General features: G+C 33.1%; 211 protein-coding genes and 4 tRNA genes (2 of these 215 cut by a window edge). 125 read left to right on the plus strand and 90 right to left on the minus strand.

The window, feature by feature from the left end:
* Together CLU81_RS06170 and CLU81_RS06175 are read right to left on the minus strand one after the other, a co-directional pair.
* Nucleotides 1–297, minus strand: the 5' portion of a protein-coding gene (locus CLU81_RS06170) for a cytochrome ubiquinol oxidase subunit I (RefSeq protein ID WP_099709027.1). Its footprint begins 1050 nt before the window's first position; 297 of the gene's 1347 nt are visible here — the first part of the coding sequence; its start codon is at nt 295–297; its stop codon lies off the left edge, out of view.
* A gap of 296 nt (nt 298–593) precedes the next feature.
* The gene (locus CLU81_RS06175; protein WP_099709028.1) at nt 594–1187 is read right to left on the minus strand and encodes an HD family hydrolase; all 594 of its coding nucleotides are present in this window, start codon (nt 1185–1187) and stop codon (nt 594–596) included.
* Between the two features lie 346 nt (nt 1188–1533).
* On the opposite strand from CLU81_RS06175, the gene CLU81_RS06180 reads away from it, so the two are divergent.
* The 28 genes from CLU81_RS06180 to CLU81_RS06315 all read left to right on the plus strand — a co-directional run bounded on the left by CLU81_RS06180 (nt 1534) and on the right by CLU81_RS06315 (nt 28365).
* Nucleotides 1534–2946, plus strand: a complete 1413-nt coding sequence (locus tag CLU81_RS06180; RefSeq protein WP_099709029.1) for a rhodanese-like domain-containing protein — start codon at nt 1534–1536, stop codon at nt 2944–2946.
* A 112-nt stretch (nt 2947–3058) separates the two neighbouring features.
* Nucleotides 3059–3622 carry a YeeE/YedE family protein gene (locus tag CLU81_RS06185; protein ID WP_099709030.1) on the plus strand — a complete coding sequence of 188 codons (564 nt, stop codon included), beginning with the start codon at nt 3059–3061 and terminating at the stop codon, nt 3620–3622.
* 10 nt (nt 3623–3632) lie between these two features.
* Complete coding sequence (locus CLU81_RS06190) at nt 3633–4112, plus strand: YeeE/YedE family protein (RefSeq protein WP_099709031.1); 480 nt, start codon at nt 3633–3635, stop codon at nt 4110–4112.
* Between the two features lie 17 nt (nt 4113–4129).
* A complete protein-coding gene (locus tag CLU81_RS06195) occupies nt 4130–4651 on the plus strand; it encodes an N-acetyltransferase (RefSeq protein ID WP_099709032.1) in 522 nt (173 codons plus the stop codon).
* Nucleotides 4652–4733: 82 nt separating this feature from the next.
* Nucleotides 4734–5507, plus strand: coding sequence for an alpha/beta hydrolase (locus CLU81_RS06200; protein WP_099709033.1), 774 nt, complete (start codon nt 4734–4736; stop codon nt 5505–5507).
* A gap of 206 nt (nt 5508–5713) precedes the next feature.
* A complete protein-coding gene (locus CLU81_RS06205) occupies nt 5714–7291 on the plus strand; it encodes a glycerol-3-phosphate dehydrogenase/oxidase (RefSeq protein WP_099709034.1) in 1578 nt (525 codons plus the stop codon).
* Nucleotides 7292–7320: 29 nt separating this feature from the next.
* On the plus strand, nt 7321–8817 hold the full coding sequence (glpK, locus tag CLU81_RS06210; RefSeq protein ID WP_099709035.1) for a glycerol kinase GlpK: 1497 nt from the start codon (nt 7321–7323) through the stop codon (nt 8815–8817).
* A 28-nt stretch (nt 8818–8845) separates the two neighbouring features.
* Entirely contained in the window at nt 8846–9577 is a 732-nt protein-coding gene (locus tag CLU81_RS06215) for an MIP/aquaporin family protein (protein WP_099709036.1), read from the plus strand.
* 596 nt (nt 9578–10173) lie between these two features.
* Nucleotides 10174–10632, plus strand: a complete 459-nt coding sequence (locus CLU81_RS06220) for a MarR family winged helix-turn-helix transcriptional regulator (protein WP_099712686.1) — start codon at nt 10174–10176, stop codon at nt 10630–10632.
* A 9-nt stretch (nt 10633–10641) separates the two neighbouring features.
* Entirely contained in the window at nt 10642–11274 is a 633-nt protein-coding gene (locus CLU81_RS06225) for an NAD(P)H-dependent oxidoreductase (RefSeq protein WP_099709037.1), read from the plus strand.
* Nucleotides 11275–11305: 31 nt separating this feature from the next.
* Complete coding sequence (locus CLU81_RS06230) at nt 11306–11872, plus strand: YceI family protein (RefSeq protein WP_099709038.1); 567 nt, start codon at nt 11306–11308, stop codon at nt 11870–11872.
* Between the two features lie 208 nt (nt 11873–12080).
* The gene (locus tag CLU81_RS06235) at nt 12081–13361 is read left to right on the plus strand and encodes a hypothetical protein (protein ID WP_099709039.1); all 1281 of its coding nucleotides are present in this window, start codon (nt 12081–12083) and stop codon (nt 13359–13361) included.
* A 318-nt stretch (nt 13362–13679) separates the two neighbouring features.
* Complete coding sequence (locus tag CLU81_RS06240; RefSeq protein WP_099709040.1) at nt 13680–15080, plus strand: anthranilate synthase component I family protein; 1401 nt, start codon at nt 13680–13682, stop codon at nt 15078–15080.
* Nucleotides 15081–15176: 96 nt separating this feature from the next.
* Complete coding sequence (locus CLU81_RS06245; RefSeq protein ID WP_099709041.1) at nt 15177–15623, plus strand: hypothetical protein; 447 nt, start codon at nt 15177–15179, stop codon at nt 15621–15623.
* Between the two features lie 95 nt (nt 15624–15718).
* Nucleotides 15719–16285 carry an aminodeoxychorismate/anthranilate synthase component II gene (locus CLU81_RS06250; RefSeq protein ID WP_099709042.1) on the plus strand — a complete coding sequence of 189 codons (567 nt, stop codon included), beginning with the start codon at nt 15719–15721 and terminating at the stop codon, nt 16283–16285.
* 72 nt (nt 16286–16357) lie between these two features.
* Nucleotides 16358–16762 (plus strand): GNAT family N-acetyltransferase, encoded by a 405-nt coding sequence (locus CLU81_RS06255; RefSeq protein WP_099709043.1) that lies wholly within the window; start codon nt 16358–16360, stop codon nt 16760–16762.
* Between the two features lie 73 nt (nt 16763–16835).
* Complete coding sequence (gene trpD, locus CLU81_RS06260; RefSeq protein WP_099709044.1) at nt 16836–17828, plus strand: anthranilate phosphoribosyltransferase; 993 nt, start codon at nt 16836–16838, stop codon at nt 17826–17828.
* A 48-nt stretch (nt 17829–17876) separates the two neighbouring features.
* Nucleotides 17877–18656 carry an indole-3-glycerol phosphate synthase TrpC gene (trpC, locus tag CLU81_RS06265; protein ID WP_099709045.1) on the plus strand — a complete coding sequence of 260 codons (780 nt, stop codon included), beginning with the start codon at nt 17877–17879 and terminating at the stop codon, nt 18654–18656.
* 179 nt (nt 18657–18835) lie between these two features.
* The gene (locus CLU81_RS06270) at nt 18836–19468 is read left to right on the plus strand and encodes a phosphoribosylanthranilate isomerase (protein ID WP_099709046.1); all 633 of its coding nucleotides are present in this window, start codon (nt 18836–18838) and stop codon (nt 19466–19468) included.
* A gap of 12 nt (nt 19469–19480) precedes the next feature.
* Complete coding sequence (trpB, locus tag CLU81_RS06275) at nt 19481–20662, plus strand: tryptophan synthase subunit beta (protein WP_099709047.1); 1182 nt, start codon at nt 19481–19483, stop codon at nt 20660–20662.
* A 207-nt stretch (nt 20663–20869) separates the two neighbouring features.
* Nucleotides 20870–21190: a gamma-glutamylcyclotransferase family protein gene (locus CLU81_RS06280; protein ID WP_099709048.1), complete on the plus strand. Its 321-nt coding sequence runs from the start codon at nt 20870–20872 to the stop codon at nt 21188–21190.
* Nucleotides 21191–21198: 8 nt separating this feature from the next.
* The gene (locus tag CLU81_RS06285) at nt 21199–21936 is read left to right on the plus strand and encodes a carbon-nitrogen hydrolase family protein (RefSeq protein WP_099709049.1); all 738 of its coding nucleotides are present in this window, start codon (nt 21199–21201) and stop codon (nt 21934–21936) included.
* Between the two features lie 105 nt (nt 21937–22041).
* Nucleotides 22042–22803 (plus strand): tryptophan synthase subunit alpha, encoded by a 762-nt coding sequence (gene trpA, locus CLU81_RS06290; RefSeq protein ID WP_099709050.1) that lies wholly within the window; start codon nt 22042–22044, stop codon nt 22801–22803.
* Nucleotides 22804–22919: 116 nt separating this feature from the next.
* Nucleotides 22920–23597, plus strand: coding sequence for a hypothetical protein (locus tag CLU81_RS06295; RefSeq protein ID WP_099709051.1), 678 nt, complete (start codon nt 22920–22922; stop codon nt 23595–23597).
* A gap of 144 nt (nt 23598–23741) precedes the next feature.
* Nucleotides 23742–24371, plus strand: coding sequence for a TetR/AcrR family transcriptional regulator (locus CLU81_RS06300; protein ID WP_099709052.1), 630 nt, complete (start codon nt 23742–23744; stop codon nt 24369–24371).
* Nucleotides 24361–25680, plus strand: coding sequence for a TolC family protein (locus tag CLU81_RS06305; protein ID WP_099709053.1), 1320 nt, complete (start codon nt 24361–24363; stop codon nt 25678–25680). Before CLU81_RS06300 ends, CLU81_RS06305 begins: the two co-directional genes overlap by 11 nt.
* 12 nt (nt 25681–25692) lie before the next feature.
* A complete protein-coding gene (locus CLU81_RS06310) occupies nt 25693–26772 on the plus strand; it encodes an HlyD family secretion protein (protein ID WP_099709054.1) in 1080 nt (359 codons plus the stop codon).
* A gap of 3 nt (nt 26773–26775) precedes the next feature.
* A complete protein-coding gene (locus tag CLU81_RS06315; RefSeq protein ID WP_099709055.1) occupies nt 26776–28365 on the plus strand; it encodes an MDR family MFS transporter in 1590 nt (529 codons plus the stop codon).
* Between the two features lie 394 nt (nt 28366–28759).
* Here the strand turns inward: CLU81_RS06315 and yaaA are convergent, their stop codons facing one another.
* On the minus strand, nt 28760–29518 hold the full coding sequence (gene yaaA, locus CLU81_RS06320) for a peroxide stress protein YaaA (RefSeq protein ID WP_099709056.1): 759 nt from the start codon (nt 29516–29518) through the stop codon (nt 28760–28762).
* A 432-nt stretch (nt 29519–29950) separates the two neighbouring features.
* On the opposite strand from yaaA, the gene CLU81_RS06325 reads away from it, so the two are divergent.
* The 3 genes from CLU81_RS06325 to CLU81_RS06335 are packed head-to-tail and all read left to right on the plus strand — an operon-like array spanning nt 29951 to nt 32771.
* Nucleotides 29951–31381 (plus strand): CCA tRNA nucleotidyltransferase, encoded by a 1431-nt coding sequence (locus tag CLU81_RS06325; protein ID WP_199174553.1) that lies wholly within the window; start codon nt 29951–29953, stop codon nt 31379–31381.
* The gene (locus CLU81_RS26630; protein WP_144444475.1) at nt 31378–31749 is read left to right on the plus strand and encodes a hypothetical protein; all 372 of its coding nucleotides are present in this window, start codon (nt 31378–31380) and stop codon (nt 31747–31749) included. Before CLU81_RS06325 ends, CLU81_RS26630 begins: the two co-directional genes overlap by 4 nt.
* The gene (locus tag CLU81_RS06335) at nt 31746–32771 is read left to right on the plus strand and encodes a COX15/CtaA family protein (RefSeq protein ID WP_099709058.1); all 1026 of its coding nucleotides are present in this window, start codon (nt 31746–31748) and stop codon (nt 32769–32771) included. The genes CLU81_RS26630 and CLU81_RS06335 overlap by 4 nt, the downstream gene beginning before the upstream one ends.
* Nucleotides 32772–33048: 277 nt before the next feature.
* On the opposite strand, the gene CLU81_RS06340 is transcribed toward CLU81_RS06335, so the two are convergent.
* The 9 genes from CLU81_RS06340 to CLU81_RS06380 all read right to left on the minus strand — a co-directional run bounded on the left by CLU81_RS06340 (nt 33049) and on the right by CLU81_RS06380 (nt 40108).
* Nucleotides 33049–33816 carry a LytTR family DNA-binding domain-containing protein gene (locus CLU81_RS06340; protein ID WP_099709059.1) on the minus strand — a complete coding sequence of 256 codons (768 nt, stop codon included), beginning with the start codon at nt 33814–33816 and terminating at the stop codon, nt 33049–33051.
* A 36-nt stretch (nt 33817–33852) separates the two neighbouring features.
* A complete protein-coding gene (locus CLU81_RS06345) occupies nt 33853–34230 on the minus strand; it encodes a 2TM domain-containing protein (RefSeq protein ID WP_099709060.1) in 378 nt (125 codons plus the stop codon).
* Between the two features lie 19 nt (nt 34231–34249).
* Complete coding sequence (locus CLU81_RS06350) at nt 34250–34555, minus strand: 2TM domain-containing protein (protein WP_233209672.1); 306 nt, start codon at nt 34553–34555, stop codon at nt 34250–34252.
* A 2-nt stretch (nt 34556–34557) separates the two neighbouring features.
* On the minus strand, nt 34558–34887 hold the full coding sequence (locus tag CLU81_RS06355; protein WP_099709062.1) for a 2TM domain-containing protein: 330 nt from the start codon (nt 34885–34887) through the stop codon (nt 34558–34560).
* 2 nt (nt 34888–34889) lie between these two features.
* The gene (locus CLU81_RS06360) at nt 34890–35198 is read right to left on the minus strand and encodes a 2TM domain-containing protein (RefSeq protein ID WP_099709063.1); all 309 of its coding nucleotides are present in this window, start codon (nt 35196–35198) and stop codon (nt 34890–34892) included.
* 2 nt (nt 35199–35200) lie between these two features.
* Nucleotides 35201–36559, minus strand: coding sequence for a histidine kinase (locus CLU81_RS06365; protein WP_099709064.1), 1359 nt, complete (start codon nt 36557–36559; stop codon nt 35201–35203).
* Nucleotides 36560–36582: 23 nt separating this feature from the next.
* Nucleotides 36583–37206 (minus strand): hypothetical protein, encoded by a 624-nt coding sequence (locus CLU81_RS06370; protein WP_099709065.1) that lies wholly within the window; start codon nt 37204–37206, stop codon nt 36583–36585.
* A 39-nt stretch (nt 37207–37245) separates the two neighbouring features.
* The gene (locus tag CLU81_RS06375) at nt 37246–37653 is read right to left on the minus strand and encodes a DUF2141 domain-containing protein (protein WP_099709066.1); all 408 of its coding nucleotides are present in this window, start codon (nt 37651–37653) and stop codon (nt 37246–37248) included.
* Nucleotides 37654–37942: 289 nt separating this feature from the next.
* Nucleotides 37943–40108 carry a TonB-dependent receptor gene (locus tag CLU81_RS06380; protein ID WP_099709067.1) on the minus strand — a complete coding sequence of 722 codons (2166 nt, stop codon included), beginning with the start codon at nt 40106–40108 and terminating at the stop codon, nt 37943–37945.
* A 140-nt stretch (nt 40109–40248) separates the two neighbouring features.
* Here CLU81_RS06380 and CLU81_RS06385 point away from each other — a divergent pair, with 140 nt between their 5' ends.
* The 11 genes from CLU81_RS06385 (at nt 40249) to CLU81_RS06435 (ending at nt 49123) form a co-directional block, all read left to right on the plus strand.
* Nucleotides 40249–40707, plus strand: a complete 459-nt coding sequence (locus tag CLU81_RS06385) for a DinB family protein (RefSeq protein WP_099709068.1) — start codon at nt 40249–40251, stop codon at nt 40705–40707.
* Nucleotides 40708–41040: 333 nt separating this feature from the next.
* Nucleotides 41041–41499 carry a YciI family protein gene (locus tag CLU81_RS06390; RefSeq protein ID WP_099709069.1) on the plus strand — a complete coding sequence of 153 codons (459 nt, stop codon included), beginning with the start codon at nt 41041–41043 and terminating at the stop codon, nt 41497–41499.
* Nucleotides 41500–41508: 9 nt separating this feature from the next.
* Nucleotides 41509–42084 (plus strand): sugar O-acetyltransferase, encoded by a 576-nt coding sequence (locus CLU81_RS06395; protein WP_099709070.1) that lies wholly within the window; start codon nt 41509–41511, stop codon nt 42082–42084.
* Complete coding sequence (locus tag CLU81_RS06400) at nt 42084–42473, plus strand: VOC family protein (protein ID WP_099709071.1); 390 nt, start codon at nt 42084–42086, stop codon at nt 42471–42473. The genes CLU81_RS06395 and CLU81_RS06400 overlap by 1 nt, the downstream gene beginning before the upstream one ends.
* 300 nt (nt 42474–42773) lie before the next feature.
* Nucleotides 42774–44054, plus strand: a complete 1281-nt coding sequence (locus tag CLU81_RS06405; RefSeq protein ID WP_099709072.1) for a chloride channel protein — start codon at nt 42774–42776, stop codon at nt 44052–44054.
* A gap of 89 nt (nt 44055–44143) precedes the next feature.
* A complete protein-coding gene (locus CLU81_RS06410; protein WP_099709073.1) occupies nt 44144–44743 on the plus strand; it encodes an HPP family protein in 600 nt (199 codons plus the stop codon).
* 202 nt (nt 44744–44945) lie between these two features.
* On the plus strand, nt 44946–45485 hold the full coding sequence (locus CLU81_RS06415) for a hypothetical protein (protein WP_099709074.1): 540 nt from the start codon (nt 44946–44948) through the stop codon (nt 45483–45485).
* A 105-nt stretch (nt 45486–45590) separates the two neighbouring features.
* Complete coding sequence (locus tag CLU81_RS06420) at nt 45591–45950, plus strand: four helix bundle protein (protein ID WP_099709075.1); 360 nt, start codon at nt 45591–45593, stop codon at nt 45948–45950.
* A gap of 43 nt (nt 45951–45993) precedes the next feature.
* On the plus strand, nt 45994–47052 hold the full coding sequence (locus CLU81_RS06425; RefSeq protein WP_099709076.1) for a nucleoid-associated protein: 1059 nt from the start codon (nt 45994–45996) through the stop codon (nt 47050–47052).
* Between the two features lie 299 nt (nt 47053–47351).
* Complete coding sequence (locus tag CLU81_RS06430) at nt 47352–48578, plus strand: NAD(P)/FAD-dependent oxidoreductase (RefSeq protein WP_099709077.1); 1227 nt, start codon at nt 47352–47354, stop codon at nt 48576–48578.
* 35 nt (nt 48579–48613) lie between these two features.
* Complete coding sequence (locus CLU81_RS06435) at nt 48614–49123, plus strand: Rrf2 family transcriptional regulator (protein WP_099709078.1); 510 nt, start codon at nt 48614–48616, stop codon at nt 49121–49123.
* Between the two features lie 122 nt (nt 49124–49245).
* Here CLU81_RS06435 and CLU81_RS06440 read toward each other — a convergent pair whose 3' ends face one another.
* Nucleotides 49246–49827 carry a TetR/AcrR family transcriptional regulator gene (locus CLU81_RS06440; protein ID WP_099709079.1) on the minus strand — a complete coding sequence of 194 codons (582 nt, stop codon included), beginning with the start codon at nt 49825–49827 and terminating at the stop codon, nt 49246–49248.
* A 74-nt stretch (nt 49828–49901) separates the two neighbouring features.
* The gene (locus CLU81_RS06445) at nt 49902–50654 is read right to left on the minus strand and encodes a glucose 1-dehydrogenase (RefSeq protein ID WP_099709080.1); all 753 of its coding nucleotides are present in this window, start codon (nt 50652–50654) and stop codon (nt 49902–49904) included.
* 229 nt (nt 50655–50883) lie between these two features.
* Between CLU81_RS06445 and CLU81_RS06450 the strand changes: the two genes are divergently transcribed.
* A complete protein-coding gene (locus CLU81_RS06450; RefSeq protein WP_099709081.1) occupies nt 50884–53253 on the plus strand; it encodes a GAF domain-containing protein in 2370 nt (789 codons plus the stop codon).
* Nucleotides 53254–53516: 263 nt separating this feature from the next.
* Here CLU81_RS06450 and CLU81_RS06455 read toward each other — a convergent pair whose 3' ends face one another.
* A complete protein-coding gene (locus CLU81_RS06455; RefSeq protein WP_099709082.1) occupies nt 53517–54695 on the minus strand; it encodes a Pycsar system effector family protein in 1179 nt (392 codons plus the stop codon).
* A 26-nt stretch (nt 54696–54721) separates the two neighbouring features.
* On the opposite strand from CLU81_RS06455, the gene CLU81_RS06460 reads away from it, so the two are divergent.
* Nucleotides 54722–58456, plus strand: coding sequence for a metallophosphoesterase (locus tag CLU81_RS06460; RefSeq protein WP_099709083.1), 3735 nt, complete (start codon nt 54722–54724; stop codon nt 58454–58456).
* 192 nt (nt 58457–58648) lie between these two features.
* On the opposite strand, the gene CLU81_RS06465 is transcribed toward CLU81_RS06460, so the two are convergent.
* Together CLU81_RS06465 and CLU81_RS06470 are read right to left on the minus strand one after the other, a co-directional pair.
* A complete protein-coding gene (locus CLU81_RS06465; protein ID WP_099712688.1) occupies nt 58649–59509 on the minus strand; it encodes a hypothetical protein in 861 nt (286 codons plus the stop codon).
* 101 nt (nt 59510–59610) lie between these two features.
* Entirely contained in the window at nt 59611–60663 is a 1053-nt protein-coding gene (locus CLU81_RS06470) for a hypothetical protein (protein ID WP_099709084.1), read from the minus strand.
* Between the two features lie 98 nt (nt 60664–60761).
* Here CLU81_RS06470 and CLU81_RS06475 point away from each other — a divergent pair, with 98 nt between their 5' ends.
* From CLU81_RS06475 to CLU81_RS06485, 3 genes are read left to right on the plus strand one after another with little or no spacing between them, the layout of a single operon-like run.
* Nucleotides 60762–61673: an ABC transporter ATP-binding protein gene (locus CLU81_RS06475; RefSeq protein ID WP_099709085.1), complete on the plus strand. Its 912-nt coding sequence runs from the start codon at nt 60762–60764 to the stop codon at nt 61671–61673.
* 3 nt (nt 61674–61676) lie between these two features.
* Nucleotides 61677–62513, plus strand: coding sequence for an ABC transporter permease (locus CLU81_RS06480; protein WP_099709086.1), 837 nt, complete (start codon nt 61677–61679; stop codon nt 62511–62513).
* Nucleotides 62514–62526: 13 nt separating this feature from the next.
* Complete coding sequence (locus CLU81_RS06485) at nt 62527–64860, plus strand: T9SS type B sorting domain-containing protein (protein ID WP_099709087.1); 2334 nt, start codon at nt 62527–62529, stop codon at nt 64858–64860.
* A gap of 112 nt (nt 64861–64972) precedes the next feature.
* Here the strand turns inward: CLU81_RS06485 and typA are convergent, their stop codons facing one another.
* Nucleotides 64973–66769 carry a translational GTPase TypA gene (gene typA, locus CLU81_RS06490; RefSeq protein ID WP_099709088.1) on the minus strand — a complete coding sequence of 599 codons (1797 nt, stop codon included), beginning with the start codon at nt 66767–66769 and terminating at the stop codon, nt 64973–64975.
* Between the two features lie 168 nt (nt 66770–66937).
* On the opposite strand from typA, the gene CLU81_RS06495 reads away from it, so the two are divergent.
* Nucleotides 66938–68647, plus strand: coding sequence for a PAS domain-containing sensor histidine kinase (locus CLU81_RS06495; RefSeq protein WP_099709089.1), 1710 nt, complete (start codon nt 66938–66940; stop codon nt 68645–68647).
* 4 nt (nt 68648–68651) lie between these two features.
* On the plus strand, nt 68652–69068 hold the full coding sequence (locus CLU81_RS06500) for a response regulator (protein ID WP_099709090.1): 417 nt from the start codon (nt 68652–68654) through the stop codon (nt 69066–69068).
* Between the two features lie 182 nt (nt 69069–69250).
* Here the strand turns inward: CLU81_RS06500 and rpsT are convergent, their stop codons facing one another.
* The 5 genes from rpsT to proS all read right to left on the minus strand — a co-directional run bounded on the left by rpsT (nt 69251) and on the right by proS (nt 71518).
* The gene (rpsT, locus tag CLU81_RS06505; protein ID WP_017495211.1) at nt 69251–69502 is read right to left on the minus strand and encodes a 30S ribosomal protein S20; all 252 of its coding nucleotides are present in this window, start codon (nt 69500–69502) and stop codon (nt 69251–69253) included.
* A gap of 154 nt (nt 69503–69656) precedes the next feature.
* Nucleotides 69657–69728: transfer RNA gene (locus tag CLU81_RS06510), tRNA-Glu, on the minus strand.
* Nucleotides 69729–69773: 45 nt separating this feature from the next.
* Nucleotides 69774–69845, minus strand: a tRNA-Glu gene (locus CLU81_RS06515).
* 45 nt (nt 69846–69890) lie between these two features.
* Nucleotides 69891–69962 (minus strand) — tRNA-Glu (locus CLU81_RS06520).
* Between the two features lie 77 nt (nt 69963–70039).
* Nucleotides 70040–71518 (minus strand): proline--tRNA ligase, encoded by a 1479-nt coding sequence (gene proS / locus CLU81_RS06525; protein ID WP_099709091.1) that lies wholly within the window; start codon nt 71516–71518, stop codon nt 70040–70042.
* A 101-nt stretch (nt 71519–71619) separates the two neighbouring features.
* Between proS and CLU81_RS06530 the strand changes: the two genes are divergently transcribed.
* The 5 genes from CLU81_RS06530 to CLU81_RS06550 all read left to right on the plus strand — a co-directional run bounded on the left by CLU81_RS06530 (nt 71620) and on the right by CLU81_RS06550 (nt 77311).
* A complete protein-coding gene (locus CLU81_RS06530) occupies nt 71620–72627 on the plus strand; it encodes a hypothetical protein (RefSeq protein WP_099709092.1) in 1008 nt (335 codons plus the stop codon).
* 53 nt (nt 72628–72680) lie between these two features.
* Entirely contained in the window at nt 72681–74240 is a 1560-nt protein-coding gene (locus CLU81_RS06535; RefSeq protein WP_099709093.1) for an OmpP1/FadL family transporter, read from the plus strand.
* A 213-nt stretch (nt 74241–74453) separates the two neighbouring features.
* The gene (rimO, locus tag CLU81_RS06540) at nt 74454–75767 is read left to right on the plus strand and encodes a 30S ribosomal protein S12 methylthiotransferase RimO (RefSeq protein ID WP_099709094.1); all 1314 of its coding nucleotides are present in this window, start codon (nt 74454–74456) and stop codon (nt 75765–75767) included.
* 41 nt (nt 75768–75808) lie between these two features.
* Nucleotides 75809–76369, plus strand: a complete 561-nt coding sequence (locus CLU81_RS06545) for a hypothetical protein (RefSeq protein ID WP_099709095.1) — start codon at nt 75809–75811, stop codon at nt 76367–76369.
* A 36-nt stretch (nt 76370–76405) separates the two neighbouring features.
* Nucleotides 76406–77311: an N-acetylmuramoyl-L-alanine amidase gene (locus CLU81_RS06550; protein WP_099709096.1), complete on the plus strand. Its 906-nt coding sequence runs from the start codon at nt 76406–76408 to the stop codon at nt 77309–77311.
* Nucleotides 77312–77921: 610 nt separating this feature from the next.
* Here CLU81_RS06550 and CLU81_RS06555 read toward each other — a convergent pair.
* The 8 genes from CLU81_RS06555 to CLU81_RS06590 all read right to left on the minus strand — a co-directional run bounded on the left by CLU81_RS06555 (nt 77922) and on the right by CLU81_RS06590 (nt 90234).
* A complete protein-coding gene (locus CLU81_RS06555; RefSeq protein WP_099709097.1) occupies nt 77922–79016 on the minus strand; it encodes an outer membrane beta-barrel protein in 1095 nt (364 codons plus the stop codon).
* A gap of 614 nt (nt 79017–79630) precedes the next feature.
* Nucleotides 79631–80596 carry a glycoside hydrolase family 5 protein gene (locus tag CLU81_RS06560; RefSeq protein WP_099709098.1) on the minus strand — a complete coding sequence of 322 codons (966 nt, stop codon included), beginning with the start codon at nt 80594–80596 and terminating at the stop codon, nt 79631–79633.
* 11 nt (nt 80597–80607) lie between these two features.
* Nucleotides 80608–81846, minus strand: a complete 1239-nt coding sequence (locus CLU81_RS06565) for a glycoside hydrolase family 27 protein (RefSeq protein ID WP_099709099.1) — start codon at nt 81844–81846, stop codon at nt 80608–80610.
* A gap of 133 nt (nt 81847–81979) precedes the next feature.
* The gene (locus CLU81_RS06570; protein WP_099709100.1) at nt 81980–82954 is read right to left on the minus strand and encodes a T9SS type A sorting domain-containing protein; all 975 of its coding nucleotides are present in this window, start codon (nt 82952–82954) and stop codon (nt 81980–81982) included.
* 183 nt (nt 82955–83137) lie between these two features.
* Complete coding sequence (locus CLU81_RS06575; protein ID WP_099709101.1) at nt 83138–84214, minus strand: hypothetical protein; 1077 nt, start codon at nt 84212–84214, stop codon at nt 83138–83140.
* Between the two features lie 17 nt (nt 84215–84231).
* On the minus strand, nt 84232–85830 hold the full coding sequence (locus CLU81_RS06580) for a RagB/SusD family nutrient uptake outer membrane protein (RefSeq protein ID WP_099709102.1): 1599 nt from the start codon (nt 85828–85830) through the stop codon (nt 84232–84234).
* 11 nt (nt 85831–85841) lie between these two features.
* Entirely contained in the window at nt 85842–89039 is a 3198-nt protein-coding gene (locus CLU81_RS06585) for a TonB-dependent receptor (protein WP_099709103.1), read from the minus strand.
* Nucleotides 89040–89355: 316 nt separating this feature from the next.
* Nucleotides 89356–90234, minus strand: coding sequence for an AraC family transcriptional regulator (locus CLU81_RS06590; RefSeq protein WP_029272753.1), 879 nt, complete (start codon nt 90232–90234; stop codon nt 89356–89358).
* Between the two features lie 305 nt (nt 90235–90539).
* On the opposite strand from CLU81_RS06590, the gene CLU81_RS06595 reads away from it, so the two are divergent.
* The 6 genes from CLU81_RS06595 (at nt 90540) to CLU81_RS06620 (ending at nt 98473) form a co-directional block, all read left to right on the plus strand.
* Nucleotides 90540–91685 (plus strand): glycoside hydrolase family 26 protein, encoded by a 1146-nt coding sequence (locus CLU81_RS06595; protein WP_099709104.1) that lies wholly within the window; start codon nt 90540–90542, stop codon nt 91683–91685.
* 152 nt (nt 91686–91837) lie between these two features.
* Nucleotides 91838–93229 carry an MFS transporter gene (locus tag CLU81_RS06600; protein ID WP_099709105.1) on the plus strand — a complete coding sequence of 464 codons (1392 nt, stop codon included), beginning with the start codon at nt 91838–91840 and terminating at the stop codon, nt 93227–93229.
* A 29-nt stretch (nt 93230–93258) separates the two neighbouring features.
* Entirely contained in the window at nt 93259–94449 is a 1191-nt protein-coding gene (locus CLU81_RS06605; protein ID WP_099709106.1) for a glycosidase, read from the plus strand.
* 4 nt (nt 94450–94453) lie between these two features.
* Complete coding sequence (locus CLU81_RS06610) at nt 94454–95644, plus strand: AGE family epimerase/isomerase (protein WP_099709107.1); 1191 nt, start codon at nt 94454–94456, stop codon at nt 95642–95644.
* 5 nt (nt 95645–95649) lie between these two features.
* Nucleotides 95650–96894 carry a glycosyl hydrolase gene (locus CLU81_RS06615; protein ID WP_099709108.1) on the plus strand — a complete coding sequence of 415 codons (1245 nt, stop codon included), beginning with the start codon at nt 95650–95652 and terminating at the stop codon, nt 96892–96894.
* Nucleotides 96895–97189: 295 nt separating this feature from the next.
* Nucleotides 97190–98473 carry a cellulase family glycosylhydrolase gene (locus tag CLU81_RS06620; protein ID WP_099709109.1) on the plus strand — a complete coding sequence of 428 codons (1284 nt, stop codon included), beginning with the start codon at nt 97190–97192 and terminating at the stop codon, nt 98471–98473.
* Nucleotides 98474–98552: 79 nt separating this feature from the next.
* Here CLU81_RS06620 and mgrA read toward each other — a convergent pair whose 3' ends face one another.
* From mgrA to CLU81_RS06640, 4 genes are all read right to left on the minus strand, one after another.
* Entirely contained in the window at nt 98553–99509 is a 957-nt protein-coding gene (mgrA, locus tag CLU81_RS06625; protein WP_099709110.1) for an L-glyceraldehyde 3-phosphate reductase, read from the minus strand.
* Between the two features lie 427 nt (nt 99510–99936).
* Nucleotides 99937–102231: a beta-glucosidase BglX gene (gene bglX, locus CLU81_RS06630; protein WP_099709111.1), complete on the minus strand. Its 2295-nt coding sequence runs from the start codon at nt 102229–102231 to the stop codon at nt 99937–99939.
* Nucleotides 102232–102764: 533 nt separating this feature from the next.
* A complete protein-coding gene (locus CLU81_RS06635) occupies nt 102765–104144 on the minus strand; it encodes a sialate O-acetylesterase (RefSeq protein ID WP_099709112.1) in 1380 nt (459 codons plus the stop codon).
* Complete coding sequence (locus CLU81_RS06640; RefSeq protein ID WP_099709113.1) at nt 104134–105222, minus strand: SGNH/GDSL hydrolase family protein; 1089 nt, start codon at nt 105220–105222, stop codon at nt 104134–104136. The genes CLU81_RS06635 and CLU81_RS06640 overlap by 11 nt, the downstream gene beginning before the upstream one ends.
* Nucleotides 105223–105441: 219 nt before the next feature.
* Between CLU81_RS06640 and CLU81_RS06645 the strand changes: the two genes are divergently transcribed.
* Complete coding sequence (locus CLU81_RS06645; RefSeq protein ID WP_099709114.1) at nt 105442–105951, plus strand: C40 family peptidase; 510 nt, start codon at nt 105442–105444, stop codon at nt 105949–105951.
* A gap of 138 nt (nt 105952–106089) precedes the next feature.
* Here the strand turns inward: CLU81_RS06645 and CLU81_RS06650 are convergent, their stop codons facing one another.
* Both CLU81_RS06650 and CLU81_RS06655 read right to left on the minus strand, forming a co-directional pair.
* Nucleotides 106090–107670: a murein L,D-transpeptidase gene (locus CLU81_RS06650; protein WP_099709115.1), complete on the minus strand. Its 1581-nt coding sequence runs from the start codon at nt 107668–107670 to the stop codon at nt 106090–106092.
* A 187-nt stretch (nt 107671–107857) separates the two neighbouring features.
* Nucleotides 107858–108274 carry a DUF1573 domain-containing protein gene (locus tag CLU81_RS06655; RefSeq protein ID WP_099709116.1) on the minus strand — a complete coding sequence of 139 codons (417 nt, stop codon included), beginning with the start codon at nt 108272–108274 and terminating at the stop codon, nt 107858–107860.
* A gap of 165 nt (nt 108275–108439) precedes the next feature.
* Here CLU81_RS06655 and CLU81_RS06660 point away from each other — a divergent pair, with 165 nt between their 5' ends.
* The 4 genes from CLU81_RS06660 to CLU81_RS06675 all read left to right on the plus strand — a co-directional run bounded on the left by CLU81_RS06660 (nt 108440) and on the right by CLU81_RS06675 (nt 111811).
* Entirely contained in the window at nt 108440–109702 is a 1263-nt protein-coding gene (locus tag CLU81_RS06660; RefSeq protein ID WP_099709117.1) for a sensor histidine kinase KdpD, read from the plus strand.
* A complete protein-coding gene (locus tag CLU81_RS06665; RefSeq protein ID WP_099709118.1) occupies nt 109699–110382 on the plus strand; it encodes a response regulator transcription factor in 684 nt (227 codons plus the stop codon). The genes CLU81_RS06660 and CLU81_RS06665 overlap by 4 nt, the downstream gene beginning before the upstream one ends.
* Nucleotides 110383–110438: 56 nt before the next feature.
* On the plus strand, nt 110439–111203 hold the full coding sequence (locus CLU81_RS06670; RefSeq protein WP_099709119.1) for an MBL fold metallo-hydrolase: 765 nt from the start codon (nt 110439–110441) through the stop codon (nt 111201–111203).
* An 80-nt stretch (nt 111204–111283) separates the two neighbouring features.
* Nucleotides 111284–111811 carry a hypothetical protein gene (locus tag CLU81_RS06675; protein WP_099709120.1) on the plus strand — a complete coding sequence of 176 codons (528 nt, stop codon included), beginning with the start codon at nt 111284–111286 and terminating at the stop codon, nt 111809–111811.
* Nucleotides 111812–111830: 19 nt separating this feature from the next.
* Here the strand turns inward: CLU81_RS06675 and CLU81_RS06680 are convergent, their stop codons facing one another.
* Entirely contained in the window at nt 111831–114047 is a 2217-nt protein-coding gene (locus CLU81_RS06680) for a radical SAM protein (RefSeq protein ID WP_099709121.1), read from the minus strand.
* 120 nt (nt 114048–114167) lie between these two features.
* On the opposite strand from CLU81_RS06680, the gene CLU81_RS06685 reads away from it, so the two are divergent.
* Complete coding sequence (locus tag CLU81_RS06685) at nt 114168–116762, plus strand: T9SS type B sorting domain-containing protein (RefSeq protein ID WP_144444476.1); 2595 nt, start codon at nt 114168–114170, stop codon at nt 116760–116762.
* Nucleotides 116763–116902: 140 nt separating this feature from the next.
* The gene (locus CLU81_RS06690) at nt 116903–120961 is read left to right on the plus strand and encodes a T9SS type B sorting domain-containing protein (protein WP_099709123.1); all 4059 of its coding nucleotides are present in this window, start codon (nt 116903–116905) and stop codon (nt 120959–120961) included.
* Nucleotides 120962–121138: 177 nt separating this feature from the next.
* On the opposite strand, the gene CLU81_RS06695 is transcribed toward CLU81_RS06690, so the two are convergent.
* Nucleotides 121139–122416, minus strand: coding sequence for an MFS transporter (locus CLU81_RS06695; protein ID WP_099709124.1), 1278 nt, complete (start codon nt 122414–122416; stop codon nt 121139–121141).
* Nucleotides 122417–122688: 272 nt separating this feature from the next.
* Between CLU81_RS06695 and bshC the strand changes: the two genes are divergently transcribed.
* The 3 genes from bshC to CLU81_RS06710 all read left to right on the plus strand — a co-directional run bounded on the left by bshC (nt 122689) and on the right by CLU81_RS06710 (nt 126400).
* Complete coding sequence (gene bshC, locus CLU81_RS06700) at nt 122689–124278, plus strand: bacillithiol biosynthesis cysteine-adding enzyme BshC (RefSeq protein ID WP_099709125.1); 1590 nt, start codon at nt 122689–122691, stop codon at nt 124276–124278.
* Nucleotides 124279–124496: 218 nt separating this feature from the next.
* On the plus strand, nt 124497–125768 hold the full coding sequence (locus CLU81_RS06705) for an acyltransferase family protein (protein ID WP_099709126.1): 1272 nt from the start codon (nt 124497–124499) through the stop codon (nt 125766–125768).
* Between the two features lie 212 nt (nt 125769–125980).
* Nucleotides 125981–126400, plus strand: a complete 420-nt coding sequence (locus tag CLU81_RS06710; protein WP_065451312.1) for a nucleoside-diphosphate kinase — start codon at nt 125981–125983, stop codon at nt 126398–126400.
* Nucleotides 126401–126575: 175 nt separating this feature from the next.
* On the opposite strand, the gene CLU81_RS06715 is transcribed toward CLU81_RS06710, so the two are convergent.
* Together CLU81_RS06715 and CLU81_RS06720 are read right to left on the minus strand one after the other, a co-directional pair.
* Nucleotides 126576–126872 (minus strand): DUF721 domain-containing protein, encoded by a 297-nt coding sequence (locus tag CLU81_RS06715; protein WP_055095563.1) that lies wholly within the window; start codon nt 126870–126872, stop codon nt 126576–126578.
* The gene (locus CLU81_RS06720) at nt 126853–127293 is read right to left on the minus strand and encodes a hypothetical protein (protein WP_099709127.1); all 441 of its coding nucleotides are present in this window, start codon (nt 127291–127293) and stop codon (nt 126853–126855) included. The genes CLU81_RS06715 and CLU81_RS06720 overlap by 20 nt, the downstream gene beginning before the upstream one ends.
* A gap of 276 nt (nt 127294–127569) precedes the next feature.
* On the opposite strand from CLU81_RS06720, the gene CLU81_RS06725 reads away from it, so the two are divergent.
* Nucleotides 127570–128634: a serine hydrolase gene (locus CLU81_RS06725; RefSeq protein ID WP_099709128.1), complete on the plus strand. Its 1065-nt coding sequence runs from the start codon at nt 127570–127572 to the stop codon at nt 128632–128634.
* Nucleotides 128635–128919: 285 nt separating this feature from the next.
* Here the strand turns inward: CLU81_RS06725 and ftsY are convergent, their stop codons facing one another.
* The 11 genes from ftsY to CLU81_RS06780 all read right to left on the minus strand — a co-directional run bounded on the left by ftsY (nt 128920) and on the right by CLU81_RS06780 (nt 138081).
* Nucleotides 128920–129873 carry a signal recognition particle-docking protein FtsY gene (gene ftsY / locus CLU81_RS06730; RefSeq protein WP_099709129.1) on the minus strand — a complete coding sequence of 318 codons (954 nt, stop codon included), beginning with the start codon at nt 129871–129873 and terminating at the stop codon, nt 128920–128922.
* A gap of 169 nt (nt 129874–130042) precedes the next feature.
* Nucleotides 130043–130195, minus strand: a complete 153-nt coding sequence (locus CLU81_RS06735; protein ID WP_008468081.1) for a DUF4295 domain-containing protein — start codon at nt 130193–130195, stop codon at nt 130043–130045.
* A gap of 71 nt (nt 130196–130266) precedes the next feature.
* Nucleotides 130267–130449 (minus strand): 50S ribosomal protein L33, encoded by a 183-nt coding sequence (rpmG, locus tag CLU81_RS06740; RefSeq protein WP_017495179.1) that lies wholly within the window; start codon nt 130447–130449, stop codon nt 130267–130269.
* Nucleotides 130450–130476: 27 nt separating this feature from the next.
* The gene (gene rpmB, locus CLU81_RS06745) at nt 130477–130713 is read right to left on the minus strand and encodes a 50S ribosomal protein L28 (protein WP_007805815.1); all 237 of its coding nucleotides are present in this window, start codon (nt 130711–130713) and stop codon (nt 130477–130479) included.
* A gap of 71 nt (nt 130714–130784) precedes the next feature.
* Nucleotides 130785–132038, minus strand: coding sequence for a CinA family nicotinamide mononucleotide deamidase-related protein (locus CLU81_RS06750; protein ID WP_099709130.1), 1254 nt, complete (start codon nt 132036–132038; stop codon nt 130785–130787).
* Between the two features lie 217 nt (nt 132039–132255).
* Nucleotides 132256–132600, minus strand: a complete 345-nt coding sequence (locus CLU81_RS06755; RefSeq protein ID WP_089350788.1) for an Hpt domain-containing protein — start codon at nt 132598–132600, stop codon at nt 132256–132258.
* On the minus strand, nt 132600–133211 hold the full coding sequence (locus CLU81_RS06760) for a fumarylacetoacetate hydrolase family protein (protein WP_099709131.1): 612 nt from the start codon (nt 133209–133211) through the stop codon (nt 132600–132602). The genes CLU81_RS06755 and CLU81_RS06760 overlap by 1 nt, the downstream gene beginning before the upstream one ends.
* A 93-nt stretch (nt 133212–133304) precedes the next feature.
* On the minus strand, nt 133305–134075 hold the full coding sequence (locus CLU81_RS06765) for a 3'-5' exonuclease (protein ID WP_099709132.1): 771 nt from the start codon (nt 134073–134075) through the stop codon (nt 133305–133307).
* Nucleotides 134076–134292: 217 nt separating this feature from the next.
* Nucleotides 134293–135621, minus strand: coding sequence for a dihydrolipoamide acetyltransferase family protein (locus CLU81_RS06770; RefSeq protein WP_099709133.1), 1329 nt, complete (start codon nt 135619–135621; stop codon nt 134293–134295).
* An 84-nt stretch (nt 135622–135705) separates the two neighbouring features.
* Nucleotides 135706–136869: a glycosyltransferase family 2 protein gene (locus CLU81_RS06775; RefSeq protein ID WP_099709134.1), complete on the minus strand. Its 1164-nt coding sequence runs from the start codon at nt 136867–136869 to the stop codon at nt 135706–135708.
* 30 nt (nt 136870–136899) lie between these two features.
* Nucleotides 136900–138081 carry a BamA/TamA family outer membrane protein gene (locus CLU81_RS06780; RefSeq protein ID WP_099709135.1) on the minus strand — a complete coding sequence of 394 codons (1182 nt, stop codon included), beginning with the start codon at nt 138079–138081 and terminating at the stop codon, nt 136900–136902.
* A 142-nt stretch (nt 138082–138223) separates the two neighbouring features.
* Between CLU81_RS06780 and CLU81_RS06785 the strand changes: the two genes are divergently transcribed.
* Nucleotides 138224–138817, plus strand: coding sequence for a hypothetical protein (locus CLU81_RS06785; RefSeq protein ID WP_099709136.1), 594 nt, complete (start codon nt 138224–138226; stop codon nt 138815–138817).
* Nucleotides 138818–138821: 4 nt separating this feature from the next.
* Complete coding sequence (locus tag CLU81_RS06790) at nt 138822–139223, plus strand: hypothetical protein (protein ID WP_099709137.1); 402 nt, start codon at nt 138822–138824, stop codon at nt 139221–139223.
* 173 nt (nt 139224–139396) lie between these two features.
* Here the strand turns inward: CLU81_RS06790 and CLU81_RS06795 are convergent, their stop codons facing one another.
* Nucleotides 139397–140587 (minus strand): DUF5009 domain-containing protein, encoded by a 1191-nt coding sequence (locus CLU81_RS06795; RefSeq protein WP_099709138.1) that lies wholly within the window; start codon nt 140585–140587, stop codon nt 139397–139399.
* A gap of 148 nt (nt 140588–140735) precedes the next feature.
* Here CLU81_RS06795 and CLU81_RS06800 point away from each other — a divergent pair, with 148 nt between their 5' ends.
* Nucleotides 140736–141470: a tyrosine-protein phosphatase gene (locus CLU81_RS06800; protein ID WP_099709139.1), complete on the plus strand. Its 735-nt coding sequence runs from the start codon at nt 140736–140738 to the stop codon at nt 141468–141470.
* On the opposite strand, the gene CLU81_RS06805 is transcribed toward CLU81_RS06800, so the two are convergent.
* Nucleotides 141471–142889, minus strand: a complete 1419-nt coding sequence (locus tag CLU81_RS06805) for an undecaprenyl-phosphate glucose phosphotransferase (RefSeq protein ID WP_099709140.1) — start codon at nt 142887–142889, stop codon at nt 141471–141473. It abuts the gene before it with no gap.
* A gap of 147 nt (nt 142890–143036) precedes the next feature.
* Between CLU81_RS06805 and CLU81_RS06810 the strand changes: the two genes are divergently transcribed.
* Entirely contained in the window at nt 143037–144002 is a 966-nt protein-coding gene (locus tag CLU81_RS06810; protein WP_099709141.1) for a hypothetical protein, read from the plus strand.
* 51 nt (nt 144003–144053) lie between these two features.
* Here CLU81_RS06810 and CLU81_RS06815 read toward each other — a convergent pair whose 3' ends face one another.
* Together CLU81_RS06815 and CLU81_RS06820 are read right to left on the minus strand one after the other, a co-directional pair.
* Nucleotides 144054–144890, minus strand: coding sequence for an alpha/beta fold hydrolase (locus CLU81_RS06815; protein WP_099709142.1), 837 nt, complete (start codon nt 144888–144890; stop codon nt 144054–144056).
* A gap of 60 nt (nt 144891–144950) precedes the next feature.
* Entirely contained in the window at nt 144951–146093 is a 1143-nt protein-coding gene (locus CLU81_RS06820; RefSeq protein WP_099709143.1) for an AraC family transcriptional regulator, read from the minus strand.
* 158 nt (nt 146094–146251) lie between these two features.
* On the opposite strand from CLU81_RS06820, the gene CLU81_RS06825 reads away from it, so the two are divergent.
* The 3 genes from CLU81_RS06825 (at nt 146252) to CLU81_RS06835 (ending at nt 149919) form a co-directional block, all read left to right on the plus strand.
* Nucleotides 146252–148114, plus strand: a complete 1863-nt coding sequence (locus CLU81_RS06825) for an ABC-F family ATP-binding cassette domain-containing protein (RefSeq protein WP_099709144.1) — start codon at nt 146252–146254, stop codon at nt 148112–148114.
* Between the two features lie 268 nt (nt 148115–148382).
* The gene (locus tag CLU81_RS06830) at nt 148383–149387 is read left to right on the plus strand and encodes a hypothetical protein (RefSeq protein ID WP_144444477.1); all 1005 of its coding nucleotides are present in this window, start codon (nt 148383–148385) and stop codon (nt 149385–149387) included.
* A gap of 58 nt (nt 149388–149445) precedes the next feature.
* On the plus strand, nt 149446–149919 hold the full coding sequence (locus CLU81_RS06835; protein WP_099709146.1) for an FKBP-type peptidyl-prolyl cis-trans isomerase: 474 nt from the start codon (nt 149446–149448) through the stop codon (nt 149917–149919).
* A 94-nt stretch (nt 149920–150013) separates the two neighbouring features.
* Here the strand turns inward: CLU81_RS06835 and CLU81_RS06840 are convergent, their stop codons facing one another.
* Nucleotides 150014–151564 carry an SDR family oxidoreductase gene (locus CLU81_RS06840; RefSeq protein ID WP_099709147.1) on the minus strand — a complete coding sequence of 517 codons (1551 nt, stop codon included), beginning with the start codon at nt 151562–151564 and terminating at the stop codon, nt 150014–150016.
* 162 nt (nt 151565–151726) lie between these two features.
* Here CLU81_RS06840 and CLU81_RS06845 point away from each other — a divergent pair, with 162 nt between their 5' ends.
* Nucleotides 151727–152506, plus strand: a complete 780-nt coding sequence (locus tag CLU81_RS06845; protein WP_099709148.1) for an O-methyltransferase — start codon at nt 151727–151729, stop codon at nt 152504–152506.
* Here the strand turns inward: CLU81_RS06845 and CLU81_RS06850 are convergent.
* Complete coding sequence (locus CLU81_RS06850) at nt 152503–152877, minus strand: hypothetical protein (RefSeq protein WP_144444478.1); 375 nt, start codon at nt 152875–152877, stop codon at nt 152503–152505. The genes CLU81_RS06845 and CLU81_RS06850 overlap by 4 nt on opposite strands.
* A gap of 243 nt (nt 152878–153120) precedes the next feature.
* Entirely contained in the window at nt 153121–153780 is a 660-nt protein-coding gene (locus tag CLU81_RS06855; protein WP_099709150.1) for a DUF6565 domain-containing protein, read from the minus strand.
* A 311-nt stretch (nt 153781–154091) separates the two neighbouring features.
* On the opposite strand from CLU81_RS06855, the gene CLU81_RS06860 reads away from it, so the two are divergent.
* From CLU81_RS06860 to CLU81_RS06925, 14 genes are all read left to right on the plus strand, one after another.
* A complete protein-coding gene (locus tag CLU81_RS06860) occupies nt 154092–154778 on the plus strand; it encodes an ABC transporter ATP-binding protein (RefSeq protein ID WP_059116478.1) in 687 nt (228 codons plus the stop codon).
* A 45-nt stretch (nt 154779–154823) separates the two neighbouring features.
* Nucleotides 154824–155393, plus strand: a complete 570-nt coding sequence (locus tag CLU81_RS06865; protein WP_099709151.1) for a hypothetical protein — start codon at nt 154824–154826, stop codon at nt 155391–155393.
* A 71-nt stretch (nt 155394–155464) separates the two neighbouring features.
* Nucleotides 155465–156034 carry a cob(I)yrinic acid a,c-diamide adenosyltransferase gene (locus CLU81_RS06870; RefSeq protein WP_099709152.1) on the plus strand — a complete coding sequence of 190 codons (570 nt, stop codon included), beginning with the start codon at nt 155465–155467 and terminating at the stop codon, nt 156032–156034.
* A 172-nt stretch (nt 156035–156206) separates the two neighbouring features.
* Entirely contained in the window at nt 156207–156428 is a 222-nt protein-coding gene (locus CLU81_RS06875; protein ID WP_007138072.1) for a DUF2795 domain-containing protein, read from the plus strand.
* 87 nt (nt 156429–156515) lie between these two features.
* Entirely contained in the window at nt 156516–159857 is a 3342-nt protein-coding gene (secA, locus tag CLU81_RS06880) for a preprotein translocase subunit SecA (RefSeq protein WP_099709153.1), read from the plus strand.
* Between the two features lie 291 nt (nt 159858–160148).
* On the plus strand, nt 160149–160526 hold the full coding sequence (locus tag CLU81_RS06885) for a hypothetical protein (protein ID WP_233209673.1): 378 nt from the start codon (nt 160149–160151) through the stop codon (nt 160524–160526).
* A gap of 113 nt (nt 160527–160639) precedes the next feature.
* Nucleotides 160640–161443 (plus strand): MbnP family protein, encoded by an 804-nt coding sequence (locus CLU81_RS06890; protein ID WP_099709154.1) that lies wholly within the window; start codon nt 160640–160642, stop codon nt 161441–161443.
* A gap of 165 nt (nt 161444–161608) precedes the next feature.
* Nucleotides 161609–162649, plus strand: a complete 1041-nt coding sequence (locus CLU81_RS06895) for a cytochrome-c peroxidase (protein ID WP_099709155.1) — start codon at nt 161609–161611, stop codon at nt 162647–162649.
* Nucleotides 162650–162950: 301 nt separating this feature from the next.
* A complete protein-coding gene (locus tag CLU81_RS06900) occupies nt 162951–163910 on the plus strand; it encodes a transporter (protein ID WP_099709156.1) in 960 nt (319 codons plus the stop codon).
* 42 nt (nt 163911–163952) lie between these two features.
* Complete coding sequence (locus CLU81_RS06905; RefSeq protein WP_233209674.1) at nt 163953–164330, plus strand: hypothetical protein; 378 nt, start codon at nt 163953–163955, stop codon at nt 164328–164330.
* Between the two features lie 72 nt (nt 164331–164402).
* Nucleotides 164403–166562 carry a TonB-dependent receptor gene (locus CLU81_RS06910; protein WP_099709158.1) on the plus strand — a complete coding sequence of 720 codons (2160 nt, stop codon included), beginning with the start codon at nt 164403–164405 and terminating at the stop codon, nt 166560–166562.
* Nucleotides 166563–166748: 186 nt separating this feature from the next.
* Nucleotides 166749–168344: a PepSY-associated TM helix domain-containing protein gene (locus tag CLU81_RS06915; RefSeq protein WP_099712690.1), complete on the plus strand. Its 1596-nt coding sequence runs from the start codon at nt 166749–166751 to the stop codon at nt 168342–168344.
* A 194-nt stretch (nt 168345–168538) separates the two neighbouring features.
* The gene (locus CLU81_RS06920) at nt 168539–169105 is read left to right on the plus strand and encodes a DUF2306 domain-containing protein (protein WP_099709159.1); all 567 of its coding nucleotides are present in this window, start codon (nt 168539–168541) and stop codon (nt 169103–169105) included.
* Complete coding sequence (locus tag CLU81_RS06925; RefSeq protein ID WP_199174554.1) at nt 169102–170022, plus strand: YARHG domain-containing protein; 921 nt, start codon at nt 169102–169104, stop codon at nt 170020–170022. The genes CLU81_RS06920 and CLU81_RS06925 overlap by 4 nt, the downstream gene beginning before the upstream one ends.
* A gap of 84 nt (nt 170023–170106) precedes the next feature.
* On the opposite strand, the gene CLU81_RS06930 is transcribed toward CLU81_RS06925, so the two are convergent.
* From CLU81_RS06930 to cysC, 4 genes are all read right to left on the minus strand, one after another.
* Nucleotides 170107–170769: an RNA methyltransferase gene (locus tag CLU81_RS06930; RefSeq protein WP_099709161.1), complete on the minus strand. Its 663-nt coding sequence runs from the start codon at nt 170767–170769 to the stop codon at nt 170107–170109.
* 64 nt (nt 170770–170833) lie between these two features.
* On the minus strand, nt 170834–171802 hold the full coding sequence (locus CLU81_RS06935; RefSeq protein ID WP_099709162.1) for a sulfotransferase family protein: 969 nt from the start codon (nt 171800–171802) through the stop codon (nt 170834–170836).
* Between the two features lie 10 nt (nt 171803–171812).
* A complete protein-coding gene (locus CLU81_RS06940; protein ID WP_099709163.1) occupies nt 171813–172496 on the minus strand; it encodes an aspartyl/asparaginyl beta-hydroxylase domain-containing protein in 684 nt (227 codons plus the stop codon).
* Between the two features lie 127 nt (nt 172497–172623).
* On the minus strand, nt 172624–173157 hold the full coding sequence (gene cysC / locus CLU81_RS06945) for an adenylyl-sulfate kinase (protein WP_099709164.1): 534 nt from the start codon (nt 173155–173157) through the stop codon (nt 172624–172626).
* Between the two features lie 430 nt (nt 173158–173587).
* Here cysC and CLU81_RS06950 point away from each other — a divergent pair, with 430 nt between their 5' ends.
* From CLU81_RS06950 to CLU81_RS06965, 4 genes are all read left to right on the plus strand, one after another.
* Complete coding sequence (locus tag CLU81_RS06950) at nt 173588–174289, plus strand: NAD-dependent deacylase (RefSeq protein ID WP_099709165.1); 702 nt, start codon at nt 173588–173590, stop codon at nt 174287–174289.
* Nucleotides 174286–174978: a sterol desaturase family protein gene (locus CLU81_RS06955; protein WP_099709166.1), complete on the plus strand. Its 693-nt coding sequence runs from the start codon at nt 174286–174288 to the stop codon at nt 174976–174978. Before CLU81_RS06950 ends, CLU81_RS06955 begins: the two co-directional genes overlap by 4 nt.
* A 91-nt stretch (nt 174979–175069) precedes the next feature.
* Nucleotides 175070–176416 (plus strand): adenylosuccinate lyase, encoded by a 1347-nt coding sequence (gene purB / locus CLU81_RS06960; RefSeq protein ID WP_099709167.1) that lies wholly within the window; start codon nt 175070–175072, stop codon nt 176414–176416.
* 240 nt (nt 176417–176656) lie between these two features.
* Entirely contained in the window at nt 176657–178906 is a 2250-nt protein-coding gene (locus tag CLU81_RS06965) for a cation:proton antiporter (protein WP_099709168.1), read from the plus strand.
* 89 nt (nt 178907–178995) lie between these two features.
* Here CLU81_RS06965 and CLU81_RS06970 read toward each other — a convergent pair whose 3' ends face one another.
* Together CLU81_RS06970 and CLU81_RS06975 are read right to left on the minus strand one after the other, a co-directional pair.
* Nucleotides 178996–179634, minus strand: coding sequence for a peroxiredoxin (locus tag CLU81_RS06970; protein ID WP_099709169.1), 639 nt, complete (start codon nt 179632–179634; stop codon nt 178996–178998).
* Between the two features lie 112 nt (nt 179635–179746).
* Complete coding sequence (locus CLU81_RS06975) at nt 179747–180658, minus strand: AEC family transporter (protein WP_099709170.1); 912 nt, start codon at nt 180656–180658, stop codon at nt 179747–179749.
* 106 nt (nt 180659–180764) lie between these two features.
* Here CLU81_RS06975 and CLU81_RS06980 point away from each other — a divergent pair, with 106 nt between their 5' ends.
* The 5 genes from CLU81_RS06980 to meaB all read left to right on the plus strand — a co-directional run bounded on the left by CLU81_RS06980 (nt 180765) and on the right by meaB (nt 184367).
* Nucleotides 180765–181331 carry a Crp/Fnr family transcriptional regulator gene (locus tag CLU81_RS06980; protein ID WP_099709171.1) on the plus strand — a complete coding sequence of 189 codons (567 nt, stop codon included), beginning with the start codon at nt 180765–180767 and terminating at the stop codon, nt 181329–181331.
* A gap of 54 nt (nt 181332–181385) precedes the next feature.
* Entirely contained in the window at nt 181386–181850 is a 465-nt protein-coding gene (locus CLU81_RS06985; RefSeq protein ID WP_099709172.1) for a hypothetical protein, read from the plus strand.
* 154 nt (nt 181851–182004) lie between these two features.
* Nucleotides 182005–182412, plus strand: coding sequence for an Rrf2 family transcriptional regulator (locus CLU81_RS06990; protein ID WP_099709173.1), 408 nt, complete (start codon nt 182005–182007; stop codon nt 182410–182412).
* A 57-nt stretch (nt 182413–182469) separates the two neighbouring features.
* Nucleotides 182470–183111: an NAD(P)-dependent oxidoreductase gene (locus CLU81_RS06995; RefSeq protein ID WP_099709174.1), complete on the plus strand. Its 642-nt coding sequence runs from the start codon at nt 182470–182472 to the stop codon at nt 183109–183111.
* A 161-nt stretch (nt 183112–183272) separates the two neighbouring features.
* Nucleotides 183273–184367 (plus strand): methylmalonyl Co-A mutase-associated GTPase MeaB, encoded by a 1095-nt coding sequence (gene meaB, locus CLU81_RS07000; protein WP_199174555.1) that lies wholly within the window; start codon nt 183273–183275, stop codon nt 184365–184367.
* 138 nt (nt 184368–184505) lie between these two features.
* Here meaB and CLU81_RS07005 read toward each other — a convergent pair whose 3' ends face one another.
* From CLU81_RS07005 to CLU81_RS07015, 3 genes are all read right to left on the minus strand, one after another.
* On the minus strand, nt 184506–186446 hold the full coding sequence (locus CLU81_RS07005) for an LTA synthase family protein (RefSeq protein WP_099709176.1): 1941 nt from the start codon (nt 186444–186446) through the stop codon (nt 184506–184508).
* Between the two features lie 90 nt (nt 186447–186536).
* Entirely contained in the window at nt 186537–186764 is a 228-nt protein-coding gene (locus tag CLU81_RS07010; protein WP_056247475.1) for a hypothetical protein, read from the minus strand.
* Between the two features lie 83 nt (nt 186765–186847).
* On the minus strand, nt 186848–188233 hold the full coding sequence (locus CLU81_RS07015) for an MATE family efflux transporter (protein WP_099709177.1): 1386 nt from the start codon (nt 188231–188233) through the stop codon (nt 186848–186850).
* 188 nt (nt 188234–188421) lie between these two features.
* On the opposite strand from CLU81_RS07015, the gene CLU81_RS07020 reads away from it, so the two are divergent.
* Together CLU81_RS07020 and CLU81_RS07025 are read left to right on the plus strand one after the other, a co-directional pair.
* Complete coding sequence (locus CLU81_RS07020) at nt 188422–188961, plus strand: hypothetical protein (RefSeq protein ID WP_099709178.1); 540 nt, start codon at nt 188422–188424, stop codon at nt 188959–188961.
* A 170-nt stretch (nt 188962–189131) separates the two neighbouring features.
* Complete coding sequence (locus tag CLU81_RS07025) at nt 189132–190067, plus strand: DUF6268 family outer membrane beta-barrel protein (RefSeq protein WP_099709179.1); 936 nt, start codon at nt 189132–189134, stop codon at nt 190065–190067.
* A 2-nt stretch (nt 190068–190069) separates the two neighbouring features.
* Here CLU81_RS07025 and CLU81_RS07030 read toward each other — a convergent pair whose 3' ends face one another.
* The 5 genes from CLU81_RS07030 to CLU81_RS07050 all read right to left on the minus strand — a co-directional run bounded on the left by CLU81_RS07030 (nt 190070) and on the right by CLU81_RS07050 (nt 196500).
* The gene (locus CLU81_RS07030; protein ID WP_199174556.1) at nt 190070–190780 is read right to left on the minus strand and encodes a LytTR family DNA-binding domain-containing protein; all 711 of its coding nucleotides are present in this window, start codon (nt 190778–190780) and stop codon (nt 190070–190072) included.
* A gap of 148 nt (nt 190781–190928) precedes the next feature.
* On the minus strand, nt 190929–191978 hold the full coding sequence (locus CLU81_RS07035; protein WP_099709180.1) for a sensor histidine kinase: 1050 nt from the start codon (nt 191976–191978) through the stop codon (nt 190929–190931).
* A 125-nt stretch (nt 191979–192103) separates the two neighbouring features.
* On the minus strand, nt 192104–192703 hold the full coding sequence (locus CLU81_RS07040; protein WP_099709181.1) for a porin family protein: 600 nt from the start codon (nt 192701–192703) through the stop codon (nt 192104–192106).
* A gap of 453 nt (nt 192704–193156) precedes the next feature.
* A complete protein-coding gene (locus CLU81_RS07045) occupies nt 193157–194935 on the minus strand; it encodes a cytochrome-c peroxidase (RefSeq protein WP_099709182.1) in 1779 nt (592 codons plus the stop codon).
* Nucleotides 194936–195030: 95 nt separating this feature from the next.
* The gene (locus tag CLU81_RS07050) at nt 195031–196500 is read right to left on the minus strand and encodes a hypothetical protein (protein WP_099709183.1); all 1470 of its coding nucleotides are present in this window, start codon (nt 196498–196500) and stop codon (nt 195031–195033) included.
* 363 nt (nt 196501–196863) lie between these two features.
* Here CLU81_RS07050 and CLU81_RS07055 point away from each other — a divergent pair, with 363 nt between their 5' ends.
* Nucleotides 196864–197964, plus strand: coding sequence for a M57 family metalloprotease (locus CLU81_RS07055; RefSeq protein ID WP_099709184.1), 1101 nt, complete (start codon nt 196864–196866; stop codon nt 197962–197964).
* A 41-nt stretch (nt 197965–198005) separates the two neighbouring features.
* On the opposite strand, the gene CLU81_RS07060 is transcribed toward CLU81_RS07055, so the two are convergent.
* On the minus strand, nt 198006–198887 hold the full coding sequence (locus CLU81_RS07060) for a PPK2 family polyphosphate kinase (protein ID WP_099709185.1): 882 nt from the start codon (nt 198885–198887) through the stop codon (nt 198006–198008).
* 383 nt (nt 198888–199270) lie between these two features.
* Here CLU81_RS07060 and CLU81_RS07065 point away from each other — a divergent pair, with 383 nt between their 5' ends.
* The 11 genes from CLU81_RS07065 to CLU81_RS07120 all read left to right on the plus strand — a co-directional run bounded on the left by CLU81_RS07065 (nt 199271) and on the right by CLU81_RS07120 (nt 207909).
* On the plus strand, nt 199271–199723 hold the full coding sequence (locus CLU81_RS07065; protein ID WP_144444479.1) for a hypothetical protein: 453 nt from the start codon (nt 199271–199273) through the stop codon (nt 199721–199723).
* A gap of 7 nt (nt 199724–199730) precedes the next feature.
* A complete protein-coding gene (locus tag CLU81_RS07070; protein WP_099709187.1) occupies nt 199731–200567 on the plus strand; it encodes a hypothetical protein in 837 nt (278 codons plus the stop codon).
* A 24-nt stretch (nt 200568–200591) separates the two neighbouring features.
* Nucleotides 200592–200945 carry a hypothetical protein gene (locus CLU81_RS07075; RefSeq protein WP_099709188.1) on the plus strand — a complete coding sequence of 118 codons (354 nt, stop codon included), beginning with the start codon at nt 200592–200594 and terminating at the stop codon, nt 200943–200945.
* 5 nt (nt 200946–200950) lie between these two features.
* Nucleotides 200951–201373 (plus strand): hypothetical protein, encoded by a 423-nt coding sequence (locus tag CLU81_RS07080; protein WP_099709189.1) that lies wholly within the window; start codon nt 200951–200953, stop codon nt 201371–201373.
* A 41-nt stretch (nt 201374–201414) separates the two neighbouring features.
* Nucleotides 201415–201885, plus strand: a complete 471-nt coding sequence (locus CLU81_RS07085) for a hypothetical protein (protein ID WP_099709190.1) — start codon at nt 201415–201417, stop codon at nt 201883–201885.
* A gap of 9 nt (nt 201886–201894) precedes the next feature.
* Nucleotides 201895–202521, plus strand: a complete 627-nt coding sequence (locus tag CLU81_RS07090) for a hypothetical protein (RefSeq protein ID WP_099709191.1) — start codon at nt 201895–201897, stop codon at nt 202519–202521.
* Nucleotides 202522–202808: 287 nt separating this feature from the next.
* Nucleotides 202809–203309 (plus strand): RNA polymerase sigma factor, encoded by a 501-nt coding sequence (locus tag CLU81_RS07100; RefSeq protein ID WP_099709193.1) that lies wholly within the window; start codon nt 202809–202811, stop codon nt 203307–203309.
* A gap of 2 nt (nt 203310–203311) precedes the next feature.
* Entirely contained in the window at nt 203312–204289 is a 978-nt protein-coding gene (locus CLU81_RS07105; RefSeq protein ID WP_099709194.1) for a hypothetical protein, read from the plus strand.
* A gap of 35 nt (nt 204290–204324) precedes the next feature.
* Entirely contained in the window at nt 204325–206448 is a 2124-nt protein-coding gene (locus CLU81_RS07110; RefSeq protein ID WP_099709195.1) for a VWA domain-containing protein, read from the plus strand.
* A gap of 127 nt (nt 206449–206575) precedes the next feature.
* The gene (locus CLU81_RS07115; RefSeq protein ID WP_099709196.1) at nt 206576–207292 is read left to right on the plus strand and encodes a 3-ketoacyl-ACP reductase; all 717 of its coding nucleotides are present in this window, start codon (nt 206576–206578) and stop codon (nt 207290–207292) included.
* A 107-nt stretch (nt 207293–207399) separates the two neighbouring features.
* Nucleotides 207400–207909: a hypothetical protein gene (locus CLU81_RS07120; RefSeq protein ID WP_099709197.1), complete on the plus strand. Its 510-nt coding sequence runs from the start codon at nt 207400–207402 to the stop codon at nt 207907–207909.
* A 232-nt stretch (nt 207910–208141) separates the two neighbouring features.
* Here the strand turns inward: CLU81_RS07120 and mtaB are convergent, their stop codons facing one another.
* Nucleotides 208142–209476 carry a tRNA (N(6)-L-threonylcarbamoyladenosine(37)-C(2))-methylthiotransferase MtaB gene (gene mtaB / locus CLU81_RS07125; RefSeq protein ID WP_099709198.1) on the minus strand — a complete coding sequence of 445 codons (1335 nt, stop codon included), beginning with the start codon at nt 209474–209476 and terminating at the stop codon, nt 208142–208144.
* Nucleotides 209477–209967: 491 nt separating this feature from the next.
* Here mtaB and CLU81_RS07130 point away from each other — a divergent pair, with 491 nt between their 5' ends.
* Nucleotides 209968–210489, plus strand: coding sequence for a hypothetical protein (locus CLU81_RS07130; protein WP_099712692.1), 522 nt, complete (start codon nt 209968–209970; stop codon nt 210487–210489).
* A gap of 113 nt (nt 210490–210602) precedes the next feature.
* Here the strand turns inward: CLU81_RS07130 and CLU81_RS07135 are convergent, their stop codons facing one another.
* The 12 genes from CLU81_RS07135 to hisS form a co-directional block, all read right to left on the minus strand.
* The gene (locus CLU81_RS07135) at nt 210603–211130 is read right to left on the minus strand and encodes a GNAT family N-acetyltransferase (protein WP_099709199.1); all 528 of its coding nucleotides are present in this window, start codon (nt 211128–211130) and stop codon (nt 210603–210605) included.
* A gap of 10 nt (nt 211131–211140) precedes the next feature.
* Nucleotides 211141–211944, minus strand: coding sequence for a Cof-type HAD-IIB family hydrolase (locus tag CLU81_RS07140; protein WP_099709200.1), 804 nt, complete (start codon nt 211942–211944; stop codon nt 211141–211143).
* 74 nt (nt 211945–212018) lie between these two features.
* Entirely contained in the window at nt 212019–212237 is a 219-nt protein-coding gene (locus CLU81_RS07145; RefSeq protein WP_099709201.1) for a putative signal transducing protein, read from the minus strand.
* A gap of 19 nt (nt 212238–212256) precedes the next feature.
* Nucleotides 212257–213072, minus strand: coding sequence for an alpha/beta hydrolase (locus tag CLU81_RS07150; RefSeq protein WP_099709202.1), 816 nt, complete (start codon nt 213070–213072; stop codon nt 212257–212259).
* 62 nt (nt 213073–213134) lie between these two features.
* Entirely contained in the window at nt 213135–213800 is a 666-nt protein-coding gene (locus CLU81_RS07155) for a DEAD/DEAH box helicase (RefSeq protein ID WP_099709203.1), read from the minus strand.
* A gap of 103 nt (nt 213801–213903) precedes the next feature.
* Nucleotides 213904–215067 carry a sigma-54 dependent transcriptional regulator gene (locus tag CLU81_RS07160; RefSeq protein WP_099709204.1) on the minus strand — a complete coding sequence of 388 codons (1164 nt, stop codon included), beginning with the start codon at nt 215065–215067 and terminating at the stop codon, nt 213904–213906.
* 111 nt (nt 215068–215178) lie between these two features.
* Complete coding sequence (locus CLU81_RS07165; protein ID WP_099709205.1) at nt 215179–216495, minus strand: ABC transporter permease; 1317 nt, start codon at nt 216493–216495, stop codon at nt 215179–215181.
* 79 nt (nt 216496–216574) lie between these two features.
* A complete protein-coding gene (locus CLU81_RS07170) occupies nt 216575–217504 on the minus strand; it encodes an ABC transporter ATP-binding protein (protein WP_099709206.1) in 930 nt (309 codons plus the stop codon).
* Between the two features lie 165 nt (nt 217505–217669).
* Nucleotides 217670–218779: a molecular chaperone DnaJ gene (gene dnaJ / locus CLU81_RS07175; RefSeq protein ID WP_099709207.1), complete on the minus strand. Its 1110-nt coding sequence runs from the start codon at nt 218777–218779 to the stop codon at nt 217670–217672.
* A gap of 78 nt (nt 218780–218857) precedes the next feature.
* Entirely contained in the window at nt 218858–219436 is a 579-nt protein-coding gene (locus tag CLU81_RS07180) for a nucleotide exchange factor GrpE (RefSeq protein WP_099709208.1), read from the minus strand.
* Between the two features lie 365 nt (nt 219437–219801).
* A tRNA-Trp gene (locus CLU81_RS07185) sits at nt 219802–219872 on the minus strand.
* Between the two features lie 311 nt (nt 219873–220183).
* Complete coding sequence (gene hisS, locus CLU81_RS07190) at nt 220184–221611, minus strand: histidine--tRNA ligase (RefSeq protein ID WP_099709209.1); 1428 nt, start codon at nt 221609–221611, stop codon at nt 220184–220186.
* Nucleotides 221612–221790: 179 nt separating this feature from the next.
* Between hisS and CLU81_RS07195 the strand changes: the two genes are divergently transcribed.
* Nucleotides 221791–223035, plus strand: a complete 1245-nt coding sequence (locus tag CLU81_RS07195) for an ABC transporter permease (protein ID WP_099709210.1) — start codon at nt 221791–221793, stop codon at nt 223033–223035.
* A gap of 58 nt (nt 223036–223093) precedes the next feature.
* On the opposite strand, the gene prmC is transcribed toward CLU81_RS07195, so the two are convergent.
* Together prmC and CLU81_RS07205 are read right to left on the minus strand one after the other, a co-directional pair.
* Nucleotides 223094–223948: a peptide chain release factor N(5)-glutamine methyltransferase gene (prmC, locus tag CLU81_RS07200; protein WP_099712693.1), complete on the minus strand. Its 855-nt coding sequence runs from the start codon at nt 223946–223948 to the stop codon at nt 223094–223096.
* Between the two features lie 85 nt (nt 223949–224033).
* A complete protein-coding gene (locus tag CLU81_RS07205; protein ID WP_099709211.1) occupies nt 224034–224519 on the minus strand; it encodes a GNAT family N-acetyltransferase in 486 nt (161 codons plus the stop codon).
* Between the two features lie 107 nt (nt 224520–224626).
* On the opposite strand from CLU81_RS07205, the gene ribD reads away from it, so the two are divergent.
* The 3 genes from ribD to CLU81_RS07220 all read left to right on the plus strand — a co-directional run bounded on the left by ribD (nt 224627) and on the right by CLU81_RS07220 (nt 227076).
* Entirely contained in the window at nt 224627–225676 is a 1050-nt protein-coding gene (gene ribD, locus CLU81_RS07210) for a bifunctional diaminohydroxyphosphoribosylaminopyrimidine deaminase/5-amino-6-(5-phosphoribosylamino)uracil reductase RibD (protein WP_099709212.1), read from the plus strand.
* Nucleotides 225669–226271, plus strand: coding sequence for an HAD family phosphatase (locus CLU81_RS07215; protein WP_099712694.1), 603 nt, complete (start codon nt 225669–225671; stop codon nt 226269–226271). Before ribD ends, CLU81_RS07215 begins: the two co-directional genes overlap by 8 nt.
* Nucleotides 226272–226443: 172 nt before the next feature.
* Nucleotides 226444–227076 carry a YigZ family protein gene (locus tag CLU81_RS07220; RefSeq protein ID WP_099709213.1) on the plus strand — a complete coding sequence of 211 codons (633 nt, stop codon included), beginning with the start codon at nt 226444–226446 and terminating at the stop codon, nt 227074–227076.
* A 31-nt stretch (nt 227077–227107) separates the two neighbouring features.
* Here CLU81_RS07220 and CLU81_RS07225 read toward each other — a convergent pair whose 3' ends face one another.
* Nucleotides 227108–227512 carry a thioesterase family protein gene (locus tag CLU81_RS07225; RefSeq protein ID WP_099709214.1) on the minus strand — a complete coding sequence of 135 codons (405 nt, stop codon included), beginning with the start codon at nt 227510–227512 and terminating at the stop codon, nt 227108–227110.
* Between the two features lie 186 nt (nt 227513–227698).
* On the opposite strand from CLU81_RS07225, the gene dnaA reads away from it, so the two are divergent.
* The 4 genes from dnaA to CLU81_RS07245 all read left to right on the plus strand — a co-directional run.
* On the plus strand, nt 227699–229126 hold the full coding sequence (gene dnaA, locus CLU81_RS07230) for a chromosomal replication initiator protein DnaA (RefSeq protein ID WP_041517015.1): 1428 nt from the start codon (nt 227699–227701) through the stop codon (nt 229124–229126).
* Between the two features lie 9 nt (nt 229127–229135).
* Nucleotides 229136–229603, plus strand: a complete 468-nt coding sequence (locus CLU81_RS07235; RefSeq protein WP_099709215.1) for a low molecular weight protein-tyrosine-phosphatase — start codon at nt 229136–229138, stop codon at nt 229601–229603.
* A 91-nt stretch (nt 229604–229694) separates the two neighbouring features.
* A complete protein-coding gene (locus CLU81_RS07240; protein WP_072973224.1) occupies nt 229695–230408 on the plus strand; it encodes an SAM-dependent methyltransferase in 714 nt (237 codons plus the stop codon).
* A gap of 23 nt (nt 230409–230431) precedes the next feature.
* A protein-coding gene (locus tag CLU81_RS07245; protein ID WP_099709216.1) for an energy transducer TonB crosses the window boundary here: on the plus strand, nt 230432–230686 show its 5' portion. The gene runs 237 nt beyond the window's last position; only the first 255 of its 492 coding nucleotides appear in the window; its start codon is at nt 230432–230434; the stop codon falls past the right edge of the window.

Genomic DNA, 230686 nt, shown 5'->3' on the forward strand with positions numbered 1-230686 from the left:
TTCCATTGCCAGCGTCTGACCAATGATTCCGCCAGTTAACTCGGAAAATTTTGCCCAATTGGTTCCAAATTGAAACTCCATTGGGATTCCGGTTACAACGCCCATTGCAAAATTCAGGGCAAAAATTTTCATCCAGAAATGCGTGGCGTGATTATATTGTTCGTTTTGAGTTTTTAGATATTTCCACTTAAAATAAACAATGATCAGCGAAAGACCCATTGTAAGTTGCGGAAAAAGATAGTGAAAAGTAATTGTGAAGGCGAATTGCATTCGGTCATAAAAAAGCATTTCTTCCATAGTGGTATTTTATTTATGAAGTCCCACAAATTTACCCATTAAAACCCGAAATTCCTGCCTTAAAAAAAAGTTTATCGCTCAACATTTGTTAAACTTTTCAACAATTTAATATGTATAAAAAACACTTATATTTAATTATGATGCGCACAAAGTTTGTCATTTCGACGAAGGAGAAATCTTCACGAGAAACTCGACAAAGATTGGTTTTACGTTGCGGAGTTACTTGCGAAGATTTCTCCTCCGTCGAAATGACAATATCGTAGATATATTGTACTTGGAGCTGTGTGTTTAAAAAACTATTCTTTTTTCAAGATTCCTTTTTCTACGCTTTCGTTTATTAAGCCTTCGGCGTAATTCCATATTTCTTGAGAACCTTCTTTTATGACGCTCTTTTTTTCATAAACCTTACTATAAGGTACGCCAAATTCTTTCCAGGTTCCACCATTATTTGAAGTATTTTGTAATAAAGGTTCTAACCTATCCATCGATCTTGCAAACTTTGCTTCGTTGGTTTCTCCGGTTTCAAATTCTTCCCAAATTGCGATCATTTCGTCGGCTTGGTTTTTAGGCAATAAACCAAAAATACGATTTGCCGCCAATCTCTCTTGATCGGTATTATCGTGATTTATTTGGGTATCATATAGAAAAATATCTCCGGCATCGATTTCAACAATATCATGTATCAAAACCATTTTTACCACTTTCAAAACATCAATTGGTTCATTTGAATGTTCTGCCAAAACGATTGCCATCAAAGCCAAATGCCAACTGTGTTCAGCGTCATTTTCGTTTCGGTCACTATTAAAAAGCTTGGTTCTTCGCTGAATGTATTTTACTTTATCAATCTCTTTTATAAAAGCAATTTGATTCAATAAATCTTCTGTTTTCATATCAATATTTTTCTTCAGTTGTAAAATTACGTAGATTTATTTTTAAACCATATAAGTTATATAAGTTCATTTTAGCCTGACGCATATTACGCGACGTCTTAAATTATCTTATATAACTTATATGGTAAAATTTCCAAACCTTTAAATTATTTAAGTTCATTTTAGCCTATCATAAAACCTTAATTTTTTAGCATAACGCAAATTATTTGGCTTCTTAAATTCACTTATTTAACTTATATGGTAAAATTTCATTTTTTATACAAAAAGCAAATTTCTGTAACAATAGTCACTTAATTTACCAAAAAACCGAGTTACCTTTGTGCATCATTATTTTAGATTTTATATCATGAAAATAGAACAAATTTACACCGGATGTCTAGCGCAAGGTGCTTATTATATTACTTCAAATGGTGAAGCGGCCATTATTGATCCGCTTCGAGAAATTCAGCCTTACTTAGATCGTTTAGAGCGCGATGATGTAAAATTGAAATATATTTTTGAAACGCATTTTCACGCTGATTTCGTTTCAGGTCATATCGATTTAAGCAAAGAAACTCAGGCTCCAATAGTTTACGGACCAAATGCTGCCTGCGAATTTGATTGCATTTCTGCCAAAGACGGACAGGAATTCAAAATTGGAAATATTACCATAAAAGCGTTGCATACTCCGGGTCACACGATGGAAAGTACAACGTATTTACTGATTGACGAAAACGGAAAAGATCATGCGATTTTCTCTGGAGACACTTTGTTTATTGGCGATGTTGGTCGTCCTGATTTGGCTCAAAAAGCTGCAGGAATGACTCAGGATGAATTGGCTGGGATTTTATTTCATTCGCTAAGAGATAAAATCATGACTCTTGCAGATGACGTAATCGTTTATCCTGCGCACGGAGCAGGAAGTGCTTGTGGGAAAAACATGAGTAAAGAAACGGTTTCGACTATCGGGAATCAAAAAGCTACTAATTACGCTTTACGCGAAAATATGACTGAAGCCGAATTTATTACCGAAGTAACAGACGGATTATTACCTCCGCCAGCTTATTTTAGCATGAATGTGGCAATGAACAAAGGTGGTTACGAAAGTTTCGAATCGGTTTTGCATAACGGAATGAAAGCTATTAAAGCAGAAGATTTTGAGGCTGTAGCCGAAGAAACCGGAGCTTTGATTCTGGACACTCGAAAAAATGTTGATTTCTATAAAGGATTTATTCCGCAATCTATCAATATTGGTATTAACGGAGATTTTGCACCGTGGGTTGGAACTTTGATTGCCGATGTAAAACAACCTATTATATTAGTAACAGAAACTGGTCTTGAAGAAGAAACTGTAACTCGTTTAAGCCGTGTAGGTTTTGATGCAATTGTTGGACATCTTGAAGGTGGTTTTGAAGCTTGGCAGAAAGCTGGTTTTGAAATCGATACGGTAAATAGAATTTCGGCTGAACAATTTGCAAGTCAATTAAATCTTAAAGAAGATAAAGTAATCGACATTCGAAAAGAAACGGAATATAGCGCTGAACATATTGATGAAGCTTACAATAAACCGTTGGCTTTTATTAATGATTGGGTAAAAGATATTGATCCAAATGAGCATTTCTATTTGCATTGCGCTGCAGGATATAGAAGTATGATTGCTTCTTCGATTTTGCAAGCTCGCGGTTTTAGAAATTTCACAGAAATTGAAGGTGGTTTTGGAGCGATTTCAAAAACTAATATTCCAAAATCAGATTTCGTTTGTCAAAGTAAAGTATTGTAGTAAATATAAGGTGCTGAGGCACTAAGTTTCTGAGGTTCTAAGATTTTAGTCTTTGAACTTAAAAGAAACCTTAGTAACTTAGAACCTTAGCAACTTAGAACCTTAAAAAATTATGCTAGAAATAATAAAAGAACCTTGGCCTTGGTATATTGCAGGACCTTTAATTGGGTTGACTGTTCCTGTTTTATTGATTATCGGAAACAAATCTTTCGGGATTAGTTCGTCATTGCGACATATTTGTGCGGCTTGTATTCCGGCAAATATCTCATTCTTTAAATATGATTGGAAAAAAGAAAGCTGGAATTTATTCTTCGTTTTCGGAATTTTTCTTGGCGGAATTATCGCTGCAAATTTTCTGGCAAATCCAAATCCGGTTGAAATTACCGCTAAACTTTCTGAGCAATTAGCATCTTACGGAATCACGGATCATTCGGGATTATTACCAAAAGAGCTTTTTTCGTGGGAAAGTTTATTTACACTTCGTGGTTTTATCATGATTGTTGTCGGTGGGTTTCTGGTTGGTTTCGGAACGCGTTATGCTGGTGGATGTACTAGTGGTCATGCTATTATGGGGATTTCAAATTTGCAATGGCCTTCTTTGGTAGCTACAATCTGTTTTATGATTGGTGGTTTTATTATGGCCAATTTGATTCTGCCTTATATACTTTCACTTTAAAATTTCAAAAATGAATAATTTAGAAAATAAAAATACAGATACTGAAGGAATAAACGGAAGCCAAATTAAAGATTCAGGATTCTCCAATCTTAAGTATTTAATCGTTGGAATCTTCTTTGGAATTGTTTTCGTAAAAGCCGAAATCATAAGTTGGTTTCGCATTCAGGAAATGTTTCAGCTACAATCTTTCTTTATGTATGGCGTAATTGGAAGTGCTGTCGTGGTTGGAATTATATCAGTCTGGCTGATTAAAAAATTCGATATTAAAACCATTCACGGTGAAAAAATTGAAATTCAGCCTAAAACTTTCAATAAAGGACAAATTTATGGTGGTTTATTATTCGGTTTTGGCTGGGCAATAACCGGAGCTTGTCCCGGACCTCTTTTCGCACAAATTGGAACTGGAGTTACCGTAATTGTTGTAACTCTTGTAAGTGCAATTGCAGGAACCTGGGTTTATGGTTTCTTTAAAGATAAATTGCCTCATTAGAATTTAATACATAAAAAATGAGCAACACAATAGAACAATTAGTATTAAGAAAAGCTGATATTTCAGAAGTTCCTATTATTTGGACGATCATACAAGATGCTATCGAACAAAGACGTCAAGAAGGAAGTTCGCAATGGCAGGACGGTTATCCTAATGAACTTTCGATCACTAACGATATAAAAAATGGTTACGGATATGTACTTACAGAAAACGAAACTGTTTTATGCTATTCAGCCATTATATTTGATAAAGAACCTGCTTACGAAGATATAGAAGGCAAATGGTTAACGAATGGAGATTATGGTGTTGTACATCGCGTAGCTGTTTCAAAATTGGCAAAAGGCAAAGGCATAGCAACAAAACTTTTTAAAAGCATAGAAGGTTTATGTCTCGAAAAAAACATAAACAGCATAAAAGTAGATACTAATTTTGACAACGTTCCGATGTTGAAAATCTTAGACAAATTAGACTATACTTATTGCGGTGAAGTATATTTTAGAGGAGCAGCCAGAAAAGCTTTCGAAAAAAAGTTAATCTAAAAAATACAATCTCAGGATTTACAATCAAACCCGACAAGTTTTTAAAATCTGTCGGGTTTACTATTTAAAGCGTATCAAAAAAATGAACAAAATATATTTTCCAATTTTATTATTCTTACTCTTAACAAGTTGTTCCAATATTACGAAATCAAACTTTCAAGTTTCAAATAACAATTACGACGTTAAACTTGACAGTTTAGAGCTATTTGACAAATCAAGAAATCGAAAAATTCCCGTTGCTATCTATCATCCTGTTATGGCTGAAAAAGTAAATAAACAGCAAGTAATAATATTTAGTCATGGATATGGCGAAAATAAAGGCGGAGACAATAGAATTTATTCCTATTTAACAGAAAACTTAGCCTCAAAAGGATATTTTGTTATCAGTATTCAGCATGAATTACCAACTGATGATCTTCTGCCAATGGAAGGAGATTTAAAAATTACACGAAGACCAAATTGGGAAAGAGGCTGTGAAAATATTTTATATGTCTTAAATGAATTTAAAAAAACAAATACTGAATTAGATTTTAAACATTTGACACTTATCGGACATTCAAATGGCGGTGATATGACTGCATTATTTGCAACTAAATATCCTGAATTGGTTTATAAAATCATTACAATGGATAACCGAAGAATGCCTCTTCCAAGAGTAAATCATCCTGAAGTTTATACGTTGCGTTCCGGTAATTATGAAGCAGACAAAGATGTATTGCCAAATGAACAAGAACAGAAAAAATATGGAATGACAGTTCAATTCACTTCTATTAATCATCGTGATATGGACAATGATGCAACTCCTGAACAACGAAAAATTCTAAATACATATATTGAAGAATATTTAAAAAATTAATAATTAGTCTTCTTTAGTATGCTATAATTGAAAACCCGACAAGCCTTAAAACTTATCGGGTTTATTTTTGACCGAAATTTAGGTTTGCGACTTCTCTAAAGACAAAATTTCTTATTAATAGTATTTCTTCATTTTACTTTCATTAAGTTTCCTTAAGTTTACAATACAAGATTTAATCTTACAAAAAGTAAACAAATCAAAGCCATATGAAACGCTCAGAGCAATTGTCGAAACTAAAAAATACGGAACATTGGGATGTAATTATAATTGGTGGTGGAGCAAGTGGCCTGGGAACTGCTCTTGATGCTGCAAGTCGGGGTTATAAAACGATCTTGCTTGAAGCTGTAGATTTTGCAAAAGGTACTTCGAGCCGAAGTACCAAATTAGTTCATGGCGGAGTTCGGTATTTAGAACAGGGAAATATTCATTTGGTTATCGAAGCCTTAAAAGAAAGAGGATTACTAGCTAAAAATGCTGGTCATTTAGTCAAAAATCAATCTTTTGTAATTCCTAATTACAGCTTATTTGACGGTTTACTTTACACCGTTGGGTTAACGGTTTATGATTTATTGGCAGGACGATTAAGTTTGGGACGATCAAAATACATTTCGAAGAAAAAAACAATTGAAATGCTTCCTACTGTCGAAGAAAAAGGTCTAAAAAATGGTGTTATTTATCAAGACGGTCAATTTGATGATTCTCGTTTGGCTATAAATATTGCTCAAACGGCTATCGAAAAAGGCGCTTGTCTTTTAAATTATACTAAAGTTGTCAATTTACTAAAGGATGGTAAAAACCAAATCATTGGCGTTGAAGCCATAGATCACGAAACTGGAGATAAGTACGAGATAAAAGGTTCGGCTATTATTAATGCAACCGGCGTTTTTACAAATGCCATCATGAAACTTAATGATACTGTGTACAAGAAATATATTGTGCCAAGTCAGGGAATTCATCTTGTATTTGATAAATCTTTTTTGCCGAGTGAACATGCTTTGATGATTCCTAAAACAAGTGACGGACGGGTTTTATTTGCGGTTCCGTGGCACAATAGAATTGTCGTAGGAACAACTGATACCTTAATAAGAAAACATAGTTTGGAACCAATTGCACTTGAGAGCGAAATTGAATTTGTTCTGGAAACTGCTCAACGTTTTCTAGCTAAAAAACCAACACGCGCTGATGTTTTATCTGTTTATGCGGGTTTACGTCCTTTGGCTGCACCCGAAGAAGAAGGAAAAAGCACAAAAGAAGTTTCCCGAAGCCATAAAATCATTGTTTCAGAAACCGGATTAATAACAATTACGGGAGGAAAATGGACGACTTACAGGAAAATTTCTGAAGATATTATCGATAAGGCAATCAAAACAGGCAAATTACCTAAGAAAGGTTGTATTACAGAACATCTTTCCATTCATGGAAATCAACCTACCACGACTTTAGACAGAGAAAATCACTTATATATTTATGGTTCAGATATTCCTGCAATATTAGAATTACAAGAAAACGAACCTGAATTAAAAGAAAAACTGCATCCGAATCATGAATTTACAATGGCCGAAGTTGTTTGGGCTATTCGATATGAAATGGCAAGAACTGTCGATGATATTCTTGCAAGACGTGTTCGCTTATTATTTTTAGATGCCAGAGCTGCAATTGCATCTTCTGAAAAAGTAGCTCGTTTACTGGCAAAAGAAAACGGACATGACGAAACCTGGATACAAAGAGAAATCACCAATTTCCACGGAATTGCAAGAGGTTTTCTTCTAAAAGAATTTCAATAGATTTTTATTAACTTAAGAATATACAGATCATGCAAGATAAATTAATTCTGGCTTTGGATCAAGGAACGACTTCTTCCAGAGCCATTGTATTCAATCATAAAGGAGGAATTGTTAGTATTTCTCAAAAACCGTTTAAACAAATTTTTCCAAAACCGGGATGGGTCGAACATGATCCAAACGAAATCTGGTCTTCACAAGTTAGTGATGCTGCTGAGGTTATCGCAAAAGTTGGGATTACTGGTCGCGAAATTGCCGCAATTGGAATCACAAATCAAAGGGAAACGACTATTGTTTGGGATCGCGAAACTAGCGAACCTATATATAATGCTATTGTCTGGCAAGATCGCAGAACGGCAAAATATTGTGATGAACTGAAAGCACAAGGTCACACGGAAATGATTCAGAAGAAAACCGGATTAATTCTGGATGCTTATTTTTCCGGAACTAAAGTAAAATGGATTTTGGATAATGTTGCCGGAGCACGCGAAAAAGCGGAACAAGGAAAACTTTGCTTTGGAACTGTAGATACTTGGTTAATTTGGAAATTAACCCGAAGTAAATTGTTTATGACGGATGTTTCTAATGCCAGCAGAACTTTATTATTCAACATTAATACTTTAGATTGGGACGATGAATTATTAGCATTATTTGATATTCCGCGTGCGATGTTGCCTGAAGTAAAAGAAAGCAGTGCTATTTATGGCGAAACGAGCACTACTCTATTTTCGACAAAAATTCCAATTAGCGGAGTTGCGGGAGATCAGCAAGCTGCACTTTTTGGTCAGTTGTGTACCAATTCAGGAATGGTTAAAAATACTTATGGAACTGGTTGCTTTATGTTGATGAATACGGGTGAAAAACCTATTTTTTCTACAAACAACTTATTGACGACAATTGCCTGGAAAATCAACGGAAAAACGACTTATGCTTTAGAAGGAAGTGTTTTTGTTGGCGGCGCAGCAGTACAATGGTTAAGAGACGGTGCCAAAATAATCAACTCATCTGACGAAATCGAAACTCTCGCTGCGAGCGTTCCAGATAATGGCGGAGTGTATTTTGTTCCTGCTTTAACCGGATTAGGAGCACCATATTGGGATCAATATGCAAGAGGCGCAATCGTAGGAATCACGAGAGGTACAACAAATGCACATATTGCGAGAGCAACTTTAGAAGGAATCGCTTATCAGGTAAACGACTTGCTGAAAGCCATGGAAGCTGATTTTGGAAATAAAGGCATAGAATTAAGAGTAGACGGTGGCGCTGCGGGAAATAATTTATTAATGCAATTTCAATCGGATATATTTGGGTCTGATGTTACAAGACCTACTACATTAGAAACTACAGCTTTAGGCGCCGCATATTTGGCAGGACTTGCTGTGGGTTATTGGTCAAGCTTAGACGATCTTAAAGAACAATGGTCTATTGACAAAGTATTTTCTCCTAAAATGGATCAGGTAAAAGTAAATAAACTTGTCAAAAATTGGGACAGAGCCGTTGGCCGAGCATCTAATTGGATTGAAGAATAGATTTTAGCAATTAACAAAACATCAAGACATGACTCCATTTATAGCCGAAATTCTGGGTACAATGATAATGATTCTATTAGGGAATGGCGTTGTTGCAAACGTCGTACTTAAAGACACTAAAGGAAACAATTCAGGTTGGATTGTTATTACAACAGCTTGGGCATTTGCCGTTTTTGTGGGCGTGACTATTGCCGGCCCAATTAGCGGTGCACATTTAAATCCTATTGTTACGCTTGGTTTAGCCTTGATTGGGAAATTTAATTGGAGTTTAGTTCCGTCTTATATTTTTGCCCAAATGATTGGATCAATGTCAGGCGCTTTTTTAGTGTGGTTATCTCATAAAGATCATTTTGCCGCAACAGAAGATGAAGGCGCAAAACTTGCTTGTTTCTCTACATCGCCGGCAATCAAGAACAATATATCAAATTTAATTAGCGAAGTAATTGCAACTTTCGTTTTAATTTTTTCCATTTTTTATATCGCCGGACCAACTTTGCAAATCGCAACAGATAGTACGGCAACAATTGGTTTAGGAACTATTGGAGCTCTTCCGGTAGCAATCGTTGTGTGGGTAATTGGTTTGTCTTTGGGCGGAACTACGGGTTATGCCATAAATCCGGCAAGAGATTTAGGTCCGAGAATCATGCACGCTATTTTACCTATAAAAGGAAGCAGTAATTGGACTTATGCCTGGATTCCAGTTCTTGGTCCAATTCTTGGTTCTGGTTTAGCGGCTGCACTTTATCTGGTGCTTAATTAAGATTTTACATATTGTGGGCTCGCGTGCAATGTCATTAAGTTAAACTTTTAGAAATAAAATTAATCTCGCAAAGTCTCAAAGCCGCAAAGTTTTTTTTAATTGGCTCCAGCTTTAGCAGGAGGCTATTCAATAAATTTAGTACTCAAAAAATAACGTTTCTATGCAACAAAATCTAAATCAAATTATCTTAAAAAAACTTAATTTAATGAGATTTGGTTCGCGTGAGGGATAGAAGCTGGCTACCGAAGTAGCGTGGATAGCCCGACAGCATCCTGATAAGAGGGCGTATATGCGCAAAGTAAGTTTGCCCTCATGTCAGGATGGTGGCACGCCCTGATGATAAAATTTTACATTCTTTTAAAACCAATTTCTTTAAGCTACAAAAACTTAAGTGTATCTTTATCAAATCTTTAAAAACTTTAATAAAGATAATTCGGGACTTTTAAAAAATAAATATTATTTTTATACTAATTATATAGACTTTGTCAGGTTAGTATTTTTATCGTTATTTCAATTAACAAAAAATTAACATGACATTTGTATATACAACTATTAAAAGTTATACATTTGTACATACAAATTATACACTTACAACTATGACAATTGAAGAGGTTATAAAAAGTACAGTTAAGATGGATAATGCGAAAAAAGTTATTCTGAATATCATGTACACGCAAAATGTGATTCAGGATCATTTCAACGAGTTGATAAAACCGTATGATTTATCCGGAGAACAATATAATGTGTTACGTATACTAAGAGGACAAAAAGGAAATCCTGCTAATATGTGTGTAATACAGGAACGTATGCTGGCAAAAACAAGTAACACAACCCGATTGGTAGACAAATTATTACTGAAGGATTTTGTAACTCGAAATGTTTGCCCGGGAAATCGACGAAAAATTGAAGTTCTAATCACTCAAAAAGGATTGGATGTTTTAAAAGAATTAGACCCGAAAGTAGATGAACACGAACGTTTGTTCGCCGAGAATATAAGTAAAGAAGAATTAGAATTATTAAATCAGTTATTAGAAAAATACAGAACCAATAAATAAATTTAAATTATGAGTACATTATTAGAAAATTTAAACTGGAGATATGCAACGAAAAAATTTGATGCTACCAAAAAAATATCTGCAGAGGATTTAAATACTTTAAAAGAAGCTGTTAGATTAAGTGCTTCTTCATACGGATTACAACCTTACAAGGTTATTATTGTTGAGAATCCAGAAATCAGAGAGCAATTAAAAGCTGCTGGTTACGGACAAACTCAAATTACAGATGCTTCTCAATTATTCATTTTTGCTAATGACTTAAACGCTGGAGCTGAATCTGTAGATGCTTACATTCAAGATATTAGCGAAACAAGAGGTGTTCCTGTTGATGCTTTGGGTGGATTTGCTGACATGATGAAAGGTACTATCGCTAACTTATCTCAAGAGGCTAAAAACATCTGGACTGCAAAACAAACTTATATTGCTTTAGGTACTTTATTGGCTGCTGCTGCTGAATTAAAAATCGATGCAACTCCAATGGAAGGTTTCAATCCTGCTGCATTCAACGAAATCTTAGGTTTTGACAAATTAGGTCTAAACGCTTCTGTTATTGCAACTGTAGGTTACAGACATGATGAGGACGAATCTCAACATTACAAAAAAGTTAGAAAATCACACGAGAATTTATTTATCACTATATAATTATTATTAATCCACAATCAATTTTAACAACATGAAAAATTTAAAAACAATTGCAATAGCATTATTCGTAGCAGCGGCTAGTATCTCAGTAAATGCTCAAACTAAAAAAATCGACGTAAAAGCATCTACTATTAAATGGGTAGGTAAAAAAGTAACTGGAGAGCACTCTGGAACTGTAAACTTCAAAGAAGGAGCTGTAGTTTTCAAAGGAAAAAAATTATCTGGTGGTTCTTTCACTGTTGATATGACTTCATTAACTTCTACTGATTTAACTGGAGAATACCAAGGAAAATTGAATGGTCACTTAAAAGCTGACGATTTCTTTGGAACTGACAAATTCCCAACTGCAAAATTAGTTTTCAAAACTATCGGAGCTAAAGCAACTGACGTTTATACTGTAACTGCTGATTTAACTATCAAAGGAATCACTAAACCGGTAACTTTTGACATCACTGTAGCTGGAAACACTGCAACTACTGCTTTCAAAGTTGACAGAACTAAATATGATATCAAATACAACTCTGGTAACTTCTTCGAAAACTTAGGAGACAAAACTATCAATGACGATTTCGAATTAACTGTAGCTTTAAAATTCTAATATTTTAAACAGTAGAATTCTTAATATTATAAGAAAAACCCCAATGGTTCAAAACTATTGGGGTTTCTTTTTACATTATTTTCAAAAAAATAACATTCTTAATATTTAGATAACACTTTCGTAATAACAGACAGGACATTGATTAACATTGGGCTTCTACTTTTGGACTGATTAAAAAAATCCGAAAAATAGAATCAAAATCATCGTTATGAAAACAAAAATACGTATTGCTATTATCACTTTACTGAGCACTTTTTGTCTACAAGCACAACAACAACCAAAAGGAATTATTGGCAGCTCAAACTGGATGAATAATTGGACTAATTTTAAACCTGCAAATACAGAATATAGCGAAGCTACAAACATAATTGCTGGAACTATTGACAAAGATATGAGGTTAACAAAACGAAATACTTATCAATTAGTTGGTGTAGTATATGTTACTAATAACGCCGTTTTGACAATAGAACCGGGAACTATTATTCGCGGAGACGATAAAACCTGCGGAACGCTTGTAATTACAAACGGAGCAAAAATTGTAGCAGAAGGTCTTGAAACAGATCCAATCGTTTTTACTTCAAACAAAGAAATTACAGAAAGAAGACCTGGTGACTGGGGTGGAATCATCATTTTAGGTAAAGCGCCAATAAATACAATTGGTGGTATTCACATTCTTCCTTTTGATTTGGAACCAATGCTAAATCACTACGGAGGTCAGGATGCCGAAGATAATTCAGGAATTTTAAAATATGTGAGAATTGAATATGCCGGAAGAAAATTAAGCTCACTAAAAGAACTTAACGGACTTTCGTTAGCCGGAGTTGGAAGAAAAACAGTTTTGAGCAATATCCAAATTAGTTTTTCAAATGATGATTCTTTCGAAAGTTATGGTGGAGATCTAGTTATGAATAACTTAGTTTCTTATAGAACTACAGATGATGATTTCGATTTTACACAAGGAGTTCAATGTAATATAAGCAACAGTATTGCAATTCGTCACCCATTTTCATCAGATGTTTCGGGTTCAAGATGTTTTGAAGTTGATTCATATGATAAAATTGAAAATACCGATATGACTAAAAAATTAACCAAAATTAATGCAAGTAACATTACTTTGGTAAATTTAGAAGAGAACAATCAAGGGCTTGTGAGGGAATCTGTTCATATTAGAGAAAACACTTTCTTTAATTTAACAAATAGTATAATTTCAGGCTTTACTCCTTTTGTTATATTAGAATCAAATATTGGAGACGGACAAGCGAATTTATCTAAAATAACATTCAAAAATCTAATCGTTAACAATTGCAACGGAGGAATTACAAGTGAAGCAAGTGGCGGAAATCCAGCAATTCAAAAATATTATGGCGATCCTGCATTATTGATAGATTATACTACAATGAAAAATATTGAATTGTTTGCAACGCCAAATATCAAAGGAAATCCAGACTTTAGAATCAACCAAAACAATACACTTGCAATTGGAAATTAAAGGATTAAAAACGACTTGTTATTTGAAATTTAACAAATTTTAGGATTTAGAAAAGTTTTTTTTAAATTTTATGTATTCTAATTCAAATTACATTTATATATTTGTCACATCAAAAGAAAAGTAAAAAACAACTTTTGCAGATATGAAAACATTAATGAACAATACTTGGTGGTGGAAGAATTTACGTCAAACGTCGTGAACAAAGCTTCCTATGGTATTGTAAAACTATAAATATAAAAAGGCTTGTCATCACGACAAGCCTTTTTTTTTGGTCCAAATTCAAGCGAAAACATAATTAAAAATTAAAAACAACATACTTTGAAACCTTTTATACTCAACACAAACTACAAACAAATTCTGGCAGATACGATTACGCCAGTAAGTATATATTTTAAAATAAGAGATAAATTCCCAAATAGTTTATTACTGGAAAGTAGTGATTATCACGGAAATGACAACAGTTTCTCTTACGTTTGCTGCAACCCGATTGCGACAATCAAAATCGAAAACGAAATAATATCAAAAACTTTTCCTGACGGAACAACAGAACAAATTGCTATTGATGCAAACACAAATATTCCCGAAGTAATTCAGGAGTTTTCAAGTCAGTTTAAATCGGAGAAAAATGACTTTAAATTCATCAATAATGGTTTATTTGGATACATTTCTTATGATGCTGTTCGTTATTTCGAAAAAGTTTCGATTGCAAAAAAAGACAGCGCAACTTTAATTCCAGATGTTTTTTATGCGGTTTATCAAAACATCATTGCGATTAATCACTTTAAAAACGAAGCTTACATTTTCTGTCATAGTGTTGACGGAAAAAACAATATCTCGGAAATTGAACAATTATTACAATCAAGAAATATTGCTTCATATAAATTTACCAAAGAAGGCGAAGGTTTCTCAAACTTAACCGATGAAGAATTTAAACACAATGTGGCTTTAGCCAAAAAACACTGTTTCCGCGGAGACGTATTTCAATTGGTTTTATCACGTCGTTTTACACAAGGTTTCAAAGGCGACGAATTTAATGTTTACCGTGCTTTAAGAAGCATTAATCCATCTCCTTATTTATTCTTTTTTGACTATGGAGATTTCAAAATATTTGGGTCTTCGCCCGAAGCACAAATTATCGTAAAAAACAGAAAAGCAGAAATTCATCCAATCGCAGGAACCTTCAAAAGAACCGGAAATGACGAACGCGATGCGGTTTTAGCCAAAGAACTTTCGGAGGATAAAAAAGAAAACAGCGAACACGTTATGTTAGTTGACTTAGCCAGAAATGATTTAAGCAGAAACGGACACGATGTGAATGTGGAAAAATACAGAGAAGTTCAGTTTTTCTCTCACGTAATTCACTTAGTTTCAAAAGTTACAGGTCATTTACATGAAAAAGCTACAACAATGCAAGTTGTTGCAGATACTTTTCCAGCTGGAACTTTGAGCGGCGCACCAAAACACAGAGCGATGCAATTGATTGAAGATTATGAAAAAACAAATCGTAATTTCTACGGTGGCGCAATTGGCTTCATGGATTTTGAAGGAAACTTTAATCACGCAATTATGATTCGAACTTTCCTGAGTAAAAATCATCAATTACATTGTCAGGCCGGAGCAGGAATCGTAGCAAGTTCTGATGAAGAAAGCGAAATGCAGGAAGTTTACAATAAATTAAGAGCATTGAATACAGCGCTTGAAATGGCGGAGAAAATTTAGTTTCAAGTTTTTTAGTTTCAGGTTTCAAGTTGTTGGAACGTGAAACTTGAAACCTGAAACAAAACAAACCATAAAAACTAAAAACCATAAAACCCTATGAAAAATTTAATTGTTATTGCTTTCGCTTTCGTTCTTTTAATATCATGTGAATCTAAGAAAGAATCAAACGCACTTCCGTTAACAGGAACCTGGCGTCTGATATCAGCAGAAACGACAGAAAAAGATTCAACATTCTCGACTTTCAACCCAAAGACAAAAATGATTAAAATTATAAATGATACTCATTTTGCTTTTTTCAACCATGATTTGAATAACGGAAAAGACAGTGCAGCAGTTTTCTTTGGCGGAGGCGGAAAATATACTTTGAAAGACAGTGTTTATACTGAGAATCTGGAATTCTTCAACAATCGTCAATGGGAAAATGGAAAATTTGAGTTTGTAGTAAAAATTAAAAATGATACTCTAACTCAAAAGGGAATCGAAAAAGTAGAAAAATTAGGAATCGACCGAATTATTACAGAAAAATACGTTCGAGAAAAATAAAATTTAGTTTCAAGTTTTCTTTGTTTCACGTTTCAAGTTGTTGGAATCTGAAACGTGAAACAAAGAAAACCTGAAACCTGAAACAAAAAAACACAATGAAAAAAATATTAGTTATAGACAATTACGATAGTTTCACTTATAATTTAGTGCACTATTTAGAGGATTTAAATTGCGAAGTTACAGTTTATAGAAACGACGAATTTGATATTGACGAAATCGCTTCTTTCGATAAAATATTACTTTCTCCAGGTCCTGGAATTCCGGATGAAGCAGGTTTATTAAAAGCTGTAATAGCAAAATATGCACCAACAAAAAGCATTCTAGGGGTTTGTTTAGGACAACAAGCGATTGGAGAAGTTTTTGGAGGAACGCTTTCAAATCTTGATAAAGTATATCACGGAGTTGCAACGAATGTAAAAACTGTAGTTTCAGATGAGATTTTGTTCGAAGGTTTAGGCAATGAATTCGAAGTTGGACGTTACCATTCTTGGGTTGTTGATGCCAATTTGCCAGATGTTCTTGAAGCGACTTCAATTGACGAAAACGGGCAAATTATGTCACTAAGACACAAAACTTTTGATGTAAGAGGCGTTCAGTTTCATCCGGAAAGTGTGCTTACGCCAAAAGGAAAATTGATTTTAGAAAATTGGATCAATAGCTAGTTTACAGTTATAGTATTCAGTCTCAGAAAAAACCTTAGCAACTCAGAATCTTAGCAACTTAGAACCTTAAAAATGATAACTATTTCAGAAACTAAAGAAATCAATCTTGAAGACATATTGGTTTTATACAAAGCAAACGAATGGAGTTCAGCCAATAAACCAAACGAATTATATAACGGTCTTTTGAATTCAGAAACTTTAATCACCGCTTGGGAAGATAAGAAATTAGTCGGTCTTGGCAATGCGATTTCTGATGGATTCTTAACGGTTTATTATCCACATTTATTGGTGCTTCCGGAATATCAGGGAAAAGGAATTGGAAAATTGATTATGGATAAAATGCAGGAGAAATACCGTCACTTTCATATGCAAATGTTAACCGCCGACGGAAGATCTGTTGATTTCTATAAGAAAAACGGATTTGAAAGAGCCGGAAAAACAGAACCAATGTGGATTTATCAGGGAAATGAACATTAAAAAAGTAAACAGTCGCAGTTTACAATCTTAGCAACTTAGAGTCTCAGCAACTCAGAACCTTAGAATAAAACAAATGAAAAATATACTAAATAAATTAATCAACCACGAAGTGCTTTCAAAAGAAGAAGCCAAAGATGTATTGATTAATATTTCAAGCGGACAATATAATCCAAGTCAGATTTCGGCATTTTTGACCGTATTTATGATGCGAAGTATTACAATTGAAGAACTTTCGGGGTTTCGCGAAGCTTTATTAGATTTATGCATTCGTGTAGATTTATCAGCTTACAATACTATCGATTTATGCGGAACCGGCGGTGATGGAAAAGACACTTTCAATATCTCGACTTTAGCATCATTTATTTCGGCTGGAGCAGGAATAAAAGTAGCCAAACACGGAAATTACGGTGTTTCTTCGATTTCAGGATCGAGTAACGTAATGGAAAAAATGGGAATCAAATTCAGCAATGATCCTTCGTTTTTAGAAAATTGTATTGACAAAGCCGGAATTTGCGTTTTGCACGCTCCCCTATTTCACCCGGCGATGAAAAACGTTGGACCAATTCGTAAAGAATTAGCAGTAAAAACATTCTTTAATATGTTGGGACCAATGGTAAATCCATCATTTCCACAAAATCAATTGGTTGGAGTTTTCAATCTTGAATTGGCGAGAATGTATGCTTATTTATATCAAAATACGGATATCAATTTCACGATTTTACATTCGCTTGACGGATATGACGAAATCTCTTTAACAGGTCCAACCAAAACGATTACATCACACATGGAAGGAATGTTGAAACCGGAAGATTTTGGCGTTCGTCTTTTATCTCAAAGCGAAATCGAAGGCGGAAAAACCATCGAAGAATCGGCTGATATGTTTATCAATATTCTATCAGGAAAAGGAAACGAAGCACAAAATAATGTGGTTTGCGCAAATGCTGCAATGGCAATCGCAACGGTTACAAAATGTTCTCCGCTGGAAGGATTCGAAATAGCAAAAGAAAGCTTATTCTCTGGAAATGGATTAAAAGCACTCAAAAAACTACAAGAGTTATCTCTTTAAAATTAAAAACTTAGTACCTCAGTACCTTAGAAACTTAGCACCTTAAAAATGAATATTTTAGATAAAATAATATTTGACAAACAAAGAGAAGTCGTTCTTAAAAAATCGATCATTCCGGTTTCGCAATTGGAAAGTTCAGTATTTTTTGGAAGAGAAACCATTTCTTTAAGTCAAAAACTAAGAACAAGCTCAACTGGAATTATTGCAGAACACAAACGTCGTTCTCCTTCAAAATCAGTAATCAATCATAGTTTTACTGTTGAAGAAGTAGTTAAAGGCTATGAAAATGCAGGCGCTTGCGGAATTTCTGTTTTAACCGATGGAAAATATTTTGGAGGTTCACTTGACGATTTACTTTTGGCTAGAGCTTCAGTAAATATTCCGCTATTGCGAAAAGAATTTATTGTTGACGAATATCAAATTTTGGAAGCCAAAGCTTTTGGTGCCGATTTGATTTTACTAATTGCAGCGGTTCTAACTCGCGAAGAAATCAAGTCATTATCTGAATTTGCAAAGAAATTAGGATTAGAAGTTTTGTTAGAAGTTCACAATCAGGAAGAATTAGAAAAATCGATTATGCCAACTCTAGACATGATTGGTGTAAACAATCGAAATCTAAAAACCTTCGAAGTAAGTTTAGATTTCAGTAAACAATTGGCATCGCAAATTCCGGATGATTTTGTAAAAGTTTCAGAAAGCGGAATTTCATCCATCGAAGCTATTTCTGAACTTAGACCTTACGGTTACAGCGGCTTTTTAATTGGAGAAAACTTCATGAAAACAGACAACGCCGGAAAAGCCGCAACAGAATTTATTAAAAGCTTATAGTAAACACAAATTTCACAAATTAGCACGAATAAAAATTAATAAAAAACTTTGTGTCTTAGAGCCTTCGCGGCAAATTAAAACACAAAGCTTTGCGAACTTAGCGTTTATAAGCCCAATCAAAATAAAAAAACTTAGCGCCTTTGCGGTTAAAAACACGCAAGCTAAAAAAACACAATACAATGAAACTCAAAATATGCGGCATGAAATATCCTGATAATATCCTCGAAGTAGGCGCACTCCTACCCGATTATATGGGATTTATTTTCTGGGAAAAATCCGCTCGATATTTTAACGGAACAATTCCGGAATTAATCGGAACAATCAAAAAAGTAGGTGTTTTTGTAAATCAAAGTCAGGAAGAAATTCTGGAAAAAGTTGCAAAACACAACTTACAAGCTGTTCAATTACACGGAAATGAATCTGTTGAATTTTTATCAGAATTAAAAAAACAATTGCCAAAGAAAATCGAAATCATCAAAGTATTTTCTGCCGATGAAAATTTTGATTTCGAAGTTATAAAACCATTCGAATCGGTTTGTGATTTCTTTATGTTTGACACCAAAGGAAAATTACCCGGCGGAAACGGAACCACATTTGACTGGACGATACTAAAAAAATACAAGTCTGACAAACCCTTCTTTTTAAGCGGCGGAATCGGAATCAACGAATTAAAAGCTATCGAAGAGATTTCAAAAACAAATCTTCCTATTTATGCTGTCGATATAAATAGTAAATTTGAAATCGAACCTGGGCTAAAAAACAAAAATCTATTTAGCAATTTCAAACGCAAATTTGATGTTGCCAACTTTTAAAATTGGAATAAAATGAATTTTAACGTTAACGAAAAAGGATATTACGGAGAATTTGGAGGAGCTTACATTCCTGAAATGTTATATCCAAATGTAGAAGAATTACGTCAAAACTATTTAAAAATAACAAGCGAACCAGATTTTAAAGCAGAATTTGACCAATTGTTAAAAGATTACGTTGGACGCCCAAGTCCGCTATATTTTGCAAAGCGTTTATCTGATAAATACAATACCAAAATCTACTTAAAAAGAGAAGATTTAAACCATACCGGAGCTCACAAAGTAAACAATACTATTGGGCAAATATTGGTAGCAAAACGTTTAGGTAAAAAACGAATTATTGCCGAAACCGGAGCTGGTCAACACGGTGTCGCAACTGCAACAGTTTGCGCACTTATGGGATTGGAATGTATCGTGTATATGGGCGAAATCGACATTGCGCGTCAGGCACCAAACGTAGCTCGTATGAAAATGTTGGGCGCTGAGGTTCGTCCCGCACTTTCGGGTTCAAGAACTTTAAAAGATGCTACAAACGAAGCAATTAGAGACTGGATTAATAATCCGGTTGATACACATTATATTATTGGATCTGCGATTGGACCGCATCCTTATCCGGATATGGTAACACGTTTTCAAAGCATAATTTCCGAAGAAATTAAATGGCAGTTAAAAGAAAAAGAAGGACGTGAAAATCCTGATTATGTTGTCGCTTGTATTGGTGGTGGAAGTAATGCTGCAGGAACTTATTACCACTTTTTGCACGAGCCAGAAGTTGGAATTATTGCCGTAGAAGCAGCCGGAAAAGGCGTTGATAGTGGTCATAGTGCAGCAACAAGTAAATTAGGAAAAGTTGGTGTTATTCACGGTTGTAAAACCCTTTTAATGCAAACTCCTGACGGACAAATTACAGAGCCATATTCGATTTCTGCAGGTTTAGATTATCCCGGAGTTGGACCAATGCATGCACATTTGGCGCAAACTGGTCGTGGCGAATTTTTCTCTGTGACTGATGATGATGCCATGAATGCAGGTTTACAATTGACAAAACTAGAAGGAATTATCCCGGCTATCGAAAGTGCGCATGCTTTTGCGGTTTTAGATCAAAAGAAATTTAAACCAACAGATATTGTGGTTATAAGTCTTTCTGGACGTGGCGATAAAGATTTAGACAATTATATTGATTATTTTAAATTGTAATATAAATCGTAATTTGGGCGTTACCACCGAAAAAGGTGGTCGGGCTTTCGGCTAAATTCCCTATTAACAAAAACTACGGCTAAAAAGCCTTGTTTTTCTAAATCGGGAGATACCGCCTCAAACGAAGTTCACTGAACTCCATTAAAAAATAAGGTGACGTGAAGTAATCCCTAACGCAAAAAACAAATAACGAGAAAAATAGTAATTATGGAAAAATTATTCTCTTACGGAACATTAAGGTCGAAACAAATTCAAATGCAGATTTTTAATAAAGTTCTAACCGGAACTCCTGATCAGCTATTGGGTTACAAACTAAAAAGTCTCCAAATCGAAGAAGAATTTGGAATGGCAGATTACGTTGTAGCGGTACCAAGCGCAGATTCTTCAGACCCAATTCACGGTGTTGCTTTTAATATTTCGGCTTCGGATTTAGCCAAAGTTGATATATTCGAATCTAATGCTTATAAAAGAGTTCAGGTCGAGTTGAAATCCGGAACAGTTGCCTGGGTTTATATAGAAAATAAATAAAACTCAAAATGATTTTAGCAGCAGCACAAACAAAACCAAAACGTGGAGATATCGAAGCTAATTTATTAGATCATTATCATTTTATCGATTTGGCGATACAAAATGGAGCACAACTAATTGCATTTCCTGAATTGTCGATTACCGGTTATGAAAGAGAATATGCCCAAAAACTAGCTTTCAAAAAAGACGATTCAAGATTGGATCATTTAAAAAAACTAGCAGTAGAAAATAATATCATTATTGTTGCCGGCGCACCAATTCAAGTAGATTCAGAATTGTTTATTGGGGAATTTATAATTTCTCCTGATAATTCCGTTCAAATCTATACCAAGCAATTTTTGCATGAAGGTGAAGACGAGTTTTTCCAATCTTCATTCGATTATAATCCGATGTTGACAATTGAAAATCAAAAAATTTCGTTTGCCATTTGTGCTGATATTGACAATCCGTTGCATCCTGAAAATGCCCGCAAAAGAGAAACCAATATTTATATTGCCAGTATTTTCTTTTCACCAAACGGAATTCCGAATGCTTACAGAGATTTACAGAGTTATGCACAAAAACATGAAATGAATGTTTTGATGTCGAATTTCAGTGGTGAATCGTGGGGATCTCCTTCGGCAGGGCAAAGTGCTTTCTGGAATAACAAAGGCGAATTGGTTGCTCAAATGAATGATTCAGATTCCGGATTATTACTGATTGAAAGTCAAAATGATAATTGGACAAGTAAAATTATTATCGATTAGCAAAGATTCCTGCAAGGTTTCCAACACCTTGTAGGTATAAATAAATTACTTAAAAATAAAATACCTAACAGATTTTAAAAACATGTTAGGATAAAAATAAAAATGATGAACAGAATAACTCAAAAATTACAAGAAGATAAAAAGATACTTTCGATTTATTTTTCGGCTGGATATCCTAATTTGAATGATACGGTTCAAATCATTCAGGATTTAGAAAAAAATGGTGTTGATTTAATCGAAATTGGTTTGCCTTTTAGTGATCCTTTGGCCGATGGACCAACTATTCAGGCAAGTTCTACACAAGCGCTTCATAACGGAATGACAACTCAAATTCTTTTTGATCAGCTGAAGAACATCCGCGAAAGCGTAAAGATTCCGTTGATTATTATGGGATATTTCAATCCAGTGTTACAATACGGAGTTGAAGCATTCTGTAAAAAATGCGCCGAAATTGGTATCGACGGATTAATTATTCCTGATTTACCAGTTGATGTTTATGCAGACGAATACAAAGCGATTTTCGAAAAATATGGTTTAATAAATGTATTCCTGATTACGCCACAAACTTCTGACGAACGTATTCGTTTTATCGACAGCGTTTCAAACGGATTCATTTATATGGTAAGTTCTGCAAGTGTTACGGGTTCTCAATCTGGCTTTGGAAATACTCAGGAAAGTTATTTCGAAAGAATTGCAAACATGAATCTGAAAAACCCACAAATTGTAGGTTTCGGAATTTCGAATAAAGAAACTTTTAATCAGGCAACCAAATTTGCAAAAGGTGCCATTATTGGAAGTGCTTTTATCAAACATTTAAGCGAAAATGCTTCTGGAAAAATTAGTGAATTTGTTGGGGAGATTAGATAATATTTATATAAAATGCAATAAAAAAAAGCTATCTAGACTTTAGATAACTTTTTTTTATTGTATCTATTTTTATTACATTCGTTCATAACAGAGCATCAATTGCAAACATATAAATTATGAGAAAAAAACACAAAAATCAATTATTTAATCTGATCACTGAAAAAGGTTATTCTCCATATGATTTCACGCTTGATGATACTACAGAAGCAAAAACAACAATTTTTTATAAAAATACCCCATTCTATTTTATCGTGCGAAATTCTGCCGAAAGTTATGACGAATTTGATTATTGCTTTGTAAGATATGCACCTGAGTTTCCTGTCTCCGAGCTTTTTCCTCCACAAGGTTGGACCTCTTTTGAGTCAGTTCTTGAAATGTTTAACATTTGGATTATAAATGATATTAAAGAATTTGAATCAGATGAATTCGAACCAGATTTATGGTCAGAATATAAGAACGGTAATACTTCTCTAAATTTTAATGAAATTGACTTTAATGATAAATCAAATTTTACAGAATCAGAAAGAAAGCAAGTTTCAATGGCAATTAATGAATTAAAATTATTAATCAATAAAAAGTTCAACACCATTGAATCAGAACAAATCCTTGTAAATGAAAGATTAGACTATCTAATAGAATCTTCCAATAAACTTAATAAATTTGATTGGAAAAGCTTGGTAATATCTACAATTATTGGAATTGCAACTACCTTAACGCTTGATGTTGAAAAAGGAAAATTACTATATGAATTATTCCGACAAGTTTTTACAAATGTTCGCAATATAGGGCAGTAATCTTTCACTACATAATTTTCTAAAAGCAACAATTTTAACATAAAACACCGAAACTATTTTATGTTAATATTATGTTAAAACAAAATTAAACGACTGTTTAATTTAAACACTTGTTTAATTTTGTACCCGATTAGAAACAATACCATGTCAAACATCGAATTAAACGATAAAAAAATTCAGATTCTTGAAGTTGCGGAAACGCTATTTTCTGAAAAAGGATTTGAAGGAACATCGATACGGGATATCTCAAAACATGCCAAGATCAATATTGCCATGGTTTCGTATTACTTTGGTTCAAAAGAAAGACTTCTTGAGGCTTTAATTCTTTACAAAACTTCTGATTTAAAACTACAACTAGAAAATTTATTGCAAGAAAATCTAGAACCTGTAGAAAAAGTCAATAAATTAATCGAAATTTACGTTAATAGAATCTGCCTTAACAAAGGGATTTACAGAGTCTTACATTTTGAGCTTAATGCTAAAAAGAGAGAAAAAAGCATGATTGCTTTTACGGAATTAAAAAAAGGAAATCTAAAATCGCTTGAGAGCATTATTACTCAAGGTCAGGAAAAAGGTGTTTTTAGAAAGGATATTATAATTCCACTTATCACGCCTACGATTATTGGAACTTTTTTTCATTTTCATATGAATCGATCTTTCTTCGAAGAATTATTGGATTTAAAAACAGAAGAAATGTTTAACAATTACATTAAAACCAGTCTTACAAAGCACATTCAACAAACTATAAAAGCGCTACTTGTTTATGAAAATTAGTCAATTAATGCTCTTTGGAGTTTTCTTTATCGGAATATCTTCAGTAGAAGCACAAGAAAAAACAAGTTTAACCTTAGACGAAGCCGTTAAATTGGCCTGGGAAAAAAGTAACGAAGTTACGCTTGCCAGCACTAAGGTAAACACAAAAAAGTACGAATTACAATCGGTAAAAAACAATCAATATCCTGATATTAAGGTTTCCGGACAATATCAACGCCTTACAAAAGCATCTATTGATATGCCAAATCAGGGAGAAAATGCATCTCTTGCATCTCCTGACAGAGCAATGCTTGGTATGGCAAATTTAAGCTTGCCTCTTTTTGCAGGATTTAAAATCCAAAATAGCATTGAAGCTTATGATAACTTATATGAAGCTGAAAGTGCAAATGCATCTAAAACTAAAGAAGACGTAGCTTTAAGAGTAATTACGTATTATACTGCGTTATACAAAGCTCAAAAAACTTTGGATGTTTTAAATGAAAATCAAAAAAGCGCTAAACAACGTGTTACTGATTTTACAGAATTAGAGAAAAACGGAATTATCCCAAGAAATGATTTATTGAAATCACAATTATTAGTTTCAAAAACGCAATTATCTATTGATGAAGCTACTAATAACTTAAATAATATCAACTTCTATCTGACTACTTTATTAAAGTTGGATCCAAGTACAAAACTTCAGGTTAATGAAGAGGATTTCTTTAATTTGAAAACCAGCAATGCACCAACATCTGACGCTTTAGCTTTGCAAAATAGAAAAGATTTAGAGGCTATTCGTTTCCAACAAAAAGCTTCAGAAGCAAATATTAGAGTTGCAAAAGCTGCTTATTATCCTACTTTAGCATTACTTGGTGGTTATACTGCTTTAGATCTTAAAGACATTATTACTGTAAAATATGCGATGAACTTTGGGTTAGGTTTAACTTATGACATCTCTGGAATTTACAAAAATAGTGCTCACGTAAGAGAAGCTGAAAGCAGAGCTTTGGAGGTTAAAAATACAGAAGCTGTAATGACAGACCGTATTAAAGTTGAGGTTCAAAAATCTATTGAAGATTATGACTTGGCTATTAACCAAAGTGTTGTTTATGATGAAGCACTTCAACAAGCATCTGAAAATTACAGACTTGTAAAAGATAAGTTTGACAACGGTTTGGCAGATACTAATGACTTAGTTGAAGCTGATGTTGAACAACTAAGTGCTAAAATTAATACTGCTGTATCTAAAGCAACCATTATTCAAAAATATTACGAATTACTATCCGTATCAGGACAATTATCACAATCATTCAATCTTTCTAAAATATAATCGATAGCTCTCATGGAAAAGAAAAAAACAAATACTAAATTCATCATTATACTAACCGTTTTGGTTTTAGTGGGCGGAACTTACGGAATAACAAAGTACATGCACTCTTTAGCTCACGAAGAAACGGATGATGCTCAAATTGAGAAAAAAATGAATCCAATTATTCCTAGAGTATCTGGATATATTAGTAAGGTATACGTAAAAGATAATGACTTTGTAAAAAAAGGAGATACTTTATTTACTATCGATAAAAGAGATTACCAATTAAAAATCGACGAAGCTAATGCTGCTTTATTAGGTGCTGAAGGTCAATACGAAGCTGCAAAAGCTGATATTGGAAGCGCAAATGCAAGTATTTCTGTTTCTGATGCTCAAATGAAATCTGCAACTGGTTCTATCGAAAGTGCTAAAATTAGATTAAGACAAATTACAAACGATTACAACCGTTACAACAATTTGTATAAAACTCATACGATTACAAAACAACAATATGAGCAGGCTTTATCTTCAAAAGAAGAAGCTGAAAACCAAGTTCGCGTTTTAGAACAACAACAAAGAGCAAGTTCTTATCAAAAATCAGTAATTGAATCTAAATCAAAAGCTTCTGATAAACAAACTGAAGTTGCTGCTGCAAATATCAAAAAAGCAAAAACAATGCTTGATGTTGCACATTTAAATCTTAGCTATACTGTAGTTACTGCTGCAATTGATGGTCAGGTTTCTAAAGTAGATATTCAACCAGGACAATTAGTTCAACCAGGACAATCTTTATTTTATATCATCAATAATAATGAAGCTTGGGTTGTTGCAAACTTTAAAGAAACACAATTAAACAAAATGATTGTTGGACAAAAAGTAAGCTTAAAAGTTGATGCATATCCAAACTACGAATTCAAAGGAATCGTAACTTCATTTTCTCCTGCAACTGGATCTCGTTTTTCATTATTACCTCCTGATAATGCAACTGGAAACTTCGTAAAAACGATCCAAAGATTACCAGTAAAAATTAGTTTAGATGAATCTAACGATCCTGAAAAAGTAAAATTATTACGTCCGGGAATGAATGTTGATGTAGATGTACATTTAAAATAAAATATGGCAACAGCAGTACAAGCAGATGACGATTTAGTAGAATACGGTTATAGACGTGTAATCATTACGATTACTGCAGTACTTTGTGCACTGTTAGAAATTGTAGATACCACGATTGTAAACGTAGCTCTAACAGACATGCGAGGTAGCCTTGGTGCTACTTTAACTGATGTGGCTTGGGTAATTACAGCATACGCAATTGCGAATGTTATTGTAATTCCGATGACGAGTTGGCTATCACAACAATTTGGTAGACGTAATTATTTTGTGGCTTCGATCATCATATTTACAGTCTGTTCCTTTTTATGTGGTAATGCCAGTAATATTTGGGAACTGGTAGCTTTTAGGTTTGTTCAGGGTATGGGCGGTGGCGCATTACTGGTAACTGCACAAACTATTATTACCGAAAGTTATCCAATAGCAAAACGTGGTATGGCGCAAGCTATCTACGGAATGGGTGTAATTGTTGGTCCAACTTTAGGTCCGCCTTTGGGAGGATATTTAGTAGATAATTATTCTTGGCCTTATATTTTCTATATCAATATTCCATTGGGAATTATTGCAACTATTTTGGCGCTAACTTTTGTAAGAAGTCCAAAATATGGTGAGAAATTAAAAGCAAATCAGGTTGACTGGTGGGGAATTATATTATTAGCCGCTTTTATTGGATCACTTCAATTCGTTCTGGAACACGGACAACAAGACGATTGGTTTAATGATTCACTTATTGTAACTCTAAGTGTTGTTACGGTTCTTGGATTAATTTTATTTGTTTGGAGAGAGCTTACTTATAAACATCCAATTGTAAATTTAAGTGTTCTAAAAGATGGAAATTTAAGAATTGGTACTGTAATGTGTTTCATTCTTGGTTTTGGTCTTTATGGATCGACGTTAATTATCCCAATCTACACGCAATCTATTTTAGGATGGACAGCAACAGATGCCGGATTATTATTGATTCCTGGTTCGATTACAACGGCGATTATGATGCCATTTGTAGGTAATATGATTCAAAAAGGAGTTCCGCAAGGATATATGGTTGGAGTTGGATTTTTAGTTTTCTTCTTCTTTACCTTTATGATGCAAACTCGTATGACACCGGATACTGGTGTTGAACATATGTACTGGCCTTTAATCTTAAGAGGAATTGGTTTAGGATTGCTATTTGTACCTATTACAACACTTTCGCTTTCGACCTTAAAAGGAAAACACATTGGTGAAGGAGCTGCTTTTACGGGAATGATGAGACAATTAGGTGGTTCATTTGGTATTGCGATTATTACCACTTTTATCACTCGTTTAAGTCAGGAACACAGAGTAAACTTATTGACCAATTTAGATCCTGCAAAATTCGATGTTCAGCAACGTATTGCAGGAATGCAAAGAGCTTTTATGTCTAAAGGATATAGCGCCGATGTTGCACTGAAAAAAGCTTATCAGGCACTGGAATATTCAGTAATGAAACAAAGTACAGTAATGGCCTATATGGATATTTTTATGTACTTAGGAATTATGTTCCTATGTTGTATACCAATTATTCTTTTAATTAAAAAAGGAAAAAACAAGATTAATCCTGCTGATGCAATGCATTAATAATAATTGATTTATAATACGAAAAAGCCGAACTATTTATTTAGTTCGGCTTTTTTATTTTATGAATGAAAATTAGAAATATAATGATCTATGATAATCCGAAGGGATTGAAATCCCGCTTACAATATTTTGGACTCAGAAGGGATTAAAATTCCGCCAATACAATATTTTCAAACCTGAAGAAAATGTAAATCTTCCTTGTAACATCTCTAATCTGAAGGGATTGAAATCCCTCCCTACAATATGCCCCGAATCTCCGAATCTCTACTAAAAAACTTAGTACCTCAGTCCCGAGGCTTCGGGATAGAACCTCAGAACCTTAAAAAAAACCTCTGAACCTTTGTCCCTTTGTCCCTTTGAACCTTTGAACCTTTGAACCTTTTTCAAAAAAAACCTATCTCGTAAACACCAAATGATTTCCTTTAGAAAGATTCGAATCAAATTGATATCCTTCATAATTGAAACCTTTTAAATCATCAATTGTTTCAGCATTTGTATCAATGATATAACGAACCATCATTCCTCTTGCTTTTTTAGCGAAGAAACTGATCATTTTAAGTTTTCCGTCTTTGTAATCTTTAAAGTCCGGCGTAATTACAGGAACTTTTAAAGCCTTTACATCTACAGCCGAAAAATATTCGTTACTGGCAAGATTTACGAACAACTCCCCTTTTGCCAATTCTTTATTTAATGCTTTGGTAACTGTTGGTTTCCAGAATTCGTGCAGATTTTTATATTCCCCAACAGGCAATTTTGTTCCCATTTCTAAACGATACGCCTGCATTAAATCAAGAGGTTTCAAGATGCCGTAAAGTCCGGATAAAATTCGGAGTTTGCTTTGCAGCACTTCTAATTTTTCGACAGGAATTGTATAAGCGTCTAAACCTGTGTATACATCTCCATCAAAAGTATAAATTGCTGGACGTGCATTTTCTGGAGAAAAAGGTGTTTTCCATTCTTGATTTCTTTTCCAGTTTAAATCAGCTAATTTATCTGAGATAGACATTAATTCAGATAATTCAGTAGGTTTTTTAGGTTTTAGAACTTTATGAACCAAGCGTGCTTCTTTTAAAAAAGCTGGTTCTGTATATTGAGTTGTTGGTAATTCTTTTTCGAAATTTAAAGACTTCGCCGGCGATATAACAATTTTCATGTGTGCGTTTTTATAGAATTCAAAAATACAAATTGAATTTTTAAAAATAAGAGATCGGAATTGATTTGTTTGATATTGTTATAACAGCAACATATCAAAAAAAAAGCTCTATCGTAGCAAAATATTTATAGAATTCAATAATCGATATATTTTTAAACCCCAGAGGGGTTATATATTTTATTCGAAAAACAAAAAAAAAGATATCACTCCAATGGAGCTTTAATCAAAATCTATAAAAAAAACTATAAATATTTTGCTCCGCTGGAGCTTTTCTTCATTTAAATATAATTTTATTAAAAATTGATATCACAAATTAAGAATTTCTATAAAAAAGTCTCCTTTACATTATAATAGGCATTTTCTATGTTGTAAATTTGCAGACGTTTCATTCTCTTCAAGAATAGAAATGTATTATTTAAAATTAGTGAATTCGTGGCTATACAAACAAACTATAAAGCAGCTTTACAAAATAAAATCTTCGAAATTATTTCGCAAGCATCTCAAGAATTAAACGTTGACAGTTATGTAATTGGCGGTTTTGTTCGTGATTTGCTTTTAAACCGAGGTTCTAAAAAAGACATTGATGTTGTTGCAGTTGGTAGCGGTATCGAATTGGCACTTAAGGTTTCTGATTTATTACCTAAAAAACCTAAAGTTCAGGTTTTCAAAACTTACGGAACAGCAATGTTGCGTTTTGAAGATACTGATATTGAATTTGTTGGAGCCCGAAAAGAATCTTATAATTTTGAAAGCAGAAATCCAATTGTTGAAAACGGAACTCTTGAAGACGATCAAAATCGCCGTGATTTCACCATAAATGCTTTGGCATTATCGTTGAATGAAAAAACATTTGGAGAACTATCTGACCCTTTTGGCGGATTGACTGATCTTGAAAATAAAACCATCAAAACTCCTTTAGATCCAAGTATTACTTATTCTGATGATCCTTTGCGAATGCTTCGTGCAATTCGTTTTGCGAATCAATTAGGTTTTGAAATCGAGAAAAACTCACTTGATGCGATTACCAAAAATGCAGATCGAATCAAGATCATTTCCGGTGAAAGAATTGTTGATGAATTAAACAAAATCCTTTCGACAGATAAACCTTCTATCGGATTTTTACTTTTATATCAAACTGGACTTTTAGATATTATTTTACCTGAATTAACCGCTTTGAATCAGGTTGAAGAAATTGAAGGTCATACACATAAAAACAACTTTTATCACACATTAGAAGTTGTCGATAATATTTGCCCAAATACAGATGATGTTTGGTTACGTTGGTCAGCTTTATTGCATGATATTGGAAAAGCACCAACAAAACGTTTTACTAAAAAACAAGGCTGGACTTTTCACGGACATGAATTTCTAGGTGGAAAAATGGCTAAGAAAATATTCGAACGTTTACATATGCCATTAAATCACAAAATGAAATTTGTGCAAAAAATGGTCGTTATGAGTTCGCGTCCAATTGTTTTGGCGCAGGATATTGTAACTGACAGCGCGGTTCGTCGTTTGGTTTTTGATGCCGGAGAAGATGTTGAAGATTTAATGACATTGTGTGAAGCTGATATTACGACCAAAAATCCATCGAAATTCAAGAAATATCACAAAAACTTCGAAATCGTTCGCAAGAAAATTGTTGAAGTCGAAGAACGCGATCATGTACGTAATTTTCAACCGCCAATTTCCGGTGAAGAAATTATGGAAATGTTTGATTTGAAACCTTCACGTGAAATTGGAGTTTTGAAAGAAGCTGTAAAAGAAGCAATTTTAGAAGGTGATATCCCGAATGAATATCAGGCTGCTTATGATTTTGTAATTAAAAGAGCTGCAAAATTAAATCTAACGCTTAAAAAATGATAAAATTTTTTAAAATAGTTAATCTAATTATACTCTTAATAATAATTATTTATCCTAATGTCAAGTTTTCAAAAGAGCTAAAAAAAATTAAAAAAAATAATTTCAAGTATAAGTTAATATTTGCTTCAGTATCCATAATTATTCCATTTGGTATGCTTTTAATTATCGCAAATTTAATAATAAGTCATTTTTTAAGAAATTTAGTAAATCCGGATGTTTATTATAATCAATATACTTTTACATTTATAATACCTGCCATTATATTCCCTACAACGATTTTAGGAATATTATATTTTGCAAAATTCTATTTAAAAATAATTTCAAATACAAAAACAAAAAACGAAATCGAAATAATCGGAAAAGAATGAAAAAAGAGAATAAATCAGTAATCATTTGGTTACTATCAGGTTGTGTTTTATTATTTTTAATGGTTGTCGTGGGCGGAATTACCCGTTTGACCAATTCAGGTTTATCAATGACGGATTGGCATTTGGTAACAGATACTTTCCCGCCGTTGACAGAAGCAAAATGGAATGAAGCTTTCGAGCAATACAAGAAATTTCCGGAATATCAAAAAATCAATATTCACAATGACTTTCAATTAGCCGATTATAAATTTATTTATTTCTGGGAATGGTTTCACCGTTTTATAGGAAGAATTATTGGATTGGTTTTCTTTGTGCCTTTTGTTTATTTCTTAATCAGAAAAAAACTGGATCGCGATACAATCAAAAAATGTATCGTTCTATTGGCAATGGGAGCTTTTCAAGGTTTTCTGGGTTGGTTTATGGTTCGCAGCGGATTAATTGACAATCCGGATGTAAGTCACTTTAGACTTTCATTGCACCTTACTTTTGCATTTATCACTTTTGCTTATACTTTATGGGTTGCATTAGATTTAATATATCCAGAACGCAGCATTACAAAGGTAATTCCGCTTCGTAATATTGCCAGATTTGCATTGGTAGCTTTATTAATTCAAATTATTTATGGTGGTTTTGTTGCAGGTTTAAATGCCGGATTAATTCACAATCACTGGCCTTTAATGAGCGACGGACAATTTATACACGATTCTGTTTTTATCGAGCAATCAACTTTGGTTAAAAACTTAATCGAAGGAAAAAGTGGTGTTCAGTTTGTACATAGAACTTTTGCTTATGTCGTTGTAGCATTTATTCTTTTTCTATACTACAAAAGCACTAAATTTTCGCTTACAAGAAATCAATCACATGCCATAAAAACTCTGGTAGCTTTTGTTTTTATTCAATTTGCATTAGGCGTATTTACACTTTTATATAGCGTTCCGTTGGCTTTAGGATTAATTCACCAAATCATGGCTTTTTTCCTTTTGAGCGCAATGACATATACATTGCATAGATTGAGTAAATAATAAAAACTCTTGAAAATAAAAAAATCCTTCAATTGAAGGATTTTTTTGTTTTTAACTATTTCAAACTTTTGATATTCGTTGTGTCAATCGGATTAATCCCGAAGTTTCGGGACGGCCCTACAATATAAATCGAGCCTTTGGCTCTTTAATCTTTTGATTTAACCAACCTCCATTAGACCGGATTAAAATCCGGCCCTACAAAATAGATCGAGCCTTTGGCTCTTTAATGTTGTATTGAATTCTAGGCGAATAATTTTATTTATATTCTAAATAAAATTTATCCCAACCAGGCTTTAAAATCTTGTACTTTTTCTCGGCTTACAATAACCTCATCTTCTTTATAAGTTGGTAAAATAACTTTAAGGCGAGAATTGGTATAAACCTGAATTTCTTTTATTGCCGTAAGCGGAACAATATATTTTCTGCTTACGCGAAAGAAATCCTTCATGTCTAATTCCTGCTCCAGAACTTCTAAAGTCGAATCGATTAAATAGTTTCTATTGTCGAAAGTATGAATGTATGTTCCTTTATTTTCACTAAAAAAACATTCGATTTCTTCTGTTGTGATAACTTTTAAATGCTGTCCGATTTTAACTGTAAATCGCTTTTTAAAACTTTTCTCAAAAGGATTTGACAACATTCGGCGAATTTCTTCAAAATCAGCCTGAAGATTCTGTGTTTCTGAGTTTAATTTAGGGATTCGGGTTTTGAATTTTGTAACGGCAACTTCCAAATCATCTTCATCAATTGGCTTCAAAAGATAATCAATGCTGTTTAGTTTAAAAGCTTTTAACGCATATTCATCATAAGCCGTTGTAAAAATAATAGCGCTTTGAATGTCTATTTTTTCAAAAATCTCAAACGATAAACCATCTGATAACTGAATATCAAGGAAAATTAAATCAGGATGTTGATTATTTGTAAACCAATGAATGGATTCTTCTACAGAATGCAACATTGTTTCTACGGCAATATCTAGCTTTTCTAGTTTTCTCTGCAACAATCTTGCAGCTGGTTTTTCGTCTTCTATGATTAATGTGGTCATTTACTAAAATGCAAAAGTTGAAAATTTAATATAAAATTACTCCCATTTATTCTTATTCTGAGCTTCTTTCTCCATAATTTTTTGAATTTTCTTTTGTTCCCATTCGTCACCAAAAAAGAAATCACGACCAAAAACAGAAAATGCATGAATGACTAAAGCTATTCCCCAAAAAAATGCGGTTGAATAAATTTCCCAATCTCCGAAACCTCTCACTTCAAAATGATTTCCTACATAACCAAAATGACCTCTATTCAAGTTTGAAATAATGATTATAACATTCACTATTAGATAAACCTTCAAATGCGAGTAAAATCCTTTTATCCTTTTTACTTTTCTGTACGCTATATTATAACTTTCGTCTGTACTAAATTCATGTGCATATTCTTCATACATGCGTCTTCTAAATCGTCCCATTTTACTTTGATTTAAAAAATTATTGCCATTTGTTTTGATTCTCTTTTTCTTTTTCCATCAATTCTTTTATTTTTCTTTCTTCCCAGTCTTTTCCTAAAACCGGAAATACTTCAAAAACTTTTAATCCATGAAAAACAACTCCAATTCCCCACCATAATAGTGGCCAGAAAAACCATAAATATTGTGGTGATGTCCACAAATTTATAACTATCAATATAATATTCACAATGATAAAAGAAGTCAGATTTCCGTAGAAACCTTTAATGTTCTCTACTTTCTTTTTTGCTATATAATATTTATCCTCTTCAGTAAATTTTACGTCCATGATTACTCCCATTTTTGTTTTTTTTCCTTTTTCTCTAAGATGCTTTTCAGCTTACGTTCTTCCCATTCTTCTCCAAAAATTTTAAAAGAAGCAAATATATCAACTGCAGATACCAGAAATGCAGTACTCCAAATTATCATTACCAAACTATTTAAATATCGAACTGGAAACACATTTAACGGAAGTCCGAAATAGTTTTTTAAAGTAAACAAAATCAATCCAATACTATAGAAAAAAGCATGAATATAAAATGATTTCAGTTTAACTACTTTTCTGCTTGCTATCTGTCGCAGTTCATTTTTTTCCGGGGCATTATCAAAATCTTTTTCCATAATTATTTCCAAATTTGTTTTTGACTTACTTTTTCTTTGTCAATGATTTCTTTTATTTTTTGTTGTTCCCATTCTTTATTAAAAAACGGAAAACAATCAAACGCTTTCAATCCGTGTAAAACAATCGGAATTCCCCAGCCCAACAAAGAATACCAAAAATATAAGTAACCCGGTGAAGTCATTAGATTCACAACAATTACGATTGGATTACAGAGAAGATAAACCGTTAAATGCTGATAAAACTTTTTAATTTCTTCGACCTTTTTTTGAGCCTGATAATAACGTTCTGAATCTGAATAATTTGTTCCCATGATTATTTCCAGCTTTGTTTATTATTTTCTCTTTCCAAAATTTCTCTGATTTTTCGTTCTTCCCAATTTGAGCTGTATCCAAAAACTTTAAAAGCATGCATTACAACTCCAAATCCCCAGCCTAAAGCCGAAAACCAAAACCATTGAAATCCGGGAGAAAAGGTCAAATTCACGAAGATCAAACAAGGAATCACGCAACAATATGAAATGACATTTGCATAAAATCCTTTTAATTCTTCTACTCTTTTTTTAGCTCTGAAATAAGCTTTATTTTCATCTGAATATTCTGCATTATTTTCCATAACCGTAATTTGTTTCGTTAAGATTGGAATTTTAACTGTAAAAGTTTTTTCATTTTGTTCGATCAAAACTTTTCTATTAGTTACAATTCCGTATCGATTTACAATATTTTGCAATCCAACTCCTTGCCTGTCTTGTAGAACTTCTTTTTTCTGAAAATCATTCTGAATTGCCAAATAATCTCCATCAACAAAAATTCGAATATGTAATGGTTTTTGCTCGCTTACAACATTATGTTTTACCGTATTTTCGAGTAAAAGCTGCAATGATAATGGAACCACTTTTGCATCCGGATTTATATTTGTTGTTGGCACTTCGTAAAATAAACTATTCTCAAAACGCATTTTCAGCAAATTCATATATGTTTTTGCGAATGACAATTCATCTTCTACAGAAACCAATTCTTTGTCTTTTTGCTCTAAAACGTAGCGATAAATTTTAGATAAAGAAGTCGTAAATCGTTGTGCATTATCCGGATTTTCTTCGATTAAAGAGCTTAAAACATTCAGGCTATTAAAAAGAAAATGCGGGTCAATTTGATTTTTTAAACTTTCGAATTTAGCATTTGCCGTTCCTGCGATAATCTTTTGTTGTGTTATTTCAAACTTAGAAGCTTGTTTCCATTTTACCATAAAACTTCTGGCTTGCATGAAAGTCGAAACTCCTAACGAAAGAATGATATAAAAAACATGATTCCAAATCATTCTCTCTCCAAAAAAGTCTTCTATTGGTCGCTTTTGCACTACAATAAAAACAATATAATTTATTGCTAAAACGGCAGGGACAGTATATAAAACAGTGACTAAAATACCATAGTAAACTCTTAAATTTGTCTGTTCGAGCCAATCCCACTTTTTATCCAAAAGCACACTTAAAAAACCATTTCCAAATCCCAGCCCAAAAGAATAAAGAGAGCTTAATAAAAATGTTAGTAATACATTTTGAAAACTTAAACTGTCTCCCAAAAAAGCTGAGAAGATTACAGTAAAGACCATAGAGATTTTAAAACATACAATTGTTCCGCTTTTTAAATCCGAAAATGCATTTCTATGATCTTTCATTTGTTAATCTGCTTTAATTAATTTTATTTTTTGCAATTTTTTTGAGTTTCCAAAGCTCTTTCTAATCCCCATTTTGGAGAAAAAGGTGTTTCTGGTTTAAAAGTAGCGAAAAGTTCAATAGCTTTATCAACTTGCGCACAAAGTGGTTTTGTATCAACACCTGACCATTTTGCTCCTCCAATTTGATAATCAGCTTCTCCAAAAACAATTCGAGGATTATTTGGATCTATCGCTTTTCCTTTCGCGTAAGCTTCCATCACTTTAGCCGAATATTTCATTCCGTTTGTCATTGGATCTGCAACAACCCAAGCCGTATAAATCAAAGCTTGCATCGCATATAACTCTGCATTATTTTGATCTTTAATAAATTCAACATCCAAAGCATCTTGTGCTTTTGTCAATAATAAATCAATTTTTGTTTTATCTTTTTCTGAAAACGCAGATGTAGTATTTACTAATGCAACATAATAGTTAGGCAAATAACTTGTTTTTTCTGCTGAAGCTATTCTTTCAAACAATGCCGAAGCTTCTGCATTTTTTCCTTCTTTCCAAAGCCCGAAAGCTTTTCCCATTCCTTGTTCAAATTGTGTTTGCGCTGAGCTTATTCCTACTACAAATAATGCGATCAAAGTGATAATTTTTTTCATTTTATAAGTTATTTAAATGGTTAATTTGTTAGTTATTTTTTATAATGTTATTTCAATTTTTGAATCTTTATCGACAACAAATTTAGCATCTTTATAAGAAGGAGGTCCCATAAATCCTCTGGCATTGTTTGACGCTGCATAAGCTTCAGAAGGTATTCCCATCGAATTTCTATCCAGTTTTCCGTTATTGTTTTCATCGTGATACGTTGAAATTGCATATTCTCCTGTCGGAAGATTATCAAACGTTACAACTACTTGGTTATTTTTAATTTCAGAAGTAAGACTTTTATAAGTCGTTTTAAGAAATGTACCATCTGAGTTGTACAAACCTACTTTTACAATTCCTGTATCATTTTTTAAACCTGAAACAGTAACAGTTAATTTTACATTTTGAGCAGACAATAAACTGCAAATAAATAATGTGATTATTGTAATAATTTTGGTCATGATTTCTTTTTTTAAGTTACTAAGATTCTAAGGTTCTGAGGTTCTAAGTTTTTTTGTTGATGATTAAAACTCTTTTTTTAGTTTTTCACTTAGCGCCTTAGAACCTTAGCCGCTTAGTGACTTATTAATTTATACTTCAAAAGTATATCGGATTTTACTGTTTTAAAATTAAATGATACTGAGTTGTTGAATTTGATGACTGAATTGTTTTTTTTAAGGTTCTAAGGTTCTGAGTTGCTAAGGTTCTAAGCTTTTTTCTTAGTAACTCAGAACCTTAGTAACTTAGCAACTATAAATTTTTCAATTGATTCTCATTTTTATTCTGGCTAATCGTCCAGAAGAAACCTACGAAAAAGAATCTATCAGCGGTTGGTGTTACGGCTTGTCTGTTATAAACTCCGTTTGCATCCGGTAATTTTGCGTAATCGTATCCGTAGATATTTTTTGTTCCTATTACATTCGAAACAGAGAAATACAAGATTTTTTGTGTTGTCAATAAATACGCCCAGTTAAAACTTAAACTATTATAGGTTTTAGTTTTCCCGCTCATAAATTGAGTTTGGTTTGGATCATTATAAGGTCTTCCTGTTGTGAAACTGTTCGTGAAACCTATTTGCGATTTCCAATCTGTGATAAAGTACTTAGTTACAACTGACAAACTGTGATTAGCAATAAAACTTGGTGTTGCCATCGTTGGAAAGTTCTTGTATTGTCTTTGTGAATCGATATAAGAATACGAAATCCAATATTCTAAGTTTTTATACAAATTGCTGTCTCTCCAAAATAAATCAAGTCCTTTTGCATATCCTGAACCGTTATTATTGAAAACCGAATTGTATTGAATGTCTTTTGTATCGTATTGAACCAAGTTACTGTAATCTTTATAATAAGCTTCTGCTCTAAAAGTTTGTCCAGGTTTTGTAAACTGATAATTTAAAATATAATGTTGTGCTTTTTCACTTTCAAACTGATGATATTTAGAGTATTTAATATAATCAACAACCGGAGTCTGGCTAAAATCTCCATAAGCAAATGAAAACTGACTTGTTTTTGAAACTTTGTAAGCAATAGAAGCTCTTGGAGCGACATTGTTTTCATTTAATAAACTGTTGTTCGAATATCTCAAACCTACTTTCATCGCTAATTTTTTAGAGAATAAAATATCTCCTTCTGTATAAAAAGCGGCAATATTAGAATCGTAACCATTTGCAACTTTAATAGCAATATTATCATCGAAATTTTCATTAAACTTTGTGATAAAATAATCAGCTCCAAAAGATAATTTAAAGTAGTTCGAAATGTTTTTTCTCAACTTCAATTTCAATTGCATCGCATTTTCGTTACTATCAACATCATTAATATCATACTTGATTTTGTTTTTGCTGTAACCGTAGCTAACTCCTGATGTAAGTTGCCATCCTGTTCCAAAATCTCCTTTGTAAGAAGCATTCAGGTAAAAATTATTATTGTTTAAATCGGTTCTGATTGGATTTACAAAATTTACATTTTTCTGATTTAAGTCAAATTTCTCCGAATCGAAAGCAGCATAAAACTTAAAAATTCCTCTTTCGAAATTATATCTGTAAACCGCTTCTCCACCCAAAGATTGGTAAGGATTATTCCAATCAACATTTTGCGGAATTGCAGCCTGATAAGGCGCAAGATTAATATAATTGGTATTGATACTAAAAGAGCTTTTTTTCCATTTTTGAGTATTTCCAACTCCTAAACCAACGGTCATTAAAGCAATATCTGTTTTATTTTGGTCCGGTTCATCTTGTGTATTCAAAAGTAATACACTTGATAAAGCTTCTCCATATTCAGCAGAATAACCTCCTGTTGAAAATGCAATTCCGCTAAATAAGAAAGGTGAAAATCTACTTCTTGTTGGTAAATTATTAGTCGTTGCACCATAAGGTTGTGCCACGCGAAGTCCGTCAACAAAGGTTTGCGTTTCGCTCGCTTCTCCTCCACGAACAAATAAACGTCCGTCTTCGCCCACAGTTTGCGTTCCCGGCAAAGTTTGCAAGGCTGCAATAATATTTCCGGCAGAACCGGCAGTTGTAACAATGTCTAATGGTTTTAAAACAGAAACTCTGGCTTTGTCTCCGGATTCTAATGTTCCTGCGGTAATAACTACGGCATCAAGAGCATTTACATTTTCTCTTAATTTAACAGTTTGATTTTTGTAATTGGCAACATCAATTTCTGTTTTAAAAGTTTCATAAAGTAAAAAACTAACTACTATTGTTTGATTTCCTGTTGCAGTGGTTTCAAAAGAAAAATCTCCCGTTTCAGAACTTGTAGCTCCGTCATAAGCTCCGTCCAGATAGATATTTGCTCCCGGAACCGGTTTTCCTTTTTGATCTACAACTTTTCCAGAAATGACATTCTGAGCAAAAATAAAAGACGTTAAAAGTAAAAAAGTAATCGTAAAAAGTAATTTGGTTTTCATAACATTTGGTTTTGATGAGGCAAATGTATTTTAACAATCTAAGTTAAAAAATATTAAATAACCCAATTGTAGAATTTCGAGGATGAGTTGTAAAATACTTATTTGTATCTTAGCTAACATGTTTCTAAAAACTATTAACTATGTCAGAAAGTAAAAGAGTTTCGAATTTATATCAATCCATTTACAATGGAAATCCGTGGCTTGAGGTTACCTTAGCAGATACTTTAAAAGATGTTACTGCAGCTCAGGCTTATAAAAAAATCAATCCAAATTTAAACACGATTTGGGAAATTGTCAATCACTTAATCCAATGGAGAAGAAATATATTAAGGCGTGTTCAGGGAGAAATAATTACAACTCCTGATCATAATTATTTTGTGCCAATCTTAGATTCGTCCGAACCAGCTTGGGAACAATCGCTGCAAAGTCTGGCAAAATCTCAGGAATTATGGAGCGCTTGTCTAAGTGATTTTAATGATGCTGATTTCGAGAAAATAGATCAAAATAATAATCATAATTTTTATGAAGATATCCACGGAATCATTCAGCATGATGTTTATCATTTAGGACAGATTGTTATTTTGAAGAAGTTACTATAGTTGAAGATTTTTTTGCGCAATCTTGTCATTTCGACGAAGGAGACTCGAGCGATAGCGAACAGACGAAGTAAATCTCCGCAAGTAGCTCGACAAAGAGTGGAAACTGTGCTTTTTATGGCACGCGGATGACACTGATTCGCTATCGCGAAAACGCAGATTCGCACGGATTTTTATTTGAATTTTTGTCATTTCGAGGAACGAGAAATCACACTAGAAGCTCGACAAAGATTGGGTTTTCGTTATGGAGTTTCTTACGGAGATTCCTCGTTCCTCGGAATGACAAAACTGAGAGTTATTTTTAAATAGAAAACATCTTTTTTAATAAATATTCACATGAAAAAATCAATCGTATTACTCGGATTTTTATTTATAAATGTCATCGGATTTTCTCAGCAAAAGGAAGTAAAATTCGACGAAAATCTGGCAAAATCATTACACGCTGACGAATACGGAATGAAGAAATATGTATTCTGTCTTTTGAAATCCGGAACAAATACAACGGCGTCTAAAGAAGAAACTAAAAAATTATTTGAAGGGCATATGGCCAATATTGGAAAACTTGCCAAAGAAGGAAAACTTGTCGTAGCCGGACCTTTCATGAAAAACGACAGAAATTATAGAGGAATCTATATTTTTAATGTTGAAACTATTGAAGAAGCGCTAGCATTAGTCGCCACAGATCCTGCAATACAAGCAAAATTACTTGAAGCCGAATTAACGCCTTGGTACGCAACGGCGGCTTTGCAGGAAACGCTAAAAATTCATGAAAAAATTGCCAAGACTAAAATGTAAATACCTTTTATAATGACAGAAAAAGAAAAAATGATCTCGGGAGAATATTATGTTGCAGGAGATCCTGTTTTAGTAAAAGAACGCCGAAAAGCTAAAAACCTACTCCATCGCTTAAACGTTGTCGAATATCGTTTGACAAAAAAAGCAAAAGAAATTCTAGCCGAATTAATTCCAAATACTGGTAAGAGTTTTTATATCGAGCCTCCGTTTCATTGTGATTATGGTTATAATATTTCTTGTGGTGACAACGTTTATTTTAATGTAAATTGTGTTGTTCTGGATTGTGCGCCAGTAAATATTGGATCAAATGTATTTTTTGCTCCAAATGTTCAAATTTATACCGCAACACATCCGCTTGACGCTGAATTAAGAAAAACACTCGAAAATGCTTTGCCAATTTCTATTGGTGACGATTGCTGGATTGGCGGAAATTCTGTAATTTGCCCTGGCGTAACCATAGGAAAAGGTTGTGTTATTGGCGCCGGATCTGTAGTTACAAAAGATATTCCGGATAACTCATTAGCCGTTGGAAATCCAGCGAAAGTAATTCGAAAATTAAATCAAGAACCTGAATCAAATTCATAATGCTTACTTTAAATAAAGTTCACCATATCGCCATTTTATGCTCGGATTATCAAAAATCTAAAACTTTCTATACAGAAGTTTTGGGTTTAACAATTATTAGAGAAATATATCGTGAAGAACGCCAATCGTACAAACTTGATTTAGCTTTAAACGGCACTTATGTTGTTGAATTATTCTCATTTCCAGATCCGCCAAAAAGACCTTCAAGACCTGAAGCGGTTGGTTTGCGTCACTTAGCTTTTGAAGTAATTAATTTAGAAGAAACTATCGCTTTTTTGGATACCAAAAACATCGAATCAGAACCTATAAGAATTGATGAAACGACTGAAAAAAGATTCACTTTTATTGCCGATCCTGATTTGTTGCCAATTGAGTTTTATGAAAGATAAAAAGTAAGGTTCAGAGTTGCAAAGGTTCAAAGGGACAAAGGTTTTCTCATTTATGCGATTTCTCCCTTTGGTCGAAATGGCAAACTTACTTTTATATTATTATTTTAGCAAAACACAAAAACTTTGTCCCTTTGAACCTTTGTAACTTTGCACCTAAATGCGCGCTATCCAAGAAAAAACACACTGAAAGAATTTTCCTGTTTTTATCAGTTTTAACACATTATATTGCATATTTTCTATTAAAAACCGAATTTGATTCTTAATTTTGTAATCCGCATAAAAAAAGTGCGATCACTTCTGATGAACAAAACGGCGCAAATCAAAAAAAATCATCAATTTATTAAATTCCGAAAATTAGTTGTTGTTTCTATTCTAATAGGTTTTTTATCGGCCTTTCTCGGAATTTCACTTAAAAAAATTACAGAATACTACGAAGAAATCTTCTTTCATGAAGTTACTGTACATCCATTATTGTATATTCTCTTCCCGGTTTTTGGATTGTCTGTGATTTATTTTCTAAGACATTATCTTTTTAAGAAAAAAGAAAACAAAGGAATCAAGGAAGTTTTTGAAAGCACGAAATCAACTTCAAAAAATTTACCTTCTTATAAAATCCCATCTCACTTTATAAACGGATTAATAACAGTTGCTTTTGGAGGTTCTACCGGAATTGAGGTTTCTACCGTTGTCGCTTCAGCAACAATTGGTTCTGTAGCGCAGCAAAAGGAAAACATCTTTAGACAATACAAAACCGAATTAATTTGTGCGGGAGTTGCTGCCGGAGTTACCGCTTTATTCAGCAGTCCAATTGCAGGAATCTTGTTTGCTCTGGAAGTTATTTCACGAAAAGTAACAAAAGCTTTTATTATTTCGAATCTAATTGCTGTTTCAATCGCATTCGGATTATTATCTATATTAAAAGAAGAACCATTATTTACGGTTTCGATTACAACCTGGCATTTAAGAGCGATTCCGTATTTTATTCTTTTAGGAATTTTGGCGGGAATAAATTCTGTTTACTTAACTCGTTGTGTCTTATTCTTTAAATCTCAATTTGGCAAAATCGACACTCATTATTACAAAATATTAATTGGTTCAGTAGTTTTGAGCGTTTCTTTATTCATCTTTCCGCAACTATACGGAGAAGGATATCACGCTATAAAAGGAATCTTTGGCAACACAAATGAAATTCCGTTAACGCTGACTTTAGCATTAACTTTTATCGGAATCTTGATTTTAAAACCAATTGTAACTTCGGTAACATTGGCTTCTGGTGGCGATGGCGGCGTTTTTGCTCCAAGTCTTTTTATTGGTGCATTTTTAGGTTTATTACTCGCTTCAGTTTTAAATAGTTTTTTCCATGTAAATGTAATTCCGGTTAATTTTATGATTATCGGAATGGCTGCTGTTTTAAGCGCCAGCATTCATGCGCCTTTTACAGCAATATTCCTGGTTTGTGGACTAACAAATGATTACACGTTATTTTTACCAATTTTAGTAGTTTGTTTAATTTCTAAATACACCGCAAAAATGATTTATCCATTTACCGTTTACTCTTATTCGCCAAGTTTAATAAAATAAAAAAAAGGACTTTGATTTTAAAATTTGACAGATAATTAATCTGTAACAAAAACAAATTTAGTTCTTAAGAATACGCAATAAAATACCACATGCCTAATCAAAAATTAAAAAGAAGTTATCGTAAAACACGCTATATTCTTTATAAAGAAACTCTAATTGATTCCAAAGAACATTTTTGGTCGTTTATAGGATCATTTGTCGGAATTGGAATCTTGTCTTATCTTGAATCCATTCGTTTTTCCGGAACTGATATTGTTTTTCTAATTGGTTCTTTTGGAGCATCGAGCGTATTGGTTTACGGAATTATCCAAAGTCCGTTTTCGCAACCCCGAAATTTAATTGGCGGTCACGTGATTTCAGCAATTATTGGGGTTACCGTAAACCAATTGGTTCCTGATATTATTTGGTTATCTGCACCTTTGGCGGTTTCGTTATCCATTATTTTTATGCAAATTACCAAAACCCTTCATCCTCCCGGGGGTGCAACTGCGCTTATTGCTGTTACGGGTTCTGCGCAAATAAAAGATTTAGGTTATATGTATGTGCTTTCTCCGGTTTTAGACGGTGTTCTGATTCTGTTTATAACGGCATTAATTTTCAATAATATGACTTCAAGCCGAAGTTATCCAAGTCATAGCACTTATCATAAACGTTATCATAAGATTAGAAAAAGATTGATTGGGAGATAGTTTTGACTTTTATAATTCACTCGATTGTTGTCATCCTGAGCGGAGTCGAAGGCGCGCCAATTGGAATGGACTTCGACTTCGCTCAGCCTGACAACGATTCTACTGAGCCTGGTAAATAAAAATCTTTTCAACAAATCGTAAATCACAATTCGTATTTCGTTTTTTATATTTTACCTTTGACCTTTCAATAAAAACAAAGATTATGGTTTATAAATTTAGAGTAATTCTAGACGCCGAAGAAGATATTTTTAGAGACATTGCTATTCTTGAGGAAGATACTCTTGAGGATTTACACAATGCTATCTTCAACGCTTTTGGTTTTGACGGAATGGAAGTAGCTTCGTTTTATACCTGCGATGAAACTTGGAATCAGGAAGATGAAATTCCGCTTTTTGATACTGGCGATGTTCCTGGTGAACAACGAACTATGGGCGATTATCCATTATCTTCTATCCTGGATAAAGAAAATACCAAAATCATCTACGTGTACGATTTCATCAATATGTGGACTTTCTTAGTTGAATTAGCCGCTGTTGAAGATCAAATTGCAGGAGCTCCTTATCCTGAAACTTTATTCTCACACGGAGAAATGCCTGATGAAGCCATCGAAAAAAACTTTGAAGCAGATATGCACGACGATATCTACGGAGAATTTGAAGATGATCTTGACGAAGACGATCTTGACATGTTCGAAGGCGACGATAGCTTTGAAGATTACGGATTTGAGGAAAATTGGAATTAATTTTTTGAGGTTCTTAGGTTCTGAGTTGCTGAGGTTCTAAGTTTTTATTTTGAAAGATTTATCTTATTTTTTTATTAATTTTATCAGATTAAATAAAAAATAAAAATGAGTGATTTTCGAAAACTTCTAATCTGGCAGAAATCAATGAGCTTGATTACCAAAATCTATTTTTCAACAAACAATTTCCCAAAAGAAGAAATCTTTGGATTAACGTCACAGATAAGACGAAGTTCGGTTTCAATATCCAGTAATATTGCCGAAGGATCCGGACGAGAAAGCGATAAAGATTTTTTACGCTTTTTAAATATTTCAGTAGGTTCTTTATTTGAAATGCAAACTCAATTAGAAATTGCAAAAAATATAACCTATCTTAACGAACAAGAATTTAATAATTTATATGAGGATAATCGTGAAGTAGAGAGAATGTTAGTTTCGTTTATTAAGAAAATAAAAAACAGAAACTAAAACCTCAGAACCTTAGCGACTCAGAACCTCAGCAACTTTAAATATGATCAACTTATTCAACACCCACATCGAGACGCTTGCGATACACCGCGTAGGAAACAAGAGCAGAAACGAAGCGATTTTTTTATCGGAACAACCATTTAATCTAAATGATGAAATTGTGCCTTTGATAAAAGAATACTTTTTTAAACCTTTTAGAGAGAAAGAAGAAAACTATTATCAGTTTGCGCACGAAGTCGATTTGGATTATAACGACATGTTTAAGTATGCTACTGAGATTTTTAATAATCCTGGGAACTTACAGGAGGTTTCAAAAAGAATCACTACGCATTTATTCGAGCAATCAAATCATCCGCACATTAAAAACGGAGAGGTTTATGTAACTTATTTAACAAATCTAAGTATTGACAATAATGTTGTTGACGCTATCGGAATTTTTAAAAGTGAGTTACAAGCCGACTTTTTACAATTTGAAGAAAAAAACAGTAATCTTGAAATGATCTTGCAACAAGGTATCAACTTAAGCAAATTAGATAAAGGCTGTTTGATTTTTAATTATAAAAAAGAAGAAGGATATAAAATCCTAACCGTAGACAGTAACCGTTATGACGCGCGTTATTGGTTAGAGCACTTTTTATCAGTTGACGCTTTTGAAGATGAAAACTTCATCACTAAAAAATACTTGAAATTCTGTCAAAACTTCGCAAAAGATGTTGTTTTACCAGCAGAAGACAAAAAAGAAGAAGTAATGTTCATGAACCGTTCTGTGAATTATTTCGCTAAGAACGACCAGTTTGAAGAGCAGAATTTCTTAAATGAAGTATTAGACAATCCAGACTTAATTCCTGAATTCAAAAACTATAAAGTTGATAAAGGAGAAAAATACAGCATCGAAGATGTAACCTCATTCCCTATTGCAAACGCAGCAGTTTCTGACGCAAGAAAATCGATTAAAAACGTTATTAATCTTGATACTCATATTCAGATTAAAATGGATTTTATCAACCCTGAAAGTGCAGAAAAATTTGTTGAAAAAGGCTGGGATGAAGAAAAACAAATGTATTACTACTTAGTTTACTTCAATAAAGAAGAAAAAAGCTAAGAGTTATTCATTTTCTATTACTTACTTAAAACAAAAAACGGCAACTACATTTATTTGTAATTGCCGTTTTTTTATTGCTCTCAAATATTAGAATTTCAATCTAAAAAATCAATTTCAATCGCTTTTCTTAAAATATACAACCAGAATTTTTCTGTTTTTCTAATTTCTTCTTCATTAATTCATAAGTATTTAGCTATATTTTTAAAATTATTATTTCAAAAATATAAGAATAAACTTATTTTCTAAGATTATTATGCTTTAATTTGCGACAATTATTATCGTAATTATCTATAAAGAAAATGAAAAAACAATTATTAATTATCGGCGGAGGATTCGCAGGTTTTTGGAGCGCTTTAAGCGCTATTAGACAAAGTCGTGAATTACAAAAGGAAAATGAACTTGAGATGACTTTGGTGAATATGGATGAATATCTAACAATTCGTCCAAGATTATATGAAGTTTCATTAGAAGGATTAAGAGTTGAGCTAAAAAAATATTTCAAACCATTGAATATTAAATTCATCATTGGTAAAGCAGAAATTATCAATCCGGAACAAAATCTGGTAACGGTTGCGACCAATCACGGTTCAAGAATTGTGAACTACGATTATCTAATTTTATCATCAGGAAGTGTTTTGAAAGCAATAAACATTCCTGGAATCGAAAACACTTTTAATGTAGACACATTCAATGGTGCTCAAAGACTTGAAGATCATTTAGTGCAATTGGCAAGTAAAAATTTTGAGGGTGATGGCGCTACAACTTTTGTCATTGCCGGAAGCGGATTAACAGGTCTTGAAGTTGTTACTGTTATAAAAGAAAAAGCTTTGAAAATATTAGGCGAACATGGTCAAGATCCAATTGACTTTAAAGTTGTACTTATTGAAAAAGCGGATAAAGTAGGAAACTATTATTCAACTGAAGCACAGGATTACGTTATAAAAACTTTAGAAACGAAAAACGTTACTGTTGTAACGGGCGTTTCATTGGCAGGTGTAAATTCCAAAGGCGCAACCTTAAGTGATGGTACATTTATTCCTTCGCAAACGGTTATTTCGACTGTTGGATTAGTCGCAAGTTCGCTTTGCAATTTCTTTAAAGGAGAAAAAGATAAACTGGGACGTCTTCATGTAAATAAATATCTTCAATTAGAAGAATATGAGAATGTTATTGCAGCCGGAGATGTTGCAAATATTCCTACTGACGATAAAGGCAATAGTTCACTTATGGCTTGCCAGTTCTCAATGTTCTTAGGTAAATGGGCTGGACATAATGCTGTTAACAGCTTGTTTTCGCAACCATTAAAACCTTACAATTACACAGATTATGTAACCTGCGTTGATTTAGGTCAGGAAGATGGTATGCTAACAACCGGATGGGAACGTACATTAGCTTTTAGCGGAATTGAAGGAAAGAATATAAAAATGGAAGTTACTACAAAACTAATCTATCCGGCAGACGACGTTGAAACTGCACTGACAGATTCTTATCCAGAAGTTCCAAATGTTAGCCAAAACGCTGTTTAAATTACAATTTTCATGAAACTGACTAAATCATTACTATGCCAACTTTAGGAAAAAATGTAGAATATGCGATACATTCGTTAGTGTATTTAATAGATAACCCTGAAGACAGCACAATTACGGTGCGTGATTTGGCAAATTTTCAAAATATATCCGAAACTTATCTCGCCAAAGCTTTTACCAAACTGAAAAAAGCGGGAATATTAAAGTCAAATATTGGTGTGAAAGGCGGTTACAAGCTGGCGCGTTCGTCTACTGAAATCACATTTTTAGATATCGTTCTTGCTGTTGAAGGAGAAATTTCGTTTTTTGAATGCCATAAAATCAGAGACAATTGTGTCTTGCTGGATAAGTCAGAACTTCCCTGGAAAAAAGATAGCTATTGTGCAATACATATGGTAATGATTGAGACTGAAAATAAAATCAAGGATTCCTTAAGAGAAAAAAATCTTCAATGGGTTCATGATACGATTCGAAAACAGTACGGGCAGAAAATGATTGATAAAACGCAAGATTGGTTTCAGTCGAATGTTTTTAGTACAAAGTAGATTATTCATTTAAGTACTATTTCAGACTTATAGGATTACTTTGAAAATAGTACCGTTAAAAACAAAAAATCCCATTCGTCATAACGAATGGGATTTTTTATATTCTTATCTTAATTAGCTTTTTAGAGCACAGAAAACATTGCTTTTACGATATCATCGTAGACTTGTTTGTCTCTTTCGCCGGTTCTTGCTAAAACTCTGATTCCGGAGTAATTATTAAAAATAAATCTTGCTAAAACTCTTGCATCAATAGTTTTGGAAATGTGACCTTGATCCTGCCCTTTCTTAACTGCGTTTGTAAAAACTTCTTCCATTATCTGGCTGTTATTTTTTACAATTTTGGCAATTTCTTCATCATGCATCGCCAATTCTACAGAAGAATTTACCATAAAACATCCTTTTGTAATTCGGTCTTCAAGACTTTCTATAACGGCTTGTTTAAAAATATCACGTAAAGTCTCTTTTATATTTTCCGATTCATCGAAAAGTTTTACGATTTGATCTTGAGCATTTTTCTGATAACGTTGTAAAGATTGCGCAAAAAGCTTCTGCTTATCGCCAAAAGTATCATACAAACTAGAACGGCTTAAACCTAAATGTGTCACTAAATCCTGAGCGGATGTCCCGTTGTAACCTTTGTGCCAAAAAATTTCGATCGCTTTATCCAAAGCCTGATCTTCATTAAATTCTTTTGTTCTAGCCATGATTTCTACTATTCAATTAATATTACAAAGGTATAAAAAACGGAACAATCGTTCCTGAATTTCAGTAAAAAAAATTAAACTACTGCATTAACAGTAAGTCCGCCATCAACTACAATTTCAGTTCCTGTGATAAATGATGCATCATCTGAAGCAAGGAAACTAACTGTTTTTGCAATTTCTGAAGCTTGACCAAAACGTTTCAATAATATTTTTTCTCCTAAAACTGCTCCAAAACCTTCTACTTCTGCTTTTTCTAAACCTAATTTTCCATAAAGCGGAGTTTCAACAGGACCAGGAGAAACTGCATTTACTCTGATTTTTCTTGGAGCTAATTCTGTAGCAAATACTCTGTTTAAAGATAATACCGCTGCTTTGCTTGCTGCATAAACACTAGAATTTGGCATACCAACATGTGCATTGATTGAAGTATTAAAAATAATAGAACCTCCATCATTTAAGATTGGTAATACTTTTTGAACAGTAAAATAAACTCCTTTTACGTTTACATTCATAATGCTGTCATAATGTTCTTCTGAAGCTGAATCTACGGGAGCGAAAGAAGCTGTTCCGGCATTTAAGAATACAATATCAACTTTTCCGAATTGTGTTTTTACTTGTTCTACTAAACTATCAATAGATTTTAAATCTGATTGATCTGCAACAATTCCGGTTACGTTCAATTCTTTTTCGGCTTGAGCCAAAGCTTCTTTGTTTCTTCCTGTTACAATTACTTTTGCACCTTTTGCTACTAAATCAGCTGCAGCTGCATACCCAATACCACTATTTCCACCAGTTACAATAGCTACTTTGTTTTCTAAATTTTTCATTTTGTTTATTTATTAAGTTATTGATTATTCAATTATTATGGTACAAAGATATAATAACGGAATGATCGTTCCGTTATTATTAATGTTAAAATTTAGTTAAATTAAAAATTCACTTTCAAACCTTCCTGTTTACAAGGGTTTATATCTATACTATTATAAAGGAAACAAATAATAAATTGGCTAACATTCTTAATATTTGCTTAATTTTGCATCTCTAAACTATACACAGATGGATATTCATTTACACAACGAAAGTCCTTTCAAAACTATCATATCATTTCATAAGCTAATTGAATCGTTTGAAGAAATTGCTTTATCAGATGTTGATTACCGAGCAAATTACGCCAAAGCAATACTTAAACAAATAGAAGCTTTTCCTGAATTAAGAACTGGTATTAAGGATTATTCTACTATTAAAGATAATGAAGCACTGATCAAAAATCTCTTGGCAGATTTGTTTCCTACTGCTTTAACAAATAATGAGATAAAAGCGATTACGATTCCTTTTCAGAATTTATCTTTCAATTATACAGAACGTTTCAAAAAGATTCTAAGCAATGCAGGATCTGAATTTGATATGGAAATTCGTGATTTCGACGATCACCAATTTTATGTAAATAATTGTTGCTTAATATTAGGCGTATATTACAAACAGAAAATAGATTTTAATAAACCTTTCTTCTACGATATTCCGGATGAAAACGGTGTTGAAAAACATTATCGTATTTTGTACAATGCTGATTTTATGGAAATTATTCCAACAAAAAACTCGGTACATTTAACTCAGGAAGATATTGATTTGTTAATGGATAATTACGGCGATCTTGAACTTTGGAAATCTAAATTCCCTAAAGGAAGCTGGACTTTAAAAGGTTTCGGAATTGTTTCTTTGTTTGATGCTACTACAGAAAGTGCTATTTCGAACTTAAAAAGTAATTTACTAAAACCTGATTCTAAAGCTGGTCCAACTAACGAAATTGTATCTAACATTTTTAAATCAATATTTAAAATCCCTGATTTACAAGTTGGTTTTATTGTTTACAATCCTGAAGAAGAAAAATTTATAAGACCTATAAAGTTTGATACGCAATTGCAGAGTTTTCTACTTTCTAAAGATCAGGAAATTGATTGCAAGAATGCTTTTTTTGGATGTACGTTCGAAAAATTATTAGACAATAAAGAGCCTTTGGTAATTTCTAATGTGAAAAAATTCATTGAAGAAGGACCAAACAAAAAACTTGGTGAACATTTATTAAAACAAGGTGTTCAGAGTTGTGTTTTTGCTCCGGTTATAAAAGACGGACATTTATTGGGTGTTGTAGAATTAGTTTCTCCACATGCCAGAGATTTAAATACCGTAAATGCAACTAAACTAGAATTGGTTCTACCCTATTTAACAGATACTATTGATCGCTACAATACTGATATGCAACATCAGATTGAAGCTATCATTCAGCGTGAATATACTACGATTCATCCAAGTGTATACTGGAAATTTAGAAGAGAATCTCAAAATTACTTTCAAAATTCAAATCATACCAAAGATTATATTTTCAAGGAAATTTCCTTTAAGAATGTATATCCGTTATACGGACAAATCGATATTAAAGGTTCGTCTGAACACAGAAATGAAACGGTTAAACGAGATCTTAAAAATCAATTAACTGCTATTTTAGAGATTTTTGAATCTCAGGACCCTAATACTAATTTGGTATTATTGGAACAAAGAAAGTTTGAACTAGAATCGTTTCGCGATGAATTAGATTTTCCACTAAAAGCTGATACTGAACAACATATTCAGCGTTATATCGAAGAAGAAATTCATCCGCTTTTAAAGAATACGAAAGAAACTGAAAAAAGCGAAAAACTGGAACGTGAATATTTCGAAAGTCTGGACGAAAAAACCGGTTTGTTTTATAAGGAAAGAAAGAAGTTTGATAATGCAATGTCTATTATCAATAAAAAACTAGCTTCTGTTCTGGACAAAAAACAAATTGAAGCACAACAGATTTATCCACATTATTACGAGCGTTTCAAAACTGATGGCGTTGAGCATAATCTATATATTGGAGCGTCTATTGCGCCAACAAAACCTTTTGACATTATGTATTTGCACAATTTACGTTTGTGGCAATTACAGACTTTATGCGAAATGGAACTGGAACATCATCAGCTAAAAGAATCTCTTCCGTATGAATTGGATGTGACTTCATTGATTTTAGTTTTTAGTGCGCCGCTTTCTATTCGTTTTAGAATGGATGAAAAACGTTTTGACGTAGACGGAACTTACAATGCGAGATATGAAGTAGTGAAAAAACGTATCGATAAATCGAACATTAAAGGCACGAAAGATCGTATTACTGAGAAAGAAAAAATCACGATTGTGTATTCTCAAAATAGTGAGGAAGCAGAATATTTAAAATATATCAAATACTTGCAACACAAGAAAATACTGGAACCAGCGATCGAGCAATTTGAGGTCGAAGATCTTCAGGGAGTTTCTGGTTTGAGAGCGATTCGTGTAAAAGTTATCAATAACACGGCTAATCCGGCCGCGAAGAAAATTACCTATCAGGATTTACTAGATGAGCTCAACTAATTAGTTGAATAAAAGTAGGCAGCATATTTTTGTCATTTCGACGAAGGAGAAATCTTCGCGAGTAACTCGACAATTCTAGGAAAAACACTTTGTGTTAGTTTCTAGCGAAGATTCCTCGTTCCTCGGAATGACAAGATTGTATATAAAAAGAAAGCTTTGTCAAAGTTTAAAACTTTGACAAAGCTTTTTAATTTATACCTAAATCCGTTTTATCTGCATTTTCGCGATAGCGAATCCGTAAAATCAGCGTCTAAAATATAGTCTTATATCGACTTGAAAGCGATTACAAAAGCGATTACGGTAATAATTAATCCCATCATAAAAAGGTTATACGCAATTCGCAATAAAGTATACTTGCGCTGCAAAACCAATCCCAGATAATACAAATCTTTGATCATTGTCGAGTACAAATAATCGCGATCTTTCATCATTTCGTTCATTGCCCAATCGTATTCTGCCAATGGCATTTTATAGAAATTCCCGAAAAACAATAAATTTATCTTTTTAGCTTCGATATCTTCTCTTGTAAAAACTCCGGTTGTTACTTTTGGTCTTGTAGAAAGTATTGCAAATATTATTGTTGTAACACTAGAAATCAACATTATAAAAGTAGGAATCACCAAATGCGCATTCTTCAGACTGTCTAATTTTGGGATAATAGATGAAAGTGCAATCGAAATAATAATCGCATTTACAGACAATAAAATATTGGCTTTACTATCGGCAATTCCGCTTAAGCGAGTATGATTTCCTAAAGTAACACGAAATAAAGTGTCAACACCACGATCCGGTTTTTCTATTTTATCTTTCTTTTTATTTTCAGCTTCTATTTTATCAGCTTCTTTCTTTTCTTGCTTTTCAATTTTCTTTTGAACCATAAGAAGGTTTTTCTCTTTTAACGGTTGCCATTTTTTTTGCGCATAATCCGTATAAAATCGATGTTTGTTCATCAGGAAATTCAAATTTTCTTTTGCCCATTCTGCATTAGTAAAATTTAAATTCCAGGTGTTTTTCAATTCGATTCGTAATAATTCGCAAGTTGTTGCATATTCGGTTCCCATTAAATGAGCGAAATCAGCATCTTTTATTATTTTTTCTAAATGAGTTTTGGGGATATATTCCTTGACCGTTGCCAGAATTAAACTGGAAACAGTTGCTATAAATTCTTCAGATTGTTCTTTTTCTTTCAAAAAAGCCGAAGCAATTTTAACACTTTCCTGTTCATGATTTTCGTAACCTTCTATGTAACCCGTGTCGTGAAACCAAGCGGCAATTAAAAGAAGTTCTTTGTCCTCTCCTTTAACTTCTTCTTTTTTACACAGTTCTTTTACGGCATTTACTACTGTTAAAGTATGGTTAAAATTATGATAAGAATATAGATTAGAAAGTTTATCTTTGAGTAAATTACTGACGAAGTCTTCGGATTGTTCTATTAGATTCATAAAAAATATTTTTACACCACTAAATTATGAAATTGTTTTTGGATAATCATTTTATTACTAAGATTAAAACTTGTTCTATAGCAATAGTTGTATTGTTGCTTGTTTATTCCTGCGCGACGCATAAAGCGCAATATGGAAAAAATGTTAGTGCAAACCAAACGGAAAACGCAACTGATACTATAAAAATTGCCCACACTTTTTATTTAGTTGGTGATGCCGGAAATGCTGACGAAGAACAAGCGCAGCAAACACTGGAATTATTACATCAGAAGCTAAAAAAATCAAGTAAAAAAGCTACTTTATTATTTTTGGGAGATAATATTTATCCTAAAGGTTTTCCTGCAAATGACAATGCTTCGGATAAAGCTTTAGCAGAAACGAAGCTTAAAAATCAATTAAAATTGACGGAAGGTTTTAAAGGAAAAACAATCTTTATTCCCGGAAATCACGATTGGTACAACGGCATAAAAGGTCTGGAACGTCAGGCTGATTTTGTGACTAAATATCTTAATGACAAAAAAGCCTTTTTACCTCGTAAAAGCTGTCCAATTGAAGATGTAAAAATTGACAGCACAGCAACTTTGGTTACCATTGATAGCGAATGGTTTCTGGAAGATTGGGACAATCACCCCACTATAAACGATAATTGCGACATTAAAACCAGAGAAGACTTTTTTACGGAACTGGAAAGTATTTTAAATAAAAATCAGGAAAAAACGGTTGTTATTGCCATTCATCACCCTTTGATGAGTAATGGATCTCATGGTGGACAATATTCATTAGAGAAACAATTGTTCCCTTTAGAGCAAAAAATTCCGTTACCGGTAATTGGTTCTTTTATTAATTTATTGCGAAAAACTTCCGGTGCAAGTCCGCAGGATATTCAAAATAAACAATATACAATTTATGCCAAGAGAGTTAAAACGCTTTTACAGGCTCAGAAAAATGTAATTGTAGTTTCCGGACACGATCATAACTTGCAATACGTTAACAAAGAAAACATTAAACAAATTATTAGTGGCGCAGGATCAAAATCTGAAGCCGCAAGAGCAATAAATCCAACCGAATTCTCTTATGGAGGAAATGGATATGCAACACTTACTTTATTCAAAAGTGGTGACGCAAAAGTGACTTTCTTTGGAAATGAAAACAATAAAGAAAAAGAGCTTTTTGAGCATGAAATTATAAAAGCCAAAGAATTTAACTGGAAGCCAAATCCTTCTAATGATTTCCCACCAAAGATTACAACTTCTATCTATTCTGAGAAAATGACTCAAAAGAGTTTAGTTCATAAATTTTTATTCGGAAATCATTATCGAAAATATTACAGCTTGCCAATCGAAGCCAAAACCGCAACTCTTGACACTTTAATGGGCGGTTTAAAACCAATTCGCGAAGGCGGAGGACATCAATCTGTTTCATTACGAATGTCCGATCCTAAAGGAAGAGAATATGTAATGAGAGCGTTGAAAAAAAGTGCAACCGTGTTTTTGCAATCTGTAGCGTTTAAAGATCAATACGTTGTAAATGATTTTGAAGATACTTATGCCGAAAATTTCCTTCTTGACTTTTATACCACTTCTCATCCTTATACTCCTTTTGCAATTGGAAGCATGGCAGATAAATTAGGGATTTTGCACACAAATCCGATCTTATATTATATTCCGAAACAAAATGCTTTGGGAGAATTTAACTCGAATTTTGGAGATGGATTATATATGGTTGAAGAAAGACCGGCCGATAATCATTTGGATGCTAAAAACTTCGGAAATCCAACTAATATTATTAGTACGGAAGATATGCTGAAAAATCTTCATAAGGACGAAAAATATAGTGTTGATGAAAAAGAATATATAAAAGCGCGTTTGTTTGATATGCTTATTGGCGATTGGGACAGACATAGTGATCAGTGGCGTTGGGCAGAACATAAAATTGGAGATAAAGTTATTTACAAACCAATTCCGCGTGATCGCGATCAGGCTTTTGCCAAATATGACGGAACTTTACTTTCTCTTTTAATGAACATTCCGGCGTTGCGTCATATGCGAACTTTTAAAAGTAAAATCGACAACGTAAAATGGATTAACAGAGAACCTTATCCTATGGATTTGGCGTTCTTAAAAACTGCAGAAGAAAAAGACTGGGTTGCTCAGGCAAAATTTATTCAGGAGAATTTAACTGACAAAGATATTGACGAGGCTTTTAAAAGTCTGCCAAAAGAAGTTCAGGATGAAACTATTGAAGATATAAAGCAAAAACTGAGAAGTAGAAAAAAAGATCTTCAAAAATATGCTTCTACTTATTTTGATGTTTTAAGTCATACGGTAATGATTGCCGGAACGGATAAAAAAGACAAGTTTGTTATCAATCACAATGCAAAGAAAAGTATTGAAATTCAAGTTTTCAGGATTAAAAAAGAAGGTGACGAATTGATCTATACAAAAACCGTTACTGATGCAAAAACTTCAAATTTATGGATTTATGGTTTAGATGATTCTGATGTTTTCCAAGTAATTGGAGATAAAAAATCAAGCATAAAAATTCGTTTAATTGGTGGTCAAAACAATGATACTTATAATATCGAAAACGGAAAAAGAGTAATAGTTTATGATTTCAAATCAAAAAATAATACTTACAATCTTGATTCTAAAACAAGAACTCAGCTAACGGATGATTATGATGTGAACTTGTATAATTATGAAAAACCTAAATATAATGTAGTTTCAGGACTTCCGAATATTGGATATAATCCTGATGATGGCGTAAAAGTAGGTTTCAACTTAAATTATACGGTTAATAATTTCAAACAGAATCCTTATACACAAAGACATGTTTTAAATGGTTTCTATTATTTTGCAACTGGAGGTTTGGAATTTAATTACGTTGCACATTTTCCGGGATTATTAGGTAAATGGGTTATTGATGTTGAATCACAATATACGACGCCAAATTTTGCAATGAATTATTTTGGTTACGGTAACGAAACTAAAAATAACGACGATACTTTTGGAATGGATTATAATCGTGTTCGTATTCAAAAGTTTAATGTTTCGGGTGCTGTTAGACATGTTGGGCGTTATGGAAGTGAATTTAGTGTTCAGCCAATGTTACAACAAATGCGAGTTGAAGAAACGGATAACCGATTGATAGACACTCCCGGCATTATAAACCCAATAGTTTTTGACAGTCAGGTTTATGGCGGAATGAAAGTAAAATATGCTTTTAAGAATGCCGATTTTGCTGCAAAACCAACACTTGGTGTCGCTTTTATGATTTCGGCAACATGGATGGCTAATTTAGATAACACTAAGCAAAACTTCCCAACACTGGAAAGTCTTTTAGGTTTTACACATAAAATTGATCATAACGGAAAATTAGTTTTAGCAACTCTTTTAAAAGGAAAAGCTCTTCTAAATAACAATTACGAATTCTATCAAGGTGCGACTTTAGGTGGTGACAAAGATCTACGTGGTTATAGGAATGAGCGCTTTTTAGGAAGTTCTTATTTCTCTCAAAGTTCTGATTTACGTTTTACTATTGGTAAAATTCAGCGCACTGTAGCTCCGTTAACTTACGGGATTTTAGGTGGGTTTGATTACGGAAGAATTTGGCTTGATGGCGAAAGTTCCAGAAAATGGCATCAGGATTATGGTGGCGGACTTTGGCTGAATGCGATCAACGTTTTAACAGCAAGAATCTCTTATTTTAAATCTCCTGATGAAGTAGGAAGAGTTATTTTTGGAGCAGCGTATAGTTTTTAAGGAAAAGGTTCTGAGGTACTAAGTTGCTAAGGTTCTAAGTTTTTTTTAGGTTCAAAGCTGCAAAGGATCAGAGGTACAAAGTTTTTTTGCCACGAATTTCACAAATTTACACGAATTATTAATTGGTGAAATTTGTAAAATTCGTGGCAAACTTTTTTGAAGTCTTAGCAACTTAGCACCTCAGAACCTTAGTTACTTTAATTTAAACTCGTAAACCTTACCTCCTATTTTGTTTGTTTTTTCATCGGCGATAAGTAATGTGTTGTTGTCTTTGAAAACTATTGCTTCTTTTTGCGAAAAGTGATCTAATTTTATTTCGGTTTGAGATCCTTTATGAAACAAATCTCCTTTGAAACCTTTGAATAAAACAATTTTATCGTGACTTAACAAGACTACTTTTTTTCCGTCTGGACTAATTGTTGCACTTGTCAGGACACAATGATTGTAATTATTACAGGTTTTAAATTCTCCTATTTTGGTCGCTTTTTGTGTTCCGGGAGCATTTAGAATTTTATAGATAAAAGCTGTTCCATCAAAATTTTTGCTTCGGTTTTTGGTGAAAAGATAAAAGTAATTTCCGTGTTCAAAGAAACCTTCAACATCAAAAAACATTTCTTTTTTCTTTGGAGGAAATTCTGTTTGTTCCGGATACGAGAAAGAAACTTTATATTCGGCTACAGCCAAATCTTTATTCAGCTGATTTTTATTAACTTTATAAATACATAAATCTTTGCGTTCATTAGCATTATTCCCGAAATCGCCAATATAAATATTACCGCTTTTATCTTTTGTAATGTCTTCCCAATCGACATTTGTTGCGTTTGTAATAGTGATGGTTTTATTTAATTTTCCCTCTGAATTTATCGCATAGATTTTATTGGCATTTCCGCTATCTTCTAAAGTATAAATCAAATTAGTCTCTGGGAAATAAGTAATTCCTGAAACTTCTTTTAACTTTTTAGGAAGTGAATAAAGTGTCTTAAAATCTGTATTTGATTGTTGCTGACAAGCTAATAAAGCAATAGAAATTCCAAGTAAAAAAAACTTTTTCATAATTTTTAAATGTTTAAGTTCAATGTAAACCATTTAAGTTATATAAGTTCATGTAAAAACAACTTCTTAAATTGACTTATATAACTTATATGGTTTAAAAATCAAACCAAATTAGTGTTTTTAAAGTTACGCGTTATAAATTCAAATGCTGCAAACATGATATGTCCCATTGATTTTGCATTTTTGAATTTCATATCGTTGGTATAACGGTATAATTCCATTTTTAGTTGATTCAAATGATCTTCTGTCGAAATAGTATCATGACACATAATATTTAATAGTTTCTTAATTCTGTTTTCGGCAGAATGAATACGTTTTGCAAGAATCGCTCTTTCTTCGTCTTTATATTGAATAATCGAACGTTCTTCGAGTTTCTCCTTAATCAGTTTTATCATTGGATAATTTTCCTTGAAAAACTGTGGACGATAAACTTTAAAATTGCCTTCATAACACTGCTGATCAAAGTCGATTGGACGTATTTTGTAAACTACCTGATCAAAATCGTGAATTGGCACTATTACATAATTATACGCACGCATATCTCCAAGAAGTCTAATCATACAGCGCTCGTTGAACTTTACAAATTCTTTTGCGATTTGCGATTTCTCCATTTCCGTACAATTATCCAATAAGGTATCCATAAAAACATCGCCCGGAATCCCGATAATATGCTCTTCAATAAGCGTGTCTTTATAGACTAAAAAGTTGATTTTATCCGGCGAAAGAATGTCTTCTAATTCTAGACCGTAAATTCTAGAAGCATCTGCTTTTTTAATATAAAAATGTACGTAATTATCATTGAGAATATTTCGAACTTTGATTCTAAAAGGTTTCGAATTTCCAAAAGTGCAATAATCAATCGCATCAATATTCAGAAACTGAATGATCTCACTATTTCCATCAGAATGCAAAAGTGAATAGATTTTTTTCAGATTCAGATCGATCTCATTTCTTTCAAATTCGCTATAATAAACCCGAATCCATAATGTGTCATTTTCATTCTTATCATACACATTTATAGAACCCGAAAAACGCAATAAATCATCATAGAACACGGACACTTTCGAAATTCGTTCGTATCGTTCTAAATAACTTAATAATGATTGCGTTAAAGGATAGGAAGGTTTTTTTAAAACCATTAAAGGTTCGCTCATTTTTTTAAATATCTTTAATACAAATTTACATTAAATAAAATTTAACGTAACAATATACCAATTGAATCGTCATACTTAAAACTAAAACCGAAATAAATTTGGAAACCATACTTACTATTGAGAATCTTCACAAAAGATACGGTCGCATTCAGGCCTTAAAAAATGTATCTTTTGAAATACAAAAAGGCCGCGTTTACGGAATTCTGGGCCCAAACGGAAGTGGAAAATCGACCACTTTAGGAATTGTTTTAAATGTTGTAAACAAAACTTCGGGCAATTACAGCTGGTTTGACGGAAAAGTTCAAACGCATGATGCCTTGAAAAAAGTTGGCGCTATTATCGAAAGACCTAACTTTTACCCGTACATGACGGCGGAAGAAAACCTGAAATTGGTTTGTAAAATAAAAAGCATCAATTATTCTAAGATAAACGAAAAGCTTGATCTTGTTGGTTTAACAGAAAGAAAAGACAGCAAATTCAGCACTTTTTCTTTAGGGATGAAACAACGTTTGGCAATCGCTTCGGCACTTTTAAATGATCCTGAAATTTTGATTCTGGATGAACCAACAAATGGTTTAGATCCACAAGGAATTCATCAGATTCGAGATATTATAAGAAAAATTGCTTCGCAAGGAACGACTATTTTATTGGCTTCGCATTTATTAGATGAAGTAGAAAAAGTATGTTCTCACGTAATTGTTCTTAGAAAAGGAGAAATTCTATATTCTGGTTCTGTTGACAGTATGTCTGCAAATGAAGGCTTCTTTGAACTGCAGGCAAATGATAATTCAGTACTAAAATCGGTCTTGGAGAACCACGAAGCTGTGGAGAGAATCACGGAAGAAGACGGGAAAATTTTGGTTTACCTGAAATCAGATTTATCAGCTTCTGAACTGAATTTGTATTTATTTTCTAAAAACATTGCTTTAAGTCATTTAGTAAAACGCAAAAACAGTCTTGAAGCACAATTTTTAGAATTAACCAAAAACGCCACTATCAAAACCAACTAAGCCATGAAAAGACTTTTATCTATAGAATTACAAAAAATCTGGAAAAATAAAGCCAGTAAAGTACTTACGCTAACCTATTTCATTTTACTTTCTTTTATTGCATTAATTGCATCGATAAAATTTGATATTGGCCCTTTTAAATTTCATGTAGCCGAAATGGGTATTTTCAATTTTCCATATATCTGGCATTTTAATACGTATGTAGCAGCATTGCTAAAACTTTTCCTTGCTATTGTTATTGTTTCGATGATGGCAAATGAATATAGTTATGGTACTTTAAAACAAAATCTAATTGACGGTTTAAGCAAAAAGGAATTCATTTTATCTAAATTTCTGACAGTTGTTCTTTTTGCATTATGCTCAACAGTTTTTGTTTTTGTGATGAGTTTAATTTTAGGGTTTAGCTTTTCATCTTACACAGAACTTGATGTTGTTTTTATGGATTTAGATTACTTATTAGCTTTCTTTGTAAAACTAGTTGGCTTCTTTTCTTTCTGTTTATTTCTGGGTATTTTGGTTAAACGCTCGGCTTTTGCCTTAGGTTTTCTTTTAGTTTGGAGTATAATTGAAGGAATTATTAAAGGTCTTTTGGTATTTAAAATTTTCCCTGACAGCAATACAGCAGATTATATTACGAGATTTCTTCCGCTTGAAGCCATGTCAAATTTAATTGTAGAACCTATTTCAAGACTTAATGTCATAAGAAGTATAGGAACTCAAATTGGAGTTGAAAACATTAAAGATTATAGTGTACATTATCTTTCAATTCTCATTGTTTTAGTTTGGACATATTTATTTACATACTTTTCTTATAAATTATTAAAAAATCGAGATTTATAGTATATTTGCTAGTATGAATCGTTATATATGCCTTTTACTAGTTTTGTTTTTATGTTGTTTATCTTCTAAGGTAAACGCACAGTATATAAGTGTAAATGATCAAAAAACACCGCAAGAATTAATTAACGATATTTTGGTTAATAGTTCTTGCGTTTCTGTTACAAATACCTCAGGAAGCGGAGATGCTTTTACTCCTCCAAAAAATAGCTTTGCTTATTTTAATTCAAACGGCAGCAGCTTTCCATTTGCTGAGGGAGTTGTTTTGACTACTTCTACGAGCGAGAATGCTGTTGGTCCTTTTATTACCAGCATTGGTGGCGGAAGCACAGAATGGAAAGGTGATGCTGATTTAAATCAAATTCTTGGAATTAATTCTATAAATGCTACATCTTTAGAATTCGATTTTGTTCCTTTAACTGATTTTATAAGTTTCAATTATATTTTTGCTTCTAATGAGTATCAGTCTTTTTTTCCATGTCAATATTCCGATGGATTTGCTTTTTTAATTAAAGAAGCAGGAACAAGCGATCCTTATCAAAATTTAGCTGTATTACCTAATACTTCTATACCTCTGTCTTCAACAAATGTTCGTCCACTAATTAAACCTGGAACAGCAAGTAATGGCGATCCATATCCTGGTTGTCCTGCTGAAAACGAACACTATTTTAATGGCTTAAACACATCGTCGAGTCCAGTGAATTATGCAGGACAAACCGTTGTAATGAATGCACAAACCAAAGTAGTTGCAGGAAAAAAATACCATATAAAACTTGTTATCGCCGATGATAAAGAACAATATTATGATTCAGCAGTTTTTTTACAAGCGGGTAGTTTTGCGTCTAAAATTGACTTTGGACCAGATCAGACAACCTTAAACAATGATCCCGTTTGTTTTGGACAAAGTATAACTTTAGATACCAAATTAGCTTCTACTTATAATTATAAATGGTACAAAGACGGATTGTTGATTAATGGCGCAAACGGTCCAAAGTATAATCCAACAGAATCCGGAACTTATAGCGTTGAATGTACGCTGACGCCGTCAATCTGTAAACTAACCGGAGAAGTTAAACTTGAATTTGCTGCAGAAATTTTATCGACAAATACTTCTTTAATTCAATGCGACGATAATACGGACGGAATCAATGTTTTTGACTTAACAAAAGTTGATAATATTGTAAAAAATAATGTTGCTGATATTACAAATAATGGTTACTACGAAACATTACCAGATGCTCAGAACAAGACAAAACCTATAGCAACTCCTTCAAATTATACTAACAAAGCAAACAATCAGATTGTTTTTGCCAGAATCGAAAATAAATATGGTTGTTATGAAACCGCTGAAGTAACATTACAAATTTCAAGCGCGACAATTCCAAATCAAAGTCCAATTGCAACTTGCGATGATGATGATAATAAACTAGATGGATTCTACCAATTTGACCTTGCCACTCAGGTCACTCCGCAAGTCCTTACAGGTTTACCAAGTGGTTTAGTTCCTTATTACTATTCATCTCAAAATGATGCTTTAGCTGATACCAATAGATTACCAAATATCTATAAGAACACAACTGCTTTTAATCAGACAATTTATGTTCGTATTGTCAACGGACCAGATTGTTACGGTATTACATCTGTCCCACTTGTTGTAAATACTTTCGATCCGCCTAACTTTGAGGATGAATCTGAAATTCTATGCAAAGGAGATGACACAACATTAGCTGTTGCAAATACTTTTAGCAGTTATTTATGGAGTACCGGCAGCATGGCAAATCAAATCGATGTTGATACCGCTGGAGATTATTCTGTAACTGTACAAGATGCAAATGGTTGTAGCAAAACTAAAAAATTCAAAATAATTGCGTCTGAACCAGCAGCAATAACAGAAGTTGTTGTTAAAGATTTTTCAGGAACTGACAACTCGGTTTTAATTGAATTTACAGGAAACGGAAACTATGAATTCTCAATAGACAGAATATCTTATCAGGACAGTCCTTCGTTTTCAAACGTAAATACAGGAATATATAATGCCGTTGCAAGAGATAAAAACGGATGTGGTCCCTCTAATACCTTTTTATTTTATGTTCTGGATTATCCTAGGTTTTTCACACCTAACGGAGATGGATTTAATGATTTATGGTTTGTAAAAGATTTCGATCAGCTTCCTGCTTATAAAATATCTATTTTTGATCGTTATGGAAAGTTTTTAAAACAAATGGATCAAAACAGCGCAGGTTGGAATGGAACTTTTAACGGTCAACAACTCCCATCAGATGATTATTGGTTTACCTTGGTTCTTGTAAATGGGAAAACTATTAAAGGTCATTTTAGTTTAAAAAGATAATTACCCAACTTCAATTAAAGAAGAAATTCAGATAACAATTTTACAAACTAACATTGCATAAAAAAAGCCATTCGATATCGAATGGCTTTTTTACTTTTATATAAAGATAAAATTAGATTTTAAATCTTTTTCTATCAGTTTCTGTCAAATAGATTTTTCTCAAACGAATAGATTTTGGTGTAACCTCTACATATTCATCTTTTTGAATGTACTCTAAAGCTTCCTCTAATGAGAAAATAATTGGAGGGATGATTCTTGCTTTTTCATCATTTCCAGAAGAACGAACGTTAGATTGTTTTTTCTCTTTCGTTACGTTTACACACATATCATCAGCACGAGAGTTTTCTCCAATTACCTGACCTTCGTAAATTTCAGTATTTGGTTCAACAAAAAACTTACCACGATCTTGCAATTTATCGATAGAATAAGGAATAGCTTTTCCTTTTTCCATAGAAATCAATGAACCTTTGTTACGTCCGGCGATTTCACCTTTGTAAGGCTCATATCCAATGAAACGGTGTGCCATAATAGCCTCACCAGCTGTTGCAGTAAGCAATTGGTTACGTAATCCAATAATTCCACGTGATGGAATATTAAATTTCACAATCATACGCTCCCCTTTAGTTTCCATACTCAACATTTCACCTTTACGTAAAGTAACAAACTCTACTGCTCTACCTGAAAGTGATTCTGGTAAATCGATTGTCAATTCCTCAATTGGCTCACATTTTTTACCATCAACTTCTTTGATGATAACTTGTGGCTGACCGATTTGTAACTCATAACCTTCTCTTCTCATTGTTTCAATAAGAACAGATAAGTGAAGTACTCCACGACCAAAAACCATGAATTTATCAGCAGAATCAGTTTCACCTAACTTCATCGCTAAGTTTTTCTCTAATTCTTTTGTCAATCTTTCTCTAATATGACGAGAAGTTACAAATTTACCCTCTTTACCAAAAAAAGGAGAGTCATTAATTGTAAACAACATACTCATTGTAGGCTCATCGATATCAATCGTTTTTAAACCTTCAGGATTTTCATGATCGGCAATAGTATCACCAATTTCAAAACCTTCAACTCCAATGATTGCACAAATATCTCCAGCAATAACTTCTTGTACTTTTTTACGACCAAGTCCTTCAAATGTATGAAGTTCTTTGATACGAGATTTAGATATACTACCATCTCTTTTTACTAATGAGATTGGCATACCTTCTTTAAGAACTCCTCTTTCAAGACGACCAATAGCGATACGACCTGTAAAAGCTGAGAAATCTAAAGAAGTAATTAACATTTGTGGTGTTCCTTCAGAAACTTTAGGAGCCGGTACATTTTCAACAACCATATCCAATAATGCTTCAACATTATCAGTTACGTTTTCCCAATGATCAGACATCCAGTTATTTTTAGCAGAACCATAAACTGTTGGGAAATCCAACTGCCATTCTTCAGCACCTAATTCAAACATTAAGTCAAAAACTTTTTCGTGAACTTCTTCAGGAGTACAGTTTTCTTTATCAACTTTATTGATAACTACACATGGCTTAAGACCTAAGTCAATAGCTTTTTGTAATACAAAACGAGTTTGTGGCATTGGACCCTCAAAAGCATCCACTAGCAAACATACACCATCGGCCATGTTCAAAACACGTTCTACTTCACCTCCAAAATCCGCGTGGCCAGGAGTATCGATAATGTTGATTTTTGTTCCTTTATATTGAACAGAAACGTTTTTAGAAGTAATAGTAATACCTCTCTCACGCTCTAAATCGTTATTATCAAGAATTAAATCACCTGTGTTTTCGTTGTCACGAAATAATTGACAGTGATACATAATTTTATCAACCAAAGTGGTTTTACCGTGATCGACGTGGGCAATAATTGCAATGTTTCTAATAGATTCCATCTGTGATTTTTAATGGGTGCAAAGGTACACTTTATTTTGATATAAAAAACGTTTCGACGATAGTTTGCGTATAGACAAGTAATTAGTTCATCAAAAACAGCATTAATTTAAGTGTAATTTGAACTTTTGTTATTGTTTAATTATACTTAATTTAACTATATTTGAGTAATGAAAAGTAAAACTATCCAAATTACTCTAGTCTATATTATCATATCGTTATTTATGGCGATTGTCTGTCATAAAATACTTACTACTTACTTTTCTAAGACCGAATATTATTTAGTTTTTTTCTTTAAAGATATTTTTTTCATAATCAGTACCGCACTATTCTTCAATTACATACTATCCAAAAACGAGAAAAAAAATATTGCAGTTTTCAAGAAATTAAAAGAAACAAACGAAGAAATTAAAGAATCAAATGAAAAATATGACATTGTAGCAAAAGCAACAAGTGATACAATTTGGGACTGGAAAATTCAGGAAGACAGCATAAATTGGAATAAAGGAATAGAAGGAATTTTTGGTTATAATCCAGCCGAAGTCGGAAAAACATCTAAATGGTGGTTTGACAAAATTCACCCTGAAGACAGCATTAGAATGTCGATCAAATTATACTCTTTTATTGAGCAAAAGACGGAGAAATGGCAAGATCAATATCGTTTCAGATGTGCGGATGGAACTTATAAATATGTTTTGGACAGAGGTTTTCTATTAAAAGATGAAAACGGAAGAGCCATCAGAATGATTGGAGCCATTCAGGATATTACAAAACAAAAAGAGGAAGAACAGCGATTAAAACTTTTAGAAACCGTAATTACACAATCCAGAGATTCAATTTTAATCACAGAAGCAAATTCAGCAGATCGTAAAATACCACGAATCGTATATGTAAACCCGGCATTTTCGCAAATGTCAGGATATCAATCCAATGAGATTATCGGAAAATCTCCAAATATCTTTAAAGGGCCAAAATCTGATTCTGAGGAATTAAAGAAACTATTAAAAGCTATAAAAAATGAAGAAGAGTGTTTAATAGAAACCATTACCTACACTAAGAAAAAGGAAGAATATTGGGTGAGATTCTCCATGATTCCAATTTTCAACAATGAGAGTGTTATTACACACTGGATTTCGATACAAAGAGATATCACAGACGAAAAGAAACTAGAAACAGAAAAAGAACATTTAATTAGAGAATTAACTCAAAACAATAAAGATTTAAAACAGTTTTCCTATATCACATCTCACAACTTAAGAGCTCCATTATCTAACTTGATTGGACTTTTAAATCTAATTGAGGATATTCCGATCGAAAACGAAGAACTTGAAGAAATTCTGGGAGGCTTTACCAAATCAACACATTTATTAAACGAAACTATAAATGATCTGGTAAAAGTAATCATCATCAAAGACAATCCTTCGATGCAGAAAGAGGAAGTTTCTCTAAAAGAGGTTTTCGAAAATGTATTTAGTCAATTGTCATTTCAAATTGAATTGCACAAACCAATTATCAAACTAAAATTTGATCGGGTTCCATTACTAAACACCAACAAAGCTTACATTGAAAGCATTTTACTTAATCTACTCACGAATTCAATAAAATACAAGTCAGAAAATAGAAAATTAAAAATCTCTATTACTGCAGAACAAATAGATCACAAAGCAATATTAACTTTTAAGGACAACGGAATTGGAATTGATTTAGAAAGAAACCGAGATAAAGTTTTTGGACTATATCAAAGATTTCATAATTACCCAGACAGTAAAGGACTCGGCTTGTATCTTGTAAAGTCACAGGTTGAAACCATGGGAGGAACAATCAGCATCGACAGCGAGGTGAATAAAGGCACCACGTTTACAATAACATTTAAAAATTAAAATCATGCTCGAGCAGATTCTGTGCATTGACGATGACCCTATCACGTTGATGTTATGCAAAAAAGTAATTGCAAAATCCGAGTTTTCGAATGAAATTATTACGGCTCAAAATGGAGAAGAAGCACTTCATCATTTCAATACCTTAAAATATACCAATAACAAAAACAAGGTAAACAAAAAACCTGAGTTGATTTTCTTAGACCTAAACATGCCGGTCATGGGCGGATGGGAATTTTTAGATCATTTTACATCTCAAGATTACGCCGAATTTAATAAGACCGCCAATGTTATTGTTTTATCTTCTACAATAGATCCTGACGATTTAGCCAAAGCAAAAAAATACCCTATTATAATTGATTTCCTTTCAAAACCTATTACACAGCCAATGCTGGAATATCTAAAAAAGAAAATTGATCTTTAATAAAAGCAGTAAGACTTAAATAAAAAATCCCAAATTCCGATACTGATCGCTTAAGTTTATCAAGCATTAAATATTGGGATTTGGGATTTTTCTTTGGAAATTCATTTAATTTCCATTTAGGATAAAAACAAGAAAAGTCCTCTAAAAGAGGACTTTTTATATCTTTAGGAAATTGTAATTAATTACAATTTAGCAACATGTTTAGTTAATTTAGACTTCAAGTTAGAAGCTTTATTATCATGAATGATGTTCTTTTTAGCTAATTTATCAATCATAGAGATTACAGTTGATAATTTAGAAGATGCATCAGCTTTATCAGTAGCTAATCTTAACGCTTTAATAGCATTACGAGTAGTTTTATGCTGGTATCTGTTAAGAACTCTTCTTTTTTCGTTACTTCTGATTCTTTTTAATGCTGACTTATGATTTGCCATTTTGTTTTAATTTTAGATGTAATAATTATTATAGATACTAGTTAAAAAAGAAAAACCTCCCACAATTATAAAATAATCACTTTGGTTTTAACTAATAAAATAAAAATCGAGACACCAACCTTTATTTTACAAAACTTATTCACAACTAATTTTGTAGTCTGTAAGGGAATCGAACCCCTGTTACCAGGACGAAAGCCTGGAGTCCTAACCCCTAGACGAACAGACCAGATTCATTCTAAGTTTTCTTCAATTTATATAAAATTGAAATTTGTAGTCCGTGGGGGAATCGAACCCCCCTTACCAGGATGAAAACCTGGCGTCCTAACCGATAGACGAACGGACCATTTTAATTCTCAGTATTTCAAGAACATTCTCGCAGTAAAAATAGTAGCCCGTAGCGGAATCGAACCGCTCTTACATGGATGAAAACCATGCGTCCTAACCGATAGACGAACGGGCCTGCTTCTCTAATGCGGATGCAAAAATACAACTATTTTTAAGATGTACAATACCTGATGCAAAAAAAATTAAAAAAAATTAATAAGCCTTCGCAAACAACACTCTTTTTGAAGACGGATTACCAGTAAACACACAGGTTCCAGCCTCTTCAACAGCGTCCAAAGGAATGCAACGAATCGTAGCTTTTGTCAAATCTTTTATCTTTTCTTCGGTAGCAGCAGTTCCATCCCAATGTGCAGATACAAACCCTCCTTTACCGTCTAAAACTTCTTTAAATTCCTCAAAACTATTTACTTCTGTAATATGCGTATTACGATAGTCTAATGCTTTGTTAAATAAATCAGCTTGAATCTGCTCTAACAAGTCATTTATATAAGTAACAATTCCTTCACCAGAAACAGTCTCTTTTGTCAATGTATCACGTCTTGCAACCTCAAAAGTTCCGTTTTCTAAATCTTTTGGTCCAACAGCAATTCTAACAGGAACTCCTTTTAATTCCCATTCAGCAAATTTGAATCCTGGTTTTTGAGTTGTTCTATCGTCATATTTAACAGATATTCTTAATTTCTTAAGTTTAGCCGTTAAATCATTTACTGCAGTTGTAATTTCTGCCAATTGCTCATCTGTTTTATAAATAGGAACAATCACAACTTGTATTGGAGCCAAATTAGGAGGCAATACTAATCCCTGATCATCTGAGTGCGTCATAACCAACGCTCCCATCAAACGGGTAGAAACTCCCCAAGAAGTCCCCCAAACGTGCTCTTGTTTTCCTTCAGCATTTGCAAACTTCACATCAAAAGCTTTTGCAAAGTTTTGACCTAAAAAGTGAGATGTACCCGCTTGCAATGCTTTTCCGTCTTGCATTAAAGCTTCAATACAATATGTTTCATCAGCTCCGGCAAAACGTTCTGTTTCCGTCTTAATACCTTTTACAACCGGAATTGCCATAAAGCCTTCAGCAAAATCAGCATAAACATTCATCATTTTCACAGACTCTTCAAGCGCTTCGGCTTTTGTAGCGTGAGCTGTATGTCCTTCTTGCCATAAAAACTCAGCAGTTCTCAAGAACAAACGCGTACGCATTTCCCAACGAACAACATTTGCCCATTGATTAATCAATAAAGGTAAATCTCTATAAGATTGAACCCATCCTTTATAAGTAGACCAGATAATTGCCTCACTAGTAGGACGAACAATAAGTTCTTCTTCTAACTTAGCGTTTGGATCAACCATAAGTTTTCCAGGTTTATCCGGATCATTTTTTAATCTATAATGCGTTACAATAGCACATTCTTTTGCAAATCCCTCTGCATTTTTCTCTTCCGCCTCAAACATGCTTTTAGGCACGAATAGTGGAAAGTATGCATTTTGATGTCCTGTTTCTTTAAACATTCTATCTAACTCCGCCTGCATTTTTTCCCAAATAGCATATCCGTAAGGTTTAATAACCATACATCCTCTAACTCCTGAGTTTTCAGCTAGATCTGCTTTTACAACCAGTTCATTATACCACTTTGAATAATCTTCTGATCTTGTTGTGAGGTTCTTGCTCATATTGAATAGTTTGGCACAAATTTTGTTTTAATAATTTTAACTAAATAGTTTGACAAAACTAACTATTTTTGTAATGTGCAACAATAAAAAACACGACAGATATGAAAACTTCTATTACTCTCCGCCAAAACTCAAGTCATTTTTACTTAATTGGATTATTGAGTTTTCTGCTAGCATCGTGTGGTTCTTACCAAAATACATCTTACCAAGATAATGACGGTGTATATGGTGGTTCCCAAAGAACGTATGCTCAAAATACTAGTAATGGTACAAACAACCAATATAAAGATTACTTCAGATCACTTCAAGACGATAATCAGCCAACTGAAATTTTTACAGATGTTGACAGTTATGGCAATTATGCCGATAGTGACAGCACTCAAACTACAACTACAGCTTATCCTGCATGGGGAAGCAGTAATTCTGAAGTTTCTGTTAATGTTTATTCTGATCCAACCTGGTCATTAGGATTTGGTTTTGGATTTGGATACCCATATTATGGATGGGGTTACGGAGGATACTGGGGATACCCAGGATATGCTTGGGGATACCCAGGATATTGGGGAGGCGGATGGGGCTACCCTGGTTATTACAGACCTTATTACGGATACAATAACTACTCGTACAACTACGGAAGAAGAGGATCTGCTGCTTATTATGGCGGAAGAAACTATGGTTATGACAGAAACTACACCGGTAGAGGAAACTATAACAGAAACTACACAACAAATAGAAACTATACCACAAATAGAAGTTATAACACAAACAGAAGAGACTATACAACGAACAGATCAAACGGTTATACTGATTTTAGAAGAAGTTCTTCTGTAAACGGAAGATCATACAACTCTTCAAATTCAAATTACACAGACAGAAGAGGCTCAACTACTCAATACAATGGTGGTGATTACAGCAACAGAAGATCTAGTAGCACTACTAACTCAAACAGAAGCTACAACTACAATAACGGTAACAGCAGCCCAACCAGAAGCTACTCTCCTAGCCCATCACGTTCTATGAATAGCGGCGGCGGTGGAAGCATGCGATCATCTGGCGGCGGTGGCGGTGGCGGAAGATCTTACGGTGGAGGCGGCGGAGGAAGAAGATAATCTCTTCTTCTCCCGTTTCAGAAATCGAAAAATCAAACTAAATCTTACCCAAAATGAAAAAAATATTCTTCCTACTTATTACAGGACTAACTGTTAGCGTCTCACATTCTCAAGAAGTTTCGGATGCTATTCGCTACGCACAAGATAACATAACCGGAACAGCAAGATTTAGAGCAATGAGCGGTGCATTTGGAGCCGTTGGAGGTGATTTATCTTCTATAACTGTCAATCCTGCAGGGTCTGCCATATTTTCTAATAATCAGGTTGGGGTAACTTTTAGCAATCAATCTACTAAGAATAACTCTGATTATTTTAACACTAAAACCAGCGAAAACGACAATTCTTTTATATTAAACCAAGCTGGTGGTGTTTTTGTTTTTCACGATCATAATCCAAACAACAATTGGAGAAAAATCACAATTGGAGCAACTTACGAAAACACAAGAAATTTCGATAATAGCACATTTTCAGCAGGTACAAACCCTACGCATTCTGTAGGTGATTATTTTTCAGAATTTGCAAATTATGGAAATGGAGGAACTCCGGTACCTTTTCAAGTTATTAATACCGGCAATAATATTACCTATACCTATGGAGATTTAGGATCAAGATATCCTAACGGACAGTACCCAAATCTTTCTGGATATACTGCACAACAAGCTTATTTAGGCTACATGGGAAAAGTTATTGGATATGACAATAATACTAATTCTTATACAACAAAAATTCCTGCCGGAGGAAATTATTATCAGGATAATATATTAAATGAAAGTGGCTACAATAGTAAAGTAAGTTTCAATATTGCTACATCTTATAAAGACAGAATTTATTTTGGAGCCAATCTAAATGTTCACGTTCTGGATTACAGAAGATCAAGCAGTTTTTACGAATCCAATATTAACCCGTTGACTGGAACAGAAACGATATCTAATTTAACTTTCAACAACGACTTATATACTTACGGGAATGGATTCTCTTTTCAACTTGGAGCCATTGCTAAAGTTACAGAAGCTTTCCGTCTTGGTTTAGCTTACGAATCAAACACTTGGTACGATCTTTACGACGAAACTTCTCAAGCTTTATTCACAACAAGACAAGCTCTTAATGGACCTGAACTAAATGCTGATGTAGCCCCAAATGTTGTAAATGTTTACGAATCTTACACTTTACAAACTCCTGGAAAAACAACTTTTAGTGCAGCCTATGTATTTGGAAAATCAGGCTTAATAAGTGTTGATTATTCTATTAAAGATTACGGAAATACAAAATACAAACCTACTAATGGCTTCAACGGTATAAATGATCAAATCAGCAATCAATTAACCAGCAATGGAGAATTAAGAGTTGGCGCCGAATACAAAATAAAACAATTAAGCCTTCGTGGAGGTTACCGTTTTGAAGGAAGTCCTTATAAAGACAAAACTACGATTGGCGACCTAAATAGCTACTCTGGAGGTTTGGGTTACAATTTTGGAGCTACAAAAATAGATTTAGCATATTCTTACTTTGAAAGAAAATCAAATCAGCCATTTTTTGAAACAGGATTTTCTGGCGCTCCAAACATTACATCGAAACTAAATAATGTTTCTTTGACTTTATTATTTGAATTGTAATTAAGAATAAATAGATGAATTGAAATTTCCGTCAGGTCTAACTTGACGGATTTTTTTTAGCCCTGATGGAAGCAACATCCTTTTTCTTGCTCCCTTAGCAAGGAAAAGATATAGCGGACAGCAGGAATAGCTTCATAAAAAACATCTAAAAGAAACGGAAACAAGCGCTGTTTGAATAAAAAAGTGTAATTTTGCACTCCAATTTATAAAAGTATGAGAACCAAGTCTTTAAAAAAGAACAAAATTAACGTAATCACTCTTGGGTGTTCGAAGAATGTATATGACAGTGAAGTGCTTATGGGTCAGCTTCGTGCAAACGGAAAAGAAGTTGAACATGAAGCTCCTGCAGAAAGAGAAGGAAACATTATCGTAATCAACACTTGTGGTTTTATTGACAATGCTAAAGCGGAATCAGTAAACATGATTTTGGAATATGCTGATAAAAAAGACAAAGGATTAGTAGATAAGGTTTTTGTTACAGGATGTTTGTCTGAACGTTACAGACCTGACTTAGAAAAAGAAATCCCGAATGTGGATCAATATTTTGGTACAACTGAATTACCTCAATTATTGAAAGCTTTAGGTGCCGATTATAAACATGAATTATTAGGTGAGCGTTTGACTACAACTCCTAAAAATTATGCTTACCTAAAAATTGCCGAAGGTTGCGACAGACCTTGTAGTTTTTGTGCAATTCCTTTAATGAGAGGTTCTCACGTTTCGCAACCAATCGAAAAACTGGTTAAAGAAGCGCAAGGTTTAGCCAAAAACGGGGTTAAAGAATTGATCTTAATCGCGCAAGACTTAACTTATTATGGTCTTGATATTTATAAAAAGAGAAATCTTGCTGAACTTCTTGAAGAATTAGCAAAAGTAGAAGGTATCGAATGGATTCGTTTGCATTATGCTTATCCTACAGGTTTCCCAATGGATGTTTTGGAACTAATGAAGCGTGAGCCTAAAATCTGTAACTATATAGATATTCCGTTGCAACATATATCTGATTCTATTTTGAAATCGATGCGTCGTGGTACTACTCAGGCTAAAACGACTCAATTATTGAAAGATTTTAGAGCTGCGGTTCCGGGAATGGCAATCAGAACTACTTTGATCGTTGGTTATCCTGGTGAAACTCAGGAAGATTTTGAAATTTTGAAAGATTTTGTTCAGGAAATGAAATTTGACAGAATGGGTTGTTTTGCTTATTCTCATGAAGAAAACACACACGCTTATTTATTGGAAGATAATGTTCCGGATGATGTTAAACAAGCCAGAGCAAACGAAATCATGGAATTACAATCTCAGATTTCATGGGATTTAAATCAGGAGAAAGTTGGACAAGTATTTAGATGTATTATTGACAGAAAAGAAGGTGCTCATTTTGTGGGTAGAACTGAGTTCGATAGTCCGGATGTTGACAATGAAGTCTTGATTGACGCTTCTAAACATTACGTAAAAACTGGCGAATTTGTTAATATACGAATAATAGAGGCGACAGAATTTGATTTATACGGAGAACCTGCTTAAATTTACGCTATACAATATCAATTTTAGATAAAAACAATCTTATGAAACCTACACTATCATTTTTTCTTTTGGTTTTTACTATACTCTGTTTCAATTCTGTTTCGGCACAATACGGAAATGGATATAATAATGGTTACGGTGGCGGTTATGGCAATAATGGCTATGGAAGAGGTGGCGGAATGGGAATGGATCGAAGCATGATGGGTGGTCCGCAACAAAACACGCAAAGCAAACCTAAAGAAATCCCTGTAGAAGAAACGGCCGGTAGAATTGTTGAACAAATGAAACCGGAAGTAAATCTTGATGAACTTCAAGCAATTGCAATTACAAACGTATTGGCAGACAGCTTAAGAGAACAAGGAATTCTTTTGAAAAATGAAAGCAGCAGTCAGGATCAAAAAATCGAGCAAATTAAAGCTTTAAGAGAAAGTACTACTAAAAAAATAACAGCTTTTTTAAATCCTGATCAAGTAGAAAAATACACTACTTTCATGAATAGCTTTAAAGAGGTTAAGAAAGCTAAATCAAAAAAGAAAAAAGATTCTAAAGAAGAAACTAAAGAAATAAAAGAAGATACAGAAGCAGCAAAAATTCAAGAATAATTGTTCAGAACCTCATCTTAAAAAATCTAAGTAACCATGTCAAAAAAACATTTTTGTTATCTGATTTTAGCAATTATTATTACTTCTTGCTCTACAAATCCTTATAAAAACACTGAAAAAGCTTACGATCAACAGCTTAAAACTTTAGAGAACCAAATTACAAGTAAAGATCCACAGGCAATACCTCCTATTCCTCCTGTTGTTATTGATACTTCTTATGCATCGCAATTAGGGATTGTAAAAGATACTTTATCAAAAACAGGATCTACTTATTTACAAAATGGAGTAAATACAGAATGGGTTGGTACTGTAAATTTTAATTTAAGAAAACCTAGTTTTATTGTTTTACACCATACGGCGCAAGATTCTATTCAGCAAACAATTAAAACTTTTACCTTAACAAGAACACAAGTAAGTGCTCATTATATTATTTCTGAAAACGGAAAGGTGGTTCAGATGCTTAATGACTATTTAAGAGCTTGGCATGCAGGCGCATCGACTTGGGGGAAAAATACTGATTTGAATTCTTCTTCTATTGGAATTGAGCTTGACAATAATGGTTTTAAACCTTTTACAGAAGCACAAATTAGTAGTTTGGTCGCTCTTTTGACAAAATTGAAAAAAGAATACAATATACCAACTCAAAATATTTTAGGTCATTCAGACATTGCTCCAGGAAGAAAACAAGATCCAAGCGCTTTATTTCCTTGGAAAACTCTTGCTGAAAAAGGTTTTGGAATCTGGCCGGATCAGGTTCTTGAAGAAGCTCCTTTTGACTTTAAAATTGAACAGGCTTTGAGAATTATTGGTTACAATACTAAGAATCTTTCGGCTGCAATTATGGCGTTCAAATTACACTATATTCAAACTGATGTAACGCCAACTCTGGATCGAAAAACAATAGATACTATTTACTCGATCTACAAAAAACAAGTTCAGTAAGAGATATTTACAAAAAGATATAAAAAACGCATTTCCGGAAATCTGGAAATGCGTTTTTCTTTTATGGTATATTCTTGTTTTATTTCTATAAAGAATATTCTTCTTCGTATAAAAGTTTGCCACGAATTGGGATCAATACGGAAACCTGTGGAGCTATAAAAATTAAGGATGAATTTAACAGCAAAGGGCGCAAAGTTTTTTTGTTATAGATTACGCTCATTAAACGCAAAGTTCGCAAAGCTTTATCAATATAACTTTGCGAACTTTGCGTTTATATAAAAACCCTAGGAATAAAAAACCTTTGCGCCCTTGGCGGTCAAAATGATTAGTCAATACAAAATATTTTATGTTTCTCCACAGGTTTTTGTGTTGATCCACGACTCGACCGAAGGGAATAGGCGAAGCAATTGCACGAATTTTCACTAATCATTTTTGCGCATATTCTATTCTTATTTTATCCAGTTTGTAATTAAACATTCACACAAAGTAATTAGTAAAAATTCGTGTAATTTGTGGCAAAAGAAAACCTTGTTCCAATAAAAAAGCTGCCAAAACATTAATATGTTTCGACAGCTCCAAAAAAAAAAAAAAAAAATATCAATCTTTATCTCTAGAAAGAGTATGTTGTAGCTATTAATCCGAAGAAAGATCCTCCTGTTGGATTAGCATCTTTGTCTAAAAAGACATCTTCTGATGCTGCATCGTATCTAAACTCTGGAATTATAGTAAGTTTTCCAACTTTATAATTTAACGAAATTGTGTTTGCAAAAACGTTTGTCCCTGCAACTGTACCTAAACTTGCAGCAGCGTCTTTAGCATCAAAATATTCCATTCTGTATGCTAAGCTCAAAGTTGGTTTGAATGCGTAATTAGCATATCCAACTAATGAAAACCATTCTCCATCTAAGTCACTATCAAAATCATTTTTAGTTTTAGCATACGTTGCATTAAATCCTAAAGCAAAAGCATCCGTTATTGTTTTTGACGCCACAAAATCAATTTGTGTTTTATTTTCATCAGATGGCACTACTAAAGTTCCGGGAGTAGGATTTGTACTTCCTGATGTAAAATTCAAATAAGCACTTCCTGTCTCACCCACATATCCTAATTGACCTATGTATGTTTTTTGAGTAGAACCTGCATCCATTGCTGATTTAAAATCAGTTGGATTTGTGATACCAAACATAGCAGTAAATTTTCCAGATGTATACTGTGCCTTTACCCCTGTATTAAAGAACGGTCCGTATGAAAATGCATATGACATACTGTAGTTTTTATTTCCTATCGCGTCTAATACTTCATAGCCAATATGTGTTCCGAAACTACCAGCTACTACTTTAAATTTATCTGTAATTTGATATGTAAAGAACAATTGTTTTATTAAAAATTTAGAATAAATATCTTTATCTGTTGTTTCATTATATGAAAATTCTCCTGCTCTTTTTCCGAATCCTAAATCTACAAAAACAGAAGCTTTTCCGAAAGTATGACCTGCCTGAACTGACGCCATTCCTAGTTCAAATGAATCCTGAGAGTTGGTAAAGCTCGTTAATCCGTTCATTTGTTTTGAAAAATCATATTTATAATAAGCATCTGCTGACCCGCTCCAAGTTGTTGCTGGCGAAACTGGTGTTTCTGTATCATCTTGGGCAAAGGCAAAAGAACTCGTTAACATCGCGGCAAAAATGTGTAATACTTTTTTCATGGTTTAATTGGTTTTTAGTTATTAATTGATTTTGGTTAGTTAATCTTTTATATATCTATTTAATAGTATAAGTCGTTTCTAAAACCTTCACATTCTCCCCTAAAACCTCTTCATTTTCATTAGCGAATTTATTAACTTTTGTATGAGTAGAACAATTCAAATCTATTTTTTTGACGTTTTACAGCGAGAATTATGGATTACAAAAATTATTTTAACAATAATCGTGATTTGACATTATAACAGATTTATTTTTGAAAATTCAATAACACGTTTTTAGAACAAACCACTAAAAAAAATCAACGTAAATCTAAAAATATCACACAAACAACCAAAAAACACATATAAAACACATTTTAAAATTATATACCCCCATAAAAAATAGGGGTATTTGTAAAAATAAAATTAAATCCACCAAATAACACTTATAAATACAGCTCTAAAGAAACAAAAAAAACAAACCGTCAAAATTCCTACAAAAATAAAACGCTGATTTTATCAAAATGCTAATAAACCAATACCAATATTTTTCAATTTTAAATCAGCACTTTATAATTAAAACAAAAAAACCTGTTCAGAATCTGAACAGGTTTACCTCTAAAAATAATTCAACAATTTTATTCTTGCGTATTATACTTTCTTAAAAACTCGCGAACTTTAATTCCGGATTCTTTTAAATCTTCATCTTTCCACTTTCCTTCTGATTTTGCAGATTTTTTCAAAATAGAACATGTTTCGTCTTTATCAGAAACAGACCAAGTTATCCAACTTAGCTTTTTAGATTCCATCCAATCTATATATTCCTGCCAGGCTTTCAGGTTTAGCGGTCCGTCACCGGAAGCTTCCATTCCTGCAGACTCCGAAACAAAAATTGGCAAACCACTTTTTATAGCATCGTCCGTTCTGTCTCTTAATTCTTTTCCATGCGTTGCGGCATAAAAATGCATGGTATACATTATATTATCATATCCTCGAATTGGGTCTTCGGCAGGAAGATTTACATCCTGATCCCAATGTGGCGATCCTACCAAAATAATATTTTTAGGATCGTTCTCTCGAATTACTTTAATTACCTCTTCGGCGTAAGCCTTAACTTCTGACCACGATTCGTAATCAGGTTCATTAAAAACTTCATAAATTATATTGGGATATTTGCCATATTTCTTAGACATTTCGGCAAAAAAAGCTTTGGCTTCTTCCAGATTAATATTATGACTGTGCCAATCTATAATTACATATATATCAGATTTTATGGCTCCATTTACTACAGCCTCGATTTTTTCTTTTGAGAATTGTGGTTCTTTCAAATAAGCCCACTCTCCTATTTCAATTCCCATTGCAGCACGCACGACATTACAATTAAAATCCTTTTTTAACCAATTAACGGCTTTCTCATTATAAAACCTTGGCCACATACTATGCCAGCCAAAACTCATTCCTCTTAATACAATTGGATTATTATCCTTATCTACTAACTGAGTTCCTAATACACTAAGTTGTCCATGATGTTTTACAAATTGCGCTTTTGAAACGCAAAACATCAAGAGTAAAGCAATTGTAAAAAATTTGGTCTTTGATTTCATAGCAAACTGTTTTAAGGAATTAATCTTAGCGTAATAACGTCATGAGAAGCAATATCGGCAATAAAATTCTTTTTGGTGTTTCCTATTTCTTTATTCTTCCAAAGGTCTTTTAATTTGAAGGTTGTTTTATTAAAATCAGCTTCAAAGCCAAAATCAGCATCTTTAATAGTATGTTTTTTCCAATCAAAATTGACTTTCTTAGCAACTTCACTTCTATTTAAAAAAGTTATAGCCCAATTTCCATCTGATAAAGGTTTTACCCAAACTTCTAATCCATCTTCGGCAGAATATTTAAAACCCTGAATTCCCATTTTATCCTGATTAACCGCTATTAATTCCTTATTAGTTAAAATCGCAAGGGTTTCTTTTGACATTTTTCTAAAATCATTTCCGGCAATTAATGGAGACGCCATCATTGACCACATTGTAAAATGTGCTTTATCTTCGATATTTGTCATTCCGTCGCCAACTTCCATCATATCAAAATCATTCCAATGATCCGGACCAGAATATTTGCGGATATCTTTACGCATTTCGATAATTTTCATAAATCCCCAAGACGACCAATTTCCTTCTTCGTGTTTGAACTCACAATCAAAACAAGGATAAATATCGCCCGAAATTCTCCATAAATTCCCAATTGGTTTTCCCCATTCCCAAGGCTGATTATCTCCCCATTCGCAAAGACTGAAAACAATTGGTTTTCCAGCAGTTTTAAGTGCATTACTCATTGTTGTATAAGCTTCTTTGGCAGTAATTCCTTGTGTATTACACCAATCGTATTTTAAGAAATCTATACCCAATTTAGCATAAAATCTTGCATCCTGATACTCATAACCGCGTGTTCCCGGATAACCGGCACAAGTTTGGGTTCCAGCACAATTATACAATCCAAATTTCAGACCTTTACCGTGTACATAATCTATAACAGCTTTCATTCCGTTAGGAAATTTAACAGGATCAGGAACTAAATCACCATTTGCATCACGTTCTCTTGTCATCCAGCCATCATCTAACACAATATAATTGTAACCCGCAGCCGCCATTCCGGATGAAACCATAATATCTGCGGTTTCTTTTACCAATTTTTCATCGATATTGGTTTCAAAAGTATTCCATGAATTCCAACCCATTGGCGGTGTCATGGCAAGACCTTCAAATTTACCTGCTTTTTGTGTGTGCGTATTTCCTTGGCTAAAGCCGAAACCTGATATACTTAATGCAAACAATAGTAGTACTGTTTTTTTCATTTTATTCTATTTTGATATTTTGTAATGTTGTTATTTTTTAATCTGCGGAAACAGAATAATATTTTATTAAATTATAAAAAACTCCAAATCGATGTCTCGAAATGGAGTTCTTTTTGTTATTAAAGAACGTTTTTTAATTCACAACCAGATTTTTCGTTCTCACATTACCGTTTTGATACGTTACCTGAACCACATAAAGTCCAGATATCAACGAAGATCCAACTGTAGATTTAAGTTGAATTGCGGTACTTGAATTCAACAATGGAAAGCTTGTCATCAAAATACCTGAACTATTAAATACTTTACATGTTCCTGTAAAAGCAGGCGTTACTGCCGGTGCAACTATCGTTAAATATCCATTACTATACGGATTTGGTGAAACTGTAAATTCATAATTTGTTCCCGGAGCATTATTTGCACAACCTATTAAATTTAAAGGAACCGAATTCCCATAAGATGTCACCGTTACTGAATTTGACAAACAACCGCCAGAAGATGTCGTGCTTGTCAGGTCATATAAAAAATAAGATTCTCCGTTTAACGGTAATTTCAATTCGAATACATTTTTAGACGTTTGTGTAATTACAATGCTTGCATCTGCAATTCTAGGCGCAATACTATAATTGGTATTAGGACTTGGATTTGGAATTGGTGTAACATTCAACGTTATAATATGATATTGGGTTGTACAATAATCATTCGTTTTTGTTACAGTATAATTTGGCGTAGTTGGTGGCGTTGGCGTAATAAAATAAAAGTTTGGTGTTTGTGCAACAACAGTTGTTCCAGAGTAAAATGTTGCAAAAATATAATATGGCGCTGTTATTTGATTTCCCGGTTTTACCACGACTTTATTAAGCGTTTTGGGAGCCGGATCTCCTGAAAAAGTGATTCCTGAATTATCACTAGCAGACCAAATAACCGTGTCATAACTATTTATATCTGGCGCATTATTAATGCGATAATAAGGACTACTCGATATACAATAAGGATTAAGACCGTCAATTGTTTGAGCTTGTCCAATCGAAATTATTAAAAGAAAAAAAACCGATAATAAAAAGAATTTTCTTTTTACTGAACCAAAATTCGAAATGTAATTGTTTTTCATAATTATATTTTTTTGTGTTAAAATAAATGATATATGTAAATTTAAACATCCATTTTACACACATTCAATACTATTTTATTAAAACACAATACTATATCGTCAATTTAAGAAAGAATTTTCTTTAATAAAAAACTCCATTCCGAAATGCCGAAATGGAGTTTTTACATTACTAATTACAATTCACTATTCTGCTTTTAACATGAAACCAATATTGTCGATATAAAAGGTATTTGGTAAACCATCACCTTTTGCCGTTGCTGTTAAGTTTTGGAACGTAATATTCTGAACACGATCTGAACTGCTAAACATTGACCACGGAAGATAGAATGTTTTCCACTCTGTAGTCACACTCACTACAGGCGAATTTGTCCAATCTCCGTTAAATACCAATCTCACTTTTCCTTCGGCTTTTGCTTTAATTGCAACTCGTATTCCTGAATATGGCGCAAGTTTGTCAAACCATCCCCAGTTTCCTTCCAAACTTCCCCATGCATCCATATCTTTTGTAACGTAAGTTGTTCCTTGTTCTGCTTTTTCATCTTTCACATATGCAGGTGCCGGATAACCTAATCCATAATAAGAAACATCATCAAGTATTGCGGTTCCAACGGCATAAGTAGAAGTTGTTGCTCCTGAAATATTCGCAATTGTAAGATATCTCAAATCAGCATTTTCCGGTAATTTGATAACCACTTTTTCCAGTGTAGAAGAAACCACTGTAACCGGAACTTCTGGTAATGTTTTTGTTTTTGCAAGTGTAACAACAGGATTCAAAAAGTATTTTCCGGTTATTGTTACTTCTTGTCCAGCCGTTGCGTTAATTGGATAAAATTGCAAAAAGGTTGGAACCGGAGGTTTAATCACAAAATCAAAAAGTGCTGTTCCTCTTTGTGTTACTACTTTTAACTTATTTGATGCATTTGCATAAGGCGTATTTTCATCCAATAATATGATGATATCCGTATCTGTTACAAAAGTTGGTCTGAAATAAGTATCAAAGTCGTTAAAATAAACCTTTGTTGTAGTAAGAAATCCTTTACCATGAATCACATAGTAATTTTTTGGATCTCCAACTCTAACCGGAGTTAATGGTTTTAAACTACCATCTGTATTATAACCTGATGGTGCTACATATTCAATAGCTGGTGCACTACCAGAAGAAGCTGATGCACTATCATCATTTGAGCATGAACTAAAAAACATTAGAGATAACATCCATGTCATACATGCCGCTAACGAAACAATTTTTATATTTTTCATATTTTTATTTTTAAAAATTATTTAAAAGTATACGGAGCTACTTCTTTCAATTTTGGATTTTTAATCAAATCATCAGATGGATAAGGCAATAAAAGGTTTGCTGCAGAAATCGAAATGTGTTTTTCAACTTCTCTATTTCCTCTGTTTTGAGCTTCCAGAATTGCTTTAGCCTGACTAAAAGGCAAACGCCCTAAATCAAAATAATAATCACCTTCGCAAGCAAGTTCTGCACGTCTTTCTTTAAAGATATCATTAAAAGAAATTGTTGTTTTTTCAGGAACTCCAGCTCTTCTGCGAACTGCATTAAATGATCTTAAAGCATTTGGATCTGAAGTACTTCCTGATTGTGATCCTAAAATTGCTTCGGCATGAATTAACAACAATTCTGAATAACGCATCATATAACTATTCATACTGCTTTCGCCGTTAAACGGAGGATTAAATGGTCCTGTAATTGGTAAATTTTCTTTTCCGATTACATACTTTTTCAAACCTGCACCAGATTTCTGAGCTTCATATTCGATAGCAAATGTATATCCCAAAATCAATGGAGAATCTACATCAAGCGTTTGTGCATAGGTTAGATTTGGATAAAAATCTCCAGGCAACATAAAAGTTTCTTTTCTTCTTTTATCACCGTCTTCATAAACATTTTTAATTAAATCTTGTGATGGCGCGATCTGTCCTGAATAAGTAGTTTCTACCAATCTGTTTTCAGGAGCAAATAATGTATTCGAAAAATTTCCGTCAAAATAAGTTCCTGCACCGTTCCATTGCCATGAAAAAATAGATTCTTCATTGTTATTGTTTTTCTGCAGCCACAAATCAGCAAAAGATTTCGTTGGCAATTCATCTCCACCCAATAATTTAAATTCTCCGCTATTGATCACTTCCTGCGCTAATGCTCTCGCCAATTCATATTTTTTCTCATATAAATATACTTTAGCCAAAAGTGCTTTTGCAGAACCGCTTGATACATGTGCATTTGCAGCATAATTAGAACCTCTGTTTTTAGTTCTTAAATTGGCAATTGCAAATTTCAAATCGTTTTCAATGAATTTATATACATCTTCAGTTGGATTACTTGGAATCACATAATTCAGCGAATAATCGGCATTGTTTTCAATAATCGGCACATTTCCCCATAATCTCACCAAGAAGAAATAAGAGAAAGCTCTAATAAAATGAGACTCTCCTAAAGCATTATTTAAAGCTTCTTTAGTCACATTTGGACCAACATTTTTAGGCAAACTATTAATGTAAGCGTTAGAATTTGCAACAGCTCCATAACAAGATCTCCACGCATCAGAAATAAAAGATTGAGAATTGGTAAAACTCAAATCTGTAAATTTTCCAAAATCATTATAAACATCTGCATACATGTTTCCAGAAATTACATCTGTAATACCGTAGAAAGCAGATTTATTCATATTAAACCAAACAAGACCATACAATCCGTTTGTAGCGTTGTCAAGTTTCGAATCTGAGTCGTAATAATTACCAATAGTAGGCGTTCCTTCTGCAGGAACATCGATGAAATCCTGAGAACAAGAAGATGACATTAGTAAAACAAGTGTCATGGCAATTGCACCGCTTCTTTTTATTATATTTTTCATATTAATTCGTATTAAAATTCAACATTAAAACCAAAAGTAATTTGTCTAGGCACCGGATAGCGACCATTATCAACTCCTGATAATAACGCGTCCTGGTTGTAAGAACCTACCTCAGGGTCATAACCTGTGTATTTTGTAAAAGTGAATAAGTTTTGTCCCGAAGCATAAATTCTCAATCTTGATAATTTTAGTTGCGAAATCAAATCAGATGGTAAAGAATACCCAAGAGTTACGTTTTGAATTCTTAAGTAAGATCCATCTTCTATAAAACGTGTCGATACTGCATTATTAACATTATCATAAGTTGATGGTCTTGGCAAAGAACCATTAATATTTGATGCTGAATAAAAATCTTCCGCTTCTGTCAAATAATTAGTTCCCAAATTACTGTTTAACGTTCCCGACATACGAGTTAAATTCATCAATTTATTTCCTGCCGTTCCCTGAAGAAAAATAGACAAATCAACATTTTTGTATTTGAAGTTGTTTGTAAATCCGTAAGTGAATTTTGGATTTGGATTTCCAATCGCTTTCAAATCGTTTTGATCAATAATACCATCGTTATTTTGATCTTTATAAATAACATCTCCTTTTTGGAAATTTGGCTTTAGCGAATTCGTTCCGTCTTTCAGAACCACTTTATTACCTGAAGCATCAGTATGACCAAATTTTGTCAAATCATCATCTGTTCTGTAAATCCCTGCAGCTTCGTATCCAATAAATTCACCAATTGGCAAACCTTCCTGAGTTCTGGATACCGTAACAGTATTATAAGCAAGAGTTCCCATCGTTTTCACAATATTTAATCCTGCCATATTAGTAACCTCATTTACATATTTAGTAATGTTCAAACTACCATTCCAGGAAAAATTATCTGAGAATTTTTCTGTGTAACCAAGCGTAAACTCGATACCTTTATTATGCATGCTTCCAAGGTTAAAATAAGGAGGATTTACACCACCTTCATAATCACCACCTCCGGAAAGGTAATTTGGCAATGGAACCTGATATAAGAAATTCTTAGAAACTTTTTTGTACACATCTACCGAAGCCGTAAGTTTAGATTTAAACATTGTAAAATCAAGACCTAAGTTTGTCTGATCCTGAGTTTCCCATTTCAATTTTTGATTCGGTGTATTTGATGGCAAATAAGATGTTCCCATAGAACTGTTAACCAAATGCAGGTTTGAATCATATAAATTATTCCCAATCTGATTGTTTCCTGTTTGTCCCCAACCTACTCTTAATTTAATATTATCAACGTATTTTTTAGTTCCTTCCATGAAAGCCTCGTTAGAAAGTTTCCACGAACCACTTGCAGAACTAAAAACGCCCCATTTATTTCCGTAGAAAAATTTTGAAGATCCATCAGTTCTTACTGCAGCAGAAACACTATACTTATCACCGTAATCATAAACAACCCTTCCTAAATAAGAAGCAAGAGTTTGAGTTCCGGAATAAACGCCGCTAGTTACCGCTTTTGGCAAATCAGATGCCGCAAGAGATTTATCGTTATTGTCTTTATATCCTTCTGCTGTTATTGTATATCCTTCCCAATGTGCTCTGTTTGCTTCTTGTACAGCAAGGATTGTGAAATTATGTTTACCAATCGTGTTTCTATAAGTAAGCATGTTTTTTAAGTTCCATGAATTTCCTGAAGATGGATTGTAATATAAATTAGCATAACTTTTTACTGCATTTCCTAAAGAATACATAGGATCAAAACGTTGTCCTAAATTGTCATATATATATCCACCGGCTTCGAAACGATATTCTAAACCTTTAAATAAATCTATTTGAGTATAGAAATTTCCGGAATAGTTTTTTCTAACCAAAGTATTAGAACCCAACAAAGAAGTCGCAACCGGATTCACAAATGAAGTATTTCCTCCAGAAGGCGGTCCCGAAAAAGCACCAGATAATTCTCTTACTGCAACATCAGGAGTTGCTAATAAAGATGTCGCAACAACCCCGTTAAACTGACCATTTAATGTCAACTTTTCATCTGTAAGAGCACCGCTGATATTAACACCAACTTTTATGAATTTGTTGACTCTAGCATCGATATTAGCTCTAACATTATATCTTTTAAATCCAGATTCAATTACAATACCATCCTGATCTAAAACTCCACCAGAAAGGTAATAATTGATCCCTTCTTTGCCACCTGAAAACGATAACTGATTTGATTTCATAATTCCTGTTTCATAAATCGCATCTTGCCAGTCAGTTCCTTTTCCTAAAAGTTCAGGATGTGCAAATTCAGGACGTTTTGATGTAGGATCATAAACATCTGCCAAAGCATTTTGATGAATTGCATATTGCTGCAAATTCATAGAATGTAATTTTTTAGGCAAATTGCTTATCGAATAAGAATTTTCGAAAGTTAATTTTCCAGTTCCTTTTTTACCCGATTTTGTAGTAACAATTACAACTCCATTTGCTCCACGAGAACCGTAAATAGCAGTTGCCGAAGCATCTTTCAAAATATCTATAGACTCAATATCACTAGGATTAATAAGTGCCAAAGGGCTTTGTGTAATATTACCGTTATTAGAAAAGTTACTATTTCCCTGTGCATTTCTTCCTGATGTAGACGAGTTACGAGCATCTCCTGAAATTGGCACACCATCAATTACATACAAAGGTTCGTTTGTCCCTGTCAAAGACGAAACACCTCTAATTCTAACAGAAACGTTACTTCCCGGCTCACCAGAATTGCTATTTACCACAACTCCGGCAGCTTTACCCTGCATCATTTGGTCAAATGAAGCAACCTTTAAATTCTCAATATCTTTTGCGCCAATACTGGAAATAGCACTATTTACATCTTTTCTTTTTTGAGTTCCGTATCCAATTACAACAACATCTTTTAAGTCCTCAACATTAGATTTTAAAACTACATTAATAGTCTTTTTTCCATCAACAGCTATTTTTTGAGAATTAAAACCTATAAATGTGAAAACCAAAGTCGCATTTGCAGGAACATCAATTGTATATTTTCCATCAAAATCAGTAGAAGCAGTTGTTTTTTGTCCAACAACCGTAATATTTGCGCCAGGAATAGATAATCCTTTTTCATCAGACACAATTCCTGATACTTTAACCTGCGCCGAAATAGAATTGCAGGCGAGTAACAAAAATAAAATCAAAGGAACAGCGCTGTGGTTAGCATTCCAATGAATAAAGTTAGTTAGTAGTTTTTTCATAATAAATGTTTGGTTAGTTTAAATTTGTTTTATTCATAATTCAAGTCATAAAAAGGGATGTATTTATTCTCTTAAATTATTTAACAAATCTATAACACCAGAAAACATTAAATCGATAGTATTATATCATTTAATGATAATATTTTTACTATAGCGCTTTAAAAAAACACATATAAAAATAAAAGCAGTAAAAAATTACACTATTCGCAATCACCACGCCTTAAACCACTAAGAATTATAAATAAAAATTAACGAATCATCAAAAAAGCAATCGATTTCGTTAAAAATAATATTTGTTTGTGCAAAAAAAGTATCACTACAAAATACGTTTTAATCCAGAAAAATCTTCTCTATATTGACTCGGAGTACAGTTTTTTATAGCCTTAAAGCTACGATTGAAGTTCGCAATATTATTAAAGCCAGATTTAAAAGCCACTTCAGAAACACTCATATCTTTCTCAACAAGCCATCTCGCAGCATATCCAATTCGGATATCATTAATATAATTCACAAAAGTTTTTCCCGTACGTTTTTTAATAAATCGGTTAAAAGAAATAATAGACATACTCGCAACATTTGCAACATCTTCTAAAGTGATTTTTTCAGCAAAATGTTTCTGCACATATTCATAAACCAACTTCATTTTGTCATAATCATCAAACGTATCATAATCTACCGTATAAGTCGAAAGCAAACGTTGATTTCTGGAATTTGCCAAATCATATAATAAAGAAGTGATTTCCAAAAAATAATCCATTCCGTCTAGTTTAGAGAGCCTTACAAGTCTTGGCGTTAATTCTTCGGCTACTTTTTTTGAAAATAAAATACCATGAATCGATCGATTAAACATATCCCGAATCGGATTCATAATTCGTCTTGACAATAAAGATTCATGAAATAAATCGTTATGAAACTGAATTGTTATTTCATGTATTTTTTTGCTCGTGCATTTATTTAATTCCCAACCGTGATACAAATTTGGTCCAATTAAAACCAGTTCAACATTGTCGATTTCTTCTATATTATCACCAACAACACGCTTTACTCCTTTTCCATTTAAAATAAAATTGATCTCGAATTCCGGATGATAATGCACCGGAAAATCAAAGCTGTCTTTTACCCTGTCGAACACTAAAAAACTATCTCCAGCTGCTAGCGGAGCGATTTCTCTATAAAAATTTTTAGAACTACTCATCTTTAAAAACGGTTTTAGAAAGTGATATTAGATTTTTTTGTTTGCAATAATATGATATATAATTGATAAAATAATATTAATTATACGATAAACATCCGATTATCTTTGAAAAATAGAATTATCAATTTTACAAAAACAACATTGATAATAAACATTAATCATTTTTAATATAATATGTTTTTATAGTTTTGATAATATTAATCTAAAAATGGTATTGAATTTTCGATTGAAAAATCAGACATTTCAAAACCGTTTCAACAATTCACAAAACAATAGTTATCAAACTGAAAACAAGCACATTCATAATGAGAAAAAACATAATAGCACTAATCACAGCAGTATTTATAGGAACTTCTTGTTCTGCAAAGCCTGTTAGCAGTAATACTAATTTGTCACTTTCAGATAAAAAAGCAACACCTGAAACTGTTTCATTGTATAAAAAGCTAGTCCAATTGAGCCAAAAAGGATATCTATTTGGACATCAGGATGATCTTGCATACGGTGTAAACTGGAGATATGAAGATGGTCGCAGCGATGTAAAAGATGTCGTAGGAGATTATCCCGCAGTTTATGGTTGGGATTTGGCAGGCTTAGAAAAAGATAGTCCAAATAATATCGACGGAATTCCATTTACAAAAATGAAGCAATATATCGAAGAAAGCCACGAACGAGGCGGTATCACAACGATAAGCTGGCATTTTGATAATCCTGCAACCGGAAAAAGCGCTTGGGATACTGTTCCAAATTCACTTAAAACCGTTTTGCCTGGAGGAGAAAATCATCAAAAATTTACTATTTGGTTAGACAAAGCAGCCAATTATCTTTTGTCTTTAAAAGATAAAAAAGGAAAAAACATTCCCGTTCTTTTTAGACCTTATCACGAACTTACCGGAGGTTGGTTTTGGTGGGGAAAAGGAAATTGTACTCCAGAAGAATTCACAACCTTATGGAAATTCACCTTTGATTATTTACAAAAAAAAGGAGTTCACAACTTAATTTATATTTATAACACAAGTAGTTTCAAGACACAAGAAGATTTTTTATCGAATTATCCTGGCGATGATTACGCCGATGTTTTAAGCTTTGACTCTTATCAGAATAATGATGATAAAGAAGGTACAAAATTTATAGAAGAAGTTCAAAGCCAACTTAAAATCATAAATGAACTCGGCACAAAACAACATAAATTAATAGCGATAGCCGAAGCAGGTTACGAAGCAATTCCAGATCCAAAATGGTGGACAGGAACTCTTGACAAAGCTATTGGAGACTATAAAATCTCCTACGTTTTATTATGGAGAAACCACGGCTGGCAGGAAAAAGAAAAAAAGATGCATTATTATGCTCCATATTCCGGCCAGGTAAGCGAGAAAGATTTTGTTGATTTCTATAAACTGGATAAAACGCTATTTGAAAAAGACATCAAAAAAAAATTAAAAATTGAGAATTAAAAATTAAAAATTCGCGTCATCTACGTGCTAAAGAATATAAAAATAAAATCTGTTTTTATCCGCGTTTTTACAAAGTAAATCCGTTTTATCCGCGTCAAAAAACACACACAGAAACATTAAAATAATTAACCAAACAAAACCACAAAAGCCTAATGCACGACAAAATTAGTTTAAAAGAAAAAATAGGTTATGGCCTTGGAGACGCCGCATCATCTATGTTCTGGAAAATTTTCAGCATGTACCTCCTATTTTTCTATACCGATGTTTTCGGTTTGGCGCCAGCAGTCGTTGGAACCATGTTTTTGATCACCAGAATCTGGGATTCTTGTTTTGACCCAATTGTTGGAATCATCGCTGACCGAACAAAAAGCAAATGGGGAAAATTCAGACCCTATTTATTATGGGTTGCCGTTCCTTTTGCCGTTATTGGAGTTTTGACTTTTTACACACCGGATTTTGACGAAAAAGGAAAAATAATATACGCCTACGTAACCTATTCGGCGATGATGATGATTTATTCCTTAATCAATGTTCCGTATGCATCACTTTTAGGCGTTATGTCTTCTGACCGAAAAGAAAGAACCACATTATCCTCCTATAGAATGGTTTTTGCTTTTGGCGGAAGCCTTCTCGCACTTTGGTTAATTGAACCATTAGTAAATTACTTCGGCGGAAGCCTGAATTCCAAAACGGGTTGGTTAGCAACAATCACTGTTTTTGGAATCATTACAACAGCTTTTTTCTGGGGTTGTTTTTTCTTCACTAAAGAAAGAGTAAAACCAATCTCGGATGAGAAAAACAATCTAAAAGAAGATTTAAAAGACTTATTAAAAAATAAACCATGGTGGATTTTATTAGGAGCCGGAATTGGCGCTTTAGTATTCAATTCAATCCGAGATGGGGCAGCCGTTTATTACTTTAAATATTATGTAAGCAGCAGCGTAAATTTTGATTTTTCAATTTTTGGAACAAGTTTCCATATGACACCAACATCTATTTATTTGGTTCTGGGACAAGCCGCAAATATTATTGGAGTTATTGCCGCTACACCAATTGCCAACAGAATTGGAAAAAAGAAAACCTTTTTTGGTGCCATGGCTTTAGCAGCAATATTGAGTTTGATTTTCTATTTCTTCGGAAAAGAAGATGTTTTCTTAATTATGAGTTTTCAGGTTTTAATCAGTATTTGTGCCGGTTGCATTTTCCCGTTAATCTGGTCAATGTATGCAGATAGCGCCGATTATTCAGAGTGGAAACAAGGTCGAAGAGCAACAGGATTAGTATTCTCTGCTTCATCAATGTCACAAAAATTTGGCTGGACAATTGGTGGCGCCGGAACCGGATGGCTTTTAGGTTATTATGGTTTTCAGGCAAATGTTGAACAAACCGCCGTAACTCAAAACGGAATTCAATTAATGTTGAGTATTCTTCCTGCAATTGCAGCAATTATATCAGTCGTTTTTATCTTATTCTATCCATTATCTGAAGAAAAACTTCAAATAATCGAACAAGATTTGGACGAAAAACGAGACCAGAACAATTAAAATTATTACCCATACCGAAATCAAATAATATGACAACAATAACCTCTTCAGCTATATTTCAAGATAGAAAAATAGCATTAGAAAAAGAACATAAAACATTGGTTGAGCAAAAGAATGCTCCACAAGATCAAGCCGGAAACGGTATTTACGAACGCTACAAAAATCCGGTTGTTACGGCGGCTCACGTGCCTTTGAACTGGCGTTTTGATTTGAACGAAAGAACCAATCCGTTTTTGCAGGAAAGAATCGGGATGAATGCAGCATTTAATGCTGGCGCAATGAAATGGAACGGAAAATATCTGCTTGCCGTTCGTGTAGAAGGAATCGACAGAAAATCTTTTTTCGCTATAGCGGAAAGTCCAAATGGCGTAGATAATTTTAAGTTTTGGGAGAAACCTTGCGTGATTCCACAAACGTCAGAACCGGACACAAACGTTTATGATATGCGTTTAATCAATCACGAAGACGGTTGGGTTTACGGAATTTTTTGTACCGAAAGAAAAGATCCAAAAGCTCCAAAAGGCGATACAAGTTCGGCTGTAGCCAATGCCGGAATCGTTCGCTCAAAAGATTTGATAAACTGGGAAAGATTACCGGATTTGATTTCGAATACAGGACAACAACGTAATGTAGTTTTGCATCCGGAATTCGTAGACGGAAAATATGCCTTATACACCCGTCCACAAGATGGATTTATTGATGTTGGAGCCGGTGGCGGAATTGGTTTAGGTTATGTCGATGATATGACAAATCCGGTTGTAAAAGACGAGAAAATTATCTTCGGAAAACAATATCATACGATTTACGAATTGAAAAATGGTCTTGGTCCAGCTCCAATTAAAACCGAAAAAGGCTGGTTGCATCTTGCACACGGCGTTCGAAATACTGCTGCAGGATTGCGTTACACACTTTATATGTTCATGACAGATTTGAATGATATTTCGAAAGTTACGCACGTTCCTGCTGGACATTTTATGGGACCGGAAGGAATTGAAAGAGTTGGCGATGTCTCGAATGTTCTATTTTCAAACGGATGGATCGAAGATACTGACGGAACCGTTTATGTATATTATGCTTCATCTGACACAAGAATGCACGTTGCAGTTTCGTCTGTAGAAAAACTGGTTGATTATGTTACTAATGCGCCTTCGGATACTTTTATATCTGCAGGATCTGTAAAAACAATCATTAGCCAAATCGAAAAAAACAACACAATATAATATCGTGTCAGCAAAATTAAAACAGCTTAAAGCAGAATTATCATCCGAACTTGATTCAATTTTGAATTATTGGTCAAAACATACTTTAGATAACGAAAATGGAGGTTTTATTGGTCAAATTGATTTCAACGATCATATTATTACCAATACGGAGAAAGGTTCTGTTTTGAATGCCCGAATTTTATGGACTTTTTCGTCAAGTTATAAAATCACAAAAAGCGAAAGTCACAAAACGATAGCTAAACGTGCTTTTGATTTTCTTTCGGATAATTTTTATGATCCTGAATTTGGTGGTTTATTTTGGAGTATCAACGCTGATAAAACACCAAAAGACACCAAAAATCAAATCTATGCTTTAGCTTTTGCGATTTATGGATTATCTGAATATTACGCATTTTCTAAAGATGAAAAAGCTTTAGAAATAGCCATAAATCTCTATTTAAAAATCCAAGAGCACAGTTACGATCCAGTAAACAAAGGTTATTTTGAAGCTCTAACCCGCGATTGGCAACCTATCGAAGATTTACGTTTGAGCGACAAAGATGCCAATGAAAAAAAGACAATGAACACACATTTGCATATTGCAGAAGCGTATGCAAATTTGTTTAAAGTCTGGAAAGATAAAAAACTCCAAAGTGATATCGTTGAGTTATTAGAAACCATAGAAAAACATTTCATCAATACTGAAACAGGACATTTGCGATTGTTTTTTGATGAAAACTGGATCGAAAAACCAGACGTAATCTCTTATGGTCATGATATCGAAGCAGCTTGGCTTTTATTGCAATGTGCCGAAATTTCTGAAGATGAAAATTTAATTGCCAATTATAAAAAACACGCCATTCAAATGGCAGATGTTACGCAGGAAGGTTTGGATTCTGATGGCGGATTATGGTACGAATTTGATTCTGAAAAGAACGAGTTGATTGCCGAAAAACATTGGTGGGTTCAAGCCGAAGCTTTAATTGGTTTTTATAATGTGTATCAATTAACCAGCGATCAAAAGTATCTTGACATTGTTTACAAAAACTGGGATTTTATACAAAACCACATTTTAGACAAGCAAAACGGAGAATGGTTTTGGGGAATTTACCGAGATAATTCTTTGATCGAAAAAGACAAAGCAGGTTTCTGGAAATGCCCGTATCATAATGGTCGCGCGTGTCTGGAATTAATTAACCGAATTAAAACATAACAAAAATGAAAACTACATTTCTAAAAATAGCATTTATAAGTCTGTTGGTTTTGACCATAACAAGTTGTTCAAGTGATAACGGATCACAAGATGAAGTTGTCATTAATCCACCTGCAGAAACGGATCCGTTGACGACACAAAATGTTACGACATATATGGTCGATGCAAGTGCTACCAAAGAAACTGTAGCTTTATTTTATAATTTAAAAAAACTGGCAAAAACTAAAATCGCAATCGGACAACAAGATGCTTTTAGTAGTTTTTATCAGGATAATGGCGGAGACTCGGATATTAAAAAAAATACAGGTTCTGATCCTGCACTTTTAGGTTCTGATTTTATATTTATCACCGACAAAAACAATAATAATCAAGCAGATAATTGGTTTTACCAACAGGAATTAAATACAATTAGTAATGTAAAAAGTGCTTACGCGAAAGGTGTAATCAATACTTTTTCTTGGCATTTGAGAGAACCTAACAACGAAGATTCTTTTTATGCCGCTGATATGACTGAGAGTCAAAAAGCAACAGCTTTTAAAAGTATTTTGCCCGGAGGAACAAATCACGAATGGTACAAGAAAAAACTGGACAAAGTAGCGAGTGTATTTTTGAGTTTAAAAGGCGCAAATGGCGAATTGATTCCGATAATTTTCAGACCTTTTCATGAGTTTGACGGAAGTTGGTTTTGGTGGGGCGCTAATTTTTGTTCTGCCGATGATTATAAAAAAGTATATCAGTTTACAGTTGATTATTTAAAAAATACCAAAGGCGTTCACAACGTTTTATATGCTTTTTCACCTGACAACTCTTATACAACTGCAGAGAATTATTTAAGCCGATATCCTGGTGATAAATATGTCGACGTTCTTGGAATGGATAATTACGGGGATTTTGATAATCAAGGTCAAACTGGAGCTACAAAAGCAAATACCAAACTAATAATGATTGGAAGTCTGGCTGCTAGTAAAGTAAAAATTGCAGCGCTAACAGAAACGGGATATCAGGTTACTGCAACAAAATCTCCGATTACTGATTGGTTTTCTAATTATTTATATAGCACAATAAGCAATGTTCAAGGATATGATTCGACGATCTCAATTAGTTATGTAATGTTCTGGAACAATACAAAAGATGGATATTATGTTCCGAATAGTTCAGTTTCGAATGCTGCAGATTTTAAAACATTTGCTACAAAACCAAAATCGGCATTATTGAATACTTTGCCTAAGATGTATGAATTGCCGAAGTAACGTTATCGTTAAAATGGCACACGGATTTGAACAGATTTAAACGGGTTTACGCGGTTTTTTTTGTCATTTCGACGGAGGAGAAATCACACTCGTGAATCGACAAAGATTGGCGATTTTCTATGCGGAGTTTCTAGTGTGATTTCTCCTCCGTCGAAATGACAAGATTGTGGAAAACTAAAAACTTCTAAAAAAACCTAAAACCCTAGCCCTGATAGAAGTGAAAATCCTTTTGTGCCGGGGTTCGGCACAAAAGATTGAAACAAATAGCGGGAAACAGCTCCAAAAAAAACAACTAATGAAAAATATATTTCTAAAAACTCTCGGATTAGCTTTAATTTTTTCTACGATCGCTTGTCAGGCGCAGGAAAGAATTACGGTGAAGGGAACGCAATTTTACAAAGGCAATAAGCCGTATGCTTATATTGGTACGAATTATTGGTACGGAAGTTTATTGGCTTCGAAAAAAGTGGGCGACCGAAAAAGATTGCTTCGCGAACTGGATTTGATGCAGAAATACGGAATCAACAACTTAAGAATTTTAGTTGGCGGCGATGGCGGAAAATATGATTTTACGGTTCGCCCAGCTTTGCAATATGAACAAGGAAAATACGATGAAGATTTGCTCGATGGTTTGGATTTTTTGATTAGCGAAATGAGCAAACGAAAAATGTATGCGGTTTTGTATTTGACCAACAATTGGGAATGGTCCGGCGGAATGTCGCAATATTTAGAATGGAATGGAAAAGGTCCAATTCCGGTTCCTAATATTGCACCAAATACTTGGCCGCAATTTATGGCTTATACAGAACAATTTCATAGTTGTGAACCTTGTATGAAAGGTTTAGAAGATCATGTGAAATTTATTATTGGAAGAACTAACGCCTATTCTCATAAAAAATACACGGAAGATAACACGATTATGGCGTGGCAAGTTGGGAATGAACCGAGGCTTTTTACGGTAGAAAATGAAGCAAAATTCACGTCTTGGCTGAATAATATTGTAGATTTAATTGATAGTTTAGACAAAAATCATTTGATTTCTACAGGTTCTGAAGGAAAAAACAGTTCGAATGATAGTATGGAGATTTTCGAACGAACGCATAAAAATCCGCATATTGATTATTTAACAATGCACATTTGGCCCAAAAACTGGAATTGGTTTAAGGCTGATAACGCCGAAAAAACTTTACCAACGACACTCGAAAATGCCGGAAAATATATTGACGATCATATTACTGTTGCCAATAATTTAAAGCGACCAATTATTATCGAAGAATTTGGTTTGGGAAGAGAAAACGAAAGTTTACTTGCAACCTCATCTGTGGCAAACAGAGATATTTTCTACAATTTCATTTTTAACCGTGTTGCCGAAAGTCATAAAAATAATGATCCGTTGCAAGCAGCGAATTTCTGGGGATTTGGTGGCGAAGGAAAAGCAGTAAATGCAACCGGAAAATGGAATCCGGGCGATCCTTTAACAACCGATCCTCCGCAAGAACCTCAAGGATTAAATTCTGTTTTTTCGTCGGATAAATCGACGTTGGATATTGTGAAGAAATACAATTTACAATTGAAATAATAATCACGCATGACGGAGACGCACTGCTGTGCGCCTCTACGATATGCGTGTTTACATTTTACAGAACACATTTTACATTTTAAGATAATATCTTTTCGATCGCATTCAATTCATCAGATGAAAATTCCAAACTTTGCAAACAATCAATATTATTATTTAATTGTTTAACGGAACTTGCACCAATCAAAACTGACGTTATTCTTTTGTCTTTTTGCAACCAAGCCAAAGCCATTTGTGCCAAAGATTGATTACGGTTTTGAGCGATTTCATTCAGTTGAACTAATTTCTGAATGCGTTCTTGTGTAACCTCGTTTTCTTTTAAATGTCCGTTTGGATTATGTGCTCTTGAATTTTCCGGAATTCCGTTTAGATATTTATCTGTTAAAAGTCCTTGTGCCAAAGGCGAAAATGCAATACAGCCAACTCCTTTTTCTTCGAGAACATCCAGCAAACCATTTTCTACCCAACGTTCCAACATCGAATATTTGGCCTGATGAATCAAACACGGCGTTCCTAATTGTTTCAAAACATCAACCGCAACTCGGGTTTGTTCTGCCGAATAATTACTTATTCCAACATACAACGCTTTTCCGGATCTTACGGCATAATCAAGCGCCATCATCGTTTCTTCAATTGGGGTTTCGGGATCTGGACGATGCGAATAAAAAATATCCACATAATCGACTTTCATTCTCTTTAAACTCTGATCTAAACTTGACAGTAAATATTTGCGGGAACCCCAGTCTCCATAAGGTCCGTTCCACATTGTATAACCCGCTTTTGTCGAAATAATAATTTCATCACGCAAATTTCCCTGGAAATTATGCCAAAGGATTTTACCAAAATTAGTCTCGGCAGAACCCGGAACTGGTCCGTAGTTATTCGCAAGATCAAAATGAGTAATTCCTTTATCAAACGCTTCTACAGCAATAGATTCTGCATTATCAAAATTATCAACTGATCCGAAATTATGCCATAATCCTAAAGAAATTTCAGGTAATAATAACCCGCTTTTTCCACATCTGTTATATTTCATTTTTTTACTTTAATGGTTTGGTAGTTTATAGATTTTAAAGGTAGAAAAATATCAAAAGTTATTAATTCAAAAGTTGTGTTTTTTTTAATCTCGCAAAGACGCAGAGTAGCAAAGTTTTTTCGCTACGAATTCACGAATTTTAAGATTCAATAGCGTCCAGCTTTAGCTGGATGAAAATATAAACACAAACAAAAAGGCTTTAGCCAAACTCGTAAAGTTTGGCTAAAGCCCTTTTCTATTAAAATCTTATTCCCCTAGTTAAAACTAGGGGCTATGCAAAAAAATCACCACGACTCGAGCAATAGCGAACAGGCGAAGCAATTCACGAATTTCAAACAATTTATTCGTGAATTCGTGGCGAAAAAAAACTTTGCACCTTTGCAAAAAAAACTTTGCGCCTCTGCGTCTTTGCGAGATTATTTCTTTGCTACTTCAATTCAAAACCACTTTCCAAACCATTCTCAGAACTTCCTCCAACCATAATTTTAAAAGTTGCCGGTTCAACTAAATAATTTCCATCATTATCATAAAAACCAAGTTCTTCATCTGTCAAAGTAAAAGTTACTGTTTTAGTTTCTCCTTTTTTCAAATTAACTAACTCAAAACCTTTAAGCTCTTTTATTGGTCGAACAATACTCGCATATTGATCATGAATGTACAATTGAACGACTTCTTTTCCGTCATAATTTCCTGAATTCGTAACAGTAACATTCACTTGTACATTTTCTCCTTTTGCAAAAGCAGTTTTATTTAATTTCAAATCTTTATAATCAAATTTGGTATAACTCAAACCAAAACCAAACGGAAACTGAGGTGTTTTTGCAATATCAGTATAATGTGACCAAAACACATTTTTGTCAACATCTGTTGGTCTTCCTGTACTGTATTTATTATAGTAAATTGGAACCTGACCTACATTTCTAGGGAAAGACATAGGCAATTTTCCACTCGGGTTATAATCTCCGTATAAAACCTGTGCAACAGCATTTCCGGCTTGAGTTCCTAACTGCCAAGCTTCAACAATAGCAGGAATATGCTCTGCAGCCCAAGGAATACTCAACGGACGACCATTATTCAAAACCAAAACAATATTTGGGTTTACTTTATAAATTTCTTCCAATAATTCCTGTTGAACTCCAGGCAAATTAAGATCCGTTCTACTACGTCCTTCTCCACTCTGAAAACCATGTTCTCCCAAAACCATCACAACAACATCGGCGTTTTTGGCAGCTGTTTTTGCAGCCTCAAATCCGCTTTTATCAGTTGTATTAAAAATTACCTCATCTAAGAAACTTGTTTTTCCAACAACCAAATCGGCGCCTTTTTCAAACGTCAATTGATTGTCTTTATATTGCTGCATTCCTTCCAAAACCGAAACTGCCATATTATTATCCGATGCAATTCTCCAACTTCCCAAGGGACTATTTTTATCGTTTACCAAAGCACCAATCAAAACAATCTTTTGACCTGATTTTTTTAGCGGAAGCAAATTCTTTTCATTTTTCAACAATACAATTGACTTCTTCGCCATATCAAGAACTCCGTCATTATTGGCTTTACTTCCAACAACCGCTTTTTCACGTTTCTCATCGCAATATCTGTAAGGATCGTCAAACAATCCCAATTCAAATTTGACACGCAAAATCCTGCGAACTGCATCATCAACCAAAGCTTCTTTAACCTTTCCTTCCTTAACTAATGCCGCTAATTTTGCCACATACAAATACGATTCCATATCCATGTCAGAACCTGCAATTACCGCTTTTGCCGTTGCATCGTCTTCGTCTTTTGCATAACCGTGTGCAATCATTTCACGAATCGAAGCATAATCCGAAATCACAAAACCATCGAACTTCCATTTTCCTTTTAGAATATCTCTTTGCAAAAATGCATTTCCGGTTGCCGGAACACCATTAAGCGTATTAAACGAATTCATAAACGTACGAACTCCAGCGTCAACCGTCGCTTTAAAAGGTGGTAAAACTGAGTTATATAATTTAGAATTACTAATATCCACAATATTATATTCCAATCCAGCTTCAACATAACCGTATGCAGCAAAGTGTTTCGCACAAGCTGCAATCGTGTTCACTTTAGCCAAATCAGTGATTGTTTCTCCTTGAAAACCTTTCACTCTTGCAATCGCAATTTTACTTCCCAAATACGGATCTTCACCCGCGCCTTCCATCACGCGACCCCAACGTGCATCATTTGCAATGTCAACATTTGGACCAAAAGTCCAGTTAATTCCAGATGCCGAAGCTTCATCTGCCGCAATCGCCGCCGACTTTTTAATCGCTTCCAAATCCCAACTCGCAGCTTCTGCCAACGGAATTGGACTCAACGTTTTATAACCATGAATAACGTCAAAACCAATAATCAACGGAATTCCCAAACGAGTTTCTTCAACTGCTATTTTCTGAACCGCACGAACTTCTTTCACACCGCGAACCGTAAGCATTGAACCAACCCAACCTTTTCGCAAATGTTCGTATTTCAACTCCGCCGTTCCGCCTTTTGGAACTGGTCCGGTAACATCCCAAAATCCGTTATATTGATTCATTTGCCCCACTTTTTCCTCCAAAGTCATCAATGGCAAAAGAAGATCAATACGTTCCTCTACAGTTTTATTTTTATCCAAATAAGGCTTTTTCTGTGCATTCATATTTCCAACAGTAAACAGGGCAAAAATCCCAATTGTTATTATTTTTTGATTTTTCATAATGTTTTTTTTAAAGGAGCTAAGGGACTGAGATACTAAGGTTCTAAGTTTAATTTGGGCGTGTCCCGCCGAAAAAGGCGGGTCGGGCTATGCGTTTCAAGTCCTCGCACTTCCTTCGTCAGGCTGTGGGCTTTTCTCTTCTATCCCTCACGCGAACGGCAAACGAGAATGTTTTGTTTCCAAAAGAAAAACTTCAATTTCCACAATCTTGTCATTTCGACGGAGGAGAAATCACACACGTAACTCGACAAAGATTGGCGACTTTGATTACGGAATTTCTAGTGTGATTTCTCCCTTCGGTCGAAATGACAAAAAAAAAGCTTAATTTCCAATCTTTGTCGAGTTTCTTGCGGAGATTCCTCGTTCCTCGGAATGACAAACTTTATGTTTCACTTTCCGGGACTTCAACTTCGCTCAGTCTGACAAAAATGAAACGTAACAACAAGAAAAATCTGCGTCAATCCGTTACATCAGTAAAATCCGTGGGCAAAAAAATCTATCCCGAGGCTTCGGGACTAAAATCTAAAATTCCTCTACTCCGAAACAAAACAAGAAGCCGGCAAATTTGCTTTATTAAACAAATCTGACTGAATTGTATTTCCCCATGCAAATCTTACTTTTACAGGATTTGGAACTTTTTTACTCGTCAAAATCACCTGATTATTTTTTATAGAAGCTTCTGCGGGATAGAAAACTCCATCGGTTCCAGCCACTTCAAACTGATTCGAAATTTTGTTCTTAAAGTACAATCCTTCTGAATAATCAAACGAAATGATTACTTTGTTTTTCTCTATTTTAAGATCTCTAAAAAGTGGTCCGTTTACCACATTATTATTCGTCTTATAAACTTCGGCTAAAGCCAAATTTGCCAAACGAATTCCAACCGACTTTTTATTCTTTGGATGAATATCTATAGTATCCGAAATATCACTTGTCAGAACCATTCCTGTCTTTGGAACTTCTTTCAGGATTTTTCTTTGTGAATCTCTTACCGTGACATTAGAGAAGTTATTGCTGCCCGTTTTATACGGCGCAATCTGAACGAAATAAAAAGGAAATTCTTCTTGCCAAACTTTCCTCCAAGAAGTAATCAAAGTCGATAATGTTTTATCATAAACCAATGAACCAACATTCGATTCGCCTTGATACCAAAGCGTTCCCGCAATCTTGAAACCCACAAACGGATAAATCATCGCATTGTAAGCGCGTCCAGGTTGGCGAGGTCCATATTCTTGTTCGTTGAGTTTTTTGGCATTTTCTAATAAAACCGGATCATTCTGAACGACTTCTTCCGGCATCCAGATTTCAGCAGGAGTTCCGCCCCAGTTAGAAGAAATTAATCCAATTGGGACATTTTTTAAATCTTCGCGCAAGCGTTTGGCAAAGAAATAACCAATTGCGCTAAAGTATTTCATGGTTTCCGGAGTCGATTCTGTCCAGTTTCCTAATAGGTTATTTTGCGGAGTTGTAGCGGTTAATTTCGGAACTAAGAAAAAACGAATATTGGAATTCGTGGCATTTTTCATTTCTTCTTCACCATTATCGATTCCCCAACTTGCAGACATTTCCATATTAGATTGTCCGGAACAAATCCAAACTTCACCAATTAAAATGTTTTTAAGAACAACTTCATTATATCCTTTTATAGAAATGGTGTAAGGTCCTCCGGCTTCGGGAGTTTTTACATGAAGTTCCCATTGCGCCTGATTGTTTGCTACAACTTTATATTCCTGATTGTTCCAGCTCGAAACCAGTTTGATTTCTTCCTTAGGATTTGCCCAACCCCAAATCTTCACTTCGGAGTTGCGTTGTAAAACCATATTGTCGCCAAAAATATTCGGAAGCGTAACGTTTGCCATCATAGTACTGGAAATCATCAGAATGAAAACAAACTTAAATATATTATTTTTCATTTAGTAACTTTTTTAAAAATGGAGCATATTCATCTGCCAGAACTTTATGATCTGCAACATCCGGATGTCCTAAACAGCCTTTCGGTGTCATTGGTTTAAATTTGAAAATCAGAATTTCTTTATGCGGTTTATCATTCGCAAAAGCGGCTTTTACTTTGTTCAGACAATCTTCAAAAACAATCGCTCTGTCTCCGCCAACCATTGGACTATTTGTTATCACAATCTGAGCATTCGGATTGTGTTTATAAAGCATTTTGATAAAATTGATGTAATTCGAAATATACTTTTCGGCATTAAAAGGCAAACGTTCTTTTTTTCCATCTCCGCCCGAAAAATCATTGGTTCCTAAAGCAATACTGATAATATTTGGCTGAAAAGCAAAATCATATTTGGTTTTCGAAGGATCTTTTGTTAAATATAAATTTTCATAAACATCGGGCATAATCGCTTCATCTTTATTCTCATCATTCCAATTGCGATACATTCCAATTCCTGAAACGGAACTTACTAAATAATCAACATCAATTTCTCTTGAAATTCTTGGACCATAAGCATAATAACCCTTATGATGATCCATATATTCGCCTTTATCACAATCGACTGAATCGCTCGCTGCTGCACAAGTAATAGAATCTCCAATAAATTCGATTTTCTTTTTCTTTTTTGCAGAAATTGTAGTCAGTTTTGCTGTGGTTCCGGCAAATAAAATATTCCCGCTTTGTGCTTCGGTATTTTTATAAACTTCTAAAAGATGTACTTTTTTCTTTGCCGTAACTTTTATAGGAAAAGATTGTGCTGCACCTTTTTCGATTCTTATTTTACCAATATATTTTCCGTCCAGAACTATTGAAGCATAATTATGATGTTCATAAGAATCTATACTTTTAAGTGAAATCGAACATTCATTTCCTGTAAAATTAAAAGAAACAGAAGAAGCTGTTCCAATTAAGACAACATTATTGTTTTGAAGCTTTTCAACCCGACCGGCGTATAGAAATTTATTATTTTTGGTTTGTGAAATGGAAGTTGCCGAAATCAGCAAAAACAAACTTAAAAGGGCTATTTTTTTGAGAAACATAATTTATTTGTTAAAATACAAATACGATTCACAAATATATTTGAAATGAAGTATATAGAAAGATACTAAAACATCAAAAGGCAATAAAAAAACACCAAAATTATAAGACTATTTTATCGTTTTTATCGTTAGTTAATGAACTACATTGCAAACGATATCCTTTATCGCTCAAAAGCAACGATAATCTTTATCAATTAAATTTCACATTATCTCTTAAAAATGAAATCAACCTTTTATGTTGCGTTTGCAGCAATTCTTATATTATCGTCTTTTACTATAAAAACAAAAACTACTTTTGAAGTAAGTTCTATTGAAGTGACACAAAATAAAATAGATAGAGATTCTATTATTCTTTATGCAAAAAAATATTTGGGAACACCTTATTTATATGCGGGAAATGACCCGAAAAAAGGATTTGATTGTTCTGGTTTTGTAAATTATATTTTTAAAAATTACAACATTACTTTACCGAGAAGTTCTAGCGGTTTTAAAAATTTAGGCACAAAATTATCTCCCGAAGATTTTAAAGTGGGAGATATTTTAGTTTTTTATGGTTACAAGAACAAAACAATTGTTGGTCACGTTGGGATTATTTGTGAGGCAAATGGAATGCATTCAAAATTTATTCACGCTTCTTCTGGAAAAGCCGGAAGTGTAACTATTAGCGATTTAGATTCTGACCATTATAGCAAACGTTATTATAAATGTATTGATGTGATTTCTAAATAGATTTTTTGCACGCAGATTTAAAAGGATTTAAACAGATGTACGCAGATTTATTTATTGTAATATCTCAAAAAAACAATTAAACCTGTCTCAATCTGCTAGATCTGCGGGCAAATTAATGTCGTTTACTCGCAAATAATTTTATTCTTCTGTCAATAGTTTTATCAAACTTTCGTCTCTTTGATAAACGTCTTTATAGAAATTCAGATTTCCTTTTCTATCTACCCAAGCAGTAAAATATCCAATATAAACAGGAACTTTCTTTTTTAAGCTATACCAACTTTCTTTTCCGGCATGCATTGCTTTATCGATTCGAGCAGGAGTCCATGAAGGATCTTGTTTTAAAAGTTCAATAGCTAAATCTCTTGGCTTTCCTACGCGAACGCATCCATGGCTAAAAGCTCTGTTTTCTCTTTCGAATAAACTTTTTGCCGGTGTATCGTGTAAGTAAATATTATTCGAATTTGGAAACAAAAATTTCACTAAACCAAGCGAATTATTTTTTCCAGGCAACTGGCGAACGGCGCCATTATTCCACTCTAGATTTTTCTGAGCCAAATAATTCTTGTTTTTTGCCATTCCGGGTTTTATCTCTTTATTGATAATGCTCGTAGGAACATTCCAATACGGACTAAAAACAATATTGTTCATCATTCCGCTAAAAATAACCGTTTGAGTCATTGCTTTTCCAACTACAACTGGCGATACAAAAGCAATTTGGTGATCTCGAATTAAATACAATCTAAACTCCGGAATATTAACTTCTATATATTCCTGACCTTTCTCAAGCGCAGGATCAATCCATCTGCAACGCTCCATATTGGCAATAATCGTTTTGATTCTGTCTGAAACCGGAATATTCATTTCGGCAATATGTTCTGGTAAAATTGTGTTTTTTGGAGTTAATCCGTGATGCGTTTCAAAGTTTTTGACCGCTGAAATTAAAGTCGAATCACAAATATTGCTTTTACTGTTTTCTTTAAGATCGCCACCAATATAAAGTCTTTCTCTAATTTGCCCGATTGCTGGAACAGAATCACCAATTTTTAAACTTTTAAAATCATCTCCAACTTCAATTGTTTTCCAGCCTCCTTTTTTTTCAATTTCTCTATATTCATGAAGTGCATCACGAAGTTTGTAATATTGACTGAACATTTTACTCTTTTTGTCATCACTTATAGTCGCCTTTTTATAAATGGAATCTGAAAAGACCCGATAATTGACTTTTTTTCGGGGTAAAAGCCATTCTAATGATTTGGTGGTTTTTTCGTCTACGCCAGATACTTTCTGAACATAGTAGAAATACAAATTGGTAATCATCAAATCTGTGTCTGCTTTCGATAATTTATTATCATCTAGATGATCAAAAATAGGATTGATTTTTTCATTATACGGAAAATTAGCCTTCAACCCTTCTCTATCTAATCCTTTGTATTTACTAAATAAATTACTTGCAAACTCAACAATTCCTTTATTGTCAAGCCACAATTGAGTAGATTTATTTTTCTTGTATAAAGCAAAAACATCGTTTTGAAATTTCTCCAATTTGGGATACGCTTGATAAAAAGCAGCAATTTTAGAACTATCGATTGAGATTTTTAGTTCTGGTATTACTTTTTCTACGGTCTTTTTCAATTCTTCTTCCTTTTTTTCTGCTTTAGAATTACAAGAAACAGCAGCAAAAAGAAGCACAACAGCAGCAAGCGAATACAAAATTTTCATAATAATATTTTTAATAAAAATAGAAAAGTTTTATTGAAAACAAATCATCTGCAGAAAAAATAATACTGGCTTTACAATCTCTGAAATTATCAAAACTCAGTTGTGATTTTATTTAACTACAAGGCACAAAAAAACTCCAAACATGGCACATTTGGAGTTTTTCGCTTTATAACCAACCTTTAATTATTTAAATAACCGTTCCTTTTAAAGTAAGGATTTTTGGCGCCGTTTCGGCACTTGTTGTTACAGTAACTGTTTTTGTAAAACCACCTTTATTAGCGGCATTATAAGTTGCTGTTACTTTAGCCGTTTTACCAGGTAAAATTGGCTCTTTTGTATAATCTGTTGCAGTACAACCGCAAGATCCCTGAACATTCGTAATTACAACAGCAGTTTTTCCTGTGTTTTTAAATTCGTAAACAATCGCTTTTGGAGTTCCTTGTGGAATTTGTCCAACATCAATAGTTTCAGCTTTCCAAACAATAGTTGAAGCATCAAAAGTTGCTATATTCGTTTCAGAAACTAATGCTTTTACCGGTGCAATTGCTGAAAAAGACATTAGTCCTAAAGCTAGTGCTAACATCGAAATTTTAATAATTCTCATAGTTCTTTATTTTAAATGGTTTATAGTTCAAATTTTATATTCCAAAAGTACTTCAGACAAAATCAAATCGCTGTTAACCGCTTTCAAATCTTTGTTAACGAGTTGTTAATCGCTATTTTTAACTATAATTTTGATTAATATTACACTCTTTAAAACACCTTTTTCTTGAAAATAAATAAACTTAATAGTATTATCCTTCTGGGACTTGTCGCCATTATTAGCATATTGGTGGCGCAATTGCTTTGGACCAAAGAGGCTTTTACTTTAGAACAGAAAAAACTAAGTCAGAAAGCAAATATTGCTTTACTGGAAGTTGCCAGAAAATTATACGAGGGAAAAGATCATGAATCTTCCTGCCAAAATCCTGTTCAGAAAATTTCGAACGACTATTATATTGTCAATGTCAATAATGCTTTTGAACCGGATATTTTAGAGTTTTACTTGAGAGCCGAATTCAAAAAAATGAACATTACGACTGATTTTGAATTTGCAATGTACAATTGCCAAAGTGACGAAATGGTCTATGGAAAATACATTTCATTTTCTGATAAAGAACAGACGAAAAAAACAGTTTCGTTCCCAAAACATAAAAATTTAGTCTATTATTTTGCGGTACGTTTTCCTAATGAGACTACTTATTTATTTAGTTCGATGCGTTTTTGGTTTGTACTTTCTATTGCGCTTATTTTTATTTTATTGATTTATGTTTATTCGATTTTTACGCTTTTGCAGCAAAAGAAATATTCTGAGTTGCAACGAGATTTTATCAATAATATGACGCATGAATTCAAAACTCCTTTGTCTTCGATTTTAATTGCTTCAAAATATTTAATTGAACAAAATCCGATTAAAGACGATAAGAAACTTTATACTTATACTGACATTATTATCAATCAAAGCAATAAACTGAATCATCATATTGAGAAGATTCTAAACATTGCAAAATCCGATTATACTCCATTAGAATTAAAAAAAGAGACTGTTTTAATTGTTCCGATTATTGAGGAAGTGATCGAAAATATTCAGTTAAAATATCCTGAAGCTTCTATTAAAATTGAAAAACAATCAGATGAATATGCAATAGAAACTGATGTTTTTCATTTCTCCAATTTAGTTTATAATCTACTGGATAATGCTGTAAAATATTGCAATCAAAAACCTCAAATTATCATTCAGATACTAGTAGAAAATTCGACTTTGAAGCTAAAATTTATTGATAACGGAATTGGAATTGCTTCTAAAAACATTTCGTTTATCTTTGATAAGTTTTACCGCGCTCAAAACGAAAAAAGCAATGAAGTAAATGGTTTTGGACTTGGTTTGTATTATGTAAAAGAAATTTGCAACTTGCATAATTGGAAAATTAAAGCCGAAAATAATTTAGAAAATGGCACAACAATAACCTTGTCAATTCCTTATAAAAAATGAAACAATTCAAAATACTTTATACCGAAGACGATGAAACTCTGGCGTTTTTAACCAAAGATAATTTGGAACAAAATAACTACGATGTTACACATTGCTGTGATGGTAATTTAGGTTTGGAAGCCTTTAAAAAAGAAAATTTTGACATTTGTATCTTTGATATAATGATGCCAAAAAAAGATGGTTTTGAATTGGCAACTGAGATTAGAAAAACCAATACTGACATTCCGATTATTTTTCTTTCGGCCAAAACTTTAAAGGAAGATCGTATTAAAGGATTACGTCTTGGCGCCGATGATTATCTGGTGAAGCCTTTTAGTATCGAAGAATTATTATTGAAAATTGAGATTTTCTTAAAGCGTTCACAGAAAAATGTTCCAGCGGAAAAAAATGTGTACGAAATTGGAAAATACCAGTTTGACACTAATAATTTTATTCTATTTAACGAAAGCGAAAAAATCAGCCTTACACAACGTGAAGCTGAATTACTGAAGTTATTTCTTGACAATAAAAATTCGGTTTTAAAAAGGGAACAAATTCTGACCTCACTTTGGGGAACTGATGATTATTTTATGGGAAGAAGTCTGGATGTTTTTATTTCGCGTCTGCGTAAAATTCTGTCTAATGAAAAAGGAATTTCTATAGAAAACCTACACGGAATTGGTTTTAGATTTACAATGTAGTTTTTTGACTATAAATATTTAAATTTTTGTATTTTTAATATCTAAAATCCCCCGATATGAAATTACATCATTTACGTAACGCGACTTTAGTTATTGAAACTGATCAACATGTAATCTTAGTTGATCCTATGTTAGGAAAGCGAAAAACGATTCCGCCTTTTACTTTCTTTCGTTATAAACCTAAGAGAAATCCGTTGGTTTCTTTGCCAAAAAATAGTCGGGATATTCTAAGCAGAGTAACACATTGTTTGATTACACATTTGCACCCTGATCATATTGACAAAGCCGGAGAAGTTTTTTTAAGACGCAAAAGCATTGCTGTTATTTGTAGTTCAAAAGATGAAAAAGTTTTGGCTAAACGAGGTTTAAATATTGCTCAAACTTTAGATTATTGGGAACCTCAACCTTTTCTGGATGGAAAAATCACCGGAATCCCTGCTATTCATGGATATGGTTTTGTTGCAAAATTAATGGGAAATGTAATGGGTTTTCATATCGAATTGCCAAATGAAAAATCAATTTATATAAGCTCAGATACTGTTTTTACTGAACATGTAGAAAAAGTGTTAGTAGAGTTTAAACCTGATATTGCAACAGTTGCTTGCGGAACGGCAAGATTAGATATTGGTCAGCCTTTATTAATGAGAATGAATGATATTTTGAAATTTGCGGCTCTTGCTCCGGGTAAAGTTTTTGCAAATCATTTAGAAGCTTTAAATCATTGTCCAACGACCAGAGAACAACTAAAAGCAGCTTTGGCAGAAAATGATCTTTTATCTAAAACGGCCATTCCTAATGATGGAACTTATGTAGAGTATTGATTTTTTTTTGTTAAAGAATAAAATTATTACTCAATTTCTATTTTAATATTAAATTTGGTTTTCAATTCAAACCAAAATACATGAATGATTTTCTAAGAAAAATAAATTTCATCAAAGACATTGTCATACAATTACCCGTTTCTAAAATAGATTTTATTGAAAAATTCAGAATTAATGTAGATGAATCTAATTTAAGTTATGAACCATTCGAAGTTTTTCAATCTAGTACAAATGAATATAAAGGCTATATTGAAAACAATTATTTTGAATTAAAAAAGAGAAGAAAATTATTTGACATGAATTACCCTTTTGCGAAAGTAACTGGAGAATTAACTCAGGAAAATGATCAATTAATCATAAACGCTGAAATTTCTTGTTTTAGAAAAAGAATGATTCTATTTCTAGTTGGCATACTTCTTTTTTATTCGCTTTTTTTTATAAGCATGGCTTTTAATAGTGAAAATAAAATCCCATTTTTTATCGTTCCATTTCTTTTAGTTCATATGTCACTAATGATAGGAGCTCCTTATTTTATAATACGAAAAATTGTAAATAAAATGGCTTATGATTTAGAAAGAGATTTTCATTATTGGGTAACAAAATACTAATTAATTTATTTTTAAAACTTTATAAAACTAATAAACCAAATTCGCGCAATGTATTAATTGGTTTTGAATACCAGAACAATTCAAAATCATCTAAATTGGTTTCAAAATCGGCTTTTACTTCTTGAAAAGTATAGTTTTTAGCATTCGAAATTGTGATTTTAGTCAAAATATCGACAAGCCATTCGCCTTCTTCTTTATTGGTCTGAATGTTGAAGCTTTCCTTTTTATCATGAAAAGTAAAAGTCATCATTTCCCACGTTCTTCCTTTTTTAGATTTTGTAAAATGTTCTACAGAAGGTTTTCCGCCTAACCAAACTACTTTTGCATTTGGTTTTGTATTAAAATCATTTCCTTCTTCGAGTGCATTAAAAATAAAATCGGGATCAATTTTCGTCTTCGGAATTTTAAAGTCGAACCAATCTTGCAATTCATAATCAAAACATATTCCGTGCATGAAATTGAAGAGTGATTTCTTTAATCCAAAACTGAATTTATCGTGATTGATTCCTGTAGAATCTGTATAATCAATATCATTATTGGCAAAAGTTCCAATTGCTTCTGTTTTTTTTGTGACTCCAAATTTCTCCGGATATAAACCAACGGGACTATGCGCTGTCATTGCAAATTGATGCCAGAAACCTGATTGCAAAATTCCGGCTTCAAACAATTGACGCACCATTTCGAGACTGTCAACGGTTTCCTGAATCGTTTGTGTTGGATATCCGTACATTAAATAGGCATGAACCATGATTCCGGCTTCAGTGAAATTTCGGGTAACTTTTGCCACTTGTTCTACTGTTACACCTTTGTCAATTAATTTTAATAATCGATCAGAAGCCACTTCTAAACCACCCGAAACGGCAATACAACCTGAAGCTTTCAATAAAAGACATAAATCTTTGGAGAAACTTTTTTCAAATCGAATGTTTGTCCACCAGGTTACAGCAAGTTTTCGACGTAAAATTTCCAGAGCCAAAGCACGCATCAATGCCGGCGGAGCTGCTTCGTCTACAAAATGAAAACCATTTTGACCGGTTTGCTGCATCATGTCTTCCATTCGGTCGCATAATAAATTGGCAGCAACAGGTTCGTAAACTTTTATATAATCTAATGAAATATCACAAAAAGTACATTTTCCCCAATAGCAACCGTGCGCCATTGTGAGTTTATTCCAACGGCCGTCGCTCCACATTCTATGCATTGGATTCACAATTTCGATTACCGAAATATATTTATCCAAAGGCAAATCTGAGTAATCCGGCGTTCCTACATAAGCTTGTTTGTAATCATGCTTCAAGGAATTATTTTTGTAAATGACTTTTCCGTCTTCTAAAAGAAAAGTTCTTTTGTAACGCTTCTCGTCCCTCGACTCCGCTCGGGATGACAAATTTTCAACAAGTTCTTCTATCGGAACTTCTCCGTCATCTAAAGTAATAAAATCAAAAAATTCAAAAACACGTGCGTCAGAAAGCGAACGTAATTCGGTATTTGGGAAACCTCCTCCCATCGAAATTTTGATTTCGGGATGATTTTGTTTTATCCATTGTGCACATCGAAAAGCGCTATATAAATTCCCAGGAAAAGGAACAGAAATTAAAAATAATGTCGGTTTTATTGATTCGATTTTCTCTTTCAAAAGTGAAATTAAAATCAAATCGATATAAGTCGGTTTTTGTTGTAAAGCTTCGTATAATTCATCAAACGAATTGGCGCTTCGGCCTAAACGCTCAGCATATCGGCTAAAGCCAAAATTTTCATCGACACATTCTACAATAAAATCTGAAATATCTTCAAGATATAAAGTCGCCAAATGTTTGGCTTTATCTTGCGTTCCCATTGTTCCAAAAGCCCAATCCAGTTCTTCTAATTGTGCAAATCGAGAAGCTTCGGGCAGAAAATCTTCCTGACAAATTTGTAATGCCAATGTTGGATTTTTTCCTTGCAAAAACTGAATTACAGCGTCAATAGTTTTGATGTATTCGTCTTGTAATGCAAAAATACGTTTTGAATTATCAGATGTTTCAGAACCTGAAACTTGAAACCTGAAACTTGAAAATTCAAACAAATCAATCAAACCTTTCTTCGAAAACAATTCCAATATCACATCTATACCTAAATCAGCCTGAACCGATTCGATATTTTTAGTGTTTAGAAATCCTTTTATATATGCTGTCGCTGGATAAGGTGTATTCAGTTGGGTAAAAGGAGGCGTAACGACGAAGAGTTTGGTTTTCAAAAGAAATGTTTTTGCAAAAATAAGGCATATTTAGTGACTTTTTATGAAAAGATTCAACTTGATATTTTAGTTTTCTTTTGTAGATATTTAATTACATTTGCCGCAAGACAAATTATCCAAATGAAACATAAATTACTTTTCCTTTTTATTTCTATATTTTTTTTCAATAGTATTAAAGCTCAGGATTTTCAATGGGTAAGGCAAATTGGAAATCAGCAAACTGATGAAGCTCAAGCCGTAGAAGTAGACAATGATGGTAATTCTTATTCTCTTGGTGTAGCACAATCTTATACTTACGATCTTGATCCAACTCCTAATGGCACTCAAATTATTAATAATAGTTCTACTCCATTTTCTCCATACACAGATGTTTATTTAATAAAACTGAACAGCAATGGCGACTTTGTTTGGGGAAAAACATTTGGAGATTTAAAATCAGGACAATCTGCTTATGAAATAAAAATTGGACCCGATGGTAATATTTATCTTCTTTTACAAACTGCAGAGCTTGTTCCAAATCAAATTAACTCCTATTTCACTATTATAAAAATTTCTCCTGATGGAAATGAGTTATCAAAAATTAAAATTAAAAATCCCGGTTCCATTTTTATCAATAGTTTTGATATTGACAATCAAAATAATCTTCTTGTTGGCGGCTGGTTTGTAAACTCACAAACGATAAACATCAACAACACTGATGTAAAATTTGAATCACAAAATAGTATTGCTTCATACATTTTTAAACTAGATAATTCTGGAAATTTTATTTGGAAAAAAATATTTGATTATCCTGAGCCCTCTAACGTAAAAATTCACACAAAACCAGATGGAAACATTATTGCTGTAGTAAATACTTCAGATAAAGGTTATCCCATGTGTTCGATATTTAATATTAATACGAGCAATGCAAATGTTATTTGGGAAAAAAAATTATCGCAGCAAGGCATAGAAACTTTTCATATTGATCGTAAGGGAAATATTATTTCAGCTGGTACTAATGGAGTTTTTCAAGGTGCAGTAGATGTTGATCCGTCATCAAATGTGGTAAACACCTATTCTCAAAAATTTTTATTATGGCTTGACAGTAATGGTAACTTCGTGGATTTAAAAGAATATTTTGTTGCACAATTTTCAGCAGACTTTCGTATGTGGCAAATAGAAAGTGATGCACAAAATAATATTTATTTAGTTGGTGATTTTGCCGGAAAAGTCGATGCGGATCCTTCTCTTAATAATTTTTTCTTAGAAAACCCTTATGGTTCGATTCAATATGGATCAGGTTATGCCATAAAATTTGATTCAAATAGAAATTTTGAGAAAGCTTATATGCTAATTTCTAATTATCGTTCATTAGTAAAAGATATAAAAGTTAAAAATAAAAGTATATATCTTTTAGGTGACTTTAATGGCGAATGTGATTTCGATCCAGGTGTTGGCAGTCAAATATTTGATTCTTTACATAATGGAGGTGTACTAACATCAGATGGTTTTATTGTTAAACTCAGTCCGTGTGATCCTTCGAAACCTGATGGTGAAGAAAGTCAACTTTTTTGTACAAGTCAAAATGCAACAATAGGCGATTTAACTCCACATTTTAGTGGAATAAAATGGTATGATTCAGCGACAAATGGAAATATTCTGTCGCCTACTTCTGCTCTGGAGAATGGAAAAACGTACTATGCTTCTCAATCATCAAACAGTTGTGAAACGGAACGATTAGCTGTTACGGTAACAATTACCAATACGCCTTCTGCTCCGGCAATAAATACAAGTCCTATATTTTGCAAAAAGGAAAATGCAACTTTAAGCAATATTAAAATGTCAGGGCAAAATATAAAATGGTACAACACCAATATTGATGCTGCAGCTTTACCTAATAGTACTTTATTAGAGGACAACAAGATATATTATGCATCGCAAACAAACGGATGTGAAAGCGACAGAACACCTGTTTTAGTTCGAATTTACGATACAGAACTGCCATCAGGAAATAATACTCAACATTTTTGCAGGACTGAATTTGCAACTATTGAAAATATTACTATAAATGGAACTGACCTCAAATGGTATGATTCTGCATCAAACGGAAATGTTTTAGAAAAAAACGATCTATTACAAAATGGCATTTATTATGTCACACAAATAAAAAACAACTGCGAAAGCGAGAGGCTTGCAGTAACCATAATAATTGTAGACACTCCAAACCCTATTGCCAATTCTCCGCAAACATTTTGTATTCAAAAAAATGCTAAAATCAGCGATATTGATATTAATGGCGAAAATATAAAATGGTTTGAAAGTCTATCCGTTAATACTACTTTATCAGAATCAACATTGCTTCAAAACGACATTACTTATTATGCTTCGCAAACAATAAACAATTGCGAAAGTGACAGAATTCCGGTAATGATAAAAGTTCTTGAAGCTACTACTGGCGACTGTATTAATTTTGTTGATGAACTTCCTTTTCCAAAATTTTTCACTCCAAACAATGATACTTATAATGATTACTGGACAATTGATTTTACATATTTAGCGCCAAATACAGGAATCAAAATATTTGATCGCTATGGAAAATTAATCAAAGAATTAGTTAATAATGGAAGTTGGGACGGTAACTTTCTTGATCAGGAACAACCTGCATCTGATTATTGGTTTACTGTAACAAGATTAAACGGAACCGAATATAGAGGGCATTTTAGTTTAAAACGATAAAAATAATTTCATTCAAAAATTGTAATAAAGCCGATTTTGATTCTTCTAATAAGGATTCAAAATCGGCTTTTTAACATGTTGCCTTTTAAATTGTCTTTTGTAGATATTTAATTACATTTGCGACAAGCCAAATTTTCAAAATGAAACATAAGTTACTTTTATTTTTTTTTATAATTACAATTCAACTATTTTCCCAAACTAAAAACCAATCTATTGGATTTAAAGAAAATAAAGATCAAATAATAGACCAAAAAGGAAAATCGAACTCCGCTGTAAAATATCTGTTAAATTCTAATGGATTGAATGTTCAGCTTAGAAAAAATGGTTTTTCATATGATGTTTACGAAGTAAAGAAAACTCCAATCGTTCGTTCACAAACAGCAAAAACACATCCTGAGCAGATTCCGGAAAAAGATAAACAAACCAAACCGGAATATAATTTAGAATATACTTTTCACAGAATAGACATTGACTTTGTAAACTCAAGTTCTAAAGTTGAATTAATTACAGAACAAAAATCGAAAGACTTTGATAATTACTACAACGTTCCCAATAAACCAGAAGGAATTGTTGGTGTTCATCAATACAAGCAAATTACTTACAAAAACATCTACCCAAATATTGATGTTGTTTTTTCTATTCCAAATGATCCTCAAAAAACTGTCGAATACAATTTTGTTATTCATCCAAAAGGAAAAATCTCAGACATTCAATTAAAATTTACTGGTGCTGAAACTGATTTGGTTGATAATAAAATCCAGATGAATGTTCGCTTTGGTAAAATGGAAGAAACACTTCCGGCAAGCTGGATTGAAGACGGAAATAATAAAAAAGAAATTGAAGTTGGATATACTAAGATTAAAAAGAATGTTTATGGGTTTAGTAGCTTAGAAGCTGTTTCTGGGAAAACGATTGTAATTGATCCTGTACCTAATCGATTGTGGGGGACTTATTATGGTGGAGAAGAATCTGATTATCCTAGTAGTATATTCACAAAAGATGATTTTGTATATATGGCTGGAACAACATATAGCAAAAACAATATTGCTACTGTAGGATCACATCAAAGTACTTACGATTCAAATGGTTTTGTTGAGTTATTTTTCGCGAAACTTAATTCAGATGGCACAAGAGTTTGGGGAACCTATTATGGTGGTGATAGATATGTTGGCATTGAGCAACTTAAAGTTTCAAACAATAATAATATATTTCTAGTAGGTAGTACTTTAAGTACAACTAATATATCAACATTAGGATCTCATCAACCTAATAAAAGCCCATACATTGATGGATTTATCGCTAAATTTGATACTAATGGTATTCGTCAATGGGGAAGCTACTATGGAGGATCTGGTAATGAAAGTGTAAATAGTATACTAATTGATCCTAGTGAAAATATTTATATTTCTGGCGAGACAAGTAGTCACGAAAATATTGCTACTACAAATACTCATCAACCAAATCCCGGAAGATCTTCCTCTGAATATTCTCAAGATGGATTTATCGCAAAATTCACCAGTAATGGTTTTCGTGAATGGGGAACCTATTATGGCGGTAATGAAAATGATGTTATTTACGATTCTAGTTTTACCTCAAATGGAGATATTATTCTTTTAGGAGTTTCAAAAAGCAGTAGCAATATTTCCACTGCAAATTCATATCAAGAATTTAATGTTAATTATGATGGTTTCTTAGTAAAATTTACAACAGATGGAAATAGAGTTTGGGGTACTTATTTTGGAGGAGAAAAAAATGATTTTTTTCGTAATATTGGAATTGATTCTTCGGACAATATTTATTGCTTTGGACAAACTAATAGTGATACAAATATAAGCACTCCAGGAGTCTTTCAAGAAAATTATATTCAAAATAGCATTTCTACTAATTGTGGCAGCATCTTTAAATTTACCCCAGATGGATTCAAAATTTGGGGATCCTATTTCTTTCCTGAAGCATTAGGAGGATCAGTCTCGAAAAATGGTTCTATCTATTTTACTGGAAGAGTTGAAGATGGTTTTCTTCCTACGGCAAATGCATATCAACAAGTGAGATTTCCAGGAACAGAATCTTATTTGGTAAAATTTAATACTGAGGGAAAAAGAGAATGGGCTACTTATTTCGGGGGAGAAATGGCAGACAGTGCATTTATAACCGAAGTCGATAATGACTCAAATATTTATATATCGGGAATTACTAATAGTACTATTAATATTGCGACATTAGGTACATATCAGGAAAATTTTTATCCAGATACTAATTCTTATACTTTTAATAATACAGATGCCTTTCTTGTAAAATTTAAAGATTGCGAATCAAGTACTTTAGTGACAAGCAACTCCCCAGTCTGTGTTGGTAAAACCTTAGAACTAAAAGCTTCTGGAGGAACAAATTATTCATGGACCGGACCAAACGGTTTTACATCGACAGATCAAAATCCAACAATTACAAATGCAACAGCTATTAATAGTGGAGACTATACTTGTACAATTCTTGGTGGTGGTGATTGTGATGATACCAAAAAAATTACAGTAGTTATTGGCGATGTAGAAAAGCCAATTCCTGATTTGGCAACTCTTCCAACAATAACAGGAGATTGTCACACAACAATAAATACTATTCCAACAGCGACAGATGCTTGTGCTGGAGCGATTACAGGAACAACAACAGATCCATTATCATATAGTTTACCGGGAACTTATACTATTGTGTGGAATTATAATGATGGAAATGGAAATACATCAACACAAAATCAAACTGTTACTATTACAAGTCAACCACTTCCTAGTGCTAATACTCCGCAAACTTTCTGTAGTATTCAAAATGCTACTTTGGATAATATTGCTATTACAGGACAAAATATAAAATGGTACGACACTGCAACCGCGGGAACACTATTGCCAAAAACAACTTTACTTCAAAATGATGTAACATATTATGCTACTCAAACAATTAGCGGTTGTGAAAGTAACAGATTTGGTGTAGTTGCAAAAATTGAAAATACTTTGCCTCCAACTGCAGATGCAAATCAGCCTTTTTGTTCCGGATCAAATCCAACTATCGCTGATATTATAGTTACGGGAGATCTTGTAAAATGGTATGATGCTGCTTCAAACGGGACACTTTTGTCAAATACAACAAATCTTCAGGACGGAAAGACATATTATGCTTCTCAAACTGCAAATAGTTGTGAAAGTCAAAGATTTGCTGTCACTGTTTCGGTGAAAAATACTCCTCTTGCTCCTCTTGAACTTAATAGTCGTTCTTTTTGCAAAAATGAAAATGCAACTTTAAACGATATTCAAATTGATGGACAAAATTTGAAATGGTACAGTTCAAACATTGCAGCCAGTACTTTACCGAACACTACTTTGCTGGAAAATAATACTACTTATTATGTTTCGCAAACTACAGGATGCGAAAGTGATAGAACTCCGATTTTGGTAAAAGTCAATGACACAAATTTACCAATAGCAAAAGCGGAACAACCTTTCTGTATTGATCAAAATGCCACAATTGCTGATATTAATATTCAGGGAACAGGAATCATTTGGTACGATGCTGCAACTGCTGGAAACATCTTGACAGAAACAACTTTACTTGAAAACACAACGTATTATGCAACGCAAACTTTAAACAGTTGCGAAAGTAAACGATTTGCTGTGGTTGTAAAAATTCAAGACACTCAAAACCCAATTGCCAACTCTCCTCAAACATTTTGTATTCAAAAAAATGCTAAAATAAGTGACATTGATATTACGGGAGAAAATATAAAATGGTTTGAAAGTCTCTCTGCTACTACTACTTTATCAGAATCAACTTTGCTACAAAACGGCATTACTTATTATGCTTCGCAAACAATAAACAATTGCGAAAGTGACAGAATTCCAGTAATGATAAAAGTTGTTGAAGCAACTACTGGTGATTGTATTAATTTTGTTGATGAGCTTCCTTTTCCAAAATTCTTTACTCCAAACAATGATACTTATAATGATTACTGGACAATTGATTTTGCTTATTTAGCACCAAATACAGGAATCAAAATATTTGATCGCTATGGAAAATTAATCAAAGAGTTAGTTAATAATGGCGTTTGGGACGGAAATTATCTAGGTCAGGAACAACCTTCATCTGATTATTGGTTTACAGTAACGAGATTAAACGGAACTGAATATAGAGGGCATTTTAGTTTGAAACGATAACGATTATTTAACCGCAAAGTTCGCAAAGTATTTTTCGCAAAGGTCACAAAGTTTTTTTAGATCGCGGTTTTATAAAAACACAAAGTTCGCAAAGCTTTTTTTAAACTAGCTTTGCGAACTTTGTGTTTTTCTATGCGTAATATAAAATTAAATCTTAGCGAACTTTGCGGTTAAAAATTAAAACTGATGTACTTTCTTAGAAATCACTAAAAATGAGATTAAAGAAATTAAAGCAGCGGCTGTCAAATAAAAACCTACATAATTCAATCCATATGTACTTGCAAGCCAAATTGCAATCATTGGTGCAAATGCAGCACCAAGAATTCCTGCCAAGTTAAAAGTCAAAGAAGCACCGGAATAACGAACTGTAGTAGGAAACAACTCAGATAAAAAAGTTCCTAATGGTCCATACGTGAATCCCATTAAAGACATTCCGATGCAAACAAAAGCTGTTACTAAAACAGAATTTCCCGAATTTAGAAAGTAAGAAAAGAAAAATCCAAAAACAGCAATAGCCGCTGTCGTAATAATTAATATTTTTCTACGTCCAATTTTATCGGCAACCAAAGCTGAAACAGGAATAAAAAAGGCGAAAAATAATACTGAAAGTAATTGAATCAATAAAGCTTCTCTTTTAGTAAAACCTAAATCTGAAGTGGCCCAACTCAGAGTAAAAACAGTCATTAAATAAAAAACCAAAAAGGTTGTAACTGCAGACAATGTTCCAAAAATCAATTGATTTTTATATGATTTCAGTAAAGTAAAAAATGGAATTTTAACTTCTTTTTGTTCTTCTTTAGAATTTTCGAAAGCAGGCGTTTCGCTAATTTTTAAACGAATATAAAATCCAACAATTACCAAAAGTGAACTTGCTATAAATGGAATTCTCCATCCATAATCCATAAAAGCTTCACTACTCATGCTGTCTGTCAAAATTAAAAAAGTCCCACCTGAAAGCAATAATCCTATTGGTGCTCCCAATTGCGGAAACATTCCGTACCACGCACGTTTATGTGGCGGAGCATTTTCGATTGCCAATAAAACAGCGCCTCCCCACTCGCCTCCTAAACCAACTCCCTGACCAAATCTACACAACATTAATAAAATTGGTGCAGCAATCCCGATACTTGCATAACCCGGTAAAAAACCAATTGCTATTGTCGATAATCCCATTGTCAATAATGCAACTACAAGAGTCACTTTTCGTCCAATTTTATCACCATAATGCCCAAAAACAGCGGATCCCAAAGGTCTTGCCAAAAATGCTATAGAAAACGTAGCCAATGATTCTAGTGTAGAAACAGTGCTATTAGCGCCCGGGAAAAAAAGTTGAGGAAAAACCAATACGGCAGCATTGGCATAAATATAGAAATCAAAAAATTCAATTGTGGTCCCAATTAAAGAACCAAAAAGAACATGTCGCAAGGAATTTTCCTTATTAGGATTATTTTTCATGTAAGATAGATATACTTTTTTTAGTTGCAAAAATATAATTTCATTATTAATAATTCATCTTTACCAAAATAAGTTTCAAAACAATCCTGCTTTTTTAACAAATTACATGCACTTTCAATTTTACCAAACAACTTTAAAACAAAAAAATTAAAAACCTGATTACGGGACTTTTAAACTTAAAATCAAAAATCAAATCATAAGCAATAGTTAAAACCGTTTTTAACTGCATATTTTCATTAAATTTACAGCTATCAAAAATTAAATTCCAAATTATGCCTACCGACTGTATCAGCTATCAAACTTCAGGATATTTCTCTAAGTTAATACAAGATTATTTAGATCAAAAATCAGAATTAAAACCGCTATACAATCATTTTCCAACTTTGGAAAACTTCGAAAAACAGATCACTGAAAAACAAGCTAATTTTGATAATGCAAACCGAATTCCTTTGGTTGAAACATTAAAAAAACAATATCGAAATATTGAAGTTTCAGATGCAACAAAACAAAACATTGAGCTTTTAGCACTTCCAAATACGTTTACAATTACAACCGGACATCAATTAAATTTATTTAGTGGTCCATTGTATTTCTTGTATAAAATCATTTCGACAATTAATCTTACCAAAGAATTAAAACTAAAATATCCGACGAATAATTTTGTTCCTATTTATTGGATGGCAACAGAAGATCACGATTTTGAAGAGATTAATTATTTTAATTTTAAAGGAAAAAAATTCCGTTGGAATAAAGAAAGTACCGGACCAGTAGGAAGACTTTCTACAGAAGGTTTAGAAGAATTTTTCGAAATATATTCAAAAGATTTAGGTTCAAGCACAAATGCTAATGTCCTGAAAAAAATATTTGAAGAAGCTTATTTAAAGCATGAGAATCTTGCTGATGCAACTCGTTTTTTAGCCAATAGTTTATTTGCAAATTACGGTTTAGTAATTCTGGATGCTGATGATGCCAATTTGAAACGTCCTTTTATCCCTTATATCAAAGAGGAATTAGAGCAACAAACTTCCTTTAAAACTGTTCAGGAAACGATCTCAAAATTTCAAGATTATACTGTTCAGGTAAATCCACGCGAAATCAATTTGTTTTATATCGAAGATGATTTAAGAGAAAGAATCATTTTTGAGAAAGACAAATACTTTGTAAACAATACTAAGATTTCATTTTCGAAAGAAGAAATTTTACAACTATTAGAAAATAATCCGGAGAAATTTAGTCCAAATGTGATTATGCGTCCGTTGTATCAGGAAATTATTTTACCAAATTTATGTTACATTGGCGGAGGCGGAGAAATTGCTTATTGGTTAGAATTAAAATCTTTCTTTGATGCCGTAAAAATCACTTTTCCGATGCTTTTGGTTCGTAATTCTGTTTTATTAAACACTGAAAAACAAGCAAAAAAGGCAGACAAATTAGGTTTAAGCTGGGCAGATTTATTCACAAAACCTGCTGATTTAATAAATACAGTCACTCGTAAATTATCAGCTTTTCTTATTGATTTAACGCCTCAAAAAGAAACATTGGAAAAACAATTTGAATATCTTTACGAACTGGCACAACAAACTGATAAATCATTTACCGGAGCTGTAAAAGCGCAAGAGGTAAAACAAAAGAAAGGTTTGGAAAATCTGGAAAAACGTTTATTAAAAGCACAAAAACGAAAACTGGATAATGAATTACAACGTGTCGCAGATTTACAATTCGAGTTATTTCCGAACCAAAGTCTGCAGGAACGTCAAGCTAATTTTTCTGAATTTTATCTGGAGAAAGGCGAACAATTGATTCCGCTTTTAATTCAAAAATTAAAACCATTAGAAACAAATTTTAATATCATAACAATATAAAAAACAAAAGATCTCGCCACGAATTTTACAAATACTCGCGAATAAAAATTAGTACTAATTCGTGAAATTCGTGGCAAAAAAATAATCCGTTAAGCGGATCAATATGAATAATAAAGTAATAATTCTCAGAAACAAATAACCACCTCTTCTAAGATTATTGCCTCTCTAAACCAAATAGTAACTTTTAAAAACAAAAAATTAACCTATTTACCAAAATTATGACCAGAGAGCGCTTGATATCCTTGGATGTCTTTAGAGGATTAACAATTTTATTAATGACTATTGTAAACAATCCCGGAGATTGGGGACACGTTTACGCACCTTTATTACATTCAGAATGGCATGGCTGCACGCCAACCGATTTAGTTTTTCCATTTTTTATCTTTATTATGGGAGTTGCAGTTCCTCTCGCAATGCCAACTAAAACTTGGAACGACACAACTTTCAACAAAATTCTTGTTCGTTCTCTTCGAATGTTCTGCCTTGGAATTTTCTTTAATTATTTTGCGAAAATTCAGCTTTTTGGACTCGACGGAATTCCACTTCTTATTGGTCGTCTGATTATTACCGTTGCTGTTGGTTATGCCTTAATGGGTAATTTCAGTTCTAAAGTCAAAAATATATTGGTCTTTTCGATTCTGTTTATTTACCTCTTTTTAGCTTATAGCGGTATTGAAGCCTATGAAAGCGTTCGTTTACCAGGCGTTTTACAACGAATTGGAATTGTTTACTTTGTAGTTTCTCTACTGTATTTAAAAACAAGTAAAAAGACACAAATCATCACCGGAATAGTTCTATTATTGAGTTATTGGGCAATAATGACTTTAATTCCAGTTCCGGGAATTGGCGAAGCAAATTTAGAAAAAGGAACAAATCTAGCTTCTTGGTTAGACAGCGTTTTACTTAAAGGACATATGTATCGCGAAACCATAACCTGGGATCCCGAAGGAATTTTAAGTACACTTCCTTCAATTGTAAACGGAATTATTGGTTTATTAATTGGACAAATATTACAACTTGAAATAACCAAAAAACAAAAAGCTACAAAAATTGCTATTGCCGGCATAGAACTTATCATTGCAGGATTAATTTGGAGTATTGTTTTCCCAATAAATAAATCATTGTGGACAAGCAGTTATGTTTTATACACAACGGGATTAGCAGCTACAGTTTTATCTATACTATATTATATAATTGACATTGCAGATTATAAAAAAGGATTCAAATTATTTTTAATCTGGGGAGTAAATCCAATGATTGTATTTTTCTTCTCACAGATTATTCCGCAAGCCTTAGTAATGGTTCAACTTAAAAATCCCGAAAATCCCGAAACTCAAATCAATCTTTTAAATTATTTATATCATTTCGGAATTGCGCCATTTTTTAGCAATCCAATGATGGCTTCATTAGCCGGAGCTTTAGTTTATGTAGGAATCTGGTCTTTTATTTTATGGATTTTCTATAAAAACAAACTGATTTTCAAAGTCTAAATTTTTCACCATATATATAGAGACGCACAGCAGTGCGTCTTTTTTTATTAAATATTACTTTATGTTAGATGCACTGCTGTGCATCTCTACTATCACTTATATGGTTTAAAAAAATCATAAAAACATTATTTCTTACTCTTTAATTATGAATTTATTAAAATCAATTCATAAAAAAAGTATACTTTTGCACAAAATTAAAAATAAGCAATAAAATGGCAACAAATAGAACTTTTACAATGATTAAGCCAGATGCAGTTCAAAACGGACACATCGGTAATATCTTAGCAATGATTACTAATGGAGGTTTCAAAATCGTTTCATTAAAATTAACTCAATTAACTGTAGCTGATGCTCAAGCATTTTACGCAGTTCACTCTGCAAGACCTTTCTACGGAGAATTAGTTGAATTCATGTCTCGTGGACCAATTGTTGCTGCAATTTTAGAAAAAGACAACGCAGTAGAAGATTTCAGAACTTTAATTGGAGCTACAAATCCAGCTGAAGCTGCTGAAGGAACTATTCGTAAAGCATACGCAACTTCTATTGGAGAAAATGCAGTTCACGGTTCTGATAGCGACGAAAACGCTGCAATCGAAGGTGCATTCCACTTTGCTGGAAGAGAGCAATTCTAATTCAGACTTCTTAGATAGTTAGAATTTTAGACTAACTTAGATTTCTTAGAATTACAAAATAAAGAAACCCACTTCATTGAAGTGGGTTTTGTTTTTTTATCTTATTATTATTTTAAACAATCTAAAATCTAAATAAATCTAAGCTAGTCTAAAAGTCTAAAAAGTCTAAGCAAGTCTAACGTAAAACTACATCTTTCACCACGTCACGCCCTAATTCTTCATTAATCATCTTAACGATTTTCGATTTTCCGTGACTTAATTCTTCTCTCAAAACCGCCGATCCAAGCTCAACATACAACGTACTGCCTTTTAGCACAACATTTTTAGTGTACGTGTTTACTCCATTTCCCATCAACTGTCTCCACGCCTCTTTCACATCAATCTGATCCATTCCGGGCTGTAATTTATTTACCTGGATTATCTGTTGCAAAACAGCCCCAATCGTACTTTGATTATTTAGTCTTTTTGCCATCGTTTAATAAATTTATTGGTCCTGCTTTTTTATAATGATACTCTTTTTTCTCCTGATTTTTCACCACCAATTCCTTATCCGAAATCGAAATCAATTCTTCACTCCACTTTGCATAATCCGTTTTGTAATCTAAAAAAACCTGATTATCCTTAAACCGAACCGAAACATTTTCAAAAGAATCACTCGTTAAAAAAGTTCCATCAAATTGCGGCATTACTTTCTTTCGAATTCCTTTATTATTTTTAATTTCAAAAAAATCAAAGCTTTCATTCACACCATAATCCTTTTGTTCACCCTTATCAAAAACCACTTTTTCGATTTCCCAATAACCATTAAGTTTTGCAATATCCGTTGGTTTAATTTCCTGCTTGCAACTCACAAACAAGAGTAACAAAGCCAAAATTATAAAAGTGTTTTTCATAGTTTATTATATTAAAATTCAATTACTTCAATCTTATTTAAATTAAGAATCAGGAGCTATTTCCTGCTGTACGCTATATCTTTTATGTCTCCCGAAGCCTCGGGACCGCCATAAAAGGATACCGCTTCCATCAGGGCTAGGGCTCCAATTTTCAAAAGAGATTTTTTGCGAACTACAAAGTTAAACTTATAAAACTCAAAAGAAATAAAAATATGCAAAACCAATTAAACTATTTTACATATTTTTAGTCAAACTCCAAACCAAAACCAAAAAACCATGACTAAAACAATTTGTATAATCCTGACAATCTTCGCATTTGCAGGATGTAGTTCAGACCAAACTGAAACAACACCTACTCCAACTGAAAGTATGTATTTCCCTCCATTAACAGGAAATACTTGGAAAACAAAATCTCTTACAGATCTAAAATGGAATCAAGCTGCCGTTCAGCCACTTTTAGATTATTTAGAACTCAAACATTCTAAATCGTTTATTATTCTAGTAAATGGGCAAATTGTAATGGAAAATTATTTCAATGGTCATTCCGCAACTACAAATTGGTATTGGGCAAGTGCAGGAAAAACACTAACATCAACCATGACCGGAATTGCACAACAAGAAAATTTACTTGACATCAATAATAAAGTTTCACAATATATCGGAACCGGTTGGACAAGCGAAACATTAGCACAAGAAAACTTAATTACGTGCAAAAACCTTCTTACAATGACTTCAGGACTTGATGACAGTACAGACGATGTCGATCCTGCAAGTTTAATCTACAAGGCCGATTCAGGAAAACGTTGGGCATATCATAATGTATATGTAAAACTCCAGGATGTTGTAGCAAAAGCAAGCGGGCAAACCTGGTCAACCTATTTCAATACCAAATTAAGAGACAAAATTGGCATGGATGGTAATTGGGTTCAGCTTGGCGTTAATAGCGTTTATACCAGTACTTCAAGAAGTATAGCACGATTTGGACTTTTAATGCTTAACAAGGGAAAATGGGATAATACTCAAATTTTAAACGAAGCTTATTTTAATGAAGCAACAACAACTTCTCAAAACATTAATTTAGGATACGGGTATTTATGGTGGCTTAACGGAAAAACATCATATCATTTACCACAATCACAACTTACTTTTCAGGGAAGTATAATTCCGACTGCGCCAAATGACATGTTTATGGCATTGGGGAAAAATGATCAGAAAATCTATGTTGTTCCAAGTAAAAACATGGTCATTATCAGAATGGGAGATGCCGCTGACGATGTCAATCTTGCCTTATCAGATTTTGACAAAACGCTATGGACGAAAATAATTGCGTTGTATCAATAAAAAACTTTTCAGATATATTGAACATAAAAAAACTCATGTAATCAACGACTACATGAGTTTTTCTTTATATATTAAATAGAAAATATTTTCTTATTTAGTTCGCAATCTCTTTAACATTCCCATAAAAAAGAGAACCAATCCTACAATCAATAAGACATAATAAATAGACAAACTTTTGTCTTTTAATACATTTGCCAAAACAAAACATATAACGCTTGCAAAATAAAAACTAAGTGGCGTTATATTTTTTAAAGAAGAAAAACTCATTGAAATTATCTTAAAAGATTATTTGAAAAAACTATCCACAAACTCATACTTATTAAAGACTTGCAAATCTTCAATTCCTTCACCAATACCAATATACTTTACAGGAATTTGAAATTGATCTGAAATACCAATTACAACACCACCTTTTGCAGTTCCGTCTAGTTTGGTTACCGCAAGAGAAGTTACTTCAGTAGCAGCAGTAAATTGTTTTGCTTGTTCAAAAGCATTTTGACCAGTCGAACCATCCAAAACCAAAAGTACATCATGCGGAGCATCAGCAACCACTTTTTGCATTACGCGTTTTACTTTGGTAAGTTCGTTCATCAAATTGATTTTGTTATGCAAACGTCCGGCAGTATCTATAATTACTACATCTGCATTTTGAGCTACAGCAGATTGTAACGTATCAAAAGCTACAGAAGCAGGATCACTTCCCATATTTTGCCTTACGATTGGAACACCTACACGATCTGCCCAAACTTGCAATTGATCAATAGCAGCCGCACGAAAAGTATCCGCAGCTCCTAAAACCACATTATAACCCGCTTTCTTAAACTGATAAGCCAGTTTACCAATTGTAGTTGTTTTACCAACTCCATTGACACCAACTACCATTAAAACGTATGGTTTTTTATCTTTTGGAATTTCAAATTCTGTTGCTTCACCAGTGTTCGTTTCAGACAGTAAAGCTCCTATTTCTTCACGAAGGATTTGATTCAACTCCTCAGTTCCTAAATATTTGTCTTCAGCAACACGTTTTTCGATTCTTGAAATTACTTTCAGAGTTGTATTTACACCAACATCAGAAGCAACCAAGATTTCTTCCAGATCATCCAAAACATCGTCATCGACTTTAGACTTTCCAGCAACGGCTTTACTTAACTTTGAAAAAAAGGTAGTTTTTGATTTTTCAAGACCTTTGTCCAAAGTCTCTTTTTTATCAGTGGAGAATAATTTTTTTAAAAAACTCATTTTTTATAGATTGTTAGTTTTTTAGATTAATTCGATTTTCCAATCTATTTAATCTTGAATATCTAAAGAAACCCGAAATTACGCATGCTTCTTTAAATTTTAGACAAATATAAAAAATAAAAAAGCTACTTCCGAATGAAAGTAGCTTTTCTATATGATGTGATTGTAATTATTTCTTTTTCAAGAATTCATCAACTTCTTCAGGAGCCATAATAGATTCTACGAATGTATATGCACCAGTTTTAGGAGATTTCACCATTTTGATGGCTTTTGATAATCTCTTAGAAGATGTTTGTAACGATGCTACGGTTTTCTTTGCCATGATTCAAATGTTATTTGAAGTTTTATAAAACTCTAATGGCAAAACCACCGAGCACTATAAAATTCTAATTATTACTTAATTTCTTTGTGAACAGTTACGCGTTTCAAGATTGGATTAAATTTTTTAATCTCTAATCTATCCGGAGTATTTTTTTTGTTCTTAGTTGTAATATATCTAGAAGTTCCTGCTACACCAGAAGTCTTGTGCTCAGTACATTCTAAAATTACCTGGATTCTATTACCTTTCTTTGCCATCTTGCTATATATTTATTTAGGAAAAGATTATTTGATAAATCCTTCTGACTGCGCTTTTTTCAAAACAGCAGAAATTCCATTTTTATTAATTGTTTTTATCGTAGATGCTGCTACTCTAAGAGTAATCCATCTATCTTCTTCTGGAAGATAAAAACGCTTTTTAACTAAGTTTACAGAAAACTTTCTCTTAGTTTTGTTCATAGCGTGAGAAACGTTATTTCCTACCATCGCTCTTTTACCTGTAAGGTCACAAACTCTTGACATTATACTTATCTTTTATCGTTATTCAAAATCAGGGTGCAAAGAAAAGAAAAATAAACGATTGAAACAAAAAATTATCGCACAATTTTTAAAATTTCTTTCTGTAATATTTCTAAACTCTTAATCGTCGCTCTATTTATCACTTTTTCACGTGGTTGGCCAAAGTTAAATTCTTCTACAATTATGCCTGTTGGAGTAGCCAAAGCGATAAAAACAGCTCCAATTTCTGCATCCGAGTCTCCTTTTGTTGGTCCGGCGTTCCCAGTTGTCGCAATTGCATAGTCTGTTTTAAGTATCTCTTTAACATTCAAAGCCATAGCCGATGCAACCTCTGCGCTAACTACCGTAAATTGATCTACTAAATCCTGCGAGACACCGAGAACATTAACCTTCGCCTCTGTTGCGTAGGAAACAATACTGCCTTTAAAATAATTTGAAGCTCCAGGAATAGCTGACAAAAGCGAAGCAATTTTTCCTCCGGTAAAACTTTCGGCAGTCGAAATGGTTTTACCTTGTTTCGTTAAAATTTTTCCAACTACTGATTCTATCGTTTCATTTTCTTCATAACCAACTATAATATCATGAATTATAGCATCTAATGATTTTACATTTGATTCAATAGCTGCTTCTAATTCTTCTTTATTTGTTCCTCTGGCAGACAAACGCAAACGAACTCGTCCGGGATTTGGTAAATAAGCTAGCTTGATAAACTCAGGCAGATTATTTTCCCAATCTTCGATACGTTCTGCAACTAAACTCTCGCCCTGACCATAAGTCAAAATGGTTTTATGAATGATATACGGACGTTTATACTCTCGAACTATCTTAGGAATTATTTCTTCTTCAACCAGATATTTCATTTCATACGGAACTCCCGGAAGCGAAACAAACACAGTGTTTTCTTTCTTCATCCACATTCCTGGCGCCGTCCCCATTTTGTTGTGCAGAACGGTACATTTTGACGGAACTAAAGCCTGATCTTTATTTAATTGTGAAATTGGTCTTTTATAAAATCCTTCAATCAATTCTTTTACGTGAGCCAAAACTTCTGGATTAACAACTAATTCGTCGTCAAAATAATCACAGAAAGTTTTCTTGGTAACATCGTCTTTTGTTGGTCCTAAACCTCCGGTCACAATTACAACATCTACTTTGTTTTGTAACTGGGCAAATGTGTCTAAAATGTGTTTTTTATCGTCGCTTATCGAAATCATTTCATGGACTTCCACTCCGATTCGGTCTAGGGATTTTGCGATAAAACCGGAGTTTGTATCTACAATTTGACCTATTAATATTTCATCTCCAATAGTAATGATAGTTGCTTTCATATCTGTGGAATATTTTTACTTACAATTTTGTAAGTCATTATTATAAAGAAGGTTGTTGTCGCAACGATTTTGCGTGAGGGGTAGAAACGGCATCCTTTTGTGACAAACGAAAAGTGCTCGTTTTACAAAATTTTCCGGAACAAAAGATATAGTGTATAACCCGACTCTATTTTTGACCTGATTTTATGAATGACAAAAATAGAGTCACGCCCATATCTTACAAATCAAAGTCTTTTTTAATTTCTTTTATTGCCTCTTTTACCTGCAATTTAATGCTTTTAAAAGTTTCGACAATTTCTTTTTTCTTGCCTTCTGCTTTTGTCCAGGCTTCAACCTGAAGGATTTCCTCAAAAGCCACATTTAACCCCATTAAATCTAACGTAGGTTTTATTTTATGGGCATATGAGTAAGCATATTTATGATCCTTTTTCTTAATTCCTTCTTTGATTTGTTTTAAATCTTCGGGAACTTCGGTAACAAATAGTTTTAGAATTTCGTTTACAAATTCAGGATCGTTGTCTGAAAGCGCATATACTTTCGAAAGGTTGTACTTTAAAGCCATTATTTTACTTGTATTCTGAATAATTTTTTATCTTCTAAAAAGCCTTCTAAAACATCATTTGGTTTAACCGCAGCAACTCCTTCCGGCGTTCCTGTAAAAATAATATCTCCTATTTTTAATGTAAAATATTGAGATACGTAAGAAACCAGCTCATCAATTTTCCAAAGCATGAAGCTTGTATTTCCTTTTTGAACTGTTTTAGAATTGTTAGTCAACTCAAATGTAAGATTTTCCATAGAAACAAAATCGTTTTTTGGAACAAAATCTCCAATGACTGCAGAGCCATCAAACGCTTTTGCTTTCTCCCAAGGCAACCCTTTTTGTTTCAATTTATCTTGTAAATCTCTGGCTGTAAAATCAATACCTACACTTATTTCATCATAATACTTATGAGCAAATTTAGGTTCGATGTACTTCCCTACTTTGTTAATTTTAACAATTATCTCTATTTCGTGATGAATTTCTTCAGAAAATTCTGGAATTACAAACGGATGTTGCTTTAACAAAACTGCCGAATCCGGTTTCATAAAAACTACAGGTTCCGTTGGTCGCTCGTTTTTTAATTCCTCAATATGATTGGTATAATTTCTACCGATACAGATGATCTTCATTTCTTTTATAAGTTGCTAAGTTACTAAGCTACTAAGGTTCTAAGAAACTATGCAGAAAAACTTAGCATCTTAGAACCTTAGAGACTTAGAACCTTATTTAGTATTTAACTTTCTTAATTTTATTGCCGTCAAAACTTTCTTAGTGTACAAAGGAAAATCAGCGTTTTGAATCCAGCTGAAATATCCAGGCTCTGTTTCTAATACTTTGTCAACCTTTGCTCCTTTATGTTTTCCGAAAGTAAAAACTTCTTCATTGTCTGCATCAAAAGCAATCATTCCCGCAAAATCAGCTATTTTTTTACGAGTAGTAAATTCAGACAATGATTTCATATCGTTTTCCAAATCCGGATAACGATCTAATTGCGCTTTTAAGATTTCGTAAGTTGCCATTGTATCAGCTTCTGCCGAGTGAGCATTTTCAAGACTTTTTCCGCAATAAAATTTCAATGCAGCACTTAGTGTACGTTCTTCCATTTTATGAAAAATAGTCTGCACATCTACTGAAACTTTATTTTTCATATCAAAATCAACTCCGGCACGAAGCAATTCTTCTGCAAGCAACGGAATATCGAAACGATCTGAATTAAATCCACCTAAATCACTATCCTTAATCATATTATGAACTTGTGGCGCTAATTCTGCAAAAGTAGGTTCATTTGCTACTTTTTCATCTGTGATACCATGAACAGCGGTGGTTTGCGGCGGAATTGGAATCGTTGGATTCACCAACCAGGTTTTACTTTCTTTATTTCCGTTTGGAAAAACTTTGAATATCGAAATTTCTACTATTCGATCTTTACCGATATCAATTCCGGTTGTTTCAAGATCAAAAAAGCAAATTGGTTTGTTGAGTTTGAGTTCCATTTTTAATTTTTATAAGATTACAAATGTAATTTTTAAAGCCGAATTTTCCCTTTTATTCTTGATTTTTTTAAACAAAAATGGATTCGATTTCGATATTTTAACTTTTAAAATTACTCTTAAACTGAGCCCGCATTCATTTCTTAACCTTTTCTTACAAAACAAAAAACCCTGAAAATTATTAAAATTTTCAGGGTTTGAATTTATTTTTATTCTGATTTTAGAAATCTCTGTCTACATCAAAAGCTTCTAAATATTCGGCTACACGTTTTACAAAACTTCCACCTAATGCACCATCAACAACTCTATGATCGTAAGAATGCGATAAGAACATTTTTTGACGGATTCCTATAAAATCACCTTCCGTAGTTTCGATAACCGCAGGCACTTTACGAATCGCTCCAAGAGCAAGAATTCCAACTTGTGGCTGATTGATAATTGGCGTTCCAAAAACACTGCCAAAAGTCCCCACATTTGTCACCGTATAAGTTCCGCCTTGTGTATCGTCTGGTTTTAGTTTTCCGGCTTTTGCACGGTTTCCTAAATCATTAACCGCTTTTGCCATTCCAACAAGGTTTAACTGATCTGCATTTTTAATTACAGGAACAATTAAATTTCCGTTTGGTAAAGCCGCAGCCATTCCTAAATTTATATTTTTCTTTTTGATGATATAATCTCCATCAACAGAAATATTCATTCCCGGGAAATCTTTTAACGCTTTTGCAACCGCTTCCATCATAATTGGCGTAAAAGTCAACTTTTCACCTTCTCTTTTCTCGAAAGCAGTTTTTACTTTTTCTCTCCATTTTACAATATTCGTCACATCAACCTCAATAAATGATTGTACGTGTGCCGAAGTTTGTACCGAAGCCACCATATATCCAGAAATCAGTTTACGCATTCTGTCCATTTCGATGATTTCGTCACCTCCATTTACAGAAACCGGAACCGCTTGTTGGCTTTTTTGAACCGGAGCTGCCTGAACTACTGGTTCTGCTGCTTTTGGCGTAGGAACTACAGCTTTTGGAGCTTCTACAACACCCGATTTACGGTTTTCAACATATTTTAAAATATCTTCTTTTGTTACGCGACCGTCTTTTCCTGAACCAGCAATATTTTCTAATTCAGTAACAGAAACACCTTCTTCCTTTGCAATATTTTTTACTAATGGAGAAAAGAATTTATCTGATCCTGAGAAATCTTGCGGAGCAGCGACAGTTTCTTTAGCAACTTCAATTGTTTTTTCAATTTCTGCTGCTTCAGTTGGAGCAGAAACTTCTTCAGTTACTTTTGCAGTTGGCGCATCACCTTCTGTCTCAATAATTGCAATAGTTTGTCCTACCTGAACTAAATCATCTTTACCGAATAATTGTTCAACTAAAATTCCCGATACTTCGCTTGGTACTTCACTATCAACCTTATCAGTTGCAATTTCAAGTACAGCTTCATCAGCTTCAATTTTGTCTCCAACTTCTTTCAACCAGTTGGTAATGGTTGCTTCAGCGACACTTTCTCCCATTTTAGGAAGCTTTAATTCAAATCTTGCCATATTGTTAATCTAAAGGATGATTTTGATTTTGTGATTGCGAAATTACTGAATATTTTAAATATAAATTACACTTAATATAATTTTTTACTCAATTTTTATAATTTGGCCTCTGTCATTTCGGGAATTGCTTCCAATAATAAAATTGGTGTTTTTGGGGAAAATCTTAAAAGTAATGTTCTTATCTTTAAGAGTTTCTATCATTTTGATACATTTTTTGAATGAAACATAGTGATTATCCAAAATAATCTCTCCTCTTTTACCCTTAAAAAGTAGGCACGAATTTACCATTTTTTCTTTTTTTAAATCCAAAAAGAACACTTTATTTTTTAAAATAGAAGGTAAATTTTCAGACAAAATTTTATTTGAAGAATAAAAAACGACACTTTCAGGCAAAGGTTTTGGTTTAACTTTTCCCTGAAACATTTTTACAAAAGAGAAAAACCAAATACCAATTTGAATAAAAAACTCAAAAAACCACGATTTCTTAAAATGCTTTTGATAAAAGAAATTCATCGCTTCCTGAAAACGTTTCATATACTTTTCGTCTTTTACCGTACTTTCTCCTTTATAATGTAAAACTGTAGTTTCATGAAAATAGAAATTCACCTTTTGTTTTTGTAAAACACGATATGACAAATCAATATCGTCAGCATACATGAAACAATCTTCATCAAAACCTTCTAATTCCAGATATAAATCGCGTTTCAAAAACATAAAAGCTCCAACTAAAATATCGACTTTTCCGGTTTCATCTTCTCCTAAATGTTGTGCATAATATTGATTGAATAATCTTGTTTTTGGAAAGATTTTATATAAACCCAAAATCTTTGTAAAAGCAATCCATGGCGTCGGAATTCCGCGTTTGCTTTCTGGTAGAAATTCTCCCGTTCCGTCAATTAATTTACAGCCTATAATTCCTAAATCTGTTTGCCTTTCGGCGAAAGCCAAAATCCTGACAAACGTATCTTCGGCAACAACTGTATCGGGATTTAGAATGCAAACGTATTTTCCGCTCGCTTGAGAAACGCCAATATTATTGCCTTTTGGAAAACCAAAATTAGAAGCGTTTTCAATTAATTTTACATTCGGAAATTTATTTTTCATCATCAAACAACTCTCATCTGACGAATTATTATCAATAACAATAATTTCAGCATCAAGTGTCGAAATCGCTTCCTGAACACTTAAAACACATTGTTCCAAGAAGTAACGCACATTATAATTAAGAATAATTACCGATAATTGCATGAAAAATATAGGAATTGATTTTTTCGAAAGTTAGAAATTTTCGGCTAAACCCAATCGCAATGACCAATCGTTTTTACTAACTCCAAAATCGAGCACCAAATTACTATTGTTTTGCTTGTTCCATTTAATACGTAAACCGGCTCCAGCTGCAGGATTCCATTTTTTAAAATCGTACGTATCCAACTTTGAAACTGAGGAAATATTAGTAAAAAATACTGCGCCCCAAAATCCGTTTTTAGAAATATCTGTTCGATATTCTGTTTCAAAATACATCAATGCATTGCTTCGGAATCTATTTCTGGTAAAACCGCGACCTGTTTTTCCATCGCGATCCCAACCAATACTTGGCAAATCGAGATAATGAGGTTTTCCGCCAAAAGTTGACCAATAAAAAGCCCGATAAGCCAAAACTCTGTGTTTGTATTTGCTAAATGAATGATATTTTCGGGCATCAAAATAAATAGAATTCCATTTTTTTCCGTCGACTCCGGTTGTGTTTATTCTATAATCGGCTTCTATATAGATTCCCTGTTCCGGATTTACGTTGTTTTTTCGAGAATCATAAAGTCCCTGAACAGCGATTCCAAAAGAATTTTCATCTGAGTAATCTCCGTTCATATATTTATAGTAATCGGTTTCATCATCGATATAAGATTCTTCAGAAATATTTTGGTAATTATCCAACAACAATCCTAATCCCATTCTGAAATTACCAATTATTTTTCGGGTTGCAAACTGATAAAAACGCCATTGCTGATAATCTAATGTTGACATTTTTTTATCTGTATTATGTCCGCCTAAACCATAAGTATCCTGAGGATAAATCATATATCTGTAATCACCAATAAAATTCCATTTATCATCTCTCGTATAAATATAGGATTGAATGGGAAAAACGTATTGCTTGGTAAAACTGAAATAAGGCGAAAAAGAAACCTGAGACATTTTGGTCGTATTACTATCGCCAAGATAAAATGTGGTTAAAAAAGAAACGACCAATCCCGCATTTTTATTTGCATCTATAGGAACGGGAAGCAAAGAAAAAGCTACCTTTTTGTCTGAATTTACTCTTACGGAATCATTTTTATGGAATAGTTTATACAAAACATCTAAAATATCTTTTTTACTACTCGAAATTGTATCATTCTGTGAATAACAAAATGACGCAAGAAAAAGGAAAAATAAAATAATTAGCGATTTTATACTTTTCATTTCGTAAGATTTTCAGAAACAACTTCTTACAAATTTAAAATTTAATTTAAAACAGCCGTCTATTTTAAAAAGAATAAAAAAAGAAAAACTAAAACGAATCGTAAAAAACTATATTTTTGATTTTGAACAAAAATAGTTTTCCATGAAAAACAGAATTCTGATTCTAATTGATTCATTTCTTTTGCTATTGACACTCTTTTTTACATCAGGTTTTGGATTTATTCAACATGATTTAGATTCAGACCGAAATCTTGTAAAATCTTCTACTTGGTATATTGCCGGTCCAGCCAAAGAAAATCAGGAAACTATAAATGCAATTCGGGAAAAAGAAGAAATTATCAGAGTAACGGCAAAAGACAATCCTGTTGGAGAAATAGAATTAAATGTCATGATTATGGCGTCAGATTCAAATGATGGTATTCCAACAAACTTATCTAATGAATCGAAATTCGTCACTATAACTTATAGATCTTCACATCTTATAAAATTACAAGCCAGAGAAGGAAATCCAGAAGGAACTGGTTGCGTTCATGGCGGTTCACATCCAAGAGTTGATATTCCGGCTTCTCCAAAAAAATTCAAAACGATTAAAATTCCGTGGTCAAATTTCAAACAAGATGGTTTACCAAACGGGAAACTTTTAAATATTCATAACCTTTGTAAATTCAATTTTGTGAATTACAATCCGGTTTCGGGAGCATTTTTAGAAATAAAATCAGTTATAGTCCAAATTTAAAAACATGAAAACAAGACTTTTATTTATCCTTTTCGTTGCTGTATTATTTTCAAATTTTGGCTATAGCCAAAAAAAATCTGCTGTTTCAAAAATCGACATTAATGGTGTTTGGGAAGATATAAATCCCGGCGTTCAAAATGCAGTTGCCATTATATCGGAACAAAACGGAAAAATTATTTTCTCGCATTATCTGGAATGGAAAGGACAGAAATTCGTAGAAAGCGGTGTAGGAAAACGAATAGGAAACACCATTGGCTATACTGTAGATGTAACTTTACCTATTAAGGGATGGGCAACCGCAGGAACGCATACTTTAAAATTATCTGAAGATGGAAATACGCTGGAAGGAACTTTTGTCGACAATAAAAAACGAACTGGACCAATTGCGTTTAAACGTGTAAGGTGAGAATTTGTTTCAGGTTTCAGGTTTCAAGTTGAAATGAGACTATTTAACCGCAAAGCTCGCAAAAGTTTTTTCTTTTAGATCACGTTTAGCAAACGCAAAGTTCGCAAAGCTTTGTCTTGATAAGCTTTGCGAACTTTGCGTAAATCTTTGTGAACTTTGCGGTTAAACAATCCCTACAAGTGCAACTGAATTTTATATTTGTTGCATAATTTCATTACAAACAACATTATTGTTGAGAAAACTAATGACCAAATAATTCCAGGAACTCCTACACGGAAATAATCCGGAATAATATGAATATTAAAAGCTATACAGAAATAATAAATTACGCCCGGCAAAATATAAATCAACAAAGGATTTGCTGCTGCCGGCATGAAGAAATTACTCCATTTTGTTTGTTTTTTAATTTCCATTAACCAATAAAGAAAATAGAATAATACGGTACAAATTGTAGCCGAAAACATGGTCCACGATGGTGTTCCTTTTATTTTTGAAATTCCAAAGTAAGGTCTTAATAAATATCCTGTTACAAAAAACAAAACTGCAAAACCTATTACTGCCCAATTGATTTTGGGAGCTATTCTTCGATCAAAGAATAAAAGCGAAATCACAACTCCGGCGGTTACTAATGAAGCATGTGTTAAATGTCCGGCGATGAAACTTAACCAGTATGTTTGCTGTATTACAGATCCTTCTGTCAAATTAACCGAATTGGCGATTACACAAACTACCAAAAAAGCAATCATGGCCCATAATCTTCCTGAAACTAGCCAATAATAGATTACTGTAATTAAATACGCCCAACCTATTAATCCCAGAATTCCCCACCATTTTGGTGTCATTCCAATTTCGCCAGTATCCTGAACGTATAAAAAATATAGCGCTACCAAAACAAGCATTCCACCATATTGAAACGTACTTTTTAACCAAACCGGAAAATCTTTTGCATATTTATTCCAAATGGGAATCGGCATGAAATAAGCCAAAAGTCCCCAAAATGCAGGCGCAATAATCATTTTTGTTGCGTCATAACCGTATTCCGCGTTAACCATGAAAACACCAATAATAATTAAAGCCAAAGCTCTTTTTAAGGTATGCGCCCAAATCGTTTTAACACTGTCTCCTTTTAATAATCGGGCATTGAAAGCAAACGGAATCGACATTCCAACAATAAATAAAAAGGCTGGAAAAACCACATCAACAAAAGTCATTGCATCTGCGTCTGCAGGCATATGTTTCATCCATTGCGGCACTTCTGTAATGCTCGCGAGCTCATTTACAAAAATCATTATAAAAATGGTAATTCCGCGTAAAGCATCTATCGAAATAATCCTTTGATTGTATAAATTCTCTTTAATTTTCATAAAATTTCAGCGTATTGATAACAACAAATATAAACTAATGGATGAAATGTCAAATTAGGTTTCTGTAACAAATTCTCGATAAATCGTTTTAAATAAATCCTCTAATCAATTTCATTAAAAAATCCTTTCATTTTTTTACTTTTGCGCCATGTTATCATTATTCAAACCCAAACTACACTTAAAAGACCTTATTCCCGAAGGTTTTGTTGATATTCATTCCCATTTATTGCCTGGTATTGACGATGGTGCAAAAAATAGTACTGAAAGTATTAAACTTATAAAAGCTTTTCAAGAGATGGGCTTTTCTCAATTTACTACTACTCCGCATATTAGCCATATTTGGAAAAATTCACAAAAGACGATTTTAGATAATTATAAAGAAACAATTGTTTTAGCAAAAGAAAACAAACTTCAAATTCCTTTTGAAACCGCAGCCGAATATTTAATGGATGATTGGTTTGAAAGTCATTTTCACTCCGAAAAACTTCTTACGCTAAAAGACAATTATGTATTGGTAGAAATGTCATATCTAAATGCTCCTATCCGATTGTATAAAATATTATTTGATTTGCAGGTTGCAGGTTACATTCCGGTTTTGGCACATCCGGAACGCTATACTTTCTATCATAAAAATCTTGATGAATACGAAAAACTAAAAAAAGCAGGTTGTCTTTTTCAGTTGAATTTATTGTCGACTGTTGGTTATTATGGAAGTGAAATATCCAAAATTGCCGACGAACTTCTTAAAAAGGGAATGTATGATTTTGCAGGAACTGATGTTCATCATATGAGACATATCAACTCTTTTGGTAACAGAATTAAAGTAAAAAGTATTTCTAATCTAAAAGAAGTAATTAATAACAATCAGTTTTTTAAATCTTAATCAATAAGCGTTTTCTTCGCCTTTAAAGACATTGATAATTGTTTTTATGATGATTTTCACGTCGAGTAATAAACTCCAATTTTCAATATACCAGATGTCATATTCTACTCGGCTTTCCATATCGCTCAATACTTTTGTCTCTCCGCGATAACCGTTGACTTGCGCCCAACCTGTAATTCCGGGTTTAGCATACTGACGCACTAAATAATTATTGATTAAATCACTGTATTCTTTAGCCAGATTTACCATATGTGGTCTAGGTCCAACTACGGACATATCGCCATAAAAAACATTAAAAAACTGAGGTAATTCGTCAATGCTTGTTTTACGAATAAAAGCGCCAAATTTAGTAATACGACTATCTCCTTTTTCGGCTTGTTTTTTGTGTGCCAAACCATTAACATACATGCTTCTGAATTTAAAGCACATAAAAGTTCTATTATCTCGACCGGATCTTTCTTGTTTAAAAAATATTGGTCCCGGCGATTCTATTTTAATAATCAGCATTATAATAGGAAACAACCACGGAAATATCAATAAAATCACAGAAACCGAAAAAACAATATCAAAAGCTTTTTTTGCAAGCCTGTTTACCACAAGTTCCAAAGGTTCTGTTCGAAACATCAATACCGGCATATTTTCATAAAAAGCAACCTCAACTTTACTTGATTTTGTGTACAATTGAAAATCAGGAATAAACTTAATTCGGATCATATTCTGTTCGCAAATTCTGGTCAGTTCATTAATAATTTCAATATTATCAATATGTAATGCCACATACATTTCATCTATCTTTTTTTCGGCAACAAATTGCGGAATAGCAGCAAAACCACCTAAAACTGAAGAAGTATCAACAATTGAAGCATCTATATTATCATCAAAAAAGCCTAGAAATTTATATCCGTAAGTCAGGTCTTTTGCTAATATTTTTCGGATTTTCTCTCCGGATTCATTAACACCAACAACAATAAAAGTTTTAAAATTATATCCTTGCGCTCTAATATATTTTAGAAGTTTCATGGAGAAATAACGGGAAACCATCAATAATACAAAGAAAATCATGTAAAAATAAACTAATCTAAGTCTCGAAATATCAGTGTATTTCAAGTATACCACAAATATTGAGATTAAAGCAGCGTGAATGAGCAACTTTTTTATGGTTCTGAATAATATGGATTCTATAGTTTCTACACGAATACTTCGGTTTGAATCGTTCTGAAGCAATAATACAACCCAAAGTAAAATTGCCAATAACGAAACTACTCTTTCTTCTTTTGATAAAAGCTTATCCAAACTTTCAAATCTGGCAAATGCAGACAAAATTGTAGCCAGATTCAACAATACTAAATCTACTAAAACAAACAAAAGCTTAAAATAGCGCGAGAAACGATAATGCGATAGTTTTTGTAGAATTTTCATATTGAGGTTTTATGCTTAATTTTAGACTAAAAATTAATTAAAAATTTAGCACTGCAAAATAATATTTTAATTAGATTTTTCTGTACTATTTAGAATCTATTCTTTAAAAGTTTACTTTTATATTTTGCAGATATAATATTGCAGATTATGCTTAAAACAATTCTACTTTTTTTCCTGATTGCAGTTTCTGCAAATGCGCAAATATCAGGTTGTACAGATCCGCTTTCGAAGAACTATAATCCATTGGCAACTATAAATGATGGAAGTTGCTTGTATGCTTCTTTCAAAATCAAACCGGAATATTCCAGGGAATTATCTGACTCGATCAAAGAAACTTCGGGATTAATTTCTTTCAATAATTTATTGTGGACGCATAATGACGATCATGACAAAACTATTTACGGATTGGATTCTTTGGGCCAAATTAAAAGAAAAATAGTTCTGAACGAAGTAATAAATAATGACTGGGAAGAAATCTCTCAAGATAGTACTCATATTTATATAGGTGATTTCGGAAATAATTACACCGGAAACAGAACTGATTTACATATTCTGAAAATAGAAAAACAATCTTTTCTCGAAGGAAATCCAAATATTGAAACCATTTCGTTTCAATATTCTGATCAAACTGATTTTTCCTCTCAAAAAGGCAATACTACAAATTTTGATTGTGAAGCTTTCATCATTTCAAAAGACAGCATTTATTTGTTTACAAAACAATGGAGTAATTCAAAAACGTCTATTTATTCTTTGCCAAATCAATCCGGAAAACACGTTGCAAAATTAAAAGATGAATTGGACACAAAAGGATTAGTGACGGGCGCAACCTATTTAGAATCCAAAAAACTAATTGTTCTTTGTGGTTATTCTAAAATAGGAAAACCATTTTTATATCTTTTATATGATTTTAAAAACCATGATTTTTTATCCGGAAATAAAAGGAGAATAAATCTTCCGCTTCCTTTTCATCAAATAGAAGGAATTTCGACAGAAGATGGTTTGCATTATTATTTGACAAATGAATCTTTGGTCCGAAAACCGGTAATCAATGTTCGGCAACAAATTCATCGTATTGACTTAAGTCCTATATTGGATTCCTATCTTCATAAATAAACTTTTGCGGAATCTGATTTTATATTAAACCAAATTCCGCAAAACTTATTTTTACTTTATTTTAGACAGCAGTAAATTAAAATTATCGATCACCAAATTGGGTTCATCATTCATAATGTAATGCCCTGCTTTTATAGTTGTAATGTGCGTAAAATCAGAAACTCCTTCTTTTAATAATTCATGCGCCTTAAACCATATTTGTTTTTCTGATTCAGAAGTAGATGCGTCGATTTTTAAGCTCGAAATTACAATTACAGGAATATTTGGCAAATCCGGAAGTGTCGCCATATACTGAGAATCTTCTATTATTTCTCTGGCTTCGCGTGTTCCTCCAAAATTTTCTCCATAATTGATCACACAAAGATTATAAAGCATATCCTCCTCTTCTTGCGAAGGCCGATTATAATATTCGTGCGATGGATCTATAAATAATAATCCGGCAACTTTAGAAGGATTTTTAACAGCATAATCTCTAATAATCATTCCGCCAAGCGAATGCCCGATAAGAATAACTTTTCTGTCATTCGAAAAATTATTAATTACAGTTTCGAGTTCACTTCTTAATTGATTTATATTTCTTGGTTTTGAATCTTTTTCAGATTTTTCATAACCGGCTCTGTCATATGTTAAGACATCTAATTGGGCACTTATTTTTATTGCTATTTTTTTTTCGTTCCAAACAGAATGTCCGTCTCCGAGTCCGGATTCAAAAACTACCAAATATTTTGAGTTGTGAATAATGGAGTAAGTTGCCAATTTATGAGTTCCAACATCTACTTTTATTTCTTTTAAAGTTTCAGTATTATTATCACTGTCTTTATCGCACGAAACGAATGTAAAGAATAAACTTAGTCCAATTTTTGCAATAATGTTTTTTGCTGATTTCATTTCTTTAAGATTAAAATTTTCAGCAAAAATCCCTTAAAAACAAAGGCTGGTCGTTCTGATTTATAAATTAGAACCTATTTGTTTCTTATATTCTGACGGAGTTTGTCCTGTGACTTTTTTAAATGTAGTATTAAAAACCGTTTTTGAATTAAAACCTACAGAAAACCCAATTCCTAATAAACTTAAACGATCCGTTTCAGAATCAATCATTAATTTTTTAGCTTCTTCAATTCGATATCTGTTTATAAACTGATAGAAATTTTCACCAAATCCATTATTGATTACGTACGAAAGTATATGCGTAGAAATTTTCATCGAACCAGCCAGTTTTACTAAACTTAAACCAAATTCTAAAAAAGGCTTTTCGGTTTCCATTAATTGTAATAATCTGATTTTTTGTTCTTCTAATTCTTCGTTGGTCAGCAATTGTTTTCGTTTACCTTCTGGTAAAGAAGTTTCAACAATAATAGTTTCTATTTCTTCTTTTTCTTTTAAACTATATGGAAAGATTTCTTTTTGTTTCTGCCAATAATAAGTTATGTAGAGAATACTTAAAAAGTAAATCAAACTTGTCAGGACATCGAAGGTTTTGTTTCCTTCGGATATTTGAAATACAATATCAAGAATCCAAAAAATCGTGATAAAAATAACACCGACAATAATATTTTTTAGCCATTTCAAATCCAGATTCTCAGAAGTAGAATTTAAAAGTTTAATCGTTTTTTCATGCTTAACAATTTTTCGATAAGCCAGAAAACAATAAATAAAAACGTATAGGCTGAAAATAAAATTAAATATTGCTATGGTTTTCTGTACAATTTCCGGACTTATATCTTCAGGTTTATTGTTGTCGTCTATTAACCAGGAAATAATAAGAAGAATAAAGATTAGGAAAGCGAAACTAAAATGCAAGTAATCAATTACTTTCCATTTTCTAACTGGCTCGATATAATAGCAAACACTTAGATAAAATACCGGAGCAACGACAAAACTGGAGATATTTATTAATTGATTCAGAATATCATCTTCTGTGAGTATTTTGCTGTCTACAATAACATTTTCAAGTAATATTAAAAAAATACAGCCTACAAAAGATCCAAACCATCGATTGGCTTTTATATTAATCTTATTTTGATTTACAAAAATTATAAATGTCAGTAAAAATGCTGCACCGCAAATTATTGCATTGAATATTGAGTACATAAAACAATTTTGATCACAAATCTAAGTAATTAAGTTTGTCTTAGTCAACTTAAATAAGTTTAACAATTCGTAAATGGTAATATAAAAGTTTACTTTTGCAAAAAGTTATGTTTTCTAAAACATTCATAACTTATAATTTATAACTCATATTTTACAAAGTGAATTACTTATCTGTAGAAAATATATCGAAGTCATTTGGCGAAAGAACGCTTTTTGACAATATCTCATTTGGAATCAATAAAGACCAAAAAATTGCTTTTATAGCTAAAAACGGTTCGGGAAAAACGACCATTATGAGTATTATCAATGGTTTGGATGAACCTGATACTGGACAAGTTGTTTTAAGAAAAGGAATCCGTATGGCGTTTCTTTCTCAGGATAATAATCTACAAGACGAGTTAACCATTGAGGAAAGCATTTTTGCATCAGACAATGAAACGCTTAAAGTAATTGAAGCTTACGAAAAAGCACTTGAAAATCCAGACGATGAAGAAGCTTATCAAAAAGCTTTTGACGGAATGGACCAACATAATGCGTGGGATTTTGAAACGCAATACAAACAAATTTTATTCAAATTAAAACTGGAAGATTTTAAACTTAAAGTAAAAAATCTTTCGGGTGGACAAAAAAAGCGTCTTTCATTAGCGATAATTTTGATTAATCGCCCTGATTTATTGATTCTTGATGAGCCAACCAATCACCTGGATCTTGAAATGATCGAATGGCTGGAAAGTTATTTTGCCAAAGAAAATATTACCTTGTTTATGGTAACACACGACCGTTTCTTCTTGGAGCGTGTTTGTAACGAAATCATCGAACTTGACAATGGTAAATTATACCAATACAAAGGAAATTACTCTTATTATTTAGAGAAAAAAGAAGAAAGAATTACTTCTGAAAATGCAAGTGTTGACAAAGCAAAAAACTTATTCGTAAAAGAATTAGAATGGATGCGTCGTCAGCCAAAAGCGAGAACAACAAAATCAAAATCACGTCAGGATGATTTTTATGTAATTAAAGAAAAAGCACAAAGTCGTCGTAAAGAAAACAAAGTTGAGCTTGAAATTAACATGGAAAGAATGGGAAGCAAGATTATCGAGCTTCACAAAATTTCTAAAAAATTCAAAGATCACGTTATTCTGGACAACTTCAGTTTTGATTTTCAGCGTGGAGAACGTATCGGAATTATTGGAAAAAACGGAACCGGAAAATCGACTTTCTTAAATCTTCTTACGGGAACAATTCCGTTGGATAGCGGACGCGTTGTAAAAGGTGACACAATCAAGATTGGTTATTATACACAAAGCGGAATCAATCCGAAACCGAATCAGCGTGTTATAGATATTATTAAAGAATACGGAGAATATATTCCGCTTGCAAAAGGTCGAATGATTTCGGCTTCGCAATTGTTGGAGCGTTTTCTTTTTGATGCTAAAAAACAATATGATTTCGTAGAAAAATTAAGCGGTGGCGAATTAAAACGTTTGTATTTATGTACGGTTTTAATTCAGAATCCTAACTTTTTGATTCTGGATGAGCCTACAAACGATTTAGATATCGTGACTTTAAATGTACTTGAAAGTTTCCTTTTAGATTACCCAGGTTGTTTACTTGTAGTTTCTCACGACCGTTATTTTATGGATAAAATTGTCGATCACTTATTTATCTTTAGAGGAAAAGGAGAAATTGAAAGCTTCCCAGGAAACTATTCTGATTTCAGAGCTTACGAAGACAGTGCCGATGTTGCTCAAAAAGAAGAAAACAAAGCCGAAAAGAAAGATTGGAAACAAAATAATCCAACAGGAAATCTAACTTTCAACGAGCAAAAAGAATATCAAAAACTAGAAAGAGAAATAAAAGATTTAGAAATTGATAAAACTAAAATCGAACAATTATTCTCTGATGGAAAAGTAGCTGACGCTGACATCGAGAAAAAAGCTAACGAATTACAAAATATCATCAATAAGATAGATCAAAAAGAAGAACGTTGGTTTGAACTTTCGGCTAAGATCGAGGGATAATCCACGAGCTTTCGAGAGAAAAACAGAAGTTTATATTATAAAGAGCCTCAATGCTATTAGTGACAACACTAAAAGTATTGAGGCTCTTTTTTTTTTGCTAAAAAGCAATCTAAAATTAACAAGAAACTATTTTAAAAAATAAAGCCTTTTTTATCATTTGCAATGGTAAATACCTATTTTAGCAGAAGAAAAAAACTAATCTATAAAACAAAAAAGAAGAACAATATTAGCATTAATAATGTTCGACAGTACTTTACAACATAAAAAAATGGAATCGAAGAACAAGATTTTAAAATTACGTTTAACTATAAGTTTTGCATTAACATTAATAACTATACTGTCTTTTTCATGCAAAAATGATTCGCCAAAAAATAATATTCCAAATACAACACAACTAAATCCAACCAAAAAAGCGGTTGTAACTCCTGAGGAAATATCAGAAACGGAATTAAATGTCTTTTTTCAAGATTTCATAAAAGCTTTTAATACTAATAATGAAAAAGAAATAAATAAGTTCATTGACGAAAAAGATGGTTTTATCGAATATGTTTATGACGGTCCTTATCCTATAATAATTTTTGCTAACAAAATGAGTTATAAAGAATGGTTTGAAACTAAAATCCATACAACCGTTTCTTCTGAAAAATTCCCAACTTATCTAGGAGATACCAAATTTGAGAAAACAGGCTTTTTTTATGAAAAATATGAGAATAAATTCAAGCTTTCTGATTTTGATAATGGTTACGTAAATCTTTCAGATTCTGTTTTTGAATCTCACCATGCATTGGAGGATAAATGTAATTACAGAGCACGCGCAATGGATGTTGATGGAAAACGTATTTACAATTTCTACTTTGCGATTACAAAAGAAAAGAAAAAGATTGTAGGATTATCTTATGATTATACCGATGATGTTACATACAGTGATCCACAAACAGGTTTCATACCTTTTGAATCCAAAAAAGACATTGAAAACTACATTACAGAACAGCAAAAATTCTGTGATTCCAAAAATAAATCTTATATCGATTTTGCTAAAAAAGAATTTACTTACTGGGATTTTAAAGAAAAACCATTTGTATTTAAAAGTTATGAAATTGGAAATATCGAAATACAATCCAAAAAATTAAAAACACGAAAAATCATTTTTCACAATGCGGATGCAAATGAAGAATATGATCGTGATTTTACGATGACATTGTCAAACAAAGGAACATTTGTAGTTACACCCATGGGAGCCAGACCATCTTATGAATATATAATTTGTAAATAATTCCAAAAACAAAATACCTAATTTCATTATATTTACGACTTTAAAAAATCTACTTTTCATGAAACATCTTTTTTCTGCATTATTTATAATGACACTTTTTATTTCTTGCTCTAATGACAAACCTACTAATCAAGAGCCACAAAAAACAGATTACACTGTTGAAAACGAAAAAGAAATCACTGATTATATTGCCAAAAACAAACTAACAGCGACAAGAACCGCTTCTGGTTTGTATTATATTATCGATGAACCTGGAACAGGTGCACAACCAACGGCAACGTCAAATGTAACTGTAGCTTATAGAGGCTATTATACAAGCGGAAAAATATTCAACCAAAGCGACGCTGCAGGTGTCTCTTTTTCTTTAACCGAAGTTATTAAAGGCTGGACAGAAGGTATTCCTTATTTTAAAACAGGCGGAAGTGGAGCTCTTTTAGTTCCTTCACATTTAGGTTACGGAAGTGTTACTACTAAGGGAATTCCCGGAGGTTCAGTTCTTATTTTTGACGTTAAATTGATTAAAGTTAATTAAGTTCAAAATATCATCTCAATAAAAAAAGCCACAAGAAGATTTAATCTTTTTATGGCTTTTTTATTTTTACAGTCTGAAAACTGAGATTTATATTCTACCAAGGAATCGGATTATAATCTTTCAGGAATTTTCCACACCAATGTTTTCCGGTATTAATTCCGTCAAATAAAGGATCCATAACACGAGCGGCGCCATCAACAATATCCAATGGCGGTTGAAAATCTTCTAATTCCTGCTTCTTTTTTGCCAATTCGGCAGGATCTTCGTCAGTTACCCAACCTGTATCAACGGCATTCATAAAAATTCCGTGTTTTGCCAAAGTTCCTGATGATGTATGTGTTAACATATTCAATGCAGCTTTTGCCATATTAGTATGCGGATGACGATCTTCTTTAAAGAAACGATGAAACTTTCCTTCCATCGCCGAAACATTTATAATGTGTTTTTTGCCTGTATTATCTTTTTTCATTACTTCAGAAAGTCGGTTACATAACACAAATGGCGCAACAGAATTTACTAATTGTACTTCAATCATTTCTGTAGTTTCTATTTGCCCTAAACGTAAACGCCAACTATTTGTTTTTCGCAAATCAACTTGTTGCAAATCTGCATCGAGTTCTCCTTCTGGAAAAACTTCATTTGCGACCAATGCATTATCAAAAGAATATGGAATTTGAGATAATTGAGCCGAAGCGCGCAAACCAATTCCAGGTTCTGGTCCGTGCCAGGTTACCGGCATATTTTCATTCGAAGAAAAACCAGTTGTCAAAACTTTTAGTTCGTCCAGACAATTCAAATGATCTAATAATAAATCTTGCGCTTGTTTAGGAAGTGAAGTAATTGACAATTCTTCATTTTCCATTAAATGGGAATAAAATCCAGCGGGACGTCTCACCGTTTGTGCTGCATTATTAATCAGAATATCCAAACGCTCGTATTTTTGCTCTATAAAATTGCAGAAAATCTCCACACTCGGAATATGTCTTAAATCTAAACCATGAATTTTTAAGCGATGTCCCCATTCCATGAAATCTTCTTCTTTAGCAAATCGCAAAGCCGAATCAACCGGAAAACGTGTTGTCGCAATAACAGTTGCTCCGCCACGCAAAAGCATTAATGTAATATGATAACCAATTTTTAATCGGGAACCTGTAATAATAGCAATTTGTCCTTTTACATCGGCAGTTTGAAAACGTTTAGCATAATTAAAATCACCGCAATCTGTACACATTGTGTCATAAAAGTGGTGCATTTTAGTAAATTCTGTTTTACAAACGTAACAATTTCGTGGAGTTTCGAGTTCTAATGCTTCTTTTAGAGCAAGATCATTTAGAGCCAATAATTTTGGTGCAACAAATATACTCGCTTCACGCGCATGACGAATTCCGGTTTCTTTACGCGTCGTTTTGTCTTTCTTCTCTTTTTTACGTTTTGCAGCTTGCAAACCATCTTTTACTCTTCTGGAAAACTCATCACGATCCGGTCTCGAAAACATTCCTGCTTCTTTGATTAAGGCAATTCGTTGTTCTTTCGGAATATCAAATATCTGATCTGTATTGGCATTCAGTTGTGCTAAAATGGCAATGCATTTATTAATTTCTTCCGAGGTTATTGTATTCTTACTTTCTACTTCTTCCTTCAACATTATAAAACGTATTACTATTTGCTTAATGGGCAAATATAGTCTTTTTGAAAGTCATAAACTTCAAAGTCAAAAGTGGTAAAGTATCGTTTTATACCTTTAAAACTTTCGACTTTATGACTTTCGACTTTTTTGTATCTTCGCGCCTACTTGTTAAACATTTATATGCTATTTCAAATTAAATCTTATTTAAAATTCCTTTGGGATTCCAAAAACGAGCATGGAGTACATTCGCCGTTTGTTTTTAATTTATTGACAAAATGTTTTTACGACAAGAAAACCAAACCCGAATATTCGATTTTGCGAAACTATCGAAAATCATTACTTAATAACAAAAACTTTATTGAAGTAACTGATTTTGGCGCCGGTTCAAAAGTATTTAAATCGAATAGAAGACAAATTTCGAAAATTGCATCGACAGCAGGAATTTCTCCAAAACGTGCCGAATTATTATTTCGCGTAACTAATTATTTTCAGCCCAAAAACATTCTTGAAATTGGAACTTCTTTAGGTTTGGCAACTTCTGCTTTGGCTTTAGGAAACAAAAATGCAAAAATAATTACGCTCGAAGGTTGCCCACAAACGGCAAGTGTTGCTAAAAATAATTTAGAAAATTTTGATTGCAAAAATGTAGATACTATTATAACTGAATTTGAAAACTTTTTAGTTTCTACAAATCTTCAGGCTACAGATTATGATCTTATTTATTTTGATGGAAATCATTCTAAAAAAGCTACTTTGGCTTATTTTGATCTTTTGTTACAAACGATTACCAATGATTGTGTTTGGATTTTCGATGATATTCATTGGTCTCCAGAAATGGAAGAAGCTTGGGAAATTATAAAAAACCATCCAAAAGTTACGGTAACAATTGATACTTTTCAATGGGGATTTGTCTTTTTTAGATATGAGCAGGAAAAAGAACATTTTGTGATTCGTGCTTAATTATAAAACACATCATCAGGTATTCCTTTTTTAAATAACTCTTCGTACTCTGACAAATCATCTTTATCTGTTATTGGATAATTAAACAATAGAAAGCCATTTTGAGGTGAGCTTTTTTCATAGATAACTAAATAGCTAATGGTTGTATCTGGTTTTTCGTCAGGAATTTCTATATAATGATTTTCAAAATATGCATTAGAAATCCATTCTTCATTTACCTTAAAATCATACCGAACTTCTCCATCCGATTTTCCTCTTCCTGTGTGATAAAATGTCACTTTGCCTTCTGATAAAACATAGTTGTCTTTTATTCTTTTGACATCGTATATTTGTATCGCAATAGTAAAAAAGAAAGCTATTATCAGAAACAAAAAAATAAAAATACCAACTAAACTTTTAGATTCGAATTTAGAAAAATCCTCAAAAAAATAACATAGTCTAAAAAGTAATATTGTAATTAATAGTATTATAAAATAGATTCCCATTATTTAATTTTATGAACAGCTAAAATAAAATTCTTTTATAAGAAACCTGAGTTTAAAATTTCTATTTCAAAAAAAAATGACAACCATTTCTGATTGTCATTTTAATACTAATTCAAATTAACTTAATAATTATTTTTTTGCTGCTGCAGTTTCTTCAGATTTAGCTCCCATTCTATTTAAAGTATACATTGGAGCAAATTTCAATTTCAAACCGGCAATTTTTCTATTATCTTCAGATGTTAAACCTTCTTTTTCAACCGTATTTTTTCGGCTGTCAAGTGCTTCGTACATCAATTTTACTTCATCCCAGTCTTCTCTTGAATATTTATCTTTATTATCTTCAACAGTATGAACAAATTGCTGATAAACACTATGTATGTTTTTAGCATTTACCCAGTCAAAATTCATATCCTCTCCGATTTTTCCTTCTCCAAATAAAGCATTACGCAATTGTTGTTTTGGACTTGGAGCAGGTGGGGCAAAAACGGTGGTCATTTCTTTTTTAAACTCTTCGTATTTCACTTTACTTGTATTCACTTTTTCGGTCGCAGCCGAATTATCTTTAATATCTGCTAAAGCTAATTCTGCTTCTGCAGCTTTTCTGTCATACTCAGCTTCAACATTTTTCCAATCTGCTTTCAGATCATCTGCTTTAACATTTTTAACTGAATCCACATAAGCGACATAAGAGTCTACGGTTTTTTGAGCTTTTTCTTGTTTTTCATCTTTACAAGACGTAAGACTTAACGCTATTAAAGCAATTCCTGATAATAATTGTATGTTTTTCATAATTCTGATTATTTAAGATTAGATAACAAATGTAAGCTACAATACAGCCCTTACTCTTACACAATTATCACTTTTATAATATTTAAAACATTATAATTCAATAAAATAACAGAAAAATGGAGATTATATAAAAATAATACAAAATCACATAACAGATTTTCATTCGAATAAATTATAATTTTTTATAAAAATGATAATTTGTAGAAAATCATGATTTTAAATCCCGACAGTTGTAACAAAAATCAATTAGAAACTACTTATCGTTTATTGAAAAGTGTTTTGTACTTTTAAATCCAAAATTGTAAATCAAAATGGCGAATCCATTAATTAAAATAACTGATATAAAACGAAATTTTGTTCTTGGTAATGAAATCGTTTATGTCTTAAAAGGAATTAATTTAGAAATCAATAAAGGCGAATATGTAGCTTTAATGGGACCTTCGGGTTCTGGAAAATCAACTTTAATGAATCTATTAGGTTGTTTGGACACTCCAACTTCCGGACATTATGTTTTAAACGGAAAAGATGTCAGCCAAATGAAAGACGATGAATTGGCAGGAATTCGAAACAAAGAAATCGGATTTGTGTTTCAGACTTTCAATCTTTTACCAAGAACCACTGCTTTAGATAATGTTGCATTGCCTATGATTTATGCAGGATATTCGAAATCAGAACGCACCAAACGAGCTGAAGAAGTTTTGACACAAGTAAATCTGTCAGACAGAATGGATCACCAGCCCAATCAGCTTTCCGGAGGACAACGTCAGCGTGTTGCAATTGCCCGCGCTTTGGTTAACAAACCTTCAATTATTCTTGCCGATGAACCAACAGGAAACTTAGATAGTAAAACGTCTGTTGAAATTATGAAGCTTTTTGGAGATATTCACGCGCAAGGAAACACAGTTATTTTAGTAACGCACGAAGAAGATATTGCAGCTTATGCGCATAGAGTTATTCGTTTAAGAGATGGATTGATTGAAAGTGATACTACAAAATAGTTTAAGCGTTTATTTGGTTAATTGTTTAATCGGAAAAGAAAAAAAATGACCAATTTTATTAAATCTATTTTATTAGTTTTTTTGTTTTTAACGTCTTGTAAAAATACCTCCGTAAAAGACAATGAAAATTTTAAATTATTACCTCCGAAAATTGAAAGTGCAAAAATACGTTGGGCAACTACAAATGAATTTGTAGTTAGCATTGATAGTCTTTTATCTTACAAGAAAGGATTCGAATGTGATTCGGTTATTGGAGTTAATTATATAGGTTTTGATGGAAATGGACATTCATTTTATCCCATAAATAAAAGAGGAAGATCCATTAATACTATAAAAAGCAGGAAGAAACTCGATCGCAATCAAATTTTAAAATTAAATGCAATTATTGGAAACAAAAAAACATTTGAAAATTCAAATATGGCGGCTTGTTACAATCCTAGACTTGGATTTATTTATTTTAAAGATAATAAAGTAATTTGTCAAACACAGATTTGTTTAGAATGCTCTCAACTTGAGTCAACCGCAAAAACTGCGGGAATAAAAAGTGATGCCTTTAACGACAAAGCCGGCAAAAAATTAACAAAACTGAGTAATGAACTTGGATTAAACAACTAACAAAAGAAAAAAACTTAGAATCTCAGCACCTCAGTCCCGAAGCTTCGGGATAGCACCTCAAACAAAAAAAAATGAAAGTATATACAAAAACAGGAGACAAAGGAACGACGGCTCTTTTTGGAGGCACACGCGTTCCTAAAGATCATATCAGAATTGACAGTTATGGAACTGTTGATGAGTTGAACTCTTATATAGGACTCATTCGCGATCAGGAAATGGATTCGCATTATAAAACTATTCTAATCGAAATTCAGGATCGTCTTTTTACTGTGGGCGCTATTTTGGCAACTCCACAAGAAAAAGAAATCCTAAAAAACGGTAAACTTCGTTTGAAAAACCTGGGAATAATTGATTCTGATATTGAGTTATTAGAAAACGAAATCGATAAAATGGAGGAAAGTCTTCCGCAAATGACTCATTTTGTTTTACCTGGAGGACATCCAACCGTGTCACATTGTCATATAGCGCGTTGTATTTGCCGTCGTGCAGAACGTTTGGCAGTACATTTAAGCCATAATGAGCACGTTCCTGAGATCGCAATTATGTACTTAAACCGACTTTCTGACTACCTTTTTGTCTTGGCACGGAAGTTGTCGTCAGACTTAAAAGCGGATGAAGTGAAATGGATTCCCAGAAAGTGAAATGTTAGATTTTAGAGTTAAGATTTTAGATTAAAAGGTTTCAAAAATCTAAAATCAACAATCTACAATCCGCAATTTATAGAGACGTTCTTAAATTTTATTAAAATAAATCAAATTTTACTTGTCTTTTTCAGTAAAAAATTTATTTTTGCACAAACTAAACAGATAACAGATGTATTGGACATTAGAATTAGCATCTTATTTAAGTGATGCGCCATGGCCTGCTAACAAAGATGAACTTATTGACTACGCTATTAGAGCTGGTGCTCCATTAGAAGTGGTAGAAAACCTTCAGTCAATCGAAGACGAAGGCGAGATATATGAATCAATGGAAGAAATTTGGCCTGATTATCCAACAGACGAAGATTATCTTTGGAATGAGGATGAATATTAAAAAATAAACCAAAGGAAAAAGTCTCATCACCGAGGCTTTTTTTTTGGTTCAAATACACATTTACATAAAATAGAAATACAATAAATCATGAGTTTCATAAACAGTATTATTAAAGTCTTTGTAGGTGATAAATCACAGAAAGATGTCAAAGCTCTACAGCCTTATTTAAATAAAATTAAAACGTTCGAAACCAGCTTAATGAGCTTGTCTCATGACGAGCTAAGAGCCAGAACCGCATATTTTAAAGAAAAAATAAAAGAAGCGAGAGCTGAAAAAGATGCTAAAATTGCTTCGCTTAAAGCTGAAGTAGAAAACATCGAAGACATCGACAAAAGAGAAGATCTTTATGATGCTATCGATTCTCTTGAAAAAGAAGCATACGAAATCTCAGAGAAAACTTTATTGGAAATCCTTCCTGAAGCATTCTCTGTAGTAAAAGAAACATCACGTCGTTTTAAAGACAATTCTTTTATCGAAGTAACTGCAACTCCAAAAGACCGCGAATTCTCGGCTTCAAAAACTTATGTTACTATTGAAGGTGACAAAGCTACTTGGGCTAATAAATGGAATGCAGCCGGTAAAGAAATTACTTGGGACATGATTCACTATGATGTTCAGTTAATTGGTGGTATGGTATTGCACGAAGGTAAAGTTGCCGAAATGCAAACGGGAGAAGGTAAAACTTTGGTTGCTACACTTCCACTTTACTTAAACGCTTTGACTGGAAACGGAGTTCACTTAGTAACGGTGAATGATTACCTTGCAAAACGTGATAGTACATGGAAAGCACCTTTATTTGAATTTCACGGTTTGACTGTTGATTGTATCGATAATCACCAACCAAGTACAGAACAAAGAAAAAAAGCATACGACGCTGATATCACTTACGGAACCAATAATGAATTTGGTTTTGACTACCTAAGAGATAACATGGCACACTCGCCAAGCGATTTAGTTCAAAGAAAACACAATTATGCAATTGTCGATGAGGTCGATTCTGTATTAATTGATGATGCAAGAACTCCACTTATTATTTCAGGTCCGGTTCCTCAGGGAGATCGTCATGAATTTAATGAGTTGAAACCAAAAATCGAAAACTTAGTAGCACAACAACGTCAGTTAGCGAATGGTTTCTTAGCAGAAGCTAAAAAATTAATCAAAGAAGGAAACACTAAAGAAGGTGGATTCTTATTATTAAGAGCTTACAGAAGTTTACCTAAAAACAAAGCATTAATTAAATTTTTAAGTGAAGAAGGAGTTAAACAATTACTTCAAAAAACTGAAAATCAATACATGCAGGATAACAATCGCGAAATGCATAAAGTTGATGAGGCTTTGTATTTTGTAATTGAAGAAAAAAACAATCAGGTAGAATTAACTGATAATGGTATTCAATACCTTTCAGGAGATACAGATGCTGACTTTTTCGTACTTCCGGATATTGGAACCGAAATTGCTGCTATCGAAAAACAAAAATTAGATAAAGACGCTGAAGCGGAAGCTAAAGAAAGATTATTCCAGGATTTTGGAGTAAAAAGCGAGCGTATCCACACACTTACTCAACTTTTAAAAGCATATGCACTTTTTGAAAAAGATGTAGAATACGTGATCATGGACAACAAAATTATGATTGTCGATGAGCAAACTGGTCGTATCATGGATGGTCGTCGTTATTCTGACGGACTACACCAAGCGATTGAAGCTAAAGAAAATGTAAAAATCGAAGCTGCTACACAAACTTTTGCAACAGTTACATTACAGAATTATTTCAGAATGTACAGCAAATTAGGTGGTATGACGGGAACAGCAGTTACAGAAGCTGGAGAGTTATGGCAGATTTATAAATTAGACGTAGTTGAGATTCCAACAAACCGTCCGATTTCAAGAATAGACAAAGAAGATTATATCTACAAAACTACACGTGAAAAATTCAACGCTGTAATTGAAGATGTAACTGAATTATCAAATGCAGGAAGACCAGTATTAATTGGAACAACTTCTGTAGAGATTTCAGAATTATTAAGCCGAATGTTGAAAATGAGAGGCGTTACTCATAACGTTTTGAATGCTAAAATGCACAAACAAGAGGCACAAATCGTAGAAGAAGCAGGAAAAGCCGGAGTTGTAACTATTGCAACAAATATGGCTGGTCGTGGTACCGATATTAAATTATCTCCAGAAGTAAAAGCTGCCGGAGGTTTAGCAATCGTTGGTACAGAGCGTCATGATTCTCGTCGTGTTGACAGACAGTTACGTGGTCGTGCAGGACGTCAGGGAGATCCGGGAAGTTCTCAATTCTATGTTTCTCTTGAAGATAACTTAATGCGTTTATTTGGTTCTGAAAGAGTTGCAAAAGTTATGGATAGAATGGGACTTCAGGAAGGTGAAGTTATCCAACATTCTATGATGACCAAATCTATCGAGCGTGCTCAGAAAAAAGTAGAAGAAAACAACTTTGGTGTTCGTAAACGTTTATTAGAATATGATGACGTTATGAACTCTCAACGTGAAGTAGTTTACAAACGTCGTCGTCACGCATTGTTTGGTGAGCGTTTGAAACTTGATATCGCGAATATGCTATATGATACTTGCGAATTAATCGTAAGTCAAACTAAACCAGTTAATGATTTCAAAAATTTCGAATTTGATTTAATTCGTTATTTCTCAATCACTTCTCCAATTTCTGAAGCTGATTTCTTGAAATTATCTGATAACGAAATTACAGGAAAAATATACAAAGAGACTTTAGCATTCTATACAGAGAAAACTGAAAGAAGCGCAAGAGAAGCTTTCCCAATCATTAAAGGAGTTTACGAAGAGCCAAACAATCATTTTGAGCGTATCGTAGTTCCATTTACTGACGGAATCAAAACTTTGAGTGTAGTTACTGACTTGAAAAAAGCATACGAAAGCGAAGGAGCTCAGTTAATTGCTGATTTCGAGAAAAACATCACATTATCTATTGTTGATGAAGCTTGGAAAAAACACTTACGTAAAATGGACGAATTGAAACAATCAGTTCAATTAGCCGTTCACGAACAAAAAGATCCATTGCTAATTTACAAATTAGAAGCATTCAATTTGTTTAGAGGAATGTTAGACAACGTTAACAAAGAAGTTATTTCATTCTTATTCAAAGGTGATTTACCAGCTCAAAACGTTCCTGAAATTCACGAAGCAAAAGAAATTCGTCAAAAAGAAAACTTCAAATTAAGCAAAGACGAAATTGTAAACAGCGAAGACATCAACCGCGAAGCTGGAGAAACACAACAACGTCAGGTTACTGAAACCATTGTGAGAGATATGCCAAAAATCAACCGTAATGATACTGTAACAGTTCAGGAAATTGCAACAGGTAAAACTGAAGAAATGAAATTTAAAAAAGCAGAATCTTTAATCGCTTCAGGTGCTTGGGTTCTTGTTAAATAATAATTTTATTTTAAAATCATAAATTAAAAAACCTCCAGCTAAAGCTGGAGGTTTTTTTTGAATAATAATAAATGGCTTTAGCCAAATTTCAAACGTGCTTTTCGGCTAAAGCCATCTTATAATTCTATCTTTAAACTCCAGCTAAAGCTGGAGCCTATTCAAAAAAGTTTTATCATTTCGTATTATCGATTTTTTTATTTTGCTGATATTTTTTTATGTTAAATGACAAAAATCGTAATAACTAAAAGGAATAAACAGTACCTTTGCAATCAGAAACAACGAAAAAAAGCTTTGAAGCAAATTTTAATTACATTTCTTTCCTGCATGCTTTTAGTGCCATCATTTGGCAGTTTCTTTGTTTATACCTCATTCAAACTAAATCAGGATGAGATTTCAAAAACCATCTGTGTACAACGAAAAATGCTTTTTAATAGTTGTAACGGTCGATGTGAACTTCAAAAAAGTTTAAAAAAATACGCTGATAACGAGAAGAAAATGCAAAACAACCTGAAAGAAAAAGCAGAAGTTGTTTACATTCAAACTTCAGTTACGGCACCTTTTAAATTGGTAACACCAATTCAGTCAAAAGAAAAATTCTTTGCTTCTTTTGACAACAAGCCTATTTCGGTTTCGAATACTACATTTCGACCTCCATCCTATTTTATATAATTTTTTAAATATTATTTCAATTCTCTTGAAATAAATTTTCATTGTCACCCAACAATGAAATTGTGTCTACGTACAACCAAAATTTAAAATTACTATTATATAAAATTCATAAAATGAAAAATACATTATACAAAGCACTTGCTATTGCAGCAATTTCAATTACTTTAGGTTCATGTTCAAGCGACGATAGCAGTCAAAATGTTACAGGACAAGGAAAACTTACATTAGAGTTTGATAACGCTTACGGAACAAACGATCTTATTTTAAATGCACAAAATACTAAGACATCAAACAACGAAGTTTTAAAAATCAGTTTGATCAAATATATTGTAAGCAATGTTGTTTTAACAAAAGCTGACGGAACAACTTTTACCTACCCAAAAAGCAAAAGTTATTTCATAGCTGATGAAGCTTCTGCAGAAGGTCGCGAATTTAAACTTACGGATATTCCTGCCGGAGATTACGTAAAAGTAAAATTCGGAATTGGAGTTGATGAAGAACAATGGAAATTAGGTGCTGCAGGACAAGGCGATTTTCTGGCTAAAGCAAATGATGCAGGAATGTTGTGGTCTTGGGCTGCAGGATATAAATTCCTTGCTTTCGAAGGAACTTTTACATCACCAACAGTAACTACAGCTACTTCTTTTATGGTTCACACCGGTAAAACAGGAACAGATTACAACTACACCGAAGTAACTTTGGATTTACCAACAAAAGCACTTGTTCGTACTAATATTACGCCGGAAGTCCACATGATTACTGACCTTTCTAAAATCATTGACGGAACAAACAAAATCAAACTTTCTGATAATAATGCCGGCGGAATGGGCGCTATGATTATGGGCGGAGCCAATTTGCCATTAATTACCCAGAACGTATCTTCAATGTTTAGAGTTGATCACGTACATAACGACTAATTTTATTTTCAGGAGCACAACAGTTTCGGTTTCCCAGAAATAAAGTCCCGCTTTACATTATATCTTTTGTGTCCGCCGCGGCGGACACAAAAGGATATCTCCCGAAACTTCGGGACCATCGGGGCTAAACGACAACTTTTGTACTTCTAATAAACATAAAAAATCATGCTGAAAATAAAACATTTTCTATGGCTAATGATTCCGTTGTTATGGAGTTGCTCCAATCAGGACGAGGAATATGTAAATGTTCCATTAGAATTTAAAGTTCCTTCAAACTTTCCTGAATTAGCGTACAATATTGCACTGAATCCGCCAACAGAAAAAGGATTTGAACTAGGAAAAAAATTATTCTACGACGGGCGTTTAGCTTCTGACGGAGTTGTTTCCTGCGGTTTTTGCCACATACAAGCCAATGCTTTCACACATCACGGACACACAGTAAGTCACGGTGTAGATAATGCTCAAGGCACACGAAATACACCGCCGATTCAGAATTTGGCTTATCAAAGTATTTTCATGTACGACGGAGCGGCAGATCATTTGGATTTACAGCCAATTATTCCCCTTACAAGTATTATTGAAATGAATGGCAATTTGAGTTCTATTCTTAAAATGATGAAAGCGGACAAGGAATATCAAAAACTATTTGGACAAGCTTTTGATGATGGAGCAATTACTACCGAAAACATGCTTAAAGCACTTTCGCAATTTATGGTTATGATTGTTTCGTCTAATTCAAAATTTGACAAATATCGACGAAATGAAGTTGGAGGAACATTCACAACGGATGAATTGGCAGGATATGATTTATTCAAATCAAAATGTGCTTCTTGCCATGCTACAGATTTACAAACCGATAATTCATTTAGAAACAATGGTCTTCCCGTAAACCCAATGGTAAACGATGTTGGACGTTATAAAGTAACTGAACTAGCTGCTGATTATTACAAATTCAAAGTGCCAAGTTTGCGTAATGTCGAAGTTTCTGGACCTTATATGCACGACGGAAGATTTGGAACTCTGGAAGGCGTTTTGGATCATTATGAAAGTGGCGTTACAGCTTCGGCAACTTTAGATCCTATTTTAAACAAAAATGGAAAATTAGGAATCGCGCTTTCGGAAACGGATAAAAAACAAATAATTGCTTTCTTAAAAACATTGACCGATAACCAATATTTGACTGATAAGCGTTTCTCGGAGTTTTAAGAAAATTAGCCCGCGGATTGTACGGAGTATACGGATTAACACAGATTAAAAGCAATTTAAAATCGTTCAAAAAATCATTTTAATCCGTGTAATCTGTGGCAAAATATCGCCAAAGTTTGCCATTTCGACGAAGGAGAAATGATAAGATTGTGTCATCAAAAGTGACAAAAAATAAAGTTATAATGAAAACTGGAGTCCTAGCCCCGATAGAGGCGGTATCCTTTTTTGAGGCGATTTTTCTTCGCCTTAAAAAAGATATAGCCGAAAGCGGGATCAGCTCCTAAAAACAATAATAATTAAAATGAAAAAATTAATAGTAATAGGTCTTTTTTTGGCTGGTTTTTCAGCCTTTAGTTTTACGGTAAAAGATAGTATTTCGGCGTTTACTTTTCAGCGTTTGGCAATGATGGAAGACTTTGATTGTGATGCGTGCGGATGTTCGGCAAGTGGCGGAAGTATGGGTTTTAGCTCAATGCTGAACAATAATTTTGTGGGCGTTCGTTATTTTAAACAAAGCTATACAAGCCGTGACGGGATTTTTGACAATTCGCCTTGGATTGACGAAAACTTCAATACAGTTCAGGTTTGGACGAGAATTCCGGTAAATGAGAAAATTCAGATTTCGGCGTTGATTCCGTATCACTTTCATGAAAGAGAATTAACAGCAGGAACCGAAAGTATTTCTGGTTTGGGCGATATTACCGTAATGGGATTGTACAAAATTTTTGAAACGAAAAAAGACAGCGCAGTTTTTACGCATAAAGTAAATATTGGTGCAGGAATAAAAATTCCAACGGGAAAATTTACCGAGGCAAATAATCTAGGAAGTGTGAACCAAAGTTTTCAATTAGGAACCGGAAGTTGGGATTATTCGGTGGTTTCTGAATATGTGATTAACCGAAAAAATCTGGGTTTAAACACAACGCTGAATTACATTTTCAAGACCGAAAACAAAAAAGAATACCAATACGGAGATCAGTTTAATTATGCTGCAACGATGTTTTATTTATTTGATTTGAAATCGATACAAATTGTGCCACAAGCCGGATTAGCAGGCGAAGTTTACCAAACTAACAAACAACACGGTTTAGATTTACCAAATACGGCGGGAGATATCTTGTTTGGAAAATTTGGTTTTGAAGCTGGAAAAGATAAATTTTCGATTGGTGTAAATGCAATGCTTCCGATCAATCAAAATTTATCAAACGGAAAAATGGAAGCGAATTACAGATGGAGCGTGAACCTAAACTATACGCTTTAATTTTTTAAACAAAAAGATTCTCAAAACAACGAAAAACAAGCTTTGAAAAAAATTATAATCATATTTCTTTCCTCTATGCTTTTGCTGCCATCTTTTGGCAGTTTTCTTGTTTATACTTCTTTCAAATTAAATCAGGAAGAAATTTCTAAAACGATCTGCGTTCAGCGAAAGATGATTTTTAATTCTTGTAATGGTCGCTGTGAACTTCAAAAAAGTCTAAAAAAATATTCGGACAACGAAAAAAGAATGCAGGACAATCTCAAAGAAAAAGCTGAAATTGTTTATATTCAAAACACAATTACTCCTGATTTCACCTTGATAGTTCCAATCGAATCGGAAAGAAAAAATTTCGCTTATTTTAATCGAAAACCAATTTCGGTTTCGAATCTTACTTTCCATCCTCCATCCTGTTTTATATAAATTCAGTTCCCATTTTTCTTGTCTAAAAATCAGGAAAAATGCTCGTTCCTTTTAAAATTTATATAATTCAAAATGAAAAAAATATACTTTACCCTATTAATTGTAGGGCAAATTGTCTTTGCACAAAACAAAGTCGAAAAAGACTCTACAAAAACTCAAGAACTCGAAAATATTTTCGTTACCGCCAATCGTACTGCTACTTTACGTAAAGAAACGCCTGTTGCAATTAGCAAAATAACGGCAAAAACAATCAACGAAACTAAAGCTACTGCGGTTTATGAAATCATAAATAAAAAACCGGGAGTTTTAATGGTTAATCTTGGTAACGAACAACATATGATGTCGATCAGGCAGCCAATGACAACCAATGCGTATTACTTATATCTTGAAGATGGTTTGCCAATTCGCCCAATGGGAATCTTCAATCACAACGCTTTATTGGAAATTAATCAGTATAATTTACAAAGTATTGAGGTTGTAAAAGGTCCCGTTTCGTCTTTGTACGGGCCAGAAGCTGTTGGCGGAACTATAAATTTAATTTCGCTAAAACCGCCTGTAGATCCGGAATTTAAATTTGGTGTTCAGGCAGATAATTATGGTTACAGAAGATTTCAGGCTGCCGGTGGCGCAACAATCGGGAAAGTCGGTTTTCATATTGCAGGAATTTCAAGTTTGCAGGAAAATGGCTGGATGACTTATTCCGATTATAACAAAGACAATCTTAATGCGAGAATCGATTATAACATTTCCTCTTCTACCCGATTGATTAGTAATACCATGTACGGAAAATATTATTCGGACATGAGCGGAACTGTAAACGAAGACGCTTTTAATAACAGAACCTACAAAAGCACTTCGAATTTTACTTATAGAAAATCTGACGCTTTACGAACACGATTAACATTAGAACACGACTGGAACAGCAATTCGAGCAGTTATATTACGGCATATTTACGCGACAATAAATTAGGTCAAAATCCTTCGTACGGAATTAAATGGAGTCCAACTGTAAATCCTACAACGGCAAAAGGCGAAGTAAATTCGAATAATTTCAAAAGTTATGGCGCAATTGGACAACATACTCAAAAATTCGATTTCTTGAATACCAAACTGGTTGCCGGCGCATTATACGATTATTCTCCCGTAACATATTGGTCTTATGTTATTGATTTAAAAGCAAATTTAAATCCGGGAACTCCGGGAAAACAAACGGTAGATTCTTATGAAATTATTGCAGAACATCCGGATTCAAAACTAGCCGATTATACTGCCGATATTTTCAATTCTGCGGGTTATGCGCAATTAAGTTTTAATCCAATAGAAAAATTAGTTATCACCGTTGGCGGACGTTACGACAACATGAAAGTCAATTATGACAATGCTTTAGACAATTCTACAGGAAGCAAAGTTTATGACAAAATGACTTTTAAAGCCGGAGCAAATTACAATCCGTTTGAATATGCTGGTTTTTATGGCAATTATTCACAAGGTTTTGCGCCTCCGGGAATTACATCAATCTTTAGAACCAAACCCGGAACTGGCGGAACAACTGGCGTTCCAGCTGATTTCTATTACAACTTAGAACCCGCAACCTTCAACAATTACGAAGTTGGCGGATGGTTTTCTTTCCTTCAAAACAAGCTAAATTTTGATTATGCTTTCTATTACATGGAAGGAAAAAATGAGCTTTTGAACATCAAACTGGCAGATAATTCAACTGAATATCGTTCGGCTGGAGAAACTCGCCATAAAGGAATTGAGTTTGGAGCTTCGTACCGACCTTCAAAACAATTCAACATTCGCTTTGGCGGAACTTATGCGCAGCACACTTATATTGATTTCAAACTTTCGGACAAACCAATGGATCCAATTCAGGATTTGAACGGAAAAGAAATGCCTGCAGCTCCAAAATGGTCGGGAAATTCGGAGGTAAGTTATTATCCAAACTGGCTTCCAAATCTTAGAACTTCTGTCGAATGGCAACTTGTTGGAAGTTACTATCAAGATCAGATAAATACCTTAAAATATAGCGGTTACAACATATTCAACGCCAGAGTTGGCTATCAATGGAAAGGAATTGAGATTTACGGAAACGTGCTTAATTTAACCGATAAATTATATGCTTATAATGTTTCGAGAGCCAATACCACAAACGCTCAACCAACTTATACGGCGGCGGCTCCAAGAACTTTTGTATTTGGAATTCAGTACAACTTTTCATTAAAAAAATAGAAAAAAGTTTCTGCCACAGATTAAAAAGATTAACACAGATTATTCTCAAAAAAAATCATTATAATCATTTTCATCTGTGGCAAAAAATAATAATCATTAGAAGCTAATCCCGCTGTCCACTATATCTTTTGTGGCGAACCCCGCCACAAAAGGATGTCGTTCCCATCGGGGCTAAAAAACCTAACAATGAGCAAAGAAATAAAAGAGAAAAAATCTAAAAAGAAAGATTCTAAGTTTGTCAAAAAAATCAAACAACACATGTACAAATGGCATCGTGTTATTGGTTTAATTACAATTATTCCCGTAATCTTCTGGACATTATCCGGTTTAATGCATCCGTTTATGGCGCATTTTTTTAAACCCGAAATTGCGCATGACAAACTAGAACAACAGATTATTGATAAAAACCAACTGCATTTTTCGATACAGGAAGTTTTACAGAAAAACGAGCTGACACAATTCAAAAATTTCAGAATCGTTTCCTTCAACAATAAAACCTATTATCAGCTAAAAACTATACTTGGTGAACTATGGTATTTTGATACTTCTACAGCCAAAAAACTGGAAAACGGAGATCAAAAATATGCAGAATGGCTTTCGCGATACTTCTTAGACGATCAAAAAAGCGCCATAAAAAACAGTGAAATTATCACCGAATTTACTTCGCAATACAAATATGTAAATCGTTATTTGCCCGTTTACAAACTCAGTTTTGATCGTCCGGATGCAATGCAGGTTTATGTCGAAACATCCTCAAGTAAGTTAGCCACTTATAACCCAACTTCGAGACAAGCCTTTATCTGGTTCTTTGACACGTTTCATAATTGGTCATTTATCGACTCCATAACAAACAATAGTATCCGAATTATTACAATGATTTTCTTATTGTCAATTATTGGATTTTCTGCCTTGAGCGGAATCTTAATTTATGGTTTACTTTGGAAACAATTCAAAAAAACGGATAGTTTAGCGCCTAAAAAAGGACTTCGAAAATACCATCGTCAAATTGGAATTTGGGTTTCACTTTTTACTTTGACATTTGCTTTTAGCGGTGCATATCACGCCACTACAAAATGGAACCCCTATACTTTATCGCAAATGGTTTACGAACCAACTTTCAAAACAAATGAAATTCCTCAGTCAAATAACGCTTTGAATTTAGATTGGAATCGTTTTCAAAATATAAGTTTAATCACTTTAAACGACACGACTTATTTCCGTTGTCAATTGCTTGAAAAGGAAAAATTTAAAACTTCAAAATCAGATTCTAATTCAAAATGGAATAAAAAAGGAGATCAAAAATCTGAAGTGGTTTATATCAATGCAACAACCAATAAAATTATTCCAAACATTGATCTTGAATATGCTGAATTCCTAGCGTATTACTTTACAGATGGAGCGCCAAAAGCAGCTTGTTGCGAAATGGATCATAACTCAGATGAACCTCCAATTTCATTAGAAAATGCAAAACTATTAGAATCTAAAGTTCTAACTGATTTTGAAAGTAGAGAATATGGTTTTGTTAACAAAAGATTGCCTGTTGTAAAATTGGCTTATGACACGCCCGAAAAAACTACTTATTTCATAGAAACTGCAACTTCAAGATTGGCAGCCGTAGTCAAAAGCTCAGATATGGTAGAAGGATATTCGTTTGCTATTCTCCACAAATTCTTATTTATGGATTGGGCAGGAAAAAACATTCGCGATCTAACAATGGTTTTGGCAGCTTTGACCATTTTGATTGTTAGCATTCTGGGCTTTATTTTGTTTTTGAAGAAATAATCTCTAAGCTTCTGAGGTTCTAAGTTACTAAGGTTCTAAGTTTTTTTTCTTAGTGACTTAGTAACTTAGCTTCTTAGAAACTTATCAGGAATTTTCTTTACATTTGATAAAAATACATCTGCAAGTTGAAAAAAAATACCAGCCGTTTATTATCAATTTCGTGGCTTCTTTGCTTTAGTTATTTTTTCATCTTAATGATTAAGATAACCTTGCAATATATTCCCTTAAATTCTAATGTTGCTTTTCTTCAAATAAAGCAAACGGAAATCAGCCAAATTCCGTTTTACTATCCCATTTTTTATGTACATGTCTATTCGGCTATTTTTGTTTTGCTTGCAGGATTTTCTCAATTCAGTTCTGCGCTTTTAAAAAAATATCCTGCGACGCATCGTAATATTGGAAAAGTTTATATCTCTGTCGTACTTTTTCTCAGCGCACCTTCAGGCTTCTTTATTGGTCTTTTTGCAAACGGCGGACTTTACTCCAAAATCTCTTTTGTGACCTTATCAATTCTATGGTTTTACTTTACGCTTAAAGGTTTTACGTCTATTAAAAATAAAAATATTAGAAAACATCGGGCATTTATGTTCCGAAGTTTCGCCTTGACCTTTTCTGCTATTACGTTGCGTTTCTGGAAGGTTATTCTAGTATATTTGTTTCATCCCGCGCCTATGGATGTGTATCAGATAATCGCTTGGCTGGGTTGGATTCCTAATTTATTAATCGTTGAATATTATCTTTATAACCAATTAAAAAAATGAAAAAACTTTTTTGTTTACTGTTATCAATATTCCTTTTTTCCTGTAATTCTAAAGAAAAAAACATCGCAAAAAATAATGCTGATAATTTAATGCCAGAAGAAATCAGAACCGATTTATATGGTTCCTGGGTTGGCGATTTTATTGTTTTAGAACGTGATACAACAAGAGAAGCAAAAGAAAAATACAGTAACAAAATCAATATTGTTATAAAGAAAATAACTGCAACAGAAGTTACTGGCCAAAGCATTGTTGCCGGAAACAGCAGACCTCTTAAAGGTTTTATGAGAAGAACGGGAAATACATTTTATTTTACTCTTAAAGAACCCGGAGATGATAAAAACGATGGTGTTTTTGATTTTGAAATAAGAAATGACACGCTTTTAGCAGGAACCTGGACAGCTTTTAATGCTAAAAAAGAAGTAACTAAAAGAAAATTTGAACTTACTAAAAAAGAATTTAAATACGATCCAAGTGTAATGCTTCCGGAACTGGATACATATGTTGATTATGAAAATCCAAAAGAAGAACTAGTTACAGACACCGAAGATCAGGAAGATACTGAAGAAGGACAAGATTCTACATCTAATAAAAAAGCAGAACCTTATATGGAAACGGTATACAGAGCAGCTTCTGAAAAAATTTTAACAATCAATTCATCAACTCAAAAATTGAAAGAATCTGATATTAAAAACTTAAAGAAAATTGATTTGGAAATTCTTAGAAATACCATTTTCGCCAGACATGGACTTACTTTTAAAACCAAAACCGTTCGTCAGTTTTTTGATGATGTTGAATGGTATGTTCCTATTGCAACTAGTGTCGACAATCAATTAACTGCGGTCGAAAAAGAGAACATAGTCTTATTAAAGCGTTTTGAGAAGTACGCAGAAGACAACTATGATTCTTTTGGGAGATAATTTTTTTTTGAGCTTCTGAGGTTCTAAGTTACTAAGGGACTAAGTTTTTTTCTTAGCGACTTAGCAACTTAGTTTCTTAGTAACTTATCTAGGGTTTTCTTCGAAATATCTAGCCTCAATTCGCTTAATATCTTTAATCGAATTTTTGGCCCAAGCCAAACGTTTTTCCATAATTTCATCTTCTGACAATTGCCAGTTAATATCTGAATTACGTAATCTGTTTGTCAGATTTTGGATTATAATTGCTGCAGAAACAGAGATATTTAAACTCTCTGTAAAACCAACCATTGGGATTTTAAGAAATCCATCAGCTTTTTCCAGAATTTCTTCAGATAAACCATCTCTTTCCGTTCCGAAGAATAAAGCACTTGGTTTTGTGATATCAAAATCTTCCAGCAAACAATCATTTTCGTGCGGAGTTGTTGCAATAATTTGATAACCTTGATTCTTTAAAGTAGAAATACAGTTGCTTACAGAATCATATTGATGGATATCAACCCATTTTTGAGCGCCCATCGCAATTTCTTTGTCGATTTTTTTTCCGTAACGCTGTTCGATAACATTCAGTTCCTGAATTCCAAAAACTTCACAGCTGCGCATAACGGCACTTGTATTATGCATTTGAAAAACATCTTCTACAACAATTGTAAAGTGTTTTGTACGATCTCCAAGTACTTTGAGAAATTTTTCTTTACGGTTATCTGTTAATATATTTTCGAGAAAAGCGAGGTAATCTAAATCAATCATTTCAATTTTATTTGGCACAAAAATACATTATAAATAAAGCAGAAAGAAAAAATCATTTTTATTTTCAAGACTCAAATTGTTCAATAAGTGTATTTCCTAATTTTTCATAGGACTTATTAACTCCGGTAAAATCAATTTCCAACGCTTCTTCCTTAAATGAATCACCTTCAAAAACAGCGTCTTCATTTTTAGAATGTTTCTTTAAGCGTTCGTACATTTTCTCCAATTCATCAGTAGAATAATCAACATTAATAAAGGAGACAAATTTCTCGATAACATTTCTCATTCCGTCATTATAATCAAGCAAAGTAACATTTTGATCTTTTTCATAAAAATCTACAAACCCCTGAAAATATTTCTCTAAAACAAGTGCTCCATATTGCTGGAAACTAATTTCGTTAATTTCTTTCGCCGTGATTCCAAAAACGCCAGGCGGCAACAAATTTGGAACCATATGCATTCCTATCATTTTCTGATGTGATTTTAAAACCTCAATTGGTTTTCTATAAAGCAAAGCAAAAGGCATTTCAGGAAAAATCGATCTCAAATAATCGGCATTAAAGATGTGCCAGGCATCCAACTTTAGAATTAAATTCTTTTGTTCCGGGAATCTTTTTTGTCCAAGGAATATAATTACAGCTTTTAAAAGTGCCGTTTTTTTATCTAAACCTAAATTATCACTTCTTAATATTTCGTCGATAATTGGCGCTTCAGAAATCATACTATTTTCAGAAGAAGTTGCTAAAGACTGACTCAGCATTGTAGAACCACATCTTGATACATGAAATACCAATGATTTTAATTCGATTGAATCTAATCCCGCAGACCAATCGATAACATTATCTACAGAACTAATAACCTTAAATCGCTTTGAATTAAATTCATTACTTCGGCATTTTGCAATTGTTTCATCAAAAAAAGGATCTGCATATTTTAAATCTCCCAGATAAATCCATTCAAAATAAACATCATTATCTTTTTCTACAAACTTATAAGGAATCCAATTTGAAAGAGGATGATCAACATTTTTCATTTTATATATTTTATTCTGCTAATAAATTTGCGATAATTTTTGCTCCGGCTTCTGTTGGATTTAAAGAAAGTTCAGCGATAATCTTTTGCTTCATTTCTTCTGAATACTGATTCTTTTCTGATGAAAAATTGAGATCAAAACCCATTTCAGCAAATAATTTATCAGACCAATCATTTCGAATACAATCTAAAGTCAGATGAATTCGTGGCTCTGAACTTTTATTTTCTACGCTATGCCGAAGTTGAAAATTAGCATACCAGCACTCACCCATTTTCATTGGAACCAATTGTTTATCCACATAAAAATAAACTTCAGAATTTGTTATAATTGGAATATGAATTCTAAAAAAACCATCTTCATAAGACGTATCATTATCAACATGCTCTTTTATTTCGCTATGAGGTCCTAATCTTAGTAAACGCACTGCTTCTTTTTCGCATTGAAACCAATCCATAATCTCTTTGAAATAAGGGCAACGATCTAGTAATTCTGTATTTACATATCCTTTATTAGCAAAAGAAGTAATATCATTTATCAAACCAGATTGCGATCTTAAAGAAACGCTTGTCCAATTTCCTTCGTAACGTCCCGTATTAAAATGAGGCGTCCACAAATCGTTTTCGCACATTGCGAGTTCTTCTTGTAATTTATCTATTGAAAAGGAAATTGGAAGTTTACTGGAGGAAGGATTCATATGCTTTTTAAACGATTAAATTAGACAGTGTTCCTTATGACTTGTAAATATATAAAATTTACAAACGTTTTATCATCAAAGAAATAGGTAAAAAAGTTTTTCTGCGGGAAGCCGGAATTCTCAAAGCTTAAGTTTGATTTGGCAAGCTGTCAAGAATGAAATTATAAAGCTTATGAGTCGAAAAAGGCACTGTTTCAACATCTGTTTTTAATACTAAATCGGCATTTTGAGGAATCTCAAAAGCATCACTTATTCCTGTGAAATTATTTATTTTATTAACGTCATTATCCGGCAACAAGGCTTTTTTGTATAATCCTTTTGGATCTCTTCTGATCAAATTATGTATAGAACAATCCAAAAATACGGTTCGGACAAATTCATGCGTTCTCAATTCGTTTCTCAGACTTTCGTAAGGATTTATAACAGACATTAAAACGATTGTGTCTTCGCTAATAAAATTTTGTCCAACATTAAAAAGTCGGCGAACATTTTCACATCTGTCTTCTTTAGAAAATCCCAAATCCCTGCAAATTGTTTTTCTATAAACATCGCCATCGATTATTTCGACTTTATAGCTTTTTTCAATTAACAGTTGCCGAACATTTTCTGCTAATGTCGTTTTTCCTGAACCTGATAAGCCTGTAAATTGTATTAAAATCATCGAAAATCACTTTTGTTTTATTCCACGTTAAAACTAGATAATTTGATATACTCAAACAATAAGTATAAATACGCTTTTATTGCTTATCCAAAAATAGCAAAAAGAATTGTGTCATTTTTTTCAAAGAATCTAAATTCTATTGGTTGTGCCTTTAGGTACAAAATATTGGTAGTTATTTGGTACAATGTAGGTTGGCGTGCCGTAGGTACGCAACAAAACGATTACAATTGCGTACCTACGGCACGCTAAATTTATTTCAATTCTTGTTTTCTACCAATATTGAGTGCCTAACGGCACAAAACGACACAAAACATAAAATGTCACTCTTTCATGCACATAAAAAATTAATGCCAAAACTTATAATCACTTACATGAACTTATATGGTAACAAACAAAAATCACTATTTTTATCTTTTAATTTTAAGAAGTAATGAAAAAGAAATTGGTTGTTTTAACCGGAGCAGGAATTAGTGCCGAAAGCGGAATCAAAACTTTTCGCGACAGTGATGGTTTATGGGAAGGTCACGATGTTATGGAAGTTGCAACTCCTGAAGGCTGGAGAAAAAATCAGGAATTGGTTCTTGACTTTTACAACAAAAGACGCCAACAGCTTAAAGAAGTGGAACCAAATTTGGGTCACAAAATCTTAGCCGAATTAGAAAAAGATTTTGATGTTCATATTATTACTCAAAATGTAGATGATTTGCATGAACGTGCCGGAAGTACGAAAGTTTTGCATTTGCATGGAGAATTACTAAAAGTGCGAAGTATACAAAATCGAAATACGATTCTGGATTGGAAAGAGGATTTATATACGGGCGATTTGGACGAAAACGGATATCAGCTTCGACCACATATTGTTTGGTTTGGAGAAGATGTTCCTGCACTTGAAGAAGCAATTGAAATTACAGAAACCGCCGATTATTTTGCCGTTATTGGAACTTCTTTGCAAGTTTATCCTGCTGCGGGATTAATTTCGTATACCTATAGTATTACACCCGTTTTTTATATTGATCCAAAGCCAATCGCAATTCCTAATATTCAGAATAAAGTTGAAGTTATTGCAAAAGTTGCCTCTGAAGGTGTAGCCGAATTAAGAGAAAGATTATTGGAAATAGAAAAGACAATATGATATTCGAAAGTTGGTTACAGGAATTAACACAATATAATTTAGCATCTTTATTTATTTTCTTTTTAATCGAAAATTTAATTCTGATTTTACTTTCTGTTGTTCTTGCCAAAATAATCGAATACGATAATACCAAATTGAACAAATCCAATCGTAAATGGATTATCTCAACCTTAATTTGTAATACATTCATAACGCTTTTGGGTTTTGAATCGTATCGTTTTGGTATTCTCAAAATAGATTTTTCGCCATCGTTTTTATCAATATTCACAGACACTTTATTGCTGATTGTAGTAATGGATTTTTTTATGTTTTGTTTCCACTTTCTGGCGCATTACTTAAAATGGTTTTATCCCATTCACGAACTTCATCATACACATGTCGAAACGAGCGTTTATAGTTTATATGTTCTGCATCCAATAGAAACTTTGGGTTTTGGGATTATCTGGTTATTTTCAATTACGATTTTAGATTTCAATTATTTGAGTATTATTATTTATCTAATTTTAAATTTGTCGTATGGAATATTTGGACATTTAAAAACCGATATTTTTCCTGATTTCTGGTATAAAAGCAATTTCACAAAATGGATTTCTACAACTCAATTTCATTCGAATCATCATAAACATCAATCTCATAATTATGGTTTTTATTTTACGATTTGGGACAAAATCTTCAAAACTATTTTTTAAATCTCACTATTAAAGGATAATATATGACTTGTAACTTTCAGAAGTTTTAACAATGACTTATATTTGCACCTTTCGAACAAACAACATAACAATGACTACTTTAAACGAATTGAATGCCATATCGCCAATTGACGGAAGATATAGAAGCAAAACCCTTTCATTAGCACCTTTTTTCTCTGAAGAAGCTTTAATCAAATACCGTGTATTAGTTGAGATTGAATACTTTATTGCCTTGTGCGAAGTGCCATTACCACAACTACCTGACGTAAATTCAAGCTTATTTGACAGTTTAAGAAATATCTATAAAAATTTCTCTACTGAAGATGCTCTTTGGATTAAAGAAACAGAGAAAGTGACCAACCACGATGTAAAAGCGGTTGAATATTTTATCAAAGATGCTTTTGAAAAACTAGGTTTATCTCAATACAAAGAGTTCATTCACTTCGGATTAACTTCTCAGGACATTAACAATACTGCGATTCCGCTTTCTACAAAAGAAGCTTTTGAGCAAGTATATATGCCATCTTTAATTTCTTTAATTTCTAAATTAAAAGAATTAAGTGTTGAATGGAAAGATATTCCAATGTTGGCTCGTACGCACGGACAACCGGCTTCTCCTACTCGTTTGGGTAAAGAAATTTTGGTTTTTGTAGAGCGTCTTGAAGAGCAAATGCGTTTGTTATTTAATATTCCGTTTGCTGCTAAATTTGGTGGTGCAACAGGAAATTACAATGCGCATCATGTTGCTTATCCGCAAATCGACTGGAAACAGTTTGGAAGTAAATTTGTTGAAACTGATCTTGGTTTACACCATTCTTTTCCAACGACTCAAATTGAACATTACGATCATTTTGCTGCATTTTTTGATGCTTTAAAAAGAATCAACAATATTATTATCGATTTAGATCGTGATATCTGGACGTATGTTTCAATGGATTATTTTAAACAAAAAATCAAAGCGGGAGAAATTGGATCTTCTGCAATGCCACATAAAGTTAACCCAATTGATTTTGAAAACTCTGAAGGAAATTTAGGAATCGCAAATGCTATTTTTGAGCATTTGGCTGCTAAATTACCTATTTCAAGATTACAACGTGATTTAACTGATAGTACAGTTTTACGTAATATTGGTGTTCCAATGGGACATACAATTATTGCTTTTGAAGCTTCTTTAAAAGGTTTAAACAAATTGTTATTGAATGAAGCTAAATTTGCTGAAGATTTAGAGAAAAACTGGGCTGTAGTTGCTGAGGCAATTCAGACGATTTTACGTCGCGAGGCTTATCCAAATCCTTATGAAGCTTTGAAAGGTCTGACAAGAACAAACGAAGCTATCGATAAAAAAGCAATTCATAATTTCATTGCAACTTTAGAAGTTTCTGATGCTATTAAGAACGAATTACTAGCGATTACGCCTGCTAATTTCACAGGAATTTAAAGAAATCACAAAATATTTTCTCAAAAAAAGCTATCTTTATCGATAGCTTTTTTTATTTATAAATCTTGTTAGGGTTTTAGCCCAGATTAAAATGGAAAGCCTTTTGCGAAAAAAACCATATTTTTTTGCAGGAACAGAGCGACCAACGGAAGCTTCTGGAACTGCATTAAAAAATAGGTGTTTTGAGTAAAAGCTTGAAATGGAAAGCTGGATTAGCTCCTGAACAATAAACACCATTTTATGATTGCCTTAAACGCCGCTGCAGAGACTACACACCACTTACAACCCCTTATTAGCGACTTGGGCTTAATCCTGATGACCGCAGGAATCGCCGTTTTAATATTTAAAAAACTGAAACAACCACTTGTTTTAGGATATCTGATAGCCGGATTTTTAGCCGGAAACCACTTTGATTTTTTTCCATCAATAACTGACATGAAAAGTGTTGAAGTCTGGGCCGAAATTGGGGTTATATTTCTATTGTTTAGTTTGGGACTCGAATTTAGTTTTAAGAAACTGATGAAAGTCGGCGGAACATCTTCTGTCACCGCCATAACGCAAATTATGTTTATGGTCATTATTGGCTATTGCGTGGGACAATGGATGGATTGGAGTAAAATGGATAGTATTTTTCTTGGCGCCACACTTTCGATATCGTCAACAACTATTATTATTCGGGCGTTTGATGAACTGGGAGTTAAAGGAAAAAAGTTCGTTGGAATTGTTTTTGGCGCTTTAATTGTCGAAGATATTGTAGCAATATTAATGTTGGTTTTATTATCAACAATTGCGGTTAGTGATCAGGTTTCAGGTGGTGCATTATTACAATCCGTTTTAAAATTAGTCTTCTTTTTAATTATATGGTTTTTAGGCGGAATCTTCATTATTCCAACATTTCTTAAGAAAGCAAAACATCTTTTGACAGACGAAATGTTACTTATTATTTCGCTCGCACTTTGTTTAATGATGGTTATGTTTGCTGCCAATGTTGGATTCTCTCCTGCTTTGGGTGCATTTATTATGGGTTCTATTATTGCCGAAACTACTCAAGCCGAAAAAATAGAGCATTTGATTCAGCCTGTAAAAGATTTATTTGGTGCAGTTTTCTTTGTTTCTGTGGGAATGTTAATCAATCCGGAAACTTTGGTTACTTATGCACTTCCGGTTGCTCTTATTACGCTTTTAACCATTTTCGGGAAAGCATTTAGTTCTTCTATTGGAGCTTTATTATCCGGACAACCACTTAAACAATCTGTTCAAACTGGTATGAGTTTGGCACAAATTGGGGAGTTTTCGTTTATTATTGCAACTCTGGGAATGACGCTTAAAGTGACAAGCGATTTTTTATATCCGATAATTGTTGCGGTATCTGCCATTACAACTTTTACAACTCCGTTTTTGATTAAATATTCTGATCCATTTTCCGGATATCTGGAAAGAAAACTACCAAAAAAATGGGTCAAAAACATTAACCGTTATAGTGTCAATGCACAAGCGATTAAATCTGTAAGTACATGGCAAGTAGTACTTCGTGCATCTGTAACACAAATTATACTGCATACGATAATTATTACGGCAATCATTTTATTGTCGTCAAAATTTGTAGCTCCGTTAGTTGCTGATACCCGTTTTGGAAACACATTGGCGGCATTGATCACTTTGGTCGTAATTGCACCATTTTTATGGGCACTTTCATTACGACGTGTAAAGGTCAATGAAGTCGATGAATTATGGGAAGAACGCAAATATCGTGGTGCACTTTTAATGTTGATCTTAATAAGAATGAGCCTTGGATTATTCTTTGTTGGATTTTTATTGAACATTTTCTTCTCGCCTTTAGTGGCTTTTATTGCCTTAATAATTGCAATTGGAGCGTATCAATTGTTTCCTAAAAAATTAAACGAGCAATATCATAAAATCGAAAATCACTTTTTGAAGAATTTAAACGATCGTGAAAACAAAAAAATTGACAGACGATATGCCAATTTAATGCCTTGGGACGGTCACATGTCTATTTTTGATATTGGAAAAGAATCAAATCTGGCGGGGAAAACTCTGGAAGAATTGCGCATTCGCGAAAACTTAGGAATCAATATTGCTTTCATAAGACGTGGAGAAGTCACAATACCAATTCCGACTAAAAATGAACGTCTCTTTCCTGGTGACGAAATTTGTGTTATTGGTACCGATGAACAAATTACTCAATTTACTAATTATTTAGATAAGCAAGTTGAAGCTGCCAGCAGTATAGACGAAACTGAAATTGTATTACGTCAAATGGAAATTTCTAATGAAGAGTTTGTTCAAAAAACGATTGGGCAATTTAGAGGAAAAACAGGTGGACTTGTTGTAGGACTTGAAAGAAATGGTAATCGAATCTTAAATCCTGAATCGCATTTACTCTTAGAAAAAAATGACATTATTTGGGTTGTCGGCGATAAAAAACGAATGAACGAATTATCCAAAAAGAGCGTTAATATACCGATTTAAAAAAGGTTTTTTTAAAGATACTAAGGTACTAAGTTTCTGAGGTACTAAGATTTTAACTCAGGACCTTAGAAACTTAGACACTTAGAACCTTATTTATTAGGTTGCGGTGTAATACGCAAATATGGTTTTATTGGTGTGTGTCCTTTTGGGAATTTAGCAGGAATATCACTGTCTGGAACTGCTGGCGTGATTACTACATCTTCACCATCTTTCCAGTTTGCAGGAGTTGCTACGCTATAATTTGCTGTTAATTGCAAACTATCGATTACACGAAGTAATTCATCAAAATTTCTTCCTGTTGAAGCCGGATATGTTAACGTCAATTTTATCTTTTTATCAGGTCCAATTACAAACACAGAACGAACTGTAAATTTCTCGCTTGCATTTGGGTGCAGCATATCATATAAAGTTGCGATTTTTTTATCTTCGTCGGCAATTATTGGGAAATTAACGGTTGTATTTTGAGTTTCGTTAATGTCTTTAATCCACTCTTTGTGAGATTCTAAACCATCTACACTTAGTGCTATAACTTTTGTATTTCTTTTTTTAAATTCCGGAACATAGTTAGCAACCGTTCCTAATTCTGTTGTACAAACAGGTGTAAAATCTGCAGGATGCGAAAATAAAACTCCCCAGGAATCTCCCAACCATTCATGAAAATTGATTGGCCCTTCGGTCGTTTCTGCATGAAAATCCGGAGCAATATCTCCTAATCTTAATGTTGACATAATTATAGTTTTTTTAGTTCCTCTAAAATTAGTCAAAAAAGAGATAAAGAAAACACGATTTTTTTAAAAATTAGTTAAAATTCTATTTTCCCTGTAGAATTAGTTCTGTTTACTAAATAAATTGAAGAATCAAGTACCAAACAGCAAGCGTTAAAAACGAAATTGGGATTCCAAAACCAATCATCATACTGCTTAATCTGGGTTTTAATCCGTAGGTCGAAGCCAGAATTGCACCTGTAATCATTGGAGCCATAGCAGTTTCCATCAACGTTACTTTTATAGCTTCTGAATGTTGATTGAAAATAAAAACGTACAACACAAAAATTACCAAAGGACTAAGAATTAACTTGAAGAAAAGTCCAAGTCGAAGAAATTTCCAATGCTGACTTCTTCGGTCAAATTGAAGTTGTAATCCTACCGAAAGCAATGCCAACGGAGTTACCAAACTTCCTAATTTTAATAAAAAAGCCTGAATATCAATATTAAATTGATAGTCTGAAATATTCATTAAACAAGCAACAATAAATGTGAGGAATGGTGGAAAAAGCAATACTTTTTTGATAATGCTAATCGCGTTTGGACTTCCTTTTGAATAAAAAGCCGCGACAAAAACTCCCAAAGAAGAAACCACAACAAAGGTTCCGGGTTGATCTACCAAAACAGCAGTTTCTAAACCTTTTTTTCCAAATAAAGCTTCAATTATAGGATAACCAAGAAAAGAACTATTGCTTAATCCGGCAGTTAAAATCAGACAGCCAATAAGTTTGTTTGACCAGCCAAATTTTCTTCCCAGGAAATGAAAAAAGACAAACGCCAAAATGAAACAAATCCAACCCGAAGCAATTGGAAACAATAATTCATTGCTCCACTTTATTTTCGGAATGTGATATAAGGTAATTGCAGGTAAACAAATATAAATTACAATCTTGTTTAAAACCTTGTAAATATTAGTCGGAAAGCGTTTTACTCTTTGTAAAAGCAAACCTAATGTCAGGAAGAAAAATATTAAAATAAAATTATTCATAGCGTTGAGTGATCACAAAAATAGACATTTATAAATTGCGCTATCAAAGAATTTATTCCAGTTCTTTAACTTTTTTGTTACTTTTAATATATAATTTCAAAAATCAATGCAGCAAATAAGAGACAATTTTGAGCGCATGGCAAAACTTTCGGATGAAGAATGGGATGCTTTTTCTTCGAAATTAATACACGAAGAATTTCCAAAGAAAGCGGCAATACTTAAAAAAGACCATTTAGAAAACTATCTTTCATTTGTCGAGAAAGGATTAGTACGATATTATATTCCTCGTGAAGATAGCGATCTCACTTTTGCGTTTGTATTTGATGGTGAATTTGCAAGCGGTTATGATTCCTTTATCACAAGATTACCCGCGCATTATAACATTGAAGCTCTGGCCGACACCGTACTTTGGCGCATATCTTACAATGATCTTCAGGACATTTATGCTGAAACCAAAATTGGTAATACAATTGGTCGTCTTGCAAGCGAAAGCTTATTTCTAAAAAAAACTAAAAGAGAACTTTCCCTTCTTAATGATTCAGCAGAACAACGATATCGCAATTTGTTTATAGAACAACCACAATTAATTCAGAAGATTCCTCAAAAGTATCTTGCGTCTTATATTGGCATTACTCCACAAGCGCTTAGCCGAATAAGAAAGCGCATTTATTAACCCAAGTTCATTGTTTAAGGTTACTTTTGAGTGCAACTTTGTATAAAAAAAGATATGGAAACCTTATTTATTTTATTCGGAGTTTTTGCAATTGCTTTGCTGATTATAAGACTTAAAACCAAAACATTTGAAACAGCACTTGCCGGAAGAATTGCTATGGCAGCAATGCTTGTATTTACAGCTATTGGTCATTTTGCTTTTGCCAAAGGAATGGCAATGATGATCTCCTTTTTGCCCTCACCTATTATAATTGTCTATGCAACAGGGATTATCGAAATCATTGGCGCGATTTGGCTTTTAATTCCTGAAACAAAAGTGCTTAGCGGCAAACTTCTTATTGTATTTTTTATAATGCTGCTTCCTGCAAATATCTATGCTGCCTCTCACAATATAAATCTGCAAGCGGCAGATTACAGTGGAAAAGGCATTTCTTATCTATGGTTCAGAATCCCGTTACAGCTTCTTTTTATAGGTTGGGTATATTTTTTTGCAATTCGAAATCAATCAAAAATCAAATAGTTTTTCTCAGGAAATACGCGTTATTCAAACGAATAATGCGTATAAATTCCTGTTTGTTTTTATGCTATGATTTTCATTGGCACAATTAATTTTTAGTTAAAACTTTTTTTATTCAAAAAAACCTCTCTACATTTGTAACATATTTTATTACAGTATGATTTCAGGTAAATTTGCCATAACGATTCACATTTTGACTTTGCTGACAAAATACCCTAATGATTTTTTATCATCTGAGTATATTGCGGGAAGCATCAATTTGAATCCTGTTTTGGTTCGAAAAGAAATTGCCAACTTAAAAGCACATCATGTTGTAGAAAGTAAAGAAGGTAAAAATGGCGGAACAAAACTTTCTGTCGATCCTTCGAAAATTACATTAAAAGAAATATTTGAAATGACCTTCGAAACCATTAACTTAGGGTATGCAAAAAATCAGCCTAATCCTGACTGTCCTGTTGGAAAAAAGATCAATCAAAACTTAAGTTCTTTATATGCTGATATGAATCAAAAAGTTAGTCTACAATTAGAAGGAATTTCATTGGAAGATTTTTCTAATCAATTCTAAGACTATTTTTTTATATAAAACTGTAACATTTTTTATTACTAATTAAAATTATATATTATGAAAATCGCAATTATTGGAGCAACCGGATTTGTTGGCTCAGCAATTTTAAACGAATTAGCAAACAGAAATCATGACATTACTGCTATTGTAAGAAACCCAAAAGACACTTCGAATGCAACTTGGAAAAGTGCTGATATTTTTAATGTTGATGCTTTGGCAGAAATTCTAAAAGGAAATGACGTTGTAATCAATGCTTATAATTCAGGTTGGACGAATCCAAACATTTACGATGATTTCATTGCAGGATCAAAAGCGATTCAGGAAGCGGTTAAAAAATCTGGTGTAAAACGTTTTATTACAATTGGTGGTGCCGGAAGTTTATTTGTTGCTCCGGGTTTACAAGCGGTTGATACTCCGGATTTCCCTAAAGAATATCACGCTGGCGCAACTGCAGCAAGAGATTATTTGAATATCCTGAAAGAAGAAAAAGAATTGGATTGGGCATTTTTCAGTCCTGCTTTCGAAATGCACCAAGGAATTACAACAGGAAGAACAGGAAAATATCGTTTAGGATTAGAGAATCCTGTTTTCAACGGCGAACAAAGAAGTATTTTGTCTGTTGAGGATTTAGCAGTTGTAATTGCTGATGAAGCCGAAAACGCAAAACATCACCAAGTTCGTTTTACTGCAGCTTATTAAAACACGAATTTCACGAATTAACACGGATTAAAATGTTTAGCAGACTTGTAATTCGTGTTAATTCGTGAAATTAGTGTTCCATTTACAAAACAGTTTCAAAGAAAATCCTTTTTTGAAACTGTTTTTGTTTTCTGTACTTTTACACTACCAAAAAGTATATTTTGTCAAGTTCAAAAAAACAATCAAGCAGCTTACAAGAAAAAGCCGGAATTTCACCTCCTGAAATCACCAATGTTTCTGCTATCCATCAAATTAAAAAAAACAGAAGACAACAGCCTTCTTCAACTGAATTAGTTGATGGAATTTTAAACGGAAACAGAACGGCATTAAGTCGTGCTATTACTTTGGTCGAAAGCACAAATCCTGAACATGCTGCAAAAGCGAATGATGTTATTAATGGATGTTTGCCGTACGCTAATAAATCAATCCGAATAGGAATTACAGGCGTTCCTGGTGTTGGAAAAAGTACTTTTATCGAAGCTTTTGGAAGTTATTTGACGCAATTAGGCAAAAAAGTAGCCGTTTTGGCGGTTGATCCAAGTAGTTCACTTTCGCACGGAAGTATTCTTGGTGATAAAACCCGAATGGAAGAATTGGTAAAAGATGAAAATGCTTTTATTAGACCAAGTGCTTCCGGAGATACTTTGGGCGGTGTGGCAAGAAAAACACGAGAATCAATTATACTTTGTGAAGCCGCAGGTTTTGATACTATTATTATCGAAACTGTTGGTGTTGGACAAAGCGAAACCGCTGTTCATAGTATGGTGGATTTTTTCTTATTATTGAAAATTTCCGGTGCCGGTGACGAACTTCAAGGTATAAAACGCGGTATTATGGAAATGGCAGATGCTATTGTAATCAATAAAGCGGACGGCGATAATATCAAAAAAGCCAATCAGGCCAAACTCGAATTCAATAGAGCTTTGCATTTGTTTCCTCCAAAAAAATCAAACTGGCAACCAAAAGTTACGACTTGCAGCGCAATCACCAAAGAAGGAATTTCTGAAATTTGGGAAACCATTTCTCAATATGTTGAACTCACACATGAATCAGGTTTCTTTCCCGAAAAACGAAAAGAACAAAACCAATTTTGGATGATGGAAACCATAAACGAACAATTGAAACTGAATTTCTACAATCAGCCTGAGATTATTTCGCAACTAGAACAAAACAAAAAAGCAGTGCAAAACGATGAAATTTCACCTTTTGCAGCTGCTCAGAGTTTATTAAATCTTTATTTTAAAGGTGCTAAGTAACTAAGATTCTAAGTTACTAAGTCTTCTCCAATATTGTCAATTCGAGCGAAGTCGCGAACTCACAAAGCATTTCGACTTCGCTCAATGTGACAAAGTTTACAAGCAACTAAATAAAAACTCAGTACCTTAGAATCTTAGTTACTTAGAACCTTTTCTAAGTTTATACTTATTCTCTTTATATAAATTTCCTGCTGTAATTACATGTGCCAAAGCATCTTTTGCTAATTCTTCATTTAATTTAACCGGAATTAAAGTTGTATCATTTTTGATTTCGAATTGCAGAGGTTTCAAATTTGGCTGCATAATTACAACCTGATTTTCTACTCTGAATGCGTTGATATCATTAAACTGCATGATCGATCTTCCTTGTGTTTTTGGATCTAATTTATTTAGATTTCTTCCAACCATTGGTGTTTCAAACGAAAGTCCTAAATAACTCAATAATGTTGGAGGAATATCAATTTGACTTGCCAATTTGCTATACGAAACTCCTTTTGGAACTCCTGGTCCCATTATCAAAGCTGGAATATGAAACTTATTAATAGGCACTAAATTTTTCCCGTAAGTTCTTGTGTTATGATCTGCGATTACGATGAAAATAGTATTCTTGAAATAAGGCTCTTTTTTCGCCATTTCGAAGAATTTCCCAATAGAAAAATCAGCATATTTCATGGCATTATTTACCGTTGCAGGTTTCTTGTCATAAGGTTTGATTCTTCCTTCCGGATATTCAAAAGGTTCGTGATTTGAAGTCGAAAACATTAATGAAAAGAAAGGTTTATCGCCTTTTGCTTTAAAGTAATTATTTGCTTTAGTAACTAAATCTTCATCTGAATAACCCCAAGTTCCTTTGAAAGCATATTTGTTTCCATCAGATTCAAAATCTTCTTGATCTACGATATCCTGAAAACCGTTTCCGTTGAAAAACGAAGCCATATTATCAAAATTCGCCATTCCACCGTAAATAAAACTGGTGTCATATCCTTTTTGTTTTAAGGCTTCTGCCAAAGTAAAAAAGCCTTGTTGTGAATTTCCTAATTTCACTACACTTTCAGATGGTGATGGTAAAAATCCGGTTACAACCGCTTCAATTCCACGGACACTTCTTGTTCCTGTACAGTATAAATTGGTAAACAATAAACCTTCTTTCGATAATTTATCAAATTCCGGTGTTAATGGTTTTCCGCCTAAAATTCCAACATATTCAGCTCCTAAACTTTCTTGCAGAAAGATAACCAAGTTATAAGGTTTCTTTAAAATTGTATCCGGTTGTTGAACGTGTAAAAACGGAATCTCAGCATCTGTAAAATCAGTTGGTCCGGCAATCATGTATTTTTTTACACGAGCAATTGCTTCGGCTTCATCCATTTTACCATACATCTTGGTGTTTCCTTCATTTTTAATCGAATAAGCCGCAAAAGCTACTGTATAAAATGAATTTAATCCTAATGTATTTGTTAGCTGATCTGTAGAGAAAACAGCATTACTGGCATTTATCGGACGTTTTGAAGTAAGACTTGAACGTGCTCCAAAAAACAATAAAAATGCAACTAATGGAAAAAGCATCAGTTTGAATTTATATTCAGTACTTGTAGTATAGAAATATTTTTTTCCTTTTTTGAAAGCAAAATACAGAACAACTCCCAAAATTAAGAATGTCACAATGATAGAAGTCAGGTAACTTTTTAAAAGCATTCCAACAACTTCTTTTGGATAAATCAGATAATCTAAAAATATCTTATTTGGACGTGTATCGTATTGTTTTACAAAATCCGGTGTTGCTAATTCTACAAAAAGAATCAGAAACAGGAATAAAAAGCTATAAATCACCAGAAATTTATTGGTGAATTTCAACGATTTATTTGGTAGAAACGTAATTAAAACTGCTGGTAAAAATGACAAATAACATAATAATATCAAATCCATTCGAAGACCGATTGGAAAAATGTACCAGAAATTTGGTGTTTCTACTACTCTGTCTTTAAAAATAAAGAACAAAAATATTCGACTTAAAGTAGTAATTAGCAATCCAATTGCTATAAAATTGAAAATGGGTTTTAAATAACTTAATTTTTTCATTAGAAAGATTTAAAAATATTTTTTGACTTAGAAATATTGTAAAACGCATTGCCAGACAGACGCACTGCTGTGCGCCTCTACCGTATGTATTTACTCTTCGTAACGCGTTATTTCACGGTCATAAAATTCATTTGCAAGAACAATTAAACCTTCCATTTCAGCATTTAATTCGGCTTCGTCAAGATCCTCTGCTTCTTCCATAAACTCAACCTCATCATCTTTTAAGTTGATTATAAATCTTGGATAATCAAGGTGAATGATGAAAATATCATCTGGAAAGTCAGTATTATCTCCGAGTAAAAATTTAGGTAATTCCATTTTTATTTATGTATTTGTTATTGTTAGTTGCCATTGCCGATAACTATCCGGATGGCATATTTTTTATTTTATAAGGCTCAAATTTAAGTATTTGAATCTGAATTTTTGATTAATTTTTTAGTCAGGAAATGAAAACGAATGTACAAAAATATCGCCGCAGAAGTTAATCCTGCCAAAAGCCCAATCCAAACTCCCTGAGCCTTCAAATCTGTATATTCGGCTAAGTAATACGAGATTGGAAAACCAATTACCCAATATGCAACAAAGGTTATATACATTGGAATTTTTACATCTTGCAATCCGCGTAAAGCTCCTAAAACAACAACCTGAATTCCATCAGAAATCTGGAAAACTGCCGCTATTATAAATAATTTTGACGCAATACTTATTACTTCGTTATTATCCAAAAGCTGACCTCCGTTTTCCATATTCAAAAAGATATGTGGCAAGTAATTATGAAAAACAACGAACAAAATTGCAAAAACGGTTTCGATTATAATTGCCAGTAAAAAAATAGAACGGGCAACGATAACTAAGTTTTTATAGTCGTTCAATCCTCTTTGATTACTAACTCGAATCATTGATGTTACGCTTAAACCCATTGCAAACATAAAGGTCATTGAAGACAAACTCAACGCAATTTGATTGGCTGCCTGACTGGTTTTACCAATATTACCACAAAGCCAGATTGATGCTGTAAACAATACAACTTCAAAAAGCATTTGCATTGCCGATGGAAATCCTATACTTATAATTTTATTTATGGTTTCTTTTTTAATTTCACTAAAACTGAAATTCTTGAAATATTTTTTTAAATCATTTCTTCTCGATAACATTATATGCATGAACATTACCAGAAATATTCTCGAAATTACTGTTCCAAGTGCTGCTCCAACGATTCCCATTTTAGGAAAAATCCAGATTCCGTAAATCAACATATAATTGATTCCAACATGTAGAACATTAGCCATAATCATAGCATACATCGAATATTTTGTCATCGACATTCCATCAGCAAATTGTTTGTAACCCTGATACATAATTAGCGGAATCAACGAAAAAGCTACCCAATCAAGATATGGTTTTGCAAGTGCAATTACATCGGCTGGTTGTTTTAATAATTCCATTATTGGCTTTGCCAGAATAATTACGCCAAAAAGCAATAATCCTAAAATGATACATAAAAACAAACCGTGATGAAATGCTGAACGAATTTTAGAATCGTTTTTTTCGGCATCACCTTCGGCAACAATTGGAGTAATTGCAGTCGAGAAACCAATTCCTAGTGACATTGCAATAAAAATCATGCTGTTTCCAAGTGAAACTGCCGCAAGTTCAGTACTTCCTAATTTCCCTACCATTATATTATCGACGATACCTATTAATGTATGTCCAACCATACCTAATATAATAGGATATGCTAATCTTAAATTGTATGAAAACTCTTTGGTGTACTGCTTTAAATTCACTTCTATTCTATTTAGTCGGCAAAGATAGTCAGAAGCTTTGAATTCTTTGATAATATTAAAAACATAAGCAAAAATTAAGTCATTTTTAATGAACGTCGAGATTATATAACAATTTCAAAAAATTCTATAACAACGCCCGAAAGCCTAGCTATTATTTTTACAACATTATAAATTCAAAAAAAATTGTCATGAGAAATCTAAAAATGTTCTGCCTAGCGAGTTTCGCTTTTTTATACGCCAATACCACGTTTGCTCAAGACACTACAACGTCTAAATCTGAAGGAGAAATCAAAAATTATGATCAGGGCTTCAGATTAGGATTTGGACTTAACGGAGGTTTACCAACTGACAATGCATACGATTGGTCATTGGGTGGAGATGTTCGTTTACAGTATGATTTATCAAAAAGAACGTCATTAACGTTAACAACTGGATTTACCAATTTGTTTATGGGAAAAGATGACAACGGAGTTGATGTAAAAGATCTTGGTTTTATTCCGGCAAAAGCAGGTTTTAAAGCTTTTATCTGGGAAGATCAATTCTATGTTTTAGGTGAAGTTGGTGCTGGTTTTGCCGTTACAAACGGTTATGATCAAACCACTTTTTTATGGGCGCCAGGAATTGGATATGCCAACAAGTACATTGATATTAGTGTCCGTTATGAGGACTATAACAAATTCAAAACTAACCAAGTGGCTTTACGTCTAGCCTATGGTTTTGATTTATAAAAGTAAAGGTTTAATTTATTATTTTTGTTTTTGGTAACAAACCCGACAGATCGCATAGTCTGTCGGGTTTCGTTTTTTATGCAGTTGGTCAAAAGATAAAGACCAGTCGTCAAATGATTTTTTTGGATTAATGAAGAACGCTGTACTTCGCAGAAAAATTAATCAAAATCATGAACAAGACAGTTTTTTATCTATCGCAATTATTTATTTTTTTATTGGTTACAATTTCTGCAAGATCTCAACAAAGTATCTCAGGAGAATTTAAAGCAGATTATGTTCCGTTTTCTAATTATGTACGTCCAATTGACAGCGCTAAAACAGACGCCAAAAGTAATTTCAAAAGAGCTCAGCTTTCTGTAGAAATTCCGCTTTCCATGAAAATGGACAAATACAATCATCCACAACTTTGGTCGATCGTGCTTCAGGGAGCTTATGCCAAAATGGAAAACAAAAATTATGATCTGCGAGATCTTCCTGTAGAAATACCAAACGGTTTTCCCGATGAGCTTCTAAATGCGCAAATTGGAGTCAAACATTTAAGATCAATTTCTCCATCCTGGTCAATTTTAGTAATGGCTTCTGTAGGCGTTTATACGGATATGGTCGAAATCAACAAAGATGATATTCTTGTACAAGGCGGTGTTCTTTTTATCAAACAATTCAATCCTAATTTGGCTTTTGGTTTCGGACCGGTTTTAACCAATAGTTTTGGTGTTCCAATGGTGCTTCCGGGAATTTACTTTAATTGGGAATCTAAAGGCGCGCTACATTTTAAAATTGCTTTTCCCGAAGGTTTAGAATTAGGTTATAGAATGTCTGAAACATTTGACTTAAAAACAGTTGTTGAACTTAGCGGAATGACTGCTGAAATAAATCCGGCAAACAAATCGATGTTACTTGGATATCAACAAATTATTGCGGGTTTAAGACCTCAGCTTAAATTTGGTAAACATTGGACATTTGAACCTACAGCGGGAAGTACTTTAGCTCGATCGTTCTCAACAAATGACCGAAAAATAAAAAATATGTTTAAAGAAAAAGATATGGCAAACCCAAGATTCACGACAACCTTTTATGCCGCTCTAGCTTTAAAATGGCAATTCTAGATTTATCTGCTCAATAGATTTTTATAAACTACCTCTTTCAATAATGCTTCACGGCGTGTTCTTGAAATAGGTAGTTCTTGTCCTTTTACAAATAATCGTCCGCCGGAAACGGAATCGATATGTGTTATATTCACTAGAAATGATTTGTGAATTCTAAAGAAAATCTCCTTTGGAAGTGTTTCTTCTAATGAAATCATCGTTTGATGAATCACGAGAATTCTATCTGTAAAATGAAGTTTAGCATAATTTTGCATTCCTTCGATATATAAAATATCAACCCACGAAATCTTTTGAAATCCTTCTTCCTGACGTACATAAAGAAACGGATCTAATTGATTTTGCTTGGGAGAAATCATTTGATGCCACTGTTTTGCTTTTAAAGAAGCCTGATAAAAACGCTGAAACGTAATTGGTTTCAGCAAATAATCAACAACTTGCAAACGATATCCGTCCAAAGCATGCTCTGAATAAGCGGTAGTAAAAATAACTAATGGTGGATTATCCAGAGATTCTAAAAATTCTAATCCGGATAAATAAGGCATATTTATATCCAAAAACAGCAAATCGATTTGTTTATCCTGAATGTACGAAGTCGCCTCCAAAGCAGAAGCGCAAGTGCCAACAACTTCAAGAAAATCAATCTTTGAAACAAAATCTACTATTCCGTTTCTAGCAATTGGTTCGTCGTCAATAACGAGACATTTCATATTCATAATCTTAAATTTTGTTTCAGGTTTTCTTTGTTTCTTTTGTTTCAGGTTTGGCGTTAATGTCTGAAAAAGGTTTCTCGCAGATTTTGCAGATTTATTCTTTCATCTTGCATCTTTATTCTTTATTCTATTTTCTTTTACAAAAAACTCCCTATTTTAAATCTAAAGTCACTTTCACCGTAAAATCTGAATCTGTTTTTTCTATCTCTAATTGATGTTTTTCGGGATATTGAATCGATAATCTTTTCTTGACGTTTTCGAGTCCTAATCCTTGATTTTTAGAAGGAATTTTGTATTGTTCTGTATAAGAGTTTTCTATTTTAAAAATCAGTTGTTTATTGATTTGTTCGCATGATAAATGGACGTATCCTTTTTGGTTTGGAAGTCGTGATACATGTTTAAAAGCATTTTCTATTAGCGGAACCAAAAGTAAAGGCACAATCTGAAGATGACCGTCTTCGATATTCCATTTGCTTTTTACTTCTAATTCATTTCCCCAACGGGTTTCTTCGACGGCAATTAAATCTTTCAGGTATTTAATTTCAAGATGCAACGGAACATATTCTTTATTACATTCATACAATTGATACCTTAAAATATCCGAAAACTGAACCAGTAAAACCGAAGCTAATTCGACATTACTTTGCATCAAAATGTGAATATGATTCAGTATATTAAACATCAAATGCGGATTGATTTGATCTTGTAGAATTTTTATCTGTGCTTCTAAGTGAACTTGTTTTAATTCGGCATGATTTCTTTCGATCACATTATGTTCCTGATAAAATCGAAGTCCGCAAGCGGTGCCACAAATCAAAAGTGCAGCGGGAATGCTTCCACAAAACCGAGCCCATAAAAACTCAATAGTAGCCATATTAGCTTCTTCGGGATATAATCGGTTACGTGTGCGCGAATCGGAGAAAACGGCATAAATTACAGCCAGGCAAAGGGACAAAAGCAGCACTACAACAAAAGCCTGTACCGCAAATAGTGTCATTTTATTTTTGCGTAATGCCCTAGCAAGCATCACATCACTAAGAAAATGCGCCAGAACAATGGAGCTTAATAATATTAAAGCTGACTGGCGTATAGCCGAAATTATTCCATAATCGGCTATCAATTGCGCCCAAATCGTAATACCAAGTATGAACCAGAAAAAGATTAAAAATATCCAATGTCGGTTTTTATATTTTATAGTCATCAAAAAAAGAGTAAGTAAATTATGAGAATCTTTTGGATCAAAAATAACCCTATATTTTCTAAAAGAACAGCAAAGAACCAAAAAGATTCTTTGCTGTTTCTAGAAGTTCAAGGGTAAAATAAAGGTTAGAAAATAAAATATCCAACGCTTACATTAAAGGAATCTGCTTTGGAACTAAAGTCTTTACTTAGATTATTCAGTCCGCCTTGATAAACAAAATCTAAGGTAAATTTCCACATTTCGACTCCTGCTCCAACCTGATAACCAATATTAGATTTATTGAATTTTGTGTACGAGTTTTTAAGTTGATTTAATGACGAAATATTTTCATCAAGAACATACGAATAAACTCCTCCTCCAAAAACTCTCACATTCAAAGTCGAAAGATCAATTACTTTGTAACCTATTAATAAAGGCATTTCGAGGCTTCTCCATTTTGCATTTTTAGATCCCGATAATGAAGTTTTCTCAATTTTTGAAGACTTCTCGCTATACAAGATTTCGTTTTGGATATAGAATCTTTTAAAATCGAATCTTCCCATTGCTCCCACAAAATAACCTGCTGCGTATTTTGAGCTAAATCCATCCGTAACCGGCAATTCAGAATAATTGGAACCTCCTTTTATTCCCACATGAATTGGAAGCGGAGATTGTGCAGTAGCTTTTGAAGAAATTAAACTCACTAAGAAAATAGTGGTTACTAATAATAATTTGTGCATGTTCATGATAATAGTTTTTATTAATTTGATGCAAAGGAGCACAAACCTAAAACGCTATTAAAATTAGTTTGATGAACTGCATTTGGCTTTTGACCAACGGAATTATTTAAAGATTTTTTGCCACGAATTGCACGAATTTAATTTATGATAATTCGTGGCGAAAAAATTTTACCGCAAAGTTCGCAAAGGTTTTTCGCAAAGTTCGCGAAGTTGTTAACTTAGAAAAGAAGACAAAGTTCTCAAAGCAATATCTTGAGGTTAAAAATTCGTGCAATTCGTGGCGAAAAAATTTTACCGCAAAGGTTGCAAAGGTTTTCCGCAAAGTTCACGAAGTTGTTAGCTGACGAAAGAAGACAAAGTTCACAAAGCGATATCTTGAAATTAAAAATTCGTGCTAATTAGTGAAATTCGTGGCGAAAAAAATTATCTAATTAACTCATTTTCTAATTGGCACATTCTCTAATTCTGCTCTAAATACCTTTTGTCTGTCAACGTTCTCATAAAAGCAATCAATTGCTTTTTTTCTTGATCTGTGAGCTTTAATTTGTCTTCGGGTAATGTTTGATTATCAAGAGCGAAACCTTTACCTAAACCTCCGCCTTCATTATAAAAATCTATAACTTCTTCCATCGTTTTATAAACGCCATTATGCATGTAAGGCGCTGTAAGTTCAATATTTCTAATGGTTGGAGTTTTGAATGAATATTTATGAATAGCTGCTCCCGTAATCACAAACTTCCCTAAATCGCCATCAAGCTTTTTGTTTTTATTTGGAACACCTAAAATCTCACTTTCAGATCTGTCAAAATTTGGCGGAACAGTTCCGTTTGTTAGGGGAATAAAATGGCAAGTTGCACATTTGGCTTTTCCGGCAAACAAATTAAATCCTGCTTTTTCATCGGCTGTAAAGGTTACTTTGTTTTGCATATATCCGTCGAACTTTGAATCATAATGACTCAACGAACGAATGTAAGATGCTAAAGCGTTTTTGATTGCAAATTCATTAATTTCTCCTTTCGGAAAAGCTTTCTCAAATTCCTTTACATAATCAGCTTTTTTTTGAATCGCCAAAGCAGATTTCTCCAGAGATCCATGCATTTCATTTTCATTTTTAATTACGGCAACCGCCTGATCTTCGAGATAACTTACTCGGGAATCTGCAAAAAATACACGTTGAAAAGCGATATTATTTAATGTTGGTGTATTACGCTGAATCATTGATTTTCCGTCTAATGAAACTGCTGTTTCCAAACCATCCGTAAATGCTTTATCGGCGTGATGACAAGAAGCGCAGGAACGCGTATTGTTTCCGGATAAAATAGGATCATTGAATAACTTTTTGCCCAAAGCAATTTTTTCAGGTGTTGTTTTATAATCGGGGAAACCCGAAAAAGCTTCGGGATCAAAAGCGTCTTTGTCAAATAAAGTTTGCGATGTTACTTTCAAACCTCTTTGCTCCTTCATTAACGAAATTCCTAATTCAGATTGTGTTTTATACAATCCACGACTCAACGGATTTGCAATTTCTTTAATAAAATAAGCACGATCAAAAGCATCGAAATTTTTGTTTGCTTTTAAATATTTCTTGCCTTTTTCTAAAACTGCAAGAACTTGTTTTGAATCCGGAACTGATTTATCTTCGAGATAAACTTTATAATATTTTTCGATTGTTTCTAAAGAAACCAATGCTTCCGGAAGTGAATTTAAAACTACAGGCGAATCAAAACCGGTAATTCCTAAAGTAATAATTCTATAAACTTCTAATCGCATGGCATCAAAAACGTGTGCATCTGTCAATTCATTAGAACTTGATACTTTTTCTAACCGAGTTAAATTTGCCGATAAAACCCCTAATTCCTGAAGTAGTTCTTTTTTGGTTGCTCTGTTATATTTCGGAAAAAGCAATTCCTCAATAACCTGAAAACCTTCGGCCTGAACGGTCACTTTATCATTTTCTTCGAACTCCGGTATTGCTGGTCCGTTAATCGATTTAGAAACTGCGGGCGAATAATACTCACTTATCATTTCGACCTTTTTATAATTCTGATGTGCTTCCAGAAATTGTCTCTGAATCTGTGCTTCGGTAGAATCTTCTTGTACCGAATATTTAAGTTTGGCGACTTTTTCGATCAATAAAGTAATATCTGACTGAAACAATTCATTTACTTCCTGATGTTTGTTTTTTTTCTGACAAGCAACAAATGTTACCAAGAACAACAAACAATATATTTTTTTCATGATTTAATACCGATTAAAAGAGGAATATTTAGAAAAACAGAAACCACTACCTCAAACTGAAGTAGTGGAATACTGTTTTGTACTATTTTAAAAATTTATCTTGCTAAACCTTTAATTACTACGATTTGACTTGCTTGTTCTTCTTTAGGACGATTTGTACCTCCGTCAGGACTTTTGTATTTTGCTCCTGTCCAAGAGTGAGGTTGTACACTTAACATAAAAGTGTCAGGAATACCCAATTGTTCAGAAACATCAATTAAAGCTCCATATTCCCAAACTCCTTTTTTACTTGGATCTGGCACACCTGATGAAACTACATTGTATTTTGCAGCATCTGCAGCTGTACGACGGTGATCTAATTCTACTACAACTTTTAATTCTTTTGTAGCAATATTATATTGATAAATATAAGCATCGTGAGTTTCGTCTCCGTATCCGTTAGCATCTTCCTCAACGTAAACATAGTTTTTAGTCACACAAATATTATCCGGATTTTGAAATTTACCAGCAATTCCAGAACGGTTATCTCCGTCAAGAATAACTTCTAAAGTTCCTTTTAACGGATCAGCCGCATCAAGCTTTAATCTGTAAACTCTACCATATTTAGTTCTTGAACCATCAGCATTAGTTCCTGTTATATCTTGTCCGGTTGCATTAAAATACAATTCACGATCTGCAGTGTCACCACCTTTACGGTAATCTAAATCTTCTACACGACCAAATTTAATTGCTTTCAAAGTATTTACCGACGCATTGATTTGAGCACCAGTTAAAGTTTTATGATCTTCGATTTTCACAAAAGATACAGGATAAGTTTTACCTGTTTCCATATCTTTTTCTCTTTGATTGTCGTCATTTCTTTTTAACATGTATAAAGAACCATTCGCTAAATCACCAACAGTATTAGATACATACATAAAAACCTGACCTCCATAAGTTCCAGAATCATCATCACCAATTACAACTACAGTCTTTCCTTTATAAGCAGAAGTACGTAATGGCAAAGCATTTTCAGCGCTTAAACGACCAAAACCAGCCAATTCTTTAGATACAGATGCAGAACCAGCACTTCCGTAAGGATCTAAAGCATGTGTACGAGACTCTTCTCCAGACTCTCCACAAGTCAAATAAACAGGTCCAAAACCATGCTCAGCTTGTGTTGCCATTGTAGCACCACAAAGTCTCCATGTTCCTCCACTAGAATTTAACAAATATTCTCCTTTAGTAGGTTTGAATGTTTTGTCTAATGTAATTCTTGAAACCGAAAAATTGTCTTCATTGTTTACTAAAAAAGTAAAAGTTCCGTCACCATTTTTTAACAAACCGGAACCATCAGCGGAACCTCCAAAAATAAATTTAGGGCTGTCTGCAAAAACATCATCTGAACTAAAAAGAGAATAGATTTTCAGATTTTCAAAACCTGCCTGTGCCTTCAATAAACTTGGCGTTACAGATTGGTCTTTTAATACAACACTCGTTGTTGCTTCTTCCTGATCTTTAGAGTCGTTATTACATGAAGTAATCAACGATCCAAGAATAATAAGGGGTAAAATAATTCTTTTCATCTCGCTTTAATGTTTAATTTTATTTTTTTACAAAGTAACCCCCTACACTTTAATTTAAAATCACTTTGATATTATCAAAAAAACAAGAGTCTGTTAAAAAAGCAGATTTAAACCTCAAAAAAATTAACATTAATTTAGTACTACAAAACATTCATAAAATACGATTAACATAAGCCAAAAAAAAGAACATTAATTTAAGCCACCCAACTTATAGTTATTGCTTGTTAACATTACTCTTTTTAAAAAATTAAAAATTGCTGCTTTCAGAATAGAATTTTTTTAATCACAATTTGTAAATATTTACTTAACAAAATAAATATGTTTTTGATATAAGTTTGACAAAAAAATTCTTATTAAAACACTATGAAAACAAATTATTTAAAATTAGCATCTGCAGTTATTTTAACATGCACATGTATGACAATTGTTAGTTGTGATACTGAATCTCCAACAACAGAAAATCCAAATTCTAAAACTTCTTCATTGACTGTCGACAAAAATGATCCTGTAATTATTGAATTACTTAACAGAGGTTACAAATTAGAAAACATTAAAGACATCGATAAATACTATTTAGTTGAAGATGATATGTTTTTTTACAAAACCAAATCCAATAACACTTCAAAACCAGCTCAGGCTCACGCCAACCAATTAGCCAGTATGAGTGCTGTTACTAACATAACAGTAAGAATTGATTCATCAATACCTACTTCAGGACCTGACGATTGGAGATCAGCGATAGCTACTGCGTTAAGTGATTGGAGTGCAATCCAGGGCTGTAGAGTAAATTTTATATTAACAACAAACCCAATTTGTAATATTTTAATTGGTGCAGACGAAGGTATACTTCCAAATAGCGTTGCAGCTGCAGCATTTTTGCCGTCAGGCGAAGCTCCAGGATCTCAAATAGCTATAAATCTTGATGCTCGTAATGATATCCCTTTTACTGAAACAGAAAAAATACATGTTCTAAAGCATGAACTTGGTCATACTATAGGATTTCAACATACAAATGGAGCTTATTTTGGAGAATCAACTAATGCATCGGGATATAATGTTATTCCAAACACACCATCAGGATTTGGAAGTAACCAAGACTTTAGTTCTGTAATGAATACAAGTGCACCTTTAACAAATGTATTTTCGAGTCTGGATATTTTTGCTTTCAAATATCTTTTCCCGGATAACTATTCTATGAATGATCTTATTTTCTCGCCAGTCGAAGGTGAATCTATAATTTATGGATCAAATACTATCCAATTATATTGGAGACCTTCTTTCATTTCAGAAAAGAATGTCAAAGTAGAAATGTTTTACGAAGGACAATTAGCATACACCCTTACAACTCCAAATATTGGCGTAGTAAATATTACCTGCTCCTCAGGGAATTGCAAAGTTCGAGTATCATCCATATCAAACCCTGCATTTTATGATGAAGCAAATTTTTCTTTTATTCAGGATTAAGAAGCTATTATAAAACTATTACATAAAAAAAGAGCCTTACTTTAAGGCTCTTTTTTCAATTGTTGTTTATAGATTTCGATATTGGCTTTAATCTTCTCGTCCAATTCCGGTTCCTTAATATCCGTATGCTTTTGCATTTCTTCCCAGATAATTTTGGCTACAATATATCGTGCCATTTCTTTATCATCAGCAGGAACGACATACCACGGCGCATAATCTGTCGAAGTTTTGTTTATTGCCTCTTCATAATATTCCTGATATTCTTTCCAGTGTTCGCGTTCTTTCAAATCTCCTGGCGAAAACTTCCAGTTGTGTTTTCCTTCTTCTAAACGGCGTAATAAACGTTCTCTTTGTTCTTCTTTACTCAAATGCAAATAGAATTTAAGTACGATGGTTCCGTTTTGCGAAATATGCTTTTCGAAATTATTGATTTGCTTAATTCTGTCTTCCCAAAATTTTGGTGTAATATCATCAACCGAATTAATTCCCGGCAAATTCTCCCCCAAAATATATTCCGGATGTACACGAGTTACCAGAACATTCTCATAATGCGTACGATTAAAAATGGCAAACTTCCCTTTTTCCGGCAACGCAATATAATGTCTCCATAAATAATCATGTTCCAGTTCCGTCGAATTTGGCGTTTTAAAACTATGCACCACAACACCACGCGGATTAAATTCCTTAAAAACTTCCCTGATTAAACTATCCTTTCCCGAAGTGTCCATTCCTTGCAGGCAAATCAAAACACTATATTTATTATGTGCATACATTACATCTTGCAAATTGCTCAGTTTTGCCTGCACTTTATCCAGTTTCGCTTCTTTTTCGTCACTATCAGCATCGATATCCAGCAAAGTCGGAATCTTTGATAACTTTATTTTATCTGTAACTTTAAAATCTTTCGGATCTATTGATTTCATATATCTTCATTTTTATAATTATAAATATACTAATTTTACGAAGCATATTCCTGCTATTCATTACAATACTTTTTTGATAAATTGTATTTTTCCAAAACATACCAAGAGCTTATCCCGAAACGTCGGGAGTCGCTTTGTTCTGTCAGGAAAAAATCGCAATTTCTTCTCAAAGTATTTTCATTACTATCAGGGCTAGGCATTTGTTTTCAAAATAAATTTCCTTTAATCAAGAAATGCAGCAATTCAACATTTACAAAAAATCAAAAAAAATCCATTGGAGTACTACTTTAATAATATTTACAGCTACACTTTCCTTATCTATAATATATCTTACAAAACAGACCTTTTTTAATCCCGAAAAAGGATTATTTGAAGATATAATTATGAAATCAATACTTGGACTTTTCATCCTTGGATTTATCTTAAAAACAATTGGATTAACAAGAACTAAATCGATAAATGGAGAATATAGTGGCTTTCTGGAATTTCACGATGATCATATTATTATAGATCAGGAGAAATTTAAAATAGACGAAATCAAATCAATTGAGATCTCAAATAATGATTATTACGGAAAACGAAATCCTTTATCAGGTTTTGATTCTTCGTTATCAAATGGAATCAATAATCAAATAATGCTAAGACTTAATTCAGGAATAACAAAATCTTGTAATTTTGAATTGTACAACGAATATGATATGGAAAAGGTCGAAGAAGAACTCTTTTGTTATTACGCTAAAGAGAAAATAGATTTTTTTGAACTTGTCAAAATATTAAAAATAAAAAGTAAATCAGAAATAGAAGAATTTAGAAACAAAATAAGCCTTCTCAAATAAAACATTCATGGAAAAATTCACCTTAGAAATATTATTTCAAATCATCGGAATCGGTTCAGCATCAGGATTATTTTTAAATAACAATTCATTATATATTATTGGCGACAATAGCGGATATTTATACGAATACAACATGCAAAATCAGCAATTAAACCAACATCCTTTAATTGATAATCCAACGCAAAACATTCCCAAAAACTTAAAACCTGATTTTGAATCGCTAACACATCACAATGATACATTATATGTTTTTGGTTCTGGTTCGACCGAAAACCGAAACAAAATGATTGAGTTTGATCTTAAAAACAAATCTGTTTTACAAAAGAACAATTTGGTCGATTTATACGGCTTAATGCAAAGTTTTGGTGAAATAAAACCGGAAGATTTTAATCTTGAAGGCGCAATTTTCGATGGAGAAAATTGGTATTTATTCAATCGCGGAAATGGAATTTCTAACAAAAACAAGATTTTCACGATTCACGCTAAAAGTCTGGGAGAAGAATTTGCATTGGTTGCAACCAATTATAAACTTCCGAAAATAAAAGGAATCCGTTCCAGTTTTACTGATGCAATTTTGGTCGAAGACAAAATCTATTTCCTTTCAACCACCGAAGACACCAAATCAACCTACGACGATGGCGAAATCCTTGGCAGTTTCACTGGCCGAATCGATCTTAAAACTATGAAAATAGATTTCACTCAAAAAATAACTTCAACCAATAAATTTGAAGGTTTGACTTTCTACAAAAAATCAAGTGATAAAATTGAGTTTTTATTATGTGAAGATAATGATACTGAATTGTTAGAAACTAAGATTTTTAAATTGAGTTTACCTCTTAAATAGTTTAATAAAAGAAATCAAAAAAGGATGGGAATATTATTATTCGATTTTTTAGAGTCGAAAAAATTAATTGATATAAATAAAATCACACAATTAATTATTAATAAATATGATGTTGTCAATCCAAAAGAAATTCTACTTGAGACAGATAACAAAATTAAAATTATTGCTATTTTAAAAGAATTTAGTTTTAAAGAAAATGACAGCAAAAAATTTGTAACAATGTCAATGCCTATTTATAATTTGATTTTAAAAAGGGCTGATTTAGAAGACTTTTCAATTGGAATAATCCCAGAAATTAGCACTTTCAGAATAAAAAATGAAGAATCAGATATAGAGTTTGAACAGGATTTCTTTTCAATTTTAGAAAAACACATTTAAATTAGATGGAATTTTATTTTAATAATGAAGATATATCTAGCGGAACCGTTATAGATCTTAAGTGCTTCAATTGCAATTTAGAAACTTTATGCTTTAAAATAATCGGAAGTTCCTGGGCAATGAATTTCCTTGGAATAATTGGAGTTTTTGAAGTAGCAAAAAAAGAGTTATTTATTACCAAACTCACGTTACATGAATTTCAGAATTACAATAATTTAAATGAAAATGAAATCAGCAATCGATTAAAACTTCTCATAAATAGAGAAAATTTGATTTTTTTGAAAAACCATAGCGATGAAAATAATAAAATTTTCAAAAAATGCCCTGAATGCAAAACGAAATTAGAAGAAATTAAAGAACAAAATCTAGCTGACTTCACTTTAAATGGAGGAAAAATTTACACAATTAATAGTTACGAGAAGCAATAGATTTTTAAATTGAGTTTACCAATTAAGTAAAACTAACTTCCATGAAAAAAACAATTCTTTCATTACTAATAGTTTCCATTCTTTTGATTGGTGGTTATTTATTTTATGATTTTAAAATAAACAGAACAAAAATAGACTACTCTAAAACTATAGATATAAAAGATCTAAACCCAAAATCCTTTATCACACTTTTTAAAGAGAGATATAATAAAACCCCAATAAATAGTATATCAATGAGTGGAGATTTTCCAGATAATTGGGTAAAGTCAAATGACGTACCTTATTTAATCTCTATTATGAGATCTAAAGAAAAATGTTGCGGATATATGAATGTATTTTCTTCAACTCTTTTAACGGATAATGGTGAAGTTGGAGGTTTTGCAATAATTTTTTTAAACTCTTATATCTCAAATACAAAAATTAATCTCGGTTCGAATTGTAATCCCAAAACAGACGAAGAATCTATTAGAAAGATTGAGAAATGGTATCAAACTACAGCAAATAAAAATTAATCGCATTTTATGAAACAATTCTACAAAAGCATAATAATCCTCTTATTCTTTTTAAGCTTTAAATGTTATTCTCAAACTCAGGATGCTATAATTTATTTTAAAGACGGAGATTCAATTGAAGGTTTTGCCTCCATAAAAAATGATAAAATAAAATTTAAAATTTCTGCTGATGATAAAGCTGATACTTGGGATCATGAAAATGTGAGTAAAATCAAATTCATAGGACTTGATATTGTACAAACCTATGAATATGTTAAACTAAACGCTTCTGGTGACCCAAAATTACTTGAACTAATTGTAGAAGGTAATGTTTGTCTTTATAAAGAGGAAAAAACACAGATTTTTACAGATCCCAATATTACAAAGAAAACTGCAACATCAACTCATGGCACAAATAACATAAATAGTTATGCTTATCGAACAGAACAATATCGAGAATTATTCTATGTAAAAAGAAAAAAAGACCAATATCCAACTTATATAAATTCCGGAATTCTTTCGAATTGGAAAAAAACGACAACAAGTTTTTTTGCTGACTGCGATTCTTTAGTCAAAAGAATAAAAGATAATAAATTTGGTTACAATCAAATTAATGAAATTGTAGAATTCTATAACGATGTTTGTTTAGGAGAATAAAGTACATCAATTAATTATAATAAAGGAAGATATATTCATTCCTATATATGTAGAGGCGCACAACAGTGCGTCTCCCGCAAAGAAAATACAAATTAAAATATACTGAACAAAAGACGCACTGCTGTGCGCCTCTACAAAAAACCTTTGAACCTTTGTATCTTTGTATCTCTGAACCTTAAAAAAAAACTTTTTTTCATCATCGTCCCAACCTTTTTGATTTTTCATCCCTCTTTAGTATAAAGACAACAATTGTGATAAACGAAACGCTAATTTCTAACTGCAAGAAAATGAACCGAGATGCTCAGCGTCAGGTTTATGAGCATATGGCTCCAAAATTGTATCGCGTTTGCAAACGATACCTCAAAAAGGAAGAAGAAATAGAAGAAGCTATGGCTGACGCTTTCTACACCATATTCACAAAACTGGAACAACTGAAAGAAGTTCTGGCTTTTGAAGCTTGGGCACGAAAAATAACTGTCAATCATTGTTTGGCAACAATCAAGAAAAACACAAATTTCAACATGTATCTTGATGATGTCAAAATGCTTGCACAACCTTTTACAGAAGAAGTTAACGCTTTGGAAGAAGAAGATTTACTGAATTTACTAAACCATATTCCGGACGGCTGTAAAACTGTTTTTAACCTTTTTGTTATAGAAGGTTTTGGACATAAAGAAATAGCTGCAATGCTAAACATTTCCGAAGGCACATCGAAATCACAATTGAATGCTGCAAAAACCAAGCTAAAGGATTTAGTAAATAAATTGTATTATCAAAAAGCAAAGTAGTCATGGACAATCAAGATAAAATATTCGATAAATTTAAAGATGCCGCACACAACGCGGAATCAAAAGATTTTCCAGGAATGGAAAAAGTCTGGTCGCGTCTGGAAGACAAACTGGACAAAAAAGAAGATAAAAAAGCAATTTCGCTATGGAAAAAAATTGCAATTGCAGCTTCACTATTATTATTAATCTCTTTAGGCGCTCAGTTTCTAAAATCGGATAAAATCACAACGACTCAAACTCCAAAAGTTGTGATAAATGAAGATCAAAAAGAAACAATTGAGAATCCTGTTTTAGAAAAGAATAAAGCTGTTGGTGCTACAGATTCTCCAATAATTCCAAAAGTAGAAGCTGCAAAAATTATAGATCAACAAATTAAAGTACAACCACAAGTAGCTTTACAAGAAGTTCATATCTCAGCTGAAAATGCTGTTGCTGCAGAATCAATTGCTGTGCCTGTTGCGGGTCAGATTGCTGCGCCAATATCTGTACAATCCGGTTTTACTGATATGGACGAAGAAAGCACTGTTGAAAAAGCAAGAGATAAAGATGTACAAAACCTGGGATATGGAAGAAGCGTACAAAGAGAATCTGCTAAAGTTGCTTACGCAGCAGAAGCACATGCTCCAATGGCTAAAAAAAGTGCACCATTAATTGTTTTAAACGGCACTGCAATGTCTCATAGCGACGATGAGAAAAGAGATAAAATGATGCAAAGAGAACTTCCAAATTTACAACCGGAAAATGTAGATTCTCTAGTGGTATTAGATCAGCCTTTGTATATTATTGATGGAATGTATTATTCAGAAAATGATTTATTTGGTACAAATCCAACAAGTCCTTACGCTCCTTTGAACAAACAAGAAATCAAAACCATAACTGTACTTCAAGATCTGGAAGCTACATCAAAATATGGCGAAAAAGGCAAAAAAGGAGTTGTAATTATTACTACTAAAACAGGAAAACCAGCCGCTAAAAACTAGCAAAAAAACATTTTTTTAATCTAAAAATTACTATCATGAAAAACGTAAAACTTATTTCATTAGCCCTTTCTATGCTTATATGTTTCGTAGTTACAGCACAGGAAAAAACAATTACAGGAACGATTTCTGATAAAAGTGGTCAAGCACTTCCTGGCGTAAACGTACAGATTCAGAAAACAAAAAAAGTAGCTACTACGGATTTTGACGGAAAATATAGTATTCAAGCTCAAAAAGGCGACGTTTTATTGTTCAACTTTATTGGATATAAATCTCATACAGAAACTGTTGGTGACAAAAATATTATCGACGTTGTATTACAAGAACACAATCAATCGCTGCAAGAAGTTGTTGTTACAGCTTATGGTGGTTCCAAAAAAAAGAGATCAGTCCAAGCTTCTAGTGTAATGATTCAGGGCAGAGTTGCCGGAGTTGCAGTTTCATCCGGATATGTTCAATATGATTCAAATCAAAATGAAGCAATTAGAGGCACAGCGCCAATTTTAGCTAAAAATGAACCTTTGTATATTCTGGATGGAATTCCTGTTAATGCAGAACAATTTGCTAAAATTAATCCGAATGATGTTCAGGATGTAAAAGTTTTAAAAGATAAAGATGCAACAGCTGTTTATGGAAATAAAGCTTCAAATGGTGTTGTTATTCTAGAAACTAAAAGCGGAATTTATAAAAATCTTACGGAGACAGAACTTGATGCCAAATTGAATATTCTTCATCCTAATAAACCTGTTGTGACAAATCAGGAAGATTATGATGCTTTTGTAGAAAATGCATTCGAAAGCCCAAAAACGGCACCTCTTTCTACTTTTTCGATCGATGTTGATAATGCTTCTTATACTAATATCAGACGTTTTATCAATAATGGACAAGCGGTTCCTAAAGATGCCGTTCGTGTTGAAGAAATGGTAAATTTCTTTAAATACAATTATCCGCAGCCAAAAAATCAGCATCCTTTTTCGATCAATACTGAGTTAAGTGATTCTCCTTGGAACACAAAAAATCAGATTCTTAGAATTGGTTTACAAGGAAAAAATATTGCTACAGAGAATTTACCGGCTTCAAATATGGTTTTCTTAATTGATGTTTCCGGTTCTATGGGAGACGATAATAAACTGCCATTATTGATACAATCCATGAAAATTCTGGTAAACGAATTAAGAGCAAAAGATAATGTTGCCATCGTTGTTTATGCCGGAGCAGCCGGAATGGTTTTGTCTCCAACTTCCGGAGATGAGAAAGAAACTATAATTGATGCTTTAGAAAACTTAGAAGCCGGCGGAAGTACTGCAGGTGGAGAAGGAATTGAATTAGCTTACAAAGTTGCTACCGAAAATTTTATTAAAGGTGGAAACAACAGAGTAATTCTGGCAACTGATGGTGATTTTAATGTTGGAAGTTCTTCAAATTCTGACATGGAGAAATTGATTGAACAAAAAAGAAAAACAGGCGTTTTCTTAACTTGTCTGGGTTATGGAATGGGAAATTATAAAGACAGCAAAATGGAAACATTGGCCGATAAAGGAAACGGAAACTATGCTTATATTGATAATATTCAGGAAGCAAATCGTTTTTTAGGAAAAGAATTCAAAGGCTCGATGTTTGCTATTGCGAAAGATGTGAAAATCCAGATAGAATTTAATCCGAAACAAGTTCAGGCGTATCGTTTAATTGGATATGAAAACCGAAAATTGCGTCCGGAAGATTTTAAAAACGATGCAATTGACGCTGGGGAATTAGGAAGTAATCATACTGTGACGGCTTTATATGAAATTATTCCGGCGGGAGTTGAAAGTGATTATCTAAACCAACAACCTGATGCTTTAAAATATACTAAAGTACAGGAAACAGGAAATAATTATAGTAATGAACTAGCAACAATAAAATTCCGTTACAAAAAACCTGACGGCGATAAAAGTATCGAAATGGTAAACGTAATTGAGAACAAAGCGGTTGCTTTAAACAAAGCTTCGGATGATTTTAAATTTAGTACTGCTGTTGCGTGGTTTGGATTGAAATTAAGAGATTCAAAACTTATTTCGAATAAATCTTCTGACGATATTTTAAAATTAGCCAAACAAGGATTATCAAAAGATTCTGAAGGTTATAAAGCCGAATTTATTCGTCTTGTTCAATCGGCAATATAGTTTTGAAAGAATAAAAAAGTTTGTTAAACTTAGATTAAGAAAACAACTGAAAGCATCGTTTTAGGAAGCAAAAACTGTATTTTTGTGTTACTAAAATGATGCTTTTTGCATTTCTAAAAAACAAATCATGACAGACTTAAAAAATAAAAATGCACTAATTACCGGTGCTGGAAAAGGAATTGGAAAAGCTATCGCCATTGCATTGGCAGAAGAAGGTGTAAACGTGATTTTGGTTGCAAGAACTCAAACTGACATTGATCAACTAGCAATTGAGACATCTAAACTTGGTGTTAAATCATTGGCTTTAACTGCTGATGTTTCCGATATTAATTCTATAAATAGTGCTGTAGAAAAGGCTTTAGCCGAATTTGGACATATAGATATTTTAATCAATAATGCCGGAATTGGTACTTTTGGAAATTTTCTAGAATTAGAACCCTCAGCTTGGGAAAAAATCATTCAGGTTAACCTAATGGGAACTTACTATACAACTCGCGCCGTTATCCCTAATATGATCGAAAGAAAAACAGGTGATATTATCAATATTTCTTCGACTGCAGGATTAAACGGAAATGCTTTGACAAGTGCTTATAGTGCGTCAAAATTTGCTGTTCTTGGATTAACTGATTCTTTGATGCACGAAATGAGAAAGCATAACATTCGTGTTACGGCTTTAACGCCAAGTACGGTTGCAACTGATCTTGCTATCGAATTAAAATTAACCGATGGAAATCCTGAAAAAGTAATGCAATCTGAAGATGTAGCCGAATTGATCGTTGCGCAACTTAAATTAAACCGCAGAGTTTTTATAAAAAACAGCAGTATCTGGTCTACAAATCCTTAAAAAACATAAATTTCAATTTTTTAAAATATTGAGACTTTCAAAACTGACCATCTTTGTCAAAGTTTAAAACTTTGACAAAGATTTTAAACGCCTTAAACAAACACCAAATGGAACAATATCTAAGACAATTAATTTCAATAGAATTCACGGATAAAAAAGAACTTTTTACTGGATTTCTTATTGATTATTCTGATGATTGGATTTTACTACGAAACAATCCCGAGGATTTTATTCTTGACGGTTTTGTGATTCTTAAAAACAAAAATATCGAAGCGGTTCATAGAGATCAGGATCTTGAATTTACTGAAAAAGTAATTCGCTTGAAAGGTTTAAAAACAAATGCAGAAGATATTATTCCGATTCGGGATTTGAGTTCAATTCTGAATTATGTAAATAATAAATATGGGATTTTTCAAATCTCAAAGAAATCAGCAAAATCAGCTTATTTAGGAAAACTAATTGAACTGAACGAAGAAGAACTTACAATTGATTTTCTAGACATAAGAGGTCAGTTTGGGGGAGAATTGAGTTTTAATCCACAAAAGATACGAGTTATTGAATTTGATACGGATTATATTAATTCTTTGAAATTGGTGATTCCTGAAGATCAGAAATAAATATTTTTTATTCAAAAAAAAAGCTCCAAAACTCTTTACTAAATAAGAGTTTTGGAGCTTTTTTGTCATTTCGACGAAGGAGAAATCTCCACAAGTAACTCCGCAACGAGAATCCAATCTTTGTCGAGTTTCTCGCGGAGATTTCTCCTTCGTCGAAATGACAAATTCTTCGAATCATCTTGCTAATTGTTAGTGAGATTACTTCGTTCCTCGCAATGACAAAATATGTGTTTTAAGCCTCAGCTAATTTGTTCAAAAACTCTAAACGAACGCTTCCGTCTTCGTCGATTTTTGTTAAGTTGATTTCTTGTAATGTATTTACCAATTCAGGATTCCAAGGTGTTTTTACTTTTACGTAATTTTCGGTAAAACCATGAATGTATCCTTCTTTATTTTCACTTTCGAATAAAACCGTTCTGTTAGATCCTAATTGACTTTCGTAAAAAGCACGACGTTTTTTAACGGATAATCCACGTAACATTTTACTACGTTTTGCTCTTACATTTGCTGGAACAACTCCCGACATATTTGCAGCTTCTGTATTATCTCTTTCTGAATAAGTGAAAACGTGCAAATAAGAAATATCCATTTCATTCAGGAAATGATACGTTTCTAAAAAGTGTTCGTCTGTTTCACCAGGAAAACCAACAATAACATCAACACCAATACAAGCGTGTGGCATTACTTCGCGAATCTTGTTTACTCTTTCTGTATAAACTTCACGCAAATAACGGCGTTTCATTAATTTCAAAATATCGTTACTTCCGGATTGCAACGGAATATGAAAATGAGGTACAAAAGTTCTGCTTTTAGAAACAAACTCAATCGTTTCATTCTTCAATAAATTTGGTTCGATTGATGAAATTCTTAAACGCTCAATTCCTTCCACTTTATCCAAAGCCTGAACTAAATCAAGAAATGTATGTTCGTGTTTTTTATTTCCGAATTCTCCTTTTCCGTAATCACCGATATTTACTCCAGTCAAAACAATTTCTTTGATGTTTTGCGCTGAAATTTCTTTGGCATTTTGCAATACATTTTCTAATGCATCACTTCTCGAAATTCCTCTCGCTAACGGAATCGTACAATACGTACATTTATAATCACAACCATCCTGAACTTTCAGGAAAGCACGAGTTCTGTCTCCAATAGAATAACTACCAACGTAGAAATCAGCTTCAGCTATTTCGCATGAATGAACTTCACCCATATCGTTTTTGCTTAAGTCATTAATATAATCGGTAATTTTAAACTTTTCTGTCGCGCCCAAAACTAAATCAACACCATCAACTGCTGCCAATTCCTCAGGTTTCAATTGTGCATAACAACCTACGGCAGCGACAAAAGCTTTATCATTAAGTTTCATTGCTTTTTTTACGACTTGCTTAAATTGTTTATCAGCATTCTCTGTAACTGAACAGGTATTGATGACATAAATATCAGCTACTTCTTCAAAATCAACGCGATCAAAACCTTCGTCATTGAAGTTTCTGGCAATTGTAGAAGTCTCTGAGAAATTCAATTTGCAACCAAGCGTATAAAAGGCAACTTTTTTTCTATTTTCCATGGGAATAAACTACATTTTAAGTAGTAAGATATTATATTTACATCTCTTTTGAAGAGTTTGCAAATTTACGTACAATATTCTTTAAAATAAAATCAATAATACACTATATATCAACATTTTGCAACAAACCAATATTTAGAGGTCTATAAATTAAACCAAAATATTTGTGCATAAAATTTATCTGTAAAAAATTGACTTTAAATTTCAATAAGAATAAAATGACAAAACATCGATTAAACGCAAATAATATCGATTAAATGCGTTTTTTTAAGAATTAAATTCAAATTTTCTTACATTTAACTTTGCTAAGTTAGTTTTTCGAAGTAATTTCACTTCTCTAAAAAAAGGTTAACTAAAATTATATTATTTAAATAATAATTTGCTCATAACAATTTTGATTTTCCCCCGTTATGTTGTTGCTTTGTTATTATAAAAAATGGGTAAGCCGAAAACCAGAAAGAGTAGGCAAAAATTATAAATTAAAACTCCATATGAAAGCATTTTTACCCACAATCTGCTTGATGTTCTTAACCTTATTTAGCTCTCAGGCGCAAACTGCTGCTCCGGCTCCTGCTAATCCATTTCCATCTATTAGCACATTGACAAATTGGGCGAGCTTAAACTCTCAATCACAATTTGATATTGCAATTCGTGCGGTTGGATTTAAATTTGAAGTAAAAGAACCTAGTGAAGGATCAACAGCTTATACTTATATTCGTAAAGTAACAGTAAACGAGGTAAATTATACTGATAGAATTGTTTACAGAATTACTAATAATAATTCGGCAAGTATCATTTCATTAGTGACAGCTTCTACAGATTTAGTAAGTTTGTACACTCCACAATTGGCTACTTTTAAAAATAACAATTGTAAAACTGAAATGTCAAAAGACAAAAATACTACTTGCAGCTGTTACGAAAGTGTGAACTTTGCAATCGATCTTTGCGATGAGCGTGTAAAACTTACAATGGGTGACGGAAATAAATATTTTGTTTCTGTAGCTAAAAAATAATATTTAATACTCAGATTATTTTTAAGTATTAAAAACTTCGAGTTGTTTTCCAAATCTTTGTAAATCTTAAATGAGTTAAGTTTACAAAGATTTGGAACGCATTTCTTAGGATTCTATAAGTTTGGATTTTTCAATTCATACCAAACTTCCAATTCTTCTTCATATTCAAAAGAATTTACATAACGTAAACCTAGTTTTTCCAGAATTCTTCTTGAATTTTCGTTTCCTGCATCTGCATAAGCATACAATGCATCAACTTTCATTACATTAAACGCATAATCTACAAAAGCTTTTCCGGCTTCAGTGGCATATCCTTTTCCCCAATGTTTTTCGATGAAACGATATCCAATTTCATAAAAATCTTTATGACTATTGATTTCATTTGTAATAAACTTAATTCCGGACCAGCCAATAAACTCATTGGTTTCTTTAAGAATAACAGCCCAACGACCAGTTCCAAAATCTTTATATTGCTTATGAATAAATTCGATATAAGCGCGACTTTGGTCAATATGAGTAATAGGTTTATTGCCAACATATAAATGCACGTTTGGATTAGATTCTAATTCAAAAATTCCATCAACATCAGAAAACTGTAATTCCCTCAAAAGTAATCGCTCTGTTTCTATTGGCTCTTTCATCAAAAAATATTTAGTTCAAAATATAGCGTTCTACAACCTCAGCAACTCCATTATCATTATTTGAAGCAACAATTACATCGGCTCTGTCACGCAACTCAGGCGTTACATTATCAACCCAAACTCCAAGTCCGGCATATTCAATCATGGTTAAATCATTTCCTGCGTTTCCTACGGCAATAATTTCACTTTGGTGAATATTTAGCTTTTCAGCCAAAAGTTTTAAACTAGCTGCTTTATCAATACCCTTTTGTGCTGCTTCTAAGAAAAAAGGTTTTGACATTGCAATACTCAAATTCGGCATTGCCAATTTTAGATCTTTTTCTAATTCTTTTAAATAAGAAGGTTCTGCCAATAAAATACATTTCACTGCAGGCTTAGTAACTGCATCTTTAAAACTTGGTACTTTATTATGTGGCAATCCGGTAATATCTTTTTCTATTTCGATATACTCAGAATCGGTTTCACTTACAATTTCACCATCGATATAAGTGATAATATGAGTTTTCATTTTTATACTATAATCGTATAAATCATGAATTTGCTCCGGCGTTAAACTTTGTTCAAATAGTACAATATCATCTTTTACAGTACTGATTATAGCTCCGTTAAACGAAATAATATACGAATTATTCAAGTCTAATTCTAACTCTTTTGCATAAGCTGTCATTGCAGATGTCGGCCGGCCGGAAGCCAAAACCACATAAACACCTTTTGCCTGCGCTTCAAGAATTACTTTTTTATTTAATTCCGAAATTTTATGATCGTCTGTCAACAAGGTATCATCCATGTCGAGCACTAACATTTTATATTGCATGTTTTTTACTTTTCAGTCGCAGTTTTCAGTCTCAGTAACTATTGAAAACTGAGATTGAAAACTGAAAACTTTATTTAGATACTCATTCTAAATTCTTCAATAACCGGATTTGCTTTTGCAAAATCTGTTTCCTGAATAAATACTTCAACCGCTAAATCAGATCCACCATAACCGCCTAAACGTGCAGATTGAATGTTATCTTTTTTTACTGTTTCTACTCCCGCTTCTTCTAATCTTTCTTGTAAAGCAAGTGCTAAAACTTCACTTCCTGAATACACTTTCATTAATCCCATGACATTTTATTTTATATAGTTATTCTAATATTATTTTGAGTTGATTTTGAAAATCACTGTTTTCATTCATGAAACTATGTTCCTGATTTTTTAACGGATAAAAATGAACTTTATATTTCAAAAGTTCTTTTAACCGAATTGAATTTTCATAAGGAATCAATTGATCCTGCATTCCGTGAAAAATATAAATTGGCGCCTTGACTTTAGGTAAATACTCATAAGTTTCTAAGCTGAATTTCTTCATGAAATCCGGAAAAAACGGTACTTTGGTACTCGACAATTCTGTAAAACTATAATAAGGAGATTGCAAAATCAAAGCTTTGGGATTATTCTCAGACGCCAAAATAGTAGCAAATCCGGAACCAATTGAATAACCCGCGATAATAACTTTATTTTCAGGATATCGCTTCGTTAATGTTTTGTATGCAATAGAAATATCTTTATTTAACTGCTCTTCGTTCTCAATTTCGCCTTCACTTTTACCAAAACTTCTGTAATCTAAGATAAAAATATCATATCCTAAATTGGTATAAACTTTTGCAATTTTCCCCCAGGTTTCTAATGTTCCGGCATTCCCATGAAGATAAAAAACCAATCCTTTTGAATTTTCTGCTTTAAACAAAAGTCCGTTTAGGTTTGCGCCGTCAAAAGACTTAATGTTCAATTCTTCAAATTTCTGTTGATAATCAAACTTATAGTCTTTCGAAAGTTTCGAACCTAAGAAAACCATTTCAACCTGATTGAAATAGACATAGGAAACAATAACAACATAAATCACAACGAAAAACGCTAAAAGAACAATCGCTAAAAATTTAAATGTCTTTATTATTTCCATAAATTAAAATTAAGTATTCAGTGTCAGTTTATAGTTTTGAACTGAATACTGTGACTGTTCAATTACTCTTCCTCTTGAATTTCGTCTTCTTCTTCATCAAGTTCTTCTTCGCCTTCTTCATCCATATCAAATATATAAGGCTCCAACAACATTTTGTCTGCCAAAATTTCGATACGTTCTGTCAATTGTTCAGCAAAAATAATACGCTGTGTTTTTGTGATACTGTTCGAAATACGCATGATTTTAGTTTCGTGACGTAATTTCAACATAGGATCTGCATCGTCAATAATAAACATTTTTAAACGGTTTACATTGTAACCCGCTGTAGTAAACATATCGCTCAATTTATTTGGCGTTCCGATTAAAACATCAATTCCTGTCGAAATGTAATTTTTATCATAATCCATGTCGCCTTTGTCATGCACACCATAAATTTCAAGCTTAGAATACTTTCCATATTTTTCGAAAAGCTCAACCATTTCCAAAACTTTAGTTTTGTCTTCTACAAAAATCAAAGCACGTGGCGATTCTTCTGTATGCCCTGACAATTGCTGAATTACATTCAACACAATCGTAGTCGATTTTCCGCTTCCCGCAGGAGAAAGAATGATACAATCTGCACCACTTTTTATTGTCGAAAAAGTTTCTTGCTGCAAGATATTTGCTTCTGTTAAACCATTTTCAATTAAAGCGTCTTGTAACTTCTCGTTTATTTTTTTTAGTTTCATCTTTATTATGCTTTAAGCTTTAGGCTATAAGCCATAAGCAAAAATTATTTGTAATTTTTAAGAGCCTAAAGCTTAGAGCTTAAAGCCTATTGCGCGAAGCATTCTATTTGCTTGCAAACATTTTTACGTCATTTTCAGAAATTTCGCTTCCTCCTAAAATGATTAATCTTTCGACAACATTTCGAAGTTCACGGATATTCCCAGTCCAATCGTATTCTTGTAATAATTTTATGGCTTGCGCCGAAAATACTTTCACAGCATTTCCTTGTTCCGAAGCAATTTTCTCAGTAAAATGCGTAATCAAAGCCGGAATATCATCACGTCTTTCATTCAATGGCGGAACTTTAATCAAAATCACAGCCAAACGATGGTATAAATCTTCACGGAAACGACCTTCGGCAATTTCAACTTTTAAATCTTTATTGGTTGCAGCCACAACGCGAACATCAACTTTGATATCTTTTTCAGCTCCAACTCTCGTAATCATACTTTCTTGTAAAGCTCGTAAAACTTTGGCTTGCGCCGAAAGACTCATATCACCAATTTCATCTAAGAAAATAGTTCCTTTATCTGCCGCTTCAAACTTTCCGGCACGATCTTTAACCGCTGATGTAAAGGCACCTTTTACGTGACCAAACAATTCACTTTCGATCAATTCACTCGGAATCGCAGCACAGTTTACTTCTATTAAAGGAAAATTCGAACGCTCACTTTTTTCGTGTAATTGATGCGCTACTAATTCTTTTCCGGTTCCGTTTGGTCCCGTAATCAAAACTCTCGCTTCTGTCTGAGCTACTTTATCAATCATCACTTTAATATGATTAATAGCTTCACTCTCGCCTACCATTTCGTAGTTTTTACTAACTTTTTTCTTTAGAATCTTATTCTCAACTACAAGTTGTTTTTTATCCAAAGCATTACGAACGGTATTTAATAAACGATTTAAATCTGGTGGTTTTGAGATATAATCAAAAGCTCCCAAACGCATGGTATGAATCGCTGTTTCCATATCGCCGTGACCAGAAATCATGACCATCGGAATTTCAGGTTTTATTTTCTTTACTTCCTCTAAAACCTCAACACCGTCCATTTTTGGCATTTTGATATCGCACAAAACCAAATCGTAATCGTTGTTTTTTATTTTGTCAAGACCTGCAACTCCATCTTCCGCTTCATCTACCTGATACGTATCATTTTCTTCTGATAAAATTTTTACCAAAACTCTTCTGATCGATGCTTCGTCTTCTATAATTAGTATTTTACTCATTTCTTTTTGAGGTTCTAAGGTTCTGAGCTGCTAAGGTTCTGAGTTTTTATTTTAAGTAGCTAAAGAAAACCTTAGCGACTTAGTTCCTCAGAACCTTAGCACCTTTAAAAATTAATATTTAAGCCATTTATACAATTCTTTCCAGGTTGGTTTTTTGCCGTACATTAAAATACCAATTCGGTAGATTTTTGCAGCGAACCACACAACAAGGAAAAAGGTAGCAAACAATAATGATACCGAAATCGCAACTTGCCACCACGGCACTCCAAACGGAAGTCGCATTAACATAACAATTGGCGAGGTCAGCGGAATCATCGAAAACACTACAGCAATTGTTCCGTGTGGATCATTTACAACCGTAAAAAATCCGATATAAACACTTAAAATAAGCGGCATAATAATAGGCAAAAGAAACTGTTGTGAATCGGTTTGATTGTCAACTGCTGCTCCAATTGCGGCATAAAACGAACTGTACAAAAAGTATCCTCCGATGAAATAAATTACAAAACCAATTAAGATACTTGCAATTGGTAAATTCCATAATTCGCTAATATACATTTGTGCCGTTCCCGACATTTCGTGTTGTGCTGTTTGCATTAATTCCGGTGAAATTCTTGCCGTTGGACCAACATTTACGCCAAAAAATGCCGACGCTGCAAACATTAATCCTAAACCAATTATAGCCCAAATCATAAATTGCAATAATCCTGCAAGCGAAGTTCCGACAATTTTACCAATCATCAACTGAAATGGTTTTACTGACGAAATAATGATTTCTATAATACGGTTTGTTTTTTCTTCGATCACGCTTCGCATTACCATATTTCCGTAAATGATAATGAACATCATAATTAAATATCCAAATGCTCCGCCAATACCAATTTTTATTTCATTTAATCCTTTTAGACTTTCTTCTCCCGAAGCTTTTACCAAATGAATATTAACTGCAGATTGTGCTTTTTGTATTGCAAGAGTATCTAGATTTGCTGCTTCTAAATTGATTTTGGTAATTTTCTCGGCAATAACATCTTGTGTTTTTTCGATAAAAACAATACTTGGACTATTGTTCGAAATAAACTCAATTTTACTTTCTAAATCTTTTAAATTATTTGTTTTCGGAATAATAATTAAACCGTCAAAACTTTCATTTGTAATACTGTCTTTTAATGCTTTTACATCAATTTCAGATAAATTCAGATATTTAAATTCTGCCTCTTTTTTATTTTGTTTGATAAAATCATTTGCAAACAAACCAGTTTCATCGTGAATTGCAATTTGTTTAGTTTCGGCTTTCATCGAACTCAAATAACCAATAAATCCAGCAATTGCCACAAACAATAACGGACTTAAAAAAGTCATGACAACAAAAGATTTATTGCGAACTTTTGCAATAAACTCTCTTTTTATAATTAATGAAATTATACTCATTTCTTGATTTTAGATTTTAGATTGTTGACTTTAGATTTTTTGATTCTAGGTTTTCACTCTAAAATCCGAAATCTGAACTCTAAACTTTATTTTCAGTTACTGTTTGAATAAAGATATCGTTTACACTTGGTATTTTTTCTACAAAATGTGTTACTTGTCCTCTTTGAGTCAATATATTCAACAACTCATTTGGCGTTGCGTTTCCTATCTGAATATCTAATTTCAAATCATCATTTAGCGATTTAAAATTTGCCGGAGAAACGGTAAACTTTTGTGTGATATCATACATCAAACCTTCGACGTTGCTTGTCAAAATTCCAACTTCAAAACTATTGGTTCTAAATTGACGCTTTACATCACTTAGCTTACCTTCGATTAATTTATTCGATTTATGAATTAAAGCAATATGATCACAAAGTTCTTCAACACTTTCCATTCTATGAGTCGAAAATATAATTGTTGCGCCTTGTTCTTTTAATGCCAAAATTTCATCTTTTATGACATTTGCATTTACAGGATCAAATCCTGAAAAAGGCTCATCAAAAATTAGCAATTTGGGTTTATGCAATACACAAACTACAAACTGAATCTTTTGCGCCATTCCTTTTGATAGTTCCTGAATTTTCTTGTTCCACCAACCCTGAATTCCTAAACGATCAAACCAATATTCTAGTTGTATTTTAGCTTCAGCTTTAGAAAGTCCTTTCATTTGTGCCAAATACAAACATTGCTCGCCTACTTTCATTGAAGTATATAATCCTCTTTCTTCAGGAAGATAACCAATAGTCTGCACATGTTTTGGCTGCAATTTTTCTCCGTCTAAAATCACTTCTCCACTATCTGGCAAAGTAATTTGATTTATAATTCGGATTAAGGAAGTTTTTCCAGCTCCATTCGGACCTAATAGTCCATAAATACTACCTTTTGGTACATTTAATGAAACTTCGTTAAGCGCTACATAATCACCGTATTGTTTTACGACTTTATGTACTTCGAGTAAGTTGCTCATGCTATTTTTAAGATTTTCTGCGTCAGTTTGACCTTTGTGGTATTGCGCCTGTAAAAGTAAATAATTCGTAGCGAAACTTTACATTATTAATGCAAAAAACCCATTCTATTTATACTAGAATGGGTTTTTAATTTTATTATTTAGACATTTTAGAAAAAGTTCTGTTTATGAAAACATATCTTTTACTTTTTCGAAAAATGATTTTTCTGATTTTTCAGGACTTGGCACAAAGTGTTCGTCCGTTAGAGCATTTTCAAAAAATTGTTTTTGCTCTTTATTTAGTGTTTTTGGAGTCCAAACATTTACGTGAACTAGTAAATCACCACTTCCGTATCCGTTGATACTTGGAATTCCTTTTCCTTTTAATCTTAAGATTTTTCCGGATTGAATACCTTCTTCTAACTTAATACGAACTTTTCCGTTGATTGCTTCGATGTCTTTAGAAACTCCCAAAACTGCTTCCGGAAAACTGATGTATAAATCATAGTGAATGTTTTCGCCTTCACGTTTCAAAAATTCGTGCTCTAATTCTTCGATAGCAACAATTAAATCACCAGGAATACTATTTCCCGGAGCATCGTTTCCTTTATTAGAAACTTTCAATTGCATACCATCAACAACTCCTGCAGGAATTTTGATTGATACAGTTTCATCTTCCTGAACCATTCCTTGTGCATCTGCTTCAGAAGGTCTTTTATCTAAAATCTGACCTGAACCGCCACAAGTAGGACAAGTTGACGCAGATTGCATTCTTCCTAAAATAGTATTAGTTACACGCATTACCTGCCCTTGACCGTTACAAGTCGAACACGTTTTGTATGTTACACCTTTAGCCTGAACTTTACGTTTTACTTTTACTTTTTTCTCAACACCATTTGCAATTTCTTCCAAAGTCAATTTTACTTTGATTCGAAGATTGCTTCCTTTAGCACGACGAGGACCTCCGCCTCCGCCTCCGAAACCACCAAATCCTCCACCAAAAATGTCACCAAACTGGCTGAAAATGTCATCCATATTCATACCACCGTGACCACCACCAAAACCACCTGAACCATCAAATGCCTGGTGTCCGTATTGATCGTATTTAGCTTTTTTATTCGGATCGCTTAGTACTTCATAAGCTTCTGCCGCTAATTTAAAGTTTTCTTCTGCCTCTTTGTCGCCTGGATTTTTATCCGGATGATATTTCAAAGCACTTTTTCTGTAAGCTTTTTTAATTTCAGCAGCGTCAGCATTTTTTGAAATGCCTAGTATTTCGTAAAAATCTTTTTTCATAATAAGGTTTAAATTCCAAACTACAAATTCCAAATTCCAACACTAAAAAATTGGTTTTTAGAATTTTATTTGCTTTTTTTAGTTTCCGATAACCACTTTAGGGAAACGAATAATTTTGTCTCCTAATTTGTATCCTTTTTCAATAACATCAACAATTTTCCCTTTTAATTTATCAGACGGAGCTGGAATTTGGGTAATTGCCTCAGCAAAATCAGCATTAAAAGCGTCACCTGCTCTTACTTCAACTTGCTCTAAACCTTTAGAAACCAAAGTGCTTTTTAATTTTTCATGAATCAACTCAACACCTTTTTTCAAATTTTCGTCCTCTGATTTGTTGATCTCTACAGCAGCTCTGTCAAAATCATCTAAAACAGGCAACATTGCCAATAAAACCTCTTGGTTTGCTGTTTTAAACAAATCCATACGTTCTTTTGAAGTTCTTTTTTTGTAATTTTCAAATTCTGCAAATAATCTCAAAAACTTATCTTTTTCTTTTGCCAAGTCTTGAGCCAATTGCTCTTCAACACTTAATTCTTCAACAATCAATTGCTCTCCGTTGGCATTGTTCTCTAACGTTACTTCATCTAATTCCTGATCGAATTCTGTATTTTCCGTAGTCATATTACTTTTATTTTTAAAAATATTCTTAAACTTCATTTTTTATTCTTTCTGTTGGATTGCAAAAGTACTGCCAAATCTTTTAAAATGTCAAATTGTCACTTTATTAACAATGAGCAATTTAAAAACCAAAATCAGTACTTTAAAATTTAGTATAATTTTAAGACTATTACGTTATAGTTTATACTATATTTGATATCCTAATTAGAATCTAAATTATTACCTATCAAAATTGAATCTAAGGGTTAGCCTCGGCTTTATAAATAATTATTAATTCAAGTTTACCTTATATTAAAAAAAGCTTCGCCTATTTGAGACGAAGCTTTTTTTTTATGCTTTTACCTTTAATTCTTGAAGGCCTTTTATAAATACTTAAATAACTGTTGTTATTTTATATTTTTTTGCACGGGCGGAGGGATTCGAACCCCCATCAACGGTTTTGGAGACCGCTATTCTACCCTTGAACTACGCCCGTAACTTAAGGCCGCAAATTAAACGCTTTTTTTTCTTTTCCACCAATTATTTCAAGCAAATTTTATAAAGATTTAAGCTGATAAACGCTAATATTCCATTAACATAATCACTTTCAGAACTTTGTGAATTTTACGTTTTTTTAATCAAAACAAAATCTTTGCGAAATAACCGCAAAGGTCGCTAAGATTTTTAAAAGTATGGTTTTATAAAAACACAAAGTTCGCAAAGCTTTGTGTTGATCTAGCTTTGCGAACTTTGTGTTTTCTATGCGTGAAGTAAAATTAAATCTTAGTGCACTTTGCGGTTAAACTCTTATACCAATAAAGCAGCTTTCAATCCTTCAAAATCAACAGAAATCTGTTCTCCTGAAACTAGATTTTTAAGCGAATATGAATTTGATGCAATTTCTTGTTCACCTGCAATTACTGCAAACGGAATCAGACGTTTATCTGCATATTGAAATTGTTTTCCAACTTTTACATTATCAGGATACAATTCTACTTTTATATTTTCTTTTCTTAACTTTTGAATCGCTTGTGAAGCATATAAAGCTTCAGTATCTCCATAATTAATAAACAATGCTTTTGATGTTGCTGCAACAGTTTCCGGGAATAATTGTAATTCTTCCAGAACCAAATAAATTCGGTCTAAACCAAAGGAAATTCCAACGCCACTCATATTTTTCAAACCAAAAATACCAGTCAAGTCATCGTATCTTCCGCCACCACCAATAGAACCCATTGAAACGGTTTTTGGAGCTGCTACTTCAAAAATAGCTCCTGTATAATAATTCAATCCACGAGCAAGAGTTACATCAAGATCTAATGTCGCAGTTGCCAAACCTAAAGTTGCCACATTGTCACAAATAAATTTCAGTTCTTCTACTCCTTTCATCCCTTCTTCTGATTCAGCCAGTAAATCTGAAAGTTGATTTATCTTATCTGAAAAAGTTCCTGTAAAACTAAAAAGCGGCTGAACTTTAACCAACGCTTCTTCGGCAATACCTTTTTCGATCATTTCTTTTTTAACTCCGTCTTCGCCAATTTTATCAAGCTTATCAAGAGCAACCGTAAAATCAATCAATTTATCTGAAGCGCCAATTACTTCGGCAATTCCTGATAATATTTTTCTATTATTGATTTTAATTGTCACACCTTCTAATCCTAAAGACGTAAAAACAGTATCATATAATTGAACCAATTCTACTTCCTGCCACAATGATTTTGAACCAACAACGTCAGCATCACATTGATAAAATTCTCTGTATCGTCCTCTTTGCGGTCTGTCAGCTCTCCAAACCGGTTGAATTTGGTATCTCTTAAAAGGAAATTCAATTTCGTTTTGGTGTTGTACCACGTATCTCGCAAACGGAACTGTTAAATCGTAACGCAATGCTTTTTCAGAAATTTTTCCTGTAAATTTATTCAGCTCAATTCTTTGCTCAAGACTAATTGTTTCTGCCGAATTAACTTGCAGTGATTCTATAGATTCAGGTAATTCAATTTTATTTTTATTGAAGAAAAAGTTACCAGAGTTCAATATTTTAAAAATCAAACGATCACCTTCTTCACCATATTTCCCCATTAAAGTATCTGAATTTTCAAAAGATGGTGTTTCAATAGGCTGAAAACCAAATTTCTCGAAATTACTTTTTATGGTTTGAATAATATATTGACGTTTTGACACCTCTGCAGGCGAAAAATCTCTTGTTCCTTGTGGTATACTTGGTTTTGAAGCCATCTTTTTTATTTTAGATTGTTGATTTTAGATTTTAGATTCCTTGAAAACTTACCTCTAAATTCTTTAGCATTATTTTCTTTTAATTTTAATCGTCCGCAAATATCTAACTTTTTAAAATAAATAATATGAGTTCGAAAACAAACTTGTAACAAAAAACGTATTTTCGTGACAAATTGGTCATGATGCTAAAATTATTAAGAGAAAATATCCGAATTGCTTTTGGTTCTATCAAAACACAATTATTACGAACCATACTTACCGTACTAATTATTGCAATTGGGATTACTGCTTTGGTAGGAATCCTTACTGTTGTAACGGCGCTTGAAAATACTGTTTCGACCAATTTTGCATCAATGGGAGCTAATACTTTCAACATCAATCAATACGAAAATACGGTTAGAAATCGTGGCGGAAATGAACGTGAAGTCATAAATCCAATTATTTCTTATCCCGAAGCTGTAGCTTTCAAAAACAAATACAAATATCCTTTTACCGAAACTTCTCTTTCGTTTACAGCAACATCTACCGCAGAAGTTAAATATTTAGACCAAAAAACAGATCCGGAAATTACTATTCTTGGCGTTGACGAACATTATATTGGCAACTCAGGTTTAGAAACTACATCCGGACGTTCTTTCAATCAATTTGATATTGACAATAATACTTATTCCTGCGTTGTAGGTTCTGATTTCGAAAAAGGATTATTGAAAGATGTTAACCCAATTGATAAAGTTATTTCGATTCGTGGTGCTCGTTTTAAAGTAATTGGCGTTTTAAAAGAAAAAGGATCAACTTTTGGTCACAGTCAGGATTTACGCGTTTTGATTCCTATACAAGTAGCACGATCTTTATTTACGGCTCCAAACATCAATTACACGATGAGTGTAATGGTTTCTAAAAAAGAACTGTTAGACGAAGCTGTTGATAATGCAACAAGTACGATGCGAAGAGTTCGTAAACTGAGTCCTGTTCGTGATAACAACTTTGGTATTGGCCGAAGCGACGATTTAATCAACAGAATTCTAGGAATCACACAATATCTAGGTTGGGCTGCTTGGATTATCAGCATTATTACCATTTTAGGATCTTCGATTGCCTTGATGAATATTATGATTGTTTCGGTTACAGAACGTACACGGGAAATTGGCGTTCGTAAAGCTTTGGGCGCCACAAAAGCAACCATTTCTATTCAGTTTTTTATAGAGACTTTATTAATTGGCCAAATTGGTGGTTTAGTTGGTATCGTAATCGGAATTCTTCTGGGATTTGGTATAGCAGCCGCAATGAGTTTTGCATTTGTGATTCCGTGGATGGCAATTTTTGCCGCTTTTGCCACAAGTTTTATGGTTGCAATTGTTTCGGGATTATATCCTGCAATAAAAGCTTCACAACTTGATCCTATCGAGGCTTTGCGTTATGAATAATTTAGTTTTCAGTCGCAGTTTTCAGTTTTCACTGCTTACTGTGACTGAAAACTGAAAACTAAATACTTCCTTTCATCATACGATCGTTGTCGTAGATATCCTTTCGAAGTTCTATGTTTTTAAAATCCATTTTCTCTAATAAATCAGTCATTTCTTTTCCTAAATACTGATTAATTTCGAAATACAATTTTCCGTTTTCCAAAAAGTTCTTCTTTGCCAATTCAGCGATTTTTCGATAAAAAATCAAAGCATCATTGTCATCTACAAAAAGTGCCAAATGTGGCTCATAATCCAGAACATTCTTTCGGATTTCTTCTTTTTCTAAATTGCGAACATATGGTGGATTTGAAACAATAACGTCAAATTTACATCTCAATTCTTCTAATTCCAGAACATCCTGAAACATAAAAGTAACATCAACGTTATTGTTTATTGCATTCCTTTTGGCTGTTTCTATTGCTTTTTTAGAAACATCAAAACCATAAACTTCAGCATTTGGAAGATTTTTAGCCAATGAAATTGCTATACATCCACTGCCGGTTCCGATATCAAGGATTTTTATTTTTTTAGTTTTATTATCAGCAGCATTCTCATTAACAATCCATTCTACCAATTCTTCTGTTTCCGGACGAGGAATAAGAACATTCTCATTTACTTCAAAATCCAAACCATAAAAACTGGTTTTACCCAGCAAATACTGAATTGGAACTTCTTGTTTTAATTGTGCTAATAAGGAATCCCAAACCACAAAATCATTTTCAGTAAAAGTCAATTCGTGATTTAAAGCCAAATCAATTTGTCGTAACTGATGTTTGTCTTCTAAAATCAAATAGAAAAAACTTTCGGCTTCGTATGCATCGTAAAAAGGCGCTAATTCTTTTATAAATTGAGTACGGTATTGTTTAATTTTCATTCCCGGTGTTTGAGTATTACTTTTCAGCAAAAGCTAATTTCTTTTCAATTAAGTATTGCAAAATCTAACTTATTATTTTTTCATTTTACAACACTTTCAACATCCAAACCGGACAAGAACTATGCCCAGTATTTCCCATTGGAGCATTTAAATACTCAAAACCTGATTTTTTATATAATTTTTGAGCAGCGTGCATAAAAGGCATTGTCTCGATATAACATTTTTCAAAACCAAAATTCCTTGCTTCGTCTAAACATGTTTCCATCATTTTAGCTCCAATTCCTAAACCTCGTGTTTCTGGCAAAAAATACATCTTTTGCAATTCACTAATATTTGGTTCTCCATTCTCTAAAGGTGCAATTCCGGCGCAACCTACAATTTCCCCTTCGTTTTCAACTACAAAATAAGCCGATTTGGGCTTGTTATATTCTTCAAACATTAAATCTAAATACGGATCTTCGTAAGCTGTACCAACTTTTGGAATTTCCATTTCATCAAAAACTGATCGTATTAATTTTGCAACTGCCTGATTGTCTTCTTTTTTTATTAATCTAATAATCCAATTTTTCATATTTCTTTATTCATGCGACATATATACAAAAGTAAAATACTTTTTTGATAGTTCCTTAACTAGTCCAATAACTATATGGACTAAACAAAAATAACTACTTTTGTACCGTGAATATACATGAAAAATATATAAAACGCTGCATAGAATTGGCACAAAATGGCTTTGGAACTACATATCCAAATCCAATGGTTGGAAGTGTAATTGTTTATGAAGGCAAAATTATTGGTGAAGGCTGGCATAAAAAAGCCGGAGAACCTCATGCGGAAGTCAACGCTGTTCGATCTGTAAAAGATAAATCGCTGTTGAAAAAAGCCACTATTTATGTGAGTTTAGAACCTTGCAGTCATTTTGGAAAAACTCCGCCTTGTTGCGATTTAATTATCGAACACAAAATTCCGAATGTAGTTGTGGGAACTGTTGATCCCAATGAAAAAGTGGCAGGAAACGGAATCAAAAAATTAATTGCTTCGGGAGCGAATGTTGTTGTTGGTGTTTTAGAAAAAGAATGCAATGAGCTCAACAAACGTTTTTTTACTTTTCATGAGCAAAAAAGACCTTACATTATATTAAAATGGGCCGAAAGTCAAGATGGCTTTTTATCTCCTGAAAAAGAAGCAAATCAGGATCGAAAACCTATTTGGATAACGAATCAATATTCGAGACAATTGGTTCATAAATGGCGCAGCGAAGAACAGGCAATATTAGTAGGAACAAAAACCGTTATTGACGACAATCCAAAGTTAAATGTTAGGGATTGGGCAGGAAATAATCCTGTGAGAGTTGTTTTGGACCAAAATAACAGGATTCCAAAAGATAGTTTTATTTTTGATAACAGTGTGAAAACCATCATATTTACAAAATCAGAAATTAACTTTCCCTCAGAAAACACTACCTTTGAGAGAATTGATTTTAACGAAAATATGATCCAATCGATTTTGTCCGTTTTATACCAAAATCAAATTCAGTCTATAATTATAGAAGGCGGTTTACAGACTTTGCAATCTTTTATAGATCAAAATATTTGGGATGAAGCTCGAATTTTTGTTGGAAAAACAATTTTCGAAAACGGAACAAAAGCACCGGTTCTTCAGAAGAAAAATGTAACGAAAACTTACATTCAAAATGACGAATTAATAAATGTTAGAAATCATGATTGATACTATAATTTTTGACTTTGGAGACATTTTTATCAATTTAGATAAACAGGCAACTATTTCGGGATTACAGAAATTAGGAATGACGGAATGGAATTCAGAATTTGATCGTTTGAACCTTTTGTTTGAAACCGGAGATATTTCGCATGATGATTTTTTGGCAGGTTTTCAAAAAGAACTTCCAAATGCATCAATCGAAGAAATTCTTGAAGCGTGGAATGCAGTTTTGGCAGACTTCCCATTATACCGATTAGAGTTTTTACAAATGCTTACTAAAAAATATAGACTGTTTTTATTAAGCAATACAGATTCGATTCATATTGAAACTTTCGAAAATAAAAGCGGAATCTCATTTTATAGTGATTTCTATCAATGTTTTGAAAAAGTCTATTTTTCTTTTGAAATTGGAATGCGAAAACCAAATGCCGATGTTTTTCAATATGTAATCAACAAACATGAATTATCTCCAAAACGAACTTTATTTGTAGATGATAAAAAAGAAAATACAGATGCGGCCGCTGCTTTAGGACTTCATGTCTGGAATTTGCAAGTTGGGCAGGAAGATGTTGTTGATTTATTTGATAAAAAAATATTGTAGTTTAAAAATATTTTACGCCACAGATTTTTTTTTCACGCAGATTTAAAAAGATTTAAGCTGATACTCGCAGATTATAATTAAAATTAAATCTGCTCAAATATTTTTAAATCTGCGCGAAAAATTTGTAATAATTCGTGGCAAAAAACATTAAACTTAATTTAGAAATTTACTTTTGGAATATAACGATACGTACCAAACCATTGCTTTTGAATCTGAAGAAGTTCTTTTTAAAGAAAAAGGAAGTAAGTTCTTCGGCTATGCTTTTCCTATAGAAAGCGAGGATGAAGTAAAACCTATTATCGAAAATCTTAAAAAGCAACATCCGCACGCGGTACATTTTTGTTATGCTTATCAATTAGGGACAGCTCCAAAAATTTCTTATCGCGCTAATGATGATGGCGAACCAAGTAATACGGCTGGCGCTCCAATTTATGGACAAATACAATCTTTTGGACTAACAAATGTTTTAGTTGTTGTGGTCAGGATTTTTGGAGGTGTTAAATTAGGTGTTGGCGGTTTGATTGCTGCTTATAAAACAACCGCACAAATGACTCTCGAAATTTGTGAAATTGTCGAAAAAACAATTGATGTTCAGTTTTTAATCTCTTTTGACTATAAAAACATGAACAAAGTAATGCGTGTTATTAAAGAGAAAAAACTGGAAATTACTTCTCAGGAAATGGAAATTAACGAAGATTCCGGGCTTCCAATTGGTAAAATATCGACGAAAACGCGCAAAAAAAATGCCGAATCTATATTCGACATTTTTGATTTAATGTTTGAAATCGACATTAAAATTATCTAAATTAACATTAAAACACTTCTCATTTTAACAATTATACAAGTGTTTTAAACAATTCTAAAATGTAATCTGGAGGTGCTGTTGGACGACCTGTTTTTAACGAAATAAATACTAAAATAAACACTGCAGTTGTTAATAACTCATTTGCCTCATTATAGATCTCGCAGTCAAATTCAATCTTAACAGATGATTGACTTTTGAAAGTAGTATGAATCGTCAAGAGCTCATCATAACGCGCCGATTTTTTATAATTTATTTGCATAGAAACAATAGGTAATCCAATTCCGCTTTCTTCCATACTTTTATACGAAATCCCTTTATCTCTAAGCCATTCCACGCGTCCTATCTCAAAATATGGAACATAATTTCCGTGATAAACAACTCCCATTTGGTCAGTTTCTGAGTAACGAACACGCACTTGCGTTTGATGATTTTTCATTATATATCGATTAAAAAAAATTAACTTGAAAAAGTTTACTTACAACTTTTTTTTATAAAATTAGAGGCCAAAATATTTTTTTTTACAGAAATTTGTTCACATATTTGTTATCCCGAAATACGGAATAAAATTGCTCCTTTTTTATTAGGAGAATCTTTATCAATAATAAAAAATTTATCTGAATCTATGACTAAAACTGCTCAATCGGTATGGGAAAACTGTTTGTCTTTTATAAAGGACAATATTCAAGATCAAGCATACAAAACTTGGTTCGAACCAATCAAATCAGTTGAGCTAACCGACAACGCATTATATATTCAAGTACCAAGTAAATTTTTCTACGAATGGCTAGAAGAACATTACGTAAAATTATTGAAAGTAGCGCTTACCAAAGAACTGGGAAAAAACGCAAAGTTACTCTATAAAATTAAAATGGAGAACACTTATGGCAATAAACAACCGTTTACCGAACAGTTGCCAAGTGCCAACAGAGTGCCAATGAAACCGCAAGAGGTTGATGCTCCGTTTAAAAACTTAAATCCTGAACTTAAAAATCCGTTTGTAATTCCTGGAATTAGAAATCTTAAAATTGAATCGCAGTTAAATGCAAATTACAGTTTTGACAATTTCTTAGAAGGAGACTCAAACCGTTTGGCTCGTTCTGCAGGTATGGCTGTAGCCAATAAACCTGGAGGAACATCATTTAATCCGTTATTGATTTTTGGTGGAGTTGGTTTAGGAAAAACACACTTAGCACACGCTATTGGTGTTGAAGTAAAAGATAAATATCCTGAAAAAACGGTTCTATATATTTCTGCCGAGATTTTCACACAACAATATATTGATTCGGTAAAAAAGAATAATCGTAATGATTTCATTCACTTTTACCAATTGATCGACGTTTTGATTATTGATGATGTTCAGTTTTTATCTGGAAAATCAGGAACTCAAGACGTATTTTTCCATATTTTCAATTATTTACATCAAAATGGAAAACAGGTAATTTTGACTTCGGACAAAGCTCCTGTTGACATGCAAGATATCGAACAACGTTTATTATCTCGTTTTAAATGGGGATTATCTGCTGAATTACATCAGCCGGATTATGAAACCAGAATTTCGATCTTAAAAAACATCTTATATCGTGATGGTGTTGAAATGCCGGAAGATATTATTGAATATGTTGCCCGTAACATTAAATCTAATGTTAGAGAACTTGAAGGCGCAATTATTTCGCTAATCGCACAATCTTCTTTCAATAAAAAAGAAGTTACGATTGAGTTAGCTAAAAGCGTTGTAGAGAAATTTGTTAAAAACGTAAAGAGAGAAATCTCTATCGATTATATTCAAAAAATTGTGTCTGATTATTTTCAGTTGGATATTGAAACACTTCAATCTAAAACTAGAAAAAGGCATGTTGTTCAAGCGAGACAATTGGCAATGTTTTTTGCAAAGAAATTTACCAAAGCTTCTTTGGCAAACATTGGTTCACAAATTGGAGATCGTGATCACGCAACCGTATTACACGCTTGTAAAACTGTTGACAATCTAGTTTCTACAGACAAACAATTCAAGAAATTTGTCGAAGACATCAATAAAAAATTAACGCTATAAACGCGAATCATGCCAGTAAAAGTTTTAATGGTTTGTTTGGGCAATATTTGCAGATCGCCTTTAGCCGAAGGAATTTTAGCTTCAAAATTACCAAACAACACTTTTGTAGTTGATTCTGCAGGAACCGGATCCTGGCACGTAGGTCATTCACCAGACAAACGTTCTATTGCTGTTGCCACAAAAAACGGCATAAACATTCAAAATCAAAAAGGAAGACAGTTTCAAACTTCCGATTTTGAAGACTGTGACTACATCTATGTCATGGATAATTCTAATTATCGCGATGTAATTCACCTTGCAAAAACAGAAGAACACAAAAACAAAGTTCATCTTATTCTAAACGAATTGTTTCCAGATGAAAATGTAGATGTACCCGATCCATACTTTGGTGTTGCTAATGGTTTTGACAATGTATATCAAATGTTGGATGAAGTAACGGATATAATCGCAAAAAAACTCATCGAAAAACATTCATAATTAATTCTTTTCATTTTTTCTTTTAAGAGAATTATGAAAAGAAATTTCTATTTTTATAAAATTCGTTTTACAAACTATAAAAAAACGCCACATGAAACTTCTAGGAAAATTATATTTAATTCCAACTACAATGGGCGAAAGTGATCCGATGGACGTTTTACCGCAAACAGTAAAAAGAAGCATTGATTTTATAGATCATTATATTGTTGAAAACGAAAAAACAGCCAGAAAATCTATAAAAGCTGTTTCTCCTGAGAAAAAACAATCCGAACTTATACTTTTCACACTTAACAAACGCACAGAACCAAGTGAACATTTAGATTTCATAAAACCTTTATTAGAAGGAAAAAATGTTGGATTAATGAGTGAAGCCGGTTGTCCCGGTGTTGCTGATCCTGGTGCTGTTATCGTAAAATTGGCGCATGAAAAAGGAATTCAGGTTGTTCCTTTGGTTGGACCATCTTCTATTTTATTGGCAATGATGGCTTCTGGAATGAATGGTCAGAGTTTTACTTTCAACGGATATTTACCTATTGATAAAGACGAAAAAAAATCGGCATTGAAACATTTTGAGAAATTATCTCAGGATAAAAATCAATCTCAGATTTTTATTGAAACTCCATACAGAAACAATAAATTGGTTGAAGATATTTTGCAAATCGTAAATCCTTCGACTCATCTTTGTATTGCAACTGACATTACGTTACCAACGGAATTTATTAAGACAATGCGTGTTTCTGACTGGAAAAAGTTGAAAGTTGATTTACATAACCGACCAACGATTTTTATTATTCATAAAATGTAAACTAACTCAAAAAGCATCCTAAAATGAAAAAGTTTCTAGTTCTGATTTTGATTTGTTCTGTACAAAATATTTTCTCTCAAAATGTATTTCCAGAAACTACCAAAGGAAGTGACAAACTTCTCATTGATGCCTCACCTACTATAAGTACCGACGAGACAATTCCGCCACAAGGAGCTATTCCTAATAATGATAATAACATTTACAATACTGCAGGAATAGATGTTAGACCGGAGTTTCCCGGAGGAATGGCTGCATTTGATAAATTTATCGAGAAAAAT

Origin of the sequence: Flavobacterium sp. 9 (assembly GCF_002754195.1) — a bacterium.
Classification (GTDB): Bacteria; Bacteroidota; Bacteroidia; order Flavobacteriales; family Flavobacteriaceae; genus Flavobacterium.

What these genes read in the sequence shown, in the direction of transcription:
- CLU81_RS06175 (WP_099709028.1), bottom strand. Translation starts at nt 1,187, where the DNA reads ATGAAAACAGAAGATTTATTGAATCAAATTGCTTTTATAAAAGAGATT.
- CLU81_RS06180 (WP_099709029.1), top strand. Translation starts at nt 1,534, where the DNA reads ATGAAAATAGAACAAATTTACACCGGATGTCTAGCGCAAGGTGCTTAT.
- CLU81_RS06185 (WP_099709030.1), top strand. Translation starts at nt 3,059, where the DNA reads ATGCTAGAAATAATAAAAGAACCTTGGCCTTGGTATATTGCAGGACCT.
- CLU81_RS06190 (WP_099709031.1), top strand. Translation starts at nt 3,633, where the DNA reads ATGAATAATTTAGAAAATAAAAATACAGATACTGAAGGAATAAACGGA.
- CLU81_RS06195 (WP_099709032.1), top strand. Translation starts at nt 4,130, where the DNA reads ATGAGCAACACAATAGAACAATTAGTATTAAGAAAAGCTGATATTTCA.
- CLU81_RS06200 (WP_099709033.1), top strand. Translation starts at nt 4,734, where the DNA reads ATGAACAAAATATATTTTCCAATTTTATTATTCTTACTCTTAACAAGT.
- CLU81_RS06205 (WP_099709034.1), top strand. Translation starts at nt 5,714, where the DNA reads ATGAAACGCTCAGAGCAATTGTCGAAACTAAAAAATACGGAACATTGG.
- glpK (WP_099709035.1), top strand. Translation starts at nt 7,321, where the DNA reads ATGCAAGATAAATTAATTCTGGCTTTGGATCAAGGAACGACTTCTTCC.
- CLU81_RS06215 (WP_099709036.1), top strand. Translation starts at nt 8,846, where the DNA reads ATGACTCCATTTATAGCCGAAATTCTGGGTACAATGATAATGATTCTA.
- CLU81_RS06220 (WP_099712686.1), top strand. Translation starts at nt 10,174, where the DNA reads ATGACAATTGAAGAGGTTATAAAAAGTACAGTTAAGATGGATAATGCG.
- CLU81_RS06225 (WP_099709037.1), top strand. Translation starts at nt 10,642, where the DNA reads ATGAGTACATTATTAGAAAATTTAAACTGGAGATATGCAACGAAAAAA.
- CLU81_RS06230 (WP_099709038.1), top strand. Translation starts at nt 11,306, where the DNA reads ATGAAAAATTTAAAAACAATTGCAATAGCATTATTCGTAGCAGCGGCT.
- CLU81_RS06235 (WP_099709039.1), top strand. Translation starts at nt 12,081, where the DNA reads ATGAAAACAAAAATACGTATTGCTATTATCACTTTACTGAGCACTTTT.
- CLU81_RS06245 (WP_099709041.1), top strand. Translation starts at nt 15,177, where the DNA reads ATGAAAAATTTAATTGTTATTGCTTTCGCTTTCGTTCTTTTAATATCA.
- CLU81_RS06250 (WP_099709042.1), top strand. Translation starts at nt 15,719, where the DNA reads ATGAAAAAAATATTAGTTATAGACAATTACGATAGTTTCACTTATAAT.
- CLU81_RS06255 (WP_099709043.1), top strand. Translation starts at nt 16,358, where the DNA reads ATGATAACTATTTCAGAAACTAAAGAAATCAATCTTGAAGACATATTG.
- trpD (WP_099709044.1), top strand. Translation starts at nt 16,836, where the DNA reads ATGAAAAATATACTAAATAAATTAATCAACCACGAAGTGCTTTCAAAA.
- trpC (WP_099709045.1), top strand. Translation starts at nt 17,877, where the DNA reads ATGAATATTTTAGATAAAATAATATTTGACAAACAAAGAGAAGTCGTT.
- CLU81_RS06270 (WP_099709046.1), top strand. Translation starts at nt 18,836, where the DNA reads ATGAAACTCAAAATATGCGGCATGAAATATCCTGATAATATCCTCGAA.
- trpB (WP_099709047.1), top strand. Translation starts at nt 19,481, where the DNA reads ATGAATTTTAACGTTAACGAAAAAGGATATTACGGAGAATTTGGAGGA.
- CLU81_RS06280 (WP_099709048.1), top strand. Translation starts at nt 20,870, where the DNA reads ATGGAAAAATTATTCTCTTACGGAACATTAAGGTCGAAACAAATTCAA.
- CLU81_RS06285 (WP_099709049.1), top strand. Translation starts at nt 21,199, where the DNA reads ATGATTTTAGCAGCAGCACAAACAAAACCAAAACGTGGAGATATCGAA.
- trpA (WP_099709050.1), top strand. Translation starts at nt 22,042, where the DNA reads ATGAACAGAATAACTCAAAAATTACAAGAAGATAAAAAGATACTTTCG.
- CLU81_RS06295 (WP_099709051.1), top strand. Translation starts at nt 22,920, where the DNA reads ATGAGAAAAAAACACAAAAATCAATTATTTAATCTGATCACTGAAAAA.
- CLU81_RS06300 (WP_099709052.1), top strand. Translation starts at nt 23,742, where the DNA reads ATGTCAAACATCGAATTAAACGATAAAAAAATTCAGATTCTTGAAGTT.
- CLU81_RS06305 (WP_099709053.1), top strand. Translation starts at nt 24,361, where the DNA reads ATGAAAATTAGTCAATTAATGCTCTTTGGAGTTTTCTTTATCGGAATA.
- CLU81_RS06310 (WP_099709054.1), top strand. Translation starts at nt 25,693, where the DNA reads ATGGAAAAGAAAAAAACAAATACTAAATTCATCATTATACTAACCGTT.
- CLU81_RS06315 (WP_099709055.1), top strand. Translation starts at nt 26,776, where the DNA reads ATGGCAACAGCAGTACAAGCAGATGACGATTTAGTAGAATACGGTTAT.
- yaaA (WP_099709056.1), bottom strand. Translation starts at nt 29,518, where the DNA reads ATGAAAATTGTTATATCGCCGGCGAAGTCTTTAAATTTCGAAAAAGAA.
- CLU81_RS26630 (WP_144444475.1), top strand. Translation starts at nt 31,378, where the DNA reads ATGATAAAATTTTTTAAAATAGTTAATCTAATTATACTCTTAATAATA.
- CLU81_RS06335 (WP_099709058.1), top strand. Translation starts at nt 31,746, where the DNA reads ATGAAAAAAGAGAATAAATCAGTAATCATTTGGTTACTATCAGGTTGT.
- CLU81_RS06340 (WP_099709059.1), bottom strand. Translation starts at nt 33,816, where the DNA reads ATGACCACATTAATCATAGAAGACGAAAAACCAGCTGCAAGATTGTTG.
- CLU81_RS06345 (WP_099709060.1), bottom strand. Translation starts at nt 34,230, where the DNA reads ATGGGACGATTTAGAAGACGCATGTATGAAGAATATGCACATGAATTT.
- CLU81_RS06350 (WP_233209672.1), bottom strand. Translation starts at nt 34,555, where the DNA reads ATGGACGTAAAATTTACTGAAGAGGATAAATATTATATAGCAAAAAAG.
- CLU81_RS06355 (WP_099709062.1), bottom strand. Translation starts at nt 34,887, where the DNA reads ATGGAAAAAGATTTTGATAATGCCCCGGAAAAAAATGAACTGCGACAG.
- CLU81_RS06360 (WP_099709063.1), bottom strand. Translation starts at nt 35,198, where the DNA reads ATGGGAACAAATTATTCAGATTCAGAACGTTATTATCAGGCTCAAAAA.
- CLU81_RS06365 (WP_099709064.1), bottom strand. Translation starts at nt 36,559, where the DNA reads ATGAAAGATCATAGAAATGCATTTTCGGATTTAAAAAGCGGAACAATT.
- CLU81_RS06370 (WP_099709065.1), bottom strand. Translation starts at nt 37,206, where the DNA reads ATGAAAAAAATTATCACTTTGATCGCATTATTTGTAGTAGGAATAAGC.
- CLU81_RS06375 (WP_099709066.1), bottom strand. Translation starts at nt 37,653, where the DNA reads ATGACCAAAATTATTACAATAATCACATTATTTATTTGCAGTTTATTG.
- CLU81_RS06380 (WP_099709067.1), bottom strand. Translation starts at nt 40,108, where the DNA reads ATGAAAACCAAATTACTTTTTACGATTACTTTTTTACTTTTAACGTCT.
- CLU81_RS06385 (WP_099709068.1), top strand. Translation starts at nt 40,249, where the DNA reads ATGTCAGAAAGTAAAAGAGTTTCGAATTTATATCAATCCATTTACAAT.
- CLU81_RS06390 (WP_099709069.1), top strand. Translation starts at nt 41,041, where the DNA reads ATGAAAAAATCAATCGTATTACTCGGATTTTTATTTATAAATGTCATC.
- CLU81_RS06400 (WP_099709071.1), top strand. Translation starts at nt 42,084, where the DNA reads ATGCTTACTTTAAATAAAGTTCACCATATCGCCATTTTATGCTCGGAT.
- CLU81_RS06405 (WP_099709072.1), top strand. Translation starts at nt 42,774, where the DNA reads ATGAACAAAACGGCGCAAATCAAAAAAAATCATCAATTTATTAAATTC.
- CLU81_RS06410 (WP_099709073.1), top strand. Translation starts at nt 44,144, where the DNA reads ATGCCTAATCAAAAATTAAAAAGAAGTTATCGTAAAACACGCTATATT.
- CLU81_RS06415 (WP_099709074.1), top strand. Translation starts at nt 44,946, where the DNA reads ATGGTTTATAAATTTAGAGTAATTCTAGACGCCGAAGAAGATATTTTT.
- CLU81_RS06420 (WP_099709075.1), top strand. Translation starts at nt 45,591, where the DNA reads ATGAGTGATTTTCGAAAACTTCTAATCTGGCAGAAATCAATGAGCTTG.
- CLU81_RS06425 (WP_099709076.1), top strand. Translation starts at nt 45,994, where the DNA reads ATGATCAACTTATTCAACACCCACATCGAGACGCTTGCGATACACCGC.
- CLU81_RS06430 (WP_099709077.1), top strand. Translation starts at nt 47,352, where the DNA reads ATGAAAAAACAATTATTAATTATCGGCGGAGGATTCGCAGGTTTTTGG.
- CLU81_RS06435 (WP_099709078.1), top strand. Translation starts at nt 48,614, where the DNA reads ATGCCAACTTTAGGAAAAAATGTAGAATATGCGATACATTCGTTAGTG.
- CLU81_RS06440 (WP_099709079.1), bottom strand. Translation starts at nt 49,827, where the DNA reads ATGGCTAGAACAAAAGAATTTAATGAAGATCAGGCTTTGGATAAAGCG.
- CLU81_RS06445 (WP_099709080.1), bottom strand. Translation starts at nt 50,654, where the DNA reads ATGAAAAATTTAGAAAACAAAGTAGCTATTGTAACTGGTGGAAATAGT.
- CLU81_RS06450 (WP_099709081.1), top strand. Translation starts at nt 50,884, where the DNA reads ATGGATATTCATTTACACAACGAAAGTCCTTTCAAAACTATCATATCA.
- CLU81_RS06455 (WP_099709082.1), bottom strand. Translation starts at nt 54,695, where the DNA reads ATGAATCTAATAGAACAATCCGAAGACTTCGTCAGTAATTTACTCAAA.
- CLU81_RS06460 (WP_099709083.1), top strand. Translation starts at nt 54,722, where the DNA reads ATGAAATTGTTTTTGGATAATCATTTTATTACTAAGATTAAAACTTGT.
- CLU81_RS06465 (WP_099712688.1), bottom strand. Translation starts at nt 59,509, where the DNA reads ATGAAAAAGTTTTTTTTACTTGGAATTTCTATTGCTTTATTAGCTTGT.
- CLU81_RS06470 (WP_099709084.1), bottom strand. Translation starts at nt 60,663, where the DNA reads ATGAGCGAACCTTTAATGGTTTTAAAAAAACCTTCCTATCCTTTAACG.
- CLU81_RS06480 (WP_099709086.1), top strand. Translation starts at nt 61,677, where the DNA reads ATGAAAAGACTTTTATCTATAGAATTACAAAAAATCTGGAAAAATAAA.
- CLU81_RS06485 (WP_099709087.1), top strand. Translation starts at nt 62,527, where the DNA reads ATGAATCGTTATATATGCCTTTTACTAGTTTTGTTTTTATGTTGTTTA.
- typA (WP_099709088.1), bottom strand. Translation starts at nt 66,769, where the DNA reads ATGGAATCTATTAGAAACATTGCAATTATTGCCCACGTCGATCACGGT.
- CLU81_RS06495 (WP_099709089.1), top strand. Translation starts at nt 66,938, where the DNA reads ATGAAAAGTAAAACTATCCAAATTACTCTAGTCTATATTATCATATCG.
- CLU81_RS06500 (WP_099709090.1), top strand. Translation starts at nt 68,652, where the DNA reads ATGCTCGAGCAGATTCTGTGCATTGACGATGACCCTATCACGTTGATG.
- rpsT (WP_017495211.1), bottom strand. Translation starts at nt 69,502, where the DNA reads ATGGCAAATCATAAGTCAGCATTAAAAAGAATCAGAAGTAACGAAAAA.
- proS (WP_099709091.1), bottom strand. Translation starts at nt 71,518, where the DNA reads ATGAGCAAGAACCTCACAACAAGATCAGAAGATTATTCAAAGTGGTAT.
- CLU81_RS06530 (WP_099709092.1), top strand. Translation starts at nt 71,620, where the DNA reads ATGAAAACTTCTATTACTCTCCGCCAAAACTCAAGTCATTTTTACTTA.
- CLU81_RS06535 (WP_099709093.1), top strand. Translation starts at nt 72,681, where the DNA reads ATGAAAAAAATATTCTTCCTACTTATTACAGGACTAACTGTTAGCGTC.
- rimO (WP_099709094.1), top strand. Translation starts at nt 74,454, where the DNA reads ATGAGAACCAAGTCTTTAAAAAAGAACAAAATTAACGTAATCACTCTT.
- CLU81_RS06545 (WP_099709095.1), top strand. Translation starts at nt 75,809, where the DNA reads ATGAAACCTACACTATCATTTTTTCTTTTGGTTTTTACTATACTCTGT.
- CLU81_RS06550 (WP_099709096.1), top strand. Translation starts at nt 76,406, where the DNA reads ATGTCAAAAAAACATTTTTGTTATCTGATTTTAGCAATTATTATTACT.
- CLU81_RS06555 (WP_099709097.1), bottom strand. Translation starts at nt 79,016, where the DNA reads ATGAAAAAAGTATTACACATTTTTGCCGCGATGTTAACGAGTTCTTTT.
- CLU81_RS06560 (WP_099709098.1), bottom strand. Translation starts at nt 80,596, where the DNA reads ATGAAATCAAAGACCAAATTTTTTACAATTGCTTTACTCTTGATGTTT.
- CLU81_RS06565 (WP_099709099.1), bottom strand. Translation starts at nt 81,846, where the DNA reads ATGAAAAAAACAGTACTACTATTGTTTGCATTAAGTATATCAGGTTTC.
- CLU81_RS06570 (WP_099709100.1), bottom strand. Translation starts at nt 82,954, where the DNA reads ATGAAAAACAATTACATTTCGAATTTTGGTTCAGTAAAAAGAAAATTC.
- CLU81_RS06575 (WP_099709101.1), bottom strand. Translation starts at nt 84,214, where the DNA reads ATGAAAAATATAAAAATTGTTTCGTTAGCGGCATGTATGACATGGATG.
- CLU81_RS06580 (WP_099709102.1), bottom strand. Translation starts at nt 85,830, where the DNA reads ATGAAAAATATAATAAAAAGAAGCGGTGCAATTGCCATGACACTTGTT.
- CLU81_RS06585 (WP_099709103.1), bottom strand. Translation starts at nt 89,039, where the DNA reads ATGAAAAAACTACTAACTAACTTTATTCATTGGAATGCTAACCACAGC.
- CLU81_RS06590 (WP_029272753.1), bottom strand. Translation starts at nt 90,234, where the DNA reads ATGAGTAGTTCTAAAAATTTTTATAGAGAAATCGCTCCGCTAGCAGCT.
- CLU81_RS06595 (WP_099709104.1), top strand. Translation starts at nt 90,540, where the DNA reads ATGAGAAAAAACATAATAGCACTAATCACAGCAGTATTTATAGGAACT.
- CLU81_RS06600 (WP_099709105.1), top strand. Translation starts at nt 91,838, where the DNA reads ATGCACGACAAAATTAGTTTAAAAGAAAAAATAGGTTATGGCCTTGGA.
- CLU81_RS06605 (WP_099709106.1), top strand. Translation starts at nt 93,259, where the DNA reads ATGACAACAATAACCTCTTCAGCTATATTTCAAGATAGAAAAATAGCA.
- CLU81_RS06615 (WP_099709108.1), top strand. Translation starts at nt 95,650, where the DNA reads ATGAAAACTACATTTCTAAAAATAGCATTTATAAGTCTGTTGGTTTTG.
- CLU81_RS06620 (WP_099709109.1), top strand. Translation starts at nt 97,190, where the DNA reads ATGAAAAATATATTTCTAAAAACTCTCGGATTAGCTTTAATTTTTTCT.
- mgrA (WP_099709110.1), bottom strand. Translation starts at nt 99,509, where the DNA reads ATGAAATATAACAGATGTGGAAAAAGCGGGTTATTATTACCTGAAATT.
- bglX (WP_099709111.1), bottom strand. Translation starts at nt 102,231, where the DNA reads ATGAAAAATCAAAAAATAATAACAATTGGGATTTTTGCCCTGTTTACT.
- CLU81_RS06635 (WP_099709112.1), bottom strand. Translation starts at nt 104,144, where the DNA reads ATGAAAAATAATATATTTAAGTTTGTTTTCATTCTGATGATTTCCAGT.
- CLU81_RS06640 (WP_099709113.1), bottom strand. Translation starts at nt 105,222, where the DNA reads ATGTTTCTCAAAAAAATAGCCCTTTTAAGTTTGTTTTTGCTGATTTCG.
- CLU81_RS06645 (WP_099709114.1), top strand. Translation starts at nt 105,442, where the DNA reads ATGAAATCAACCTTTTATGTTGCGTTTGCAGCAATTCTTATATTATCG.
- CLU81_RS06650 (WP_099709115.1), bottom strand. Translation starts at nt 107,670, where the DNA reads ATGAAAATTTTGTATTCGCTTGCTGCTGTTGTGCTTCTTTTTGCTGCT.
- CLU81_RS06655 (WP_099709116.1), bottom strand. Translation starts at nt 108,274, where the DNA reads ATGAGAATTATTAAAATTTCGATGTTAGCACTAGCTTTAGGACTAATG.
- CLU81_RS06665 (WP_099709118.1), top strand. Translation starts at nt 109,699, where the DNA reads ATGAAACAATTCAAAATACTTTATACCGAAGACGATGAAACTCTGGCG.
- CLU81_RS06670 (WP_099709119.1), top strand. Translation starts at nt 110,439, where the DNA reads ATGAAATTACATCATTTACGTAACGCGACTTTAGTTATTGAAACTGAT.
- CLU81_RS06675 (WP_099709120.1), top strand. Translation starts at nt 111,284, where the DNA reads ATGAATGATTTTCTAAGAAAAATAAATTTCATCAAAGACATTGTCATA.
- CLU81_RS06685 (WP_144444476.1), top strand. Translation starts at nt 114,168, where the DNA reads ATGAAACATAAATTACTTTTCCTTTTTATTTCTATATTTTTTTTCAAT.
- CLU81_RS06690 (WP_099709123.1), top strand. Translation starts at nt 116,903, where the DNA reads ATGAAACATAAGTTACTTTTATTTTTTTTTATAATTACAATTCAACTA.
- CLU81_RS06695 (WP_099709124.1), bottom strand. Translation starts at nt 122,416, where the DNA reads ATGAAAAATAATCCTAATAAGGAAAATTCCTTGCGACATGTTCTTTTT.
- bshC (WP_099709125.1), top strand. Translation starts at nt 122,689, where the DNA reads ATGCCTACCGACTGTATCAGCTATCAAACTTCAGGATATTTCTCTAAG.
- CLU81_RS06705 (WP_099709126.1), top strand. Translation starts at nt 124,497, where the DNA reads ATGACCAGAGAGCGCTTGATATCCTTGGATGTCTTTAGAGGATTAACA.
- CLU81_RS06710 (WP_065451312.1), top strand. Translation starts at nt 125,981, where the DNA reads ATGGCAACAAATAGAACTTTTACAATGATTAAGCCAGATGCAGTTCAA.
- CLU81_RS06715 (WP_055095563.1), bottom strand. Translation starts at nt 126,872, where the DNA reads ATGGCAAAAAGACTAAATAATCAAAGTACGATTGGGGCTGTTTTGCAA.
- CLU81_RS06720 (WP_099709127.1), bottom strand. Translation starts at nt 127,293, where the DNA reads ATGAAAAACACTTTTATAATTTTGGCTTTGTTACTCTTGTTTGTGAGT.
- CLU81_RS06725 (WP_099709128.1), top strand. Translation starts at nt 127,570, where the DNA reads ATGACTAAAACAATTTGTATAATCCTGACAATCTTCGCATTTGCAGGA.
- ftsY (WP_099709129.1), bottom strand. Translation starts at nt 129,873, where the DNA reads ATGAGTTTTTTAAAAAAATTATTCTCCACTGATAAAAAAGAGACTTTG.
- CLU81_RS06735 (WP_008468081.1), bottom strand. Translation starts at nt 130,195, where the DNA reads ATGGCAAAGAAAACCGTAGCATCGTTACAAACATCTTCTAAGAGATTA.
- rpmG (WP_017495179.1), bottom strand. Translation starts at nt 130,449, where the DNA reads ATGGCAAAGAAAGGTAATAGAATCCAGGTAATTTTAGAATGTACTGAG.
- rpmB (WP_007805815.1), bottom strand. Translation starts at nt 130,713, where the DNA reads ATGTCAAGAGTTTGTGACCTTACAGGTAAAAGAGCGATGGTAGGAAAT.
- CLU81_RS06750 (WP_099709130.1), bottom strand. Translation starts at nt 132,038, where the DNA reads ATGAAAGCAACTATCATTACTATTGGAGATGAAATATTAATAGGTCAA.
- CLU81_RS06755 (WP_089350788.1), bottom strand. Translation starts at nt 132,600, where the DNA reads ATGGCTTTAAAGTACAACCTTTCGAAAGTATATGCGCTTTCAGACAAC.
- CLU81_RS06760 (WP_099709131.1), bottom strand. Translation starts at nt 133,211, where the DNA reads ATGAAGATCATCTGTATCGGTAGAAATTATACCAATCATATTGAGGAA.
- CLU81_RS06765 (WP_099709132.1), bottom strand. Translation starts at nt 134,075, where the DNA reads ATGGAACTCAAACTCAACAAACCAATTTGCTTTTTTGATCTTGAAACA.
- CLU81_RS06770 (WP_099709133.1), bottom strand. Translation starts at nt 135,621, where the DNA reads ATGGCAAGATTTGAATTAAAGCTTCCTAAAATGGGAGAAAGTGTCGCT.
- CLU81_RS06775 (WP_099709134.1), bottom strand. Translation starts at nt 136,869, where the DNA reads ATGCAATTATCGGTAATTATTCTTAATTATAATGTGCGTTACTTCTTG.
- CLU81_RS06780 (WP_099709135.1), bottom strand. Translation starts at nt 138,081, where the DNA reads ATGAAAAGTATAAAATCGCTAATTATTTTATTTTTCCTTTTTCTTGCG.
- CLU81_RS06785 (WP_099709136.1), top strand. Translation starts at nt 138,224, where the DNA reads ATGAAAAACAGAATTCTGATTCTAATTGATTCATTTCTTTTGCTATTG.
- CLU81_RS06790 (WP_099709137.1), top strand. Translation starts at nt 138,822, where the DNA reads ATGAAAACAAGACTTTTATTTATCCTTTTCGTTGCTGTATTATTTTCA.
- CLU81_RS06795 (WP_099709138.1), bottom strand. Translation starts at nt 140,587, where the DNA reads ATGAAAATTAAAGAGAATTTATACAATCAAAGGATTATTTCGATAGAT.
- CLU81_RS06800 (WP_099709139.1), top strand. Translation starts at nt 140,736, where the DNA reads ATGTTATCATTATTCAAACCCAAACTACACTTAAAAGACCTTATTCCC.
- CLU81_RS06805 (WP_099709140.1), bottom strand. Translation starts at nt 142,889, where the DNA reads ATGAAAATTCTACAAAAACTATCGCATTATCGTTTCTCGCGCTATTTT.
- CLU81_RS06810 (WP_099709141.1), top strand. Translation starts at nt 143,037, where the DNA reads ATGCTTAAAACAATTCTACTTTTTTTCCTGATTGCAGTTTCTGCAAAT.
- CLU81_RS06815 (WP_099709142.1), bottom strand. Translation starts at nt 144,890, where the DNA reads ATGAAATCAGCAAAAAACATTATTGCAAAAATTGGACTAAGTTTATTC.
- CLU81_RS06820 (WP_099709143.1), bottom strand. Translation starts at nt 146,093, where the DNA reads ATGTACTCAATATTCAATGCAATAATTTGCGGTGCAGCATTTTTACTG.
- CLU81_RS06830 (WP_144444477.1), top strand. Translation starts at nt 148,383, where the DNA reads ATGGAATCGAAGAACAAGATTTTAAAATTACGTTTAACTATAAGTTTT.
- CLU81_RS06835 (WP_099709146.1), top strand. Translation starts at nt 149,446, where the DNA reads ATGAAACATCTTTTTTCTGCATTATTTATAATGACACTTTTTATTTCT.
- CLU81_RS06840 (WP_099709147.1), bottom strand. Translation starts at nt 151,564, where the DNA reads ATGTTGAAGGAAGAAGTAGAAAGTAAGAATACAATAACCTCGGAAGAA.
- CLU81_RS06845 (WP_099709148.1), top strand. Translation starts at nt 151,727, where the DNA reads ATGCTATTTCAAATTAAATCTTATTTAAAATTCCTTTGGGATTCCAAA.
- CLU81_RS06855 (WP_099709150.1), bottom strand. Translation starts at nt 153,780, where the DNA reads ATGAAAAACATACAATTATTATCAGGAATTGCTTTAATAGCGTTAAGT.
- CLU81_RS06860 (WP_059116478.1), top strand. Translation starts at nt 154,092, where the DNA reads ATGGCGAATCCATTAATTAAAATAACTGATATAAAACGAAATTTTGTT.
- CLU81_RS06865 (WP_099709151.1), top strand. Translation starts at nt 154,824, where the DNA reads ATGACCAATTTTATTAAATCTATTTTATTAGTTTTTTTGTTTTTAACG.
- CLU81_RS06870 (WP_099709152.1), top strand. Translation starts at nt 155,465, where the DNA reads ATGAAAGTATATACAAAAACAGGAGACAAAGGAACGACGGCTCTTTTT.
- CLU81_RS06875 (WP_007138072.1), top strand. Translation starts at nt 156,207, where the DNA reads ATGTATTGGACATTAGAATTAGCATCTTATTTAAGTGATGCGCCATGG.
- secA (WP_099709153.1), top strand. Translation starts at nt 156,516, where the DNA reads ATGAGTTTCATAAACAGTATTATTAAAGTCTTTGTAGGTGATAAATCA.
- CLU81_RS06890 (WP_099709154.1), top strand. Translation starts at nt 160,640, where the DNA reads ATGAAAAATACATTATACAAAGCACTTGCTATTGCAGCAATTTCAATT.
- CLU81_RS06895 (WP_099709155.1), top strand. Translation starts at nt 161,609, where the DNA reads ATGCTGAAAATAAAACATTTTCTATGGCTAATGATTCCGTTGTTATGG.
- CLU81_RS06900 (WP_099709156.1), top strand. Translation starts at nt 162,951, where the DNA reads ATGAAAAAATTAATAGTAATAGGTCTTTTTTTGGCTGGTTTTTCAGCC.
- CLU81_RS06910 (WP_099709158.1), top strand. Translation starts at nt 164,403, where the DNA reads ATGAAAAAAATATACTTTACCCTATTAATTGTAGGGCAAATTGTCTTT.
- CLU81_RS06915 (WP_099712690.1), top strand. Translation starts at nt 166,749, where the DNA reads ATGAGCAAAGAAATAAAAGAGAAAAAATCTAAAAAGAAAGATTCTAAG.
- CLU81_RS06920 (WP_099709159.1), top strand. Translation starts at nt 168,539, where the DNA reads ATGATTAAGATAACCTTGCAATATATTCCCTTAAATTCTAATGTTGCT.
- CLU81_RS06925 (WP_199174554.1), top strand. Translation starts at nt 169,102, where the DNA reads ATGAAAAAACTTTTTTGTTTACTGTTATCAATATTCCTTTTTTCCTGT.
- CLU81_RS06930 (WP_099709161.1), bottom strand. Translation starts at nt 170,769, where the DNA reads ATGATTGATTTAGATTACCTCGCTTTTCTCGAAAATATATTAACAGAT.
- CLU81_RS06935 (WP_099709162.1), bottom strand. Translation starts at nt 171,802, where the DNA reads ATGAAAAATGTTGATCATCCTCTTTCAAATTGGATTCCTTATAAGTTT.
- CLU81_RS06940 (WP_099709163.1), bottom strand. Translation starts at nt 172,496, where the DNA reads ATGAATCCTTCCTCCAGTAAACTTCCAATTTCCTTTTCAATAGATAAA.
- cysC (WP_099709164.1), bottom strand. Translation starts at nt 173,157, where the DNA reads ATGATTTTAATACAATTTACAGGCTTATCAGGTTCAGGAAAAACGACA.
- CLU81_RS06950 (WP_099709165.1), top strand. Translation starts at nt 173,588, where the DNA reads ATGAAAAAGAAATTGGTTGTTTTAACCGGAGCAGGAATTAGTGCCGAA.
- CLU81_RS06955 (WP_099709166.1), top strand. Translation starts at nt 174,286, where the DNA reads ATGATATTCGAAAGTTGGTTACAGGAATTAACACAATATAATTTAGCA.
- purB (WP_099709167.1), top strand. Translation starts at nt 175,070, where the DNA reads ATGACTACTTTAAACGAATTGAATGCCATATCGCCAATTGACGGAAGA.
- CLU81_RS06965 (WP_099709168.1), top strand. Translation starts at nt 176,657, where the DNA reads ATGATTGCCTTAAACGCCGCTGCAGAGACTACACACCACTTACAACCC.
- CLU81_RS06970 (WP_099709169.1), bottom strand. Translation starts at nt 179,634, where the DNA reads ATGTCAACATTAAGATTAGGAGATATTGCTCCGGATTTTCATGCAGAA.
- CLU81_RS06975 (WP_099709170.1), bottom strand. Translation starts at nt 180,658, where the DNA reads ATGAATAATTTTATTTTAATATTTTTCTTCCTGACATTAGGTTTGCTT.
- CLU81_RS06980 (WP_099709171.1), top strand. Translation starts at nt 180,765, where the DNA reads ATGCAGCAAATAAGAGACAATTTTGAGCGCATGGCAAAACTTTCGGAT.
- CLU81_RS06985 (WP_099709172.1), top strand. Translation starts at nt 181,386, where the DNA reads ATGGAAACCTTATTTATTTTATTCGGAGTTTTTGCAATTGCTTTGCTG.
- CLU81_RS06990 (WP_099709173.1), top strand. Translation starts at nt 182,005, where the DNA reads ATGATTTCAGGTAAATTTGCCATAACGATTCACATTTTGACTTTGCTG.
- CLU81_RS06995 (WP_099709174.1), top strand. Translation starts at nt 182,470, where the DNA reads ATGAAAATCGCAATTATTGGAGCAACCGGATTTGTTGGCTCAGCAATT.
- CLU81_RS07005 (WP_099709176.1), bottom strand. Translation starts at nt 186,446, where the DNA reads ATGAAAAAATTAAGTTATTTAAAACCCATTTTCAATTTTATAGCAATT.
- CLU81_RS07010 (WP_056247475.1), bottom strand. Translation starts at nt 186,764, where the DNA reads ATGGAATTACCTAAATTTTTACTCGGAGATAATACTGACTTTCCAGAT.
- CLU81_RS07020 (WP_099709178.1), top strand. Translation starts at nt 188,422, where the DNA reads ATGAGAAATCTAAAAATGTTCTGCCTAGCGAGTTTCGCTTTTTTATAC.
- CLU81_RS07025 (WP_099709179.1), top strand. Translation starts at nt 189,132, where the DNA reads ATGAACAAGACAGTTTTTTATCTATCGCAATTATTTATTTTTTTATTG.
- CLU81_RS07030 (WP_199174556.1), bottom strand. Translation starts at nt 190,780, where the DNA reads ATGAATATGAAATGTCTCGTTATTGACGACGAACCAATTGCTAGAAAC.
- CLU81_RS07035 (WP_099709180.1), bottom strand. Translation starts at nt 191,978, where the DNA reads ATGACTATAAAATATAAAAACCGACATTGGATATTTTTAATCTTTTTC.
- CLU81_RS07040 (WP_099709181.1), bottom strand. Translation starts at nt 192,703, where the DNA reads ATGAACATGCACAAATTATTATTAGTAACCACTATTTTCTTAGTGAGT.
- CLU81_RS07045 (WP_099709182.1), bottom strand. Translation starts at nt 194,935, where the DNA reads ATGAAAAAAATATATTGTTTGTTGTTCTTGGTAACATTTGTTGCTTGT.
- CLU81_RS07050 (WP_099709183.1), bottom strand. Translation starts at nt 196,500, where the DNA reads ATGAAAAGAATTATTTTACCCCTTATTATTCTTGGATCGTTGATTACT.
- CLU81_RS07055 (WP_099709184.1), top strand. Translation starts at nt 196,864, where the DNA reads ATGAAAACAAATTATTTAAAATTAGCATCTGCAGTTATTTTAACATGC.
- CLU81_RS07060 (WP_099709185.1), bottom strand. Translation starts at nt 198,887, where the DNA reads ATGAAATCAATAGATCCGAAAGATTTTAAAGTTACAGATAAAATAAAG.
- CLU81_RS07065 (WP_144444479.1), top strand. Translation starts at nt 199,271, where the DNA reads ATGAAATCAATACTTGGACTTTTCATCCTTGGATTTATCTTAAAAACA.
- CLU81_RS07070 (WP_099709187.1), top strand. Translation starts at nt 199,731, where the DNA reads ATGGAAAAATTCACCTTAGAAATATTATTTCAAATCATCGGAATCGGT.
- CLU81_RS07075 (WP_099709188.1), top strand. Translation starts at nt 200,592, where the DNA reads ATGGGAATATTATTATTCGATTTTTTAGAGTCGAAAAAATTAATTGAT.
- CLU81_RS07080 (WP_099709189.1), top strand. Translation starts at nt 200,951, where the DNA reads ATGGAATTTTATTTTAATAATGAAGATATATCTAGCGGAACCGTTATA.
- CLU81_RS07085 (WP_099709190.1), top strand. Translation starts at nt 201,415, where the DNA reads ATGAAAAAAACAATTCTTTCATTACTAATAGTTTCCATTCTTTTGATT.
- CLU81_RS07090 (WP_099709191.1), top strand. Translation starts at nt 201,895, where the DNA reads ATGAAACAATTCTACAAAAGCATAATAATCCTCTTATTCTTTTTAAGC.
- CLU81_RS07100 (WP_099709193.1), top strand. Translation starts at nt 202,809, where the DNA reads ATGAACCGAGATGCTCAGCGTCAGGTTTATGAGCATATGGCTCCAAAA.
- CLU81_RS07105 (WP_099709194.1), top strand. Translation starts at nt 203,312, where the DNA reads ATGGACAATCAAGATAAAATATTCGATAAATTTAAAGATGCCGCACAC.
- CLU81_RS07110 (WP_099709195.1), top strand. Translation starts at nt 204,325, where the DNA reads ATGAAAAACGTAAAACTTATTTCATTAGCCCTTTCTATGCTTATATGT.
- CLU81_RS07115 (WP_099709196.1), top strand. Translation starts at nt 206,576, where the DNA reads ATGACAGACTTAAAAAATAAAAATGCACTAATTACCGGTGCTGGAAAA.
- CLU81_RS07120 (WP_099709197.1), top strand. Translation starts at nt 207,400, where the DNA reads ATGGAACAATATCTAAGACAATTAATTTCAATAGAATTCACGGATAAA.
- mtaB (WP_099709198.1), bottom strand. Translation starts at nt 209,476, where the DNA reads ATGGAAAATAGAAAAAAAGTTGCCTTTTATACGCTTGGTTGCAAATTG.
- CLU81_RS07130 (WP_099712692.1), top strand. Translation starts at nt 209,968, where the DNA reads ATGAAAGCATTTTTACCCACAATCTGCTTGATGTTCTTAACCTTATTT.
- CLU81_RS07135 (WP_099709199.1), bottom strand. Translation starts at nt 211,130, where the DNA reads ATGAAAGAGCCAATAGAAACAGAGCGATTACTTTTGAGGGAATTACAG.
- CLU81_RS07140 (WP_099709200.1), bottom strand. Translation starts at nt 211,944, where the DNA reads ATGCAATATAAAATGTTAGTGCTCGACATGGATGATACCTTGTTGACA.
- CLU81_RS07145 (WP_099709201.1), bottom strand. Translation starts at nt 212,237, where the DNA reads ATGGGATTAATGAAAGTGTATTCAGGAAGTGAAGTTTTAGCACTTGCT.
- CLU81_RS07150 (WP_099709202.1), bottom strand. Translation starts at nt 213,072, where the DNA reads ATGGAAATAATAAAGACATTTAAATTTTTAGCGATTGTTCTTTTAGCG.
- CLU81_RS07155 (WP_099709203.1), bottom strand. Translation starts at nt 213,800, where the DNA reads ATGAAACTAAAAAAAATAAACGAGAAGTTACAAGACGCTTTAATTGAA.
- CLU81_RS07160 (WP_099709204.1), bottom strand. Translation starts at nt 215,067, where the DNA reads ATGAGTAAAATACTAATTATAGAAGACGAAGCATCGATCAGAAGAGTT.
- CLU81_RS07165 (WP_099709205.1), bottom strand. Translation starts at nt 216,495, where the DNA reads ATGAGTATAATTTCATTAATTATAAAAAGAGAGTTTATTGCAAAAGTT.
- CLU81_RS07170 (WP_099709206.1), bottom strand. Translation starts at nt 217,504, where the DNA reads ATGAGCAACTTACTCGAAGTACATAAAGTCGTAAAACAATACGGTGAT.
- dnaJ (WP_099709207.1), bottom strand. Translation starts at nt 218,779, where the DNA reads ATGAAAAAAGATTTTTACGAAATACTAGGCATTTCAAAAAATGCTGAC.
- CLU81_RS07180 (WP_099709208.1), bottom strand. Translation starts at nt 219,436, where the DNA reads ATGAAGTTTAAGAATATTTTTAAAAATAAAAGTAATATGACTACGGAA.
- hisS (WP_099709209.1), bottom strand. Translation starts at nt 221,611, where the DNA reads ATGGCTTCAAAACCAAGTATACCACAAGGAACAAGAGATTTTTCGCCT.
- CLU81_RS07195 (WP_099709210.1), top strand. Translation starts at nt 221,791, where the DNA reads ATGATGCTAAAATTATTAAGAGAAAATATCCGAATTGCTTTTGGTTCT.
- prmC (WP_099712693.1), bottom strand. Translation starts at nt 223,948, where the DNA reads ATGAAAATTAAACAATACCGTACTCAATTTATAAAAGAATTAGCGCCT.
- CLU81_RS07205 (WP_099709211.1), bottom strand. Translation starts at nt 224,519, where the DNA reads ATGAAAAATTGGATTATTAGATTAATAAAAAAAGAAGACAATCAGGCA.
- CLU81_RS07215 (WP_099712694.1), top strand. Translation starts at nt 225,669, where the DNA reads ATGATTGATACTATAATTTTTGACTTTGGAGACATTTTTATCAATTTA.
- CLU81_RS07225 (WP_099709214.1), bottom strand. Translation starts at nt 227,512, where the DNA reads ATGAAAAATCATCAAACGCAAGTGCGTGTTCGTTACTCAGAAACTGAC.
- dnaA (WP_041517015.1), top strand. Translation starts at nt 227,699, where the DNA reads ATGACTAAAACTGCTCAATCGGTATGGGAAAACTGTTTGTCTTTTATA.
- CLU81_RS07235 (WP_099709215.1), top strand. Translation starts at nt 229,136, where the DNA reads ATGCCAGTAAAAGTTTTAATGGTTTGTTTGGGCAATATTTGCAGATCG.
- CLU81_RS07240 (WP_072973224.1), top strand. Translation starts at nt 229,695, where the DNA reads ATGAAACTTCTAGGAAAATTATATTTAATTCCAACTACAATGGGCGAA.